At 55.1% G+C, this 228,081-nt stretch carries 223 protein-coding genes, 5 tRNA genes, 1 pseudogene and 1 riboswitch (2 of these 230 running past the window's edge); of the genes and pseudogenes, 141 read left to right on the forward strand and 88 right to left on the reverse strand.

The window, feature by feature from the left end:
* The 5 genes from sdhB to sucD all read left to right on the forward strand — a co-directional run.
* On the forward strand, positions 1 to 126 hold the 3' end of the coding sequence (gene sdhB / locus AC2FAP_RS01085) for a succinate dehydrogenase iron-sulfur subunit SdhB (protein ID WP_014169170.1). Its footprint begins 591 nt before the window's first position; only the last 126 of its 717 coding nucleotides appear in the window; its start codon lies off the left edge, out of view; its stop codon occupies positions 124 to 126.
* A 226-nt stretch (positions 127 to 352) separates the two neighbouring features.
* Entirely contained in the window at positions 353 to 3,160 is a 2,808-nt protein-coding gene (sucA, locus tag AC2FAP_RS01090; RefSeq protein ID WP_485452813.1) for a 2-oxoglutarate dehydrogenase E1 component, read from the forward strand.
* Between the two features lie 14 nt (positions 3,161 to 3,174).
* On the forward strand, positions 3,175 to 4,401 hold the full coding sequence (odhB, locus tag AC2FAP_RS01095; RefSeq protein ID WP_025204653.1) for a 2-oxoglutarate dehydrogenase complex dihydrolipoyllysine-residue succinyltransferase: 1,227 nt from the start codon (positions 3,175 to 3,177) through the stop codon (positions 4,399 to 4,401).
* 85 nt (positions 4,402 to 4,486) lie between these two features.
* Positions 4,487 to 5,653: an ADP-forming succinate--CoA ligase subunit beta gene (sucC, locus tag AC2FAP_RS01100; protein ID WP_006809579.1), complete on the forward strand. Its 1,167-nt coding sequence runs from the start codon at positions 4,487 to 4,489 to the stop codon at positions 5,651 to 5,653.
* Positions 5,653 to 6,522 carry a succinate--CoA ligase subunit alpha gene (gene sucD / locus AC2FAP_RS01105; RefSeq protein ID WP_014169173.1) on the forward strand — a complete coding sequence of 290 codons (870 nt, stop codon included), beginning with the start codon at positions 5,653 to 5,655 and terminating at the stop codon, positions 6,520 to 6,522. Before sucC ends, sucD begins: the two co-directional genes overlap by 1 nt.
* An 83-nt stretch (positions 6,523 to 6,605) precedes the next feature.
* On the opposite strand, the gene AC2FAP_RS01110 is transcribed toward sucD, so the two are convergent.
* Positions 6,606 to 7,322 carry a GntR family transcriptional regulator gene (locus AC2FAP_RS01110; protein ID WP_410393396.1) on the reverse strand — a complete coding sequence of 239 codons (717 nt, stop codon included), beginning with the start codon at positions 7,320 to 7,322 and terminating at the stop codon, positions 6,606 to 6,608.
* Positions 7,323 to 7,491: 169 nt separating this feature from the next.
* Here AC2FAP_RS01110 and mngA point away from each other — a divergent pair, with 169 nt between their 5' ends.
* The 20 genes from mngA to pnuC all read left to right on the forward strand — a co-directional run bounded on the left by mngA (position 7,492) and on the right by pnuC (position 24,425).
* On the forward strand, positions 7,492 to 9,408 hold the full coding sequence (gene mngA / locus AC2FAP_RS01115; protein WP_348560232.1) for a PTS 2-O-a-mannosyl-D-glycerate transporter subunit IIABC: 1,917 nt from the start codon (positions 7,492 to 7,494) through the stop codon (positions 9,406 to 9,408).
* A gap of 21 nt (positions 9,409 to 9,429) precedes the next feature.
* Positions 9,430 to 12,066 carry a mannosylglycerate hydrolase gene (mngB, locus tag AC2FAP_RS01120; protein WP_449541403.1) on the forward strand — a complete coding sequence of 879 codons (2,637 nt, stop codon included), beginning with the start codon at positions 9,430 to 9,432 and terminating at the stop codon, positions 12,064 to 12,066.
* Positions 12,067 to 12,744: 678 nt separating this feature from the next.
* Complete coding sequence (gene cydA, locus AC2FAP_RS01125; RefSeq protein ID WP_020884962.1) at positions 12,745 to 14,313, forward strand: cytochrome ubiquinol oxidase subunit I; 1,569 nt, start codon at positions 12,745 to 12,747, stop codon at positions 14,311 to 14,313.
* A 15-nt stretch (positions 14,314 to 14,328) separates the two neighbouring features.
* Complete coding sequence (gene cydB / locus AC2FAP_RS01130; RefSeq protein ID WP_014169180.1) at positions 14,329 to 15,468, forward strand: cytochrome d ubiquinol oxidase subunit II; 1,140 nt, start codon at positions 14,329 to 14,331, stop codon at positions 15,466 to 15,468.
* Between the two features lie 14 nt (positions 15,469 to 15,482).
* The gene (gene cydX / locus AC2FAP_RS01135; RefSeq protein WP_014169181.1) at positions 15,483 to 15,596 is read left to right on the forward strand and encodes a cytochrome bd-I oxidase subunit CydX; all 114 of its coding nucleotides are present in this window, start codon (positions 15,483 to 15,485) and stop codon (positions 15,594 to 15,596) included.
* A complete protein-coding gene (gene ybgE, locus AC2FAP_RS01140; protein ID WP_020884961.1) occupies positions 15,596 to 15,886 on the forward strand; it encodes a cyd operon protein YbgE in 291 nt (96 codons plus the stop codon). The genes cydX and ybgE overlap by 1 nt, the downstream gene beginning before the upstream one ends.
* A gap of 148 nt (positions 15,887 to 16,034) precedes the next feature.
* Positions 16,035 to 16,439: a tol-pal system-associated acyl-CoA thioesterase gene (ybgC, locus tag AC2FAP_RS01145; protein WP_014169183.1), complete on the forward strand. Its 405-nt coding sequence runs from the start codon at positions 16,035 to 16,037 to the stop codon at positions 16,437 to 16,439.
* Positions 16,436 to 17,128: a Tol-Pal system protein TolQ gene (gene tolQ / locus AC2FAP_RS01150; RefSeq protein ID WP_014169184.1), complete on the forward strand. Its 693-nt coding sequence runs from the start codon at positions 16,436 to 16,438 to the stop codon at positions 17,126 to 17,128. Before ybgC ends, tolQ begins: the two co-directional genes overlap by 4 nt.
* 3 nt (positions 17,129 to 17,131) lie before the next feature.
* Positions 17,132 to 17,560: a colicin uptake protein TolR gene (tolR, locus tag AC2FAP_RS01155; protein ID WP_014169185.1), complete on the forward strand. Its 429-nt coding sequence runs from the start codon at positions 17,132 to 17,134 to the stop codon at positions 17,558 to 17,560.
* Between the two features lie 28 nt (positions 17,561 to 17,588).
* Positions 17,589 to 18,878 carry a cell envelope integrity protein TolA gene (tolA, locus tag AC2FAP_RS01160; protein WP_279260457.1) on the forward strand — a complete coding sequence of 430 codons (1,290 nt, stop codon included), beginning with the start codon at positions 17,589 to 17,591 and terminating at the stop codon, positions 18,876 to 18,878.
* A 130-nt stretch (positions 18,879 to 19,008) separates the two neighbouring features.
* Positions 19,009 to 20,301, forward strand: coding sequence for a Tol-Pal system beta propeller repeat protein TolB (gene tolB, locus AC2FAP_RS01165; RefSeq protein ID WP_025204648.1), 1,293 nt, complete (start codon positions 19,009 to 19,011; stop codon positions 20,299 to 20,301).
* 35 nt (positions 20,302 to 20,336) lie between these two features.
* The gene (pal, locus tag AC2FAP_RS01170) at positions 20,337 to 20,858 is read left to right on the forward strand and encodes a peptidoglycan-associated lipoprotein Pal (RefSeq protein ID WP_003858578.1); all 522 of its coding nucleotides are present in this window, start codon (positions 20,337 to 20,339) and stop codon (positions 20,856 to 20,858) included.
* Between the two features lie 9 nt (positions 20,859 to 20,867).
* A complete protein-coding gene (gene cpoB / locus AC2FAP_RS01175; protein WP_040016950.1) occupies positions 20,868 to 21,662 on the forward strand; it encodes a cell division protein CpoB in 795 nt (264 codons plus the stop codon).
* 161 nt (positions 21,663 to 21,823) lie between these two features.
* A tRNA-Lys gene (locus AC2FAP_RS01180) sits at positions 21,824 to 21,899 on the forward strand.
* 27 nt (positions 21,900 to 21,926) lie between these two features.
* Positions 21,927 to 22,002: transfer RNA gene (locus tag AC2FAP_RS01185), tRNA-Val, on the forward strand.
* A gap of 4 nt (positions 22,003 to 22,006) precedes the next feature.
* A tRNA-Lys gene (locus AC2FAP_RS01190) sits at positions 22,007 to 22,082 on the forward strand.
* Between the two features lie 139 nt (positions 22,083 to 22,221).
* Positions 22,222 to 22,297, forward strand: a tRNA-Lys gene (locus tag AC2FAP_RS01195).
* 31 nt (positions 22,298 to 22,328) lie between these two features.
* Positions 22,329 to 22,404: transfer RNA gene (locus tag AC2FAP_RS01200), tRNA-Lys, on the forward strand.
* A gap of 235 nt (positions 22,405 to 22,639) precedes the next feature.
* Complete coding sequence (gene nadA / locus AC2FAP_RS01205) at positions 22,640 to 23,683, forward strand: quinolinate synthase NadA (protein WP_040016951.1); 1,044 nt, start codon at positions 22,640 to 22,642, stop codon at positions 23,681 to 23,683.
* A 22-nt stretch (positions 23,684 to 23,705) separates the two neighbouring features.
* Positions 23,706 to 24,425: a nicotinamide riboside transporter PnuC gene (pnuC, locus tag AC2FAP_RS01210; RefSeq protein ID WP_020884957.1), complete on the forward strand. Its 720-nt coding sequence runs from the start codon at positions 23,706 to 23,708 to the stop codon at positions 24,423 to 24,425.
* Here the strand turns inward: pnuC and zitB are convergent.
* Both zitB and AC2FAP_RS01220 read right to left on the reverse strand, forming a co-directional pair.
* Positions 24,422 to 25,360, reverse strand: a complete 939-nt coding sequence (gene zitB, locus AC2FAP_RS01215; RefSeq protein ID WP_020884956.1) for a CDF family zinc transporter ZitB — start codon at positions 25,358 to 25,360, stop codon at positions 24,422 to 24,424. The genes pnuC and zitB overlap by 4 nt on opposite strands.
* Before the next feature lie 106 nt (positions 25,361 to 25,466).
* Positions 25,467 to 25,847, reverse strand: a complete 381-nt coding sequence (locus AC2FAP_RS01220; RefSeq protein WP_485452814.1) for a YbgS-like family protein — start codon at positions 25,845 to 25,847, stop codon at positions 25,467 to 25,469.
* Between the two features lie 304 nt (positions 25,848 to 26,151).
* Here AC2FAP_RS01220 and aroG point away from each other — a divergent pair, with 304 nt between their 5' ends.
* A complete protein-coding gene (aroG, locus tag AC2FAP_RS01225) occupies positions 26,152 to 27,204 on the forward strand; it encodes a 3-deoxy-7-phosphoheptulonate synthase AroG (protein ID WP_040016953.1) in 1,053 nt (350 codons plus the stop codon).
* A 61-nt stretch (positions 27,205 to 27,265) separates the two neighbouring features.
* On the opposite strand, the gene gpmA is transcribed toward aroG, so the two are convergent.
* From gpmA to modE, 7 genes are all read right to left on the reverse strand, one after another.
* The gene (gpmA, locus tag AC2FAP_RS01230; RefSeq protein WP_020884954.1) at positions 27,266 to 28,018 is read right to left on the reverse strand and encodes a 2,3-diphosphoglycerate-dependent phosphoglycerate mutase; all 753 of its coding nucleotides are present in this window, start codon (positions 28,016 to 28,018) and stop codon (positions 27,266 to 27,268) included.
* Between the two features lie 206 nt (positions 28,019 to 28,224).
* The gene (gene galM, locus AC2FAP_RS01235) at positions 28,225 to 29,268 is read right to left on the reverse strand and encodes a galactose-1-epimerase (protein WP_014169196.1); all 1,044 of its coding nucleotides are present in this window, start codon (positions 29,266 to 29,268) and stop codon (positions 28,225 to 28,227) included.
* The gene (gene galK, locus AC2FAP_RS01240; RefSeq protein ID WP_040016955.1) at positions 29,262 to 30,410 is read right to left on the reverse strand and encodes a galactokinase; all 1,149 of its coding nucleotides are present in this window, start codon (positions 30,408 to 30,410) and stop codon (positions 29,262 to 29,264) included. Before galK ends, galM begins: the two co-directional genes overlap by 7 nt.
* A gap of 3 nt (positions 30,411 to 30,413) precedes the next feature.
* The gene (gene galT / locus AC2FAP_RS01245; protein WP_014169198.1) at positions 30,414 to 31,460 is read right to left on the reverse strand and encodes a galactose-1-phosphate uridylyltransferase; all 1,047 of its coding nucleotides are present in this window, start codon (positions 31,458 to 31,460) and stop codon (positions 30,414 to 30,416) included.
* Positions 31,461 to 31,469: 9 nt separating this feature from the next.
* On the reverse strand, positions 31,470 to 32,486 hold the full coding sequence (gene galE / locus AC2FAP_RS01250; protein WP_020884951.1) for a UDP-glucose 4-epimerase GalE: 1,017 nt from the start codon (positions 32,484 to 32,486) through the stop codon (positions 31,470 to 31,472).
* A 202-nt stretch (positions 32,487 to 32,688) separates the two neighbouring features.
* Entirely contained in the window at positions 32,689 to 34,161 is a 1,473-nt protein-coding gene (gene modF, locus AC2FAP_RS01255; protein WP_485452815.1) for a molybdate ABC transporter ATP-binding protein ModF, read from the reverse strand.
* A gap of 67 nt (positions 34,162 to 34,228) precedes the next feature.
* Entirely contained in the window at positions 34,229 to 35,017 is a 789-nt protein-coding gene (modE, locus tag AC2FAP_RS01260) for a molybdenum-dependent transcriptional regulator (protein ID WP_025204643.1), read from the reverse strand.
* A gap of 127 nt (positions 35,018 to 35,144) precedes the next feature.
* Here modE and AC2FAP_RS01265 point away from each other — a divergent pair, with 127 nt between their 5' ends.
* From AC2FAP_RS01265 to modC, 4 genes are all read left to right on the forward strand, one after another.
* Positions 35,145 to 35,294: an AcrZ family multidrug efflux pump-associated protein gene (locus tag AC2FAP_RS01265; RefSeq protein WP_020884948.1), complete on the forward strand. Its 150-nt coding sequence runs from the start codon at positions 35,145 to 35,147 to the stop codon at positions 35,292 to 35,294.
* 179 nt (positions 35,295 to 35,473) lie between these two features.
* Positions 35,474 to 36,247, forward strand: a complete 774-nt coding sequence (gene modA / locus AC2FAP_RS01270; protein ID WP_047366363.1) for a molybdate ABC transporter substrate-binding protein — start codon at positions 35,474 to 35,476, stop codon at positions 36,245 to 36,247.
* Entirely contained in the window at positions 36,247 to 36,936 is a 690-nt protein-coding gene (gene modB, locus AC2FAP_RS01275) for a molybdate ABC transporter permease subunit (protein WP_020884946.1), read from the forward strand. The genes modA and modB overlap by 1 nt, the downstream gene beginning before the upstream one ends.
* Positions 36,937 to 36,938: 2 nt before the next feature.
* On the forward strand, positions 36,939 to 37,997 hold the full coding sequence (gene modC / locus AC2FAP_RS01280) for a molybdenum ABC transporter ATP-binding protein ModC (protein ID WP_020884945.1): 1,059 nt from the start codon (positions 36,939 to 36,941) through the stop codon (positions 37,995 to 37,997).
* Here the strand turns inward: modC and AC2FAP_RS01285 are convergent, their stop codons facing one another.
* Positions 37,998 to 38,816, reverse strand: a complete 819-nt coding sequence (locus AC2FAP_RS01285; protein ID WP_025204641.1) for a pyridoxal phosphatase — start codon at positions 38,814 to 38,816, stop codon at positions 37,998 to 38,000. It abuts the gene before it with no gap.
* Between the two features lie 140 nt (positions 38,817 to 38,956).
* Here AC2FAP_RS01285 and pgl point away from each other — a divergent pair, with 140 nt between their 5' ends.
* Positions 38,957 to 39,952 (forward strand): 6-phosphogluconolactonase, encoded by a 996-nt coding sequence (gene pgl, locus AC2FAP_RS01290; protein WP_014169206.1) that lies wholly within the window; start codon positions 38,957 to 38,959, stop codon positions 39,950 to 39,952.
* A gap of 91 nt (positions 39,953 to 40,043) precedes the next feature.
* Here pgl and AC2FAP_RS01295 read toward each other — a convergent pair whose 3' ends face one another.
* Positions 40,044 to 41,327 carry a putative acyl-CoA thioester hydrolase gene (locus AC2FAP_RS01295; protein ID WP_014169207.1) on the reverse strand — a complete coding sequence of 428 codons (1,284 nt, stop codon included), beginning with the start codon at positions 41,325 to 41,327 and terminating at the stop codon, positions 40,044 to 40,046.
* Positions 41,328 to 41,551: 224 nt separating this feature from the next.
* On the opposite strand from AC2FAP_RS01295, the gene hutI reads away from it, so the two are divergent.
* From hutI to hutH, 5 genes are all read left to right on the forward strand, one after another.
* Positions 41,552 to 42,775: an imidazolonepropionase gene (gene hutI, locus AC2FAP_RS01300; RefSeq protein WP_410384169.1), complete on the forward strand. Its 1,224-nt coding sequence runs from the start codon at positions 41,552 to 41,554 to the stop codon at positions 42,773 to 42,775.
* On the forward strand, positions 42,772 to 43,710 hold the full coding sequence (gene hutG, locus AC2FAP_RS01305) for a formimidoylglutamase (RefSeq protein WP_252069704.1): 939 nt from the start codon (positions 42,772 to 42,774) through the stop codon (positions 43,708 to 43,710). The genes hutI and hutG overlap by 4 nt, the downstream gene beginning before the upstream one ends.
* A 19-nt stretch (positions 43,711 to 43,729) precedes the next feature.
* On the forward strand, positions 43,730 to 44,464 hold the full coding sequence (locus tag AC2FAP_RS01310) for a histidine utilization repressor (RefSeq protein ID WP_485452816.1): 735 nt from the start codon (positions 43,730 to 43,732) through the stop codon (positions 44,462 to 44,464).
* Positions 44,465 to 44,600: 136 nt separating this feature from the next.
* Entirely contained in the window at positions 44,601 to 46,286 is a 1,686-nt protein-coding gene (hutU, locus tag AC2FAP_RS01315; protein ID WP_485452817.1) for a urocanate hydratase, read from the forward strand.
* Positions 46,286 to 47,806 carry a histidine ammonia-lyase gene (gene hutH, locus AC2FAP_RS01320; RefSeq protein WP_047743870.1) on the forward strand — a complete coding sequence of 507 codons (1,521 nt, stop codon included), beginning with the start codon at positions 46,286 to 46,288 and terminating at the stop codon, positions 47,804 to 47,806. The genes hutU and hutH overlap by 1 nt, the downstream gene beginning before the upstream one ends.
* Positions 47,807 to 47,848: 42 nt before the next feature.
* On the opposite strand, the gene AC2FAP_RS01325 is transcribed toward hutH, so the two are convergent.
* Together AC2FAP_RS01325 and bioA are read right to left on the reverse strand one after the other, a co-directional pair.
* Positions 47,849 to 48,325 carry a kinase inhibitor gene (locus AC2FAP_RS01325; protein WP_014169213.1) on the reverse strand — a complete coding sequence of 159 codons (477 nt, stop codon included), beginning with the start codon at positions 48,323 to 48,325 and terminating at the stop codon, positions 47,849 to 47,851.
* Between the two features lie 72 nt (positions 48,326 to 48,397).
* Positions 48,398 to 49,687, reverse strand: a complete 1,290-nt coding sequence (gene bioA / locus AC2FAP_RS01330) for an adenosylmethionine--8-amino-7-oxononanoate transaminase (protein WP_032681394.1) — start codon at positions 49,685 to 49,687, stop codon at positions 48,398 to 48,400.
* A gap of 86 nt (positions 49,688 to 49,773) precedes the next feature.
* Here bioA and bioB point away from each other — a divergent pair, with 86 nt between their 5' ends.
* From bioB to bioD, 4 genes are read left to right on the forward strand one after another with little or no spacing between them, the layout of a single operon-like run.
* On the forward strand, positions 49,774 to 50,814 hold the full coding sequence (gene bioB / locus AC2FAP_RS01335; protein ID WP_014169215.1) for a biotin synthase BioB: 1,041 nt from the start codon (positions 49,774 to 49,776) through the stop codon (positions 50,812 to 50,814).
* Positions 50,811 to 51,968, forward strand: a complete 1,158-nt coding sequence (bioF, locus tag AC2FAP_RS01340; RefSeq protein ID WP_485452818.1) for an 8-amino-7-oxononanoate synthase — start codon at positions 50,811 to 50,813, stop codon at positions 51,966 to 51,968. The genes bioB and bioF overlap by 4 nt, the downstream gene beginning before the upstream one ends.
* Positions 51,952 to 52,707 (forward strand): malonyl-ACP O-methyltransferase BioC, encoded by a 756-nt coding sequence (gene bioC / locus AC2FAP_RS01345; protein WP_032677719.1) that lies wholly within the window; start codon positions 51,952 to 51,954, stop codon positions 52,705 to 52,707. Before bioF ends, bioC begins: the two co-directional genes overlap by 17 nt.
* Positions 52,700 to 53,401, forward strand: coding sequence for a dethiobiotin synthase (gene bioD, locus AC2FAP_RS01350; protein ID WP_228175843.1), 702 nt, complete (start codon positions 52,700 to 52,702; stop codon positions 53,399 to 53,401). Before bioC ends, bioD begins: the two co-directional genes overlap by 8 nt.
* On the opposite strand, the gene AC2FAP_RS01355 is transcribed toward bioD, so the two are convergent.
* On the reverse strand, positions 53,364 to 54,086 hold the full coding sequence (locus AC2FAP_RS01355) for an ABC transporter ATP-binding protein (RefSeq protein WP_014169219.1): 723 nt from the start codon (positions 54,084 to 54,086) through the stop codon (positions 53,364 to 53,366). The two genes, bioD and AC2FAP_RS01355, sit on opposite strands and share 38 nt — an antisense overlap.
* A gap of 752 nt (positions 54,087 to 54,838) precedes the next feature.
* Between AC2FAP_RS01355 and uvrB the strand changes: the two genes are divergently transcribed.
* Positions 54,839 to 56,854, forward strand: coding sequence for an excinuclease ABC subunit UvrB (uvrB, locus tag AC2FAP_RS01360; RefSeq protein WP_020884934.1), 2,016 nt, complete (start codon positions 54,839 to 54,841; stop codon positions 56,852 to 56,854).
* Between the two features lie 86 nt (positions 56,855 to 56,940).
* Here uvrB and yvcK read toward each other — a convergent pair whose 3' ends face one another.
* A complete protein-coding gene (yvcK, locus tag AC2FAP_RS01365) occupies positions 56,941 to 57,849 on the reverse strand; it encodes a uridine diphosphate-N-acetylglucosamine-binding protein YvcK (RefSeq protein WP_020884933.1) in 909 nt (302 codons plus the stop codon).
* Positions 57,850 to 58,075: 226 nt separating this feature from the next.
* Positions 58,076 to 58,210, forward strand: a riboswitch (molybdenum cofactor riboswitch).
* Between yvcK and moaA the strand changes: the two genes are divergently transcribed.
* The 6 genes from moaA (at position 58,198) to AC2FAP_RS01395 (ending at position 61,671) form a co-directional block, all read left to right on the forward strand.
* Positions 58,198 to 59,187 carry a GTP 3',8-cyclase MoaA gene (gene moaA / locus AC2FAP_RS01370; RefSeq protein ID WP_032681391.1) on the forward strand — a complete coding sequence of 330 codons (990 nt, stop codon included), beginning with the start codon at positions 58,198 to 58,200 and terminating at the stop codon, positions 59,185 to 59,187. (Overlaps the previous riboswitch by 13 nt.)
* A 24-nt stretch (positions 59,188 to 59,211) precedes the next feature.
* Complete coding sequence (moaB, locus tag AC2FAP_RS01375) at positions 59,212 to 59,724, forward strand: molybdenum cofactor biosynthesis protein B (protein ID WP_020884931.1); 513 nt, start codon at positions 59,212 to 59,214, stop codon at positions 59,722 to 59,724.
* A gap of 3 nt (positions 59,725 to 59,727) precedes the next feature.
* Positions 59,728 to 60,213: a cyclic pyranopterin monophosphate synthase MoaC gene (gene moaC / locus AC2FAP_RS01380; protein WP_008501142.1), complete on the forward strand. Its 486-nt coding sequence runs from the start codon at positions 59,728 to 59,730 to the stop codon at positions 60,211 to 60,213.
* Positions 60,206 to 60,451: a molybdopterin synthase sulfur carrier subunit gene (moaD, locus tag AC2FAP_RS01385; protein ID WP_020884929.1), complete on the forward strand. Its 246-nt coding sequence runs from the start codon at positions 60,206 to 60,208 to the stop codon at positions 60,449 to 60,451. The genes moaC and moaD overlap by 8 nt, the downstream gene beginning before the upstream one ends.
* Position 60,452: 1 nt before the next feature.
* Entirely contained in the window at positions 60,453 to 60,905 is a 453-nt protein-coding gene (gene moaE, locus AC2FAP_RS01390; protein WP_014169225.1) for a molybdopterin synthase catalytic subunit MoaE, read from the forward strand.
* Positions 60,906 to 60,963: 58 nt separating this feature from the next.
* Positions 60,964 to 61,671 carry a Bax inhibitor-1/YccA family protein gene (locus AC2FAP_RS01395; protein WP_014169226.1) on the forward strand — a complete coding sequence of 236 codons (708 nt, stop codon included), beginning with the start codon at positions 60,964 to 60,966 and terminating at the stop codon, positions 61,669 to 61,671.
* A gap of 58 nt (positions 61,672 to 61,729) precedes the next feature.
* Here the strand turns inward: AC2FAP_RS01395 and AC2FAP_RS01400 are convergent, their stop codons facing one another.
* The 3 genes from AC2FAP_RS01400 to AC2FAP_RS01410 are packed head-to-tail and all read right to left on the reverse strand — an operon-like array spanning position 61,730 to position 64,691.
* On the reverse strand, positions 61,730 to 62,692 hold the full coding sequence (locus AC2FAP_RS01400; protein ID WP_014169227.1) for a lysylphosphatidylglycerol synthase domain-containing protein: 963 nt from the start codon (positions 62,690 to 62,692) through the stop codon (positions 61,730 to 61,732).
* Positions 62,692 to 63,933 (reverse strand): cardiolipin synthase ClsB, encoded by a 1,242-nt coding sequence (gene clsB, locus AC2FAP_RS01405; protein WP_079231252.1) that lies wholly within the window; start codon positions 63,931 to 63,933, stop codon positions 62,692 to 62,694. Before clsB ends, AC2FAP_RS01400 begins: the two co-directional genes overlap by 1 nt.
* Positions 63,930 to 64,691, reverse strand: coding sequence for an endonuclease/exonuclease/phosphatase family protein (locus AC2FAP_RS01410; RefSeq protein ID WP_228175829.1), 762 nt, complete (start codon positions 64,689 to 64,691; stop codon positions 63,930 to 63,932). Before AC2FAP_RS01410 ends, clsB begins: the two co-directional genes overlap by 4 nt.
* Positions 64,692 to 64,824: 133 nt before the next feature.
* Between AC2FAP_RS01410 and AC2FAP_RS01415 the strand changes: the two genes are divergently transcribed.
* Complete coding sequence (locus AC2FAP_RS01415; RefSeq protein WP_014169230.1) at positions 64,825 to 65,235, forward strand: YbhQ family protein; 411 nt, start codon at positions 64,825 to 64,827, stop codon at positions 65,233 to 65,235.
* Here the strand turns inward: AC2FAP_RS01415 and AC2FAP_RS01420 are convergent.
* Genes AC2FAP_RS01420 through cecR form a run of 5 tightly spaced genes read right to left on the reverse strand, consistent with a single transcriptional unit; the run spans position 65,197 to position 70,837 of the window.
* Positions 65,197 to 66,303, reverse strand: a complete 1,107-nt coding sequence (locus AC2FAP_RS01420; protein WP_014169231.1) for an ABC transporter permease — start codon at positions 66,301 to 66,303, stop codon at positions 65,197 to 65,199. The two genes, AC2FAP_RS01415 and AC2FAP_RS01420, sit on opposite strands and share 39 nt — an antisense overlap.
* A gap of 9 nt (positions 66,304 to 66,312) precedes the next feature.
* Positions 66,313 to 67,446, reverse strand: coding sequence for an ABC transporter permease (locus tag AC2FAP_RS01425; protein WP_410383858.1), 1,134 nt, complete (start codon positions 67,444 to 67,446; stop codon positions 66,313 to 66,315).
* Positions 67,436 to 69,175 carry an ATP-binding cassette domain-containing protein gene (locus AC2FAP_RS01430; protein WP_410383860.1) on the reverse strand — a complete coding sequence of 580 codons (1,740 nt, stop codon included), beginning with the start codon at positions 69,173 to 69,175 and terminating at the stop codon, positions 67,436 to 67,438. Before AC2FAP_RS01430 ends, AC2FAP_RS01425 begins: the two co-directional genes overlap by 11 nt.
* The gene (gene hlyD, locus AC2FAP_RS01435; protein ID WP_014169234.1) at positions 69,168 to 70,163 is read right to left on the reverse strand and encodes a secretion protein HlyD; all 996 of its coding nucleotides are present in this window, start codon (positions 70,161 to 70,163) and stop codon (positions 69,168 to 69,170) included. Before hlyD ends, AC2FAP_RS01430 begins: the two co-directional genes overlap by 8 nt.
* A complete protein-coding gene (gene cecR / locus AC2FAP_RS01440) occupies positions 70,160 to 70,837 on the reverse strand; it encodes a transcriptional regulator CecR (RefSeq protein ID WP_014169235.1) in 678 nt (225 codons plus the stop codon). The genes hlyD and cecR overlap by 4 nt, the downstream gene beginning before the upstream one ends.
* A 237-nt stretch (positions 70,838 to 71,074) precedes the next feature.
* Here cecR and rhlE point away from each other — a divergent pair, with 237 nt between their 5' ends.
* The gene (rhlE, locus tag AC2FAP_RS01445; RefSeq protein ID WP_020884924.1) at positions 71,075 to 72,463 is read left to right on the forward strand and encodes an ATP-dependent RNA helicase RhlE; all 1,389 of its coding nucleotides are present in this window, start codon (positions 71,075 to 71,077) and stop codon (positions 72,461 to 72,463) included.
* A 96-nt stretch (positions 72,464 to 72,559) separates the two neighbouring features.
* The gene (dinG, locus tag AC2FAP_RS01450) at positions 72,560 to 74,737 is read left to right on the forward strand and encodes an ATP-dependent DNA helicase DinG (RefSeq protein WP_025204630.1); all 2,178 of its coding nucleotides are present in this window, start codon (positions 72,560 to 72,562) and stop codon (positions 74,735 to 74,737) included.
* Here the strand turns inward: dinG and AC2FAP_RS01455 are convergent.
* The 5 genes from AC2FAP_RS01455 to AC2FAP_RS01475 form a co-directional block, all read right to left on the reverse strand.
* Positions 74,724 to 75,227 (reverse strand): fimbrial protein, encoded by a 504-nt coding sequence (locus AC2FAP_RS01455; RefSeq protein WP_020884922.1) that lies wholly within the window; start codon positions 75,225 to 75,227, stop codon positions 74,724 to 74,726. The genes dinG and AC2FAP_RS01455 overlap by 14 nt on opposite strands.
* Before the next feature lie 5 nt (positions 75,228 to 75,232).
* Positions 75,233 to 76,222, reverse strand: coding sequence for a fimbrial protein (locus AC2FAP_RS01460; protein WP_228175827.1), 990 nt, complete (start codon positions 76,220 to 76,222; stop codon positions 75,233 to 75,235).
* 22 nt (positions 76,223 to 76,244) lie between these two features.
* Positions 76,245 to 78,788 carry a fimbria/pilus outer membrane usher protein gene (locus tag AC2FAP_RS01465; protein WP_250368719.1) on the reverse strand — a complete coding sequence of 848 codons (2,544 nt, stop codon included), beginning with the start codon at positions 78,786 to 78,788 and terminating at the stop codon, positions 76,245 to 76,247.
* Between the two features lie 26 nt (positions 78,789 to 78,814).
* A complete protein-coding gene (locus AC2FAP_RS01470; protein ID WP_059305587.1) occupies positions 78,815 to 79,489 on the reverse strand; it encodes a fimbrial biogenesis chaperone in 675 nt (224 codons plus the stop codon).
* A 68-nt stretch (positions 79,490 to 79,557) separates the two neighbouring features.
* Entirely contained in the window at positions 79,558 to 80,094 is a 537-nt protein-coding gene (locus tag AC2FAP_RS01475) for a fimbrial protein (protein WP_014169244.1), read from the reverse strand.
* A 256-nt stretch (positions 80,095 to 80,350) separates the two neighbouring features.
* On the opposite strand from AC2FAP_RS01475, the gene ybiB reads away from it, so the two are divergent.
* Entirely contained in the window at positions 80,351 to 81,313 is a 963-nt protein-coding gene (gene ybiB, locus AC2FAP_RS01480) for a DNA-binding protein YbiB (RefSeq protein WP_040016981.1), read from the forward strand.
* Between the two features lie 115 nt (positions 81,314 to 81,428).
* On the opposite strand, the gene ybiJ is transcribed toward ybiB, so the two are convergent.
* From ybiJ to mcbA, 3 genes are all read right to left on the reverse strand, one after another.
* Positions 81,429 to 81,689, reverse strand: coding sequence for a DUF1471 family protein YbiJ (gene ybiJ, locus AC2FAP_RS01485; RefSeq protein WP_020884917.1), 261 nt, complete (start codon positions 81,687 to 81,689; stop codon positions 81,429 to 81,431).
* 285 nt (positions 81,690 to 81,974) lie between these two features.
* Entirely contained in the window at positions 81,975 to 82,241 is a 267-nt protein-coding gene (locus AC2FAP_RS01490) for a DksA/TraR family C4-type zinc finger protein (protein ID WP_014169247.1), read from the reverse strand.
* A gap of 117 nt (positions 82,242 to 82,358) precedes the next feature.
* Positions 82,359 to 82,625 carry a DUF1471 family periplasmic protein McbA gene (mcbA, locus tag AC2FAP_RS01495; protein WP_032677729.1) on the reverse strand — a complete coding sequence of 89 codons (267 nt, stop codon included), beginning with the start codon at positions 82,623 to 82,625 and terminating at the stop codon, positions 82,359 to 82,361.
* A gap of 243 nt (positions 82,626 to 82,868) precedes the next feature.
* Here mcbA and rlmF point away from each other — a divergent pair, with 243 nt between their 5' ends.
* The gene (gene rlmF, locus AC2FAP_RS01500; protein ID WP_020884914.1) at positions 82,869 to 83,780 is read left to right on the forward strand and encodes a 23S rRNA (adenine(1618)-N(6))-methyltransferase RlmF; all 912 of its coding nucleotides are present in this window, start codon (positions 82,869 to 82,871) and stop codon (positions 83,778 to 83,780) included.
* Between the two features lie 46 nt (positions 83,781 to 83,826).
* Here the strand turns inward: rlmF and ybiO are convergent, their stop codons facing one another.
* The 6 genes from ybiO to rhtA all read right to left on the reverse strand — a co-directional run bounded on the left by ybiO (position 83,827) and on the right by rhtA (position 90,429).
* Positions 83,827 to 86,037 carry a mechanosensitive channel protein gene (gene ybiO, locus AC2FAP_RS01505; protein ID WP_485452819.1) on the reverse strand — a complete coding sequence of 737 codons (2,211 nt, stop codon included), beginning with the start codon at positions 86,035 to 86,037 and terminating at the stop codon, positions 83,827 to 83,829.
* Positions 86,038 to 86,168: 131 nt separating this feature from the next.
* Positions 86,169 to 86,891: a glutamine ABC transporter ATP-binding protein GlnQ gene (gene glnQ, locus AC2FAP_RS01510; RefSeq protein ID WP_228175823.1), complete on the reverse strand. Its 723-nt coding sequence runs from the start codon at positions 86,889 to 86,891 to the stop codon at positions 86,169 to 86,171.
* Positions 86,888 to 87,547, reverse strand: coding sequence for a glutamine ABC transporter permease GlnP (glnP, locus tag AC2FAP_RS01515; protein WP_014169254.1), 660 nt, complete (start codon positions 87,545 to 87,547; stop codon positions 86,888 to 86,890). The genes glnQ and glnP overlap by 4 nt, the downstream gene beginning before the upstream one ends.
* Positions 87,548 to 87,631: 84 nt before the next feature.
* Positions 87,632 to 88,375, reverse strand: a complete 744-nt coding sequence (glnH, locus tag AC2FAP_RS01520) for a glutamine ABC transporter substrate-binding protein GlnH (RefSeq protein ID WP_014883108.1) — start codon at positions 88,373 to 88,375, stop codon at positions 87,632 to 87,634.
* Positions 88,376 to 88,737: 362 nt separating this feature from the next.
* Entirely contained in the window at positions 88,738 to 89,241 is a 504-nt protein-coding gene (dps, locus tag AC2FAP_RS01525) for a DNA starvation/stationary phase protection protein Dps (protein WP_010428924.1), read from the reverse strand.
* 300 nt (positions 89,242 to 89,541) lie between these two features.
* On the reverse strand, positions 89,542 to 90,429 hold the full coding sequence (rhtA, locus tag AC2FAP_RS01530; protein ID WP_410383866.1) for a threonine/homoserine exporter RhtA: 888 nt from the start codon (positions 90,427 to 90,429) through the stop codon (positions 89,542 to 89,544).
* Between the two features lie 354 nt (positions 90,430 to 90,783).
* On the opposite strand from rhtA, the gene ompX reads away from it, so the two are divergent.
* Positions 90,784 to 91,302 carry an outer membrane protein OmpX gene (ompX, locus tag AC2FAP_RS01535; RefSeq protein WP_020884910.1) on the forward strand — a complete coding sequence of 173 codons (519 nt, stop codon included), beginning with the start codon at positions 90,784 to 90,786 and terminating at the stop codon, positions 91,300 to 91,302.
* A gap of 96 nt (positions 91,303 to 91,398) precedes the next feature.
* Here the strand turns inward: ompX and AC2FAP_RS01540 are convergent, their stop codons facing one another.
* Both AC2FAP_RS01540 and mntS read right to left on the reverse strand, forming a co-directional pair.
* Positions 91,399 to 92,982 carry a phosphoethanolamine transferase gene (locus tag AC2FAP_RS01540; protein ID WP_025204621.1) on the reverse strand — a complete coding sequence of 528 codons (1,584 nt, stop codon included), beginning with the start codon at positions 92,980 to 92,982 and terminating at the stop codon, positions 91,399 to 91,401.
* A 283-nt stretch (positions 92,983 to 93,265) separates the two neighbouring features.
* Entirely contained in the window at positions 93,266 to 93,397 is a 132-nt protein-coding gene (gene mntS, locus AC2FAP_RS01545) for a manganase accumulation protein MntS (protein WP_020884908.1), read from the reverse strand.
* 183 nt (positions 93,398 to 93,580) lie between these two features.
* Between mntS and mntR the strand changes: the two genes are divergently transcribed.
* From mntR to AC2FAP_RS01590, 9 genes are all read left to right on the forward strand, one after another.
* Complete coding sequence (mntR, locus tag AC2FAP_RS01550) at positions 93,581 to 94,054, forward strand: manganese-binding transcriptional regulator MntR (protein WP_014169260.1); 474 nt, start codon at positions 93,581 to 93,583, stop codon at positions 94,052 to 94,054.
* The gene (locus AC2FAP_RS01555; protein ID WP_020884907.1) at positions 94,051 to 95,160 is read left to right on the forward strand and encodes an anion transporter; all 1,110 of its coding nucleotides are present in this window, start codon (positions 94,051 to 94,053) and stop codon (positions 95,158 to 95,160) included. The genes mntR and AC2FAP_RS01555 overlap by 4 nt, the downstream gene beginning before the upstream one ends.
* A gap of 101 nt (positions 95,161 to 95,261) precedes the next feature.
* Positions 95,262 to 96,356 (forward strand): HlyD family secretion protein, encoded by a 1,095-nt coding sequence (locus AC2FAP_RS01560; RefSeq protein WP_485452820.1) that lies wholly within the window; start codon positions 95,262 to 95,264, stop codon positions 96,354 to 96,356.
* Positions 96,353 to 97,924, forward strand: coding sequence for a DHA2 family efflux MFS transporter permease subunit (locus AC2FAP_RS01565; protein WP_014169264.1), 1,572 nt, complete (start codon positions 96,353 to 96,355; stop codon positions 97,922 to 97,924). Before AC2FAP_RS01560 ends, AC2FAP_RS01565 begins: the two co-directional genes overlap by 4 nt.
* Positions 97,924 to 99,444: an efflux transporter outer membrane subunit gene (locus tag AC2FAP_RS01570; protein WP_025204620.1), complete on the forward strand. Its 1,521-nt coding sequence runs from the start codon at positions 97,924 to 97,926 to the stop codon at positions 99,442 to 99,444. Before AC2FAP_RS01565 ends, AC2FAP_RS01570 begins: the two co-directional genes overlap by 1 nt.
* Before the next feature lie 106 nt (positions 99,445 to 99,550).
* Positions 99,551 to 100,591, forward strand: coding sequence for an aldo/keto reductase (locus tag AC2FAP_RS01575; RefSeq protein ID WP_014169266.1), 1,041 nt, complete (start codon positions 99,551 to 99,553; stop codon positions 100,589 to 100,591).
* A gap of 147 nt (positions 100,592 to 100,738) precedes the next feature.
* Positions 100,739 to 102,115 carry a glycoside hydrolase family 1 protein gene (locus tag AC2FAP_RS01580; protein ID WP_485452821.1) on the forward strand — a complete coding sequence of 459 codons (1,377 nt, stop codon included), beginning with the start codon at positions 100,739 to 100,741 and terminating at the stop codon, positions 102,113 to 102,115.
* 51 nt (positions 102,116 to 102,166) lie between these two features.
* The gene (locus tag AC2FAP_RS01585) at positions 102,167 to 103,489 is read left to right on the forward strand and encodes a PTS sugar transporter subunit IIC (protein WP_014169268.1); all 1,323 of its coding nucleotides are present in this window, start codon (positions 102,167 to 102,169) and stop codon (positions 103,487 to 103,489) included.
* Between the two features lie 15 nt (positions 103,490 to 103,504).
* Entirely contained in the window at positions 103,505 to 104,221 is a 717-nt protein-coding gene (locus AC2FAP_RS01590; RefSeq protein WP_014169269.1) for a GntR family transcriptional regulator, read from the forward strand.
* 70 nt (positions 104,222 to 104,291) lie between these two features.
* On the opposite strand, the gene ldtB is transcribed toward AC2FAP_RS01590, so the two are convergent.
* Positions 104,292 to 105,212, reverse strand: coding sequence for a L,D-transpeptidase (gene ldtB / locus AC2FAP_RS01595; protein WP_025204618.1), 921 nt, complete (start codon positions 105,210 to 105,212; stop codon positions 104,292 to 104,294).
* Positions 105,213 to 105,433: 221 nt separating this feature from the next.
* Here ldtB and AC2FAP_RS01600 point away from each other — a divergent pair, with 221 nt between their 5' ends.
* On the forward strand, positions 105,434 to 107,029 hold the full coding sequence (locus tag AC2FAP_RS01600) for an ABC-F family ATPase (RefSeq protein WP_014169271.1): 1,596 nt from the start codon (positions 105,434 to 105,436) through the stop codon (positions 107,027 to 107,029).
* Positions 107,030 to 107,105: 76 nt separating this feature from the next.
* Here AC2FAP_RS01600 and AC2FAP_RS01605 read toward each other — a convergent pair whose 3' ends face one another.
* Both AC2FAP_RS01605 and AC2FAP_RS01610 read right to left on the reverse strand, forming a co-directional pair.
* The gene (locus AC2FAP_RS01605; protein WP_449541396.1) at positions 107,106 to 109,469 is read right to left on the reverse strand and encodes a glycoside hydrolase family 31 protein; all 2,364 of its coding nucleotides are present in this window, start codon (positions 109,467 to 109,469) and stop codon (positions 107,106 to 107,108) included.
* 17 nt (positions 109,470 to 109,486) lie between these two features.
* Complete coding sequence (locus tag AC2FAP_RS01610) at positions 109,487 to 110,788, reverse strand: MFS transporter (protein ID WP_020884899.1); 1,302 nt, start codon at positions 110,786 to 110,788, stop codon at positions 109,487 to 109,489.
* 287 nt (positions 110,789 to 111,075) lie between these two features.
* On the opposite strand from AC2FAP_RS01610, the gene AC2FAP_RS01615 reads away from it, so the two are divergent.
* A complete protein-coding gene (locus AC2FAP_RS01615; protein WP_422712797.1) occupies positions 111,076 to 112,149 on the forward strand; it encodes a LacI family DNA-binding transcriptional regulator in 1,074 nt (357 codons plus the stop codon).
* Here the strand turns inward: AC2FAP_RS01615 and AC2FAP_RS01620 are convergent.
* The 4 genes from AC2FAP_RS01620 to AC2FAP_RS01635 all read right to left on the reverse strand — a co-directional run bounded on the left by AC2FAP_RS01620 (position 112,146) and on the right by AC2FAP_RS01635 (position 117,865).
* Complete coding sequence (locus tag AC2FAP_RS01620) at positions 112,146 to 113,402, reverse strand: DUF1479 domain-containing protein (protein ID WP_014169275.1); 1,257 nt, start codon at positions 113,400 to 113,402, stop codon at positions 112,146 to 112,148. The genes AC2FAP_RS01615 and AC2FAP_RS01620 overlap by 4 nt on opposite strands.
* Positions 113,403 to 113,551: 149 nt before the next feature.
* Positions 113,552 to 114,367: a Cof-type HAD-IIB family hydrolase gene (locus AC2FAP_RS01625; RefSeq protein ID WP_032677742.1), complete on the reverse strand. Its 816-nt coding sequence runs from the start codon at positions 114,365 to 114,367 to the stop codon at positions 113,552 to 113,554.
* Positions 114,368 to 114,528: 161 nt separating this feature from the next.
* Positions 114,529 to 116,961 carry a formate C-acetyltransferase/glycerol dehydratase family glycyl radical enzyme gene (locus AC2FAP_RS01630; protein WP_025204613.1) on the reverse strand — a complete coding sequence of 811 codons (2,433 nt, stop codon included), beginning with the start codon at positions 116,959 to 116,961 and terminating at the stop codon, positions 114,529 to 114,531.
* A gap of 4 nt (positions 116,962 to 116,965) precedes the next feature.
* Positions 116,966 to 117,865, reverse strand: coding sequence for a glycyl-radical enzyme activating protein (locus tag AC2FAP_RS01635; RefSeq protein ID WP_063925231.1), 900 nt, complete (start codon positions 117,863 to 117,865; stop codon positions 116,966 to 116,968).
* A 128-nt stretch (positions 117,866 to 117,993) separates the two neighbouring features.
* Between AC2FAP_RS01635 and fsa the strand changes: the two genes are divergently transcribed.
* Positions 117,994 to 118,656 carry a fructose-6-phosphate aldolase gene (fsa, locus tag AC2FAP_RS01640; protein WP_020884894.1) on the forward strand — a complete coding sequence of 221 codons (663 nt, stop codon included), beginning with the start codon at positions 117,994 to 117,996 and terminating at the stop codon, positions 118,654 to 118,656.
* 40 nt (positions 118,657 to 118,696) lie between these two features.
* On the opposite strand, the gene moeB is transcribed toward fsa, so the two are convergent.
* Entirely contained in the window at positions 118,697 to 119,449 is a 753-nt protein-coding gene (gene moeB, locus AC2FAP_RS01645; RefSeq protein ID WP_449541395.1) for a molybdopterin-synthase adenylyltransferase MoeB, read from the reverse strand.
* A 1-nt stretch (position 119,450) separates the two neighbouring features.
* Positions 119,451 to 120,683 carry a molybdopterin molybdotransferase MoeA gene (gene moeA / locus AC2FAP_RS01650; RefSeq protein ID WP_449541394.1) on the reverse strand — a complete coding sequence of 411 codons (1,233 nt, stop codon included), beginning with the start codon at positions 120,681 to 120,683 and terminating at the stop codon, positions 119,451 to 119,453.
* 188 nt (positions 120,684 to 120,871) lie between these two features.
* On the opposite strand from moeA, the gene iaaA reads away from it, so the two are divergent.
* From iaaA to gsiD, 5 genes are read left to right on the forward strand one after another with little or no spacing between them, the layout of a single operon-like run.
* Positions 120,872 to 121,810, forward strand: coding sequence for a beta-aspartyl-peptidase (gene iaaA, locus AC2FAP_RS01655; RefSeq protein ID WP_063925470.1), 939 nt, complete (start codon positions 120,872 to 120,874; stop codon positions 121,808 to 121,810).
* Positions 121,811 to 121,821: 11 nt separating this feature from the next.
* A complete protein-coding gene (gene gsiA, locus AC2FAP_RS01660) occupies positions 121,822 to 123,693 on the forward strand; it encodes a glutathione ABC transporter ATP-binding protein GsiA (protein WP_014169283.1) in 1,872 nt (623 codons plus the stop codon).
* Between the two features lie 23 nt (positions 123,694 to 123,716).
* Positions 123,717 to 125,255, forward strand: a complete 1,539-nt coding sequence (gene gsiB, locus AC2FAP_RS01665; RefSeq protein ID WP_014169284.1) for a glutathione ABC transporter substrate-binding protein GsiB — start codon at positions 123,717 to 123,719, stop codon at positions 125,253 to 125,255.
* A gap of 45 nt (positions 125,256 to 125,300) precedes the next feature.
* The gene (gene gsiC / locus AC2FAP_RS01670; RefSeq protein WP_020884889.1) at positions 125,301 to 126,221 is read left to right on the forward strand and encodes a glutathione ABC transporter permease GsiC; all 921 of its coding nucleotides are present in this window, start codon (positions 125,301 to 125,303) and stop codon (positions 126,219 to 126,221) included.
* A 1-nt stretch (position 126,222) separates the two neighbouring features.
* A complete protein-coding gene (gsiD, locus tag AC2FAP_RS01675; protein ID WP_020884888.1) occupies positions 126,223 to 127,134 on the forward strand; it encodes a glutathione ABC transporter permease GsiD in 912 nt (303 codons plus the stop codon).
* A 50-nt stretch (positions 127,135 to 127,184) separates the two neighbouring features.
* On the opposite strand, the gene rimO is transcribed toward gsiD, so the two are convergent.
* Positions 127,185 to 128,510, reverse strand: a complete 1,326-nt coding sequence (gene rimO, locus AC2FAP_RS01680) for a 30S ribosomal protein S12 methylthiotransferase RimO (protein ID WP_410387076.1) — start codon at positions 128,508 to 128,510, stop codon at positions 127,185 to 127,187.
* Positions 128,511 to 128,726: 216 nt separating this feature from the next.
* On the opposite strand from rimO, the gene bssR reads away from it, so the two are divergent.
* Together bssR and AC2FAP_RS01690 are read left to right on the forward strand one after the other, a co-directional pair.
* Entirely contained in the window at positions 128,727 to 129,110 is a 384-nt protein-coding gene (bssR, locus tag AC2FAP_RS01685; RefSeq protein ID WP_020884887.1) for a biofilm formation regulator BssR, read from the forward strand.
* 106 nt (positions 129,111 to 129,216) lie between these two features.
* Positions 129,217 to 130,335 carry a PQQ-dependent sugar dehydrogenase gene (locus AC2FAP_RS01690; RefSeq protein WP_252069718.1) on the forward strand — a complete coding sequence of 373 codons (1,119 nt, stop codon included), beginning with the start codon at positions 129,217 to 129,219 and terminating at the stop codon, positions 130,333 to 130,335.
* On the opposite strand, the gene AC2FAP_RS01695 is transcribed toward AC2FAP_RS01690, so the two are convergent.
* Complete coding sequence (locus tag AC2FAP_RS01695) at positions 130,336 to 130,962, reverse strand: glutathione S-transferase family protein (RefSeq protein ID WP_047742396.1); 627 nt, start codon at positions 130,960 to 130,962, stop codon at positions 130,336 to 130,338.
* Between the two features lie 256 nt (positions 130,963 to 131,218).
* Between AC2FAP_RS01695 and dacC the strand changes: the two genes are divergently transcribed.
* Complete coding sequence (gene dacC, locus AC2FAP_RS01700) at positions 131,219 to 132,424, forward strand: serine-type D-Ala-D-Ala carboxypeptidase (RefSeq protein WP_020884884.1); 1,206 nt, start codon at positions 131,219 to 131,221, stop codon at positions 132,422 to 132,424.
* Between the two features lie 52 nt (positions 132,425 to 132,476).
* Here dacC and deoR read toward each other — a convergent pair whose 3' ends face one another.
* The 3 genes from deoR to AC2FAP_RS01715 form a co-directional block, all read right to left on the reverse strand.
* Positions 132,477 to 133,235: a DNA-binding transcriptional repressor DeoR gene (gene deoR, locus AC2FAP_RS01705; protein WP_014169292.1), complete on the reverse strand. Its 759-nt coding sequence runs from the start codon at positions 133,233 to 133,235 to the stop codon at positions 132,477 to 132,479.
* Positions 133,236 to 133,302: 67 nt separating this feature from the next.
* On the reverse strand, positions 133,303 to 133,911 hold the full coding sequence (gene ybjG, locus AC2FAP_RS01710) for an undecaprenyl-diphosphate phosphatase (protein WP_041162514.1): 609 nt from the start codon (positions 133,909 to 133,911) through the stop codon (positions 133,303 to 133,305).
* Positions 133,912 to 133,918: 7 nt separating this feature from the next.
* Complete coding sequence (locus tag AC2FAP_RS01715; RefSeq protein ID WP_014169294.1) at positions 133,919 to 134,647, reverse strand: phosphatase PAP2 family protein; 729 nt, start codon at positions 134,645 to 134,647, stop codon at positions 133,919 to 133,921.
* Positions 134,648 to 134,815: 168 nt separating this feature from the next.
* On the opposite strand from AC2FAP_RS01715, the gene AC2FAP_RS01720 reads away from it, so the two are divergent.
* Positions 134,816 to 136,048, forward strand: coding sequence for an MFS transporter (locus AC2FAP_RS01720; RefSeq protein WP_449541392.1), 1,233 nt, complete (start codon positions 134,816 to 134,818; stop codon positions 136,046 to 136,048).
* A gap of 40 nt (positions 136,049 to 136,088) precedes the next feature.
* On the opposite strand, the gene AC2FAP_RS01725 is transcribed toward AC2FAP_RS01720, so the two are convergent.
* Positions 136,089 to 136,901 carry a Cof-type HAD-IIB family hydrolase gene (locus AC2FAP_RS01725; protein WP_040017012.1) on the reverse strand — a complete coding sequence of 271 codons (813 nt, stop codon included), beginning with the start codon at positions 136,899 to 136,901 and terminating at the stop codon, positions 136,089 to 136,091.
* On the reverse strand, positions 136,891 to 138,105 hold the full coding sequence (locus tag AC2FAP_RS01730) for an MFS transporter (RefSeq protein ID WP_032677755.1): 1,215 nt from the start codon (positions 138,103 to 138,105) through the stop codon (positions 136,891 to 136,893). Before AC2FAP_RS01730 ends, AC2FAP_RS01725 begins: the two co-directional genes overlap by 11 nt.
* An 82-nt stretch (positions 138,106 to 138,187) precedes the next feature.
* Between AC2FAP_RS01730 and AC2FAP_RS01735 the strand changes: the two genes are divergently transcribed.
* Entirely contained in the window at positions 138,188 to 138,739 is a 552-nt protein-coding gene (locus AC2FAP_RS01735; RefSeq protein ID WP_020884879.1) for a TetR/AcrR family transcriptional regulator, read from the forward strand.
* Here the strand turns inward: AC2FAP_RS01735 and AC2FAP_RS01740 are convergent.
* From AC2FAP_RS01740 to AC2FAP_RS01780, 9 genes are all read right to left on the reverse strand, one after another.
* Positions 138,736 to 139,512 carry an SDR family NAD(P)-dependent oxidoreductase gene (locus AC2FAP_RS01740; RefSeq protein WP_449541391.1) on the reverse strand — a complete coding sequence of 259 codons (777 nt, stop codon included), beginning with the start codon at positions 139,510 to 139,512 and terminating at the stop codon, positions 138,736 to 138,738. The genes AC2FAP_RS01735 and AC2FAP_RS01740 overlap by 4 nt on opposite strands.
* Positions 139,513 to 139,629: 117 nt before the next feature.
* Positions 139,630 to 140,061 carry a glutaredoxin-dependent arsenate reductase gene (arsC, locus tag AC2FAP_RS01745; protein ID WP_025204600.1) on the reverse strand — a complete coding sequence of 144 codons (432 nt, stop codon included), beginning with the start codon at positions 140,059 to 140,061 and terminating at the stop codon, positions 139,630 to 139,632.
* 12 nt (positions 140,062 to 140,073) lie between these two features.
* A complete protein-coding gene (locus AC2FAP_RS01750) occupies positions 140,074 to 141,363 on the reverse strand; it encodes an arsenic transporter (RefSeq protein ID WP_449541431.1) in 1,290 nt (429 codons plus the stop codon).
* A gap of 36 nt (positions 141,364 to 141,399) precedes the next feature.
* The gene (locus AC2FAP_RS01755) at positions 141,400 to 141,720 is read right to left on the reverse strand and encodes a metalloregulator ArsR/SmtB family transcription factor (protein ID WP_032677759.1); all 321 of its coding nucleotides are present in this window, start codon (positions 141,718 to 141,720) and stop codon (positions 141,400 to 141,402) included.
* 180 nt (positions 141,721 to 141,900) lie between these two features.
* Positions 141,901 to 142,953 (reverse strand): phage integrase, encoded by a 1,053-nt coding sequence (locus AC2FAP_RS01760; protein ID WP_449541390.1) that lies wholly within the window; start codon positions 142,951 to 142,953, stop codon positions 141,901 to 141,903.
* Positions 142,954 to 143,033: 80 nt separating this feature from the next.
* Positions 143,034 to 143,405 (reverse strand): ASCH domain-containing protein, encoded by a 372-nt coding sequence (locus tag AC2FAP_RS01765; protein WP_039029588.1) that lies wholly within the window; start codon positions 143,403 to 143,405, stop codon positions 143,034 to 143,036.
* The gene (locus AC2FAP_RS01770) at positions 143,383 to 144,456 is read right to left on the reverse strand and encodes an N-acetyltransferase (RefSeq protein WP_449541389.1); all 1,074 of its coding nucleotides are present in this window, start codon (positions 144,454 to 144,456) and stop codon (positions 143,383 to 143,385) included. Before AC2FAP_RS01770 ends, AC2FAP_RS01765 begins: the two co-directional genes overlap by 23 nt.
* Positions 144,444 to 145,562 (reverse strand): hypothetical protein, encoded by a 1,119-nt coding sequence (locus AC2FAP_RS01775; RefSeq protein ID WP_449541388.1) that lies wholly within the window; start codon positions 145,560 to 145,562, stop codon positions 144,444 to 144,446. Before AC2FAP_RS01775 ends, AC2FAP_RS01770 begins: the two co-directional genes overlap by 13 nt.
* Positions 145,563 to 145,593: 31 nt before the next feature.
* Positions 145,594 to 146,166, reverse strand: coding sequence for a phage repressor protein CI (locus AC2FAP_RS01780; RefSeq protein WP_449541387.1), 573 nt, complete (start codon positions 146,164 to 146,166; stop codon positions 145,594 to 145,596).
* A 125-nt stretch (positions 146,167 to 146,291) separates the two neighbouring features.
* Here AC2FAP_RS01780 and AC2FAP_RS01785 point away from each other — a divergent pair, with 125 nt between their 5' ends.
* From AC2FAP_RS01785 to AC2FAP_RS01825, 9 genes and pseudogenes are all read left to right on the forward strand, one after another.
* Positions 146,292 to 146,513: a regulator gene (locus tag AC2FAP_RS01785; protein ID WP_449541386.1), complete on the forward strand. Its 222-nt coding sequence runs from the start codon at positions 146,292 to 146,294 to the stop codon at positions 146,511 to 146,513.
* Positions 146,514 to 146,545: 32 nt separating this feature from the next.
* A complete protein-coding gene (locus AC2FAP_RS01790; protein ID WP_449541385.1) occupies positions 146,546 to 147,055 on the forward strand; it encodes a phage regulatory CII family protein in 510 nt (169 codons plus the stop codon).
* Between the two features lie 7 nt (positions 147,056 to 147,062).
* A pseudogene (locus AC2FAP_RS01795) lies at positions 147,063 to 147,263 on the forward strand (phage filamentation protein Fil family protein).
* Complete coding sequence (locus AC2FAP_RS01800) at positions 147,227 to 147,568, forward strand: DUF5347 domain-containing protein (protein ID WP_449541384.1); 342 nt, start codon at positions 147,227 to 147,229, stop codon at positions 147,566 to 147,568. The pseudogene AC2FAP_RS01795 and the gene AC2FAP_RS01800 overlap by 37 nt, the downstream one beginning before the upstream one ends.
* A gap of 65 nt (positions 147,569 to 147,633) precedes the next feature.
* Positions 147,634 to 147,867 (forward strand): DUF2732 family protein, encoded by a 234-nt coding sequence (locus tag AC2FAP_RS01805; protein WP_449541383.1) that lies wholly within the window; start codon positions 147,634 to 147,636, stop codon positions 147,865 to 147,867.
* Positions 147,867 to 148,094: a TraR/DksA family transcriptional regulator gene (locus tag AC2FAP_RS01810; protein WP_194513499.1), complete on the forward strand. Its 228-nt coding sequence runs from the start codon at positions 147,867 to 147,869 to the stop codon at positions 148,092 to 148,094. Before AC2FAP_RS01805 ends, AC2FAP_RS01810 begins: the two co-directional genes overlap by 1 nt.
* Positions 148,091 to 148,963, forward strand: coding sequence for a DNA adenine methylase (locus AC2FAP_RS01815; RefSeq protein WP_194513501.1), 873 nt, complete (start codon positions 148,091 to 148,093; stop codon positions 148,961 to 148,963). The genes AC2FAP_RS01810 and AC2FAP_RS01815 overlap by 4 nt, the downstream gene beginning before the upstream one ends.
* Entirely contained in the window at positions 148,950 to 151,310 is a 2,361-nt protein-coding gene (locus AC2FAP_RS01820; RefSeq protein ID WP_449541382.1) for a replication endonuclease, read from the forward strand. The genes AC2FAP_RS01815 and AC2FAP_RS01820 overlap by 14 nt, the downstream gene beginning before the upstream one ends.
* A 673-nt stretch (positions 151,311 to 151,983) precedes the next feature.
* Positions 151,984 to 152,859 carry a coiled-coil domain-containing protein gene (locus AC2FAP_RS01825; RefSeq protein WP_449541381.1) on the forward strand — a complete coding sequence of 292 codons (876 nt, stop codon included), beginning with the start codon at positions 151,984 to 151,986 and terminating at the stop codon, positions 152,857 to 152,859.
* Between the two features lie 62 nt (positions 152,860 to 152,921).
* Here the strand turns inward: AC2FAP_RS01825 and AC2FAP_RS01830 are convergent, their stop codons facing one another.
* Together AC2FAP_RS01830 and AC2FAP_RS01835 are read right to left on the reverse strand one after the other, a co-directional pair.
* The gene (locus AC2FAP_RS01830) at positions 152,922 to 153,938 is read right to left on the reverse strand and encodes a phage portal protein (protein WP_449541380.1); all 1,017 of its coding nucleotides are present in this window, start codon (positions 153,936 to 153,938) and stop codon (positions 152,922 to 152,924) included.
* Positions 153,938 to 155,704, reverse strand: coding sequence for a terminase ATPase subunit family protein (locus AC2FAP_RS01835; RefSeq protein ID WP_449541379.1), 1,767 nt, complete (start codon positions 155,702 to 155,704; stop codon positions 153,938 to 153,940). The genes AC2FAP_RS01830 and AC2FAP_RS01835 overlap by 1 nt, the downstream gene beginning before the upstream one ends.
* A gap of 139 nt (positions 155,705 to 155,843) precedes the next feature.
* On the opposite strand from AC2FAP_RS01835, the gene AC2FAP_RS01840 reads away from it, so the two are divergent.
* From AC2FAP_RS01840 to AC2FAP_RS01890, 11 genes are all read left to right on the forward strand, one after another.
* Entirely contained in the window at positions 155,844 to 156,677 is an 834-nt protein-coding gene (locus tag AC2FAP_RS01840; RefSeq protein WP_449541378.1) for a GPO family capsid scaffolding protein, read from the forward strand.
* A gap of 15 nt (positions 156,678 to 156,692) precedes the next feature.
* Positions 156,693 to 157,757 carry a phage major capsid protein, P2 family gene (locus AC2FAP_RS01845; protein WP_449541377.1) on the forward strand — a complete coding sequence of 355 codons (1,065 nt, stop codon included), beginning with the start codon at positions 156,693 to 156,695 and terminating at the stop codon, positions 157,755 to 157,757.
* Positions 157,758 to 157,760: 3 nt separating this feature from the next.
* Entirely contained in the window at positions 157,761 to 158,408 is a 648-nt protein-coding gene (gpM, locus tag AC2FAP_RS01850; RefSeq protein ID WP_449541376.1) for a phage terminase small subunit, read from the forward strand.
* Between the two features lie 94 nt (positions 158,409 to 158,502).
* The gene (locus AC2FAP_RS01855) at positions 158,503 to 158,967 is read left to right on the forward strand and encodes a head completion/stabilization protein (RefSeq protein WP_449541430.1); all 465 of its coding nucleotides are present in this window, start codon (positions 158,503 to 158,505) and stop codon (positions 158,965 to 158,967) included.
* Complete coding sequence (locus AC2FAP_RS01860; protein WP_449541375.1) at positions 158,967 to 159,170, forward strand: tail protein X; 204 nt, start codon at positions 158,967 to 158,969, stop codon at positions 159,168 to 159,170. The genes AC2FAP_RS01855 and AC2FAP_RS01860 overlap by 1 nt, the downstream gene beginning before the upstream one ends.
* 3 nt (positions 159,171 to 159,173) lie before the next feature.
* Entirely contained in the window at positions 159,174 to 159,389 is a 216-nt protein-coding gene (locus tag AC2FAP_RS01865; protein WP_214601210.1) for an HP1 family phage holin, read from the forward strand.
* On the forward strand, positions 159,370 to 159,885 hold the full coding sequence (locus tag AC2FAP_RS01870; protein ID WP_449541374.1) for a lysozyme: 516 nt from the start codon (positions 159,370 to 159,372) through the stop codon (positions 159,883 to 159,885). The genes AC2FAP_RS01865 and AC2FAP_RS01870 overlap by 20 nt, the downstream gene beginning before the upstream one ends.
* Entirely contained in the window at positions 159,882 to 160,310 is a 429-nt protein-coding gene (gene lysB / locus AC2FAP_RS01875) for an Rz-like lysis system protein LysB (protein WP_449541373.1), read from the forward strand. The genes AC2FAP_RS01870 and lysB overlap by 4 nt, the downstream gene beginning before the upstream one ends.
* On the forward strand, positions 160,195 to 160,443 hold the full coding sequence (gene lysC / locus AC2FAP_RS01880; protein ID WP_449541429.1) for an Rz1-like lysis system protein LysC: 249 nt from the start codon (positions 160,195 to 160,197) through the stop codon (positions 160,441 to 160,443). The genes lysB and lysC overlap by 116 nt, the downstream gene beginning before the upstream one ends.
* The gene (locus tag AC2FAP_RS01885; protein WP_449541372.1) at positions 160,406 to 160,837 is read left to right on the forward strand and encodes a phage tail protein; all 432 of its coding nucleotides are present in this window, start codon (positions 160,406 to 160,408) and stop codon (positions 160,835 to 160,837) included. Before lysC ends, AC2FAP_RS01885 begins: the two co-directional genes overlap by 38 nt.
* Positions 160,830 to 161,282, forward strand: coding sequence for a phage virion morphogenesis protein (locus tag AC2FAP_RS01890; protein ID WP_449541371.1), 453 nt, complete (start codon positions 160,830 to 160,832; stop codon positions 161,280 to 161,282). The genes AC2FAP_RS01885 and AC2FAP_RS01890 overlap by 8 nt, the downstream gene beginning before the upstream one ends.
* Positions 161,283 to 161,330: 48 nt before the next feature.
* Here the strand turns inward: AC2FAP_RS01890 and AC2FAP_RS01895 are convergent, their stop codons facing one another.
* Positions 161,331 to 162,782 (reverse strand): HEPN domain-containing protein, encoded by a 1,452-nt coding sequence (locus AC2FAP_RS01895; protein ID WP_449541370.1) that lies wholly within the window; start codon positions 162,780 to 162,782, stop codon positions 161,331 to 161,333.
* 74 nt (positions 162,783 to 162,856) lie between these two features.
* On the opposite strand from AC2FAP_RS01895, the gene AC2FAP_RS01900 reads away from it, so the two are divergent.
* From AC2FAP_RS01900 to AC2FAP_RS01925, 6 genes are read left to right on the forward strand one after another with little or no spacing between them, the layout of a single operon-like run.
* Complete coding sequence (locus tag AC2FAP_RS01900; protein WP_060572651.1) at positions 162,857 to 163,435, forward strand: phage baseplate assembly protein V; 579 nt, start codon at positions 162,857 to 162,859, stop codon at positions 163,433 to 163,435.
* Complete coding sequence (locus AC2FAP_RS01905) at positions 163,432 to 163,791, forward strand: GPW/gp25 family protein (RefSeq protein ID WP_449541369.1); 360 nt, start codon at positions 163,432 to 163,434, stop codon at positions 163,789 to 163,791. Before AC2FAP_RS01900 ends, AC2FAP_RS01905 begins: the two co-directional genes overlap by 4 nt.
* On the forward strand, positions 163,778 to 164,686 hold the full coding sequence (locus AC2FAP_RS01910) for a baseplate assembly protein (protein WP_449541368.1): 909 nt from the start codon (positions 163,778 to 163,780) through the stop codon (positions 164,684 to 164,686). The genes AC2FAP_RS01905 and AC2FAP_RS01910 overlap by 14 nt, the downstream gene beginning before the upstream one ends.
* On the forward strand, positions 164,679 to 165,284 hold the full coding sequence (locus AC2FAP_RS01915) for a phage tail protein I (RefSeq protein ID WP_449541367.1): 606 nt from the start codon (positions 164,679 to 164,681) through the stop codon (positions 165,282 to 165,284). The genes AC2FAP_RS01910 and AC2FAP_RS01915 overlap by 8 nt, the downstream gene beginning before the upstream one ends.
* Positions 165,281 to 166,594, forward strand: coding sequence for a phage tail-collar fiber domain-containing protein (locus AC2FAP_RS01920; protein ID WP_449541366.1), 1,314 nt, complete (start codon positions 165,281 to 165,283; stop codon positions 166,592 to 166,594). Before AC2FAP_RS01915 ends, AC2FAP_RS01920 begins: the two co-directional genes overlap by 4 nt.
* Positions 166,594 to 167,184, forward strand: coding sequence for a tail fiber assembly protein (locus AC2FAP_RS01925; RefSeq protein ID WP_449541365.1), 591 nt, complete (start codon positions 166,594 to 166,596; stop codon positions 167,182 to 167,184). The genes AC2FAP_RS01920 and AC2FAP_RS01925 overlap by 1 nt, the downstream gene beginning before the upstream one ends.
* A gap of 71 nt (positions 167,185 to 167,255) precedes the next feature.
* On the opposite strand, the gene AC2FAP_RS01930 is transcribed toward AC2FAP_RS01925, so the two are convergent.
* Positions 167,256 to 167,858 carry a hypothetical protein gene (locus AC2FAP_RS01930; RefSeq protein ID WP_449541364.1) on the reverse strand — a complete coding sequence of 201 codons (603 nt, stop codon included), beginning with the start codon at positions 167,856 to 167,858 and terminating at the stop codon, positions 167,256 to 167,258.
* Positions 167,859 to 167,974: 116 nt separating this feature from the next.
* Here AC2FAP_RS01930 and AC2FAP_RS01935 point away from each other — a divergent pair, with 116 nt between their 5' ends.
* The 8 genes from AC2FAP_RS01935 to AC2FAP_RS01970 all read left to right on the forward strand — a co-directional run bounded on the left by AC2FAP_RS01935 (position 167,975) and on the right by AC2FAP_RS01970 (position 175,464).
* Positions 167,975 to 169,147 (forward strand): phage tail sheath protein, encoded by a 1,173-nt coding sequence (locus tag AC2FAP_RS01935; RefSeq protein ID WP_449541363.1) that lies wholly within the window; start codon positions 167,975 to 167,977, stop codon positions 169,145 to 169,147.
* A gap of 9 nt (positions 169,148 to 169,156) precedes the next feature.
* Positions 169,157 to 169,672, forward strand: a complete 516-nt coding sequence (locus AC2FAP_RS01940; RefSeq protein ID WP_007848874.1) for a phage major tail tube protein — start codon at positions 169,157 to 169,159, stop codon at positions 169,670 to 169,672.
* A gap of 54 nt (positions 169,673 to 169,726) precedes the next feature.
* Positions 169,727 to 170,029 carry a phage tail assembly protein gene (locus tag AC2FAP_RS01945; RefSeq protein ID WP_007848877.1) on the forward strand — a complete coding sequence of 101 codons (303 nt, stop codon included), beginning with the start codon at positions 169,727 to 169,729 and terminating at the stop codon, positions 170,027 to 170,029.
* 14 nt (positions 170,030 to 170,043) lie between these two features.
* Positions 170,044 to 170,163: a GpE family phage tail protein gene (locus tag AC2FAP_RS01950; protein WP_007848878.1), complete on the forward strand. Its 120-nt coding sequence runs from the start codon at positions 170,044 to 170,046 to the stop codon at positions 170,161 to 170,163.
* A complete protein-coding gene (locus AC2FAP_RS01955) occupies positions 170,156 to 173,599 on the forward strand; it encodes a phage tail tape measure protein (protein WP_485452822.1) in 3,444 nt (1,147 codons plus the stop codon). The genes AC2FAP_RS01950 and AC2FAP_RS01955 overlap by 8 nt, the downstream gene beginning before the upstream one ends.
* Complete coding sequence (locus tag AC2FAP_RS01960; protein WP_449541362.1) at positions 173,599 to 174,084, forward strand: phage tail protein; 486 nt, start codon at positions 173,599 to 173,601, stop codon at positions 174,082 to 174,084. Before AC2FAP_RS01955 ends, AC2FAP_RS01960 begins: the two co-directional genes overlap by 1 nt.
* Positions 174,081 to 175,181 (forward strand): phage late control D family protein, encoded by a 1,101-nt coding sequence (locus AC2FAP_RS01965; RefSeq protein WP_449541361.1) that lies wholly within the window; start codon positions 174,081 to 174,083, stop codon positions 175,179 to 175,181. The genes AC2FAP_RS01960 and AC2FAP_RS01965 overlap by 4 nt, the downstream gene beginning before the upstream one ends.
* Before the next feature lie 67 nt (positions 175,182 to 175,248).
* Complete coding sequence (locus AC2FAP_RS01970) at positions 175,249 to 175,464, forward strand: ogr/Delta-like zinc finger family protein (RefSeq protein WP_012016760.1); 216 nt, start codon at positions 175,249 to 175,251, stop codon at positions 175,462 to 175,464.
* A gap of 288 nt (positions 175,465 to 175,752) precedes the next feature.
* Here AC2FAP_RS01970 and AC2FAP_RS01975 read toward each other — a convergent pair whose 3' ends face one another.
* The gene (locus tag AC2FAP_RS01975; protein ID WP_014169303.1) at positions 175,753 to 177,438 is read right to left on the reverse strand and encodes an aspartate:alanine antiporter; all 1,686 of its coding nucleotides are present in this window, start codon (positions 177,436 to 177,438) and stop codon (positions 175,753 to 175,755) included.
* A 273-nt stretch (positions 177,439 to 177,711) separates the two neighbouring features.
* Between AC2FAP_RS01975 and AC2FAP_RS01980 the strand changes: the two genes are divergently transcribed.
* A complete protein-coding gene (locus tag AC2FAP_RS01980; RefSeq protein ID WP_449541360.1) occupies positions 177,712 to 178,086 on the forward strand; it encodes an inner membrane protein YbjM in 375 nt (124 codons plus the stop codon).
* Between the two features lie 30 nt (positions 178,087 to 178,116).
* Here AC2FAP_RS01980 and AC2FAP_RS01985 read toward each other — a convergent pair whose 3' ends face one another.
* Positions 178,117 to 178,386 (reverse strand): GrxA family glutaredoxin, encoded by a 270-nt coding sequence (locus tag AC2FAP_RS01985; protein ID WP_014169305.1) that lies wholly within the window; start codon positions 178,384 to 178,386, stop codon positions 178,117 to 178,119.
* 182 nt (positions 178,387 to 178,568) lie between these two features.
* Here AC2FAP_RS01985 and nfsA point away from each other — a divergent pair, with 182 nt between their 5' ends.
* From nfsA to AC2FAP_RS02040, 11 genes are all read left to right on the forward strand, one after another.
* On the forward strand, positions 178,569 to 179,291 hold the full coding sequence (gene nfsA, locus AC2FAP_RS01990; RefSeq protein WP_025204598.1) for a nitroreductase NfsA: 723 nt from the start codon (positions 178,569 to 178,571) through the stop codon (positions 179,289 to 179,291).
* Positions 179,292 to 179,360: 69 nt separating this feature from the next.
* Entirely contained in the window at positions 179,361 to 180,263 is a 903-nt protein-coding gene (gene rimK / locus AC2FAP_RS01995) for a 30S ribosomal protein S6--L-glutamate ligase (protein WP_020884872.1), read from the forward strand.
* A gap of 63 nt (positions 180,264 to 180,326) precedes the next feature.
* Complete coding sequence (locus AC2FAP_RS02000; RefSeq protein ID WP_014169308.1) at positions 180,327 to 180,803, forward strand: YbjN domain-containing protein; 477 nt, start codon at positions 180,327 to 180,329, stop codon at positions 180,801 to 180,803.
* 351 nt (positions 180,804 to 181,154) lie between these two features.
* Positions 181,155 to 182,267, forward strand: a complete 1,113-nt coding sequence (gene potF / locus AC2FAP_RS02005) for a spermidine/putrescine ABC transporter substrate-binding protein PotF (RefSeq protein ID WP_410392350.1) — start codon at positions 181,155 to 181,157, stop codon at positions 182,265 to 182,267.
* A 143-nt stretch (positions 182,268 to 182,410) separates the two neighbouring features.
* The gene (potG, locus tag AC2FAP_RS02010; RefSeq protein WP_049023300.1) at positions 182,411 to 183,544 is read left to right on the forward strand and encodes a putrescine ABC transporter ATP-binding subunit PotG; all 1,134 of its coding nucleotides are present in this window, start codon (positions 182,411 to 182,413) and stop codon (positions 183,542 to 183,544) included.
* 10 nt (positions 183,545 to 183,554) lie between these two features.
* A complete protein-coding gene (gene potH / locus AC2FAP_RS02015; protein WP_014169313.1) occupies positions 183,555 to 184,508 on the forward strand; it encodes a putrescine ABC transporter permease PotH in 954 nt (317 codons plus the stop codon).
* A complete protein-coding gene (gene potI / locus AC2FAP_RS02020) occupies positions 184,505 to 185,350 on the forward strand; it encodes a putrescine ABC transporter permease PotI (protein WP_020884869.1) in 846 nt (281 codons plus the stop codon). Before potH ends, potI begins: the two co-directional genes overlap by 4 nt.
* 65 nt (positions 185,351 to 185,415) lie before the next feature.
* Positions 185,416 to 185,889: a YbjO family protein gene (locus tag AC2FAP_RS02025; protein WP_014169315.1), complete on the forward strand. Its 474-nt coding sequence runs from the start codon at positions 185,416 to 185,418 to the stop codon at positions 185,887 to 185,889.
* Positions 185,890 to 185,929: 40 nt separating this feature from the next.
* The gene (gene rlmC, locus AC2FAP_RS02030) at positions 185,930 to 187,057 is read left to right on the forward strand and encodes a 23S rRNA (uracil(747)-C(5))-methyltransferase RlmC (RefSeq protein ID WP_049023301.1); all 1,128 of its coding nucleotides are present in this window, start codon (positions 185,930 to 185,932) and stop codon (positions 187,055 to 187,057) included.
* Between the two features lie 71 nt (positions 187,058 to 187,128).
* Complete coding sequence (locus AC2FAP_RS02035; RefSeq protein ID WP_073395820.1) at positions 187,129 to 187,833, forward strand: response regulator transcription factor; 705 nt, start codon at positions 187,129 to 187,131, stop codon at positions 187,831 to 187,833.
* On the forward strand, positions 187,820 to 189,286 hold the full coding sequence (locus AC2FAP_RS02040) for a sensor histidine kinase (protein ID WP_073395821.1): 1,467 nt from the start codon (positions 187,820 to 187,822) through the stop codon (positions 189,284 to 189,286). The genes AC2FAP_RS02035 and AC2FAP_RS02040 overlap by 14 nt, the downstream gene beginning before the upstream one ends.
* A 63-nt stretch (positions 189,287 to 189,349) precedes the next feature.
* Here the strand turns inward: AC2FAP_RS02040 and artJ are convergent, their stop codons facing one another.
* From artJ to AC2FAP_RS02070, 6 genes are all read right to left on the reverse strand, one after another.
* On the reverse strand, positions 189,350 to 190,081 hold the full coding sequence (gene artJ, locus AC2FAP_RS02045; protein ID WP_040017023.1) for an arginine ABC transporter substrate-binding protein ArtJ: 732 nt from the start codon (positions 190,079 to 190,081) through the stop codon (positions 189,350 to 189,352).
* Between the two features lie 177 nt (positions 190,082 to 190,258).
* Positions 190,259 to 190,927, reverse strand: coding sequence for an arginine ABC transporter permease ArtM (artM, locus tag AC2FAP_RS02050; protein ID WP_014169321.1), 669 nt, complete (start codon positions 190,925 to 190,927; stop codon positions 190,259 to 190,261).
* A complete protein-coding gene (gene artQ, locus AC2FAP_RS02055; protein ID WP_014169322.1) occupies positions 190,927 to 191,643 on the reverse strand; it encodes an arginine ABC transporter permease ArtQ in 717 nt (238 codons plus the stop codon). Before artQ ends, artM begins: the two co-directional genes overlap by 1 nt.
* A gap of 6 nt (positions 191,644 to 191,649) precedes the next feature.
* On the reverse strand, positions 191,650 to 192,381 hold the full coding sequence (gene artI / locus AC2FAP_RS02060) for an arginine ABC transporter substrate-binding protein ArtI (RefSeq protein WP_020884864.1): 732 nt from the start codon (positions 192,379 to 192,381) through the stop codon (positions 191,650 to 191,652).
* A 20-nt stretch (positions 192,382 to 192,401) separates the two neighbouring features.
* On the reverse strand, positions 192,402 to 193,130 hold the full coding sequence (gene artP / locus AC2FAP_RS02065; RefSeq protein ID WP_014169324.1) for an arginine ABC transporter ATP-binding protein ArtP: 729 nt from the start codon (positions 193,128 to 193,130) through the stop codon (positions 192,402 to 192,404).
* A gap of 226 nt (positions 193,131 to 193,356) precedes the next feature.
* Positions 193,357 to 193,875 (reverse strand): lipoprotein, encoded by a 519-nt coding sequence (locus AC2FAP_RS02070; RefSeq protein WP_014169325.1) that lies wholly within the window; start codon positions 193,873 to 193,875, stop codon positions 193,357 to 193,359.
* A gap of 97 nt (positions 193,876 to 193,972) precedes the next feature.
* Here AC2FAP_RS02070 and AC2FAP_RS02075 point away from each other — a divergent pair, with 97 nt between their 5' ends.
* From AC2FAP_RS02075 to AC2FAP_RS02085, 3 genes are all read left to right on the forward strand, one after another.
* Entirely contained in the window at positions 193,973 to 194,296 is a 324-nt protein-coding gene (locus AC2FAP_RS02075) for a heavy metal-binding domain-containing protein (protein WP_006174327.1), read from the forward strand.
* The gene (locus AC2FAP_RS02080; protein ID WP_228175784.1) at positions 194,293 to 195,123 is read left to right on the forward strand and encodes an N-acetylmuramoyl-L-alanine amidase; all 831 of its coding nucleotides are present in this window, start codon (positions 194,293 to 194,295) and stop codon (positions 195,121 to 195,123) included. Before AC2FAP_RS02075 ends, AC2FAP_RS02080 begins: the two co-directional genes overlap by 4 nt.
* Positions 195,124 to 195,391: 268 nt before the next feature.
* Positions 195,392 to 196,015 carry a helix-turn-helix domain-containing protein gene (locus AC2FAP_RS02085; protein ID WP_032677768.1) on the forward strand — a complete coding sequence of 208 codons (624 nt, stop codon included), beginning with the start codon at positions 195,392 to 195,394 and terminating at the stop codon, positions 196,013 to 196,015.
* Here AC2FAP_RS02085 and AC2FAP_RS02090 read toward each other — a convergent pair whose 3' ends face one another.
* Positions 196,016 to 196,612 carry a hypothetical protein gene (locus AC2FAP_RS02090; RefSeq protein ID WP_228175782.1) on the reverse strand — a complete coding sequence of 199 codons (597 nt, stop codon included), beginning with the start codon at positions 196,610 to 196,612 and terminating at the stop codon, positions 196,016 to 196,018.
* Entirely contained in the window at positions 196,612 to 198,174 is a 1,563-nt protein-coding gene (locus tag AC2FAP_RS02095) for an ExeA family protein (RefSeq protein ID WP_410396335.1), read from the reverse strand. Before AC2FAP_RS02095 ends, AC2FAP_RS02090 begins: the two co-directional genes overlap by 1 nt.
* A gap of 300 nt (positions 198,175 to 198,474) precedes the next feature.
* Here AC2FAP_RS02095 and gspC point away from each other — a divergent pair, with 300 nt between their 5' ends.
* The 15 genes from gspC to AC2FAP_RS02170 all read left to right on the forward strand — a co-directional run bounded on the left by gspC (position 198,475) and on the right by AC2FAP_RS02170 (position 214,742).
* Positions 198,475 to 199,206, forward strand: coding sequence for a type II secretion system protein GspC (gene gspC / locus AC2FAP_RS02100; protein WP_458652713.1), 732 nt, complete (start codon positions 198,475 to 198,477; stop codon positions 199,204 to 199,206).
* Positions 199,207 to 199,219: 13 nt separating this feature from the next.
* Positions 199,220 to 201,136, forward strand: coding sequence for a type II secretion system secretin GspD (gene gspD / locus AC2FAP_RS02105; protein ID WP_485452823.1), 1,917 nt, complete (start codon positions 199,220 to 199,222; stop codon positions 201,134 to 201,136).
* A gap of 14 nt (positions 201,137 to 201,150) precedes the next feature.
* Positions 201,151 to 202,629: a type II secretion system ATPase GspE gene (gspE, locus tag AC2FAP_RS02110; protein WP_485452824.1), complete on the forward strand. Its 1,479-nt coding sequence runs from the start codon at positions 201,151 to 201,153 to the stop codon at positions 202,627 to 202,629.
* The gene (gspF, locus tag AC2FAP_RS02115; protein ID WP_485452825.1) at positions 202,629 to 203,837 is read left to right on the forward strand and encodes a type II secretion system inner membrane protein GspF; all 1,209 of its coding nucleotides are present in this window, start codon (positions 202,629 to 202,631) and stop codon (positions 203,835 to 203,837) included. The genes gspE and gspF overlap by 1 nt, the downstream gene beginning before the upstream one ends.
* 3 nt (positions 203,838 to 203,840) lie before the next feature.
* On the forward strand, positions 203,841 to 204,290 hold the full coding sequence (gspG, locus tag AC2FAP_RS02120) for a type II secretion system major pseudopilin GspG (protein WP_014169334.1): 450 nt from the start codon (positions 203,841 to 203,843) through the stop codon (positions 204,288 to 204,290).
* Positions 204,290 to 204,775 (forward strand): type II secretion system minor pseudopilin GspH, encoded by a 486-nt coding sequence (gspH, locus tag AC2FAP_RS02125; protein WP_014169335.1) that lies wholly within the window; start codon positions 204,290 to 204,292, stop codon positions 204,773 to 204,775. The genes gspG and gspH overlap by 1 nt, the downstream gene beginning before the upstream one ends.
* On the forward strand, positions 204,768 to 205,148 hold the full coding sequence (gene gspI / locus AC2FAP_RS02130) for a type II secretion system minor pseudopilin GspI (RefSeq protein ID WP_014169336.1): 381 nt from the start codon (positions 204,768 to 204,770) through the stop codon (positions 205,146 to 205,148). The genes gspH and gspI overlap by 8 nt, the downstream gene beginning before the upstream one ends.
* Entirely contained in the window at positions 205,145 to 205,768 is a 624-nt protein-coding gene (gene gspJ / locus AC2FAP_RS02135) for a type II secretion system minor pseudopilin GspJ (RefSeq protein WP_151887561.1), read from the forward strand. Before gspI ends, gspJ begins: the two co-directional genes overlap by 4 nt.
* Positions 205,765 to 206,775: a type II secretion system minor pseudopilin GspK gene (gene gspK / locus AC2FAP_RS02140; protein ID WP_032681350.1), complete on the forward strand. Its 1,011-nt coding sequence runs from the start codon at positions 205,765 to 205,767 to the stop codon at positions 206,773 to 206,775. The genes gspJ and gspK overlap by 4 nt, the downstream gene beginning before the upstream one ends.
* A gap of 15 nt (positions 206,776 to 206,790) precedes the next feature.
* A complete protein-coding gene (gene gspL, locus AC2FAP_RS02145; protein ID WP_032682035.1) occupies positions 206,791 to 207,924 on the forward strand; it encodes a type II secretion system protein GspL in 1,134 nt (377 codons plus the stop codon).
* Positions 207,921 to 208,406, forward strand: coding sequence for a type II secretion system protein GspM (gspM, locus tag AC2FAP_RS02150; RefSeq protein ID WP_020884851.1), 486 nt, complete (start codon positions 207,921 to 207,923; stop codon positions 208,404 to 208,406). The genes gspL and gspM overlap by 4 nt, the downstream gene beginning before the upstream one ends.
* The gene (locus tag AC2FAP_RS02155; protein ID WP_063156212.1) at positions 208,403 to 209,200 is read left to right on the forward strand and encodes a prepilin peptidase; all 798 of its coding nucleotides are present in this window, start codon (positions 208,403 to 208,405) and stop codon (positions 209,198 to 209,200) included. Before gspM ends, AC2FAP_RS02155 begins: the two co-directional genes overlap by 4 nt.
* A 260-nt stretch (positions 209,201 to 209,460) precedes the next feature.
* A complete protein-coding gene (locus tag AC2FAP_RS02160; protein WP_032681347.1) occupies positions 209,461 to 212,196 on the forward strand; it encodes a glycosyl hydrolase family 18 protein in 2,736 nt (911 codons plus the stop codon).
* Between the two features lie 137 nt (positions 212,197 to 212,333).
* Positions 212,334 to 212,774, forward strand: a complete 441-nt coding sequence (gene iagB, locus AC2FAP_RS02165) for a type III secretion system invasion protein IagB (protein WP_020884847.1) — start codon at positions 212,334 to 212,336, stop codon at positions 212,772 to 212,774.
* A 144-nt stretch (positions 212,775 to 212,918) separates the two neighbouring features.
* Positions 212,919 to 214,742, forward strand: coding sequence for a glycoside hydrolase family 19 protein (locus AC2FAP_RS02170; RefSeq protein WP_485452826.1), 1,824 nt, complete (start codon positions 212,919 to 212,921; stop codon positions 214,740 to 214,742).
* 62 nt (positions 214,743 to 214,804) lie between these two features.
* Here the strand turns inward: AC2FAP_RS02170 and AC2FAP_RS02175 are convergent, their stop codons facing one another.
* The 4 genes from AC2FAP_RS02175 to poxB form a co-directional block, all read right to left on the reverse strand.
* Positions 214,805 to 215,818 (reverse strand): NAD-dependent epimerase/dehydratase family protein, encoded by a 1,014-nt coding sequence (locus AC2FAP_RS02175; protein ID WP_020884845.1) that lies wholly within the window; start codon positions 215,816 to 215,818, stop codon positions 214,805 to 214,807.
* A gap of 89 nt (positions 215,819 to 215,907) precedes the next feature.
* Complete coding sequence (locus AC2FAP_RS02180) at positions 215,908 to 217,347, reverse strand: SDR family oxidoreductase (RefSeq protein ID WP_485452827.1); 1,440 nt, start codon at positions 217,345 to 217,347, stop codon at positions 215,908 to 215,910.
* Between the two features lie 10 nt (positions 217,348 to 217,357).
* Complete coding sequence (ltaE, locus tag AC2FAP_RS02185) at positions 217,358 to 218,359, reverse strand: low-specificity L-threonine aldolase (protein WP_020884843.1); 1,002 nt, start codon at positions 218,357 to 218,359, stop codon at positions 217,358 to 217,360.
* Positions 218,360 to 218,397: 38 nt separating this feature from the next.
* Positions 218,398 to 220,116, reverse strand: coding sequence for a ubiquinone-dependent pyruvate dehydrogenase (gene poxB, locus AC2FAP_RS02190; RefSeq protein ID WP_032681344.1), 1,719 nt, complete (start codon positions 220,114 to 220,116; stop codon positions 218,398 to 218,400).
* 151 nt (positions 220,117 to 220,267) lie between these two features.
* On the opposite strand from poxB, the gene AC2FAP_RS02195 reads away from it, so the two are divergent.
* On the forward strand, positions 220,268 to 220,702 hold the full coding sequence (locus tag AC2FAP_RS02195) for a DoxX family protein (RefSeq protein WP_485452828.1): 435 nt from the start codon (positions 220,268 to 220,270) through the stop codon (positions 220,700 to 220,702).
* Between the two features lie 58 nt (positions 220,703 to 220,760).
* On the opposite strand, the gene hcr is transcribed toward AC2FAP_RS02195, so the two are convergent.
* The 4 genes from hcr to aqpZ form a co-directional block, all read right to left on the reverse strand.
* Positions 220,761 to 221,729, reverse strand: coding sequence for an NADH oxidoreductase (gene hcr / locus AC2FAP_RS02200; protein ID WP_485452829.1), 969 nt, complete (start codon positions 221,727 to 221,729; stop codon positions 220,761 to 220,763).
* 10 nt (positions 221,730 to 221,739) lie between these two features.
* Positions 221,740 to 223,392 carry a hydroxylamine reductase gene (hcp, locus tag AC2FAP_RS02205; protein ID WP_138013678.1) on the reverse strand — a complete coding sequence of 551 codons (1,653 nt, stop codon included), beginning with the start codon at positions 223,390 to 223,392 and terminating at the stop codon, positions 221,740 to 221,742.
* Positions 223,393 to 223,536: 144 nt separating this feature from the next.
* Positions 223,537 to 224,436, reverse strand: coding sequence for a LysO family transporter (locus AC2FAP_RS02210; protein ID WP_050736571.1), 900 nt, complete (start codon positions 224,434 to 224,436; stop codon positions 223,537 to 223,539).
* 166 nt (positions 224,437 to 224,602) lie between these two features.
* The gene (aqpZ, locus tag AC2FAP_RS02215) at positions 224,603 to 225,298 is read right to left on the reverse strand and encodes an aquaporin Z (RefSeq protein WP_025204573.1); all 696 of its coding nucleotides are present in this window, start codon (positions 225,296 to 225,298) and stop codon (positions 224,603 to 224,605) included.
* A gap of 289 nt (positions 225,299 to 225,587) precedes the next feature.
* Between aqpZ and AC2FAP_RS02220 the strand changes: the two genes are divergently transcribed.
* A complete protein-coding gene (locus tag AC2FAP_RS02220) occupies positions 225,588 to 227,246 on the forward strand; it encodes an ATP-dependent endonuclease (protein WP_014169354.1) in 1,659 nt (552 codons plus the stop codon).
* Here the strand turns inward: AC2FAP_RS02220 and AC2FAP_RS02225 are convergent.
* Positions 227,243 to 228,081, reverse strand: partial view of a VirK/YbjX family protein gene (locus AC2FAP_RS02225; RefSeq protein WP_485452830.1) — the 3' portion only. Its footprint extends 118 nt past the window's final position; the window shows 839 of its 957 coding nt (coding positions 119–957); its start codon lies off the right edge, out of view; the stop codon is at positions 227,243 to 227,245. The two genes, AC2FAP_RS02220 and AC2FAP_RS02225, sit on opposite strands and share 4 nt — an antisense overlap.

The following is a 228,081-nucleotide window of genomic DNA, read 5'->3' on the forward strand; positions in this document are numbered from 1 at the left end:
AGTGATGCTTTCAGCGTATTCCGCTGCCATAGCATCATGAACTGCGTCAGTGTATGTCCTAAGGGGCTGAACCCGACGCGCGCCATCGGCCATATTAAGTCGATGCTGCTGCAGCGCAGTGCATAAGTAACAGGAGGGGAGCGTTGTTCCCCTCACTCTGACCCTCTCCTGACAGGAGAGGGGATAAAATGTAGGAAACCTCTAAAAACTGCCCCGAGGTGCAGACAGTTTTTAAAGGTTCCTTCGCGAGCCCAAGACAACATAAGAGCTCGCAGGTGAACCCCGGCACGTACGTGTTGTACGTGGTAGTTTCTACGGCGAAAGTAAGCATAAAAATGCTTAAGGGATCACGATGCAGAACGGCGCAATGAAAGCCTGGCTGGACTCTTCTTACCTCTCTGGTTCAAACCAGAGCTGGATAGAACAGCTCTATGAAGACTTCTTAACCGATCCTGACTCAGTGGACGCAAACTGGCGTTCCATGTTCCAGCAGTTACCTGGCACTGGAGTCAAACCGGATCAATTCCATTCCAAAACACGTGATTATTTCCGTCGTCTGGCGAAGGATGCCTCACGTTACTCTTCTGCGATTTCCGACCCTGACACCAATGCGAAGCAGGTTAAAGTCCTGCAGCTTATCAATGCTTATCGCTTCCGTGGTCACCAGCATGCGAATCTCGATCCGCTGGGACTGTGGAAACAAGATTGTGTGGCGGATCTCGATCCGGCGTATCACGATCTGACCGAGGCCGATTTCCAGGAAAGCTTTAACGTAGGTTCCTTTGCCATCGGCAAAGACACGATGAAGTTGGGCGAGCTGATTGACGCGCTCAAGCAAACCTACTGCGGCTCCATCGGCGCGGAATATATGCACATCACCTCTACAGAAGAGAAACGCTGGATCCAGCAGCGCATCGAATCTGTGGCGGGCCACGCGAATTTCTCTGCTGAAGAGAAAAAACGCTTCCTCAGCGAACTGACCGCAGCAGAAGGCCTTGAGCGCTATCTGGGCGCGAAATTCCCGGGTGCGAAACGCTTCTCGCTGGAAGGCGGCGACGCGCTGGTACCTATGCTGAAAGAGCTGATTCGTCACGCGGGCAAAAGCGGTACCCGTGAAGTGGTGCTGGGTATGGCGCACCGCGGTCGTCTGAACGTACTGGTCAACGTGCTGGGTAAAAAACCGCAGGACCTGTTCGACGAATTCGCGGGCAAACATAAAGAGCACCTCGGCACCGGTGACGTGAAGTACCACATGGGCTTCTCGTCTGATATCGAAACCGAAGGCGGTCTGGTTCACCTGGCGCTGGCGTTTAACCCGTCACACCTGGAAATCGTGAGCCCGGTGGTTATCGGTTCTGTGCGTGCGCGTCTGGATCGTCTGGACGAGCCGAGCAGCAACAAAGTTCTGCCAATCACCATTCACGGTGACGCGGCGGTCACAGGGCAGGGCGTGGTTCAGGAAACGCTGAACATGTCCAAAGCACGTGGTTACGAAGTGGGCGGTACCGTTCGCATTGTTATCAACAACCAGGTGGGCTTCACGACCTCTAACCCACTGGATGCGCGTTCTACCCCGTACTGCACCGACATCGGTAAGATGGTTCAGGCGCCGATCTTCCACGTTAACGCGGATGACCCTGAAGCCGTGGCGTTCGTTACCCGTCTGGCGCTGGACTACCGTAACACCTTCAAACGCGATGTGTTCATCGACCTGTTCTGCTACCGCCGTCATGGCCACAACGAAGCTGACGAGCCAAGTGCAACGCAGCCGCTGATGTATCAGAAAATCAAAAAACACCCGACGCCACGCAAAATCTATGCTGACAAGCTGGAAGGCGACAACGTGACGACGCTGGAAGATGCGACCGAAATGGTCAACCTCTACCGCGACGCGCTGGATGCGGGTGAATGCGTAGTGAAAGAGCTGCGCCCGATGAACATGCACTCCTTTACCTGGTCGCCGTACCTCAACCACGAGTGGGATGAGAGCTACCCGAATAAGGTAGAGATGAAGCGCCTGCAGGAGCTGGCTAAACGTATCAGCACCGTACCAGACGCTATCGAGATGCAGTCTCGCGTAGCGAAAATTTATGCTGACCGTCAATCAATGGCGGCGGGCGAGAAGCTGTTCGACTGGGGCGGGGCGGAAACACTGGCTTACGCAACGCTGGTTGATGAAGGCATTCCTGTTCGTCTGTCCGGTGAAGATGCGGGCCGTGGCACCTTCTTCCACCGTCACGCGGTTGTTCACAACCAGACTAACGGTTCAACCTATACTCCGCTGCAGCATGTCCATAACGGTCAGGGTCAGTTCAAGGTATGGGACTCCGTCCTGTCTGAAGAAGCGGTACTGGCATTCGAATACGGCTACGCCACCGCGGAACCGCGCACCCTGACTATCTGGGAAGCGCAGTTCGGTGACTTCGCCAACGGTGCCCAGGTCGTTATCGACCAGTTCATCTCGTCCGGCGAGCAGAAATGGGGCCGTATGTGTGGCCTGGTGATGCTGCTGCCACACGGTTACGAAGGTCAGGGCCCGGAGCACTCCTCCGCCCGTCTGGAACGTTATCTGCAGCTCTGCGCTGAGCAGAACATGCAGGTGTGCGTGCCGTCCACCCCGGCTCAGGTCTACCACATGCTGCGTCGTCAGGCGCTGCGCGGTATGCGCCGTCCGCTGGTGGTCATGTCGCCAAAATCCCTGCTGCGCCACCCGCTGGCGGTGTCCAGCCTGGACGAACTGGCGAACGGCACCTTCCTGCCTGCCATCGGTGAGGTTGACGAACTGGATCCGCAGGCCGTTAAGCGTGTTGTGATGTGTTCTGGTAAGGTTTATTACGACCTGCTGGAACAGCGCCGTAAGAACGACCAGAAAGATGTCGCCATCGTGCGTATCGAACAGCTTTATCCATTCCCGCACCAGGCGGTGCAGGAAGCGTTGAAACCGTATGCTCACGTGCATGATTTTGTCTGGTGCCAGGAAGAGCCGCTCAACCAGGGCGCCTGGTACTGCAGTCAGCATCATTTCCGTGAAGTCATTCCATTTGGGTCTGCCCTGCGTTATGCAGGTCGCCCGGCCTCCGCCTCTCCGGCGGTAGGGTATATGTCCGTTCACCAGAAGCAGCAACAAGATCTGGTCAATGACGCGCTGAACGTCGATTAATTAAAGGATACATAATGAGTAGCGTAGATATTCTTGTTCCCGACCTGCCTGAGTCCGTAGCAGATGCGACCGTCGCCACCTGGCACAAAAAACCGGGCGATAGCGTTAAGCGCGATGAAGTGCTGGTAGAAATCGAAACTGACAAAGTGGTACTGGAAGTACCGGCTTCAGCGGATGGCATTCTGGATGCAGTCCTGGAAGACGAAGGGACAACCGTAACCTCCCGTCAGATCCTGGGTCGCCTGCGTGAAGGCAACAGCGCGGGCAAAGAGTCCAGCGCGAAGTCTGACGAAAAAGCGTCTACCCCAGCCCAGCGTCAGCAGGCCTCTCTGGAAGAGCAGACTAACGACGCGCTCAGCCCGGCGATCCGTCGCCTGCTGGCCGAGCACAACCTGGATGCGGCTGCCATTAAAGGCACTGGTGTCGGTGGTCGTCTGACCCGTGAAGATATCGAGAAGCACCTGGCGAAAGCCCCTGCTCAGGCAGAAGCTAAAGCGCCAGCAGCGGCAGCGGCGCCAGCAGCACAGCCTGCGCTGGGTGCCCGTAGCGAAAAACGCGTGCCGATGACTCGCCTGCGTAAGCGTGTGGCTGAGCGTCTGCTGGAAGCGAAAAACTCCACCGCGATGCTGACCACCTTCAACGAAGTGAATATGAAGCCAATCATGGACCTGCGTAAGCAGTACGGTGACGCGTTTGAAAAACGTCACGGTATCCGTCTGGGCTTTATGTCCTTCTACGTGAAAGCGGTTGTTGAAGCGCTGAAACGCTACCCGGAAGTTAACGCCTCTATCGATGGCGATGACGTGGTTTACCACAACTACTTCGACGTCAGCATGGCAGTCTCTACGCCACGTGGTCTGGTTACCCCGGTTCTGCGTGATGTCGATACTCTGGGTATGGCTGACATCGAGAAAAAGATTAAAGAGCTGGCTGTAAAAGGTCGCGACGGCAAGCTGACCGTAGACGATCTGACCGGCGGTAACTTCACCATTACCAACGGCGGCGTTTTCGGTTCACTGATGTCTACCCCGATCATCAACCCGCCGCAGAGCGCGATCCTGGGTATGCATGCCATTAAAGATCGTCCAATGGCGGTAGACGGCAAAGTGGAGATCCTGCCAATGATGTATCTGGCACTCTCTTACGATCACCGTCTGATCGACGGCCGCGAGTCCGTGGGCTTCCTGGTTGCCATTAAAGAGCTGCTGGAAGATCCAACGCGTCTGCTGCTGGACGTCTAGTTTTAGCAGTCTTGCCCGGCGGCGCGTTGTCTGCCGGGCCTACAAAAGCACTACCTAACGATTACCTGAAGGATGGATAGAACACATGAACTTACATGAATATCAGGCCAAACAGCTGTTTGCCCGGTATGGCTTACCGGCTCCGGTGGGTTATGCCTGTACTACCCCGCGTGAAGCAGAAGAAGCCGCATCTAAAATCGGTTCCGGCCCTTGGGTAGTTAAATGTCAGGTTCACGCTGGTGGCCGTGGTAAAGCGGGCGGTGTGAAGGTTGTTAAGAGTAAAGAAGAGATTCGTGCGTTTGCTGAACATTGGCTCGGCAAGCGTCTGGTAACGTACCAGACAGATGCGAACGGTCAGCCTGTCAACCAGATCCTGGTTGAAGCTGCAACTGACATCGCGAAAGAACTGTACCTGGGCGCGGTTGTTGACCGTAGCTCCCGTCGTGTGGTGTTCATGGCGTCTACCGAAGGCGGCGTGGAAATCGAGAAAGTGGCAGAAGAGACGCCACACCTGATCCACAAAGTGGCGATCGATCCGCTGGCAGGCCCAATGCCTTACCAGGGCCGTGAGCTGGCGTTCAAACTGGGTCTGGAAGGCAAGCTGGTTCAGCAGTTCACCAAGATCTTCATGGGTCTGGCCACCATCTTCCTGGAGCGCGACCTGGCGCTGATCGAGATCAACCCGCTGGTCATCACCACTCAGGGCGACCTGATCTGCCTCGACGGCAAACTGGGCGCTGACGGCAACGCACTGTTCCGCCAGCCGGATCTGCGTGAAATGCGCGACCAGTCTCAGGAAGACCCGCGTGAAGCGCAGGCTGCACAGTGGGAACTGAACTACGTGGCGCTGGATGGCAACATCGGCTGCATGGTTAACGGCGCAGGCCTTGCGATGGGCACCATGGACATCGTTAAGCTGCACGGCGGTGAGCCTGCAAACTTCCTCGACGTGGGCGGTGGCGCAACCAAAGAGCGTGTAACCGAAGCGTTCAAAATCATCCTCTCTGATGACAACGTCAAAGCCGTGCTGGTTAACATCTTCGGCGGTATCGTGCGTTGCGACCTGATCGCAGACGGTATCATCGGTGCGGTAGAAGAAGTGGGTGTTAACGTCCCGGTTGTGGTGCGTCTGGAAGGTAACAACGCTGAACTCGGCGCGAAAAAACTGGCTGACAGCGGCCTGAATATTATTGCAGCGAAAAGTCTGACGGATGCAGCTCAGCAGGTTGTTGCCGCAGTGGAGGGGAAATAATGTCAGTTTTAATTAATAAAGATACCAAGGTTATCTGCCAGGGCTTCACCGGTAGCCAGGGAACTTTCCACTCCGAACAGGCGATTGCCTACGGCACGCAGATGGTTGGCGGCGTAACGCCAGGTAAAGGCGGCACCACGCACCTGGGCCTGCCGGTATTCAACACCGTGCGCGAAGCGGTTGAAGCGACGGGCGCGACCGCGACCGTTATCTACGTTCCGGCTCCGTTCTGCAAAGACTCGATTCTGGAAGCGATTGACGCGGGCATCAAGCTCATCATTACCATCACCGAAGGTATCCCGACGCTGGATATGCTGACCGTGAAAGTGAAGCTGGATGAAGCTGGCGTGCGTATGATCGGCCCGAACTGCCCGGGCGTTATCACCCCAGGCGAATGTAAAATCGGCATCATGCCGGGTCACATTCACAAACCGGGTAAAGTGGGTATCGTCTCCCGTTCCGGTACGCTGACCTATGAAGCGGTTAAGCAGACTACCGACTACGGTTTCGGCCAGTCCACCTGTGTGGGCATCGGTGGTGACCCCATCCCAGGTTCTAACTTCATTGATATCCTGAAAATGTTCCAGGAAGATCCGCAGACCGAAGCGATCGTGATGATCGGTGAAATCGGCGGTAGCGCAGAAGAAGAAGCGGCTGCGTATATCAAAGAACATGTGACCAAGCCGGTGGTCGGTTATATCGCAGGTGTGACAGCGCCGAAAGGTAAGCGTATGGGTCACGCAGGCGCGATTATCGCAGGCGGTAAAGGTACGGCTGATGAGAAATTCGCCGCGCTGGAAGCCGCAGGCGTGAAAACCGTTCGCAGCCTGGCGGATATCGGCGAAGCACTGAAATCCATCATTAAGTAAATCCTCTCTGCTCCCTGTAAAAGGGAGCGTTGAAGTAATAAGTGTCCGTTTCGACATGGTTGGCCGCTGTAAAGCGGCCTTTTTTAATGCCTGCGTTTCGCGACCAGCGTGAATTTGTAATCGTCGCTGTTAAACACGTTACGGCTGTATTCAAACACCCGCCCATCCTTCAGAAAGCCACGTGACACCTTTTCCAGTATCGGTTTTGCCGGATCCAGCGCCAGCGCGTCGATCGCCTCCTGAGAGGGCACGATCGGAACCAGTTCCTGTTCACTGCGATCGATAACCATCTTCTTGATCTGTTCGATGTAGTGATATTTGGAATTTTCCATCACCTCCCAGGTGAGGTCGGCGAACATCGCCAGCGGCATCCACGTCTCTTCCAGATTCACCGGTTTTTGCTTAATAAAGCGCACCCGTTTGACATGCCACACTTTGTCATCCGGGCGAATGTTAAGCGTCTCAGCCAGTTTCACATCCGCTTTGATCACTTCGAATGTTTTTACGTCGCTGTGGGTATCGACGTTTCGGTCCGCCAGTTTTTCATAAAAGCCGGTAAGCTGATAAATGTCGTAATTGACGCGCTCCTCTTTCACATAGGAGCCGCTGCCCTGAATGCTCTCGATAATCTGCTCTTCAGTGAGGAGCTTCAGTGCCTGCCTCACCGTGACGCGACTGACGCTAAATGTCTCCTGCAGGCTGGATTCCGTCGGTAACGCATCACCGGGTTTTAACTCACCGGCGGTAATTTTCTCGCGAAGCGCATCCGCTATCTGCCGGTACATCGGTTTATTGCCCATGTCGTCTGCCTTCTAATACCTTTTCACGGAATTATGCCTCCAGCATAGAATTTGTAAATAATACAAATTAAATACAAATTATCGGTGTTAGTGAAAATGATCACATAAAGGTATCAGTTCGTCTGTCACAATCGATCCTGAACAATTACCCTTGAGTGTGAGGATCCTGATGAACCTGACGACCCTGACCCATCCCGACGCTGTCTGCGTGCAGGCGCAGTACACCAGTCGTGATGAAGCAATACGCCAGCTCACGATGCGGCTGGTGACGCTCGGCAAAATTACCGACGGCAATGCGTTTTTAACCGAAGTCTTTCATCGGGAATCGCTAGGCCCTACCGCGCTCGGCGAAGGGCTGGCAGTCCCGCATGGTAAATCAGCGGTGGTGAAAGAGGCGGCTTTTGCCGTAGCCACCCTGTGTGAACCGCTGAGCTGGGAAGGCGTGGATGGCCCGGAAAATGTCGAGCTGATTTTCCTGCTTGCCATTCCGCCGGCTGAAGCTGGCTCAACCCATATCCAGGTGCTGACGGAACTTACTTCTCGTCTGGCGGATGAAACTCTTCGGGCGCGCGTCATGGCGGCTACCACGGCAGCAGCGCTACTCGCCGCGCTGGACGATGTGCCACAGGAAGATGACGTTGTCGCGTTCGTGGATGCGCCAACCATCGTTTGTGTAACTGCATGCCCCGCCGGCATTGCGCATACCTATATGGCAGCTGAGTATCTGGAAAAAGCGGGGCGTAAGCTTGGCGTAAACGTGGTGGTGGAAAAGCAGGGGGCGAACGGTATCGAAGGGCGGTTGACCGCGCAGCAGTTACGCACTGCGCAGGCTTGTATCATTGCCGCAGAAGTGGCTCTCAAAGAGAGCGAGCGTTTTCAGGGCATCCCGACGCTGTCCGTGCCGGTCGCGGAACCGCTTCGCCATGCCGAAGCGCTTATTAAGCGTGCGTTGGCCTTACCCCCCGCGGGAACGGATCGCCAGGTGCACACCGGCAATGATGTGAGCAAGAGCCTTAAAACGGAGCTTAAGCAGGCCCTGCTCAGCGGTATTTCCTTTGCCGTGCCGCTAATTGTGGCGGGAGGCACGGTGCTGGCCGTCGCGGTATTGCTGGCACAGATGTTGGGATTACAGCATCTGTTTGAGCAAGAGAACTCATGGCTGTGGATGTATCGCAAACTCGGCGGGGGGATGTTAGGCACGTTAATGGTGCCGGTGCTGGCCGCGTATACCGCCTACTCGCTGGCAGATAAACCTGCTCTGGCGCCGGGTTTTGCGGCCGGTCTTGCCGCCAATATGATCGGTTCAGGTTTTTTAGGGGCGATTGCAGGTGGCCTGATTGCCGGCTATCTGATGCGCTGGGTGAAAAACCATATCCGTCTGAGTCAGCGTTATAACGGCTTTTTAACCTATTACCTCTACCCGGTGATTGGCGTGCTGGGCGTGGGCAGCCTGATGCTGTTCGTGATCGGCGAGCCGGTCGCGTGGATCAACACCTCCCTCACGGCATGGCTTAACGGGCTCTCCGGTGCCAATGCGTTGCTACTGGGTACTCTGCTCGGTTTTATGTGCTCGTTCGATTTGGGGGGACCGGTCAACAAAGCGGCCTATGCGTTCTGTCTGGGGGCGATGGCCAACGGCGTTTACGGGCCGTATGCCATTTTTGCTTCCGTCAAAATGGTCTCGGCTTTTACCGTCACGGCTTCAACCATGCTGGCACCGCATCTCTTTAAACCGTTTGAAATCGAAACCGGCAAGTCGACGTGGCTACTGGGCCTTGCGGGCATCACCGAAGGGGCAATTCCGATGGCCATTGAAGATCCGCTGCGGGTGATTGGCTCGTTTGTTGTTGGCTCGATGGCAACAGGGGCGATTATCGGTGCAATGGGTATCGGGTTGTCTACGCCGGGGGCGGGCATCTTCTCTCTCTTTTTACTGCATGACGCGGGGATGGGTGGCGCGATCGCGGCGGCAGGCTGGTTTGGCGCTGCGCTGGGGGGAACGATGCTCTCTACGCTCATCTTACTGTTCTGGCGACGTCAGGGCGTAAAAAAAGGCAAATACCTGACGGAAGACGTCACGCCATAAATTCACTTACAGGAAACGAAGATGAAAGCTGTATCTCGCGTTCATATCACGCCACATATGCACTGGGACCGTGAGTGGTATTTCACCACCGAAGCGTCGCGGATCCTTTTGGTAAATAACATGGAGGAGATCCTGACCCGTCTGGAGCAGGACGAAGAGTATAAATACTACGTTCTCGATGGACAGACCGCGGTACTGGAGGATTACTTCGCCGTTGTGCCGGAAAACCGGCCCCGGGTAAAAGCGCTGGTTGAGCGCGGAAAGCTGATTATCGGGCCGTGGTATACCCAGACCGACACCACGATAGTCAGCGGCGAATCGATCGTTCGCAATCTGATGTTCGGGATGCGCGACTGCATGGAATTCGGTGAGCCGATGAAAATAGGGTATCTGCCGGATTCGTTTGGCATGTCCGGGCAACTTCCGCATATCTATAACGGCTTTGGTATCACCCGCACGCTGTTCTGGCGCGGATGTTCTGAGCGTCACGGCACCGATAAAACAGAATTTTTATGGCAGAGCGCAGACGGCAGCGAAGTTACGGCGCAGGTACTACCGCTGGGCTACGCGATAGGTAAGTACTTACCGGAGGATGAAGCGGGGCTGCGTAAACGGCTCGATACCTGGCTTACATTGCTGGAGAACGCTTCCGTGACGAAAGAGATTCTGCTGCCTAACGGTCACGACCAGATGCCCCTCCAGCAGAACATTTTCGCGGTGATGGATACCCTTCGAAAGATGTACCCGCAGCGGAAATTTGTGATGAGCCGGTTCGAGGAGGTCTTTGAACATACTGAAGCGCACCGTGACGAACTGGCGACGCTGAAAGGGGAGTTTATCGACGGCAAATACATGCGTGTACACCGGACAATCGGCTCCACACGGATGGACATCAAAATTGCCCACGCCCGCATTGAAAACAAAATCGTGAATATCCTCGAACCGCTGGCGGCGCTCGCCTGGATGCTGGGCTTCGAGTATCACCACGGTTTGCTGGAGAAAATGTGGAAAGAGATCCTCAAGAATCATGCTCACGACAGTATTGGCTGCTGCTGCAGCGATAAAGTGCATCGTGAGATTATGGCCCGGTTTGCGCTCGCTGAAGACATGGCCGATAACCTCACGCGTTTCTCGATGCGCAAGATTGTCGACAATATGCCGCAAAGCGAGGCCGACAAGCTGGTGATGTTCAATCTGATGCCCTGGCCCCGTGAAGAGGTGATTAACACCACCCTTCGTCTGCGCGCGAGCCAGTTCCGGTTGCGGGATGATAAAGGCAATGAGATCCCCTGTTTTATTCGCCGCGTCCGGGAAATAGACCCGGGGCTGATTGACCGGCAAATCGTGCACTATGGTAATTACGATCCGTTTATGGAGTTTGATATCCAAATCTGTCAGATCCTGCCCGCGATGGGATACCGCACGCTTTACATCGAGCCCCAGGCTCCTGAAAAGAGGCTACCCGCGAGGGCAAAAACGGATGCTCTGCTGGAAAACACCTTCTGGCAAATTGATATAAATGACGATGGCACGCTACGCCTGCGTGATAAAGAATCCGGACTTATTTATGACCGCGTACTGGAAATTGAAGAGGGGTCGGATGATGGCGATGAGTACGACTACTCGCCTTCCCGGGAAGAGTGGCGGCTCACTTCAGCGCACGGGCAGCATCATGTTGAGGTGATACAGGAAGCCTGGCAGAGCAGGGCGGTGATCCAGCATCGCATCGCCGTTCCGGCAAACCTGGCCGAGCGGTCGGCCCGCCTGCGCAATGGCGCTCTTGCGGTGGAATTTGAGGTCACTCTCAGCCATAACAGCAGGCGTGTAGATGTTGTGGCGCGTCTGGATAACCAGGCTGACGATCACCGGGTCCGCGTGCTTATCCCGACGCCGTTTATGACGGAGCAGGTACTGTCAGATACGCAGTTTGGCTCCATAACGCGCCCGGTTCGCGATGACGCGATGGCTAACTGGCAAGAAGAGGGCTGGAAAGAGGCACCGGTTCCCGTCTGGAATTTACTTAACTACGCCGTGCTGCAACAAGAACGAAACGGGCTCGCCCTGTTCACAGAAGGGTTACGCGAATTTGAAGTGGTGGGGGAGGCGGAAAAAGCGTTTGCTCTGACCCTTCTACGCGGTGTGGGCGTGCTGGGAAAGGAAGATTTGCTGTTGCGCCCGGGCCGACCGTCCGGCATAAAAATGGCCGTTCCGGACTCGCAGCTTCGGGGCAGGCTCGATTGCCGTTTTAGCCTTCTGAGTTTTAGCGGCTCTCCCGAGAACGCCGGCGTTGCTCAGCAGGCGAAAGCGTGGCTTACCCCCGTCCAGTGTTATAACAAAATCCCCTGGGATGCCATGAAGCTTAACCGTGCGCCGTTCAGCACGCCGGACAGATACAGCCTGTTGACACTTTCGCCGACAGGCTGTGTTATGAGCGCGATAAAAAAGGCGGAGGATCGGGACGCGCTTATCCTTCGCCTGTTTAATCCGTCGGAATCTGTGTCCTGTGATGCCTCTTTATCGTGGAATCAGGCCCTTAAAGGCTGTTGCGAGACGGATTTAAATGAACAGGTGCTGGCAGGCAGGGGAGAAGAAAAGGGCATTACGGGCCTGTTCAGGCCTGGGCAATCGCGGACTTTTAGCCTGAAAACGGAAAGGTAGCGTCTGAAGTGAACAAAAGGCTGCGCGCAGGGCAGCCTTTTTTATTGAATAGTCACATTGTGGTGTTAATTTTAAGCGTGTCACAGGTAAAATAAATGTAATTATCTGCGGCTATCGTCGCACAATGGAAAAAAAACGCGCTGACGACTACCTTTATACGTTAACGCGAATGTAAAGATGCGTTGTTCTTCAGCGTTAAAATAAATCACGTCTGTTTATATTCTTTCTTGCTTTTGATAACTCCAAATATCTCGTCGTACACATAGCATTAACAAGGTTTTTACCATTCACACCACATTTAAACATGGTTAACAGAAACGGTGCTTTTTGATTTAAATCAAAGTTTAATCCTTGGAAAAAGGTGACGAAAGGCGGTAAATTGTCCCCGATCAAAATGGCTGAAAAGTGGTAATTTTGCTATAAATTGATCGCCGTCGAAAAACGTAAATGTGATTCAATAAAAACCTGTTTATTGTAAGGGTTTTGCAGCGTATTATATTTGCGGGATCAATTTGAGTTTTTTATTAACGTATTTGTAACCTATCGTCATTGCTTTTATCCTTTCTCAGGCTAAGCGCGACGACATGGATGCGAATAATTTGTATTGGGGCATGTGTGTGAATCCTTTTCTAACGGGGTTCACTCTCGGAGTCTTCATGCGATGAGCAAGGAGTCATGATGTTAGATATAGTCGAACTGTCGCGCTTACAGTTTGCCTTGACCGCGATGTACCACTTCCTGTTTGTGCCACTAACGCTCGGTATGGCGTTCCTGCTGGCCATCATGGAAACGGTCTACGTCCTCTCCGGCAAACAGATTTATAAAGATATGACCAAGTTCTGGGGCAAGTTGTTTGGTATCAACTTTGCACTGGGCGTGGCTACCGGTTTGACCATGGAGTTCCAGTTCGGGACTAACTGGTCTTACTATTCTCACTACGTTGGGGATATCTTCGGTGCGCCGCTGGCCATTGAAGGTCTGATGGCCTTCTTCCTCGAATCCACCTTTGTAGGTCTGTTCTTCTTCGGTTGGGACCGTCTGGGCAAAGTCCAGCATATGGCGGTGACCTGGCTGGTGGCACTCGGTTCGAACCTGTCCGCACTGTGGATCCTGGTCGCGAACGGCTGGATGCAGAACCCTATCGCGTCTGATTTCAACTTCGAAACCATGCGTATGGAGATGGTCAGCTTTGCCGAGCTGGTGCTGAACCCGGTCGCACAGGTTAAATTCGTTCACACCGTGGCGTCTGGCTATGTGTGCGGCGCGATGTTTGTACTGGGCATCAGCTCTTACTACATGCTGCGTGGTCGTGACTTCGCGTTTGCTAAGCGCTCCTTTGCTATCGCTGCAAGCTTCGGTATGGCTGCAATCCTCTCTGTTATCGTGCTGGGTGATGAATCCGGTTACGAAATGGGTGACGTGCAGAAAACCAAACTGGCCGCTATCGAAGCCGAATGGGAAACCCAACCCGCGCCTGCTGCCTTTACTCTGTTCGGTGTTCCCGACCAGGATGCACAGGAAAACCGCTTTGCCATTCAAATTCCTTACGCGCTCGGCATCATTGCCACCCGCTCCGTCGACAAGCAGGTGACGGGTCTGAAAGAGCTGATGGTGCAGCATGAAGGCCGTATCCGTAACGGTATGAAAGCTTACGCGCTGCTGGAGCAGCTGCGTGCGGGTTCTACCGACCAGGCCGTGCGTGACCAGTTCAACGATGTGAAGAAAGATCTGGGTTACGGTCTGCTGCTGAAACGCTATACCCCGAACGTCTCCGACGCGACGGAAGCGCAAATCCAGATGGCGACCAAAGACTCCATTCCACGCGTGGCGCCACTGTACTTCGCATTCCGTATCATGGTGGGCTGCGGCATCATCATGCTGCTGATCATTGCGGCGTCCTTCTGGTCCGTGATTCGTAACCGCATCGGTGAGAAAAAATGGCTGCTGCGTACCGCGCTGTATGGTATCCCACTGCCGTGGATTGCTATCGAATCCGGCTGGTTTGTTGCGGAATATGGCCGTCAGCCATGGGCGATCGGTGAGGTGCTGCCAACGGCGGTAGCGAACTCCTCTCTGACTGCAGGCGATCTGATCTTCTCCATGCTGCTGATTTGTGGTCTGTACACCCTGTTCCTGGTGGCTGAACTGTTCCTGATGTTCAAGTTCGCGCGCCTTGGCCCAAGCAGCCTGAAAACCGGTCGCTATCACTACGAGCAGTCCGGTGCGACTACTCAGCCGGCACGCTAAGACAGGAGTCATCAAATGATCGATTATGAAGTATTGCGTTTTATCTGGTGGCTGCTGGTCGGTATTCTGCTGATCGGTTTCGCAGTCACTGACGGTTTCGACATGGGGGTGGGGATGCTCACCCGTTTCCTCGGTCGTAATGACACCGAGCGTCGAATCATGATTAACTCCATCGCCCCGCACTGGGACGGTAACCAGGTGTGGCTGATCACCGCAGGCGGCGCGCTGTTCGCTGCCTGGCCGATGGTCTACGCGGCTGCGTTCTCCGGTTTCTATGTGGCGATGATTCTGGTGCTGGCTTCTTTATTCTTCCGTCCGGTTGGTTTCGACTACCGTTCCAAGATTGAAGACACCCGCTGGCGCAACATGTGGGACTGGGGCATCTTCATTGGTAGCTTCGTTCCACCGCTGGTGATTGGCGTGGCGTTCGGTAACCTGCTGCAGGGTGTACCGTTCCACATCGATGAATACATGCGTCTTTACTACACCGGTAACTTCTTCCAGCTGCTGAATCCGTTTGGTCTCCTGGCAGGCGTGGTGAGTGTGGCAATGATCATTACTCAGGGTGCGACCTATCTGCAGATGCGTACCGTAGGTGAACTGCATCTTCGCTCTCGTGCAACGGCGCAGGTTGCTGCGCTTATTACCCTGGTGTGCTTCGCACTGGCCGGCGTATGGGTGATGTACGGTATCGACGGTTATGTCATTACGTCTGCAATTAACCACACGGCACCGTCTAACCCGCTGACGAAAGAAGTGGCGCGTCAGGCTGGCGCGTGGCTGGTGAACTTCAACAATATGCCTGTTCTGTGGGCTATTCCGGCTCTGGGTGTGTTGCTGCCGCTGCTGACGATACTGACGTCACGTCTGGAAAAAGGTGCCCTGGCATTTGTATTTTCCTCACTGACGCTGGCGTGCATTATTCTGACTGCGGGTATTGCGATGTTCCCATTCGTCATGCCGTCCAGCACGATGATGAATGCAAGCCTGACCATGTGGGATGCAACGTCCAGCCAGCTGACGCTTAACCTGATGACGTATGTTGCTTGCGTGTTCGTACCGATTATCCTGCTGTACACCGCCTGGTGTTACTGGAAAATGTTCGGTCGTATCACGAAAGAAGATATTGAAAGCAACACTCATTCTCTGTACTAAGTAAGGAGCTGAATATGTGGTATTTCGCATGGATTTTAGGGACGCTTCTTGCCTGTGCATTTGGTGTCATTACTGCCCTGGCGCTTGAGCACGTCGAAGCGTCTAAAGCAGGTGAAGACAAACACTAATGAACATTATCGCGACGCTTTACGCGGTAATGGATAAGCGCCCGTTAAGGGCGCTTTCTTTAGTGATGGCATTACTGCTGGCAGGTTGTATCTTCTGGGACCCTTCGCGCTTTGCAGCGAAGACCAGCGAGCTTGAGATCTGGCACGGCTTCCTCATTATGTGGGCGGTGTGCGCAGGTGTGATCCACGGCGTAGGCTTTCGTCCGAAAGCGCTGCACTGGCAGGGGATTTTCTGTCCACTTATCGCCGATCTGGTGCTTCTCGCTGGCTTGATTTTCTTCTTCTTCTGAATAAGAAATGTCCGTTAATGATATGGGCTTACCCTGGCCCATAAAAATTTACTCTCCGTTTACTTTCTCCCATTCCAAACCATCTTTCCCGCGCGTATAGTAGCGAAGTTTAAAAGCTCTAACTTTTGTTGCATTACCGGGATGTAAAGTGAATACAACGCTGTTTCGATGGCCGGTTCGTGTCTATTACGAAGATACCGATGCCGGGGGTGTGGTTTACCACGCCAGCTACGTTGCTTTTTATGAACGGGCACGCACAGAGATGCTGCGCCATCATCACTTTAGTCAACAGGAGCTGTTGGCTGAGCGAGTTGCCTTCGTGGTTCGCAAGATGACGCTTGAGTATTTTGCGCCTGCCAGACTCGACGATATGCTCGAAGTCCAAACTGAAATTACATCAATGCGCGGAACCTCAATGGTTTTCACGCAGCGGATAGTCAATGCAGAAAATACGGTACTGAACTCAGCTGAAGTCCTGATCGTCTGTGTTGATCCAACCATAATGAAGCCTCGTGCGCTTCCTAAGTCTATTGTCGCGGAGTTTAAGCAGTGACTGACATGAATATCCTTGATTTGTTCCTGAAGGCAAGCCTTCTGGTTAAACTTATCATGTTGATTTTGATTGGTTTTTCAATCGCATCCTGGGCCATCATCATCCAGAGAACGCGTATCCTCAATGCGGCTGGCCGTGAAGCAGAAGCGTTTGAAGATAAGTTCTGGTCGGGTATTGAGCTTTCTCGTCTGTATCAGGAAAGCCAGGGACGCCGTGATAACCTCGTAGGCTCCGAACAGATTTTCTATAGCGGATTCAAAGAGTTTGCTCGTTTGCATCGCGCAAACAGCCACGCGCCCGAAGCGGTTGTGGAAGGTGCCTCGCGTGCGATGCGTATCTCCATGAATCGCGAGCTGGAAAACCTTGAAACGCATATTCCTTTCCTGGGGACCGTTGGTTCCATCAGCCCGTATATTGGTCTGTTTGGTACGGTCTGGGGGATTATGCACGCCTTTATCGCCCTGGGGGCGGTGAAGCAGGCGACGTTGCAGATGGTTGCCCCGGGTATTGCAGAAGCACTGATTGCGACCGCTATCGGTCTGTTTGCGGCGATCCCGGCGGTTATGGCTTACAACCGTCTGAACCAGCGCGTGAATAAACTGGAACTGAACTACGACAACTTTATGGAAGAGTTCACCGCGATTCTGCACCGTCAGGCGTTTACCAGTACCGAGAGTAACAAGGGGTAAACCATGGCCAGATCGCGTGGACGAAATCGTCGCGAGCTCAAGTCCGAAATCAATATCGTTCCACTGCTGGACGTTCTGTTGGTACTGCTGCTGATCTTCATGGCGACAGCACCCATCATTACCCAGAGCGTGGAGGTTGATCTGCCGGATGCGACAGAATCACAGGCGGTAAGCACCAATGACGATCCTCCAGTCATCATTGAGGTTTCCGGTGTAGGGCAATACAGCGTAGTGGTAGAAAAAGATCGTATGGATCAACTGCCACCTGAGCAGGTTATTGCTGAAGCGCAGCGACGCCTGGAGTCAAATCCGAAAACGGTCTTCTTAATCGGTGGCGCGAAAGACGTACCATACGATGAAATTATTAAAGCGCTGAACTTGCTACATAGCGCGGGCGTTAAGTCAGTTGGCTTAATGACTCAGCCTATTTGATCATCTGCGTAGTTTTTGGGAACCGATAGTGTCAAAGGCAACCGAACAGAACGACAAGCTTAAGCGAGCGATAATCGTCTCCGCAGTGCTGCACGTTATTCTTTTTGCAGTGCTGATCTGGAGTTCGTTCGACGAGCACATTGATGCATCATCGGGCGGCGGTGGAGGCTCTTCCATTGACGCCGTCATGGTGGATCCCGGTGCGGTAGTGCAGAACTATAACCGTGAGCAACAGCAGAAGGCGAGTGCAAAACGGGCTGAAGAGCAGCGTGAAAAACAGGCGCAACAGCAAGCGGAAGAACTGCGTGAAAAGCAGGCCGCTGAGCAGGAGCGACTGAAGCAGCTTGAGAAAGAACGTTTGCAGACGCAGGAAGCAGCGAAAGAGCAGGCGGAACAGCAGAAGCAAGCTGAAGAGGCCGCGAAGAAAGCTCAGGAACAGCAGAAGCAGGCGGAAGAGGCGGCAGCCAAAGCCGCGGCGGACGCGAAAGCACAAGCTGATGCTCAGGCAAAATTAGCGGCGGAAGCGGCGAAGAAAGCCGCAGCCGATGCTCAGAAGAAAGCTGAAGCCGAAGCGGCGAAGAAAGCCGCTGCTGATGCTCAGAAGAAAGCTGAAGCGGAAGCGGCAAAAAAAGCTGCTGCTGATGCTCAGAAAAAAGCTGAAGCGGAAGCCGCGAAGAAAGCCGCTCAGGAAGCAGAGAAGAAAGCTGCTGCCGATGCTGCGAAGAAAGCGGCTGCTGCCGAGAAGGCTGCAGCAGAAAAAGCGGCCGCAGCTGAAAAAGCCGCAGCAGAGAAGAAAGCCGCCGCCGAGAAAGCGGCTGCTGACAAAAAAGCTGCAGCAGAAAAAGCTGCTGCCGATAAGAAAGCAGCTGCAGAGAAAGCCGCCGCCAAAAAAGCGGCCGCCGCTGAGAAAGCCGCGGATGCCGCTGGCGTTGACGATCTCCTGGGCGATTTGAGTTCTGGTAAGAATGCGCCGAAAGCGGGCGGTGGTGCGAAAGGCAGTGGTCAGCCTTCTAAAGACAGTGGTACTTCTGGTGCCAATGGTGGGGCGACGGGTGCTGATATCAGCGCTTATGCTAAGCAAATTCAGGTTGCGATTCAGAACCGCCTGTTTGATGCAAGCATCTATCAGGGCAAACAATGTGTACTGCATATCAACCTTGCGCCAGATGGTAGGTTGAAAAGCGTGACCTCTGAAGGGGGCGATCCTGCGCTTTGTCAGGCAGCATTGGCCGCTGCAAGGTCGGCGAACATTCCTAAACCGCCTAGTGAGGCTGTTTATGAACGGATAAAAGATGCCAAACTGGACTTTAAACTGTAATCGACTGTCCTTACGGAAGTATGAAAAACAGTCTATTGTCCTAACGAGTGTTTAGTAGTTTTGTCTATTTGGGTTTGTTAACATTCTGCTAAATTATCGTGGGTAAGGTTACCCGGATAAGGGAGATATGATGAAGCAGGCATTACGTGTAGCATTTGGTTTTTTAATGCTGTGGGCAGCAGTACTGCACGCAGAAGTACGTATCGAGATCACCCAGGGGGTGGATTCGGCACGCCCAATCGGTGTTGTTCCGTTCCAGTGGGCCGGTCCTGGCGCTGCGCCTGAAGATGCCGGTGGCATCGTTGCGGCTGACCTGCGTAACAGCGGTAAATTCAACCCATTAGATCGTTCTCGTCTGCCTCAGCAGCCGGGCAGCGCGCAGGAAGTACAGCCTGCCGCATGGTCTGCGCTCGGTATCGATGCTGTCGTTGTTGGTCAGGTTACACCTAACCCGGACGGCTCTTACAACGTTGCATGGCAGCTGGTTGATACCGGCGGTGCACCGGGTACCGTTCTGGCACAGAACTCTTACAAGGTCACTAAACAGTACCTGCGCTACGCGGCACACGCTGCCAGCGATGCGGTATTTGAAAAACTGACCGGCATTAAAGGTGCGTTCCGTACCCGTATTGCTTATGTGGTACAGACCAATGGCGGTCAGTTCCCGTATGAGCTGCGCGTATCTGACTACGATGGTTACAATCAGTTCCTGGTGAAACGTTCTTCTCAGCCGCTGATGTCTCCAGCCTGGTCTCCGGACGGTTCTAAACTGGCTTATGTTACCTTCGAAAGCGGTCGTTCAGCGCTGGTTATTCAGACGCTGGCTAACGGTGCTGTTCGCCAGGTTGCGTCGTTCCCTCGTCACAACGGTGCGCCTTCGTTCTCTCCGGACGGTACCAAACTGGCGTTTGCGCTCTCTAAAACCGGTAGCCTGAACCTGTACGTGATGGACATTGGCTCAGGTCAAATTCGCCAGGTGACCGATGGTCGCAGCAACAACACCGAACCGTCCTGGTTCCCGGACAGCCAGAACCTGGCATTTACGTCTGACCAGGCAGGTCGTCCACAAATCTATAAAGTGAACGTCAACGGCGGTGCTCCACAGCGTATTACCTGGGAAGGTTCGCAGAACCAAAACGCAGATGTGAGCAGCGACGGTAAATTTATGGTAATGGTCAGCTCCAACGGTGGGCAGCAGCACATTGCCAAACAAGATCTGGTAGCGGGTGGCGTTCAAGTTCTGTCGTCAACGTTCCTGGATGAAACGCCAAGTCTGGCACCTAACGGCACTATGGTAATCTACAGCTCTTCTCAGGGGATGGGATCTGTGCTGAATCTGGTTTCTACAGATGGGCGTTTCAAAGCGCGTATTCCGGCAACTGATGGACAGGTAAAATCACCTGCCTGGTCGCCGTATCTGTAAATAATAATTAATTGATTACTAAAGGAATCATAGAAATGCAACTGAACAAAGTGCTGAAGGGGCTGATGATCGCTCTGCCTGTAATGGCAATCGCAGCGTGTTCTTCTAACAAGAATGCAAGCAATGACCAGAGCGGCGAAGGCATGATGGGTGCCGGTACCGGTATGGACGCGAATGGCAATGGCAACATGTCTTCTGAAGAGCAAGCGCGTCTTCAGATGCAGCAGCTGCAGCAGAACAACATCGTTTACTTCGATCTGGATAAATACGACATCCGTTCTGACTTCGCTGCGATGCTGGATGCTCACGCTAACTTCCTGCGTAGCAACCCGTCTTACAAAGTCACCGTAGAAGGTCACGCGGACGAACGTGGTACTCCAGAGTACAACATCTCCCTGGGTGAGCGTCGTGCTAACGCCGTTAAAATGTACCTGCAGGGTAAAGGCGTTTCTGCTGACCAGATCTCCATCGTTTCTTACGGTAAAGAAAAACCTGCAGTACTGGGTCACGACGAAGCGGCTTACTCCAAAAACCGTCGTGCCGTACTGGTTTACTAAGAGAATTGCATGAGCAGTAACTTCAGACATCATCTGTTGAGTCTGTCGTTACTGGTTGGAATAGCGGCCCCCTGGGCCGCTTTTGCTCAGGCACCAATCAGTAGTGTCGGCTCAGGCTCGGTAGAAGACCGGGTCACTCAACTCGAGCGTATTTCTAACGCTCACAGTCAGCTTTTAACCCAACTCCAGCAACAACTTTCCGACAACCAAAACGATATTGACTCTCTCCGTGGTCAGATTCAGGAAAGCCAGTATCAGCTTAACCAGGTTGTGGAACGTCAGAAGCAAATCTTGCTGCAGATGGATAGCCTCAGCAGCGGTGGCGCAGCTGCGCAGCCAGCAGCAGGCGATCAGAGCGGTGCGGCGACGTCAACCCCTGCTCCTGCGGCAGATGCTTCGGCCTCGACGGGAGCGCCTGTTCAGAGCGGTGACGCGAATACGGACTACAACGCGGCCATTGCCCTGGTACAGGATCAATCTCGTCAGGATGACGCTATCGCTGCGTTTCAGAACTTTGTGAAGAAATACCCTGATTCCACTTATCTGCCCAATGCAAATTATTGGCTGGGTCAGCTGAATTACAACAAGGGTAAAAAGGACGATGCGGCGTTTTATTTTGCCTCAGTGGTGAAAAATTACCCGAAATCGCCAAAAGCGCCTGATGCGATGTTTAAAGTCGGCGTCATCATGCAGGACAAAGGTGACACTGCGAAAGCGAAAGCGGTTTATCAGCAGGTGGTTGCTAAATTCCCTGGCACCGAAGGTGCGAAGCAGGCGCAAAAACGTCTGAATTCGATGGGATGATTATCGCATGACCAGAAATCGCGTTATTTCTGGTCGTGCAGCATGATTCGTAAGCAGTTAAGTGATCTTCATCGAAATTTTTGTTGCGCTGAATTCTTAAATCAGTAATATATGCCGCCGTTGCCACGGGATATCAAACAACGTGAAAACAGCGTAAAAGTGGGTCGTTAGCTCAGTTGGTAGAGCAGTTGACTTTTAATCAATTGGTCGCAGGTTCGAATCCTGCACGACCCACCACTTAAAGCAGTTCCGGTAGTACAGAGTGGGTGATTAGCTCAGTTGGTAGAGCATCTCCTTTACACGGAGGGGGTCGGCGGTTCGAGCCCGTCATCACCCACCACTCCGGGTCGTTAGCTCAGTTGGTAGAGCAGTTGACTTTTAATCAATTGGTCGCAGGTTCGAATCCTGCACGACCCACCAATTTTAATGTCTTACTCAGATGTTAAACGTGAAGGATAACGTTGCAACAGCAACAGCCCGTAGGGCGAGGCGAAGCCGAGTCATCCTGCACGACCCACCAGGTTATTGGTATGAGTAAAAATTCAGGCAACACCCAAGCGGGTCGTTAGCTCAGTTGGTAGAGCAGTTGACTTTTAATCAATTGGTCGCAGGTTCGAATCCTGCACGACCCACCAGCCTGAATAGATTTGCAGTACATCCCGCAAGGGGTCGTTAGCTCAGTTGGTAGAGCAGTTGACTTTTAATCAATTGGTCGCAGGTTCGAATCCTGCACGACCCACCAATGTAAAAAAGCGCCCTAAAGGCGCTTTTTTGCTATCTGTATTCCGCATATTTTGACCTTGCAGGTCGGCTCCGGCGAAGTCGCCATCCGATGCGTGCTACGCGCACCTATTTCCGGTGACTTTTTCTCGCAAATTCGCTATCTTGTTTAGTATACAAAACACATTTGCCGTCCGTTTTGCTATGTTATGCAAAAGAAAGGCAATAATGTTAAGCCAGTAAAACGAGAAGCCATAATGAGCGTGATGTTTGATCCAGAAGCCGCAATCTATCCCTTCCCGCCAAAGCCTGTCCCGCTGAGTCAGGATGAGAAGCAGTTTTACCGTGAGAAGATCAAACGACTTCTCAAAGAGCGAGATGCAGTGATGGTTGCACATTACTACACCGACCCGGAAATCCAGCAACTGGCGGAAGAGACCGGGGGCTGCATCTCTGACTCTCTGGAGATGGCACGCTTTGGTGCCAGACATCCTGCTTCCACGTTACTGGTCGCAGGCGTTCGCTTTATGGGGGAAACCGCAAAGATTCTCAGCCCTGAAAAAACCATTCTGATGCCAACGCTACATGCGGAGTGTTCACTCGACCTCGGCTGTCCGATTGATGCGTTCTCGGCCTTCTGCGACGCCCATCCGGACCGTACCGTGGTGGTCTATGCCAATACCTCTGCCGCAGTGAAAGCGCGGGCAGACTGGGTCGTGACGTCAAGCATCGCCGTTGAACTGATTGAGCATCTGGACAGCCTGGGCGAGAAAATCATCTGGGCGCCTGACCGCCATCTCGGCAATTACGTGCAGAAGCAGACCGGCGCTGACGTGCTTTGCTGGCAGGGTGCCTGTATTGTTCATGATGAATTTAAGACGCAGGCGCTCTCGCGCATGAAGGCGCTTTACCCGCACGCAGCGATCCTTGTTCACCCGGAATCACCGCAGTCCATTGTCGACATGGCGGATGCCGTGGGATCCACAAGCCAGCTTATCAATGCTGCCAGGACGCTGCCGCACAAGCAGCTCATCGTGGCAACCGACCGCGGTATCTTCTATAAGATGCAGCAGGCCGTGCCTGAGAAAGAGCTGCTTGAAGCACCAACGGCGGGCGAGGGGGCGACGTGTCGTAGCTGCGCGCACTGCCCGTGGATGGCGATGAACGGCCTGAAAGCTATTGCTGAGGGGCTGGAGAAAGGCGGAGCAGCGCATGAAATCCATGTGGATGCTGCTCTGCGTGAAGGTGCGTTAATTCCGCTTAACCGCATGCTGGATTTTGCGGCTACACTACGTACTTAATTCAATACGCCCTGGGGAAAAGATGGATTTTTTTAGCACACAGAACATTCTGGTTCATATACCGATTGGTGCAGGTGGCTATGACCTGTCATGGATTGAGGCCGTGGGTACGCTGGCTGGGTTATTGTGTATCTGGCTGGCAAGCCTGGAGAAGATCAGCAACTACGCGTTCGGGTTAATTAACGTTACGCTCTTTGCGATTATCTTCTTCCAGATCCAGCTGTACGCCAGCCTGCTTTTGCAGTTGTTCTTCTTTGCGGCGAACATTTACGGTTGGTACGCGTGGTCGCGGCAGAACAGCCAGCAGGAGGCAGAGCTGCAAATCCGCTGGCTGCCCTTACCGAAAGCTATCGCCTGGTTTGTCGCCTGCGTTGTCGCCATTGGTTTAATGACCGTCTATATCAACCCGGTGTTTGCATTCCTGACCCGTGTCGCGGTGTCGGTCATGTCTGGCCTCGGGCTGAATGTCGCTATGCCATCACTCCAGCCGGATGCTTTCCCGTTCTGGGACTCCTGCATGATGGTGCTGTCGATTGCTGCGATGATCCTGATGACCCGTAAATACGTTGAGAACTGGCTGCTCTGGGTCGTCATTAACGTCATTAGCGTGGTTATTTTTGCACTTCAGGGCGTCTATGCGATGTCGCTGGAGTATTTGCTGCTGACCTTCATTGCCCTGAACGGGAGCCGGATGTGGATTAACAGCGCGCGTGAGCGAGGCTCTCGCGCGCTTTCGAACTAATGATGGTGATGATGTGAATGGCCGGACTGCGCCTCGTTCAGGTGGCAGTCCGGGCCGTTACAGGGCTGGTACTCCATCTGGATGGTGGCGTGGCCAATCTCATAGTGATGTTCGAGAAAGTGCTGGATGCGCTCAAGCAGGCCATCATGGTCATGGGTAGGGATCACCTGGACGTGCAATGTCATGACCGGTTTCTCACCCACCAGCCAGACGTGAACATGATGCACATTGCGCACCTCGGGTACGGAACGACGCAGGTTGCGTTTAAGCTCGGCAATGTCCACGGATGCCGGTGCCCCTTCAAGCAGTTCATTCACGCTCTCCTTCAGCAGCCGCCAGGCACTGCGCAATACCAGACACGATACCAGCACGGAAAGAATCGGGTCGACGGGCGTCCAGCCGGTATAAAGGATCACCAGCGCGGCCACAATAGCACCGACGGAACCCAGTAAATCGCCCATAACATGCAGAGCCGCAGCGCGCACGTTGAGGTTCTTTTCCCCGCTGCCGCGATGCAAAATCCAGAACGCCAGAAGATTCGCCAGTAGACCTGCTACGGCGATAACCATCATTGTCGCTCCGGCGACTGGCTGTGGGTGACGAAAGCGCTGTATGGCTTCCCAGACGATAAGAAGGGTGATAACCACCAGAGCAATAGCGTTAACAAACGCCGCCAGAGTGGTCAGTCGCAGCCAGCCAAAGGTATGACGCGCGTTAGGCGGACGACGGGCAAACTGCACGGCCAACAGGGCAAAGAGCAGGGCGGCGGCATCGGTAAGCATATGTCCGGCATCCGCCAGAAGCGCCAGAGAGCCGGAAACCAGGCCACCAATGACCTCGATAACCATAAACGTTGCCGTGACGCCGAAGGCCAGCATAAGGCGTTTAGCGTTGTCATCTCCAGGAGACGGGGTGTGTGAATGCGTGTGCGCCATATCAGCTTTCCTTTTTGTTATTGTTTTTAGTGTAGCGTTTTTAATGGCTTACTCCAAAAAGAAAGGAGAGCCAGAGCTCTCCTTTTACGTTTACATCCGTCACGGATTATTGGGTTGTGCCATCCGTTTTGGTATTGGCATCGTCGCCCACTTTGTCATTCGAATTCGGACACTTACCGTTTTTGCACATGGTGTTCTTATGCATCTCATCGGTACTCATCGTGTCATGATTCATGGTGCCAGAGCCGCTACTGTCCGGATGCAACATCGTGCCTCCGGTATTGGTGTTCCCGGTATTGATCTGGCTGTTATCGACATTATTCGGGGCGATATTCTGTTTTGCATCAGGGGCGACTTGTCCCGCCGCCGCCGCGGCATTCGCGTCACCGTTGTTATCTGTTGAGCCCGTCTCAGCAGCAAGGACGCTGCCGCTTGCCAGGGTGAGGGAGGCTGTGAGGAAGAGGGTTGCCAGTTTCGTCATTTTCATCTTGGTGCTCCTGTTCTTGTCGTTACGCTGGATAACATTTTCCAACAGTGCATCTTTTTCAGAGGCGAAAGATTCCGTCATACGGACTTACGTCAGTATGGAATCGCGTTTAATCAAACAAAAGTGGTTGTTACAGTTAAAAAGCTTAGGTTAGATCTCGTTTTTCGCTATTTTGTGGCGATTTTTAGGTGAATTCCAGGAATTATCTGCGTGAAGTGTAAAACCGTGTTTACACTTTCTGGTCGGCAAGTTAGATTGAAAGGATTGCTTTCATTACTAAAGATATGGCAGAGCTGGAAAGAAAATGAATTATCAGAACGACGATTTACGTATTAAAGAGATCAATGAGTTATTACCTCCTGTAGCACTCCTTGAGAAATTCCCCGCCACTGAAAATGCCGCAAACACGGTGTCTCATGCTCGTAAAGCGATCCATAAGATCCTGAAAGGTAATGACGATCGTCTTCTGGTGGTGATTGGCCCTTGTTCAATTCACGATCCTGCTGCGGCCAAAGAGTACGCAGCAAGGTTGCTCCAGCTTCGCGAAGAACTGCAAGGCGAGCTGGAAATTGTCATGCGTGTTTACTTTGAAAAGCCGCGTACGACCGTTGGCTGGAAAGGGCTCATTAACGACCCGCATATGGATAACAGTTTCCAGATCAACGATGGTCTGCGTATTGCGCGCAAACTGCTGCTGGAGATCAACGACAGCGGTTTGCCGGCTGCCGGTGAGTTCCTCGACATGATTACGCCGCAATATCTGGCGGATCTGATGAGCTGGGGCGCAATCGGTGCGCGTACTACAGAATCTCAGGTTCACCGCGAACTGGCGTCAGGTCTCTCGTGTCCGGTTGGTTTTAAAAACGGTACCGATGGCACCATTAAGGTGGCAATTGACGCCATCAATGCCGCCGGGGCACCGCACTGCTTCCTGTCCGTCACCAAATGGGGTCACTCCGCCATTGTGAATACCAGCGGTAACGGTGACTGTCATATTATTCTGCGTGGCGGTAAAGAGCCGAACTACAGCGCAAAACATGTCGCAGACGTGAAGGTCGGGCTGGAAAAAGCGGGTCTGCCACAACAGGTGATGATCGACTTCAGCCATGCCAACTCCAGCAAGCAGTTTAAAAAGCAGATGGAAGTCGGCGCCGATGTTTGTCAGCAGATTGCCGGCGGTGAGAACGCGATCATTGGCGTGATGATCGAAAGCCATCTGGTGGAAGGTAACCAGAATCTGGAAGGCAGCGAGCCGCTGGTGTACGGTAAGAGCGTCACGGACGCCTGCATCGGCTGGGACGATACGGATGTCCTTCTGCGTCAGCTGGCGAATGCGGTAAAAGCGCGTCGCGGCTGAGTTTCAGGAGCCAAATAAAAAAGCGTGGATTGCTCCACGCTTTTTTTATGTCCAGCGAAAATTATTTCGCTTTACCCTGGTTCGCTACAGCCGCGGCTTTTGCAGCGATCTCATCAGCGTTGCCCAGATAGTAATGTTTGATTGGTTTGAAGTTTTCGTCGAACTCATACACCAGCGGAACGCCAGTTGGGATGTTCAGTTCGAGGATCTCGTCTTCACCCATGTTGTCCAGGTATTTCACCAGCGCACGCAGGGAGTTACCGTGAGCTGCGATGATCACGCGCTCGCCGCTTTTCAGGCGTGGCAGAATGGTTTCGTTCCAGTAAGGCACAACGCGGTCGATGGTCAGCGCCAGGCTCTCGGTCGTTGGCAGCTCAGCATCCGTCAGTTTCGCGTAACGCGGGTCGTGGCCCGGGTAGCGCTCGTCATCTTTGGTCAGCTCTGGTGGGGTTACCGCGAAGCCGCGACGCCACTGTTTAACCTGCTCATCACCGTATTTTTCAGCGGTTTCCGCTTTGTTCAGACCCTGCAGCGCACCGTAGTGACGCTCGTTCAGTTTCCAGGATTTCTCAACCGGCAGCCAGGCCTGATCCAGTTCGTCCAGAACGTTCCACAGTGTATGGATGGCACGTTTCAGCACAGAGGTGTAAGCAAAATCAAAGCTGAAGCCTTCAGCCTTCAGCAGTTTACCTGCTGCTTTTGCTTCGCTTACGCCTTTTTCTGACAGATCAACGTCGTACCAACCGGTAAAGCGGTTTTCGTTGTTCCACTGGCTTTCGCCATGACGCACCAGGACCAGCTTAGTTACAGCCATATCGTACTCCTCATAAGCTTTATTGAATGATAACAATTCTCATTATATTGCCGTGACAGTGCCAGCAGCAACGCTTAACCCTAACCATAGCGAAAATAGTCTCTGAGTGTAAGATGCTTGTGAATCCAGGGTTATGATTTTGTCTGCGATCGGCGCTATTTTCAGCAACACGGAGAGAAAAAGCCCTCCGCAAGGAGGGCTGGGAATTATGAATGCGGGATGAAATGATATTCTGTCACGCTAACGTACTCTTCACCCGGGCGCAGCACACAGTCCGGCTGTGGCCATTCTGGATGGTTCGGGCTGTCCGGCAGGAACTCGCTTTCCAGCGCCAGACCTTGCCAGTCGCTGTACTCTTCATGTTCGCGTGCCGTGGTACCGCCAAGGTAGTTGCCTGAATAGAATTGCAGGGCAGGGGCCGTGGTGTAGACCGTCATCTGCAGTTTCTCATCTGCAGACCAGACCTGCGCGGCAGGCTGAGTCACATCACCTTTCGCCTGCAGCAGGAACGCGTGGTCATAGCCTTTCACCTTGCGCTGATCGTCATCGCTCAGGAAATCCTGCGCGATGGTTTTTCCGCTGCGGAAATCAAAGCTGGTATCGCTGACGGCCTTGAGTCCCTGATACGGGATCCCCATTTCATCCACCGGCAGATAGGCATCGGCCAGGATCTGGAGCGTGTGATTACGCACGTCGCACTGGTTGCCGTCCAGGTTGAAATAAGCGTGGTTGGTCAGATTGACCGGGCACGGCTTATCAACTTTCGCGCGATATTCAATGGCGATACGGTTATCGTCAGTCAGCGTGAAATGCGCGAACGCGGTGAGGTTACCGGGGAATCCCTGGTCACCGTCACGCGAGTCCAGTGAGAACAGCACTTCGCGGTCGTTTTGCTGAACGATTTTCCAGCGGCGCTTATCGAACCCTTCAGGTCCACCGTGCAACTGGTTTTCGCCCTGACTGGAAAGCAGCGAGTAACGCTCGCCATCAAGTTCGAAAGCGCTTTTCGCGATGCGGTTAGCATAACGGCCGACAGACGCGCCAAGATAGGCGGACTGATTGACATACTGCTCAGGCGACGCGCAGCCAAGCAGGGTTTCACGTACGCTGCCATCAGGCATTGGTACGCGAGCGGATAGCAAAGTGGCACCCCAGTCCATTAACGTAACCACCATTCCTGCGCTGTTGCGCAGGGTTAACAGGCGATACGGCAGGCCATCCGGGGCAAGGGTTGGCGTTTCGTTTAGCACTGTCCTGCTCCTTGTGATGCTTTACACACGTAGAAAGTTTCTTTAATACCTGTTTTCGCTTCGTACTGTTTTTCCACCGCCTGCTGGACGGCAGGGACGAGCTCTTCCGGCATCAGGGCAACAATGCAGCCACCGAAGCCGCCGCCGGTCATGCGCACGCCGCCTTTATCGCCAATCGCGGCTTTGACGATGTCCACCAGGGTATCGATTTGCGGAACGGTGATTTCAAAATCGTCGCGCATGGAGGCGTGAGATTCTGCCATCAGTTCACCCATACGTTTCAGGTCGCCTTTCGCCAGCGCGGACGCCGCTTCAACGGTACGGGCATTTTCCGTCAGCACATGACGAACGCGTTTCGCCACTACCGGATCCAGTTCGTGCGCCACTTTATTGAACTCGTTGAGCGAAACGTCACGCAGCGCAGGTTGCTGGAAGAAGCGTGCGCCGGTCTCACACTGCTCGCGGCGGGTGTTGTACTCACTGCCCACCAGCGTGCGTTTAAAGTTGCTGTTAATAATTACCACAGCTGCGCCTTTTGGCAAGGGAACGGCTTTGGTGCCCAGAGAGCGGCAGTCGATAAGCAAGGCATGCTCTTTTTTACCCAGCGCAGAGATCAGCTGGTCCATGATGCCGCAGTTACAGCCCACAAACTGGTTTTCCGCTTCCTGACCATTCAGGGCGATTTGTGCCCCGTCCAGCGGCAGATGATAAAGCTGCTGGAAGACGGTACCCACGGCGACTTCCAGCGACGCGGACGAGCTTAACCCGGCGCCCTGAGGCACGTTTCCGCTGATGACCAGATCAGCGCCGCCCACGTTTTTATTACGTTTCTGCAGGTGTTTTACCACGCCGCGCACGTAGTTAGACCATTGCTGGCTGTCGTGGGTAACGATGGGTGCATCGAGGGAAAACTCATCCGTCTCATTGTTGTAATCCGCTGCAATAACGCGGACTTTACGGTCATCGCGCTTAGCGCAGCTAATGACCGTCTGGTAATCAATGGCGCACGGCAGAACGAAACCATCGTTATAGTCGGTATGTTCACCAATCAGGTTCACGCGGCCAGGCGCCTGAATGACATGGGTGGCAGGGTAGCCAAATTTCTCAGCAAACAGGGATTGTGTTTTATCTTTCAGACTCATTTTTTAGACTCCTGATTCGCGATAATGGACGTCACTCACAGCACGCAGGCGTTCTGCAGCCTGTTCTGCCGTCAGGTCACGCTGGGTTTCTGCCAGCATTTCATAGCCCACCATGAATTTACGTACCGTCGCAGAGCGCAGCAGCGGCGGATAGAAATGGGCATGCAACTGCCAGTGTTGATTCTCTTCACCGTTAAACGGAGCGCCATGCCAGCCCATTGAGTACGGGAAGGAGCACTGGAACAGGTTGTCATAACGGCTGGTCAGTTTCTTCAGTGCCAGGGCGAGGTCATCGCGCTGTGCGTCGCTCAGATCGGTGATGCGCAGAACCTGTGCTTTTGGCAGAAGCAGCGTCTCAAATGGCCATGCTGCCCAGTAAGGTACGACGGCCAGCCAATGCTCGGTTTCCACCACCGTTCGGCTGCCATCGGCCAGTTCACGACGGGTGTAATCCACCAGCATCGGCGATCCGTTTTCCGCGAAATAGGCTTTTTGCAGACGGTCTTCACGCTCGGCTTCGTTTGGCAGGAAACTGTTGGCCCAGATCTGACCGTGCGGGTGCGGGTTAGAGCAGCCCATTGCCGCGCCCTTGTTTTCGAACACTTGTACCCACGGGTAGGTCTGGCCCAGTTCAGCAGTTTGCGTCTGCCAGGTGCTGACGACCTCTTTCAGCGCGTCAACACTCAGCTCCGGCAGCGTTTTGCTGTGGTCGGGCGAGAAACAGATAACACGGCTGGTGCCGCGTGCGCTTTCACAGCGCATCAGCGGGTCCTGGCTATCCGGCGCGTCGGGCGTGTCGGTCATCAGGGCGGCAAAATCGTTGGTGAAAACGAAGGTGCCTTTGTAGTCCGGGTTTTTATCGCCCGTTACACGCGTGTTGCCCGGACACAGGAAGCAGTCCGGGTCGTGCTGCGGAAGCGTCTGTTTTGCAGGCGTCTCTTGCGCCCCCTGCCAGGGGCGCTTGGCGCGATGCGGAGAAACCAAAATCCATTGCCCGCTTAGCGGGTTAAAACGACGATGCGGATGATCGACGGGATTGAACGAAGTCATGACGGATCCTTAGTCCGGATAACCTTGTGGATGGCGAGACTGCCAGTGCCAGGTATCCTGTGCCATTTCATCAAGCGTGCGGGTGACACGCCAGTTAAGCTCTTTATCGGCTTTGGAGGCATCGGCCCAGTAAGCCGGGAGGTCGCCTTCACGGCGCGGTGCGAAGTGATAATTCACAGGCTTACCGCAGGCCTTACTGAAGGCATTCACGACGTCCAGCACGCTGCTGCCGATCCCGGCGCCGAGGTTGTAAATATGCACGCCTGGCTTATCGGCCAGCTGCTGCATTGCCGCCACGTGGCCGTCGGCCAGATCCATGACGTGGATATAATCACGCACACCGGTACCGTCTTCGGTTGGATAATCATTACCGAAAATAGCCAGTGACTCACGGCGGCCAACGGCCACCTGGGCGATGTACGGCATCAGGTTATTCGGGATGCCCTGTGGATCTTCACCCATATCGCCTGACGGATGGGCGCCAACCGGGTTGAAGTAGCGCAGCAAGGCGATGCTCCATTCAGGCTGCGCTTTTTGCAGATCGGTGAGGATCTGCTCCACCATCAGTTTGCTTTTGCCATACGGGCTTTGCGGCGTACCGGTCGGGAAGCTTTCAACGTAAGGGATTTTTGGCTGATCGCCGTAGACGGTTGCGGAAGAGCTGAAGATAAAGTTTTTGACGTTCGCTGCGCGCATGGCGGAGATCAAACGCAGGGTACCGTTGACGTTGTTGTCGTAATACTCCAGCGGTTTCGCGACGGATTCACCCACCGCTTTCAGGCCGGCGAAATGGATCACCGTCTCAATGGCATGGTCGTGAAGGATCTCGGTCATCAACGCTTCATTGCGGATGTCGCCTTCCACGAAGGTCGGTTGTTTACCGCCAAGACGTTCAATCACAGGCAGCACGCTGCGCTTACTATTGCACAGGTTGTCGAGGATGATGACATCATGACCATTTTGCAGCAGCTGCACGCAGGTATGACTACCAATGTAACCGCTACCACCTGTTACCAGAACTCGCATATTTCGCTCCATTGGGCTTATGGTATGTAATAACCATAGCATAACAGAGACGCGAAAAGTGTGACATGGGATAAAATAGTGGAATCGTTTACACTGCTTTTGAAAACCGTTTTTTGGCGGCAATGCGACATTGTAGATCAAAGGGATAGGGAAGTCTTTGTGCAGGTTATCCGAAAAAACGGAGGGGCAGAGCCCTCCGGGGTTAATCGATTTTGCTCAGCAGGTACTGATAGCGTTCACCGTCGGGCACAAACTCGAGGCGATGCGTAATGCAGGACGGGGCATCTTCGGCATGATGGGAAACGAACAGCAGCTGCGTTTCGCCTTCGCTAATCAGGACATCCACAAAACGCCGGATCAGCTGGCGGTTTAATGGGTCCAGCCCCTGTAGCGGTTCGTCGAGGATCAGAAGGGTCGGGTGTTTCACCAGCGCGCGAACGATCAGCGCCAGACGCTGCTGTCCCCATGAAAGGCTATGAAACGGCGCGTCAGCGACCCGGTTATCCATCCCCAGAATATCCAGCCACTGCTGGGCCAGCTTATGCTGTTTGTCCGAGACCGCCTGATAAATGCCGATGGAATCAAAATACCCGGACAGGATCACATTGCGCACCGTGGTGCTGACCCGGTAATCCAGATGCAGGCTGCTGCTGACATAGCCGATATGCTTTTTGATATCCCAGATCGTTTCACCGCTTCCGCGGCGGCGGCCAAACAGGGTGAGATCGTTACTGTAGCCCTGAGGGTGATCGCCGGTGATCAGGCTCAGCAGCGTTGATTTTCCCGCGCCGTTGGGGCCAACAATTTGCCAGTGTTCACCCGGGTTGACCGTCCAGCTGAGATGATTAAGGATCGGCCGATCGTCATACGCTACCACGCCATCACGCAGCACGATGCGCGGCTGGTGGGGATCTAACGCGTGGCGGGCAGAAGGTGCGTCCGGTTCCGGCAGCGTAATGCCGTCCATGTTTTCACTGTGCGCCAGTTGGGCAATTAACGCCTGCTTAAGTAACGCCGATTTTTCGCCGGTTTCAGTCAGGTTGCAGTCAGCGAGCACGCCAGCATTCTGAATAAACTCAGGAATTTCATCAAAACGGTTAAGCACCAGTACCAGCGTATAGCCCTGCTGGTTAAGCGAGCCGAGCAGGGTGGCCAGCTGTGCGCGGGACTGCACGTCGAGACCGTCGAACGGTTCATCCAGAATCAACAGTTCCGGCTCGCTCATCAGCGCCTGACACAGCAGCGTTTTTCGGGTTTCACCGGTCGAGAGGTATTTAAAGCGCCGGTTCAGCAGGGAGGTGATGCCAAACTGTTCTGCCAGATACGCACAACGGGCAGGATTGTTGACCTCATCCTGAATAATGTCTGCCGTTGTGCGGCCCGTATCCTCTTCGCCCGGGCTGAGTAAATCGGTGTTATTGCGCTGCCATTCATCGCTCACCAGCTTTTGCAGCTGTTCAAATGACAGGCGCGTCAGGCGCGTAAAGTTACACTGGTATTCACCTTTAAGATGCGCGAGCTCTCCGCTCAGCGTACGGGCCAGCGCTGATTTCCCGCTTCCGTTTGTACCGACAAACGCCCAGCTTTCACCGGCGCGTATTGTTAAATCAGAAATCGTCAGCGTTCGGGTGTCGCTAAGACGAAACGTGCCTTGCGAAATATGCAATGATGACATGACTTATCCCATTTTTTGCAGCAACAGATGTCAGGGATACTCACTGTCGACACGCTTGTCAATGTGCTCAGCACAATGTGGCGATAATCACCCGGTCGGCGTTGAAATATGCGGTCACCACAGCACCTTCTTCTAATTCTGCGGCATCGCTGAGGGGAAGGGTTGCGCAGAGTTCTTGCCCGTCCGGCAGGGTCATCAGTACTTCACACTGCTCTTCACCGCGTTCAACGTGGCGGATGGCACCGCGTAGCTGGTTATCAGCGGCTTTTGCTTTTTCGGCATCGGCAGTGATATTCACCCACGGCGCTTTCAGTAACACCAGCACCTCTTTACCTTCATTCAGCGCCAGTCGGTCTGCGCTTTGTGCGGTAATCGCGGCTTTCAGACGGGTTGTTCCATCGGCAAGCAGGATCTCAATATGACGCTGCACCTGGGCGTTATCGCCCGCCATCACCGTACCAAACCACTGGTTACGGGCGCTGGTTTGCAGCGAAAAGCGGGAAATGGCAGCCAGCAGGCTGTCCAGCGGGAGATTATCGTCGTCACTTAACACATCAAATGCTTTTTGCTGGATCTGCGCCAGCAGATCATACAGCTGAACCAGGCGCTGGCCGTAACGTGTCAGGATCGCACCTCCACCGCCTTTGCCGCCCGTGGCCCGGTCAACCAGCGTTTGCTCGCTCAGGGTGTTCATGTCGTTGATGGCATCCCAGGCGCTTTTATAGCTAATGCCAGCGTTCTTAGCCCCCTGGCTTATTGAACCGGTTTGTTCTATTTGTTTAAGCAGGGCGATACGTCGCGGATCGGCGAAAAGCTTCTGCTGTAGTCGTAGAGTGAGGAGAATTTCGGCCTGCATAACACTGTCCTGGCAAAAAGTGCATTGTGACCCAAATGGCGAAGGTCGCAAAGGGCACCGCACAAAAGGGGATGTTTTTCTCACTTTTCAGGGTAGAATAAGCCATTCACAATATCTGGAGAAAACCATGTTGGAATTGTTGAAAAGTCTGGTATTCGCCGTGATCATGGTACCAGTAGTGATGGCCGTTATCCTCGGTGCCATCTACGGCCTGGGTGAAGTGTTCAACGTATTTTCGAACATTGGTCACAGAGACCAGGCTAAAAAGCAGCATTAATTTCCCCCCGAAACGCCCGGCTTGCCCGGGCGTTTTGCTCTCAAGTATTTCCCTTTCTCGCCGATATTATTTAAAGCATCAGCTTGCTGTACCCCTTGAGCGGTACGATTTAACGCTGGGATCTCCCCGGAGTTACCGTTATATTAGTGTGTATATAACGATACTCACAGGAGCTACAAATGGCACGTACATGGGTACGCCTTTTCGCAGGGGCAACGCTGACACTTTCGCTGAGCGGACACGCGCTGGCTAACGAGGGTAAAATTACCGTCTTTGCGGCGGCGTCGTTGACCAACGCGATGCAGGATATTGCGACAGCGTATAAAAAAGAGAAGAACGTCGAGGTGGTCTCCTCTTTTGCTTCTTCATCGACGCTGGCACGTCAGATTGAGGCGGGAGCGCCGGCCGATCTGTTCATCTCTGCAGACCAGAAGTGGATGGATTACGCGGCTGAAAAGAAATCGATTGATGCGACAACCCGCGAAACATTGCTGGGGAATAGCCTCGTCGTGGTGGCGCCGAAAGCCAGCCAGCAAGGCGAAATCAGTATCAACAAAGAGACCCCCTGGACCCGGTTGCTGAACGGAGGACGCCTGGCCGTTGGCGATCCGGAGCATGTACCGGCGGGGATCTACGCCAAAGAAGCATTGCAAAAACTGGGTGCCTGGGAGACGTTATCGCCCACACTGGCTCCGGCTGAAGATGTGCGCGGTGCTCTGGCGCTGGTTGAACGTAATGAAGCGCCGTTGGGGATAGTCTACGGGTCGGACGCCGTCGCCAGTAAAGGGGTGAAAGTGGTTGGTACGTTCCCGGAAGACTCCCACAAGAAAGTGGAATATCCTGTTGCGATTGTTGATGGACATAAAAATGCGACCGTGACGGCCTTCAGCGAATACCTGAAGGGACCCGAAGCGTCCGCAATCTTTAAACGTTACGGATTTACGACTCACTAATGATATTGACCGATCCTGAATGGCAGGCTGTCCTGCTGAGCCTGAAAGTCTCTTCCCTGGCGGTTACGCTGAGTTTGCCCTTTGGGATCTTCTTTGCCTGGTTACTGGTTCGCTGTAAGTTTCCCGGCAAAGCCCTGCTGGATAGCGTTCTTCATCTTCCCCTCGTGTTGCCACCGGTGGTGGTTGGCTACCTGCTGCTGGTGTCGATGGGGCGGCGCGGTTTTATTGGCGAATGGTTATATGACTGGTTTGGGCTGACGTTTGCGTTTAGCTGGCGAGGGGCGGTACTGGCGGCGGCGGTGATGTCATTCCCGCTGATGGTGAGGGCCATTCGCCTGGCGCTGGAAGGGGTTGATATCAAACTGGAACAGGCTGCCCGCACGCTGGGTGCCGGGCGCTGGCGCGTTTTTTTCACCATCACGCTCCCGCTTACGCTGCCGGGCATTATTGTCGGCACGGTACTGGCTTTCGCCCGCTCGCTGGGTGAGTTTGGTGCCACGATTACCTTTGTGTCGAATATCCCCGGTGAGACACGAACGATCCCTTCAGCAATGTACACCCTGATTCAGACGCCGGGTGGAGAAGGTGCCGCGGCGCGGCTGTGCATCATCTCAATTGTGCTGGCGCTGGTCTCGCTGCTGGTTTCGGAATGGCTGGCGCGACTCAGTCGCGAGCGGATGGGGAAATAGTCATGCTTGAACTTCAGTTCACCCAAACGCTGGGAAATCATACCCTGACCCTTAACGAGACGCTGCCTGCGAGCGGCATTACCGCCATCTTTGGCGTATCAGGTGCAGGGAAAACCTCATTGATCAATGCCATCAGCGGACTGACGCGGCCGCAGTCCGGACGGATTGTGCTCAACGATCGCGTCTTAAACGACGTTGAGAACAAAATTTACCTGGCACCGGATAAGCGGCGAATTGGTTATGTTTTTCAGGATGCGCGATTATTTCCGCATTACAGCGTGCGCGGTAATCTTCGCTACGGCATGGCCAAAAGCATGGCCGCGCAATTTGATAAGCTGGTGGCGCTGCTGGGCATTGAGTCACTGCTGGACCGGCTCCCTTCATCGCTTTCTGGTGGTGAAAAACAGCGCGTGGCGATAGGCCGCGCGTTGCTCACCGCGCCAGAACTGCTGTTGCTCGACGAACCGCTGGCCTCGCTGGATATTCCGCGAAAACGTGAACTGCTGCCCTATCTTCAGCGCCTGGCGCGCGAAATCAATATCCCGATGCTCTACGTCAGCCACTCGCTGGATGAGATCCTGCATCTGGCCGATAAAGTGCTGGTGCTGGAAGAGGGCAGCGTTAAGGCATTCGGTAATCTGGAAGAGGTGTGGGGCAGCAGCGTGATGCACCCGTGGTTACCGAAGGAGCAGCAGAGCAGCATCCTTAAGGTGAGCGTGCTGGAACACCATCCGCACTATGCGATGACCGCACTGGCGCTGGGCGACCAGCATCTGTGGGTCAACAAAATCGACAAACCGCTGCAGTCTGCGTTGCGTATACGCATTCAGGCTTCAGATGTCTCTCTGGTGCTGCAAGCGCCGCTGCAGACCAGTATTCGCAATATCCTGCGTGCGAAAGTGGCGGAGTGTTTTGATGATAACGGTCAGGTTGAGGTGAAGCTCGAAGTGGGCAGCAAGACGCTCTGGGCGCGCATCAGTCCGTGGGCCAGAGATGAGTTAGGGATCAAGCCTGGCCTGTGGCTTTACGCGCAAATCAAGAGCGTCTCCATCACCACCTGATTACAGCAGGTGGGTATAAATATACTGCGCGATGCTGTCGGTGGTGTTATCACCAATCACGACGTTAGCACGCGCTTTTACCGCATCGTCGGCGTTGCCCATTGCCACGCCTGTACCGGCGGCCTCCAGCATGCTGATGTCGTTGTAGTTATCGCCAAAGGCAATCACATCCTGCATTGACCCGCCCTGTGACTCTACGAACTGCGTCAGACGCTTGCCTTTGCTGTTGCCTTTGCGGGCGATATCGACCTGGTCGTGCCAGGACCACTCGCACTCCAGACCCAGCGTTTGTTCAACGTGCGTCGCGAAGGCATTCAGTTTGGTGGTATCTTCATCCGTCAGCGCAAATTTCCAGATAGCATCGACATCCTGAGCCGCCTGGCGCAGGGAGGAAACCTGGGTAAAGACCGGACGCTGCGCTTCAGGCAGAGACAATGCCCAGTTGCTGGTGCGGATCACGTGGCCTGTCGGACGTTCATACACCATTGCGTTATCCACATACATCAGGCCGTGAATGGCATGCTCATCAAGCAGATCAATCAATTGCAGCGCCTGAGGCACGGGCAGCGGATCGGATTCTAAAACCTTTTTTGCCTGATAATCATACAAATAAGTGCCATTACAACAAATTGCAGGTGTATCTAACGCCAGTGCCTGATAAAAAGGATGAATGGCAACGTGATGTCGACCCGTTACGATAAGGAGTTGATATCCCACTTCCTGCGCGCGTTTGAGTGCTTCAAGGGAAGAGGGGAGAAGGGTTTTCTGCGGAGTAAGTAAGGTACCGTCTAAATCCAGAGCTATTACACGCGAGGTCATTTGTTTTTCCGGGTTAATATTGAATTTACGTTCTGAAGGGATGGTACACCGAGAGGCAAAGGCTTCAAAATTCCCGATGACAATTCAGCATTCACCGTCAAAAGTTAACTACTTTCATGCGCAGTGAGGAGTGAATATTCATGAAACAAACCGTTTATACCGCCAGTCCTGAAAGCCAGCAGATCCACGTCTGGCGTTTAAATACCGAGGGTACCCTCACGCTGGTTCAGGTTGTTGATGTGCCAGGTCAGGTGCAGCCGATGGTTATCAGCCCGGATAAACGTTTCTTGTACGTGGGTGTGCGCCCGGAGTTTCGCGTGCTGGCCTACCGCATCTCGCCGGACGACGGCGCGCTGACTTACACTGCGGAAGCACCTTTACCGGGCAGCCCAACGCATATCTCCACCGATCGCAAAGGCAACTTCATCTTCAGCGGCTCTTACAATGCCGGCTGTGTCAGCGTAACGCGTCTGGAAGCGGGCCTACCGGTTGAAACCGTGGAGGTGGTTGACGGGCTGGAAGGTTGCCACTCGGCGAATATTTCTCCGGATAACCGTACGCTGTGGGTCCCTGCGCTGAAACAGGATCGTATCTGCCTGTTTACCCTGAGCGATGACGGTCACCTGGTGGCGCAGAATCCTGCAGAAGTGACCACCGTTGAGGGCGCGGGCCCGCGCCATCTGGTGTTCCACCCGAACCAGCAGTACGCCTATGTGGTGAACGAGCTGAACAGTTCTGTGGACGTATGGGAACTGAAAGATCCTAACGGCAAGATTGAGTGCGTGCAGACGCTGGATATGATGCCGTCTGACTTCTCTGACACCCGCTGGGCGGCTGATATTCACATCACACCGGATGGGCGTCATCTGTATGCCTGCGACCGTACCTCCAGCCTGATTACGGTATTCAGCGTTTCTGAAGACGGTAGCGTGCTGGCGATTGAAGGTTTCCAGCCTACCGAAACCCAGCCACGCGGGTTTAATATCGATCACAGCGGTAAATACCTGATTGCGGCGGGGCAAAAATCCCACCACATCGCGCTGTACGAAATCAAAGGTGCTCAGGGGCTGCTGGAAGAGAAAGGGCGTTACGCCGTCGGCCAGGGGCCAATGTGGGTGGTGGTAAACGCACACTAAAAGGCTTAAAACAAAAAACCTCGCAAATGCGAGGTTTTTTTATGCCCGGTGGGCACCGGGCGAGTACAGCAAAAGACATCAACGCATTCTTTTATTGCTTAGGCTCAGCAACCACTTTGCTACCCAGACCGCGGTTGTTGTATTCCCACATGCGGTTGAAGTTAGCGTCATTCAGGTTACGCTGCACGTTACCTTTATCATCCACGCTACCGGTATTGCCGGAGAAAGGACGTTTGGAGATAGCGGCATCGGCCCATGGCTTAGCCATGTTGAAACCTTCGTTGATCACGCTGTCACGAATAACAACCTGACCGTTGGTGGCAGAGTCCACATCCAGCGAGCGGCCCAGCTGCGCGACGCCGTCACCGGACGCGTTAAAGCGGCTGTTAACGGCCAGGAAGCCGTAGAACAGGTTAGATTGCGTGGCCGGGGCAAACACATAACCTTCCTGCTGAGTGCGTGAATTCACCACGCGGAAATCGGTGTTCTCAAACACCACCGCGCCGCGACCGGAGACCAGATCCACGTCACCTTCAACGTAGCTGTTAGTGACCAGCGTACGGGTCAGACGGTTATTCTGCAGCGTGTTCTGAACACCGCTGTTCGTCACGAAGAAGGTGTTCTGACGGCCAAGAATATTCACGTTGTTGATCTGCACTTTATCGCCATCGCTACGCAGTGCAACGGCCTGGTGGTTACCCGCATCAACGCTATCGCCCAGGGTATTCTGAATGGTCAGGTTCTGCAGCTGCAGGCCATTATTCTGAGACCAGACGACCGCCGAACACATCACGCCGATGGTAGCTGCACGCTTGCTCTGGCAGTTGTCAAACATGTACCACGCCGGTTTGCCTGGCATGTATTTACCCGCCGGGTTGACCAGGCGACGCCAGGTGTTGCTGTCGATTTCAGAATCAATCGCCAGACCAATTTTCACGTCGACCGCTTTCTCGCCTGTCCCGTAAAGGGTGATGCTGCCCGGTGCTGCCGGAACGTAAACGGTGCCTTCATATTCCCCTGGCAGGATCGCGATGTACTGGCGAGAGGCGCTGTGTTTGGTGATAGCCGCGTCAACCGCAGCCTGAATCGTCGTGTGCGTCACGCCCTGCGTGCCTGCCGGACCGACAACGAAGTCAGGTTGTTTCGGCAGGTTAATAGAAGACGGTGTCCACGGCGCAGCGTTAGGGTCCATCGCCGAGAAGTAGTGCGCACGGTCAAAGTTCTTCGCTTCATCAGCGGACAAAATCGGGCGAGAGGCGGTACCCGGTGCAACCTGCTCAGAAGGCTGCTGGTCCGGTGGGGTAGAACTGCATGCGGATAATGTCACGCCAAAGGCGAGCGCTAACGCCAGACGGGAAATCCTGGAAATGTTCAAGGTAAAGCTCCTGGGTATGCAAGTCTTAACGGAATAGACGAAATAGCCTGCTTTTTTATACTAAGTTGAGCGAAACGGGAAGATAAAAAGGGTAAAAGATGCATTTTTTACCCGCGGGAGGCGGGAAAGTCATCACAAATAAATAACATTTTCCGCCAGAGCGGTTGACAGCAGGGGGCAGATGAAAATAAATGTCTATACAACCCATGACAAGTGGAATGCCCATGCAGCAGCTTCATCCCGACGATGTAATATGGCGCAATGCGCGACTGGCGACAATGATCCCGGACGACAGCACGCCTTATGGCCTGAAAGCGCAGCACGCCCTGGTGGTGCGCGGCCAGACGATTCTGGCCGTTATTCCCGAATCCGACATCCCTTCCGGCCACCGTCAATGTGTCGATCTGCACGGTCGTCTGGTCACCCCCGGGCTGATTGACTGCCATACCCACCTGGTGTTCGGTGGCGATCGTGCGGCAGAGTGGGAGCAGCGTCTGAACGGCGTCTCTTATCAAACCATCAGCGCGCAGGGCGGCGGGATTAACGCGACCGTGACGGCGACGCGGAGCAGTTCGCCCGAGACCCTGCTCAGGCTGGCGCAGCAGCGTCTGCAGCGGCTGATCGATGAAGGGGTGACCACGGTTGAAATCAAGTCGGGATATGGTCTCAACGCCGAAGCGGAAGAGAAGATGCTGCAGGTTGCCCGCCAGCTGGGCCAGAACAATCCGGTAGAGATCAGCCCAACGCTTCTGGCTGCGCATGCGGTTCCGGCGGAATACCGCCACGACGCGGACGCGTATCTCACCACGGTGTGCGAGCAGATGATGCCCACGCTGTGGCAAAAAGGCTTATTCGAAGCCGTGGATGTGTTTTGCGAAAACGTCGGCTTCACGCCAGCGCAAACCGAGCGGCTTTTCCGCGCTGCCACTGCCCTGGGGATTCCGGTCAAAGGACACGTGGAACAGCTTTCAAATCTTGGCGGCGCGGCGCTGGTCAGCCGCTTTAAGGGGCTTTCCGCCGATCATATTGAATATCTCGACGACGCCGGTGTTCAGGCGATGGCGCACAACGGCACGGTTGCGGTATTACTGCCGGGGGCGTTCTATTTTCTTCAGGAGCGCCAGCGTCCGCCGGTTGAACAGCTCAGAAAAGAGGGCGTTCCCATGGCTGTCGCCACCGACTATAACCCCGGCACCAGCCCGTTCGCGAGTATTCATCTCGCGATGAATATGGCCTGTGTGCAGTTTGGCCTGACGCCTGAAGAGGCCTGGGCTGGCGTGACGCGACATGCTGCCCAGGCGCTGGGACGCGGGGCCACGCACGGGCAGCTGCAGGCTGGATTCGTGGCTGACTTTGTCGTCTGGGATGCACATCACCCGGTCGAAATGGTCTATGAGCCGGGACGTAATCCGTTGTATCAACGTATTTTCCGTGGGGAGAGCGTATGAGACTCTGGCGGCCGGTTGCCGAGACCGTCTGGCAGGGGCGCGACGACAGCGCCGAGGCCAGCAATGCAAAACGTATTTTTCAGACCCTGCGACAGATGCCGGTATTTACTCCTCAGTCGTCCGGCATCGCTTTGATAGGGTTTGAATGTGATGAAGGGGTAAAACGCAATCAGGGCAGGCCCGGCGCCGTACAGGCCCCGGAGGTGCTTCGCAAAGCGCTGGCGAACATGGCAAGTCATCATGGACATGACCGGCTGGTGGATATGGGATCGGTGTATGTCGAGGGCGATAACCTGGAAGCGGCTCAGCGGGCGTTAAGCGATGCCGTGCAGGCCTGCCAGCAGTCCGGCATGCGTACGCTGGTTTTTGGCGGGGGACACGAGACCGCCTGGGCGCATGGCCGCGGGGTTCTGGATGCTTTCCCGAACGCGCGCGTGGTGGTGATAAACCTGGATGCACACCTTGACCTGCGCAAGGCGGAGCATGCGACCTCCGGCACGCCGTTTCGTCAGCTGGCACACTACTGTGCGGAACAGGCGCGCGATTTTCAGTATGCCTGCCTGGGCGTCAGCCGGGCGGCGAACACGCAGGCGCTGTGGGATGAAGCTGAGCGACTAAACGTCACGCTGGTGGAAGATCTTCATTTCAGGCGAGATGCGTTATCGGCTCTGGACAAGATTCTGGCCCAGGCCGACCGCGTTTACCTCACCATTGACCTCGATGTTTTGCCTGCTGGCGAAATGCCAGCCGTCTCAGCGCCCGCGGCGTTAGGGGTACCCGCGCTGGATCTTCTGCCGGTGATTAAACATATCTGCCGCAGTGGAAAACTGCAGGCTGCCGATCTGGTAGAATTTAACCCGCAGTACGATCGGGACGGACAGGGGGCAAAGCTTGCCGCTCGTCTGGCCTGGCAAATTGCTCACTGGTGGGCATAACAACGTTTAAGGAGTCAGGATGTTTTCACGCTCACCGCTGTCGCAGTCCAGCCCTCCCGTGCCTTTCTATGAAAAGGTGAAGCAGGCCATCAGCGAAAAAATCGCAACCGGCGTCTGGCGGCCGCACGATCGCATTCCGTCCGAGGCCGAACTGGTCGCACAGTTTGGTTTTAGCCGAATGACCATCAACCGGGCGCTGCGCGAGCTGACCGATGAGGGCCTTCTGGTGCGTCTGCAGGGGGTCGGAACCTTCGTTGCGGAGCCGAAAGGGCAATCAGCGCTGTTTGAGATCAGAAGTATTGCCGATGAGATAGCCTCGCGTAACCATCAGCACCACTGTGAAGTGCTGGTGCTCGAAGAGACACAGGCCAGCGCCGAGCAGGCCGTGGAGCTGAATGTCAAAGAGGGAAGCCGCATCTTTCATTCCGTGATGGTGCATTATGAAAACGACATCCCGGTGCAGATTGAAGATCGCTGCGTGAACGCCGATCGGGTGCCCGAGTACCTGGATCAGGATTACACCCAGACCACGCCGCATGCCTATCTTTCGCTCATCGCGCCTTTGACGGAAGGGGAGCACATCGTGGAAGCGGTTCCCGCTACGCCGCAGGAGTGCGAACTGTTGCGGATCAAAGAGCACGATCCTTGCCTGCTCATTCGTCGCCGTACCTGGTCTTCGTCGCATATTGTGTCGCATGCCAGACTGCTGTTCCCGGGAAATCGATACCGGCTGCAGGGCCATTTCATGTCGTAAGGGTCATACGTTTTAAAAGCGTGATAGCTAACGCAATATAACAAAATTGTATCTTTTTTGTTAAATCCGACCTTGTGTGTGCTTGTCTATACAAGTATATCTGAATACATCATTTGTCCCGTATGAGGAGCACACAATGTCGTCAGGTAAATACCGCCAGCAGGATGTCCGCGCCGCGCGCGGCACCACACTTACCGCCAAAAGCTGGCTCACCGAAGCCCCGCTGCGCATGTTGATGAATAACCTCGATCCTGAGGTCGCGGAGAACCCCCACGAGCTGGTGGTGTATGGCGGCATAGGCCGCGCCGCGCGCAACTGGGAGTGCTATGACGCGATTGTTGAATCCCTGACTCATCTGGAACATGACGAAACCCTGCTGGTGCAATCCGGCAAACCGGTCGGCGTGTTCAAAACCCACAAGAATGCACCGCGCGTGCTGATCGCCAACTCTAACCTTGTCCCGCACTGGGCGACCTGGGAACACTTTAACGATCTGGACGCCAAAGGGCTGGCGATGTATGGCCAGATGACGGCGGGAAGCTGGATCTACATCGGCAGTCAGGGGATTGTGCAGGGCACCTACGAAACCTTCGTGGAAGCCGGTCGTCAGCACTATAACGGTTCGCTGAAAGGTCGCTGGGTACTGACTGCCGGTCTGGGGGGAATGGGGGGCGCACAGCCGCTGGCCGCGACCCTTGCCGGTGCCTGCTCCCTGAACATCGAATGTCAGCAGAGCCGCATTGATTTCCGTCTGCGTACCCGTTACGTCGATGAACAGGCTGAAAACCTGGATGACGCGCTGGCACGCATCAAAAAATACACGTCAGAAGGCAAAGCGATGTCGATTGCGCTCTGCGGCAACGCGGCTGACATTCTCCCTGAACTGGTGGCCCGTGGTGTACGCCCGGATCTCGTCACCGACCAGACCAGCGCGCACGACCCCCTTCACGGCTATCTGCCATCGGGCTGGACGTGGGAAGCGTATCAGCAAAACGCCGAAAGTGACCCGGAAGGCACGGTGCTCGCCGCTAAACGTTCCATGGCGGAGCACGTGAACGCCATGCTGGCCTTTAGCCAGATGGGCATTCCGACATTTGATTACGGCAACAATATTCGCCAGATGGCGAAAGAGATGGGCGTGAGTAACGCCTTCGACTTCCCGGGGTTTGTGCCTGCCTATATTCGCCCGCTGTTCTGTCGCGGTATTGGTCCGTTCCGCTGGGTGGCCCTGTCCGGCGACCCGGAAGATATCTACAAAACCGACGCCAAAGTGAAGGAGATCGTCGCCGACGACGAACATCTGCACCACTGGCTGGATATGGCTCGCGAGCGCATTAACTTCCAGGGCTTGCCGGCGCGGATCTGCTGGGTCGGGCTGGAGTGGCGACAAAAACTGGGTCTGGCCTTTAACGAAATGGTGCGCAGCGGTGAAGTCTCCGCGCCGATTGTTATCGGACGGGACCATCTCGACTCGGGCTCTGTTGCCAGCCCGAACCGTGAAACCGAAGCCATGCGCGACGGCTCCGATGCCGTGTCCGACTGGCCACTGTTGAATGCCTTACTGAATACCGCCAGCGGGGCGACCTGGGTGTCGCTGCATCACGGTGGTGGCGTAGGTATGGGCTTCTCCCAGCACTCGGGAATGGTCATCGTGTGTGATGGTACGGATGAAGCGGCAGCGCGTATCGCTCGCGTGCTGCATAACGACCCGGCAACCGGCGTAATGCGCCACGCGGATGCCGGTTACGAGATTGCGATTGAATGTGCCAAAGAGCAGGGCCTGAACCTGCCGATGATCCCTGCCACACAAGGAAAGCATTAATGAACGCCTTAACCCTCACTCCCGGCTCACTGACGCTCAAACAGCTGCGTAACGTCTGGCGTCAACCGGTTACGCTCTCACTTGATGAAAGCGCCCACGCCGCGATTAACGACAGCGTTGCCTGCGTTGAAGCCATTATTGCCGAAGGACGTACCGCCTACGGCATCAATACCGGATTTGGTCTGCTGGCGCAGACGCGTATCGCCACGCACGATCTGGAAAATTTACAGCGCTCGCTGGTGCTTTCGCATGCGGCAGGTGTCGGTCAACCGCTGGATGATGACATTGTCCGTCTGATGATGGTGCTCAAAATCAACAGCCTGGCACGTGGGTTCTCCGGAATTCGCCTCAGCGTGATCGAGGCGCTGATGGCGCTGGTGAATGCGGAGGTCTATCCGTGGATCCCGGCAAAAGGTTCCGTCGGTGCATCCGGCGATCTTGCGCCGCTGGCTCATATGTCGCTGCTGCTGCTCGGTGAAGGTCAGGCTCGCTGGAAGGGCGAGTGGCTCCCTGCGAAAGAGGCGCTGAAAAAAGCCGGATTGACCCCGATAACGCTGGCGGCGAAAGAGGGGCTGGCGCTGCTTAACGGGACCCAGGCCTCGACGGCGTTTGCGTTGCGTGGTCTGTTTGAAGCCGAAGATCTTTTCGCCTCCGCGGTCGTGTGCGGTGCGCTGACCACCGAGGCGGTGCTTGGCTCACGTCGTCCGTTTGACGCCCGTATCCACGAGGTGCGCGGCCAGCGCGGGCAGATTGACGCCGCGGCGATGTACCGTCACCTGCTGACCGAGACCAGCGAAATTGCAGACTCTCACCATAACTGTGACAAGGTACAGGATCCGTATTCGCTTCGCTGTCAGCCCCAGGTGATGGGAGCCTGTCTGACGCAGCTGCGCCACGCGGCAGAAGTGCTGCTGGTGGAGGCGAATGCGGTGTCTGATAACCCGCTGGTGTTCGCTCAGGAAAACGAAGTGGTCTCCGGGGGGAATTTCCACGCCGAGCCTGTGGCGATGGTGGCGGATAATATCGCGCTGGCGATTGCGGAAGTGGGGGCCTTATCCGAACGTCGCATCGCGCTGATGATGGATAAACATATGTCCCAGCTGCCGCCGTTCCTGGTCCGCAACGGCGGGGTCAACTCCGGATTTATGATTGCCCAGGTGACGGCCGCGGCGCTGGCGAGCGAGAACAAGGCCCTGTCGCATCCGCACAGCGTGGACAGTCTGCCAACGTCAGCGAACCAGGAAGATCATGTTTCGATGGCCCCGGCCGCCGGACGTCGTCTGTGGGAGATGGCCGCCAACACCCGCGGCGTGCTGGCGGTGGAATGGCTGGCCGCATGTCAGGGCGTTGATCTGCGTGAAGGTCTGAAGTCCAGCCCGCTGCTGGAACAGGCGCGTCATCTGCTGCGTGAACAGGTCGCGCATTACGATGATGACCGTTTCTTTGCGCCGGATATTGATAAAGCGATCGCGCTGCTGGAGAAGGGAAGCCTGGTGGGCTTACTGCCTTCGGTGCTCTAAGATTTGCCCGGTGGCCCGGACACGTTCAGGCCACCGGTTTTTTTACGAATACATTGCCGTGATCGATGCGCTACCCAGCGAATGAAAATGGACGTTAAAGCCGACCATTGCGCCACTCGCACCCTCATCCACCTCAATCTTGTCCACATCCAGCGCGTGAACCGTGAAGATATAGCGGTGCGTTTCCCCTTTTGGCGGCGCGGCGCCGCCGTAACCCGCTTTGCCAAAATCGGTTCGGGTCTGGATAGCGCCTTCAGGCAGCGCCACCAGGTCAGAGCCGGAACCTTGCGGCAGAACGCGCGTATCCGCAGGCAGGTTCGCCACTATCCAGTGCCACCACCCTGAGCCTGTAGGGGCATCCGGGTCATAGCAGGTGACAACAAAGCTTTTGGTTCCCGCCGGAACATCGTCCCACGCCAGATGCGGAGAGATATTATCCCCCTGATAACCCATGCCGTTAAAAACGTGGCGTTCAGGCAGTTTTTCCCCGTCGCGCAGATCTTTACTGATGATTTTCATACGATTTACCTCGGTACCCGATTATGCAAAAAGTGTAATGCATAAACAGAGTACCGACGTTAACGCTCAGGGTTAAATCGCAAAATGTGCGGGAATGTTAACGGCGTCAACTACCGCAGCCGTTAACTGACGTAGCTGAGCCGGCGAGATAACATAAGGCGGCATCAGATAGATAAGCTTGCCGAAAGGACGCACCCACACTCCCCGTTCCACGAAGAAACGCTGCAGCGCCGCCATGTTAACCGGATGGGTGGTCTCAATCACGCCGATGGCACCCAGCACGCGTACATCCGCCACGAATTCAGCCGCTGACGCTGCGCTCAGCTCCTGGCGAAGCTGCGCTTCAATCGTCGCGACCTGCGTTTGCCACTCGCCGCTCTCGAGAATGGCCAGGCTTTCGCTCGCCACCGCGCAGGCCAGCGGGTTGCCCATAAACGTCGGGCCGTGCATAAAGCAGCCCGCGTCGCCGTCGCTGATGGTGTCGGCAACGTGGCGCGTTGTCAGCGTGGCGGACAACGTCATGGTGCCGCCGGTCAGCGCTTTACCCAGACACAGAATATCCGGTGCGATCCCCGCATGCTCGCAGGCGAACAGCTTGCCGGTGCGGCCAAAGCCGGTGGCGATCTCATCGGCAATCAGCAGAATGCCCTCGCGATCGCACATCTTACGAATGCGCGTCAGCCATGCCGGGTGGTACATCCGCATTCCGCCTGCACCCTGCACAACCGGCTCAAGAATAACGGCGGCAATCTCATGGCGGTGGGCAGCCATCAGCCGCGCAAAACCGACCATGTCCATTTCATCCCACTCCCCGTCAAAACGGCTTTGCGGTGCCGGGGCAAAGAGGTTCTCTGGCAGATAGCCCTTCCACAGGCTGTGCATGGAGTTATCCGGATCGCACACCGACATCGCGCCGAACGTGTCGCCGTGATAGCCGTTGCGGAAGGTGAGGAACCGCTGGCGGGTCTCACCTCTGGCGTGCCAGTACTGCAGCGCCATTTTCATCGCCACTTCCACGGCAACAGAGCCGGAATCTGCAAGGAAAACGCACTCCAGCGGGGTCGGGGTCATCGCGACCAGACGCCGGCACAGGTCAACCGCAGGCTGATGGGTGATACCGCCAAACATCACGTGCGACATCTGGTCAATCTGCGCTTTCATCGCCGCATTCAGACGCGGGTGGTTATACCCGTGAATAGCTGCCCACCAGGATGACATGCCGTCCACAAGCGACTCACCGCTGCTCAGGGTCAGTTCGCACCCGTGAGCCGAGGCGACCGGGTAAACGGGCAGGGGGCGGGTAGTGGAAGTGTAAGGGTGCCAGATATGCTGCTTGTCGAAGGCGAGATCGTCCTGGGTCATAATCGACTTGTAAACCATTTTGAAAAGTTTTAGGTTTACGAGTATAAACCGATCTGAAAATTAACAAAACCCTTTGGAGAAGCCCCATGGCTCACCACGCACGCTGGACGATGTCGCAAGTTACTGAATTATTCAATAAACCTTTCCTTGAGCTGATGTTTGAAGCCCAACAGGTGCATCGTCAGCACTTCGATCCACGCCATGTGCAGGTCAGTACGCTGCTGTCGATCAAGACCGGCGCATGCCCAGAAGATTGCAAATACTGCCCGCAGAGTGCGCGCTATAAAACCGGGCTTGAATCTGAACGTCTGATGGAAGTGGAGCAGGTGCTCGACTCTGCCCGTAAGGCGAAAAATGCAGGCTCAACCCGATTCTGTATGGGCGCGGCATGGAAAAACCCGCACGATCGCGACATGCCGTATCTGGAGCAGATGGTGAAAGGGGTGAAAGAGATGGGGCTGGAAGCCTGCATGACCCTTGGCACGCTGAACGAAGAGCAGGCGCAACGCCTTTCAGCAGCAGGGCTGGATTACTACAACCACAACCTCGACACCTCCCCTGAATTTTACGGCAATATCATCACCACGCGGACCTATCAGGAGCGTCTCGACACGCTGGATAAAGTGCGTGACGCCGGCATCAAAGTCTGTTCCGGCGGGATTGTGGGGCTGGGCGAAACGGTGAAAGACCGTGCAGGTCTTCTGCTGCAGCTGGCGAACCTGCCCACGCCGCCGGAAAGCGTGCCGATCAACATGCTGGTGAAAGTTAAAGGTACGCCACTGGCGGATAACGAAGACGTGGATGCATTTGATTTTATCCGCACCATTGCGGTGGCGCGTATCATGATGCCGACCTCCTACGTGCGCCTCTCGGCGGGTCGTGAGCAGATGAGCGAGCAGACGCAGGCGATGTGCTTTATGGCCGGGGCCAACTCCATCTTCTACGGCTGCAAACTGCTGACCACCCCGAACCCGGAAGAGGACAAAGACGTCCAGTTGTTCCGCAAGCTGGGGCTGAACCCGCATCAGACCGACGTCCTGACGGGGGATAACGAGCAACAGCAGCAGCTGGAGCAGCAGATTTTCAACGCCGATACTGACCAGTTCTACAACGCGGCAACCGTATGACCTGGCAGGCACGTATCCATTCTGCGCTCGAAGAACGGCGGGCGGCAGATGCCTTTCGCGTTCGCAACGTGGTAGAAAACGGCGCAGGCCGTTTTCTCACCCGCGAGGGCCGGCAGTTTTGCAATTTCTCCAGCAATGATTATCTCGGGCTGAGCCAGCACCCGGCAATCGTCCGCGCCTGGCAGCAGGGCGCGGAGCGGTTTGGCGTCGGCAGCGGCGGTTCGGGGCATGTCAGCGGCTACACCACGGCGCATCAGGCGCTGGAGGAGGCCCTTGCCGACTGGCTGGGGTATCCGCGTGCGTTGCTGTTCATTTCAGGTTTTGCCGCCAACCAGGCGGTCATCGCCGCGCTAATGGGCAAGGACGACCGCATTGTTGCCGACCGCTTAAGTCACGCCTCGCTGCTGGAAGCGGCAAGTTTAAGCCCTGCGCAGCTCCGCCGCTTTGCCCATAACGATGCGGCTCAGCTTGCTGGCCTGCTCGATAAGCCCTGCACCGGACAGCAACTGGTGGTCACAGAAGGGGTGTTCAGCATGGACGGCGACAGCGCACCGCTGCGTCCGCTGCATGAGACGGCGCAGCGACAAAACGCCTGGCTGCTGGTTGATGATGCGCATGGTATTGGCGTGATGGGTGAGGAAGGGCGCGGTAGCATCCATCAGCAAAACGTGAAGCCGGAACTGCTGGTGGTGACCTTCGGGAAAGGTTTTGGCGTGAGCGGGGCGGCCGTGTTGTGCAGCGAGTCTGTCGCCGACTATCTGCTGCAGTTCGCCCGTCATCTCATATACAGCACCAGTATGCCGCCTGCACAGGCCGTGGCGCTGTCTGCATCACTGGCGGTGATCCGCAGCGCTGAAGGTGCGGAACGACGGGCGCGTCTGGCGGAACATATCCGGCGTTTTCGCCAGGGGTTACGCCATCTCCCGTTCCAGAGCACCGATTCGCAGAGCGCAATCCAGCCGGTGATGGTGGGGGAAAACGGTCTGGCTCTCACGCTGGCGCAGACGCTTCGCGAGCGGGGGATATGGGTGACGGCTATTCGTCCACCAACCGTACCGTCCGGCACTGCCCGACTGCGTCTGACGCTCACGGCGGCGCACGAAGCAGAGGATATCGAAGCACTTCTGGAGGCGCTGCATGACACCCGTGAATAAACAGGCGATCGCGGCGGCATTTGGCCGGGCCGCGCGCAGCTATTCGCAGCACGATGAACTCCAGCGTCAGAGCGCGCAGGGGCTGCTTGCTTTACTCAACGAGACCCGGTTCCCTCAGGTGCTGGACGCCGGGTGTGGGCCGGGTGCCAATAGCCGACACTGGCGTGCGGCCGGCAGCGAGGTGACGGCTATCGATCTGTCGCCCGATATGCTCGAGGAGGCCCGTCAGCAGCAGGCCGCGCACCACTATCTGGTTGCCGATATTGAGTCCATTCCGCTGCCGGATGCGCGGTTTGATCTGGTCTGGAGCCATCTGGCGGTACAGTGGTGCAGTAGTCTCCCGCAGGCATTAAACGAGCTTTATCGCGTGGCGCGCCCGGGTGGATGCGTGGCCTTCACCACGCTGCTGGAAAGCTCTTTACCGGAGCTCAATCAGGCGTGGAAAGCGGTGGATGAACAACCTCACGCTAACCGTTTTTTGCCGCACGAGCAGGTCATCCACGCGCTGGCGGGATGGCGCTATCGCTGTGCTGAGCAGACCATTACGCTGAATTTCGACGATGCCTTCAGCGCCATGCGCTCCCTGAAGGGCATTGGCGCGACCCATCTGCATGCGGGGCGTGAAAAGAAGCCTCTTACCCGCGGCCAGTTGCAGCGTCTGGAGCTGGCGTGGCCGCAGCAGCGGGGGCAGTTCCCGCTCTCATATCAACTTTTTCATGGGATTATTGAACGTGACTGAACGTTATTTTGTCACCGGAACAGATACCGAAGTGGGCAAGACGGTTGCCAGCTCAGCGCTGCTGCAGGCGGCGCGCATGCAGGGAAAAACCACCGCCGGATATAAACCTGTCGCCTCCGGCAGCGAGATGACGGCGCACGGGTTACGCAATACCGACGCGCTGGCGCTCCAGCGCAACAGCACGCTTGAACTTGCCTATTCAGCGGTGAATCCGTACACCTTTGCCGAGCCCACCTCACCGCATATTATCAGCGACGATGAAGGTCGCCCGATTGATTTTGCCGTGCTTTCTGCCGGGTTACGCGCCCTTGAACGCCAGGCTGACTGGGTGCTGGTGGAGGGCGCCGGTGGCTGGTTTACGCCACTTTCGGCGGACCAGACCTTTGCTGACTGGGTGCAAATCGAGCAGCTGCCGGTAATCCTGGTGGTAGGGGTCAAACTCGGCTGTATCAACCATGCGATGCTGACTGCCCAGGCCGTTCAGCAGGCCGGGCTGCGCCTGGCCGGCTGGATAGCCAACGACGTGGTTGCGCCGGGCAGGCGACATCAGGAGTATCTGGCAACGCTGAAGCGGGTGCTTCCTGCGCCGTTTCTTGGGGAGATCCCGTGGCTGGCTGACACTGCCGGGTGCGCTGAAACCGGGCATTACCTCGATCTCAGCGTCTTGCCTCCAGCGACATCCAGTGGGCGATAAGCTCGTCGTCCAGCTCGTTAACGTGGCCCTGGGCCACGTTACGCCCGCGATACAGCATGCAAAAGCGCTCCGCGACCCGGCGGATAAACGACAGCTGCTGCTCAGCTAACAACACCGTCATTCCCAGTTCCCGGTTTAACCGCACCAGCAGCTGGCTCAGCTTCTGAGCGAAGCTGTGGCCCGCGCCATGCATCGGTTCATCCAGAATCAGCATCCGCGGACGGATGACCAGTGCATTGGCCAGCGCCAGCTGATACTGGTCGTCTGGCGAAAGCGTGTTGGCCCGGGTTTGTCGCAGCGCATAGAGTTCCGGAAAGAGGTCGTAAACGTCACTTTTCGCTTCAGGGTCTGGTTTCCCTGTCGCCCGCATGGCGATATGCAGATTTTCATCAATGGTTAACTGGGAGAAAATCCGCCTGTCCTGCGGGACATAGCCTATTCCCGGGCCAGCGAAGGGTTCTGGCGTCTGGCTAAGCAAATCTCGCGGCGGTGCACCGGCTTCGTGCCAGATGATGGTGCCGCTGTCGACAGGCACTTTCCCGGCGATGCAATTCATCAGGGTCGTTTTGCCCATCCCCGGCAGGCCAACAACGCCTGTACACATGCCTTTGGGAAAATCTAAATCCACGTTCCATAGCGTATGTTGGCTTCCGTAAAACTGGTTAACTGCACGCAGACTCAACATCTTTCTCTCCTTAAAAATCTGTGTGGATGAGGCTCATTGTGGGATGTGCAAAACTCCTGCCAGAAACCCTAAATTGATTAAAAAAGAGACTTTTTTAGGAATTTATCCGGGATAAGCGGTGTGTGATTACCCCCCTTTGCACATCCGCGGTGCCGGACGTGATGAGTTGTGGTGCAGGGTTAAAATGGTGGAAATGTGAGCAAGATCGCATCGGTTGGTTATGAATGACACAACTGTTTATCAGCAAAAAATAGCTATAAAAAATTTTTGCTGCCGTTTCGTGGGAAAAGTCGGGAATTTGCTGAGCGGCGGTCTGCACGGGCTGGAAGCAGTTATCCACTATTCCTGTGGATAACCATGTGCATTAGAGTTAGAAAACACGCGATAAGCGAGAGAAGACGCGGGTTACGACCAAATTGGCGCGAAACGCGGCTTTAGAAAATATCGCTTAATATTTAATTGGTTAGATAAAAGCAATTGCCGTAATGAAAGTGTCACCTGTTGCCATAAAACTATCATTACCTGGCTTGACAAATGTTAAAAAAGAAAAAGTTCTGGGGATAACCCGTCCTGACTGGTGTTTTATGTTGTCACGGTCCAAATTTTGACCGCTATCGCGCTAATCACCCTGCCGGTACTCTAAATATCCTGACATGCTACTGGTTTTTCATCCAGTGTTTTTTACTGGCATTCCTGGCAGCAACGAGTAAAATTACTCACCTGCCGCTTATAACGTCATCAGGTTGTCGCCCATGAGTAAACCGTTCAAATTGAATTCTGCATTCCGTCCTTCCGGCGATCAGCCTGAGGCGATCCGACGTCTCGAAGAGGGGCTGGAAGATGGGCTGGCGCACCAGACGCTGCTGGGGGTAACCGGTTCGGGCAAAACGTTTACCATTGCCAACGTTATCGCCGATCTGCAGCGCCCCACGATGGTGCTGGCCCCAAACAAAACCCTGGCCGCTCAGCTTTACGGTGAGATGAAAGAGTTCTTCCCGGATAACGCCGTGGAATATTTTGTCTCCTACTACGATTACTACCAGCCTGAAGCGTATGTCCCGAGCTCTGACACCTTCATTGAGAAAGATGCCTCGGTGAACGAACACATTGAGCAGATGCGTCTGTCGGCGACGAAGGCGCTCCTTGAGCGTCGCGATGTGGTGGTGGTGGCGTCAGTGTCGGCTATCTACGGTCTGGGCGATCCGGATCTCTATCTCAAGATGATGCTGCACCTGACCCAGGGGATGATCATCGATCAGCGCGCTATTTTACGCCGTCTGACAGAGCTGCAGTACACCCGTAACGATCAGGCGTTCCAGCGCGGTACCTTCCGCGTGCGCGGCGAGGTGATTGATATCTTCCCGGCAGAGTCGGACGATATCGCCCTGCGCGTTGAGCTGTTTGACGAAGAAGTTGAACGCCTGTCGCTTTTTGACCCGCTGACCGGCCACGTCGAGTCGGTTGTTCAGCGCTATACCATCTACCCGAAAACGCACTACGTGACGCCACGCGAGCGTATCGTGCAGGCGATGGAAGAGATCAAAGTTGAACTGGCAGACCGCCGTAAGGTGCTTCTGGCGAATAATAAGCTGCTGGAAGAGCAACGCCTGAGCCAGCGCACCCAGTTTGACCTGGAGATGATGAACGAGCTGGGCTACTGCTCCGGTATCGAAAACTACTCACGTTTCCTCTCCGGGCGTGGTCCGGGCGAGCCACCGCCGACGCTGTTTGATTATCTGCCGGCAGACGGTCTGTTGGTGATCGACGAATCTCACGTGACTATCCCGCAAATTGGCGGGATGTATCGCGGTGACCGGGCGCGTAAAGAGACGCTGGTGGAGTATGGTTTCCGTCTGCCATCGGCGCTGGATAACCGTCCCATGAAGTTTGAAGAATTTGAGGCGCTGGCACCGCAAACCATCTACGTCTCGGCTACGCCGGGCAACTACGAGCTCGAAAAATCGGGCGATGAGGTGGTTGACCAGGTGGTGCGTCCGACCGGGCTGCTGGATCCGATTATCGAGGTGCGTCCAGTCGCCACTCAGGTTGACGATCTGCTGTCAGAAATCCGTATCCGCGCGGCCATCAACGAGCGCGTGCTGGTAACGACGTTGACCAAGCGTATGGCGGAAGATCTCACCGAGTATCTTGAGGAGCACGGTGAGCGGGTGCGTTACCTCCACTCGGATATCGATACCGTCGAGCGTATGGAGATCATTCGCGACCTGCGTCTGGGCGAGTTTGACGTGCTGGTGGGTATCAACCTGCTGCGAGAAGGCCTGGATATGCCAGAAGTCTCGCTGGTGGCGATTCTGGATGCCGACAAAGAGGGCTTCCTGCGTTCTGAACGCTCCCTGATCCAGACCATTGGCCGTGCCGCGCGTAACGTTAACGGTAAAGCGATCCTTTACGGTGACAAAATTACCCCGTCAATGGCGAAAGCAATTGGCGAAACGGAGCGTCGTCGTGAGAAACAGCAGCGTTACAACGAAGAGCACGGCATTACGCCGCAGGGCCTGAACAAGAAAGTGGTGGATATTCTGGCGCTGGGCCAGAACATTGCGAAGACCAAAGCGAAAGGGCGCGGGAAAGCGCGTTCAGTGGTTGAGCCGGATACCGTCGAGCTGACGCCAAAAGCGCTGCAGCAGAAAATCCACGAACTGGAAGGGCAGATGATGCAGCATGCGCAGAACCTCGAATTCGAAGAGGCCGCGCAAATCCGCGACCAGCTGCATCAGCTGCGCGATCTGTTTATCGCCGCCTCCTAGGTAAAAGCAAAATGACAGCCGCAGGCTGTCATTTTTTTAGTGTTTGCTCTCTCCCGTGGGAGAGAAGTTGGGTGAGGGCATAATCTCTATCCCAGGTCCTGAATCGCTTTCTCCAGCGCTTCACGCAGCAGGTGACGGTCGTGGCGATATTTGATATCGCTTGCTTCCAGCGGCTCCTGCACCACTACGCGATCGCCAATCCCTGATACATCAACTTTCGGGCCGACCACTACGCCATCGATGATTTTCTTCCCGACGTACTGCTCCATCAGATTCAGTTTGTCCGCCAGCGACAGGCTGGCCGCCGCCGGGCTCAGCTCACGGCCTAAATTGCCGATGTAAACCATGGGGGCGGGCGTTCTGCGCAGGGCCTGTGCCAGCTCTTTGACCAGTAAAATGGGCATCAGGCTGGTGTAAAAACTGCCCGGCCCAATCAAAATCAAATCCGCTTCGCCGATGGCCTCAATGGCTTCACGCGTGGCGGGCACGCTTGGGTAGGTCATCAGCTCTTTTGGCGGCACGGTAAGCTGGTCGATGTTCACTTCGCCATAAACCTCGTGCCCTTCCGCATCGATTGCCATTAAATCGACCGGTTGTTCGGACATTGGGATCAGGAACGCGTCAACCTTGAGCAGGTTTCGGATCAAATTGATGGCTTCCAGCGGGCGCACTGACAGGTGATCCAACGCTTTAAGCATCAAATTTCCAAGGTTATGCCCGGAAAGTTCGCCGTTACCGCCAAAACGGTACTCAAACATCGCCGACGCGACGCTCGGCTCGGTAATTAACTGGTTCAGACAATTACGCATATCGCCCCAGGCGATACCCCCTTCCGCGCGTCGAATACGCCCGGTGGAGCCGCCATTATCCGTGGTTGTCACTATCCCTGTCAGCCTTGAGCCAAGTGAAGACAGAGAAGACATCACTCGCCCCAGACCATGGCCTCCGCCAAGAGCGACAACACGGTCAAGATCCGCAAAAGTGCGATTGCGCATACACATTCCTTATCACGTTCGATCTGCGTAACACTACCCTAACTACCCCTAAAAGACGATGCCTCACCCGGCGCAAAATGACGTATATCAATGTGAATATGCTGTTTTTAGGTATTCTGTAGCGAAAATACACGATTATGTCGTTATGTATATGGTTATATAGCGTTAAGTGATAATGGCGAAGGGAAGATTTCCGCGCTACTATCGCCATAACCACGTTTTCAAATTTGAAAACATACACTCGAGCCCTGGCGCCTGTGTCGAAAGATATGGCGTCCTGGCCGTGGCGAATATGCCACCAGGGTACAGAAAGAAATGACTGTGCCTCCCGTCTCTGGAAAGGTGTACATGGCTTCACAACTTACTGATGCATTCGCGCGTAAGTTTTTTTACTTACGTCTGTCGATTACCGATGTGTGCAACTTCCGTTGCACCTACTGCCTGCCCGATGGCTACAAACCGGGCAGCGTCACCAATAACGGCTTTCTCTCCGTGGACGAAGTGCGCCGCGTCACGCGCGCATTCTCTGAACTCGGCACGGAAAAGGTCCGCCTGACCGGAGGGGAGCCCTCTCTGCGTCGTGATTTCCCCGATATCATTGCTGCGGTGCGTGAGAACGATCGTATCCGTCAGATTGCGGTCACCACCAACGGGTACCGCATGGCTCGTGACGTTGCAACCTGGCGCGACGCGGGCTTAACCGCCATCAACGTCAGCGTGGACAGCCTCGATGCCCGCCAGTTTCATGCCATTACCGGCCAGGATAAATTCCGCCAGGTGATGGATGGAATTGACGCGGCGTTCAGTGCCGGGTTCCAGAAGGTCAAAGTCAATACGGTGCTGATGCGTGACGTCAACCATCACCAGCTTGATACCTTCCTGGCGTGGATCAAATCCCGCCCCATCCAGTTGCGTTTTATCGAGCTGATGGAAACCGGCGAGGGCAGTGAGCTGTTCCGTCGGCATCACATCTCCGGGATGGTGTTGCGAGATGAGCTGCTGAAACGCGGCTGGATCCACCAGATCCGTCAGCGCAGCGACGGCCCGGCGCAGGTCTTTTGTCACCCGGATTACGAAGGGGAAATCGGGCTTATCATGCCGTATGAGAAAGACTTCTGTGCCAGCTGTAACCGTCTTCGCGTCTCCTCCGTTGGTAAGCTGCATCTGTGCCTGTTCGGGGATGGCGGTGTCGACCTTCGCGATCTGCTGGCGGAAGACGCCCAACAGGCCGCGCTTGAAGCGCGGATTTCTGAAGCTCTGACGCACAAAAAACAGACCCACTTCCTGCATCAGGGCAACACCGGCATTACTCAGAACCTGTCCTACATTGGCGGGTAATCAGGCTTAAGAAGGAACCAGAAGATGAGTCAGGTTAGCGCGGAATTTATCCCGACACGCATTGCTATTCTTACCGTTTCCGACCGCCGCGGTGAAGAGGATGACACCTCCGGCCACTGGCTGCGCGATGCGGCACATGATGCCGGGCACAGTATTGTTGATAAGGCGATCGTGAAAGAGAACCGTTATGCCATTCGTGCACGGGTCTCTCAGTGGATTGCCAGCGATGAGGTGCAGGTGGTGCTGATCACCGGTGGCACCGGCTTTACCACAGGCGACCAGGCTCCCGAGGCGCTCGTCCCGTTGTTTGACCGGGAAGTGGAAGGCTTTGGTGAAGTGTTCCGCATGCTCTCGTTTGAAGAGATTGGCACCTCCACGCTGCAGTCGCGTGCGGTGGCCGGTGTGGCGAACGGCACGTTGATTTTTGCCATGCCCGGCTCGACAAAAGCGTGTCGCACCGCGTGGGAAAATATTATTGCGCCGCAGCTGGATGCCCGTACCCGTCCGTGTAATTTCCATCCCCATTTAAAGAAATAAGTTATGTCGCAACTGACCCACATTAACGCCGCTGGCGAAGCACATATGGTAGATGTCTCCGCCAAAGCCGAAACGGTGCGTGAAGCGCGTGCTGAAGCCTTCGTGACCATGTTGCCAGAGACCCTGGCGATGATTATTGACGGCAGCCATCACAAAGGCGATGTCTTTGCCACCGCCCGCATCGCCGGGATCCAGGCTGCGAAACGTACCTGGGACTTAATTCCGCTCTGCCACCCGCTGATGCTGAGCAAGGTGGAAGTCAACCTGCAGGCGCAGCCGGAGCACAACCGCGTGCGCATCGAGTCGCTCTGCCGCTTAACCGGGAAAACCGGGGTTGAGATGGAAGCCCTGACGGCGGCCTCTGTCGCCGCGTTAACTATCTATGACATGTGCAAAGCGGTGCAGAAAGATATGGTGATTGGCCCGGTTCGTTTGCTGGCGAAAAGCGGTGGTAAATCCGGTGATTTTAAGGTGGACAGCCATGATTAAGGTGCTCTTTTTTGCTCAGGTCCGCGAGCTGGTGGGCACCGACAGCCTGACGCTTGATGCCCCGTTTGACACCGTTGCCGACCTGCGTGCGCATCTTGCCGCGCAAAGCGACCGCTGGGCGCTGGCGCTGGATGAAGGCAAGCTGCTGGCCGCGGTTAACCAGACGCTGGTGGAGCTGACCCATCCGCTGACGGCCGGGGATGAAGTGGCCTTCTTCCCGCCGGTGACAGGGGGCTAAGATGGCTGAAACCCGAATTCTGGTAGGTCATGATCGTTTCAGCGTTGGTACAGAATATGACTGGCTGGCAGAGCGTGACGAAGACGGTGCGGTTGTCACCTTCACCGGCAAAGTGCGTAACCATAATCTCGGCGACAGCGTAAAGGCGCTGACGCTGGAACACTACCCGGGCATGACGGAGAAATCCCTCGCGGAGATCGTTGAACAGGCGCGTGGCCGCTGGCCGCTCGGGCGAGTGACGGTTATCCACCGTATTGGTGAAATGTGGCCTGGCGAGGAAATCGTTTTTGTCGGCGTGACCAGTGCCCATCGTAGTAGCGCGTTTGCCGCAGGGGAGTTCATTATGGATTACCTCAAAACCAAAGCGCCATTCTGGAAACGTGAAGCGACGCCGGAAGGCGACAGGTGGGTTGAGTCGCGTGACAGCGACAAAGAAGCCGCCAGTCGTTGGTAGTCGGTTTGCGTGAATGTGTTAGTCTTAACGTGTGTGTCTACTTAATCAGGAGTGAATCATGGACCGATTTCCGCGTTCCGATTCAATAGTACAGCAGACCCGTACCGGGCTGCAGACGTATATGGCTCAGGTTTATGGCTGGATGACGGTCGGTTTACTGCTGACCGCCTTTATCGCATGGTATGCAGCCAACACGCCTGAGCTGATGATGTTTATCTTCTCAAGCAAAATCACCTTCTTTGGGCTGATCATCGCGCAACTGGCGCTGGTCTTTGTTCTCTCCGGCCTGGTGCAGAAGCTGAGCGCCGGAATGGCGACCACGCTGTTTATGCTCTATTCGGCACTGACGGGGCTAACGCTCTCCAGCATCTTCATCGTGTATACCTATTCCTCCATCGCCAGCACGTTTGTGGTCGCTGGCGGGATGTTTGGTGCGATGAGCCTCTACGGCTACACCACGAAGCGTGACCTGAGTGGTTTCGGCAGCATGCTGTTTATGGGGCTGATTGGGATTGTGCTGGCGTCGCTGGTGAACCTGTGGCTGAAGAGTGAAGCGCTGATGTGGGCGGTGACCTATATCGGGGTGGTGATCTTCGTCGGTTTGACGGCCTACGACACTCAGAAGCTGAAAAATATTGGCGAACAGATTGACGTACGCGACAGCTCAAACCTGCGCAAATACGCGATTCTGGGCGCCCTGACGCTGTATCTGGACTTCATCAACCTGTTCCTGATGTTGCTGCGTATTTTAGGCAACCGTCGTTAAGGGTGTTTCCCTTACCCGACCTGCGTTGCGCAGGCCGGGTAAGTTCTCCCGCCAGACCTCACTTCGCTAACGCTTTCTCATTCTTCGCCCGGAGTTTCTTCGCCCGACTCTCCAGCACCAGATAACACACCGTTGCCAGCGCCAGCGGCAGGAAGTAATAGAGCATACGGTAGGCCAGCAGGGCGGCAATAATCGTACCCTGTGAAACATGCTCTCCGGCGAGCAGGGCGATAAATACCGCCTCCAGCACCCCAATCCCCGCCGGGATATGCACGATCACGCCGGCAATGCTGCTGACCAGCAGCACGCCCAGCACAAAGAAGTAATTCACATCTTCACCAATGAGCATCCAGATAATCGCCCCCATCGCCATCCAGTTGGCGCTGGACACGGCCATCTGCAGGACCGCGAATTTCCACGAAGGCAGCACCAGTTTTTGCCCCTTGATGGTCATGTGTCGGCGTTTGGCAAAGGCGCAGGCCCAAAGATAGAGCGCAATGATGAGCAGTAATGCAAAGCCTAAAATCCGCAGCGTGGTTTCATCGATGTACCAGTGCGCAGGCAATTGCACCACGCCGATGGTGAAAATCACCCCGCCGAGCAAAATGTAACCCAGCCAGTTGGTGGTGATGCTGAGGGAAAAAATACGCGTAATGGTCCCGCCCGGCAGGCCGAGGCGCGAGTAAAGGCGATAGCGCATGCCGATCCCGCCCACCCAGGTACTCAATGTCAGGTTAAAGGCGTAACAGATAAACGACACCAGCATGACCTGGCGCTTCGCGAGCTTATGGCCGCAGTAGGCACGCCCCAGCAGGTCATAGCAGCCGTACATGAGGTAGCTCACAATCACCAGACCCACCGCGCCCAGCAGCACCAGCCGGTTGTAGTTGCGGATAACTTTCCACACCTCTTCCCAGTCAACTTTCTGGGCGTAAACCACCAGCAGAACCGCGACGGCGATGAAAAACAGCCAGGTGAGGATCTTTTTAGCCAGCCGCCAGCGTGGATGTGATTTCGACATCAGGTTTTCCCTCCATCTTCCGCTTCAACGCGGTCCTGGGTTTCCATTTCGGGCTGGACAGGCGGATCCACAAGCGCAAGTTTTGGCGTGTGCGCCGGCAGCCAGCCCACCATCGCCGGGAAATGACGCAGGAAGTGGAACACCACCACGCTAATGCCCAGATTCCACCAGGTGCGTTTGGGCACCATGGATTCGTCCACGCGCACGCAGTCGTTCACGATCAACGCCTGCAGGTTATCCCTGAGAGTCTGGTTGAACTGGCGATCGTGGATGATCAGGTTAGCTTCAAGATTCAGTGACAAACTCAGCGGATCGAGATTGCTGGAGCCCACGGTGGCCCAGTGATCGTCCATCAGGGCAACTTTGCCGTGCAGCGGCCGGCGGCGATATTCGTAAATTTGTACGCCACCTTTCACCAGATAGTTGTACAGCAACCGGGCACCGATTTTGACAATCTGCATGTCCGGCTCGCCCTGAACAATGAGCTTCACGCGCACGCCGCGTCGGGCCGCATTGCGCATGGCATGCAGCAGGCGATAGCCCGGGAAAAAGTAGGCGTTGGCGATAATCACTTCGCGCTTCGCATTCGCCAGCATCTTCAGGTAATGCCGCTCAATGTCGTCCCGGTGCTCACCGTTATCCCGCCAGACAAACAACGCCTGCGCTTCACCGGGGTGACGGTTCTCTTCCGGACGATGATGGCGGCGCTGCCACCAGCGACGGGCAGCCTCTTTACCGGGCAGGTTTTCCAGCTCAAAGAGCAGGATATCCTGCACCACCGGTCCTTCAATGCGAATCGCGTAATCCTGCTTGGCTTCCGGGCCGTAATCGGACATATGTTCAGCGGAGTAGTTAATGCCGCCAACAAACGCTACCGTCTCATCCACCACCACAATTTTGCGGTGCATCCGGCGGAAAAGATTGGTACGCATGCCGAAAAGGCGAGGACCAGGATCGTAATAACGGAACACGACGCCTGCTGAGGTGAGCTCATTGACGAACGCATCGCTGAGGTCCGGTGAGCCATAGCCATCCAGCAGCACTTCGATTTTGACGCCACGCATGGCAGCACGCAGCAGCACGCTGTGCAACTGCTTACCGACGTCGTCTTCGAACCAGATAAATGTCTCAAGGATCACTTTCTGCTTTGCGTGGTCAATCGCGTCAAACACCGCGGGGTAATATTCATCTCCGTTGACCAGCAGCGTGATCCGGTTGCCTTCCTGCCATGAACATTTCATAAGTGGATCTCCGCGCTGAGCGGCGCATGGTCGGAAAGATGTCGCCAGTTAAGTAACGCCAGTGTCGTCGGGCTGCTGGCATGGGCGTTTTTCACGTAGATTCTGTCGAGTCGCAAAAACGGGAACCGTACCGGAAAGGTGCGTGCAGGCCTGCCGTTTGCACGGGTGAAAATCTCCTCAAGTCCCGCATCAACCTTCAACGGATGGTTAGCACGCTGCCGCCAGTCGTTGAAATCACCGGCCACGACCACGGGTTCACCTTCGGGCAGGGCATTGGTCCATTCGGCCAGCATTTTTAGCTGTGCCTGGCGATGGGCTTCGCGCAGGCCCAGATGAACACAGCCCACGTGCACCGGGAACGCCAGGTCCGGTGGGGCGATACGGCAGTAAAGTAGCCCGCGTTTTTCACTTTCACCCACAGAGACGTCGCGGTTCTCGTAATGTTCAATGGGAAAACGTGACAGCACCGCATTACCGTGATGCCCTTCCGGGTACACCGCGTTGCGCCCGTAAGCGTAATCACTCCACATGGTGTCGGCCAGGAATTCGTAGTGCGGGGTGTCCGGCCAGTTTTCAAAGTGAAGCGGATGCACTTCGTGCGCGCCCATGACTTCCTGAAGGCAGACAATGTCCGCGCTGACGGTGCGTACCGCGTCGCGCAGCTCCGGTAAAATGAAGCGGCGGTTAAATGCTGTGAAGCCTTTATGAATGTTTATCGTCAGCACTTTAAGCGAGAAATGCTGCATTTTTTTGGTCATACGTTCCTTCCAGGGTGACTATCCCGATGAAAATAAAGTGTAGTAGGCGTCACAAAAAGATGCGGTGTTACGGAATTTTCCGTAAAGTGCGGTAGTCTGATTAAGCAGAGAAAAATCCTTCAGGAGAGAAGCCATGAAGTGGCAACAACGCGTTCGTGTCGCAACTGGCCTGAGTTGCTGGCAGATAATGTTGCATTTACTGGTCGTGGCCGTACTGGTGATGGGCTGGATGAGCGGCACGCTGGTGCGGGTCGGCTTAGGGCTATGCGTCCTCTATGGCGTCACCGTACTGTCGATGCTGTTTTTACAGCGCCACCACGAAGCACGCTGGCGTGAGGTGGGTGATGTGCTCGAAGAGCTCACCACCACCTGGTACTTTGGTGCGGCGATGATTGTGCTTTGGTTGCTGTCGCGTGTGCTGCAAAACAACCTGCTGCTGGCCCTGGCCGGTCTGGCAATCCTCGCAGGGCCTGCCGTGGTCTCGTTACTGACCAAAGAGAAAAAGCTACGCGATGTTTCGTCTAAACATCACGTACGCCACTGAGCCCGTCGTGGCCGCTATGATCAGTAGCGGCCACAAACTTCCCCAGACAATGTCCAGACTCGCATCCTTCAGATAGATCTGCTTGGTGATATCCGTGAAGTGCCGAATCGGGTTTATCCACGTCAAATCCTGTAACCATACCGGCATGTTCTCGACGGGTGAGACGTAGCCCGAAAGCAAAATCGCCGGCATCATAAAGACGAACACGCCAATAAATGCCTGCTGCTGGGTAGAGCAGAGCGCGGAAATCAGCAGTCCAAACCCGACCAGCGACAGCCCGTAAATCACCATGGTGAAGTAGAACAGCGCCAGCGAACCGGCGAACGGGATCTGGTAGGCCCATATTCCCACGCCCAGCACGATGGTGGCCTGGAAGGTCGCGACAATCAGCGCCGGAACCGCTTTGCCGACGAAAATTTGCCATGTTGCGAGCGGGGAAACCAGCAGCTGATCGAGCGTCCCCTGTTCGCGCTCACGGGCGACGGAGAGTGACGTTACGATCATCACTCCGATGGTGGTGATCATGGCGATCAGCGATGGCACCACGAACCATTTGTAATCCAGATTCGGGTTATACCAGTTGCGCACCACCAGCTCGCTGTTGTTGGGTTTCGGTTTCCCGTCCATCAACTCCTGTTGGTAATCTTTCACCACCTGCTGAAGATAGTTGGCTGCAATCTGGGCGCTGTTGGAGTTGCGCCCGTCGAGGATTAACTGCATTGGTGCCGTCTGGAAGGTATCCAGGTTGCGGGAAAAATCGGCCGGGAAACGCACCAGCAATAACGCTTTTTGCGTATCGATGGTGGGCTGGATCTCCTGCGGGCTTTTCAGCAGCAGGATGTGGGTAAAAGCCTTCGCCCGGGCGAAACGCTGCGTCAATTCGACAGAATGTTTGCCGTTATCTTCGTTGTAGATAGCAATGGTGGCGTTAGTCACCTCCAGCGTGGCGGCAAACGGGAAGAGCAACACCTGAAGCAACACCGGTAATACCAGAATGGCGCGCGTCTGCGGCTCGCGCAGCAGCGACTGCAGCTCTTTGCGTATCAATGTCCATAAACGGTGAAACATGTTCGCTCCTTAATCCAGACGCCGTTTGGTCTTTATCCACGTCAGCCCAATAAACATCGTCGCCGATGCCAGCAAAAACAGCGTGTTGATGATCAGCACCACCGGAATATTCCCCGCCAGGAACAGGCTTTGCAGCGTACTCACGAAGTAGCGCGCCGGAATAATGTAGGTCACGGCACGGATCACGGCGGGCATGCTGTCTATCTGGAAAATAAACCCGGACAGCATAATCGACGGCAAAAAGGCGGCGTTCAGGGCCACCTGCGCGGCGTTGAACTGGTTACGGGTGATGGTGGAGATAAGCAGCCCCATCCCGAGGGTGCTCAGTAAAAACAGACTGGTGATAAAGAACAGCACCACCAGCGATCCACGGTACGGCACGCCGAGGATAAACACCGAGACCAGCATGCAGAGCAGCATCGCCAGCATGCCGAGGAAGTAGTAGGGGATAAGCTTACAGAGCAGCAGTTCAACCCGTGTGACCTCGGTAGACAACAGCGCCTCCATGGTGCCGCGTTCCCACTCGCGGGCAATCACCAGCGAGGTCAAAATGGCGCCAATAACCGTCATGATGATGGTCACCGCACCCGGGATAATAAAATGCTGGCTAATGGCCGCAGGGTTAAACCAGTAGCGCGTCTGCACGTCGATCAGCGGTTCGAAGGTTTCCCCGCGATCTTCGGCGCGCTGCATTTGCCACAGCTGCCAGATGCCCTCCACATAGCCTTGTACAAAGTTCGCGGTGTTTGGCTCGCTGCCGTCGGTGATCACCTGCACCGGCGCACTGGCATCGGTACGCGCCATGTTGGCGGCAAAATCCACCGGGATCACCACCAGCCCGCGTATCTTCCCGGCCTGCATCATCTGGATTAACGCCTGCCGGTTGTCGCTGATGGTGGCGTGGATGTAAGGGGAGCCGGTCATGGTGTGGGTGAAATCAAGCGCCTCTTCGCTCTGCTGCTCCAGCAAAATCCCGACCCGCAGTTTGCTGGAGTCGAGGTTGATCCCGTAGCCAAAGATAAAGAGCAGCAGCAGGGGGATCACCACAGCGATCAGCCAGCTGCTGGGGTCACGCACGATCTGGCGCGTCTCTTTGATACACAACGCACGCACCCTGCGCCACGAAATGGCGTTATTGCGCATGGGCATTCTCCTTATCCCAGTCGTGGATGAGGGTAATAAACGCCTGTTCCATGGTCGGGTCCGGCACCTCGTCATCGGCGGCCTGTTCTTTCAGGTCGTCCGGCGTACCGTGGGCAATCAGCTTGCCGCGATACACCAGCCCGATGCGGTCGCAGTATTCCGCCTCATCCATAAAGTGGGTGGTTACCATGACCGTGACCCCTTTCTCCACCATGCTGTTAATATGCAGCCAGAACTCGCGGCGGGTGAGGGGGTCAACGCCGGACGTCGGCTCATCGAGAAACAGGATATCGGGTTCATGCATTAATGAGCAGGCCAGTGCCAGCCGCTGCTTGAAGCCGAGCGGCAGTTCGTCGGTGGCATGGGAAGCAATGCCCGTCAGGCCAAAGGCCTCGCTCATGCGGTGGATTTTCTCGTTCTGCGCGCGGCCCCGCAGGCCGTACACGCCGGAGAAAAAGCGCAGGTTCTGCTCGACCGTCAGGTTGCCATACAGCGAGAATTTTTGCGCCATATAGCCCAGATGCTGACGCGCCTTGCCGGAGCTGACCTTCAGGTCCATGTCGAGCACCAGCGCTTTCCCCGAGGTAGGTACCAGCAGGCCGCACATCATCTTAAAAGTGGTCGATTTCCCGGCGCCGTTTGGCCCGAGCAGGCCAAAAATCTCACCGCGTTTCACCGCGAAATTGACGTTATCGGTGGCGGCAAAATCCCCAAATTTTTTGGTGAGGGATTTGGCCTCAATCACCGTTTCACCCGGCGTACCTTCAACCGTATGCAGGATCGCGGCGAGGGGGGATTCTGATGTCCCTGCGCCGCCGAGCAGATCGATAAACGCATCTTCAAAGCGTGGCGCGGTCTCCTCCATCTCAATTTCAGGCATTCCCGGTGCACGGCGTATATCGTCCGCGGTCGCCTCTTTCGTGAGGATCACGCGCACCGAACGGCCCTGAATCATTCCATCGCTGACCTGAGGTAGCTTTAGCACCCGCTGCAGCAGCTGACGGTTGGAGGCCTGGGCGCTGTGCAACAGGAAGCTGCGACCAGCCATGCTCTGCGTCAGCGTGGTCGGCTCTCCCTGATAAAGCAGCTCACCTTCGTTCATCAGCAGAACGTCACGGCACTGTTCCGCTTCATCAAGGTACGAGGTGCTCCAGAGGATCAGCATCCCATCGCCGGCTAACTCATGCACCATCTGCCACAGCTCGCGGCGCGAAATCGGGTCGACGCCCACGCCGGGTTCATCGAGCAAGAGAACCTTCGGCTCGCCCACCAGCGTACAGGCCAGCCCCAGCTTCTGTTTCATCCCGCCGGAGAGCTTGCCCGCCAGCCGGTCGGTGAAGGGGCCAAGCGAGGTAAATTCCAGCAAACGGGCAAAGGTCTTCTGACGGGTTTCGCCAGTGACGCTGCGCAGGTCAGCATACAGATTGAGGTTTTCCATCACCGTCAGGTCTTCATACAGACCAAACTTCTGCGGCATATAGCCCAGCATGGCATTGAGCGCGCCATCGTCTTTAATCGGGTCGAGTCCGAGCACGCTGGCGGTTCCTTCATCGGGCTTTAACAAACCCGCCAGCATCCGCATCAGCGTCGTTTTGCCTGCGCCGTCCGGGCCAACCAGCCCGGTCACATAGCCTTTCTGAATGGTACAGTTCAGCGGGGCGACGGCAGGTTTTTCCATCCCCGCGAAGCGTTTGACCAGATTGTTGAGCTGAATAACCGCGTCATTCATGTCGTTCCCCGTCGCTGACTTTTACGGTGACAGGCATGCCCTGACGCAGCGCGTCGTCGGCATCGGTCACGATGATGCGCAGGCGATAAACCAGGTCGGTACGCAGATCCGGCGTTTCAACCGTTTTGGGCGTGAATTCAGCCGTCGGTGACACAAAGCCAACTTTGCCATGATACGGTTTATCCGGCCGACCGTCGGTGTAGAGCAGCAGCTCGCGGCCCGGCTGCATCTGGCCGAGGTTAGGCTCATCAATGTAGGCGCGCACCCATACCGGACGCGTCAGAGAAAGCGTCAGGACGGTGCTCCCCGCACTTAACATGCTGCCCGGCTCCACGGCGCGGGTCATCAGCGTGCCGTCAGACGGGGCAATGAGCGTGGTGTCGTGCAGATCCAGTTCCGCCTGCGCCAGCTGCGCCTGCGCCTGTTCCAGGCTGGCTTTTGCCTGCGCGATGTCCTGCGGGCGGTTACCGGTGTGGTACTGGCTTAATTTATCCTGGGCGGATTTCAGCGTCGCCTGGGCCTGGTCGCGGGAGGAGCGGGCGTTTTCCAGGTCGTTGGCAGAAATGGTGCGGCTTTTCCACAGCCCCTGCTGACGGGCATAGAAGTTTTGTGCGTAGTCATAGGCGGCCTGCGCCTGTTTGACCGCGGCGGCGGCCTGAGCAATCTCTTCGTCACGGTAGCCGGCCAGCATCAGGTCATATTGCGCCTGCGCCACGGAAACGCCTGCTTTCGCCTGCATCAGCGCGTTCTCGTACGGGGCCTTGTCGAGCATCCCCAGCATCTGACCGGTTTTGATGGTATCGCCTTCATCAACGGTGAGGGAGGCCAGGCGTCCCCCGACGCGGAAACTCATATTCACGGTGCGAATATCGACGTTACCGTACAGCGTCAGGCCTCTGTCCTGGTGACTTTGATACCACAGCCAGCCGCCGATACCTGCGGCAAGCAGAACAACGACCACCAGAATGATGGCGACAGGTTTTTTCATGACTTCAGGCTCCTTTGCGTTAAGCCTTGCAGGATCAGATCGAGATGACAGGTGATGACCTGGCTAATCTGCGCGGCTTTATCCTCATCAAATTGTGTCCAGCCGGTGCGTAACAGGATCGTTTCGCGCCCAAGACGGAAGGCGAGAATTTCACCCAGCAGGGCGTGGGTATGCAAAATAGTCTCGGTATCGTCGGCGTCTCGTCCGGTATAGGCCGCGATCAGCCGGGTCAGGTGCGTATGCATCGGGGCAATCACCTGATCGTGCACTCGCTGGTAAGCCGCCGTAGGGGAGAGCTGCTCACGGGAGATGAACTTACTCAGGCTCAGCGTCTCGTCGTGGGTCAGCAGGCGAATCATATTGTCGCAGGCGCTGATAATCAGCTGCCTGATGGCGGCGCGATCCGGCGACGGCTGGCTCAATAGCCCGCTGGCCTCTTCAACGTGTGGCCGAAAATGGTTACCGATAAAGTCGGCGATCCACTGGGCACAGGCGAGGTACAAATCCTCTTTTGAGCCAAAATAGTAGGTAATGGCCGCAATGTTTTGCCCGGCCTGCGCCGCGATGTCCCGCGTGGTGGCATGCAGACCATATTCGCCAAACTGCGCCAGCGCGGCGGCAATAAGCTGGTTTTTGGCCTGTTCACCTTTCGATGTCGTTGGGGTCGTATTCATGGCGGTTTTAAAAATTAATCAATCGATTGATTAACATTATGCCCGGTTGCCCTTTTTGTCCAGTGACCACACGGCGGGAAATCTTTCGTCAACGCAGCGCCGCGGGATATTTTATGCGCCACGTCACAAAACCTGCTACACTCCGCTGCTTCACGACATTGTGGTTTTTGTCCTTCCCTATTCGTTATATCTCCCTGAAAACTACACCTGTGATGGTCGGGGCGGTTCGGAGTTTTTATGTCTTTTGATTCCCTTGGCCTGAACCCTGAAATTTTGCGCGCTATCGCAGAGCAGGGCTACGTCGAGCCAACCCCAATCCAGCAGCAGGCTATTCCGGCCGTTCTGCAGGGCCGCGACCTGATGGCCAGCGCCCAGACCGGTACCGGTAAGACCGCGGGTTTTACCCTGCCGCTGTTAGAGCTGCTGGTAAAAAATCAGCCGCACGCTAAAGGACGTCGTCCGGTGCGTGCCCTGATCCTCACCCCAACGCGTGAGCTGGCGGCCCAGATTGGTGAGAACGTGCGTGAGTACAGCCGCTATCTCAACATTCGCTCGCTGGTGGTTTTCGGTGGAGTAAGCATTAACCCGCAGATGATGAAGCTGCGCGGTGGCGTGGACGTGCTGGTGGCAACGCCGGGTCGTCTGTTGGATCTTGAGCACCAGAATGCCCTGAAGCTTGATAGCATCGAAATCCTGGTGCTGGACGAAGCTGACCGCATGCTGGATATGGGCTTTATCCACGACATTCGTCGCGTGCTGGCTAAGCTGCCGCCGCGTCGTCAGAACCTGCTGTTCTCTGCCACCTTCTCTGATGAGATCAAGGCGCTGGCGGAAAAACTGCTGCATAACCCGCTGGAAGTGGAAGTGGCGCGTCGCAACACCGCCTCTGAGCAAATTACCCAGCACGTGCACTTCGTTGATAAAAAGCGTAAGCGGGAACTGCTCTCCCATATGATTGGTCAGGGCAACTGGCAGCAGGTGCTGGTCTTTACCCGTACCAAGCACGGCGCTAACCATCTGGCGGAACAACTGAATAAAGACGGTATCCGCAGCGCGGCGATCCACGGCAACAAAAGCCAGGGGGCACGTACCCGCGCGCTGGCTGAATTTAAATCCGGTGACATTCGCGTCCTGGTTGCGACCGACATTGCTGCCCGCGGTCTGGATATTGAAGAGCTGCCGCACGTCGTAAACTACGAGCTGCCAAACGTACCGGAAGACTATGTTCACCGTATCGGTCGTACCGGTCGAGCGGCGGCAACCGGTGAAGCGCTCTCGCTGGTGTGTGTGGATGAACACAAACTGCTGCGTGATATCGAACGTCTGCTGAGAAAAGAGATCCCGCGCATCGAAACCCCGGGCTATGACGTGGACCCGTCCATCAAGGCGGAGCCTATTCAGAATGGCCGTCAGGGCGGCGGCGGTGGTCGTGGTCAGGGTGGCGGGGGGCGCAGTCAGCAGCCGCGTCGTTCTGAAGGCGGTGCACCGAAAGCCGCGGGCAAACCTCCGCGTCGTAATACAGAGGCTAAGCCAGGCGGTGAAAGCCCATGGCGTAGCGGCGAGGGGAAACCGGCAGGGGAAGGGCAGCGCCGACGCCGCCCGCGTAAACCTGCTAACCCGCAGTAATCTGGAAGCCCGGTCGTAAAGCCGGGCTTTTCTTTTGCGGCAGCGGAAAGAAAGTGCCACAATAGTGGCTGTTTATACAGTATTTCAGGTCCTCCGATGGCTTTAACCGCGGCGCTCAAAGCGCAAATTGGCGCCTGGTATAAGGCGCTACAACAGCAGATCCCCGATTTTATCCCCCGAGCGCCTCAGCGGCAGATGATTGCTGATGTGGCAAAAACGCTCTCCGGGGACGACGGACGACATCTGGCGATTGAAGCCCCGACGGGTGTCGGGAAAACCCTTTCGTATTTAATCCCGGGCATTGCCATTGCGCGGGAAGAGCAAAAAACGCTGGTGGTCAGCACCGCTAACGTGGCCCTGCAGGATCAAATCTTCAGTAAAGACCTGCCGCTGCTGCGCAAAATCATCCCTGAACTGCGATTTACAGCCGCCTTTGGCCGCGGGCGTTATGTGTGTCCGCGCAATCTCGCGGCTCTCGCCAGCAGTGAGCCCTCTCAGCAGGATCTGCTGGCCTTCCTGGATGATGAACTGACGCCGAACAACAAAGCGGAACAGGAGCAGTGCGCGAAGCTAAAAACCGAGCTCGACAGCTACAAGTGGGACGGCCTTCGCGATCACACCAGCCATGCCATCAGCGATGATTTGTGGCGCAGGCTCAGCACCGATAAAGCCAGTTGCCTTAACCGCAACTGCCACTACTACCGCGAGTGCCCGTTCTTTGTCGCACGGCGGGAGATTCAGGAAGCGGAGGTGGTTGTCGCTAACCACGCGCTGGTCATGGCCGCGCTGGAGAGTGAGGCCGTCCTGCCGGAGCCCAAAAACCTGCTGCTGGTGCTCGATGAAGGCCACCATTTGCCGGATGTGGCGCGGGATGCGCTGGAGATGAGCGCCGAAATCACCGCGCCGTGGTTCCGCCTGCAGCTGGATCTGTTCTGCAAGCTGGTGGCGACCTGCATGGAGCAGTTCCGCCCGAAAACCACGCCGCCGCTGGCGGTGCCCGAGCGGCTGAGCGAACATTGCGAAGCGGTCTACAGCCTTATTGCTTCCCTGAATAACATTCTCAATCTTTATCTCCCGGCGACCCAGGAAGCAGAGCACCGCTTTGCGATGGGAGAGCTGCCCGACGAGGTGATGGAGATCTGCCAGCAACTGGCGAAGCACCTTGAAAAGCTGCGCGGGCTGGCGGAGATGTTCTTAAACGATCTCAGTGAGAAAACCGGTACCCACGACGTGGTACGTTTGCACCGCATTCTGCTGCAGATGAACCGTGCGTTGGGCATGTTCGAAGCCCAGAGCAAGCTCTGGCGTCTGGCCTCGATGGCGCAGGCGTCCGGTGCGCCGGTCACCAAATGGGCAACCCGTGACGTGAAAGACGGACAGGCGCACCTGTTTTTCCACTGCGTGGGGATTCGTGTTGCCGATCAGCTGGAAAAGCTTATCTGGCGCAGCGTGCCGCACGTTGTAGTGACTTCCGCGACGTTGCGTTCCCTGAACAGTTTCTCCCGTTTACAAGAGATGAGTGGGCTGAAAGAGAAAGCCGGCGACCGTTTTGTGGCGCTGGATTCGCCGTTTAACCACTGTGAACAGGGCAAGCTGGTCATTCCGCGCATGAAGTATGAGCCGCTTATCGACAACGAAGAACAGCATATTGCCGAAATGGCAGCGTATTTCCGCGAGCAGCTGGAGAGTGAAAAATATCCCGGCATGCTGGTCCTGTTTGCCAGTGGAAGGGCGATGCAGCGTTTTCTGGAGCACGTTACCGACCTGCGATTACTGTTGCTGGTGCAGGGCGATCAGCCCCGCTACCGGCTCGTAGAGCTGCACCGCAAACGCATTGATAACGGGGAACGTAGCGTACTGATCGGGCTGCAGTCATTCGCGGAGGGGCTGGATCTGAAGGGGGATTACCTGACGCAGGTGCATATCCATAAAATCGCCTTCCCGCCCATCGACAGCCCGGTCGTCATCACCGAAGGTGAATGGCTCAAAAGCCTCAATCGCTATCCGTTCGAGGTCCAAAGCTTACCCGCGGCGTCGTTTAATCTGATTCAGCAGGTGGGGCGTCTGATCCGTAGCCACAGCTGCTGGGGAGAGGTGGTGATTTATGACAAACGTCTGCTCACCAAAAACTACGGCCAGCGGTTACTCAACGCTCTGCCTGTTTTTCCGATTGAACAGCCAGACGTGCCCGATGTTAAAAAACGTCCGGCAAAACCTGCCGCCGGGCGGCGTAAAAGCGTCCGTACGAAGGGGCGCGGTCCTACTGGTAAGTAAAGGTCACCTGGACCACACTGTTAAACGTTCCGGCGGTGACGGGCAATGCGCTGGCATAATAGCGGGCAGCCAGAGGAAACGTTGCCGTGTGGTCCGCTGAGTTAACCGGAACGTTAAAGGCTGCCTGCGGGGCAATGAGTATATTGTCCTGGCGGTCTGCCAGTTCCAGAGCCAACCCTTTCGCACTGCCGATATTGGCGAATTTTGTCGGGTGCGTACTGTCGGCCTGACCATAGAAAAAGGCGGTCGCCAGCGCAAGTGTGGGAGGGCAATGCGAGACCGAGAGCGTAAAGTCTTTCCACGCGCCGGTATCGCCCACATTTTTAAAATCCCCTGTTACCGCCTGGCCTAAATCCACCGTCAGGTTGCGGCTGGCGCTGTCAATAATGCAGGTGTTGGCGTAAATATTGCCTGTCATCTGGATCTGAATATCGTCCGCCTGTGCCCGGGCAATCAAGCCGAGAATCAGGATCGCAAGTGTCTTTTTCATGTTGGTCACTTATAAGCCAGAGTGATCGTCGCCACGGTATTGGCTGGCCCCGGTGTCACCACGTTGCTGACCTGTTCGTAACGAACCTCGAACGGTATTCGCAGGGTTTCGTTGGCGATGGCCTGGCTTCGGGTGCTGACATAGGTGTCAAAGGTGGCGAGATGGTCATCAAAGAGCATTCTCACGCCCACGCCGGTTGCCATGCCGTTCTGCTGAGTCAATTTGATCACCCCTTCGAATGCCGTTTCGTAGCCGTTTGCGCTGGTCACCTTTAGCTCAGGCTGGACGGTGCTGTCGCAATTAATCGTGATGTCAAAGTTTTGTGCAGGGCTGGATAGCAACCCGATACTGATAAAATCACTGACGGGAAAATCGCCCAGGTTCACGGTGAGATTTTTGGGCAGGACAGAGCAGGTAACCGTTTCGAGATTCACATTGCCCGCATAGGAAATCGTATTGGGATCGCTGATGCCTTCATGCTGATAAACCCCGACACCAAATTTAGACTCCGCCTGAGAAAGCGAACCTGATTTGACCGTATTGCTCGTTTTCACCAGTTCCAGTGTGACATTAAAGTTAAAGGACTCAGAAATGTCGTTGGAGACATAGCCCAGCGGCGTGCCGCTTGAATTACAGTAAATTCCCCCGGCACCGGTAATTCGCTGGCCTTTGTCATTCATCAGCGCTACGCCAATTCCTTCCAGCCCTGATTCATACACCCCAGAAAGGCCGGGGATCTCTAGACCTGCGCCGTAATAGCACGCAACAATCGGAAGCCCGAAGTCAGAAGGGTTATAGCAGTTGCCCGCCACGTGAACGGTCTGCTCGGTACCCGGAATGGTGGCACCTACCGGCAACGTGCTCGAGACGGATACGGAGGCCACATTAATCTGTTTTGGCAGATCGGATGAGGTACAGAGCGCGTTAGCATGTGGCATAAATAACGCGGCGGTTCCCAGAACCAGGAAGAAAAAGCACTGTTTAATCATTTGCATAATGGTTTGCCTGAACGGTGAATCAGTGGCACTGCGCAGCAGCGTTAAGGATGTTGGTTTTCTCTGTCTCATCCGTAAGGACGTAGTCGGCCTCGCAGTGCTCGCTCGCATCCTGTCCCCAGGTGACGGCGAGATGCCCTTGCTTTGGCAGGCCGGAGAGATAGGTCTGGCCGTCATTGCCGACAATAAATTCGCTGTCCTTATCCTCCGTTGTTACCGTCGCACCGAAGGGCAGCGGTTTACCGTTGTGCGTCAGCGTCATCAGGACGCGGCTGCCCACGCGGGTATTAAAGCTGGCGCGCACCACGGCCCCGCGTGTCGGGGTCACAACGTACGCTGCGTGCGTCACGTCGGCCTCGTCGGGCAGGGTTTCGGTATCCAGCGCAATGGTATTGTGGCGATAAGGGGTAACAAACGGCACGACGGTATAGCCGCGGAAGTCGGTCTCAACGCCCGTCTGATTGGCGATATGCGTACCGTGTGTTCCCGGTGCTTTCACCAGGGCGATGGTCTCTCCGAGCGGCTGGCTCAGGGTTATGCCGTTGGCGTGCACGATCGCGCCACCCTGCAGCCCGACGTTTACGGTTTGCTGATATTTATCCTGGCTTACCCCGCCGCTCACTTCGCCATAGGTCGCTTTATAATCGGCGTTCATGCTGGTGGAGTTTCCGCTACCGGTGCTGCTCAGCCCCTCCTGAATATTCCAGTTCAGGTTGTCTCCCTTCAGCGCGGTACCGTTAAGGCCGATGTTCTGCGTCGTACCGTCTTTGGTGTTGTTGAGGTTGTAGGTGGCCCAGGTGTTATGCATCCAGCGATCCAGTGGAACGGAGACGTTTAACGAGAACTGGTTGTCGTTCATCACATCCTCACCGTTCGCATCGCTGTCCTGGGTGTTTTTGTTCATGCTGTAGCTCAGGCTGTAGCTGACGCCGTGCCAGCTATTGTTGTAGCTGACGCTCATGGAGGTCATATCCTGGCTCTGGCTCCAGTAGGTCTCTTTGACCAGGCTCAGGGTGACAGAGCCCCAGCCCGCGGGCAGCGTCTGGTCGACGGTGGCTTCCGTTCGGGCACGTCGCTGCTGCGGCGCAGACCCGTCATCTGAACGGGTGTAAGACTCCATCGTGTCTTCCAGGGTGTAAAACCCTTTGCTGTTGTAGCGATAGCCCGCCAGGGAGAAGTGAGTGCCCGAGGCGACAAAATCTTTGCTGTAGCGAACGCGCCAGGAGCGGCCTTTGCTGGTCTGCTGTTTTTTCAGCAGCGCTTTGGCGCGGGTGACATCAAGGGAGAAAGCACCCAAATCGCCCAGGTTTTTCCCGACGCCCAGCGCCCGGGACTGATAATGGCGACTCTGCTGCGCACCACCGTAGGCGGTGAAACCCAATGGCATGCCGTAGATGGCGCTGCCCTGGGCAAACGGGGTTTGTTCGACGTCCTTGTCGTAAGACCGGTAACGCCCGGCGGTCACGCTGTAGCGGAGATTCTTTTCACGCTGCAGTACCGGGACCGAGGCGTAGGGCACGACAAAGTGACTTTCGCTGCCGTCGGTCTCTTTCACGGTGACCTGCAGATCGCCGCTGCTGCCGGTGGGATAGAGATCGTTAATTTCAAACGCACCGGGTGCAACCGTGTTCTGATAAATGACGTAACCGTTCTGACGAACCATCACCAGCGCATTGCTGTGGGCAGTGCCGCGAATAATCGGCGCATAGCCTTTTTCACTGTCCGGGAGCATGTCGGTATCGGATTTCAGCTCAACCCCGGTATAGGGCACGCTGTCGAAAACGTCCGACGGGGAGGTGCTTTGCCCGACGGTCATATCGCTTTTCATCGCCACGATATCGCGTTGAGCATAGGTGTAGACGGAGGAGAACCTGTGCTCTTCCTCGTTGCCCGTTGTGCTGCGATTCCACGTGGAATAATTGCGTATGCGCCAGGCGCCCACATTGAGGCCCGGGCGCAGGTTAACGTACTGGCTGCTGTTATCCTGCTCTCCCTGTACACGGGCATGGCTCTGGCTGGCGGTGGCGCTGTAGTTCAGCAGACCTGCGGTGATCCCTTCGTCGAACGTTTTCGGGTCGATATACCCGCGTGGGACCTGGCCCAGCGCCGTTTGTGGAATACTGAGCAACAGTTGCTGATGACGAACCTGAAACGTTGCGGATGCCGCGGGAATGGCGCTTATATCGGCGCACTGGCCTTTAGCCATCAGCGCGGGATTCTGCCGGGTTTTGATCCCAAGGTTTTTTAGCTCATCCAGGCTAAAGCAGGGTTGAAGAGAATGATTGCCCTGAGCGTCTTTTATTAATTTGAACGTGACATCACGGGTATCAATTTTATTATTGTTGATGAAAATGTTGACCTGATATTTTCCGGGGGCTTGTCCCGGTCCTTTTTCATAAACAGACAGGTCGGTTTTCCCCTGTTGAGGATTATCAATATCCAGTAATGCCGGGTTGAAGTAATCATCAGCCATAACCTGCTGCGCAAAGATCGCCAGTGCCAGGCCACATAAAATGACCAGCATTGAAGAAAGGCGATGGATGAACGGCTTTTTATGGCTGTACATGATGATATTAATAGCCTGAGTGGGTGTTAATGAACGGATGCCGACCAGGTCTGACTGATGCTGCCGTAATCAGTAATAACGGAGTAGGTGACGGTCGACCCGCTGGCATTATCGGGTAAGGCAAAGTGCGTTTCCGTTTTGGGGACTGCCCAGGTGGCTTTATCCACTTTATGGCCGTTAAGCATCACCGTCTGGAAATTCATATAGAAAGGCGTCGGGTTATTCACAACCAGGTCGTGACCTTCACGATGCCACTGAAGCTTGTCCGCCACAGCCTCGGGTTTGCCTGTTATTGCTGACGGGCGATACAACAATTTAATGCGTGTATTAATGGCAATCTGCAGGGTATTTACCCCTTCGACGTGCTTTGACGAGGGAATAGCTTTGATATTAAGCCAGTAGAGAGATTCACGATCCTCGGGCAAATTCCCGCCGGTGCGCACGACACGCAGGACGTTATCCTCTTTTGCATCGAGACGAAACAGCGGTGGGGTGATCAGGAAGGGGGCTTTAGCCGGGTTTTTACCGCCAGAATCAACCCAGGACTGTACCAGATAATCCGTGGCATCTGGGTTTGAAAGACCCAGAGACGACTCCTTTTTGTCGCCCTGATAGACCAGGCGTGTGCCATTAATAACGACACCGGCATGGGAAGTGGCGGCTACCAGTAAAAGAGCACTCAGTAAATAACCGTGGCGCATAAAGGTATCTCAATAAAAGAAGAGATATTAACTCTCAGAACAGAGCTAATATCTCAGGATGGATAATATCAGTTATAAATAACGGTGAAGGTCGACACGGCGTTTGCCAGGCCTGCGGTGATTGCAGCCTGGGTCTGAATATAACGGGCTCCAAATTCCAGGTTATTGACCGCCGTACCGGAGGCTAACGGATATTGCTGAGAGGGCGTATACAGACTCACCGGTTGCTCAGACGCGTCCACCAGTTGAATAGCGACACCTGTTGCAGCATCTACATCCGGCGTTAATGCCAGCGTAGTGTTGTTATCCGGATCCGGCGTGCCGCCGAAGTTAATGGCGGCGGAAGTCACGGTCTCCGGGCAATTCTTTAATTGAATATCAAACTTGGTTAATGTGCTGGTAGATCCAGCCCCGGTAAATACCGTTTTAGACACTTTGCCTAACTGAACATTTAATGGATTACTTAACCCGTTCACTACCTGACAAGCAGAATCAATAATTTCACCGGTGAAGTTAATCTGACCTTCACCGTTTGTTGCCGCAAATGCGGATGCAGAACATCCTGCCGTTGCGGCGATAAATAAACCTATAGCAACCTTGTTCATAACAAATCCTGGTATGTTTCTGGTGAGAACGTTGCCTGGACGTTTTCACCGTTGACCTTAAATGATTTTCCGTTGGTTATTTAATCAGAAACGGGTGGGGTAAGAATCTTCAACGGCAATCACAAATAATTGAAATAGTGCTTGAGTTTCTTTTTTCGTCATAAAAACAGAAGGATGATCCGGTTCAAAAACACTAACGGCCAGACGTTCTTCAGGGCTATATTGTTAACAAGATGAAGCTGTCAGGAGAGATGTCGTGGATTATCGCAAAATTATCAAAGAGGTAGGACGAGGGAAAAATCATGCCCGCGATCTGGACCATGAAACCGCTCGTGCGCTCTATACGCATATGCTCAACGGTGACGTACCCGACCTTGAAATGGGCGGTATCCTGATAGCGCTGCGTATCAAAGGAGAAGGCGAAGCGGAGATGCGCGGCTTCTACGAAGCAATGCAGGCGCAGACCCTGCGCTTAAACGCGCCAGTGGCAAAACCGATGCCGATTGTGATCCCGAGTTATAACGGGGCACGTAAGCAAGCCAACCTGACGCCGCTGCTCGCTATTTTATTGCACAAGCTGGGCTTCCCGGTGGTGGTGCATGGCGTAAGCGAAGATCCAACCCGCGTGCTGACTGAAACGATTTTCGGCATGCTGGGTATCGAACCCACACGGCATGCCGGCCAGGCACAGGCGAAGCTTGATGGCCATCAGCCGGTTTATATCCCTGTCGGAGCACTCTGCCCCCCGCTGGAGAAGCAGCTTGATATGCGCTGGCGCATGGGCGTGCGTAACAGCGCGCATACGCTGGCGAAACTGGCTACGCCGTTTGGCGAAGACGCGGCGCTGCGTCTTTCCAGCGTCTCTCACCCGGAGTACGTGACGCGCGTGGGGAAATTCTTTGAAGACATAGGCGGCAGGGCCTTGTTGATGCACGGCACGGAAGGCGAGGTGTATGCTAACCCGCAGCGCTGCCCACAGATGATGCTGATTGATTCCGCTGGCACGCGCGCCATTCTCGAGCGAGGGGAAGAGCGTTCCGACGCGATCCTGCCTGACGCAAAAGATCCGCATACCACCGCCCACTGGATTGAGCAGTGCCTGGCCGGAAAGGTTCCGGTACCGCACGCGATCAAGTTGCAGATGGCCTGTTGCCTGCTGGCGACCGGTGAAGTTGAATCCGTAGAGGCAGGGATGGAACGCGTCGGGGAGACGTTTTAAGCCCAAAAAAAAGCCCGTCCAGTGGCGGACGGGCAAGCAAGGGTAACAACAACAGGGTCAATGAGGGTTGGAGCAGCTCACCAGAGGGTATGGCGAGGGTGGAGCATTCAGTCAATTACTTATAGATAACCGCAGTACCGCTCAGTTTGTTATTGGTGTTCGCGGAGGTGATGGTGTATCCGCTTGCACCGGCAGCAGCAGCTTTCTCAGCCAGTTTCGCTTCCAGACCGTCCAGAGTGGTCGCGCCTTCAGCACTTACCACACCGAGTTTGTTCATGCTCTGCGCCTGAGATGGAGAAACAGGTTCTGCAGCAAAAGCGCCGAAAGACAGAGCGGACAGGGCAACAGCAGCAACAGCATATTTGATGGTTTTCATAATTAATCTCTCGCAGGTGATTCTGTTAAGGGGACGATGTTCCGTCGATGTGATAAGTATCACGTTTTTTTATGCGAGAGAAAATCGAAGAGAATTGACGTGGTTGCTCAAAAAAATTGAATGACAAATAACTTATTGAATATTAATAAATTCAGAGGACGACTTTACACTTCTTGTAGCTGCGCTTTACAGACGCGACGAGAAGGGCACATTTTGCTACGCGGTTCGCAAAAAACCGTGAGCGTAAAGGTAACCGCTTGCGCCGTTAACTTCGGTAAAGGAAAGTCAACGTAGCTGGCTGTCTTTCGATCCTCTGCGATTATATCCTGAGTGCGCGCTATTTTTCGAATCTTTCTCCTGCTGGCAGGCGATGCATAACCGCACGCCCGGTATGGCTTTGCGCCGCGCTTCCGGGATCACTTCTCCACACTCTTCACATTCATAGAGACTTTCACCGCGCGGAATTTCACCGCGAGCGCGCGCAACCGCATCTTCAATTGTACTGTTGATTTGTTCGTTAACGGCGTCATCATTTGCCCAACCGGAAGCCATGGTTTACTCCTGGGTTCTGTTAAACCTTGTTTTTACTATGGGGTGAAAAAACGTGCAGTCAAGGCAGAGAGGAACTGCATCTGTCAGGCAGATGCAGTTTGTTTATAGAAAGAGACGTTATTTATAAATGGTCGCCGTGCCATACATATGGTTATCCCCGCCCGCGGCGTTAACCACGAAACCTTTAGCCCCTTCCTGGCGGGCTTTTTCGGCGAGTTTATTCTGGAGATCGTCAAGGTTACTTGCGCGGCTTACCGAGACGGTGCCCGCAGGCTTGAGCTGGCTGGTGTCTGTATTGTCGGTCAATGACTGTACCGCCATGGCAGAGAATGACGCGGTAGCCAGTGCACCCGCGAGAACAACAAGGGTCAGGTATTTTTTCATAATCACATCCTCATGAGGAAACAACAGGTGATTCCCTTTAAGTTTAGAAGCCTGGCGAGTGTGATTTAGCGCAAAAATTTGATGATGATCTGCTTATTTTTTGAACGATAAAAACTGACGTTTTACTGACAGATCATAGACATAAAGGTGTTTGATTTATGACGGGTTTTTGAGCGTCGCAGAGAAATATTTACCGTTGAGCCTGCAAAGGGTATCTTACGCCGCTGTTTAAAGGAGAAAGCCATGACTTCCCAAAAGCCGGGATTGCACCCACGAAATCGCCATCGTAACCGCTATGACATGAATGCGTTGTGTCAGAGCTGTCCTTCGCTGCAGGATTACATTGTGCAGACACCTGCCGGTGAACCTTCGGTCAACTTTGCCGATCCGCAGGCGGTTAAAATGCTCAATAAAGCCCTGCTGGCACACTATTACGGTGTGGCGCACTGGGATATTCCGGAAGGCTTTCTCTGCCCACCCGTGCCGGGGCGGGCCGATTATCTCCACCATCTTGCCGATCTTCTCGCTGACGATCGCAACGGTGTCATCCCTGAGCAAGCATCCGTGCTTGATATCGGTACCGGGGCGAACCTGATTTATCCGTTGATTGGCGTTCATGAATATCACTGGCGCTTTACCGGCAGTGAAATCGGTAATGAGGCGTTTTCCAGCGCACAGGCGATTATCAACGCCAACCCTGGGTTAAGCCGGTCTGTCCGCTTGCGTCGGCAGAAAGATGCCGCATCGATCTTCAACGGGATTATCCACAAGAACGAAAGCTACGATGCCACCCTGTGTAACCCACCGTTCCATGACTCCGCGGCCACCGCCCGTGCGGGCAGTGAGCGCAAACGCCGCAATCTCGGTCAGGCGGAAGATGCCGCGCTGAACTTTGGGGGGCAGCAACAGGAACTGTGGTGCGAGGGGGGAGAAGTGGCATTCATCCTGCGAATGATTGAGGAAAGTAAAGTATTTGGCCGTCAGGTTAAATGGTTCACGACGCTGGTATCCCGTGGGGATAACCTGCCACCCCTCTACCGTGCACTGACCGACGTGGGTGCCGTTAACGTGGTGAAAAAAGAGATGGCGCAAGGCCAGAAGCAGAGCCGCTTTATCGCCTGGTCATTTATGGACGCTAACAAGCGCAGTAAATAACCCGCAGGCAGGGCGGGTAAGGCGACGCCGTTACCCGGTCCCCACGCTATAAGGTGGGCTCCTGTGGCGGTGTGGGGGACGCCGGTGAGGGTAATACCTGATAGGTCTGCACCGGCATCCGCACCGCGGCCAGGTCAAAGTGTTTTTTCACCATACTGTCGAGCGCAAAGCGCACCGTCCACTGCTTCAGTGGCTGCGTGGTGAACGACACGCGCAGGGTAAATGCCGTGTTCGTCAGACCGACAATACCGGCAAACGACGGCTCTCCAATCACCAGCCCGCGAATATCCTCCATCGCCATCATCTCTTCCACGGCGTCCCGTAGCGCCTGTTTCGCTTTACCTGCATCTTCATGACGGTCAACGTCGTAGTTGGCCACTACCGAGCCAATGCCTCGGACAAAGTTAGCGAAGGTGGTTATCGATGACCAAGGAATTATGTGGTACGCCCCGGTGTCCTGGCGCACGCCGACGGAGCGAATGGACATGCGCTCTACCGTGCCGGTTAACGGCCCAATCGTGACCAGATCCCCGGTGTTCATCCCGTTCTCAAACTGGATAAAGACACCGGTGATTATATCCTTCACCAGGGTTTGCGAACCAAAGGAGATAGCCAGCCCCAGCGCGCCGGCACCTGCCAGGAGCGGCGCGATGTTCACGCCGATTTCCGAGAGCACAATCATGATGGTAATGGTGCTGATAATAACCGCCAGCGCATTGCGAAACAGCGTCAGCAGGGTGCGGGCACGGGCGCTGGGCAGGGGGCGGCCGTGAATGTCGGAGACCAGACGGTTCTCGATAAGGCTCGCCAGCAACGTCCAGCCAACCGCAGAGAAGAAGAGGATCAGCGCGATGCGAATTAAAATATCGACGGTCTTTTCGCCCGCGCCGTTGTGCAGCCAGTTCCAGAAGTCAAACAATCCCCATGCGTTAAACAACAGCATAATCGCCACGCAGACGGTGAGAATGCGCGCCACTTTCAGTGATACCGAGATCCAGCCGTTGACCCTTTTTTGCAGTTCCGGATAACTGCGCTGCACCTGTGGCGAGAGGGTGAAGGTTTTCGATAGCCAGCGCGACAGCAGGCCAGAGACAAATGCCGCAATGCCAATGATGGCCAGGCTCTTGAACGTCGCCCCCATCATAAATTTCAGGCTGTTGCCCGGGTCGAACAGCGAGAAGAAGCACAACACGATAAAGTAGGCGCTCGCCAGCCAGTGCCACACCAGCGCGAAGGCGCGGATAAAGAGACTGAAAAACGACAGGGAACGATCGGCCAGATGCAGCAAGCTTTGGGTAATGGTCTTTTTGTTATGGAAGATAAGGTACAACGCCCAGACGGTAATGCAGATCATAATCAGCACATTCGCCAGGGCGCCAAACTGCACGTTGACCTGATTGGAGATGATCGGCACGGCAACCAGCAGACCGTAACCAATCAATCCACTGAGCACGCTGAGGCGCAGCGCCCAGTATCTGGCGCTCTCATCCCGAATCGAGAAGGGACGAAGATCCGGTACGTGCGGGCAAAATATCAAACGCAGCAGCGCCTTAAAGAACTCGATCAGCGCAAAGGCGTTGAGGAAGAGCGCCTGCTGGAAAGCGATGGTTTTATTGCCGGCGTTAAGCCTGTCGGCCAGGACCTGGCCCATAAACAGCGTCAGCGCCAGCAGCAGTAAATCGATGATAAACGCCGACGCTATCATCAGCGGCAGGTGTAACCAGCTGCTTTTCTGCTGGTTCTTCTTGCGCCCCCATTGCCCCATCTTACGGTAGAGCGGCCATGCGCACAGGCGTACCAGCCAGTAAAACAGAAATACAGCGCCCGCCAGCATCAAAAACTGTGTGGCGGCTGTCGTAAACGTATGGGGATTAAACGGTTTATGGGGCGAACCAATCAGGTTGCGATAGAGCTGGGCAAAGCGCGAGGAGAGCTCGCTTCCATAGTGACGGCTCACGTCGGTGACATTTTCCAGCACCGTTTTTTGTTCTTCCACTTGCGGAGGGGTAATTGTCGGCACCGGCTCCTGCGGCGGCGTGGCGGCGATTTTTCGCAACTGTCCGATTAACTCCTGCCGGGAAGTATCGTTTTCAAGCACATCGGCAAGGGCACTGTAGGCGGCTTTTTTCTGTTCAACATCCGGCTCTGGGGGCGGTGTCGTTTGCTGTGTGGCGGTCGTGCCGGTGGTGACGCCGGGGATGGAAACGGCGAACGATGGCGCACAAAACAGGCTAAGCAACAGCAAGATCCACGGCACGGCATCCTCCGGTGAAAATAATGAACAAAAAGATAAGTATAGAGGGCGAGGCGCGCGGGAGGATTTTTGGGAACAATCTGGCGTAAAAAAGCCGGGCATGCCCGGCTCAGAATGGCGTAGCTGAAGCGCTATCAGGAGACGTGCTGCAGGAACTCCTGCAGGCGCTGGCTCGGTGGATTGGCAATTAGCGTTTGTGGGTTACCGTCTTCAGCGATACGGCCCTTATCAATAAAGATCAGGCGGGAAGCCACTTTCTCAGCAAAGCCGATTTCGTGGGTCACGATAACCATCGTCATCCCTTCTTCAGCCAGATCCTGCATGACTTTCAGCACTTCGTGACGCAGTTCCGGGTCAAGCGCCGAGGTTGGCTCATCAAACAGCATCATCTTCGGTTTTACCGCCAGTGCGCGGGCGATGGCCACACGCTGCTGCTGTCCACCGGACAACTCAGAGGGGTAGTGATGAGCACGTTCTGCGAGGCCGACTTTAGCCAGCAGATCTTTAGCCAGCGTTTCCGCCGCCGCTTTGCTGGCGCCACGTACGCGCAGTGGACCAAACATTACGTTTTCCAGCGCCGTCAGGTGCGGGAACAGGTAGAACTGCTGGAACACCATGCCGGCTTCCTGACGAATCAGACGGTCGTCGACTTTCGGGTCATTCACCTTCAGGCCATCGACAATCAGATCGCCGCTGGTGATCTCTTCCAGCTTGTTGATGCAGCGCAGCAGGGTCGATTTACCGGAACCGGATGGCCCGATAATGACCACCACTTCACCCTGTTTGATGTTCAGATCGATATTGTGCAGCACCTGGGTTGGGCCAAAGTGCTTGGAAACGTTTTTAAATTCAATCACAGGATTTTCATCCTTCTTTCAAGACGACGCAGAACGAAACTCAGAACCAGAGTGATGATCAGGTAGACAACGGCTACCGCACTCCAGATTTCCAGCGCACGGAAGTTGCCCGCAATGATCTCCTGGCCCTGACGGGTCAGCTCAGCAACGCCGATAACGATGAACAGCGACGTATCCTTAATACTGATGATCCACTGGTTCCCCAGCGGTGGCAGCATGCGGCGCAGGGCCAACGGCAGAATGACGTGGCGGATCGTTTCGCGACGAGAAAGGCCTAACGCCAGACCCGCTTCACTGAAACCTTTATGAATCGACAGGACCGCACCACGGGTAATTTCCGCGATATAGGCACCTGAGTTGATCATAATGGTCACGACAGCGGCGCTGAACGGGTCAATGCGCAGGTCGGTGAAAGCCATTGGCAGGGCGAAGTAGATGAACATGACCTGAACGACAATTGGGGTGCCGCGGATCACTTCGATGAAAACCAGTGCGATGTGGTTTGCAATCCAGCCGCCGTAGGTGCGGGCGAAACCGGCGACAAGACCGATAATCAACCCACCAACCAGACCGAGGACCGAAATCCACAGGGTCATTTTAGCGCCTTCAAGCAAGATAGGAATGGCAGGCCAGATGGCGCTCCAGTCAAACTGCATGATAGTTTCCTGTTACTGTTACCGTGTTTCTAAAATAGCAGGGGCGAAAGGTCGCCCCCGAGTGAACGTCATTTTTAAGAATTATTATTTAGGCTCGGTACCGAACCATTTTTTATAGATTTCGTTGTAGGTGCCGTTCTCTTTCAGGGTTTTCAGCGCGCCGTTAACTTTCGTACGCAGGTCGTCGCTGCCTTTCGGGAACGCAATACCGTACTGCTGGGCTTCCAGAGAATCACCGACGGCTTTGAACTTGCCGTTGCCCGCCGTTTTGATGAAGTACAGGATGTTAGGGGTATCGTGCAGCACCGCGTCAGCACGGTTGGTACCCAGCTCCATGTAGGCGTTATCGATGTTCGGGAACTGACGCAGGTCTTTGGTTTTGATGTTTGCTTTCGCGTAATCAACAGAACCGGTACCGCCTTTCACCGCGACGACTTTACCGTCGAGGTCTTTCACGCTTTTTACATCGTTATTATCGGCTTTCACCATCACCAGCAGGCCGCTTTTGTAGTAGCCGTCAGAGAAGTCGATCGCTTTTTTACGTTCTTCAGTAATGGTGATACCGGCCAGGGCCAGATCAACGTTTTTCGTTTGCAGTGCCGGGATGATGCCGCTGAAGTCCATTGGCTTCAGGGTGTAATCCAGTTTGAGTTCTTTTGCGATAGCAGCCCACAGATCAACATCAAAGCCAACGTACTTATCACCCTGTTTGAATTCAAACGGAACGAACGCCGTGTCGGTCGCCACAACCAGTTTGTCGGCAGCCTGGGAAGAGACCGCAAAAGCCAGGGTAAGTGCAGCCAGTGAAACTTTTAATACAGACTTCATAGCATTTCCTTTTATATCCACGGGGCGATCCCCTGCGAGAACGAGTGGCACAATGAAAAAATCGTGCCAACTTTACAAGCTGTTGTTTTACAAAGGGGATGATGTCATGCATTGCACAGAAAACGGGGCAATGAACTTTTATTGCACCAAAGTGGAGCACCGTTTTGGTGCGCGTCATTTGGCTCAACAGACGAAGCGTTATTTAGCGTAAATTCTGACGAAAAAACAATCTTCCGTTAACGGTTGTGTGAGGTGATTATTACAATTTTTTCACTTTTGCAGCGTCTCAGGCCAAAAACGTGCACCATAGATGTGCAAAACCCTCACCGGAGGGCGAGGGTTGTATAGGAAATTCTTATGAATTATTCGATGTTGGACTCAATGAACCACAGGAACTGGTCCAGGTCGCGGGAAGCGGCGGTGAAGATATCGGCTGTATCTTCGTCTTTCGCTTCACCGATAGCTTTACGCACATCATTAGCCACTATTGCATAGCGGTCTGCCAGTTCTTTCAGGTGATCCTGAACGGTATGGATATCCAGCGGATAACTTTTCAGTGGCGTCTTGCTGTTAATCACCTGCGTGGTACCCAGTGCCACACCGCCTAACTGTACGGCACGTTCGGCCATGGTATCGAGGTGGGTAACCAGTGCTGTGCGGAAGCCATCCAGCATTTCATGAACGGCAATAAAATTTGCACCGCGCATATTCCAGTGGGCCTGTTTGGTGATCAGCGAAAGATCGATGAACTGGATCACCTGGCGATTCAGCAACTCAATGGTCGCTTTTTTGTCGCTATCCGATACATCGTTACGGGTATAAAGCAGATTAGACGCTTTCGTTTTCACCAGTTTAGCGGTACTCATAATCTCATATCCTCTTGATGTTTGTGTCCCAGGTAATTGCGGGATTAAGTATAGCACCGGATTTTTTCCCTGCGGGGAGGCTCTGCCTATCAGTTTAATAGTGAGAAGGACGTTGTGTTTGCAATGGTATGAAATTAAAGGGATTATTTAAAATTGATGCAGATCAATCCTAATTCAGGAAAACGTTATCGACAGCGGGGGAAATATTTCACTAAGAGTGCAAAGTATGTAAAAAAATATTTTAAACGGGAAACTGGCCTTTATTCTGCATGGCTATAAAGCCACGCAGAATATAGGGCGCTAATTGAGGTCAATTTTCTCAACTTTAGGTTCCGGGCGCATCGTTAGCGTTGAGCCCATTGAGGCGGCGATAATCGAACACAGGGCCAGCGTCTGGGTGAAGGTCAGGGTTTCCCCCAGGAAGACCATCCCTGACAGGGCGGCGAGCGCGGGCTCCATGCTCATCAGCGTGCCGAAAATGCGCGTCGGCAGGCGCGTCAGGGCTATCATCTCTAAAGAGTAGGGGAGTGCTGTGGAAAGAATGGCGACCGCCAGCCCGATGGGCATGACTGACCATTGCCAGATGGACTCGGTGGCCTGAGCCATACCCACCGGCACAAAGATGATAGCGGCAATTAATGAACCGATTGCCACCGTCGCCGGGCCATGCTCTTCCCCGGCGCGCTGTCCGGTCACTATATAGATAGCCCAGCAGGCACCCGCCCCCAGAGCCAGCGCCGCGCCCGTGAGATCGATCTCTGAGACGCTCTGACCCAGCGGCAGCAGGAACCACAGGCCAAGAACGGCTAAAATTACCCAGATAAAGTCAACGGGACGACGGGACGAGAAAAGCGCTACCGCCAGCGGGCCAGTAAACTCCAGTGCCACGGCAATCCCCAACGGAATTGTCTGGATGGAGAGATAGAACATGTAGTTCATCGCTCCCAGGGACAGCCCGTAAAAAAGCAGCGGTAAGCGTTGTTCTTTTTTAAAGCGTAAACGCCAGGGTTTGAAAATCACCACCAGGATCGCGGTTCCGAGGGCAATACGCAGGGCCGTGACCCCAGGCGCACCGACCAGCGGAAAGAGGGATTTAGCCAGCGAGGCACCGCTTTGAATGGACAACATGGCGATGAGTATGACGACAACCGGCAACCAGACCGACGTCGAGCGGGATAACCCAGGCATCCTTTCTCCTGTCAACTTATGTCAAATGAAGTAAAGGTTGCAGTGTAAAGGAAATAAGCTGCAACGGTTGAGAGACCGTTGAAAAAAAAACGTGTAAATTCCGTAAAATGGTTAAGCGCTGGTGGATTTATCGCCTGTCAGATTAGGAATAATCTGGATGAATGTAACGGCGCAGACGCGCAGTATGAGCGTTTTATAGCGAAAATTGTATGTGATTTGAATGAGATAGCTGACGCTGGAAACGTTCTGTTACAGGAAAGGTTCAGTTAGACATCACGAATCACAAAGAGTTTCGCAAATTTTTTTGATATATTTAAAACTTACGGACTTACTTGAAGCACATTTGAGGTGGTTATGAAAAAAATTGCATGTCTTTCAGCACTGGCCGCTGTACTGGCTGTTTCCGCAGGTACCGCTGTAGCTGCTACTTCTACTGTAACTGGTGGTTACGCTCAGAGCGATATGCAGGGCGTGATGAACAAAGCTAACGGTTTCAACCTGAAGTATCGTTACGAGCAGGATAACAACCCACTGGGCGTGATCGGTTCTTTCACCTACACCGAGAAAGATCGTTCTGAAAACGGCGCATACAACAAAGGCCAGTACTACGGCATCACCGCTGGTCCAGCTTACCGTCTGAACGACTGGGCAAGCATCTACGGTGTTGTAGGTGTTGGCTACGGTAAATTCCAGCAGACCGAAAACCAGGGTCTGAACCGCACTGCAAGCAACAGCGACTACGGCTTCTCCTATGGCGCGGGTCTGCAGTTCAACCCAATCCAGGACGTCGCTCTGGACTTCTCTTATGAGCAGAGCCGTATCCGCAACGTTGACGTTGGCACCTGGATCGCGGGCGTAGGTTACCGCTTCTAATCACTTCGGTGAGCCAGTAAAAAATCCGCCCAATGTGGCGGATTTTTTTTTACGTTAATCCCTCGCCTTGCAGGAGAGGGTAGCAGATTGTCCGGATTATTTACTCTTAATATCGAAGATATCGGTTCCCAGATGGTTATAGTCAACTTTCTGTAACTTGAAGTTGGTAATGTAAACTGGGGGAGCCTTCTTGTTAGAGACAAACGGGTACGCATTTTTTATCTGCTGTGCCGAAATCCCCGTCCACTGCGAGAAGAAGGTCAGGAAATCATTGGCCGAACGCCGCGCTTTAATAATGCGATGCGTTTTATCATCACTCGACACAACCATAAACGGTACCTGGAAGTTCTGCTGGAACTTATCGTCGTGCGCCAGATACTGCACCTCTTTACCGCGCTCTTTAAACGCCAGCCCGTGATCCGAGAAGTAGACCATCGAGAAACTGTCACCCGTATTGCGTAACTGATCGTACAGCTTGCTCAGCAGGTCGTCGGTTTGCGTCATGGTGTAGAGATAGCATGAGGTCTCTTTGGATTGCACAAACTCTGCGTATTTACCGCCGGTCCGATCGCAGGCCTGTGGGTGAGACCCCATCAGGTGCAGAACAATCAGCTGCGGCTGGGTACGCGGAGAGGCAAAGACCTGCGCCGTCATTTTCAGCAACGCTTCATCTTTCGTATTCTTGTCCGCTTCAAAATCACCGTTCTTCAGGAACTGCACTTCGTCGGCGCGTCTGGCGATACTGGCAATGGCCGTATCGTATTCGCCAATTTGCCCCTGATTGGAGAACCACCAGGTCTGGAAACCTGCGCGGTTCGCCAGGGTAACAAAGTTATCCTGAAACTGGGGTTTGTCGTCGACCACCCGGTTCAGCGTCAGGCCGAGAGATTTCTGCGTTGAGCCGCTGGCCGCAACATAATCGGTAAACAGGGTGCCTTTGACCGAACTGGCGAACGGCGTGTTGTCCCAGTGTCCGCCAAAGGCTCCCATGGCGTCGCGACGTGCACTTTCACCAATCACCACCACATAGGTGTGATATTTGGGCTTCACGGCCAGCACGTTCCAGGTGTCTTTCATATTTGAAAGCTCAGCCATACGTGCCTGTTCGTCGAGCACCTCTTTATTGTTAACGACGACGTCTTTCACAAATCGGAACACCGGATAGCCGGTATCCTTCAGCTTGAACACCCCACCCCAGGCCAGGTTTTGTACTGGTGCGACAAAGAACGCCACCACGCTGAACGCCAGGCACAGGTGCTCAATTTTTCCCCACGTTTTTTTCTCTTCCGCTTTACGGCGAACGGCTATCACGCCAAGGGCAAAGATAAAGAGGCCGACCACGTAGCTGTACCAGGGGAAGATCGTCAGGATCTCTGTCGACTCTTCCATATTGGTCGAGTGCAGCGCCAGCAGGGTATTAAAGTTCGGCGAGCCGTAAGCCTGACCAAACGGGAAATAGAGTGCAGCGACCAGAGAACAGATTCCGACTAACGTTTTTTGCGCGCGCGGAGCCGTACGCCACAGCACATGCAATATGCAGGTAAAGGCCACGGCATAGAGCAGGCTAAAGGGATAGCCAAGCGCAAAGTTAATCAGTAATGACTGCAAAAAGTAAAATCCCGTCCACGGGCTTAAGGCCCGGCTACGGGTAACAACGGTGTCTATCAGGGTTAAATTCATAGGTCACTATCATGGATAAAAACGCCATGTGCTCACCCTGGCGTCAAGGGTCATAACCTGCCTGACAGTGCGTGGAGAGGGAATGAGGGTCCGCTTCAGCGAGCCGCAAATTGTGCAGGGCTGCAAGAAGATAGTGCGAGCGCTAAATAATAGCAACAGTTGCTAAGCAGATGTTTTGCGAAGGGGATTGCAAATCCGTAAAAAAGATCTGGAATAGGGCGGCTAAAAGCCAGTGTACAGAGGGTTTGTGACGGAAAAATGAAGCGGCGTACCGCAACGCCGCTTAGTGGGAGGGTTTGTCGTCCTGATGCGGGGGTTTGTTGTTAAACATATCGCACAGCATGTTCAACAGCATCAGGCGTACTTTAAAGGGGGAGTGGGTAAACACGTTCATACACCTCTTGAATTCGTTCATGAGACCTCCTGATTTTTGATCCCTTCGATCCGTGAAGGGTGACTGCATTACATACAGATATAGCACAGGCTATATTGTATAGCTATGGCTATTTCGTTAATTTTTTGTGCTTGTAGAGGGATGGTTTACAATGTGCGCTCTCGATACCGGGCGCTGGAAGCGTCACCCCACTGAGGAAGTACAATGAACCGTCGCGCAGGTAAGCCAACAATCAGAAAAACGACGCAACTGGTGAATGTTGAAGAACATGTCGAAGGTTTTCGCCAGGTACGTGAAGCGCACCGTCGTGAGCTGATTGATGACTATGTTGAACTGATTTCCGATTTGATTCGCGAGGTCGGGGAGGCGCGCCAGGTGGATATGGCTGCACGGCTGGGCGTTTCCCAACCGACAGTGGCAAAAATGTTAAAACGTCTGGCCTCCGTGGGCCTGATTGAAATGATCCCCTGGCGCGGCGTCTTTCTGACGCCGGAAGGGGAGAAACTCGCCCAGGAGAGTCGCGAGCGCCACCAGCTCGTCGAAAACTTCTTACTGGTGCTGGGCGTAAGCCCGGAAATTGCCCGCCGGGACGCGGAAGGAATGGAACACCACGTCAGCGAAGAGACGCTGGTTAAGTTTCGCGAATTTACCCTTAAATATGGTCCCTCCGCTGAATGAACATCCCCGGACTGCAGGCCCTGGCACGCGATCGTTTCTTCCATCTCTTATTCATCATTGGCGCAGTACTGAGCATCTTTGTGCCGTTTGCGCCACACACTTGGCCTGCGGTGATTGACTGGCGCACCATCATTACCCTCAGTGGCCTGATGATGCTCACCAAAGGGGTAGAGTTGAGCGGCTATTTTGACGTCCTGGGACGTAAAATGGTGCGCCGCTTTGCCACTGAACGCCGCCTGGCGCTGTTTATGGTGTTCTCTGCTGCGGTGTTGTCGACGTTTCTGACCAACGACGTGGCGCTGTTTATCATCGTGCCACTCACGCTCACGTTGCGTAAGCTCTGCGAGATCCCGGTTAGCCGGCTGATCATTTTCGAGGCGCTGGCCGTTAACGCCGGTTCGCTTCTGACCCCTATCGGCAACCCACAAAATATTCTCCTGTGGGGACGCTCCGGGCTGTCTTTTGCCGCTTTTACCTGGCAGATGGCTCCGCTGGCGCTGGTGATGATGGTGTCGCTGCTGGCGGTCTGCTGGTTCGCGTTCCCGGTTAAAAAACTGCAGTACCACAGCGGTACCACGGGCCCGCAGTGGCAGCCGCGTCTGGTGTGGAGTTGTCTGGCGCTGTACATCGTTTTCCTGTTCGCGCTGGAACTGAAGTATGAACTGGCGGGCGTACTGCTCGTCGCCGCCGGTTTTTTATTCCTGGCGCGGCGCGTGCTGATCAGCGTGGACTGGACGTTATTGCTGGTCTTTATGGTGATGTTTATTGATGTGCATCTGCTTATCCAGCTTCCGGTACTGCAACACGTTCTGCACAGCGTCAGTGGCCTGTCGCAGCCGGGATTGTGGCTCACGGCGATTGGTCTGTCACAGTTCATCAGCAACGTGCCTTCCACCATTTTACTCCTCAACTACGTTCCCCCTGATACGCTGCTGGCGTGGGCGGTGAATATCGGCGGGTTTGGGCTGCTGCCCGGTTCGCTTGCTAACCTAATTGCCCTGCGTATGGCTAACGATCGTCGTATCTGGTGGCGTTTCCATGTCTGGTCGATCCCGATGCTGATTTGGGCCGCGGCGATCGGTTTCGGAATTTTCCTTCTCATATAGTGCGCAATTTGTCAGTTTTTCCTGGCAAACGTATAGCAACGTCCTAGCTTTAGTGAACGGCATAGTGTGATGCCGCTCACTGACAGGACTGTTGCTGACCTATGGCTGAAGATCAAAACCTGCCTGCTGACGAGCAGGAAAACAACACTAAACAGCGTAAGCGCCCGGGCAAAAAACCGTTAATCATCCTTGGCATTGTCGTGGTGGTGATGGTTATCGTGGCGCTGGTCTGGTGGTTTTTAACCCGTAACGAAGAGACCACTGACGACGCCTTTACCGACGGTGATGTGGTGACGATTGCCCCGAAAACGGCAGGCTATGTCACCGAGCTGCGCGTGCGCGATAACCAGCGGGTGAAAAAGGGTGACCTGCTGGTGGTTATCGATCCGCGTGATACCACCGCCCAGCGCGATCAGGCGCAGGCCCAGCTTGGGCTGGCGATAGCCCAGCTGCATCAGGCTCAGGCGCAGCTGGCGCTGTCAAAAGTCCAGTATCCCGCTCAGCGTGATGAAGCTAAAGCGCAGGTGATTAAAGCGCAGGCCGATCTGGCCAATGCGCAGGCGGAGTATCGCCGCCAGCGAGGCGTTGACCCGCGAGCGACCACCCAGCAAAGTATTGATACCGCCAATGCCCAGCTGCGCAGTGCCCAGGCGGGCCTGGCAAGTGCGCAGGCGCAGCTTGAAGTGGCGGAGCAGGTACAGCTGCAGATCCGCCAGCAGGAAACCAATGTGGAAGCGCGTCAGCGCCAGGTCGATCAGGCCAAAGCGCAGCTGGAAACCGCGACGCTGAACCTCTCTTACACCGAAGTCCGCGCCCCGTTTGACGGTTTTGTCACTAAACGCAACGTCCAGCCCGGCACCCTGGTGCAGGCGGGTACCGCGCTGTTTTCACTGGTCTCTCCGAATGTGTGGGTGGTGGCGAACTTTAAAGAGTCGCAGCTCGAACGCATGAAGCCGGGCGATAAGGTCGAGGTGTCCGTAGATGCCTGGCCGGATATGGCGCTCGAAGGCCATGTCGACAGTATTCAACAGGGCAGCGGCTCGCGCTTCTCCGCCTTCCCGTCGGAAAACGCTACCGGTAACTTTGTCAAAATCGTTCAGCGCGTGCCGGTGAAGATCGTGATTGATAAAGGGCTGGATCCCAACAAACCGTTGCCGCTTGGGCTGTCGGTTGCATCGAAGGTGACAGTGGAATGACGGATCACAGCCACGACAACTGGCGACCCGCCAGTAATCCGTGGGCGGTGGCGATTGTGGTCACGCTGGCGGTGTTTATGGAGATCCTCGACACCACTATCGTTAACGTGGCGCTCCCGCATGTGGCCGGGTCGCTCTCGTCCAGCTACGACGAATCCACCTGGGTATTGACCAGCTACCTGGTGGCAAACGGCATAGTGCTGCCGATATCGGCTTTCCTGAGCCGGGTTTTTGGCCGCAAACAGTTCTTCCTCATCTGCATCGTGATGTTCACCGTCTGTTCGTTCCTGTGCGGGATCGCCACCGAGCTGTGGCAAATCATTCTCTTTCGCGTAATGCAGGGCTTTTTCGGCGGCGGGCTGCAGCCCACGCAGCAGTCGGTGCTGCTCGACTACTTTAAACCCGAGGACCGGGGTAAAGCGTTTGGCCTGTCGTCAATCGCCATCATCGTTGCGCCGGTACTTGGCCCGACGCTGGGCGGCTGGATCACCGATAACTACTCCTGGCGTTGGGTTTTCTTCATCAACATTCCGGTGGGGATTGTAACGGTGCTGGCGATCTACCAGCTGCTGGAAGACCCGCCATGGGAAAGCAAATCGAAAGAGAAGCTGTCTATCGACTGGACGGGGATCGGCCTGATCGCGCTGGGGCTGGGCTGCCTGCAGGTGATGCTCGACCGGGGAGAAGATGAGGACTGGTTTTATTCGAACTTTATTCGCACCTTCGCCGTACTGACGCTCATCGGCATTATTGGTGCGATTTACTGGCTGGTGTATGCCAAAAAACCGGTGGTAGATCTGCACTGCATGAAAGATCGCAACTTCGCCATCTCCAGCCTGCTGATGGCGGGCATGGCGATGATTCTGTACGGCAGTTCGGTGGTGATTCCGCAGCTTGCACAGCAGGACCTGGGCTACACCGCCACCTGGTCCGGGCTGGTCCTTTCGCCGGGCGCCGTGTTGATCGTATTGACTATCCCGCTGGTGCTGAAGCTGATGCCGGTGGTGCAGACGCGCTGGATTATCGCTTTCGGTTTTACCTGCCTGGCGGTGTCGTTCTTCTGGTCACGTACGCTGACCCCGGATATCGATTTCGAAACGCTGGTGCTGTTCCGCAGCGCCCAGTCGATAGGGCTTGGGTTCCTGTTTGTTCCTCTCACCACCATTGCTTTTATTTCGATACCGAGGCGGCTGAACGCCGATGCGGCGGCGCTGTTCACCATGTTCCGCAACGTGGCGGGCTCAATTGGCATCTCGCTTTCTACGGCGGCCATTACCGAACGTTCCCAGGCGCACAGCGCGCATCTGGCCTATCACGCGTCACCGTTTAATGAACAGTTCCAGCTGGCGATACGCGAAAGCGCACAGGCGATCCAGAACTTCACCACTCAGGTCGGGGACCCTACCGGTATCGCCACCGGGCGCATGTACCAGACCATGATCGAGCAGTCGCGCTTCCTGGCGTATATCGACGTGTTCACCATTCTGAGCGTGGTAGCCATGTTACTGATTCCGTTTTGTTTGTTGCTCTCGCCGGTTAAGAGCGAGGGGAGTGCAGGAGCACATTGATGATACACAGACGTTTAACCCCCCTGATGATCATGCTGCTGGCAGGCTGTGCCGTGGGGCCGGATTACCAGCCGCCGGCGTCGCAGACCCCGACACACTGGAACGACCCGGGTGACAGCGGCGTGAAGTCAAAAACGGCCTCGACGGCAACCAACCCACGCTGGTGGAAAACCTTCGGTTCACCGCAGCTGGACAGCCTGATAGAGCGCGCGATCGCGGGAAATTTATCCCTGCAGCAGACGGTATTGCGTATTGCCGGGGCGCGCGAACAGATTAACCAGGCGGGTGGGGCGTTTTACCCTTCCGTAAACGGTAATCTGCAGGCCACGCGCCAGCAGCTTGGGCTGGAGGGAGAGCTGAAATCCCACGGCGTGTACGACCAGCTTGATAACGTGGATCCTGAACTCAGGGGCGCGCTAGGACCGCTGACGCAGCCGATCAATCTTTACCAGGGGAGCTTCGACGCACAGTGGGAAATCGACCTGTGGGGCAAGGTGCGCCGACAGGTAGAGGCTGCCGAAGCGCAGCAGAAAGCGGCGATAGAGCAGCGTAACGACGCGCTGGTGTCGCTGGAGGCGGAAGTGGCGCGCGCATGGCTGCAGCTGCGGGGGGCGCAGAGCATCATTGCCACGCTGAACACCCAGATTAAGAGCGCGCAACAAACCCTGGAACTCACCGAAAGCCGCCAGCGGGGCGGGCTGTCGCCGCAGATGGACGTTGAAAACGCGCGTGCCCAGTTGGGGAACCTCGAAGCGCAGCTTCCTCAGTATCAGGCCCAGGCACGGCAGGCAATGAATGGCCTCGCGATTTTACTCGGCAAGCCGCCGGGGGCGCTGGATGCGGAGCTGCAGTCGGCGCAGCCGATGCCCGCCCTGCCGGATATCGTACAAACGGGTATCCCCTCTACGCTGGCCCGTCGTCGTCCTGACGTGCGCGAGGCGGAAGCCAATCTCCACGCCGCCACGGCGCAAATTGGCGTTTCCGTGGCGCAGCTGTTCCCGAGCTTTACCCTCTCCGGGCAGTTCGGCCTGCGAAACAGCGAAACCAACTGGCTGACGGACTGGAGCAGCCACTTCTACAGCTTCGGCCCGCAGGTCTCGATACCGATTTTCCAGGGCGGAAGACTGGTCTCGAGCGTGAAGGTGGCGCGTGCGCAGCAGGGCGCGGCAGTGCTCGACTACCGCCAGACGGTGCTCACCGCGCTCGGGGACGTAGAGAATGCGCTGGTGAGCTACCGCACCGATCAGCAGCGTGAAGCCGGCCTTGCTAAAACCATCGATGCGTTGCAAAACGCGTTTGATTTGGCAAGCGACAGCTACCGGCAGGGGATCGCCAGCTTTATTGACGTGCTGGATGCCCAGCGGCAGCTGGCGCAGGCGCAGCAGCAACGCGCGCAGGCGCAGGTACAAAGCGCTCTCGATCTGGTGGCGCTCTACAAAGCGCTGGGCGGCGGCTGGGAGCCGTATCAGCAGGTGCAATTACCGGATTACAAGGTCTTTGGTGAGGCTCCGCGCGGATAAGATTCAGAGGATTGGGCAAGAAACGGACAGGAACACCACATTCGCGATGGCTATGGGGCGGGTATAACTATCGGGTACCCATCGAACGACATGCGAGGATTATCTTATGCGTTATCAAAAACTGGGCAATACCGGTCTGTTTGTGTCTGAACTGTGCCTTGGCACCATGACCTTCGGCGGAGAAGGCGGCATGTGGGGCAAGATTGGTCAGCTGCAGCAAAGTGAAGCCGAGCAGCTGGTGGGCCGTGCACTGGATGCCGGAATTAATTTCATCGATACCGCGGATGTGTATTCGGAAGGGCGCTCGGAGGAAATCACCGGCCAAGCGCTGAAGAACCTGAAAATTCCGCGCGAAAACGTGGTGGTTGCCACCAAAGTGTTTGGCGAAACGGGCACGGCCGGGGTGAACTCCCGCGGCAGTTCGCGCTATCACATCATCAGTAGCGTCAAAGAGAGCCTGCGCCGTCTGCAGCTTGATCATATCGATCTGTATCAGCTCCACGGTTTTGACCCGGCAACCCCGGTCGAAGAGATGCTCTACGCGCTGGATAACCTGGTGCAGCATGGGCACGTGCGTTATATCGGCGTCTCTAACTGGGCGGCGTGGCAGATTGCCAAAGCGCTGGGCATTTCCGAACGCCTTGGACTGGCGCGTTTTGCTTCGCTGCAGGCGTATTACACCATCGCCGGGCGCGATCTTGAGCGTGAACTGATACCGATGATGCAGAGTGAAGGCGTCGGGTTGATGGTCTGGAGCCCACTGGCAGGCGGTCTGCTTAGCGGAAAATATGGCCGTGACGGGCAGAGTGAATCCGGCGGTCGCCGCCTGGAATTTGACTTCCCGCCGGTGAATAAAGAGCGTGCTTTCGATTGCGTGGATGTGATGCGCACCCTGGCCGAGCGCAAAGGTGTCTCTGTGGCGCAAATTGCGCTGGCGTGGTTGCTGCATCAGAAGGCCGTAACCAGCGTCATTATTGGTGCCAAACGTGTCGACCAGCTGGACGACAACATTGCCGCCACCGGGATCCGTTTAAGCGAAGACGAGCTTAAACAGCTTGATGCCGTCAGCGCGCTGCCACGCGAATACCCGGGCTGGATGCTGGAGCGGCAGGGTGAATATCGTCGTCATCAGCTCGCACAACAATAACCGTCCTTCTCCCCGGTCTCGCTTCGCTGACCGGGTTTTTTTCCCGCCTTGCTCACAAAAAACGATCCTCCTCTTTGATTGATTTTTCGTCTTCGCCTATATGACTAGTCATGAAATTTTAAATGACTAGTCATATAGGGAGCGATCATGAATCAATTTCTGCCAGCCAATTTTTTATGGGGCAATTCCGTATCCAGTATGCAGACGGAAGGGGCCTGGAATGAGGGAGGAAAGGGAATGTCGGTATATGACATTCGCGAAGCCGGGGAGAAAGTTTCTGACTGGAAAGTCGCGACCGATTCCTACCACCGCTATCGGGAAGATTTCGACCTGATGCAGGATCTGGGCATGAACTGCTACCGCTTTCAGATCGCCTGGAGCCGCGTATGTCCACAGGGCGACGGTGACTTCAACGACGAAGGTATCGCCTTTTATGACCGCTTTATTAACGATTTAATTGCCCGCGGCATTGAGCCGATGATCTGCCTCTACCACTTCGATATGCCGCTGGCGCTGGCGCAGGAGTACAACGGCTTTAACGATCGCCGTGTGATGGACGCGTTTATCCGCTACGGCAAAAAGATGATCGACTGTTACGGCGACCGGGTGAAGTACTGGCTGACGTTTAACGAGCAGAACATCTTCCACATGCCGGAAGCCTTCCGGATCTCGGGCTATATGAAAGGCGAGAAAACCCTGCGCGAGCTGTATGAACTGCAGCACCACACCATGGTCGCGCATATGACCCTGACCGAATACCTGCACCAGACCCGTCCGGGCCAGCTGATGGGCGGTATGCTGGCGCACCAGCTGGTCTATCCGGCGACCTGTAAACCGCGTGATATCTTCTGCGCCCAGCAGTATGACGAATTCCTTAACCAGAACCTGCTGCGCGTCTTTGCCGGCCAGGGTTACAGCCCGGCGGTGATGGCGGTCGTGGAACAGCAAGGTTTTGCGGATATCTACCGCGCTGAGGATCTTGCGCTGCTGGCGCGTACCAAAAACGACTATATGGCCTTCAGCTACTACGCCAGTAAAACCCTCGACAGTGATGCGATCCCCGAAGGAACGCCGGTCAACGATTACCTTCTGCACGGTGATAAAAATAACCCGTACCTGAAAGCGACCGAATGGAACTGGCAGATTGATCCGCTGGGCTTTCGCACCATCATCACCCGCTATTACAACGACTGGCGTATGCCGGTATTCCCGATTGAAAACGGTATTGGGGTGATCGAGTCCTGGGACGGTGTGAATCCGATTGAAGATACCTACCGTATTGACTACCACCGGGCGCATATCGAGGCGATGAAACAAGCCATGTTTGAGGATGGCGCAGAGGTGATCGGTTACCTCGGCTGGGGCTTAATCGACATTCTGAGTTCACAGGGAGACATGCGTAAGCGTTACGGCGTGGTCTATGTGAACCGTGAAAACCACGACCTCAAAGACTTAAAGCGCGTACCGAAGAAGAGCTACGCATGGTTGAAACAGGTTATCCATACCAACGGACGCGAGATGTAAGCCGTACGCTGCCGGGCCGTTTTTGTGACTGATTGAAGGGAAATATCCGCTATGTCTGAAACAAAAATAACACCGCATATGCAGTCTTTTGTCGACAGATTTGTTGAGTTCTCGGCGCGCCTGGCAAACCAGGTGCACCTGCGTTCCCTGCGCGATGCCTTCGCCACGGTCATGCCCATTTTCATCCTTGCCGGTCTGGCGGTGCTGGTGAATAACGTGGTATTCCCATGGATTTTTGAAGGCGACACGCTGGCGCATTTTAAGGTGTGGGGCGAGGCGATTATTAACGGTACGCTGAATATCGCCGCGCTGTTGCTGGCGCCGATGATTGCCTGGTCGCTGGCACGCAACAAAGACTTCGACAACCCGGTCTCGGCAGTGGTTATCGCCATCAGCAGTTTTATCATTATGATGCCGATGCGCTTACAGCTCACGCCCGTCGGCAGCGACGCCACGGTGAACGTCACGCAGGTGCTGACGTTCTCCAATATTGGCTCAACCGGCATTTTTGCCGGGGTGCTGATTGGTCTGCTCTCAACGGAACTGTTTATCGCCATTTCTCGTCTGAAAGCGCTGCACATTTCTTTAGGTGAAAATGTACCGCCGGCGGTCAGTAAATCGTTTACCGCGCTGATCCCGACGATCCTGACGCTTTCCCTGTTTGCCATACTGGCCGCGCTTCTGGCGAACGTGTTGCACACGGATCTCATCCACCTGATCACCACTTTTATTCAGCAGCCGCTGCGCCTGATCAACACCAGCCTGCCGGGCACGATTTTTATCTATAGCTTTGGTAACTTCCTGTTCACGCTTGGGATCCATCAGTCGGTGGTTAACAGCGTGGTGCTGGAGCCGTTTCTGCTGATCAACACCAACGAGAATATGCTGGCCTTTGCCAACGGTCAGCCTGTCCCACATATCATCAATAATATCTTTGTACCGACCTTTGGTATGGTGGGGGGCACCGGCAGCACGATTTCCCTGCTAATTGCCATTTTCATCTTCTCACGGCAAAAATCGGCGAAACAGGTGGCCCGTTTGTCGCTGGCGCCGGGCCTGTTTAACATCAACGAGCCGGTCATTTTTGGCCTGCCGATTGTGTTCAACCTGCCGCTGATGATCCCCTTTGTGCTGCTACCTGCCATAGGTATCTGGTTTGCGTGGTTCTGTACTACCCTGGGGTTAATGTCGCGCTGTGTGGTTATGATCCCGTGGACAACCCCGCCCATTCTGAGCGCCTGGCTGGCAACGGCAGGGGACTGGCGCGCCGTGGTCGTGCAGTTGGCAATCATTGTATTTGGTGTATTCTTCTACCTGCCTTTCCTCAAAATTGCCGAGAGAGTGGCATTAAAAAACAGCGGGACAGAAAACTAACAGAAAGGAAGGACGATGGCGGCGAAGTACATCACCATAGCGCGGGAAATTAAGAAACGCATTATTAGCCAGCAATACGCCGCCAACGAACCGCTCCCGGACCAGTTTGCCCTGGCGGCGGAGTTCAGCACCAGCCGGATGACCATACAGCAGGCCATACGCCAGTTAATTGTGGAAGGGCTGATCTATACCCGTCAGGGGCAGGGGACGTTTATCCGCAAAAATTTCCTGCAACTCTCGCAGTGGGATCTTTCCGGCAGCGACTACTTCGGCGCAACAAAAACCTGGGAGCATCTGGGCACCGTTTCCAGCGTCGTGGTCCATTTCGAGCTGCGCTTTCCAAACGAGAAGGAGCAGGCCTCGCTGATGATTAACGCCGATGCGCCTGTCTATGACTTTGTTCGTCTGCGTCTGCTTAACGGTGAGCCGATGTCGCTGGACTCCACCGTTATGCCGCTTAATCTGGTGCCCGGTCTGAATAAAAGCCATCTTGAAGGCTCCGTGTTCCGCTACGTGCAGGAGACGCTGGGGCTGAAAATTATGGGGTCGTACCGGGTGGTGCGGGCGCTAAAACCGAACGCGCTGGATATGCAACACCTTATCTGCGAGCAGACCGATCCGGTGCTTGAGGTGGAGCAGGTTATCTATCTGGAGGATGGCACACCGCTTGAGTATGCCCACTGTCACTACCGTTACGACCACGGTGGGATAGTTATCGTCAATAACGGATAAAAAAAAGCGGGCATCAGAGCCCGCTTTTTTATTCTCAGACCCGGTCAGCAAAGCGCCACCGGGAAGAGGGTCAGTTCAGACGCACTGGCATACCAGAACGGTTCTGAACGGCCTGGTCAACAATCGCTGTCTCTACATCCGGCTGAGAGGTCACGGACTGCACCGCGCTGTTCAGCGTAACCGGAACGATTTCGTTGTTGTTGATCTGGTCTTCGCTGGTGGACAGCGGGTTGTGTACTTCAATGTAACGGCTGCCATCCGGCTCAGACGTCGCTTTAACCGGTTCGTTGATGAACTGGACGCGGGTACCGACCGGCACGTTTTCGAACAGGAATTTGATGTCTTCGTTACGCAGACGTACGCAGCCGTGGCTTACGCGCAGGCCGATACCGAAGTTGGCGTTGGTCCCGTGAATCGCGTACAGACGGCCAATGTACAGCGCGTACAGACCCATTGGGTTATCCGGGCCTGCCGGTACAACAGCTGGCAGGGGTTCACCCGCAGCGATGTACTCTGCGTGCATTTTGGCGGTTGGCGTCCAGGTTGGGCCTGCTTTCTTACGCTCAACTTTGGTCGTCCAGTTCATTGGGGTGTCTTTACCCAGCTGGCCGATACCGATTGGCAGCACGATAACCGTGTTGGTGCCTTTCGGGTAGTAATACAGACGCATTTCCGCGCTGTTGATGACAATACCTTCATGGACGGTATCCGGCAGGATCAGCTGCTGAGGAATGTTCAGCACGGTACCGGCTTTAGGCAGATACGGGTCAACACCCGGATTCGCTTCCAGCATGTTAGACAGGCCCAACTGGTACTGCGCCGCGAAATATTCCAGTGGCTGAGCGTTACCTTCAGGCACCGTGACCACCTGGTTTTGACCAACCAGACGGCTACCGTCTGTCGGCAGCGGATAAGTCACCGCAGAAGCGGTTTTGCAAAAACCTACTACGGCTAACGCCGCCGCAAAAAGCGTTGTTAATTTCATGTTCATGTTGTGCGAGGTATCTAAGCCATTCCGGCGATGAGTTGATAAGTCTGAATCTTGATGGGAGCGCATTATATGTGCATTCCCGCTAACAGGGAATTCAGATGTGTACGAAATCACATTTTTTTCGATTTTGTTAAAGTTTAGCGGATTGCCGCAACGCGGGATCTCAATTCGGAATTGTGGCATAATGCCGTGTTTATCACACTTTTCGCAGGAATCTCCCCGTGTTAGTTACCAGCAACGTCACTATGCAGTTTGGCAGTAAGCCGCTGTTCGAAAACATTTCCGTCAAATTTGGCGGCGGCAACCGTTACGGCCTGATTGGCGCCAACGGTAGCGGTAAATCTACTTTTATGAAAATCCTCGGCGGTGATTTAGAGCCGACGCTGGGCAACGTTTCGCTCGATCCAAACGAGCGCATCGGTAAGCTGCGTCAGGATCAGTTCGCCTTTGAAGAGTTCACCGTCCTTGACACCGTTATCATGGGACACGCGGAGCTGTGGGAAGTGAAGCAGGAGCGCGATCGCATATACGCGCTGGCGGAGATGAGCGAAGAAGATGGCTACAAAGTGGCCGATCTCGAAGTGCTGTACGGCGAAATGGATGGCTACTCTGCGGAAGCGCGTGCGGGCGAGCTGCTGCTGGGTGTGGGTATTCCGGTAGAACAACATTACGGCCCGATGAGCGAAGTTGCGCCAGGCTGGAAACTGCGTGTTCTGCTGGCGCAGGCGCTGTTCTCTAATCCGGATATCCTGCTGCTCGACGAACCAACGAACAACCTGGACATCGACACCATCCGCTGGCTGGAGCAGACGCTGAACGATCGCGACAGCACCATGATCATCATCTCGCACGACCGTCACTTCCTGAACATGGTGTGTACACACATGGCGGACCTGGACTACGGCGAGCTGCGCGTTTATCCGGGCAACTACGACGAGTACATGACGGCAGCCACGCAGGCGCGTGAACGTCTGCTGGCGGATAACGCCAAGAAGAAAGCCCAGATTGCTGATCTGCAGTCTTTCGTCAGCCGCTTCAGCGCGAACGCCTCTAAATCTCGCCAGGCGACCTCTCGTGCGCGTCAGATTGACAAGATCAAGCTTGATGAAGTGAAAGCGTCCAGCCGTCAGAACCCATTCATCCGCTTCGAGCAGGACAAGAAACTGTTCCGTAATGCGCTGGAAGTTGAAGCCCTGGCTAAAGGTTTTGAAAACGGTCCGCTGTTTAAAAACTTTAACCTGCTGCTGGAAGTGGGCGAGAAGATCGCCATTCTGGGTGCCAACGGCGTGGGTAAATCCACCCTGCTGAAAACCCTGGTCGGCGAACTGCAGCCGGATAACGGTACCGTGAAGTGGTCTGAAAACGCGCAGATTGGTTATTACGCACAGGACCATGAATACGAGTTCGAAAACGACCTGACCGTCTTCGACTGGATGAGCCAGTGGAAGCAGGAAGGCGACGACGAGCAGGCAGTGCGCAGCATTCTGGGTCGTCTGCTGTTCAGCCAGGACGACATCAAGAAGCCTGCTAAAGTGCTGTCCGGTGGTGAAAAAGGGCGCATGCTATTCGGTAAGCTGATGATGGAAAAACCTAATATCCTGGTGATGGATGAACCGACTAACCACCTGGATATGGAATCTATCGAATCGCTGAACATGGCGCTGGAGATGTATCAGGGGACCCTGATCTTCGTCTCTCACGACCGTGAATTCGTCAGCTCGCTGGCGACCCGCGTGATCGAAATTACGCCTGAGCGCGTGGTGGACTTCACCGGTAACTACGAAGATTACCTGCGCAGTAAAGGTATCGAGAGTTAAAAAAAGCCCGGTGGCGATACGCCTACCGGGCCTGTGTTTGATGCCCTCTCCCTGTGGGAGCGGGCATCAGGCCGTACTAGACCACCCATTCACTCCCTTCAATACCATTCACCAGCAGCGTGCGTTTTTCCCCGGCCGGTAACGATATCTTCAGCGCTTTCCACGCCGGACGATAATCTCCCCGCGCACTGACCTTCAGGTTGATGGTGGCACCGTCGCATGCCATGTCCCATTCCACCCACAGCGCATTGCCGTTCTGATAGCCCCAGCTTTCACCATCGTCTTCAAACAGCAGGCCCGCGGTTGAACCGACGCCTTTCACCGGGAACAGTTTCAGCTCACGGGTAGTGTCTTTTTCCGCGCTGACATGCGTAATGCGTTCGCTGAGCTGCAGACCCGCACCGGCACGTACCAGCAGCGGCAATTTCTCCAGCGGCGCATCACGTACGATCCACTGCCCGCCAGCGAACCACTCGTGGGTGTAAAAATCGTACCAGCCCGTTTCGTTATCCGGCAGCCAGACGCGGCGCTCGCGCTGCCCGGCCTCCACCACGCTGGCCACCAGCAGGTCGCGACCCAGCAGGAAATCATCGTTCTCCTCAAACGTCTGCGCATCGTGTTCGTGGTCGAGGAAGGTCGGGCGTAGCATCGGTTCGTCGTCGGCATGCGCCTGCCAGAGCAGGGTATAAAGGTACGGCAGCAGACGATAGCGTAATTCAATGGCACCACGAATAGCCGGCGTCACGCCCGGATACATCCACGGCTCGTTAACGGTGTGGTCATCATTCCATGAGTGAATGGTAAAGCGCGGATGCATCACGCCGTTTTGCACCCAGCGTACGAACAGTTCCGCGTCGGGTTTGTCGCCGGAAAAACCACCGACATCATGCCCCACATTAAACAGCCCGGACAGGCTCATTCCCAGACCCATGCGGGTGTTATAGCGCAGGGTATCCCAGCTGGTACGGTTATCGCCGCTCCAGGTCTGGACGTAACGCTGCATGCCCGCGCAGCCGGAACGGGAAATGAGATACGGACGTTTTTCCGGGGCAAAACGCTGCTGCGCTTCCAGCGAGGCACGCATCATCAGCAGCGGCATCACCGGGCGAATGTGCTTGATCGCGATTTCCTTGCCAAAGCCGTGGCAGCGGGCTTCGCCATCCCACACTTCATATTCGTTGTTGTCGTTCCAGGTGGCGTCGATCCCCATCTCAAGCAGCTGCGTGGTTACCCCTTCCTGCCACCATTTCACCGTCTGTGGGTTGGTAAAATCGAGGTGAGAACCTTCGTCATCCCAGAAGCTAGAGCGTTCTGGCGCGTCGGTTTCTGAATCGCGGATGAATAACCCGTTTTCCGCAACTTCGTGATAGCGCGGGTGATCCTGCAGCAGGCATGGCTTGATGTTGGCCGCCAGCTTTAACCCCGCGTCGTGGAAAGCCTGGGTCATCACCTTCGGCTGCGGCACCTTGTCGTGGTTCCAGTTAAAGACGTAGCGCTTGCCGTTGATCGAGGTATAGCCCGAAGAGAGCTGGAACGAGTCGCAGGGAATAGCATGTTCTTCGCACAGACGAATAAAGTTCATCAGCTGGTTCTGCGCATCCGGCGCGTCGGTGTAATGCATGGTCGAACCGCTGTAACCCAGGCTCCATTTCGGTCCGAAGAGCGTTTTCCCGGTCAGACGCACGAAGGCTTTGGTCACGTCCAGCGCCCGTTTGCCCGTGAACAGGTAGTAATCGATGTCGCCCGCTTCCGTCTGCCAGCGACGATAGGCGGTGTGATAGTTGTCAATCTCGTTGCCCAGATCCAGCCAGCAGCTGCTCAGGTTGTCGTAGAAGAGACCGTAACTCACGTCATCGCGACGGGTGAGGGTGAACGGAATATGTTTGTACAGAGGATCGGTGCTGGCCGCGTTGTAGCCCATTGCATCGAGGTTGCGCATCTCGTAGCGTTTACCGTTACGCTGCAGATCGCCGGCTTTCTCACCCAGACCGTAGAAGCGTTCATCCTTGCGGCGGCTCAGGTAGTGCGCCGCACCGTCGCCATGGGCATTCAGCAGATAGGCACTGGTTGGACGGTCGTTGACCAGTGGCTGCCACTCACCCGCCTCATTGCGGTAGTGCCACTCCAGCCACAGCGGCTGATGCACGGTCACACGCAGCTGTTCGGTAGCAACCGTCAGTACGTCGTCCTGCTGCGTTAGCGTCCAGGCGGGGCAGGTGAAACCACTCAGATCGTCGCGGCGGCGACCTTCCCACGGCACATCTTGCTGCGGGGCGATGCTCCAGGTGCGATCCAGAGTCAGCTCACCTTTGCGTTTAATCAGCACGCGGAACAGATTTTCTTCCAGCACATACAGGCACAGACGGTGCTGGTTATCGACCAGCAGTTCCAGATGATTTGCCGACTGCTTATCAACGGTCCAGTTTTTCAGGGTTTTCATATGCAATACATCCACTATCAGGCGCGCTTGGCGCGACGTTCAGCAATAAATGCCACTAGGAAAACAGCGCCAATCAGGTCAAAGAACCCCATGGCAATAAAGAGCGGGTTAAAGCCGATTTTGTCGGCGGTCACCCCAATTAACAGAGAGAACAGGAAGCTGGCGATCCAGGCCGCCGAGCCGCGCATGCCGTTAACGGTCGCCATCTGACCTTTATCAAATGACTCCACGACCAGGGCGCTGAGCATGCAGGAGATGATCTGATGCCCGAAACCGCCGATGGAGATCAGCACGATGGTGATATACGGGTCGCGGGTAATGGCCACGACCGCCAGGGAGATCATCAGGAATGCCCCGGTGACGGAGCTGGCCACCACCGAGTTCACACGGCTGCAGCCGAACAGTCGGGCATACAGACGGGTGAGGTAGCCGCTTGCCACGCTGCCGAGGTCCGCGGCAAGGAACGGCAGCCAGGCAAACATCGCAATCTGCTTCAAATCCATGCCGTGCTCTTTGGCGAGATACAGCGGAACCCAGAAGCTCAGCACGGCCCAGGCCGGTTCGGCCATAAACGCCGGAAGGGCGATACCGTAGAAGCGCTTATTTTTGGAGACATTTTTCAGCGCGGTGAGGAAGGGCAGTTTTACCGCAGGCGGTTCGTTATCCTGCTTGATAAACGCCAGCTCGTCCTTGCTCAGGTTCGGATGCTGTTCCGGGTTGTGGTAAAAAGCCCACCAGAGGATCACCCACAGCAGCGCCAGCACGCCGGTAAACATAAACGCGCCCTGCCAGCCAAACGAGGCGTGCGCGAAATAGATGATGGGCGGTGCCAGCATCGCGCCAATGGAGAACCCTACGCCCGCCCAACCGGCCGCGACAGGACGTTCCGATTTCGGGAACCATTCGCCAATGGTTTTCGCATTCGCCGGCGTGGCGGCCGCTTCAGAAGCACCCATAAAGAAGCGCAGAATAGCCAGGTGCAGCCAGCTGCCCGCCCCGGCGTGGAAAATACACATCAGCGCCCAGATCCCGGCGCAAACCATAAAGCCAATCTTCAGACCAATCACGTCGATCAACCAGCCGCACAGAGGCTGGAAAATGGTGTAGGCAATCTGAAATGCCCCGACGATCCAGGAGTATTGCTCGGTGGTGATCCCAAGGCTCTCTTTCAACTCAGGGGCGAGAATACCCAGCGAGTTTCGGGTGATGTAGTTAACGGTGACGCCCAGTAAGAACAGCACCAGCACATACCAGCGCAGGTTCTTAATGACGCGACGGGTTTTGCTTGTCGCAACGGTGTTATTGATGTCCTGACTCATTTTACTCTCCACAAGACGGACGGTAAGGGGACGGAGGTTCAGGTGTCACACAGATTTTTATAGCTTTGATTTCTATCCGTTTTAATTTGGAAGTTGCTATACAACTAGTATGGAAGTGGTGTGACAAATTCACCTTAAGGGAGAAAATGAGCGGGCAATAGTGGATTTTGTGCAAAATTTCTCATCAATGACATAAATCATCTGACATGATGCTTTTCATGCCCGTTACTGCCTGATGAGTACGCTATGAAAATTTTTTCATTTCGCAAATGGAGCCAGATCACAAAATGGACAAAAGGCTAAAAATCACCGAAATTGCCGCCCGCACGCAGCTCTCCATCAGCACCGTGTCGCGGGTGCTGGCAGGAAAAGCGAACACCAGTGAAAAAGCGCGCGCCAGGGTGCTGGCCTGCGCGCGGGAGCTGGGGGTGATGGACGGTCTGGCGGCGGGGCGTCTGCTGCTCAACAGCCTGGTGGTTTTTGCGCCACAGCGCGCCTTTGACGAGCGGTCCGACATCTTTTACTACCGGGTGATCCAGAGCGTGAGTAAAGGTCTTGCTTCCCACGATGTCCGTCTGCGTTATTGCGCGCTGGAAGAGAATGACAGCGACGCACAGCTTTTTCTGGCACGGATGAACGAGCCGGAGACACAGGCCGCTATTCTTCTCGGTATCGACGATCCGCATATCCACGATCTGGCGGTGGATGTGGGTAAACCCTGCATGCTGATTAACTGCCGCGACCGGCATATGCGCCTGCCTGCAGTGGCACCGGACCACCGCTCGATAGGTGAGCGGGCCGCGGACTATCTGTTTGAAATGGGACACCGTGAGGTGATGAATGTCCTCTGCCTGAGGCGTTACACCATGGAACTGCGTCTGGCCGGGATCCGCGATGCGTGGCAATCTCACAACCTGAAATTCAACGATAAACGCGATCTGCTGGTGGCTCCGAGCTTCAGCGCGCGTGAAACGGAAGAGCTGGTCACCTCCTGGCTCCGTCAAATGCAGGGTAAGGATCTGCCCACCGCATTTTTGGTCGGCGGCGATTTTATGGCGGCGGGCACCATCAGTGCGCTGCAAAAACAGGGCTTGCGCGTGCCGCAGGATATTTCTGTGATGAGCATTGACGGGTTTAATCTGACGGCCATTCAGGATGTTCCGCTCACGGCGGTGCACGTACCGCGCGATGAACTGGGAACCGAAGCGGTGCATATGCTTCAGCAACGGCTGATGCGCCCGGATGCGCCGGTGGGAACGTTATTGCTTAACGGCACGCTGGCCGTGCGGGGATCTGTCCGGCGGATACGTCAGGGGAAACGACGCACCGCCGTGGAGCGGGAAGGGTTATACGACAGTTAAGCCATACCCAGTGCACGCTTGCCGTGAATATTCAGATCGTTCACGGTAAAGCGGTCCTGCCAGTTTTTTTCATAATCTTCGCGCGGGAAATCGCCCGGCGATGCACCTGTTTCCAGCGCTGCTTTCACTTTTTTCGCATAGGCGAGGTTTTTCTCGCACATCGGGGCGGCAGGGATATACATCACGTTGCCCCAGCCTTGCTGATTTTCCACCGGTGCAACCGAGTGGATGACGTCACAGTGCCACCACACGGAATCGCCTGCTTCCAGTGCAGGAATGCTGCTCAGCGCTTCGATTAGCAGCGGATGCCATTTCTCGGAGACCGGCAGGACACGTCCCGGCGCGACGCCGCAGAGTTCATCTTCCGGGACATCATCCAGCAGCGGACGCAGCAGAATGTAGGCCATCGCTTCCGGAATAGGCACCACATGCAGCAACCCCTGACCCGGGATCATATCTGACAGCGCCGTCCAGCCCTGGAAGGTACGGAATACAGAACATTTTGTGGTGTTATCCACGGTGTACTCTTCCACTTCGGTACGGTGTGCGGCGTTCCACGGATCGTATTTATCCACGTTGCCGTCAAAAACGCGGGCAAAGACCTGCTGATAGGCCGGCAGCAGCCAGCGCTCCAGCGCGCCGGAATCGGTATGCGCACCCAGCCCTTTAGAGGTAGTACCCGGTGGGCGACGACGAATACGGTCCGGATAAATGACGCTGACGTCCGGATCGAACCACTGTTTGCCATTACTCTCGAAGGTCCATAAACGGTTCAGGAACGACTGTACCTGCGCCATCTCTTCACTCTGGCGGGCCTGCATTTGCGCCTGCGACCAGTAGATAGGATAAATTTCCGGACGTGAGGCGGTTAAGGTACCAAAGAAGTTATCGCCCGGACCTTTATAGACCTCATCAAACCGGTTGAGATCGAGGTAGTCGAGCATCGATTGATCCCACGCCAGCGCCTGCTCGCGAGGGAAGTGACCTTTAATCACCGCGCAGCCACGGCGTTTGACCGCGTCACGCTGTGCCTGGGTGATCGTCCCGTTTTTCACATCCGCAAACGGGATAACCGGCCAGACGGTTTCACCTTTGTTCTTCAGGGCATTAATTTCCGCCACGCGGGTCGCGATTTTATCGCTGAGCGTGTCGAATACCGCCTGAACGTCTCCGATCTGCGCACGTAATTCACGCTTCAACTGACGAATCGCTGCTTTATGGTCCGCAGGCAAACTTTCACTGGTAAACGTCATAACTGCCTCGCATCTTTCATTCGAAAGTAAAAATATCTACAAGTGATACTTTAAGTTAAAAATTAGTTAATGCAAGTTTAAATATTTGACGTGTGCCACAGGATGGAAAAAGAGTGAGGTGCCGGAGCAGTGCTCCGGCAAGAGAGAGATTACGCGTCGAACGGGGAGTGGTCGTCAAGCACGGCCTGAATCACATTCAGTGCGCCCTGATGGTTGTTGTCATCCGTGCTGTAGCGGCAGATCGTTTTGATGCTCTGCGCCGCGTTGCCCATGGCAAAATTGTATTTCACCAGCTTCAGCATTTCCGCATCGTTGCCGCTGTCCCCGATGGCCACGCACGCCTGCGGCGAGATTTTCCAGCGCTTCAGCAGACGGCTAATACCGTTGGCTTTGTGCAGGCCCGGGATAATCAAATCGACAAACCCAAAACCGCTGGTGACGGGTTTCATAATCCCGTCGAGGGAGACGTGCAGTTTGTCGACAAGATTCGGGATATCGCTGTCCGGCAAATTCAGGGAGAATTTGAACAGCACGTCGTCAATTTCGCGGTAATCACGGATGCGTTTTAAGCGGTGGTAGTGCTTTGACATGAGCGCCACAAACGCGTCCGGCGCCCGTTCGCTGACGTAGGCGCTCTCCAGCCCACAGGCCACAAAGTTGAGCGCGTTGTCTTTCAGCAACTCGCCAATGACAATTTGCGACTCATGGCGGGTCAGTTCACCGTGAAAAATCTGCTCACCGTGATCGAACACCAGCGCGCCATTTTCCGCCACGAAGGAGATCTGATCTTTCAGTTCCGGGAAGAAGGAGATGAGCTGGTAATACTGGTTGCCGCTGGCGACAACAAATTCAATATTACGGGTTTTAAGCTGCTCAAACTGTGCCTGAAAGCGGTCGCGGTCGTACTGCTTGGCATCATCAAGGAAAGTTCCGTCCATATCGGTGACGATAACTTTTACGGTCATACTGTGCTCCTGAGTCACTGCGTTTGAAACATTCTAATAACAAGGTGACGGAGAGCACAAATTTAATTTCATTCGAAAGTCAAAGCAAAGCGGCAACCGAAATTGCCGCTTAAAGACAGGTTCCCTCTCCTTGATGGGAGAGGGCATAAGTCTGAAAAGAGTTAAAGCGTGTGCTCGGTACGCGCAATAATATCGTCCTGCGCATCCGGCGACAGGGCGGTAAAGAACGCGGAGTACCCTGCGACGCGCACCACCAGGTCACGATACTGGTCCGGGTGTTTCTTCGCTTCCAGCAGCGTTTCACGCGAAACGATGTTGTACTGAATATGCCAGCCCTTGTGCACTTCAAAGAAGGTACGCAGAAGCACCATCAGTTTCTGACGGTCACTGTCATTTTCCAGCGTCGACGGATTGAGCTTCTGGTTTAACAGTACCCCGCCGAGGATCGCTTCGGTTGGCAGTTTGCCGACAGAGCCGATCACCGCCGTAGGGCCGAGGTGGTCAGTACCGGAGGCCGGGCTGGCTCCTTCTGCCAGCGGAGTATGCGCCTTACGTCCATCCGGGGTTGCCATCGTTGCCGCGCCAAACGGCACGTTCGCGGAGATAGATGACGTGCCGGCATAGTAGTTACCGCCAATCGGACCACGGCCATAGCGCGGGTTATGGTACTGCTTCAGCTCGGCGATATAGGTTTCGTAGGCACGGGTCAGCAGCATATCCACGCTGTCGTCATCGTTACCGTATTTTGGCGCGCCGTTGATCAGCCGCTGACGCAGCTGCTCGTGGGTCAGCCCGTCGAAATCATCGGCCAGAGCGGCGGCCAGCTGTTGCTGACCTATCGTACCCTGTTCGAAGACCAGTTTTTTCACCGCGGCCAGGCTGTTGCCCAGGTTAGCAATACCCACCTGCAGGCCTGACACCCAGTCATACTTCGCGCCGCCTTGTTTGATGCTTTTCGCGCGTTCTATACAGTCATCCACCAGCGCTGAGCAGAGAATATCGGGGACGTTCTCTTCCAGCATCGTGTCCACCACATACTCAATCTCGATAGATTTGCGGGTGTAGTAGCGGATCTGGGTATCCCACGCCGCCATCACCTCTTCGAAGTTATCGAAGTTACCGGCAGAGAGTGCTTTCTCCTGTGGCAGGAATACCTTACCGCTGGTGGCATCGCGGCCGCCTTCCAGCGCTGCCAGCATCACGCGGGCGAAGTTGATAAAGCTCATGCCGGTGCAGCGATAACCCCATTTGCCACCCACTGCGGTTTCGATGCAGCCAATCGCGGCATAGTCATAGGCATCCTCTTTTTCGACGCCGAGCTTGATAAATTCCGGAATGACAATCTCATCGTTGTTGAACGCAGGCATACCAAAGCCGCAGCGGATCACCTGCACGCAGGCATCGAGGAAGTCATTGCTCATGCCCGCATGATAACGCACGCTCAGGTTTGGCTGCGTGGAGCGCAGACGACCGCAGGATTCCAGAATCGCGTAGCTGAGCGGGTTGACCGCGTCCATAGGCTCACCGTTGATCAGCGTCTGTCCACCGATGGTGACGTTCTGATACAGCGGGCTACCCGCTGAAGCTTTGGAGTGCGAACCGGAGCGGATTTTGTTCACTTCCAGCAGCTTCAGCCAACAGCTGTGCAGCAGCTCAATGGCATGTTCGCGGTCGAGGCTCTGGTTCAGCTCCACGTCGCGGCGGTAGTACGGATAGAGGTATTGGTCCATGCGGGCAAACGAGACGGAGTGGCCATTGGACTCAATCTGCAGAATAAGCTGGATGAAGTAGCACAGCTGCAGCGCCTGCCAGAAGGTTGTTGGCGGCTGATGGGCGATTACATCACAGTTTTCTGCCATCGCCAGCAGCTCGTCGCGACGGCTTTCACGGGATTCGGTTGCCGCCATTTCACGCGCCAGCGCGGCGAAACGTTCGATGTGCAGGCTGACCGCTTCCAGCACAATATCGATCGCTTTCAGGAACTGTTCCCCGTGAAGGTCGTCGAGCACCGTCAGGTTGATACGCGAACGACGCTCGGCCACTTTGTCGCGCAGACCATCGAGGCCTTTCTCCAGCAGAAGCGGGAAGTTAACCGCCAGGTGTGCGTCGCCGGAGGTCATGTTACCTTCCGCTTTGATAATGCCGGTTTCCAGCAGCCCTTTTTGCTCGTCGGTGAACATGCCGTAGCAGCGATCCTGCACCGTCTGGCCGCGCCACCATGGGCAGATCTCATGCAATACGCGCTTGTTTTCTTCGCTCACCGCAAAGCCTGCGCCCGGACGGTCCGCCAGATCGTCAATCTCTTTTTCAATCCACGAGACGGTGTATTCCGGGAAAATTGGCGCGGCGCGGACTTCACTGGCCTGGTTACCGATGATGAGCTCATCGTGTTTTATCCAGATGGTGCGCTGCGCGAGGTGATGCGCCAGCGCCAGCGCGCGACGCACCGGGATCGGCTTGTCCATATGCTGCTGGTACATCTCGGTGTAATGCAGGGCGCGCTCGGTACAGACCGGCGGCTTCACGATATGCACGAGGGCCGTTTTGTGTGCTTTTATGCGCTCGCTAAGGGTGCTGAGATTCAGGGTCGTCATAAGTTTATCCTCGTAAGGTCGCGGTTAACCCTTTCTGGCAGGCGTACTGCTGTGCGAAGTCCAGAAGCGCAGGATCATCCAGCGGTTTATCAGGGGCAGAGTAGGGTTGGCCGAGCAGGGTATATTTGTTCATGCCCAGCGTGTGGTACGGCAGAAAATGGATCTCGCGGACGTTGAGTTCGTCTGCGGCAAAATTGGTGATGGCGGTAATCGACGCTTCATCGGCGTTGAAGCCCTGAATCAGCGGTACGCGGAGGGTGACCTGTTTACCGGCGGCGGCCAGGCGTTTCAGGTTATCAAGGATCCGTTTGGCGGAACCGTCGGTCCACTGTTTGAACGTCCTGCCATCAACGTGTTTCAGGTCCGCCAGGAACAGATCGACATACGGTAATGACGGTGCAATATAATGCCATGGCACGTGGAGACAGGTTTCCACGGCGGTATGTATGCCTTGCTCATGGCTGGCTTTAAACAGGGCATGAGCCAGATCGGGATTCATAAACGGTTCACCGCCGGACAGGGTTATCCCGCCGCCGCTGCGGTCATAGAACGGTTTGTCGCGCAGTACGGTGGACATAATCTCTTCAACCTGCTTTTCTTCACCACAGACGGTGAGCGCCTGCGTCGGGCAGCAGTCGGTGAGGGCGTCGAGAGTCTCTTCGTTAAGCTTTTCACGGTGGATAACCAGCCCATTCAGCGCACGATCGATAATGCCCGGCGCCGCTTTCTGGCACAGGTCGCAGCCTTCCAGGCACAGCCGCGCGTCAAAGAGCACATCCCGGTGGCGGGAGCGGCTTTCCGGATTCTGGCACCAGCGACAGCCCAGCGAGCAGCCTTTCAGGAACACCACGGTACGAATACCGGGGCCATCGTGGGTAGAGTAACGCTGAATATTGAAGATCATGTTTTCGCCTCTCATCTTGCATATGAAGATTAAATTACTTTCGAATGAAAGTTATCTTGATGCAGGTCAACTCCTGAGCAGGTTTTGTCGTGATAGGGTAAGTGCAGGCTAAATTTGAGGGTTACATCATGGAACTTTATCTCGATACTTCCGACGTCGCGGCAGTGAAACGGCTGGCGCGTATCTTCCCGCTGGCGGGCGTGACCACGAACCCCAGTATCGTGGCGGCAGGGAAAACGCCGCTCGAGGCGCTGCTACCGGCGCTGCAGGATGCGCTCGGCGGGAAAGGTCGCCTGTTCGCGCAGGTCATGGCGACCACCGCTGAAGGGATGGTGGAAGAGGCGCGTAAACTGCGCACCATTATCAACGACCTGGTGGTAAAAGTGCCGGTAACGGCGGAAGGTCTGGCGGCGATCAAAATGCTGAAAGCGGAAGGGATCCCGACGCTGGGTACGGCGGTGTACGGTGCAGCACAAGGGATGCTGTCCGCGCTAGCGGGCGCTGAGTATGTTGCCCCTTACGTTAACCGCGTGGACGCGCAGGGCGGGGACGGGATCCAGACGGTGGTTGAACTGCAGCAGCTTCTGACGCTGCATGCCCCGCAGTCAAAAGTGCTGGCCGCGAGCTTCAAAACGCCGCGTCAGGCACTGGACTGCCTGCTGGCAGGTTGTGAATCCATCACCCTGCCGCTGGATGTTGCTCAGCAATTTATTACTTCGCCTGCGGTGGATGCGGCAATAGTGAAGTTTGAGCAGGACTGGCAAGGGGCGTTTGGCAGAACGACGCTCTGATACGGTTGCCGGGTTATGCTAACGCTTGCCCGGCAACCATTTAGCGTCCGCATACCTCACAGCCGGGGTTGCGCATCAGTTTCATCTCGCGGAACTGGCAGGTCATCGCGTCATACATCACGATTTTCCCCGCGGCAGGCGCCCCGTAATGCGCCAGCACTTTGATCGCTTCCATGGCCTGCAACGAACCTATAACGCCGACTAACGGAGCCATGACGCCCGCCTCCACGCAGGTGAGGGCGTTCTCGCCAAACAGACGGCTCAGGCAGCGATAGCACGGTTCGCCCCCGGCGTAGGTAAAGACGCTGATTTGGCCTTCCATGCGAATGGCGGCACCGGAGACCAGCGGCGTTTTGTGGGCAAAACATCCTGCATTCAACTGATTGCGAATGGTGACGTTATCGGTGCAGTCCAGCACCAGATCGTGTCGTGCTATCTGTGCCGACAGCGCCTCATCATCCAGCAGGGCGTCAATCAGGGTGAACTTCACGTGAGGATTGATGCGCGCCAGCGCCGCGCGGGCCGATTCCACTTTGGGCTGGCCGAGGGTCGCGTCGCTGTGCAGCGTCTGGCGCTGAAGGTTCGACACCGACACGGTATCAAAATCCAGCAGCGTCATATTGCCCACCCCCGCCGCGGCCAGATACTGGGCCGCAGCGCAGCCCAGCCCCCCCAGCCCCACGACCAGCACCCGTGCTGCCTTAAGCGCTTCCTGGCCGTCGAAATCAAAACCGCGCAGAACAATCTGGCGGTTATAGCGCATCATCTCCTGGTCGCTGAGTTCAGCCGTCATGTTAGCCTCCGAAGAGGTGGTTAAAGCTTTCCACCTCAACCCATTCACCCGGCTCCACGCTGCCGCGTTCACGCTCGAGAACGATAAAGCAGTTGCCCTGGCTGAACGAGCTGAAGATGTGTGAGCCCTGGTGTCCGGTGGTGCTCACTTCCAGCTCGCCTTCAGCGTTGCGCGTCAGAATACCGCGCTGGAAATCAAGACGGCCCGGTGATTTCTTCAGGCGCGTCGCCGCTCGTACGCGCTGGCGAACCGGCAGCGGGTGGGCCTGGTTACCAGACAGTTTTGCCAGCAGCGGAATCACCAGCTGGTAGAAGGTCAGGGCGGCGGAAACCGGGTTACCCGGCAGGCCGCAGAACCAGCTGTGTTTCAGCTGACCAAACGCGAACGGTTTGCCCGGCTTGATGGCCAGTTTCCAGAAGCCGATCTCCCCCAGCTCTTCAAGAATGGTTTTGGTGTAATCCGCTTCACCTACGGAAACGCCGCCGGAGCTAATTACCACGTCCGCAGACCGGTCCGCTTCAATAAACGCGGCGCGCAGTTTCTCCGGATCATCCGCAATGATGCCAAGGTTAATGACCTCACACCCCAGCTGTTCAAGCATCAGGTTTACCGCGAGGCGGTTAGTGTCGTAAATCTGGCCGTCCTGCAGTGGCTGGCCCGGAAGCTGGAGTTCATCGCCGGTGGAAAAGACCGCCACGCGTACCTTACGGATAACGTCAATTTCTGCAATGCCGAGCGAGGCCAGCACCGGCAGTTCGCCCACCGTCAGTTTCTGCCCGGCGGCAAATACCGTTGCGCCACGCGTGATGTCTTCACCGGTACGACGGATATTCTGTCCCGCTTTAACACTCGCGGTGAAGCGGACGCCCGCTTCCGTTTGTTCGGTCTCTTCCTGCATCACCACCGCTTCGCAGCCTGGCGGTACGGGGGCACCGGTCATGATGCGTATGCAGCTACCCGCAGGCCACTCACCGTTAAACGGCTGACCGGCAAATGCTTTACCCGCCACAGGCAGCGCCGTATCCGTCCGGATATCCGCCAGGCGTACCGCGTAGCCGTCCATTGCGGAGTTATCGAACCCAGGCACGTTAAGCGGAGAGACGATATCGCGCGCGGCAATACGACCAAAACAGCGCACCAATGGCAGCGTCTCGTGGTCGTGCAGGGGGGAAATTCGGTCAAGCATCTGCGTGAGTGCCGCCTCAAGCGGCATCAGTCCGGCGGTAAAATCCATGGTGGGCTCCTGCGGAGTAACGACGAAAGCGTCCATTATGGCAGAAAAGTGCCACTAACTGTATGACCCGATGGGTGTACGCTTTACATCACAGTTGCGTCTTTCTATATTCAAAAATCATCTGAAGTTTCAGCGACGATAATGATATTTATAGAAAAAGCCGCAAATCAGGCTAACGGGTGATGGGAATGGTTAATGCGGTAATCGCAATTCATGGTGGCGCCGGGGCAATCACCCGTGCCCTGCTCAGTCCCGAGCAGGAAAAACGTTATATTGATGCGCTGTATGCCATTGTGGAAACGGGCCAGCGGATGCTGGAGGCGGGCGAGAGCGCGCTGGATGTGGTTACCGAAGCGGTACGTCTGCTGGAAGAGTGCCCGTTGTTTAACGCGGGCATTGGTTCGGTCTTTACCCGCGATGAAACGCACGAGCTGGATGCCTGCGTCATGGACGGTGTCACCCTTAAAGCGGGCGCCGTCGCGGGGGTGAGCCATCTGCGTAATCCGGTGCTGGCCGCGCGTCTGGTGATGGAGGCGAGCCCGCATGTTCTTCTGACCGGGGCCGGGGCGGAGACGTTTGCCGCGGAACATGGCATGACGCCAGTCTCTCCCGATCTGTTTTCAACGCCGGAGCGTTATCAACAGCTGCTTGAGGCGCGCTCTGCAAACGTGGCGCAGCTTGACCATACCGCGCCGCTCGATGAGCGGAGCAAAATGGGCACGGTAGGGGCGGTGGCTCTTGATAAAGACGGGAATCTGGCTGCGGCCACGTCGACCGGCGGTATGACCAACAAACTGCCGGGCCGGGTAGGTGACAGTCCATTACCGGGGGCAGGGTGCTATGCCAATAACGCCACGGCGGCAGTGTCGTGCACCGGAACCGGTGAAGTGTTTATTCGCGCCCTCGCGGCGTACGACATCACCGCGCTGATGGATTACGGCGGGTTAAGCCTGGCCGAAGCCTGTGAACGCGTGGTGATGGAGAAACTGCCCGCGCTGGGGGGTATCGGTGGGTTAATTGCGGTGGATCGTGAGGGCAACGTGGCATTGCCGTTTAACAGCGAAGGTATGTACCGCGCGTGGGGTTATGCCGGTGATGAACCCAGTACGGGGATCTATCGTGAATAAGGGGGCAAAGCGTGCCGCACAGTGAAGAGCTGGACAACCGTGAAGTGCTGGCTGTCCATCAACTGAATATTGCGTTTCAGGAAGAGCGGCAGTTCATCCCCGCAGTACAGAATTTATCGTTCTCGCTCAACCGCGGCGAAACGCTGGCGATTGTGGGCGAGTCCGGTTCAGGGAAATCGGTCACCGCACTGGCGCTGATGCGTCTGCTGGAACAGACCGGCGGACAGGTCAGCTGCGAAAAAATGCTGCTGCGCCGGCGTAACCACCAGGTCATTGATTTGAATGAGCTGAGCGCCTCACAGATGCAGAGCGTGCGCGGGGCCGATATTGCGATGATCTTCCAGGAGCCGATGACCTCGCTGAACCCGGTCTTTCCGGTCGGGGAACAGATTGCCGAGTCCATCCGCCTGCATCAGGGGTTGAGCGGTGATGAGGCGCTTCGTGAAGCGAAACGCATGCTTGACCTGGTACGCATACCGGAAGCGCAGGCCATTCTGGGACGCTACCCGCATCAGCTTTCCGGCGGTATGCGTCAACGCGTCATGATTGCGATGGCGCTCTCCTGTCGTCCCGCGGTGCTGATTGCCGACGAACCCACGACGGCACTGGATGTGACTATTCAGGCGCAAATTCTGCAGCTTATCAAAGTGCTGCAGCAGGAGATGGAGATGGGGGTGATTTTCATCACCCACGATATGGGCGTGGTCGCCGATATTGCCGATCGCGTGCTGGTCATGCACAAGGGCAACGCCGTGGAAACCGGCACGGTTGAGCAGATTTTCCATGCGCCGGTTCATCCTTACACCAAAGCGCTGCTGGCGGCGGTTCCGCGGTTGGGGGCGATGAACGGCAGCGATTTACCGCGCCGGTTCCCGTTAATTTCTCTCGAAGCGGCAGGCCAGCAGGAAGATGAAATCGAGCAGGATACCGTGGTACCCGGAAAGCCGATTCTGGAAGTGCGCGATCTGGTGACCCGTTTTCCCCTGCGCAGCGGAATGTTTAACCGCGTGAAGCGCGAGGTGCATGCGGTTGAAAACGTCAGTTTTGATTTATGGCCAGGCGAAACGCTGGCGCTGGTGGGAGAGTCAGGCTGCGGCAAATCCACCACCGGGCGGGCGCTGCTCAGGCTGGTGGAGTCCCAGGAGGGCAGCATAACCTTTAACGGGGAACGCATTGATACCCTTCCGGACAGCAAACTGCAGGCGGTAAGACGAGATATCCAGTTTATTTTCCAGGATCCGTATGCCTCCCTCGACCCGCGCCACACGGTGGGGTATTCGCTTATGGAGCCGCTGCGGGTGCATAACCTGCTCGACGGTGAAGCCGCGCAGCGTCGGGTGGCCTGGCTGCTTGAACGCGTGGGGCTGAAGCCGGAACATGCCTGGCGTTATCCGCACGAGTTTTCGGGCGGTCAGCGGCAGCGTATTTGCATTGCCCGCGCGCTGGCACTTAACCCGAAAGTGGTGATTGCAGATGAATCCGTCTCGGCGCTGGATGTCTCTATCCGGGCGCAAATCATTAATTTACTGCTCGACCTGCAGCGGGATATGGGGATTGCCTTCCTCTTTATCTCACACGACATGGCGGTGGTTGAGCGTATCAGCCACCGTGTCGCGGTGATGTTTATGGGGCAAATTGTGGAGATAGGACCGCGCAGGGCGGTATTTGAAAATCCACAGCACCCTTACACACGCAAGCTTATCGCCGCAGTGCCGGTTGCCGACCCTGAGCATCGCCACGGCCAGCGTGTGCTGCTGCAGGACGAAATGCCGAGCAATATTCGTAAACGGGGCGAGGCGGTGGAGCGCGTGGCGCTGCGCGAGGTTGGCCCGGGGCATTTTGTGGCCCCTCCGCGTCAGGACAATGCATTCTCGCGGTTATAACTCAAAACAGGCAGGAGAACACAATGGTTAAATTTGTAGCGCGCAGATGGTTACTCGCCGCGAGCGTGACGGCAGCCCTGGCCGCCGCGCCGGCGTTCGCTGCCAAAGATGTGGTGGTCGCCGTCGGTTCCAATTTCACCACGCTGGATCCGTATGATGCCAACGACACGCTCTCCCAGGCGGTGGCGAAATCGTTCTATCAGGGGCTGTTTGGCCTGGATAGCGAGATGAAACTTAAAAATGTGCTGGCGGAAGGCTATACCGTTTCCAGCGACGGGCTGGTGTATACCCTTAAGCTCAGAACCGGCGTGAAGTTCCAGGACGGTACAGATTTCAACGCGGAGGCGGTGAAGATAAACCTCGATCGCGCCAGCAACCCGGAAAATAGCCTCAAGCGCTACAACCTGTATAAAAACATCGCCAGCACCGAGGTGGTCGACCCGACGACGGTGAAGATCACCCTGAAAGAGCCGTTCTCGGCGTTTATCAATATTCTGGCGCATCCTGCCACGGCGATGATTTCGCCTGCCGCGCTGAAAAAATACGGCAAAGAGATCGGGTTCCATCCGGTGGGGACCGGCCCCTACGAGCTGCTCACCTGGAACCAGACCGACTTTGTGAAGGTTAAGAAGTTTGCGGGTTACTGGCAGCCGGGCCTGCCGAAGCTGGACACCATTACCTGGCGTCCGGTGGTGGACAACAACACCCGCGCGGCGATGTTGCAGACTGGCGAGGCGCAGTTCGCGTTCCCGATCCCCTATGAGCAAGCCGCCATTCTGCAGAAAAACAGCAAGCTGGAGCTGGTCGCCAGCCCGTCCATTATGCAGCGCTATATCAGCATGAACGTGACGCAAAAGCCGTTTGATAATCCAAAAGTGCGTGAGGCCATCAACTACGCCATTAACCGCCAGGCGCTGGTAAAAGTCGCCTTTGCTGGCTATGCCACGCCGGCTACCGGCGTGCTGCCTCCGGCGATCGCCTATTCGCAAAACTATCAACCGTGGCCTTACGATCCGGCCAAAGCGCGTGAGCTGTTAAAAGAGGCGGGTTTCCCGAACGGCTTTAGCACCACGCTCTGGTCGTCGCATAATCACAGTACCGCTCAGAAGGTGCTGCAATTTACCCAGCAGCAGCTGGCGCAGGTAGGTATCAAGGCGCAGGTCACCGCGATGGATGCCGGTCAGCGTGCGGCTGAAGTGGAAGGGAAAGGGCAGAAAGAGAGCGGCGTACGGATGTTCTACACCGGCTGGTCGGCTTCTACCGGTGAAGCGGACTGGGCGCTGTCGCCGCTGTTCGCCTCACAGAACTGGCCGCCGACCCTGTTCAATACGGCCTTCTACAGCAACCCGAAGGTGGATAAAGACCTGGCGGATGCCCTGAAAACGACCAAACCGGAAGAGAAAGCGCGCCTGTATAAAGAGGCGCAGGATATCATCTGGAAAGAGTCACCGTGGGTACCGCTGGTGGTGGAAAAACTGGTTTCCGCGCATAACAAAGCGCTGACCGGGTTCTACATCATGCCGGATACGGGCTTTAGCTTTGATGAAGCAGATTTAAAATAATACTCATGCCCGCAGGCCACCGCCTGTAGGATGAGAGGGAAAGGCATGCTGAATTATGTTTGTAAACGCCTGTTGGGGCTTATCCCGACGCTGCTGATTGTGGCGGTGCTGGTGTTTTTGTTTGTTCATATGCTGCCGGGCGATCCGGCACGTCTGGTTGCAGGGTCAGATGCGGATGCAACGGTTATCGCGCTGGTGCGAAAACAACTGGGCCTCGACCAGCCTTTGTATATGCAGTTTCTCCACTATATTGGCAACGTTCTGCAGGGTGACTTTGGCACTTCTATGGTGTCACGTCGTCCGGTGTCGGAAGAGATTGCCAGCCGCTTTATGCCCACGTTCTGGTTAACCATTGCCAGCATGAGCTGGGCGGTGCTGTTTGGTCTTGGCGCAGGAATTGTCGCTGCCGTCTGGCGCAACCGCTGGCCGGATAAGCTCGGTATGGCTCTGGCCGTCACGGGCATTTCCTTCCCGGCATTTGCATTGGGGATGCTGCTGATGCAGATATTCTCCGTGGAGCTGGGCTGGCTGCCGACGGTCGGGGCCGACACCTGGAAACACTACATTCTGCCCTCAATGACGCTGGGCGCGGCCGTTGCTGCCGTGATGGCCCGCTTTACCCGCGCCTCGTTCGTTGACGTGCTGAGCGAAGATTATATTCGCACCGCCCGGGCGAAAGGGGTCAGCGAGAAATGGGTCATCCTCAAACACGGCTTCCGTAACGCGATGATCCCGGTGGTGACGATGATGGGGCTCCAGTTTGGTTTCCTGCTGGGCGGCTCGATTGTGGTGGAGAAGGTCTTTAACTGGCCGGGGCTGGGACGTCTTTTGGTGGATTCAGTCGAAATGCGTGATTACCCGGTTATTCAGGCCGAAGTCCTGCTTTTCTCACTGGAATTTATTCTTATCAACTTAGTGGTGGATGTACTCTACGCCGCCATTAACCCGGCCATCAGGTATAAGTAAAATGCGATTGTTGAACTGGCGTCGTCAGGCCATGTTAAACGCTATGCCGGGGCTAAAGCCGGACCATATCCGCACGCCATGGTCTGAATTCTGGCGGCGTTTTCGCCGTCAGCCGGTCGCCATGACGGCGGGGCTGTTTGTCCTGCTGCTGATTGTGGTGGCGGTCATTGCGCCGTGGGTAGCACCGTTTGATGCGGAAAACTATTTTGATTACGACCGTCTCAATGATGGACCGTCGATGCTGCACTGGTTCGGCGTGGACTCGCTTGGGCGCGACATCTTCAGCCGCGTGCTGGTGGGGGCGCAGATCTCTCTCGCCGCCGGGGTTTTTGCGGTACTGATTGGCGCGGCAATCGGCACCGTGCTGGGTCTGGTCGCCGGATATTACGAAGGCTGGTGGGACCGCATCATCATGCGTATCTGCGACGTGTTGTTTGCCTTCCCGGGCATTCTGCTGGCGATTGCGGTGGTGGCGATAATGGGCAGCGGTATGGCTAACGTCATTATTGCGGTTGCGGTCTTCTCAATACCGGCGTTTGCGCGTCTGGTACGAGGCAACACGCTGGTGCTCAAACAGCAAACCTTTATTGAGTCTGCGCGCAGCATGGGGGCCAGCGATGCCACTATCCTGTTCAGCCATATTCTGCCGGGAACGGTATCGTCTATCGTGGTCTATTTTACCATGCGTATCGGCGTGTCGATTATCTCGGCGGCCAGCCTGTCGTTTCTGGGGCTGGGTGCCCAACCGCCTACACCGGAGTGGGGCGCGATGCTGAATGAAGCAAGAGCGGACATGGTCATTGCACCGCACGTGGCCATCTTCCCGAGCCTGGCCATTTTCCTGACCGTGCTGGCGTTTAACCTGCTGGGTGACGGGTTACGCGACGCGCTGGATCCGAGGATTAAGGGGTAGGATGGAAACCCTCTCCCGGCGGGAGAGGGTGAAGGGAAGGGTAAACGCCGTTAAACCCGGCTTCCCCACAAATCATACTCGTCGGCGTTTTCAACTTTCACACGGACAATATCGCCCGGCTTAACGCTGGTTTCGCCGTTCAGGTAGACCGCGCCGTCGATTTCAGGGGCGTCCGCCATGCTGCGGCCAATTGCGCCTTCTTCGTCCACGTCATCGATGATGACCAGAATTTCGCGGCCCACTTTTTCCTGCAGACGTTCAGCAGAGATCTGCTGTTGCAGCTGCATGAAGCGGTTCCAGCGCTCTTCTTTCACCTCTTCCGGAACCTGATCCGCCAGTTCGTTGGCGGTCGCGCCTTCGACCGGGCTGTATTTGAAGCAGCCTACGCGGTCCAGACGTGCTTCTTTCAGGAAGTCGAGCAGCATCTGGAAATCTTCTTCGGTTTCACCCGGGAAGCCCACGATGAAGGTGGAACGCAGGGTCAGGTCCGGGCAGATTTCACGCCACTGTTTGATGCGCGCCAGCTGGCGATCGACGGAGCCAGGACGCTTCATCAGCTTCAGAATACGCGGGCTGGCGTGCTGCAGCGGGATATCCAGATACGGAAGAATTTTCCCTTCTGCCATCAGCGGGATGACATCGTCAACGTGCGGATACGGGTAGACGTAATGCAGACGTGTCCAGATACCCAGTTTGGCAAGCTGTTCGCACAGGCCAACCATGCTGGTTTTCACCGGCTCACCGTTGTGGAAACCAGAGCGATGCTTCACGTCGACGCCATAGGCCGAGGTATCCTGAGAAATGACCAGCAGCTCTTTAACGCCTGCGTCTGCCAGACGTTTGGCTTCTGCCAGCACTTCACCAATCGGACGGCTGACCAAATCGCCACGCATGGACGGGATAATGCAGAAGGTGCAGCGATGGTTGCAGCCTTCGGAAATTTTCAGGTACGCATAGTGACGCGGGGTCAGCTTCACGCCCTGTTCTGGCACCAGGCTCAGGAACGGATTGTGCTTAGGTTTAGGGACATAGTGATGAACATGCTCCAGTACCTGCTCGTAGCTGTGCGGGCCGGTGATCTCCAGCACTTTCGGGTGCACTTCGCGGATCTGGTCCACTTTCGCGCCCAGACAGCCGGTCACAATCACTTTGCCGTTTTCCGTCAGGGCTTCACCGATGGCTTCCAGTGACTCCTGAACCGCGCTGTCGATAAACCCGCAGGTGTTAACGATCACCATGTCGGCGTTGTCGTAGCTTGGCACCACGTCATAGCCCTCGGTGCGCAGTTCGGTCAGGATGCGTTCAGAATCCACCAGGTTTTTTGGGCAGCCCAGGGAGACGAAGCCGATTTTAGGCTGGTGCGTAACATTGCTCATAGGTTAAAAATTCATCAATTATGGAGTTATCAGGGCGGGATTTTACAGCGTTCCGCGGGGGATTTATACACTCTTTGCGAGGCGGATGACCGGCGAGAAGGTTGTAACATTGTAAATAATGTTAATCAGTTAAGAATTATTGATCTCAGGCATTAAACTGTACAAAAAATAACCTTATTCTGAATGTGCACAATGGCTGACAGAGGAGGAAAGAGCATGTCCGTTGACAGACTGAAACGCGATCTGCTTAACAAGCTGATCAATGCCCGAATCGACCTTGCCGCGTACCTGCAGTTGAGGAAGGCAAAAGGGTATATGTCAGTCAGCGAAAGCGAACATCTGCGTGATAATCTCTTTGAACTTTGCAACTTCATGCGTGAAAAAGCACCCGTCCTGAAAGCGGAATACGCCGAAAGCGAACTCGTTGCGCTGCGCCGCGCCGCCGAGGTGCTCTCCATTGCAGGGGTATGTTTGATGAACGGACGCCACGACTGCCCGAATTTTATCGCTGTTAACGCGGAGAAGCTTGAAAACTGCCTGACCACGCTCTCTCTATGCATCATGTGTCTGAACAAGCACGAGACGCTTGAACAACACTGACACCGGGGGAGGCAACTCCCCCTTCTGATTAAGCTTTTGTAAAAGTGATAACGTGCCCGGACCCAGTGGCTAACCTTTATGCCATAAACCGATAAAGGAGCGCGTTATGCATCGATCTTCGCTGATTTTCCTGCCTGCGTTATTTTTCCCGATTTCTCTCCTCGCCGCCCCTGACGCGGTAAAAGTCGACGTTGTGCAAAACCGGCTCGATCATCCCTGGTCGATGGCGTTCCTGCCGGACAATAAAGGGCTGCTGGTGACCCTTAAGGGAGGCCAGTTAAAGCACTGGCAGGCCGGAAAAGGGCTTTCCGACCCGATCGTCGGCGTACCCAAGGTCTGGGCTAACGGCCAGGGCGGATTGCTGGACGTGGCACTCGCCCCGGATTTTGAAAAATCGCGCCGCGTCTGGCTGAGCTATGCCGAGGCGGGGAATGACGGCAAAGCGGGAACGGCGGTTGGCTATGGCCGCTTAAGCGATGATCTCTCCCGAATTGAAGGTTTCCAGGTGGTCTTCCGTCAGATGCCGAAACTGTCCACCGGTAACCATTTCGGTGGCCGACTGGTCTTCGACGGCAAAGGCCATCTGTTTATTGGTCTGGGCGAGAACAACCAGCGTCCGACGGCGCAGGATCTGGATAAACTGCAGGGCAAAGTTGTGCGCCTAACGGAGGACGGCAAAGTGCCTGCCGATAATCCGTTTGTGAACACTCCCGGCGCACGGCCCGAAATCTGGTCTTACGGCATTCGTAATCCGCAGGGGATGGCGATGAACCCCTGGAGCGACACGCTATGGCTTAACGAGCACGGTCCGCGCGGCGGGGATGAAATCAATATCCCGGAGAAAGGCAAAAATTACGGCTGGCCGCTGGCGACGCACGGTATCAACTACAGCGGCCTGAAGATCCCGGAAGCCCAGGGCGAGCACGTCGAGGGAACGGAAAAGCCGCTGTTTGTCTGGAAAGTGTCCCCCGCCGTGAGCGGGATGGCGTTTTACAACAGTGACGTATTCCCGCAGTGGAAAAACACGCTGTTTGTCGGGGCGCTGAAGGAGAAAGACGTTATCGTGCTGAACGTGGAGGGCAACACGGTTACCGAGAAGGGGCGAATTTTAGGTGACAGAGACCAGCGCATTCGCGATGTGCGGGTGGGGCCGGATGGGTATCTGTATGTCCTGACCGATGAGACGGACGGGCAACTGTTGAAAGTCAGCCCGTCCGGATCGTAATCACGTCACCGGGATCATCACCACGTGACGGTATGCCGGGCGCTCGCTCAGTTGCTTCAGCCAGCGCGCAAGGTGCGGGCGCGGCGTCCAGGTAACGTCAATGTTGGTCAGGTTCCAGATGAAGGGCGCAACGGCAATATCGCCTACGCCGAAGCGTTCGCCTGAGAACCACGGATGCTTCGCCAGTTCGTCGTCCATCATCGCAAACAGGTTTTCACAGGTGTCCTGGGCTGCATGAATGGCAGGATAGTCGCGGTCAGCTTCGGGGGTTCTGACAAGCCCCATCAGGATCACACGGTGTGCGGGGGAGAGCGTCTGGTTTGCCCAGTCCATCCACTTTTCACCCTGAGCGCGTTGGGCCGGACTGTCCACCCACAGGCGGCTCTGACCATACTGTGCCGCGAGGTAACGCACGATGGTGTTGGACTCCCACAGCGTCACATCGGTCTCTTCGTCGCGCAGCAAGGGCACCAGACCGTTTGGGTTCATGGCCAGATAGTCGGCATCTTTATTTACCCCAAACTGCAACCCTGCCATCACCTGCTTAAACGGTAAATCCAGCTCCTCCAGCGTCCAGAGGACTTTCTTAACGTTGGTTGAATTGTTCCTGCCCCACAGCGTAATCATAGAAACTCCCGAAATAGTCAAACAACCTGAGATGTGAATCAACGCCAGCGATTTGCCATGGTGAGATAAACCTAACAATTACGCAACAGAAGACAAAAAAATCGCCTGAATCAAAGCGTATCTGAATGTTATTGCATAAACTTTAATAACTTTACCTTGGTTAGGTTTCTTTAACCGTTTTAGTGCGCTATTACTCATCGCTTCTTGCGACACGGTGATGTGACGTAATTTTTGAATGGACACTCGGGTGGCATTTATGACGCGAAAAATGACTTCTCTGCGCAGCCTGGCGGCAGGCTCTGCGCTCCTTTTCCTGTTTGTACCAACTCTCTACGCAGCGGAACAGGCTGCGCCCGAAGCGCCGCCTGTGGATGCGCGCGCCTGGATCCTGATGGATTATTCCAGTGGTAAAGTGCTGGCGGAAGGCAATGCGGATGAGAAACTTGACCCGGCAAGCCTGACGAAAATCATGACCAGCTATGTGGTGGGTCAGGCGCTGAAAGCGGGCAAAATCAAGCTTGACGATATGGTCACCATCGGGAAGGACGCCTGGGCGACCGGCAACCCGGCGCTGCGTGGGTCATCGGTGATGTTCCTCAAACCCGGCGATCAGGTGTCAGTGTCTGATTTGAATAAAGGGGTCATTATCCAGTCCGGTAACGATGCCTGTATTGCGCTGGCCGATTACGTTGCGGGCAGCCAGGACTCCTTTATTGGCCTGATGAACGGCTACGCGCAAAAACTGGGCCTGACCAATACCACCTTTAAAACCGTGCACGGCCTGGATGCGCCGGGTCAGTTCAGTACCGCGCGCGACATGGCGCTGTTAGGCAAAGCGTTGATCCACGACGTGCCGGATGAATATGCCATCCACAAAGAAAAAGAGTTTACCTTCAACAAAATCCGCCAGCCGAACCGTAACCGTCTGCTGTGGAGCAGTAACGTCAACGTCGACGGTATGAAGACCGGCACCACGGCCGGCGCGGGTTATAACCTGGTCGCTTCCGCAACTCAGGGTGATATGCGCCTGATCTCGGTCGTGCTGGGCACCAAAACCGACCGCATTCGTTTTAATGAATCAGAAAAATTGCTGACCTGGGGTTTCCGCTTCTATGAAACCGTCACGCCAATTAAACCGGATGCCACGTTCATCAGCCAGCGCGTCTGGTTTGGTGACAAGAGTGAAGTGAACCTGGGGGCGGGTGAAGGCGGGTCGGTGACCATTCCTCGTGGTCAGCTGAAAAACCTGAAAGCCAGCTACACCCTGACCGACAGCCAGCTCACCGCGCCGCTGAAAAAAGGCCAGGTGGTCGGGACGATTGATTTCCAGCTGAATGGCAAATCGATTGAACAGCGTCCGCTGATTGTGATGGAAGCGGTAGAAGAGGGCGGTTTCTTTAGCCGGATGTGGGACTTCGTCATGATGAAATTCCACGGATGGTTTGGCAGCTGGTTCAGTTAAGCCTCCATTGCCGGGTGGCATCGCGCCACCCGGCATGACCTCTGCACCTGACTCAGTACATCAACTTCACCTGCTGCGCTTTCGCGTAGGCCACGGTCTCTTCATCCGGACGGCAATCGCTGACGATGGCGTCAAAGCGCGATAACTCCCCCATTCTTGCCGGACGAACCTTGCCAAACTTGCTGTGATCGACCACCAGCACATGGTACTGCGCGGCGCTTAATGCCCAGTGCTTGACCGGCAACTCTTCCAGGTTAAAGCAGGTTGCTCCCTGACGGACAGTGACTCCTGCTGCGGAATAAAACGCGATATCCGGACATACGTTGCTGAGCGTATCCTGCAGATTCAGCGGCTTAAAGATGGCGTTGCTGGCGTGAAACTCACCGCCACAGAGGATCACCCGGCACTCGGGTTTCTCCTGCAGTGCCAGAAAGGTATTCAGCGAGTAACACACCGCTGTAAACGGGATGCTGCTGTCGATCGCTTCGATTATCCACGGCGTGGTGGTGCCGCAGTCAAAAAACAGCGTCTGATGCGGTTGCACCAGCGAGGCCGCAAGCCGGGCGGCTTTGCGTTTCTCTTCCACCAGGCGCGTCTTTTGGTCGCTGATTAGATAATGGCTGGCGCTACGCGGTTCAAGCACAATGTACCCGCCCAGCAGCACAACAGGCGCGCTCTCGCTGTTCAGATCCCGGCGAATGGTCATCTCAGAGACCCCGAGGAGACTGGCGGCTTCCTTAAGATGAAGCTTATCACTGCGCTTCAGCGCCTGTATCAGCTGAGCAATGCGGTCATCGCGACGTGTTTCCATAGTTCCTCGGGATAAAAAAGTGAACCCCCGCAGGGCGGGGGTTCAAGTGTAACCTGTCAGACTGGGGTTAGTCACGTACCCAGCCTTTGCGGATCGGGATAGCAAAAAGGGTGCGATACAGATAAGACAGGCCGCGGTAGAGCGCTTCACCGAAGAGATTCCACAGGAGCGCTGCGCTGACGCAGCCGATGAGACCGACCAGCAACCCCCCCACCATATCCATCGGCCAGTGGACGCCGAGATAAACGCGAGACCAAGCGATAGCCCCGGCCACCACCATCAGCACCGCACCCGACCACAGACGATGCCAGAACAGGAAGGCCAACGCGAAAGTAAAGATAACCGTCCCGTGATCGCTTGGGAACGAGTCATCCGGGGCATGGTGCAGGAACGTATACCCCGCGTGGTCGACGAAGGGGCGGTCGTGCGGGAACGTCAGGCCCAGAATGTAGCTGACCAGCACGCTGATCCCGAGGGCCATCGCCATCTTAATTACCAGCTGGCGCTGCGCTTTCACCTGGCTTCTCGGCCCCCACAGCCAGAGGATCGCCGCCAGCACCGGCACGATACTGATCAGATCTTTTGCCAGGAAGGTGGCGAAATCAATCATCCACTCTGGCGAGGCCGGAGTGGCGTTGATGAGATAAAACAGCTGGTAATTCAAATTCTCTAACATAGCGTTGTCACTCTTTAGCAAACCAGGTGGAGACCAGACCGTAGACCACCAACTGGGAAAACCAGACCCACCACCCAGCCCACAGGTTGTGAGAGAAAAAATGTGCCCCGCGCATGACCTGGCCGTAACCCATCGCCAGACCTAAAACGACGCCCAGCACGACGAAGCACCAGGCAAGACGTGGACGCTCGCGCCAGAAGGCAAAGAACAGTCCCATCACCATAAAGCCGCTGGAGGCATGACCGCCGGGGAAACAGCGCCCCGGACCGCTGTCAGCGGGAGCGGCACTGAACAGCGGATAAGAAACGGCCTTACCGCCATACTCCACCAGATCCCACGGGCAGCTGTGATGGCTTATGCTTTTCAGTACGCCAACCACCAGCGCGCCAAGCCCCATTAGCAGCGCGGCCGTGACCAGTCTCGCATTGCGCCTGAACGCGCCATAAATGAGCGCAACAGCACCTGCGGCGATGGCGATGTACTTCGCCAGTCGATGGTTCAGCAGGTCCAGCAGGTGGTCTTGCTGCAGTGGAAAACGGTGTGCTGCCGCGTCATACCATAAACCGGTGATCCACCTGTCGAGCGTTTCATCGCGGGATAGCCAGGTAAACAGCACGGCAAGGGCTATCAGTATTAAAAGCTGATAACCATAAAAGCGGGGTGGTAGACGGTAAAGTCGTTTTGTCTTATTTGTCTGTAAGTTAGACAATTCTGAACGGCTGGAAGTGGGTGCCATAATCCGGAGTCGTTGACGAGAAATGGGGCTATCATAAATCTGTCAACTTAAGGAAACCTTAAACAAAGACGATATGTGCTTTATTTCTGTTTCTTCTGGATAAATCACTATCTCGGGCCAGGGCATTTCATTACACTCGTCGCGATTTTGTCACGATAAAGAGATTGCATGTTAAACCGTTCTTCTTCTGGTTCACGTCTGGGTCGTCAGGCGTTGCTTTTCCCCTTATGTCTGGTGCTCTACGAATTCTCTACTTACATCGGCAACGATATGATCCAGCCCGGCATGCTGGCCGTTGTCGAACAGTACAACGCAGGGATCGAATGGGTACCGACCTCCATGACTGCCTATCTGGTTGGCGGCATGTTTTTGCAGTGGCTGTTAGGGCCGCTGTCGGATCGTATTGGCCGTCGTCCGGTGATGCTGACGGGCGTGGTGTGGTTTATCGTGACCTGCCTCGCCACGCTGCTGGCGCAAAATATTGAGCAATTTACCCTGCTGCGCTTCCTGCAGGGGGTGAGCCTCTGCTTTATCGGTGCCGTCGGGTATGCCGCCATCCAGGAGTCGTTTGAGGAAGCGGTGTGTATCAAGATTACCGCGCTGATGGCGAACGTGGCGCTGATCGCGCCCCTGCTGGGGCCGCTGGTGGGCGCTGCCTGGGTACACGTTGCGCCGTGGGAAGGGATGTTCGTGCTGTTTTCCGTGCTGGCCGCCGTCGCTTTCTTTGGCCTGCACCGCGCGATGCCGGAAACCGCTACCCGTCTGGGTGAGAAACTGTCGCTAAAAGAGCTGGGCCGGGATTACAAAGAAGTGCTGAAGAACGGCCGCTTTGTGGCGGGCGCGCTGGCGACGGGGTTTGTTAGCCTGCCTCTGCTGGCGTGGATTGCCCAGTCGCCGGTCATTATCATCAGCGGCGAGCAGCTCAGCAGCTATGAGTATGGCCTGCTGCAGGTGCCGATTTTTGGCGCGCTGATTATCGGTAACCTGGTGCTGGCGCGTCTCACATCCCGTCGTACGGTGCGTGCCTTGATCATTATGGGCGGCTGGCCCATCGCTGCCGGGCTGGTTCTGGCGGCGGTCGCGACAGTGGTGTCGTCCCATGCGTATTTGTGGATGACCGCAGGATTAAGCGTTTACGCGTTCGGTATCGGTGTGGCGAATGCCGGACTGGTGCGCCTGACCCTGTTTGCCAGCGAGATGAGCAAAGGCACGGTGTCAGCGGCGATGGGCATGTTGCAAATGCTGATTTTCACCGTCGGTATCGAGGTGAGCAAACACGCCTACGCATTTGGCGGCAACGGTCTGTTCAGCCTGTTTAATCTGGCTAACGGCGTGCTGTGGGTTGGGCTTATCGTGGTGTTCCTGAAGGATAAACGCGTCGGGAATGCTTTACAGCCGTAAGCTGTTTTCCCTCTCCCGGCGGGAGAGGGCCATGGTGGCGTCAATGAAACGGCGCTTCGCCGTTCAACACCTTATCAATTATATCCAGCACGCCTTCGTCGTTATTGTGCGGGGCTTCAAAGCGCGCCACCGCCTTAATATGCGGCCTGGCGTTTGCCATCGCAAAGCTGAACCCTGACTGGCGCAACATTTCTACGTCATTCCCGCTATCGCCAAAAGCCACCACTTCGCTGTCGTCGATGCCCCAGCGCTTTTGCAGTATTCGCAGACCGTTGGCTTTATGCACCCCGGGGATGATGAGGTCGATACTGCCGTGGCCGGTCGTGACGGGCACCATAATGTCATTCAGCTTTTCGTGCAGCATCGCCTGAATACGCGGGATGTCGTCGTCAGAGACGTTAAGCCCAAATTTGAAGAAAATATCGTTCAGGTTGCTGAAATCACTCACCATTTCGAGACGGTGGTAGTACTTTGCCGCGATATCCTTAAAGCCGTCGTCATAGTGCTTCAGCGTATAGGCGCTGCTTTTTCCGCAGGCGATAATCTCAATGCCCGGCACATCGTTTAACACGGCGGCAACGGTGTCGAAGTGCGTCTTCGACAGTTCACCGTTAAAGACATCTTCCCCGGCGCTAACCACCCAGCCGCCATTTTCCGCGACAAACGCAATTTCATGGGCAATCTCCGGGAAAAAGGAAATCAGCTGGTAGTACTGGTTGCCGCTGGCAACCGCAAAGCGAATGCCTTGCGCTTTCATTCGTGCATATTGCGCCAGAAAACGCGGGCGGTTATAGGTTTTGGCATCGCTCAGAAATGTGCCATCCATGTCGACGGCGATCAGTTTAACGCTCATATCCCTTCTCCAGTGTCGTTTGTTCCGTTTCCGGCTTCGCGACCGCGCGCGCTACCAGCGCTGCGATGATCACTAACCCTAACACCACCAGCATGGCGCTGCGCAGCCCGTAGTGCTCACCGAGGAAGCCAAGCAACGGTGGCCCCACCAGGAAGGCGAGGTAGCCCGTGGTGGCCACCACGCTGACGCGGGTCGGTGCATCCGGACCAGTGTCGCTGGCGGCTGAAATGGTGAGCGGGAAGCCAAGCGATGCCCCCAGCCCCCAGAGGATCACCGACACGCCGGCAATCCAGTCCACGTCCACAAAGATGATCATCGCAATCCCCAGCCCGCCCAGCAGGGCGCTGGCACGCACCACCGCCACGCGGCTGTAGCGGTCAATAAACCAGCCGCCGGTAAAGCGCCCAACGGTCATCCCGAGGGTGAAACCGGCGTAGATCAGGGAGCCGGAGGTTGGACTAAAACCGTGGCCGTCAACCATCAGCAGCGGCAGCCAGTCGTTAGCGGACCCTTCCGCAAAGGCCATCGCCAGCACCACCACGCCGATCAGCATCAGCTGAATGTCGCGGTAAAACGGCAGCCCTTTTTCCGCGGTGGCGTGTTCGTCAGAGGTGTTCTTGCCGGTGCCGTCAGGGATCGCCCGGATACCGGTCAGAATGGGGATAATACATACCAGTGCGGCCAGCAGAATATGCAGGTTCGCGGCGACGCCCGAGGCCGTCAGCGCCATCCCCACACCCGCACCGGCCAGCGTGCCAAGGCTGTAAAAGCCATGCATCATCGGCAGTACGGTTTTATTCATCTCACGTTCAACCGATGCCCCTTCAACGTTAATGGCCACTTCAGCGGCACCGAAGCTGCCGCCAAACACCGTCAGCCCAAGGGCAAACAGCACCGGCGAGGCAAGCCACAGCGCCACGCTCAGCACCAGCATCCCGAACACGGCACAGCACATGGTGGTGCGGATGACCGCCCGTGTACCGAAGCGTTTGACAAGCCACGCGGAGCACAGAATACCGCTCATGGAGCCTATCGACAGGCCAAACAGCACGATGCCCATCTCGGCCGTTGAGACGGATAAAATATCGCGAATGGCAGGGGTTCGCGTAGCCCATGAGGCCATCAGCAGACCGGGAATAAAGAAGAACATAAACAGCGCCCACATGCGCAGCTGCAGGGTTCTACGGGGGGAGGTCAGAGTCATTGAAGTCAGCACCGGAAGTACAACAATAGCGACAACACTAGCAAGTTTGTGTACATTTGTACACAAACCACGTGGGGAATTTATGAGCAGAGCACCGAACGATCCTCAACGCCGGGAGAAGATCCTGCAGGCGACCCTGGACACCATTGCAGAGCACGGTATTCATGCCGTGACGCACCGAAAAATCGCCACCTGCGCGGGCGTGCCGCTGGGGTCGATGACCTACTATTTTGACGGTATGGAGTCGCTGCTGGAAGAGGCCTTTACGTGGTTTACCCGGCAGATGTCGCAGCAGTATCGGGATTTCTTCGCCGGCGTGACCGGGCCAGAAATGGCGTGCGAATCCATCACCACGCTGATCCACAGTTCGCAGGTCACGACGCCGCAGAATATGGCGCTGATGTACCAGCTCTATGCCTTTATGCACCGCAGTGCGGCGCTCAAAACGGTAATGCAGGACTGGATGAAGATGAGCCAGACCACGCTTGAGCAGTGGTTCGACCCGGTGACCACCCGCGCGCTGGATGCCTTTATCGAAGGGATGACGCTGCACTTTGTGACCGACAGAGCCCCGCTCACCCGGGAGGAGATCCGGGCGATGGTCGGCAGGATAGCGGGCGAGAGCGGACGTTAGATTGTGGTCGCGCCGGCCGTCATGTTTACCGTTGTGCCCGTGATGGCACCGGCTGCATCTGACGCCAGAAACGCGATGGTGTCTGCCACCTGCTCCAGCGTCGGCAGGCGATTCAGCATCGTGCTCTGTGCCGCGCCCTCCAGAAACTGCTCCACGGTGATGCCCATCGCCTGCGCCTTGATGGCGAACAGGTCACCCACACCGGAACCGGCCTGAACCGCGTCGGCTATCGCATGCGAACGCACGCACAGGACGCGAATATTCTTTGCCCCCAGCTCCGCCGCGAGCGCACGGGTTAACGCTTCCGTCCCCGCACAGCCGACGATATGCCCGAGATGTCCCGGCATCGCCATATTTGCAGCCGGAGCAACGACGGTGATAAACGTTCCGGCACGCTCACCGCCCATACGGGGTGCGACAGCTTTGGCGATGTTGAAACAGGCGGCCAGAAAAGGGTCGAACCCCTGTCTGAATTCACTGAGCGTTAATGCGTCGAGGCGTTTACCCTGGTCATGCATAAAACCCGTGGCATTCACGACGATATCAATGCCGGTAACGTCCGGGAGCGTCGCGTCGGCATCGAGAGCATCGAAAACAAACAGCCGGGCTGACCCGCCAGCGGCGTGAATGCGGTTAGCGACGTGCTCCAGCCTGGCCTGATCGCGAGCCGCGAGGTTGACCGTTGCCCCTTCACGGGCGAGCGCGTACGCAGCGGCGCTGCCAATAGCGCCGCTGCCACCAAAGATAACGGCGGTTTTATTTTTGAGACTCATACCTGCATTCCCTCACCAGACCGGTCCATCAAATTATGGGTCGGGTGACGGCGGATGCAACTCCGCCACGGGGCAGGGTATGTGGCTCACAAGACTTACGGCATCACTATCAGCGAATTAGCTGCCGGAGATTTTTTTTCCGCTGGCGTCCACCACCGCTTCGCCATCTTCTTTCGTAAACGCTCCTTTCTGTGCATCAGGCAGGATATCGAGTACGACTTCGGAAGGGCGGCACAGGCGAGTGCCCAGCGGCGTCACCACGATCGGACGGTTAATCAGGATCGGATGCTGCAGCATAGAATCGATAAGCTGGTCGTCGGTAAACCGGTCCCCGGCGAGGCCCAGCTGTTCATAAGGTTCGACATTTTTGCGCAGCAAATCCCGCACGGAAATCCCCATCTCAGCAATCAGTCTGGTCAGTTCATCACGTGACGGTGGGTTCTCAAGGTACAGAATAATTTCGGGTTCAGTGCCGCTGTTGCGGATCATCTCCAGCGTGTTGCGCGAGGTGCCGCAGGCTGGATTGTGGTAAATGGTGATATGGCTCATATCCGTTACTCATTACAGTGTGAAGGAGAGACGTAACGCCAGCGCGGCGAGCGTCACAAACAGAACCGGCAACGTCATGATGATGCCTGTCCGGAAATAATAGCCCCAGGTGATCATCATGTTTTTCTGCGCCAGGACATGGAGCCAGAGCAGGGTGGCCAGGCTGCCGATAGGCGTGATCTTCGGACCCAGGTCGCAGCCAATCACGTTGGCATAAATCATCGCGTCCTTAATCACACCCGATGCCGAGCTGCCATCGACAGAGAGTGCCCCAATCAGGACGGTCGGCATATTGTTCATTATGGATGACAGGAACGCCGTGATGAACCCGGTACCGAGCGTGGTGGCCCACAGGCCATGCCCGGCAAGGAGATTGAGTACCCCTGACAGATACTCCGTCAGCCCGGCATTGCGCAGGCCATACACCACCAGATACATCCCCAGCGAGAAGATAACGATCTGCCACGGTGCGCCACGAAGCACTTTTCCCGTATTAATGGCATGCCCGCGCTTTGCAACGGCAAACAAAATCAACGCGCCTGCTGTCGCGATAGCACTGACCGGAATGCCGAGCGGTTCAAGTATAAAGAACCCGACAAGGAGCAGTAACAGAACAATCCAGCCCGTTCTGAAGGTTGGAAGATCGTTGATCGCGCGGGAAGGCTCGCGGAGTTTTGACAGGTCGTATGTCGGTGGAATGTCCTTTCGAAAGAACAGGTGCAGCATCACCAGCGTGGCCGCAATCGCGGCGAGATCCACGGGGATCATCACCGAGGCGTATTCGCTGAACCCCAGCGAGAAGAAGTCTGCCGATACGATATTGACCAGGTTCGAAACGATCAGCGGCAGGCTGGCAGTGTCGGCGATAAATCCAGCCGCCATGACAAACGCCAGCGTGGCCTGCTTGCTGAACCCGAGGGCCAGCAGCATGGCGATAACGATGGGCGTGAGGATAAGCGCCGCGCCGTCGTTGGCAAAAAGCGCCGCAACGGCCGCGCCCAGCAGAACGATATACGTAAACAGCAACCGGCCCTTGCCATTACCCCAGCGGGCCACGTGCAGCGCCGCCCACTCGAAAAATCCGGACTCATCAAGCAGCAGGCTGATGATGATGACGGCGATAAACGTGGCCGTCGCGTTCCAGACAATATTCCACACCACCGGAATATCGTTAATGTGGATCACGCCGCTGACCAGCGCCAGTACAGCACCTATCGTGGCGCTCCAGCCGATACTTAACCCTCTGGGCTGCCAGATGACCAGCACCAGTGTAAACAGAAAAATTGCCCCAGCCAGAAACATCATGAACTCCGTTATATCTGTTTTTATGAATATGTTTTAACACGCGCCCGGAAGACGGTTTTTCAGCTTTGTGCGGGTCTCTTCCCGCAAACAGTTCCAGCTGTTGTCAATCACGGTGGCAGCCCATGCCGGCATAGTGGGGGACAAACGGTAATAAACCCATTTCCCCTCCCGGCGATCGCTCACCAGCCCGGATTCACGCAGCAGCGCCATATGGCGCGATACCTTGGGCTGTGATTCAGCCGTGGCGGAACAGAGATCGCAGACGCACAGTTCCCCGGCTTCGCGCAGAAGCATGACGATGGACAGGCGGGTCTCGTCGGAGAGGGCTTTGAAAAGTTGGACCGGATGTAGCATCGGCTTTCCTGCGGTTGGTTATATATATGGTTAAGCATATATGTTTGGGTGGAAAGAGGGAAGGCGGGATGTTGAAGAGGGGAATTTCAGGCAACAAAAAACCCATTTATGTAAACGGGTTAGTGAAAACAGGGACTTGCAAGATAATCAATAATTTAGGTTAGTGGTAAGGAGTGGTGATTATGGGGCAATGCCAACCGCTGCCGCCACTTTGTCGCCACTTGGCAGAGTAGCTAACGGGTTGAAGCGTAGGGCAGTTTCAAGGTGATCAGGGGCCAGATGAGCATAGCGCATGGTCATTTTTATGTCGTGATGGCCGAGGATTTTCTGTAGGGCAAGTATGTTGCCGCCAGACATCATGAAGTGTGCTGCGAACGTATGGCGCAGAACGTGGGTAAGCTGTCCGCGTGGAAGCACGATGGAGGTTTTATCCATAACTGACAAGAACTGGAAGTAGCAGTCCGTAAAGAACTTGAAGCCGTCCAGGGCAATGATTTCCTCGTAAAGCTCTTTGCTGATCGGAATGCTTCGGTTCTTTTTGCCTTTGGTCCTGACGAACGTGATTCGGTACTTTGTGACCTGGGAGCGGGTGAGGTTCACCGCTTCGCGCCAGCGCGCTCCGGTACTTAAACAGATTTTGACGACCAAAGCGAGCAGGATGCTTTGGCGTTGGCAATCGTATAGTAGTTCTGTGATCTGCTCATGCGTTAGCCAGGCCATTTCTTTTTCGGCAATGGTAAACTTGCGCATGTTTTCCAGCGGATTCGGTGCTGTCCATTCACCAAGCCGGGCCAGCTCGCTAAAAACGCCGCTCAGATAGCTTTGCTCAAGGTTGATGGTTACCGGGCTGGCTCCTTTCTTCCATTTCTCACTGAAATAGATTTCGCCTGTGAGGCGTTTATCACGATAGTGCGCGAACAACTTGGAACTGAGATCGGTAGCGAGAGGATTTCCGAGGGCATCAACAATCAGAATCAATTTGTCATAAACGTGCTCGCCAGCAGTCAGAGCTGTACCATGCAGCTTGAACCAGAGTTCAACTACGTCTTTCAGAGTCCGACGGTCAACCGATTCACCCAGCCAGGGCTTAGCCTCTGCCTCTTCCATCTTGTGACGCTCAAAAGCCAGTGCTTCGCCTTTGGTGGCAAACTGCTTACGCACGCGACGACCACAACGTCCAGCGGGGTAGCACTCGCAAATCCATTTTCCTGTGTCGAGTTTTCGTACTGCCATAAAAAATGCCCTCCATTTTGGAGAGCATTTTTACTGTATACCTAAACAGTGTCAACGTATGTTATTCTAAGTAACATACATCACAGGTATCTATAAGATTGAGGTGCTGTGATGTTTTCGCCTAATGAGCTAAGGTGGCGGGGCTGATCGTAAATTTTTAACTCACCAATTTTTATAGCAAAGGCTTTCTCTTTACTGTGAAAATACGAATCAAAAAACTGTTTGCTAATGCCAGCGTAACGACAGGTTTTTTTCCATACGGTACTTGGCTTATCTTCTATAACATCAGCGATATCAAACTCAGCAACAATCATACCTACTGGCATAGTTGAGTAAATAACCACAGATTTAACATCTGGGTTTTTGAAGATTCCTTTTCTGAACTCAAATTTCTTTGTTCCATCAAGGATCTTTTCAACATATTCAGGTTTAATTGACAATAATACTTTCATCTACTTCACCAAGTTTAAGGATGTTATCAAACTGATTATTGTTTAATTCCAAGACACCCCAGTATTGTTGAGGATTTAATCCTGCGCTAGATATAAGTCTATCACGGGTTATTCTTTTTGGCAAAGCTAAGTTGTATGTGAAGCTTATGATAAAAGGAAATTGTTTAGTTCTGTAAAATTTTTTTAGTTCAAATTCAGTGAATACACTATATTTTGAACAATAATTAATGAAATCTTTTTCATCATCGAATGAATCAATATTTCTTATATTTTCAATAACACATAATGAAGTCGCTACAGATCTGTAGCGAGCTGGTCCCTTTTTATCTCCAGTACGATAAATAATTACAATGTCGTGACGTTTCATTTTTTGTGCATCATGCATCGCACAAATGTATATTTTTCTGATACTATTTGCGTATGATACATCGGATACTATATCAGGTGATTCAGAAACTAATATTGAATCTGGAAAGAGTCGTGTATGAAATTCGGGGTAGATCGAAAGTAAGTATTTTTTCTCATTATTCCTATTGTTTATATATGGGTAATCAGACAATAGATCACCCGTAAGATTATCTTTATCCATCTCACGGACTAGAACATTTTCGCAGCCATTTGCCGTTTGTTTTTTTGCCACTCGTATAAATCCATACAGCTGGAAAAGCTTAATCAAATAATCGTGCTTATCGAACACTGTTACGTAAATATCATTAACATTTTCTTTGAGTGCATGATCAAAAATCTTTTTGAGAAACCTTTGACCTCGTAGGGTGCCCTTTGGATTAAATTTGAATGTCCCAATCTTCAGGTGCTTGGCATTAGTGAGAGGTGGGTTTACATCATCAATAATGCCATGCTCTATTTTTAAGTACAAAAAACCATCAATAGTATTATCGTCGTTATACAAGACATATGCTTTTTCTTCGTTGGAACTGCATTTTTTATTGAACCAATCAACGAAGCCATACTGATAGTCATTTTTTAAAGAATCAAAAAAGGTATCATTAAAATTAATATCATTAAATTGAATGTGTTTTAAGTTTTCCATTTTTTCACCCATACAATGAGTTTGGCAAAATTTTTAAATGTGAATAAGTGAATAGCAATATAAGCTACTATAAATGCAAGGGTACAAAGCAGATAAATATTTTTATGTGCACCATCTACCGGGATAAACTTCATTATATATGTTATGGCTGCGGCATAAAAAATATAAGCAAAGATTTTACTGATTTTTGACCTGGTAGTTTTAAATTTAACTACCGCCGAGAAATCACCTAGTCGTGAATCCTCATCCTTCTTAACTTTCCAATGGTAAATTATAGGGTCGTTTTCACCAAAGCTAACATCATTTGAAAAGTATTTCTTCCATGTTTCAGATTCTAAAATACGGCAGCCTTGATAAGCCGACCCTGAGGCGGATGAGTCATCAACCATATCTCGTATAACAAAGAAATGATATTTATTAGGGGTGCAAGATGCGCTAGCCAGGGTTGTAGCGACTTCATTTGGCAGGTTTCTTTGTTCGTTTATTCTGAAATCTATAATGTCAGAACGTTCAATGTTGCTTTTTAAAAATAGATCTTTTGGGTAAAATGTTTTAACGATTTTTTCAACATCAGATGCATTTAGATTTATTCTGAATCTTATGTAATGATTGCATTGATTGGATTTGGATAAGCAATGTTTTAGGTGGAAAAATATGTATGTTCCATCATTTCTTTTTTGTATTGTAATTCTTTTGTCTAACGCGCCGCCTTCAAAATCAAGTTTTGTATTGACTAAAAGTTCACCTTTTCTCGTTAAGTTTAGTAATAAATGCTTTTCATTTATTGAATCCTTTTTTATAACGTGCTCATTGAAAACAGCAGTTATAAGCTCTTTGCTACTTTCTAAATTTGTGCTTAAATCTGTGAAGCTGTTTTTATCTTTAACAAATGGTAAAAATAGACAGACAGCTCCATGTTCAGCAATTTCTTTTGTTTCAGGATGAGAAAATGATATCCCAAAATCCAAATAGTAAAATTTTTGAGATGTAATATTCCAAAAGTTGATGTGAAGCTCATTTATAAAGTCTGATCTAGTTTCATTATAAGTATCTCCTGAGCCATCAGCATAGTTTCTACATCCCCAAATAGCAAAACTTCTTGACATAATAACTCCATTCATTACAGGTCAAATAAATTCATAGAGCAGTCATTAGATAATAATGACATTTTGCTACAGGCTTGAGTTCCTCAAGTGCGCAATCAAAAGTTATATTCGTATTGGAACTTGTAACTCTTACCTTCCCAACAGGTATCCTTATTAGTTCACGCACACTGATTTTTCCTTCAATCTTCACAAGCCAAGTACCATCGCTTACCTCATCGAAACTCTTATCAACGATGTATGTTTTACCCTCATCTAAAACCAGCATAGGGGCTTTGATAGAATCAGGCAGCAACGCAGAGTCAAAGGCGTAAAAGCCTTCTATTTCAAGTGTACCATCGATAAGAACCTGCTTTTCCAATAGACTGATGTTTGCATTATGTGAACTATTTTTGATTCCTTGCCCATCAGTAAGCCACTTTAAAGAGACATTAGTTTCAAGAGCACATTGAATCACCCATTCCGCTGGGAATGAATCGCGCATATAGCGTGTTGCAAGGGTGCTTTTGGATATGCCCAGATGGTCGCACAAAGCTTGTCTTGTCTTGAAGCCATAGGCCTCAACCATACGCTCTATAGCACCACGGCCGCCTTTTTCCAGATTCATGGTCACTCCAGGTGAACTTTTACCTTGACGATTTCATGATGTGATCGTATGCTTGTTATGTTCACAAAATGCAAACGATCAGTATTCATCCTGATTAATCATTGCTAAACGAGGAATGTTGCATCATGAGACCTAACATTTCAATCACTCTCATTACCCCGCACGTCACTATTGAAAGATATAGTGAACTCACTGGGTTATCTATCGATATCATCAACGACATGCTTGCAGATGGGCGGTTGCTTCGTCATCGCCTTCGCAAGGACAAAAAGCGTGAAAAAGTGATGATTAACATCGCTGCGATGACTGTCGACGCCCTTTCTGATTGCAATGTGACTATCAACTAGTTCCATTTTGAGACTTCACGGAGCAACTGACTATGTTTGACTATCGCATTTCAAAACATCCCCATTTCAATGAAGCCTGCCGAGCTTTCGCTCTACGTCACAATATGGCGAAGTTGGCAGAGCGAGCAGGTATGAACGTTCAAACTCTGCGAAATAAGCTCAACCCGGAACAACCGCACCAGCTCACGGCACCAGAAATCTGGCTGCTGACCGATCTCACCGAAGACTCAACACTGGTAGATGGGTTTCTGGCGCAGATTCACTGCCTGCCATGCGTACCAACTAATGAAGTGGCGCGGGAGAAAATGCCTCAATACGTACTGAAAGCCACCGCTGAGATCGGCCGTGTCGCCGCCAGCGCAGTATCTGGCGTTCAGATGAATGCGACCACGCGCCGTCAGGTTGTCGAAAGCGTCAATTCTGTTACCCGCCTGATGGCACTTACAGCGATTTCTCTGCAGGCGCGTTTACAGGCCAATCCGGCAATGGCAAGTGTCGTCGATACAGTGACGGGCTTTGGTTCATCATTCGGTCTTAGTTGAGGAGTTTATGCTGAATAATGAACCCTCATTTGCGTCGCTTCTCGTAAAGCAAAGCCCGGCAATGCATTGCGGCCATGGCTGGATCATGGGGAAGGATGGTAAACGCTGGCATCCGTGACGCTCGCAGGATGCACTTTTGGCCGACCTGTCCACTATCCAACAGGGGAAACCATGGCTATTGAAGGTCCTGCAGCGACTGTTCCACTGAGTACCGGTCAGCGTCTGAACGGGCTGAACCACATTGCGGAGCTTAGAGCAAAAGTGTTTGGTCTGAATATTGAGCGCGAGCTGGAAAGATTTATTCATGACATGCGCGATCCCCGTGACATAAATCATAAACAGAATGCGAGGGCATTGGCTGCCATTTTCTTCATGGCAAAAATTCCGGCAGAACGTCATAGCGTCAATATTAATGAGCTGACCACTGACGAAACGCGGGAGCTGATTAAAGCAATGAATCATTTTCGTGCAGTGGTGAGCTTATTTCCCAAACGGCTAACCATGCCGAATTAACCCAAAACAGAAATTAATGGCGTAAACCCGCCGGACCTCTTTTTGCCAAAATTCAGGAGAGAACAATGCGAAATATTGAAACCCTAACCACCAAAACCGGACCAGGTGATGCCGGGCTTAACTTAATGTTGACTGCGGCGCGCATGGAAGAACGCCGGGGACGTGCTGATGTATTTGCTGCTCATCTGGAAAAGCTGGCAGTGCATATCACCCGCGGCAAACTCAACGGCACCGAAGCTGCAGAGCTGCTGCGTAATGCTGCTGAAACCATCCAGAACGAAGCGCAGGAGACCCACTGATGGCCGATTCAATGGACCTCGTGCAGCAGCGCGTTGAAGAAGACCTCCAGCGCCATATCCACAACGCCCGCGCCAAAGTGCCGGGCGTTTCCCGTGTTCTCTGCATTGATTGCGAAGCACCTATCCCGCCAGCTCGCCGCCGCGCTATTCCGGGCGTGCAGTGCTGTATCACCTGTCAGGAAATCGCTGAACTGAAAGGCAAGCACTACAACGGAGGCGCTGTATGAGCACGATTCTGAAATGGGCGGGTAATAAAACCGCTGTCATGCCTGAGTTAATGAAGCATTTGCCTGCCGGTTCTCGACTGGTTGAACCATTCGCGGGTTCGTGTGCTGTAATGATGGCGACAAACTATCCTCAATATCTTGTCGCTGATATTAACGCCGACTTAATCAACCTTTACCAGAGAGCTGCGCAGAACACTGAAGAATTAATCGCATGTGCGCTGGTATTTTTCAGAGAGGATAATAATGCTGAAAGCTATTATCAAAACCGTCTGCGATTCAATACCGATACGACGCTGACCGCGCTGGAGCGTGCTGCTCTATTTTTGTATTTGAATCGCCACTGTTATCGCGGGCTGTGTCGATACAACCTGAACGGGCAATTTAATGTTCCGTTTGGCAACTATAAAAAGCCATATTTCCCCCACGCCGAAATTCTTACTTTTGCGGAAAAGGGCCACCGGGCCACGTTCATCTGCGCCAGCTATGACGAAACATTGGCAATGCTGCAGGTGGGCGATGTGGTCTACTGCGATCCACCGTATGACGGTACTTTTACGGCTTATCATACTGCAGGATTTACAGAGAGCGATCAGTATCACTTAGCTTCTATTCTGGAGCGTCGCTCATCTGAAGGGCATCCGGTTATTGTATCAAACAGCGATACCTTGCTGATTAATTCCATTTATCACAATTTCACCCGTCACCGTATCACGGCTAAGCGCAGCATGGGTATTGAGGCAGGTGAGGGGAAATCTGCAGACGAAATCATAGCTGTTTCTGAATGGGTTCCTCCTGTGCCTTTGTATGGACATGCCGTATCCTTCTATCAGCGCTTTAAAAAGCATGGTTTGCCACGTGCCAAAGCCTGATTGCTACGGTGTGGCTTTTCCTTGGAATGCCGCAAGAAAAGCCATAAACCCATATCTTGACCCGGCGGAAGTAGCGCCGGGTTCAGCACTTTCAAACCTGATCACTCTGTATGATGTCGATAATGAGCAGGAGCAGCTGCGTCGTGAAGCGCTGAGTGATGAGGTTTGGGAGCATTATTTCTTCAATGAGTTCCACGATCCTGTCCAGCGTGAAATGGAGCAGGATAATCTCATCAGCCGGGCCAAGATGGCCCGTGAGCAGCAGCGTATTAATCCCGATCTGGTGATTATCGCTGACGTAAGCGCGGAGCCGTCCCACATCAGCAAACCATTGCTGGAACGCATTAAATACTTCCATGGCCTGGGCCGGGCAAAGGCTTATACCCGTTATTTGCGCGAAACTATCAGGCCATGCCTTGAGCGCCTGGCACGGGTGCGTGAGAGTCAGGTGTCTGTCTCTTTCCGGTTTATGGCGAGCCATAAAGGGTTGGAGGGTCTGTTGGTTCTACCCGAAATGAACCAGGAACAGGTCAAGCGTCTGTCTACGCTGGTTGCGGCACACATGAGCATGTGTCTGGATGCGGCTTGCGGCGATCTTTTTGTCACGGACGACGTGAAACCCGAAGAAATCCGCCAGGCATGGGAAAATGTGGCTGCTGAGGCAATGCGGCTGGATGTGATCCCACCTGCGTTTGAGCAACTGCGCCGAAAGCGCCGCCGTCGCAAGCCTGTGCCTTATGACCTCATTCCGGGATCGCTGGCGCGTATGCTCTGCACAGATTGGTGGTATCGCAAGCTGTGGCAGATGCGCTGCGAGTGGCGAGAGGAGCAACTGCGTGCCGTTTGCCTGGTCAACAAGAAAGCCTCCCAGTATGTCAGCTATGAAGCTGTAATCCATAAGCGCGAACAGCGCCGCAAATCACTGGAGTTTTTCAAGTCGCATGACCTGGTAAACGCCGACGGCGACACGCTGGATATGGAAGAGGTGGTGAACGCCAGTAACAGCAACCCGGCACACCGCCGCAATGAAATGATGGCCTGCGTCAAAGGGCTGGAGTTAATCGCAGAAATGCGCAGCGACTGCGCCGTATTCTATACCATAACTTGTCCGTCCCGCTTCCATGCCACCCTCAACAACGGCAGGCCAAACCCGAAGTGGACCAGCGAAACGGTCCGGCAAAGCAGTGATTATCTGGTCGATACGTTCGCCGCATTCCGTAAAGCCATGCACAAAGCCGGGCTGCGCTGGTATGGCGTCCGCGTTGCTGAGCCTCACCATGACGGCACCGTGCATTGGCACCTGCTTTGCTTCATGCGTAAAAAAGACCGCCGTTCCATCACTGCGCTTCTGCGTAAATTTGCTATCCGCGAAGACCGCGAGGAGCTGGGCAAAAATACCGGGCCGCGCTTTAAATCTGAGCTGATCAACCCACGCAAAGGCACGCCGACAAGCTACATCGCCAAATACATCAGCAAGAACATAGACGGGCGCGGCCTGGCTAAAGAAGTCAGCAAGGAAACGGGCAGGTCACTGCGGGACAGTGCAGAGCATGTCACCGCCTGGGCGTCACTGCACCGCGTGCAGCAGTTCCGTTTCTTCGGCATTCCGGGCCGCCAGGCTTATCGTGAGCTGCGCCTGTTGGCAGGCCAGGCTGACAGAGAGCAGGGCGATAAAAAAGCAGGTGCGCCGGTTCTGGAAAATGCTCGTCTGGACGCTGTGCTGGCTGCTGCGGATGCAGGGTGCTTTGCCACCTACATCATGAAGCAGGGCGGCGTGTTGGTTCCCCGTAAGCATCATCTTGTCAGGACGGTATACGAGATTAACGACGAGCCGAGTGCCTACGGCGATCACGGCATCCGTATTTATGGCATCTGGTCCCCGATTGTTGAGGGGCGAATTTGCACGCACGCAATCAAGTGGAAAATGATTCGTAAGGCCGTTGACGTTCAGGAGGCGACAGCCGACCAGGGCACTTGCGCCCCTTGGACTCGTGGCAATAACTGTCCCCCTGTTGATAAAACGTACCAGACAGGGGGCGAATTACGGGGCAGCGAAGAACCCGCAGAGCTGCCGGACTTCGAAAACATGAGCAAAAAGGAGGTGCGCGAGCTGACAGCGAGGCTGCGACTGGTCAAACCGAAGCGTCGGAAAGGGTACAAACAGGAAATAACGGAACACCAACGGCTGCAGCTCGACGCAGAACTGCGGTCCAGAGGGTTTGACGCCAGTGAAACGGAAGTGGATCTGCTTCTACGTGGGGGCAGTCTGCCATCTGGAGCCGGGTTGCGCCTGTTCTATCGTAACCAGCGACTCCAAGAGGATGACAAATGGCGTCAGTGGTACTGAAAAGTCAGGAATGAGGTTATCTATTAATCAAAGGGTTAGCTGAGTAAAAAACTATTTCAGCTTTAAATACATATGTTGTACTGTTTTTATAAACAGTAATAAGGGGAGGGAGTTGTGAACGATTTGTTCATGGAGTCACTTGCACTGCAGCGGATAGAACTTATGGCCCGGCTGGTCGCCAGCTCAGATTGTAGCGATGACGACAAGGAGGTTGCGATCTCGTGGCTGTCGGAGCTGACGAGCGATCTGGTTACCAGGCTAAATGAATACGGAGTAGGGCAAGATGAGAGTACGCATTAGTGATTTCGCACCATGGGAAACTCCCTCCCAAATGGCATCCTGCGGTTTGAACAAGCAGTGCATGTCTATGGTGCATGGATTCGCATGATCCAAAAAGGATCGCAACGGGTCGGGGCCGCCAGAACTGGCGCGCTTTCCGGCCCCTCATGCACCTGCATGAAAACCACTGCACAAAGCGGGCAGGCGTGGCGGGGATACGAGCGCGCTTAGGCCATCAGAATCGTTTGTAAACCATACCTTCAGAGAAGGGGAATACTTTTAACAGATATATTGAAAATTCTGAGAAAAGCAAAAAAATATGATTTAGGGAGTTTACTAGAACTTCACTGTGAGGGTAATATCTATAATATTGTTCACAACAAAACAAATGACTATGCAAAAGGCAAATCTTTGGGATTGGGTTAAGGCTATAACTACTATAATTGTAGTGTTTTTTCTTTCTCTTAAGTTTTATAATTCCACTTTTACCATGAGTTTTGATTTTATTGCTTTGCTATCAACGGTATTGGCATTGTTTTCTGTTGGTTTATCGGCAGTGTTCTATTTTAAGGCTACGGAAACGAGTAATGATTTTTATAACAATACATTCAAGTTTACAAAAGATATTGCGGATTTGTTGATTAGAATTGAAAGTGGATTTGGTGAGAGATTAAAAAGTCTGGATGAAGGTTATAGCTCTATGCGTAACATAATAACTCCTCCAAAAAATTCTGTAGTGAGTCAAACGAAAGAAAAAATTGAAGATGAGCAGAATGAATTAGATAAGGTAAATGCTGAGAGAACAAAGCTGATAAATAAGCTTTTAGAAAAAGCAAACTTAGAGCATGAAGAAAAAGAGAGCATTAAGGAAGAACTTAAGGCGAAAGAGGATGAGTCTCAAAAGTTACAGTTTGAATTAACGAAACTAAAGAAAAGGTTATTTGCAGAGCGAATTTCTAATCGAGACGAACAAAGTTCTAGCGGAACGGATCGCTCTATATCTCTTGAGGAAAGAAATGAGCGGGTTGAGAATTTTATTCGCGCCAAGATTTTGCCAGAAATAATTGAGACTTATGACGTTAATGATCTTGAGTCGGTACCATCATCTCGCCAAATACAAAGCTTCTATAATGAGAGAGTTTGGGATGGAGGAAGATCGTTTTTTTCGAATGATATGATTCGCTTGGGGCATTGTGTGGCTAATGAAGGGATAACTGTTAGTGGGGCAAGATTTATACGCAGTCTATTAAGGCGGAAATTGAGAGAATAACTAATTATAACACGGGAGGTATTACCTTCCGTGTTAAATTTGTGGGTTTGAATTTTAGTGTGTTAATTTAAAGTGTATTTCGCAAAATGCAATATGTCATCTTCTAACCATTGATTGATCTCTTCCATTCTTTTTTGTAGTGGTAATAACTCATTCCGTACAAATACATTAGCTGCCTTTTCCACATCCCCAAATCCCCCAACATTGCTCGGCATAATCCCCATCATCTGCGGCGGTACACGGTGCGCTGCCATCATGTCATCCCGGCTCACATTCTTGATGTTCAGAAACTCATCCTTTGCCGCGACTTCTGACAACGGGATGATCTGAATCCCGTCCTTTTTGCCGTTGGGCGAGTACATAAACAGGTTGCGGAAGTTGCCCGGTCCTTTAGCGCTTTTCATGGCCCGTCGGATGTTGTTCACGTCCTCCTGGTTCTGCGCGGCGTCAGTCATGTACATGATGAAACCCGCATGGCTGCCGTTGATGTAATACTTCCGGCGGAACAGCGTGGCGGACTCATTCAGCAGAGCGGAGGGGATGGCAGACAGGTATTCCGGCAGTCCGTAAATCTCCTGGTTCAGGTCCGGTTCCATCAGGTGGAAGATGCTGCCTTTGGTGAACTCGTAAGGCTGCGTGGTCATGCCGTATTGCACAAACCAGTAGTTGTCGAGGTCGATCCCGCGACGGGTGTATTTCGCCAGCGATGGCTCCAGTGACAGAATGCCGCCGAGCCGGTTCGTGCGCTTTTCCAGATAGGCGTTACCGAATACCAGATAATCCTGCACGAAGCGGCTGAATGCCTGCTGGCTCAGTAGCGGGTGCGGGATAAACGTGCTGGTCAGGATGTTGCGCTTAACGGCAATCGGTGAGCTGTGATGCACGGCGGCGCGGTAAGTGCGGGCCAGCCCGTCAAAGCTCACGGGCGGCTCATACCATTTATCCATTTGCACGCATTCCACGTAGTCCAGCAGTTCGCGGCGGTCCAGCACCGGGATCGGATCGCCGAAGTTGAATGCTTCTGCTGATGCGCCACTGGTGCGCTGAACCGCAGCGCGGTTTTTCTCGTTCTTGCCCATCAAAAAATCTCCACAATATTGCTGGTATTGGCGGATTCGCCCTGCAGCGGTTCGTTAAACAATGCGTGCATCGTCGCCCAGGCCAGATCGGCATGGCTGGCTTCTTCACTGCGGCTGGCTTCGTAGGTCGGGCGGTTGCCGCTGGCGGTGGTGGCGCGGCGGATTGCCATGAAGGACTGCGCGATATCGGTATGCCCGGCGTCAAACTCCAGACGGCGGTGGCTGATAATGTCGTACGCCTTGAGCACCAGGGCGTTCTTGACGTTGGGGTTGTAAACAAACTCACGGACGGCAGGAAAGAACGCTTTCACGTTCTCATACACGCCGTGGCCGACGCCGGTGGAGTCGATGCCGATATAGGTCACGTTGTACTGCTGCGTCAGTTTCTTGATAGCGTCCGCCTGGGCGCGGAAGTCCATTCCGCGCCACTGGTGACGCTCCAGAATACGGAACTTGCCGCCAGGTACTGTGGGCGGAGCCATGACCACGCATCCGGCGCTGTCGCCGTTCTGCGTGCCCTTCGCTGGGTCATAACCGATCCACACTTCCCGCCAGCCAAACGGGCGCAGGGCCAGAGCCTGAAAATCTGCCCAGACTTCCCAGCTGTCGACCATGCACGCCTGCAGCTCGCTGAGCGGAAACACCGAAGCCAGATCGTCGATAAACTCGCACATCAGCAGGTTCTGGTACTCGTCCGGGCTGTACTCCATGCGCAGCTGGTCAATATCGAACAGGTTACACCCGCCACGCACCGCATCCTCCACGGTGACAATCTGGCGATACTGACCGTCCGGACAGAGCAGGCCGGGGGCCAGAGTGGGGTGAGTCAGGTCAATATCCACTTTGTCCGCTTTGGCTCGGCCCCGGTTGAACAATGCGCCGGACCAGAACGGATACGCGCTGTGCGTCAGGCTGGACGGCGTGGAGAAGTAGGTCTGTCGCCATTTTTTGTGGATAGCCATCCCGGAGGCGACCTTGCGCAGCTCCTGGAATTTCGGTATCCAGAAATATTCGTCCAGATACAGGTTGCCGTGGTAACTCTGCGCCGTGCGGGCGTTGGTGCCGAGGAAGTACAGGCACGCGCCGTTGCTGAGCGTCATCGGATCGCCTTTCAGCTCCACATCGACCTCTTTGGCAAAGTCGATGATGTACTGCTTGAAAACGTGCGCTTGCGCCTTGCTGGCGGAGAGGAAAATCTGGTTGCGCCCGGTGGTGATGGCGTCAATCAGTGCCTCACGGGCAAAGAAGAAGGTCGCCCCAATCTGGCGCGACTTGAGCAGGTTGCGAATGCGGTGCCGGTTGCCTGCCTCCCACCAGTGGCGCTGACAGGCAAACATTGAGTCGTGGAATACCTCCTGCAGTTTCTCGATCTGCTCGTCGGTAAAGAGGTTCTTATCCGGCGGTTTGCGGGGGCCTTTGTTGCGGTTGGTGACGTTGGGGTTCAGGTCGGCCTCGTTGCCGCCGTCGTTGAATTTGCCGATCCGGGCGTGGCGCTCGGACTGGCGCGCCAGCAGGTCAATTTCCTTGAAGTCTTTCCCTTCTTTCTGCTCCTTCATGATGAGCTGGCAGTAACGCGCGGCGGTGGTGAGCTGCATCTGATCCAGCGGCCCGTACTCGCCCCATTTGTCGCGCCTCTTCCAGCTGTGAACGGTTGCAACTTTCTCGCCCAGTATTTCAGCAATGCGGGCTACGCGGTATCCCTGAAAGTACAGCAGCATAGCCTGCCTACGGGGATCGAGGTCTGCGGGGGTCAGTGTCATATCCATGGCACAAGCCTACGGCCTTGAATGTCCTCTTTCTTCGGCTTCGTTTTGTATGGCGAAAGGCACAAGCGCCGCGCGTTGTCTCACTCCCCCCATCCCCGCAACCATAAGGCTCCAGACAGTTTTCTACGGAGCACGGCTCATGACAGTGAAAGCAAAGCGTTTCCGCATCGGGGTGGAAGGTGCCACCACCGACGGGCGCGAAATCCAGCGCGAATGGCTGGAACAGATGGCAGCCAGCTACAACCCGACGGTTTACACCGCGCTGATTAACCTTGAGCACATCAAGTCTTATTCCCCTGACAGTGCCTTTAACCGCTACGGCCAGGTGACGGCGCTGGTTGCCGAAGAGATCAAGGACGGCCCGCTTGCGGGCAAAATGGCGTTATACGCCGACGTGGAGCCTACCACTTCACTCGTGGAACTGGTCAAAAAAGGCCAGAAGCTGTTCACCTCAATGGAGGTCAGCCCGAAATTCGCCGACACCGGCAAAGCCTATCTTGTCGGTCTGGCTGCGACGGACGACCCGGCGAGCCTCGGCACGGAAATGCTGGCGTTCAGCGCCAGTGCTGCCCACAACCCGCTGGCGAACCGTAAGCAGAAACCGGACAACCTGTTTTCTGCCGCTGAAGAAACGTTGATCGAGCTGGAAGAGGTCCATGACGACAAACCCTCCCTGTTTGCCCGCGTCACCGCGCTGTTCACCAAAAAAGAGCAGACCGACGACGCGCGTTTCTCTGACGTGCATCAGGCCGTAGAGCTGGTCGCCACCGAGCAGCAGAACCTGAGCGAACGCATCGCCAAAACCCTGACCGAAAACGACGAACGCCTGTCCGCGCTGGAGACTTCCCTACAGGAACAGCAGGCCGCTTTTGCTGAGCTTGAGCAGAAGCTGAACCGCGAAGACAGCCGCAGGGACTACCGCCAGCGCTCGCCGGGCGGTGACGCTCCGGCTGGCACCGTGACCAATTGCTGAGGAGCAAACCAACACATGAAACAGAAAACCCGCTTTGCCTTTAACGCCTACCTGCAGCAGCTGGCGCGCCTGAACGGTGTGGCCGTGACTGAGCTTGCCAGCAAGTTCACCGTGGAGCCGTCGGTATCCCAGACGCTGGAAGATGAAATTCAGCAGTCCGCCGCGTTTCTGACGCTGATCAACGTGATGGGCGTGGCTGAACAATCCGGCCAGCTGTTGGGGCTGGGCGTCGGCAGCACCATTGCCGGTACCACCGACACCACCACCAAAGAGCGCGAGCCGACCGATCCGACGCTGATGGCCGACGTGGAATACAAATGCGAGCAGACCAACTTCGACACCGTGCTGACCTACGCGAAGCTGGACCTGTGGGCCAAGTTCCAGGACTTCCAGGTGCGTATCCGCAACGCCATCGTCAAACGCCAGGCGCTGGACCGCATCATGATCGGCTTCAACGGCGTGAAGCGTGCCAAGACCTCCAATCGCGGCGAGAACGTACTGCTGCAGGATGTGAACAAGGGCTGGCTGCAGAAAATTCGTGAAGACGCGCCAGACAACGTGCTGGGCACTAAAACGGCTGATGATGGCACCGTGACCGTCGAACCGGTGAAAGTCGGGAAGGGCGGTCTGTACGCCAACCTCGACGCGCTGGTGATGGATGCGGTTAACGAGCTTATCGATCCGATTTTCCAGGACGATGACGAGCTGGTTGTGGTCTGTGGCCGTGAGCTGTTATCCGACAAGTATTTCCCGCTGGTCAACAAGGAGCAGGAGAACAGCGAGAAAATTGCCGCCGATCTGATCATCAGCCAGAAACGCATGGGCGGCCTGCAGGCCGTGCGCGCGCCGTATTTCCCGGCGAATGCTGTGCTTATCACTCGTCTAGATAACCTGTCCATCTACTGGCAGGAAGACACCCGCCGCCGCTCGGTTATAGACAACCCAAAACGTGACCGCATCGAAAATTTTGAATCGGTGAATGAGGCCTACGTGGTCGAGGACTACCGCTGCGCCGCCCTGGTGGAAAACATCACCATCGGTGACTTCAGCGCACCCGCTGTACCGGAAGCAGGGGAGTAACGCATGAGCCTGAGTCCCGCACGGCAGCACCGCCTGCGCATTCAGGCTGAGCAGGCCGCCCGCGAGGGCGGCAGTGTTCGCCATGCGTCGGGCTATGACCTGATGCTGCTCCAGCTGGCAGAAGATCGCCGCCGCCTTAAGGGCATCCAGTCCACGGTGAAAAACGCGCAAATCAAGGTGGAGCTGCTGCCGAAATATTCCGCCTGGGCGGACGGCGTGCTGGCAGCCGGAGGCGCGCAGCAGGATGACGTCCTGATGTACGTGATGCTGTGGCGTATCGACGCCGGTGACTATGCCGGTGCGCTGGAAATAGGACGACATGCTCTGCGCCATGGCTGGGTGATGCCGCTCGGCAACCGCAACGTGCAGACTGTGCTGGCCGAGGAAATGGCCGATGCGGCGCAAAGCGCGATGCTGGCGGCGGCTCCTTTCGACGCCGACCTGCTGCTGCAGACGCTGGACCTAACCACAGGGCAGGATATGCCGGACCAGTCACGGGCGCGTCTGCATAAAGCCATCGGCGCGGTGCTGAGCGAGAACCATCCGGCATCGGCTCTCAATCACCTCACTCATGCGCTCCAGCTGGATTCCCGCTGCGGCGTGAAGAAAGACAAAGAGCGGCTGGAACGCAGACTGCGCAACGACCGCTGACGGAACGTGCCCCGCGCACGGGCGGCACGGGATGGCGACAGGCACTGCCTCATCAAAATCCCGTCCACCGCCCACTTATTCAGGAGAAGACCGCATGAAGTTTGTTGCGCCCGAACCGGCACCGGAACAGGCGGAGGTCATAAAAAATACGCCGTTCTGGCCGGATGTGGATGTGTCGAAGTTTCGCAGCGTGATGCGCACTGATGGCACGGTGACGCAGCCGCGCTTAAAGCCGGTGCTGCTGACCGCTATCTCCGAAGTGAACGCCGAGCTGTTCGACTTCCGCAACCGCCAGCGAATGCTGGGGTTTCAGGTACTGGCCGAGGTGCCTGCGGACGTGCTCGACGGCAAAAACGAACGCATCCAGCACTACCACAACGCTGTCTATTGCTGGGCGCGCGCTGTGCTCAATGAGCGTTATCAGGACTATGACGCCACGGCGTCCGGCGTGAAACGTGGGGAAGAGCTGGCGGAGGCCAGCGGGGACCTGTGGCGGGATGCGCGCTGGGCCATCAGCCGGGTGCAGGATGCGCCGCACTGCACGGTGGAGCTTATCTGATGAAAGTGCGTGCGCACCAGTATGACACGGTGGACGCGTTGTGCTGGCGTCATTACGGGTGCACGCAGGGTGTTACGGAGCAAGTATTACGGGCCAATCCGGGGCTGGCTGAACATGGCCCCTTTTTACCGCACGGGCTGCAGGTGGAGCTGCCGGATCTCCCGACAGCGGCCACCGCGCAGACCGTCCAGCTATGGGACTGAATGATGACGCTTGAACGACTCAGCGCCTTTATCACTTACTGCATCGCCGTGCTGCTGGCCTGGCTGGGTGACCTGTCGCTCAAGGATGCGTCAACGGTTGGCGGCGTGCTGATTGGTGTGCTGATGCTGGCGATCAACTGGTACTACAAACACCAGTCCTTCAAACTGCTGCGCGGCGGCAAAATCTCGCAGGGGGAATATGAATCCTTCAATCGTTAAGCGCTGCCTGGTCGGGGCGGTGCTGGCTATCGCCGCCACGCTGCCCGGCTTTCAGTCGCTTCATACCTCTGTGAAAGGGCTGAAACTGATTGCCGATTATGAAGGCTGCCGCCTGCAGCCGTACCAGTGCAGCGCAGGTGTCTGGACCGACGGCATCGGCAACACGTCCGGCGTGACGCCTGGCAAAACCATCACGGAACGGCAGGCGGCGCAGGGGCTTATTGCCAACGTGCTGCAGGTGGAGCGGGCGCTGGAGAAGTGCGTGGTGCCTTCGATGCCGCAAAAGGTCTATGACGCCGTGGTGTCGTTTGCCTTCAACGTCGGCACCGGCAACGCCTGCAGCTCCACGCTGGTGAAACTGCTCAATCAAAAGCGCTGGACGGATGCCTGCCGTCAGTTGCCGCGCTGGGTGTATGTCAAAGGCATGTTTAATCAGGGACTGGACAACCGCCGCGCGCGGGAAATGGCCTGGTGCCTGAAAGGGGCTGGGGAATGACGCGCACGCTGGCGGTCATGCTCGCGGTTGTACTGGCGGCGCTGGCCTGGCAGTCGTGGCGGCTGAACAACGCCCGGCACGCCATCGAAACGCAAGGCGAACAGCTGGCGACTAAAGCGCAGGCACTGGCGCAGAAAAACAGCCAGCTGATCGGTCTATCCATTCTGACCGAAACCAACAGCCGGGAGCAGATGCGGCTTTATGCGGCGGCGGAACAGACCACCGCGCTGCTGCGCAACCGCCAGCACCGGATCGAGGAACTGAAACGTGAGAACGAAGATTTACGCCGCTGGGCTGACACTCCTTTGCCTGCTGACATTATCCGGCTGCGGGAACGTCCGGCCCTCGCCGGAGGTGCAGCTTACCGTGAATGGCTGTCCGAGAGTGACGCCGTGCAGCCTGAACCCGTCAGCGCCGCGCACTAACGGCGATCTGAACACGATGCTGGATGAAACCGAGGCCGCCTGGGCGGTCTGTGCTGACAAAGTGGACACGATAGTGGCGTGCCAGGAGCGAAACAGTGAACAAGCCGCAGTCCTTACGCAACGCCCTAAATAAAGCGGTGTCTTATGTGCGCGATAATCCGGACAAGCTGCATCTGTTCGTGGATAACGGTTCCCTAGCGGCAACCGGCGCGCAGTCTATGTCATGGGAATACCGTTACACCCTGAACGTGGTGATCGAGGATTTCAGCGGCGACCAGAATCTGCTCATGGCCCCGGTCCTGCTGTGGCTGAAAGATAATCAGACGGATGCCATCAACAACCCGGACCTGCGCGAAAAGCTGTTTACCTTTGAGGTGGATATTCTGCGCAATGACGTGTGTGATATAAGCCTGAACCTGCAGCTGACGGAGCGCGTGCTGGTCAGCTCCGATGGTGGTATCTCGACGGTTGAGGCGGAGCCAGAACCCGACGAGCCAGAAGAAATGTGGACGGTGAAACGTGGATAATCTGCATAAAGTGGACGAGTGGCTGGCCGCACTGCTGGCGAATCTGGAGCCAGCCGCACGTCAGCGCATGATGCGGGAATTGGCGCAGGAGTTGCGGAGGAATCAGCAAAACAACATCCGGCTGCAGCGTAATCCTGACGGCAGCGGGTATGAGCCGCGAAAAGTCACGGCGAGGACTAAAAAGGGACGCATTAAACGGCAGATGTTCTCGAAACTACGCACGGCGAAATACCTGAAAACTACAGCCAGCGCGGATTCAGCCAGTGTGCAGTTTGCGGGGAAGGTGCAGAGTATTGCTAGGGTTCATCATTACGGCTTACGGGATCAAATTAGTAGTAAAGGACCTACTATTCGTTACAGTAGGCGTCTTCTTCTTGGGGTAAATGATGAAATGCAGTTGATTGTTTATAATTCATTTTATACTTGGTTGCGAAATGGTTTGTAAGTTGTTGTGGTGATTTTAATATTAAAATCACCACGTTTTGAAAAAAAACTAAAGGAGTGCTTTAGTTAGTGAATTCCTGTATTCGCTCCAAAAACTAAATTCATTCAGCTTAGTTCTCATATTAATATCTTGTTCGGAATAGGATGTGCTTTCAATTTTCTGACTAAGTAGGGTCAATACCAGTCGCGCAAGATGGATTTTTAAGTGTTCACAAGCAATGATTATACTTGTCATATTACTATCTTCTATTAATTCCCCATGGATTATAGCGTTCCTGATATCTGCTAGCCCGATACCGTTTTTATCTCGGAAGATAGGCCATAAATCATCATTCTTATTGTTAAGTTCAGCTTCAAAACTATTGACTACATCACGTAGAGATGTTCTGTTAAGTTCACTAAGTTTTCCTTTTATTTTTGAACGGATATCCTTGTCTTCTAGGATGTCGGGGCTTAAAAATTTTTCTATTTTTTTTCTTAATGTTTTAAATTCATTTTCGGGGATGATGTATTGTGTGGTTTTGTTTTTTTTGTAGGTTAAGGTTATGGATTCGTATGCCTGAAATAAAGATAGATAATATGGTTCAAGATACTGCTCCTGCAAAATCAGTGTGTTAATAGCCAGTTTTATATTTTGTTTATATATTGATTTTTTGTAATTGTGAAAAATTTTATTCAAGCTTTTATTAACTTCTGGCGGGGTTAAAATTGCCTTGTCACCCGATGTGTTGGTTGTTTTGATATTAAAATGGCGATAAATGGTCGTGAGTTCATTTGATGTATCCAGTGTCCATTTAGCGCAAAATATTTTTTTGTCATGAATAAAGGATATAATATCATTTAACAAATCTATTTCTTCTAAAAGATTATCTTTAATATCACCGATTGTTAAACACTCGTTTTCAACTTCTAATGTGTAAAGTTGAGTTTTTTTAAGTGTTATGTTATTGGATGTACCACTCGCAACGAATTTTGCATCCAATAATACCTTGCCTTTATCCATTAAATCTATCACTATAGGCTGGTTTTTTGTTTGTTTAATCCCTCCATCTTGCTCAAATGAATGTTTAATATTTGGTGAAACTAAGTTGGCAGGGTTTATGTGAAAATTGATTTTTGTTTTTTTGTTTGTTTTCGTATCATATTTCTTACGTCTGATGACAGTTTCACTAGGATGCGCAGTAAATTTATAATGCTCGTTTAAACCAGAGGTATAGTGGCCCAAATCACTGATCCTACAGTTCTCTAGTGTGACAGTTTTTAAAAGATCGCCATTAACGTAATGTAATGGGATTTCAATTCGCCATTTGTCGGTGTTATAAAGTGAAAAAATATTTTTATCGAGTGTTTTAAATGAAAATTTATGCCACTTTGTGTTATCTTCGATTTTTAAATCACAAATCATCTCTATTTCGGTGAGTCTTCCTTTTTCTTGTGGAACATTATTTTGACTTAAAGGGAAGAATTTAATAGAAACTGAATCATATTCTTGTTGCGACATTTATCCTCCTTGTGTAGTACCTAGAACAATATCATTTGATATTAGCAAATCAAGTTTATGTTCATGATAGTGTAATGAACTCACAACTCACAGAAATCATGCGCCTTATCACCAACCTGATCCGCTCCGGCACCGTGACCGAAGTGGACCGGGAAAACTGGCTGTGCCGGGTGAAAGTCGGCGAACTCGAAACCAACTGGATTAACTGGCTGACGCTGCGTGCCGGTGGTGCCCGTACATGGTGGTGTCCTTCGCCGGATGAGCAGGTAGTGGTTCTGAGCATGGGCGGCAACCTCGAAACTGCATTCGCATTGCCTGCTATCTACTCCAGCCAGTTTGCACCGCCGTCGGATTCCGTAGACGCCAGCGTGACGCAGTACCCGGACGGCGGCTGGTTTGAGTATGAACCCGCCACCGGGCGCTGGCACGTCCGAGGCATCAAATCCATGGTGATCGAGGCGGCAGATAATATCACCCTCAAAACCTCTGATTTTGTTGTAGAGGCCAACACCACGCGCATCAACAGCGAAGTGGTGATCAACGGCGCTGTCACCCAGGGTGGCGGCCCGATGAGTTCCAACGGGATCGTGGTGGATAACCACGCGCACAATAAAGTTAAATCAGGCGGCGACACGTCGGGAGGCCCGGTATGACGCTGTATCTCGGCATGAGTCAGAACAACGGCCAAGCCATTACAGACACGGATCATCTGCGTCAGTCGGTGCGTGACATTCTGCTGACGCCGCAGGGCAGTCGCGTTGCCCGACGTGAATACGGTTCGCTGCTGTCTGTCCTGATTGACCAGCCGCAGAACCCAGCGCTGCGCCTGCAGATCATGTCGGCGGTGTATATGGCGCTGAGTCGTTGGGAACCTCGCCTGACGCTAGACTCCATCACCATCAGCTCTAACTTTGACGGTTCCATGCTGGTTGACCTTACCGGGCAGCGCAACAGCAGCGCACCGGTTTCCCTTTCCGTTTCAACAGGAGCAGACAATGGCGGTCATTGACCTTTCCCAGCTCCCCGCGCCGCAGATTGTGGACGTGCCGGATTTTGAGACGCTGCTGGCGGAGCGCAAGGCCGCCTTTGTGGCGCTCTATCCGGTGGACGAGCAGGTAGCCGTCACGCGCACGCTGGCGCTCGAATCTGAACCCATCACCAAACAGTTGCAGGAAAACACCTACCGAGAAGTTCTGCTGCGCCAGCGTATCAATGAGGCCGCGCAGGCGGTCATGGTGGCGTATGCCCTTGGCGGCGATCTGGAACAACTTGCCGCCAATTATAACGTGAAGCGCCTGACAGTGACGCCTGCCGATAACGACGCCGTGCCACCGGTAGCTGCCGTGATGGAAAGTGACGAGGCGCTGCGCCTGCGTGTACCCGCCGCGTTTGAAGGGCTGTCTGTTGCGGGGCCGACGGCGGCCTATGAGTTTCACGCCAGAAGTGCGGACGGGCGGGTGGCGGATGCCAGCGCAACCAGTCCGGCACCGGCGGAAGTGGTGCTGACGGTGCTGAGCCGCGAGGGTGATGGCACGGCAGAGAATGACTTGCTGGCTGTGGTGGAAAAAGCGCTGAACAGCGAGAGCGTGCGCCCGGTGGCGGATCACCTGACGGTGCGCAGCGCCGAAATTATCCCCTACAGCGTGGATGCAACCATTTTACTCTATCCTGGACCGGAGGCGGAGCCGGTGATGGCGGCGGCAAAAGCCAGCCTGCAGAAGTACATCGCCAGCCAGACGCGGCTCGGACGCGATATCCGCCGCAGTGCACTGTATGCCGCGCTGCATGTCGAAGGTGTTCAGCGCGTGGAGCTGGCGTCTCCTCTGAATGATGTGGTGCTGGATAAGACGCAGGCTGCCTCATGTACGCAGTGGAATGTGACCAACGGGGGCACGGATGAATAGCCTGTTGCCGCCTGGCTCATCGCCGCTTGAGCGCCGACTGGCGCAGAGCTGCAGCGGCATTTCCGGGCTTGCGGTGCCGCTGCGTGACCTGTGGAACCCGGCAACCTGTCCGATCAGTTTTCTGCCGTATCTGGCGTGGGCCTTTTCTGTAGACCGCTGGGACGAGGGCTGGACGGAGAGCGTCAAGCGCCGGGTGGTACAGGATGCGTTCTATATCCATCAGCACAAAGGGACGACCAGTGCGGTGCGTCGGGTGGTGGAGCCGTTCGGCTTTCTGATCCGCATTATCGAATGGTGGCAGACCGGTGAACAGCCGGGCACGTTTCGCCTGGATATCGGCGTGCAGGACCAGGGCATCACGGAAGAAACCTATCTGGAGCTGGAGCGCCTCATCAGCGACGCCAAACCCTGCAGCCGTCATCTGATCGGCATGTCCATCAACCTGCAGACCAGCGGGCCGTATTTTGTCGGCGCGGTCACCTACACCGGCGAAGAAATCACGATTTATCCGTATATCAACGACACCATTATTTCCGGCGGCACCGCTTACGAGGGCGGGGCGGTCCACGTTATCGACACAGTGAGAGTGAATCCATGAGCGCAAAATTCTACACCCTGCTGACGGAGATCGGCGCGGCGAAACTGGCAAGCGCCACCGCGCTCGGTGTACCGCTGAAAATTACCAAAATGGCGGTGGGCGATGGCGGCGGCGTGCTGCCGACACCCAGCGCGCAACAGACGGCCCTGATTGCTGAAAAACGTCGGGCCGATCTCAATATGCTGTACATCGACCCGCAGAACAGTAGCCAGATTATTGCGGAACAGGTTATCCCGGAAACGGAGGGCGGTTGGTGGATTCGTGAGGTTGGCCTGTTCGATGAGACAGGCGCATTGATTGCGGTCGGCAACTGCCCTGAAAGCTACAAGCCGCAGCTGGCAGAGGGGAGCGGGCGCACGCAGACCGTGCGCATGGTGCTGATCACCAGTAGCACCGATAACATCACCCTGAAAATTGACCCGGCAGTGGTGCTGGCAACCCCCAAGTATGTGGATGATAAGGTGCTGGAGTTAAAGGTGTATGTGGATGACCAGATGGCAAAACATATCGCTGCCGCTGATCCCCATACGCAGTACGCCCCAAAGGCCAGTCCGACGTTAACCGGAACGCCAAAAGCCCCAACAGCAGCGGCAGGGAATAACACCACCCAGCTTGCCACCACGGCGTTTGTGCAGGCAGCCATTACGGCCCTTGTTAATTCCTCCCCCGGCGCGCTGGATACGCTGAACGAACTGGCAGCAGCACTGGGGAATGATCCGAACTTTGCCACCACCATGACCAATGCGCTTGCGGGGAAAATGGATAAGTCCGCTAACGGCGCTGATATTGCCGACGTTACCGCATTCCTGAATAACCTCGGCTTGGGGGCCGGTTCTGCTTTACCTGTGGGTGTGCCGATCCCGTGGCCTCTTGCGGCAGCACCTGCCGGATGGCTCAAGTGCAACGGGGCATCCTTTACTGCTGCGCAGTATCCGAAGCTGGCACAGGCGTATCCGGGGCTAAAACTCCCTGATTTACGAGGTGAGTTTGTGCGCGGCTGGGATGACGGGCGTGGGGTTGATGCCGGAAGGGGGATTTTGTCTGCACAAAGTCATGATTTAGGGCCGCATATTCATCGTTATGGGTTCTGGACGGCGCGCCTTAATGATTCGTCTTTAGCCGATTTCGCGGGAACCACGATTTTAAAGCAAATTACGCCGTCTGCGCCTGTCATTGATTTTGATAACTATCCATTACCTAATTCTGTGATTACTGATGGTGGCGTTGTGAGCGCGTCCACTCAGCCAATGAGCAGCACTGAAACGCGCCCGCGCAACGTTTCATTCAACTACATCGTGAGGGCCGCATAATGCAAACTGCAGTTTTAGAAAATGGCTTTGCCGCTGTAGCGGGTGATATTGTTATTTTTAACTACGACAGTCAGACACGGGCTTACTTATCTCAGTCAACCGAATATCTCCCGGTGGGTGTCAGCATTCCGGCAAACGCCTGTACCGATAAGCCGCTGGCAGCAAAGAGCGGTTATGTGATCTGCCGCAACAGCAAGCTGACCGGGTGGGAATATCAAGCCGATCATCGTGGTGAAACCGTATGGAATATCAAAACGGGAGAATCCCTGCAAATCACTGCGCCAGGTGATTACCCGGCTAATACCACGCTTTACGAACCCGCTACGGCTTACGATAAATGGAACGGTGAGCGATGGGTGACGGATGAAGCAGCACAAAAGACGGCAGAAGTAGCCGAAGCAAACGTCACCAAAGCGGCACTGATCAATAGTGCAAGCGAGCAAATTGACCCCCTGCAGGATGCGGTTGATCTGGACATGGCTACAGAGGACGAAAAAGCCCGCTTTGATGCTTGGCGAAAATACCGCGTACTGCTGACCCGAGTGGATACTAGCACCGCGCCCGCTATTGACTGGCCTGATATGCCCTGATTAGGTGAATGCCCCTTACTCTATAGGGGCACTCTGTAAATTCTTATGAATATCATCGATTGAAAATTGCGCTATTTCAGAAGAGCCAAAGAAGCAATAAACATCATTGCATAGATGATTTTTATTTTTGTATGTGAGGTTACCCAGTTAAATATGAATGGCTTGTCTATTCTCAGAAGATAGTAGGTCTTCAAACTGATGAGTGTTAGTAACCCAATGCAAAATATTGAGTAAAGAGAAAGTACATAATCCCTTGGGCTTGTATTGGGTTCACTGATTAATAATGCTGGCAAGGTGGTAATAAAAACCAAGAAAAGAGAAACTGAGATACCGCTCACCCACAATAAAAGTTCACCGGTAAGCTTTTTTACTATCATTCCTGCGTTAGAAAGAAATGTGTTTCCATCCCATTTGCTCGGTTTGGAATGTTTAATGTCTTTGAAAAAGAATGCCAGCAACACGGGGTAAAGTAAAAATGCCCAAACAAAATTTAACTTATCCAGCTCTTTGTGGATGAAAGGAAATGCATAATTCTTTAGGGCAAACGAAGGGTCTTTAAAACTAATATAAAAGACTAGAAATGTGAATGTCGACCATGCACCCACGCGGAAAAGCATTTCTCTTTTTACTGATTCTTTTAGCCAAGTATCAACCAGATTGTCTTCTGCTTTCATAGATAAATCCAAGTCTCTCTATGCATTGTGTGGGTAACAGCACAATTCATATCAAATGCGCCATCAATTGCCAACATGCAGCATAGACGCACCCCTGTAAACCGGAGAAATGCCTTATGGCTCAGGATTATCACCATGGTGTGCGCGTCGTTGAGGTCAACGATGGCACCCGCCCCATTTCAACAGTAAGCACGGCAATTGTCGATATGGTCTGTACCGGCGATGATGCAGATGCGTCCGTGTTCCCCCTCAATAAACCGGTCCTACTCACCGACGTGCTAACCGCCAGCGGTAAAGCAGGCGAGTCCGGCACGCTGGCCCGCTCGCTGGATGCAATTGCCGACCAGGCTAAACCCGTGACCGTCGTTGTGTGCGTAGCTCAGGGTGAAACCGAAGCGGAAACAACCTCCAACATTATCGGCGGCGTGACAGCTGACGGTAAAAAAACGGGTATGAAAGCGCTGTTATCTGCGCAGTCCCAGCTAGGCGTTAAGCCGCGCATTCTTGGCGTCCCGGGGCACGACACGCAGGCGGTTGCCACTGAGTTGCTGAGCGTGGCGAAGAGTCTGCGCGGGTTCGCCTATCTGTCAGCCTACGGCTGCAAAACGGTAGAAGAGGCCATTGCCTACCGCGCTAATTTCAGCCAGCGCGAGGGGATGCTGATCTGGCCTGATTTCATCAGTTTTGACACCGTGCTGAATGCTGACGCAACGGCTTACGCCTCCGCCCGTGCGCTTGGGCTGCGTGCCAAAATTGACGAGCAGACCGGCTGGCATAAATCCCTGTCCAACGTGGGCGTGAACGGCGTCACCGGCATTTCTGCCGATGTGTTCTGGGATTTGCAGGACCCGGCAACCGATGCGGGGCTGCTGAACCAGAACGATGTCACCACGCTGATCCGCAAAGACGGTTTCCGCTTCTGGGGCTCCCGCTGCCTCAGTGACGATCCTCTGTTTGCCTTTGAAAACTACACCCGAACCGCGCAGGTACTGGCTGACACCATCGCTGAAGCGCACATGTGGGCGGTGGATGGCGTGCTTAACCCGTCACTGGCCCGCGACATTATCGAAGGTATTCGCGCCAAACTGCGCAACCTGAAAACGCAGGGCTACATCATCGGCGCCGACTGCTGGCTGGATGAGTCCGTAAACGATAAAGATTCCCTGAAAGCCGGGAAGCTCACTATCGATTACGACTATACGCCGGTACCGCCTCTGGAAAACCTGATGCTGCGCCAGCGCATCACCGATCAGTATCTGCTGGATTTCTCCAGCCAGGTCAGCGCGTAAGGGGACAATATGGCTTTACCACGTAAGTTAAAACACCTGAACCTGTTTAACGACGGGAATAACTATCAGGGGATCGTTGAGTCCCTGACCCTGCCTAAATTCGGCCGCAAGTTTGAAAAGTATCGCGGCGGCGGTATGCCCGGTTCTGCGGATGTTGATCTGGGGCTGGATGATGGCGCGCTGGACACGGAATTTTCAATCGGTGGCACCGAACTGCTGTTATTCAAGCAGATGGGTAAAGCCACCGTTGACGGTATCCAGCTGCGTTTCACCGGCTCCATTCAGCGTGACGATACCGGCGAAGTGCAGGCCGTTGAGCTGGTTGTACGCGGGCGACATAAAGAAGTCGATTCCGGCGAATGGAAAACCGGCGAGAGCAACACCACAAAAGTCAGCAGCACCAACAGCTACGCGAAGCTGACCATTAACGGCGAGGTGCTCTATGAGGTTGATGTGATCAACATGATTGAAATCGTTGATGGCGTGGACCTGATGGAAGAACACCGCAACGCCCTCGGCCTCTGATCTACTTTAAAGGCGCGGGCAGCCGCGCCAGTACCTTATTAACAGGAAATGACGATGAGCGAACAACTGACTGAAAAAACCGTACAGCTGGACACCCCAATCAAACGCGGTAAAACCGAAATTGCCGAAATTGTGCTGCGCAAGCCGCAGTCCGGCGCGCTGCGTGGCACCCGTTTGCAGGCGATCATGGATATGGACGTCGGCGCGATGATGACGATTATTCCCCGCATCTCCACGCCCGCGCTGACCGCTCAGGAAATGGCTGAAATGGACCCCGCCGATCTCACTGCACTGTCGGTTGAGGTGGTCACTTTTTTGTTGAAGAAATCGGTGCTTGCCGGTTTGCCGACAGCCTGACGGTAGAAGACCTGGTGGCTGATATTGCCACCATTTTTCACTGGCCGCCGTCCGTCACTGACGTTATGCCGCTGACCGAAGTGCTGGAGTGGCGGCATAAAGCGATTCAGAGAAGCGGGGCCAGCGATGAGTGACACTAACCTGCGTTTGCAGGTAATTCTAAATGCGGTTGATAAGCTCACCCGCCCATTCCGATCAGCGCAGGCCAGCTCTAAAGAGCTGGCTACCGCCATTCAGCAAAGTCGCGCAAGATTAAAAGAACTGGACGCCCAGGCGGGCCGTATTGACGGTTTCCGCAAGGCAAGCGCGCAGCTCGCCGTCACCGGCAACAGTCTTAAAGCCGCACGCGAAGAAGCGGCGAAACTTGCCACGCAGTTCTCGGCCACTAACCGCCCGACGGCGGCGCAGGCTCGTCTGCTTGAGCAGGCAAAAAACCGCGTTAACGAGCTGCAAAGTAAATACAACGGCCTGCGTCAGTCGGTGCAGCGTCAGCGTCTTGCGCTCAATGAGGCCGGGCTGGACACCAAAAAGCTGAGCAGTGCACAGCGGGAGCTGCGGGAGAATGCCGACGAAACCCGGCAGGCGCTGGACCGACAGCAGAAATCCCTTAAACGCCTGGGCGAGCAGCAGGCCCGAATGAACGCCGTCCGCGATCAGTATTCCCGGCGACTTGAGGTGCGGGATCGTATCGCGGGCGCCGGAGCAACGACTACTGCCGCCGGGCTGGCGATGGGCGCGCCGGTGATGGCAGCCGTTAAAAGCTATGCCAGCATGGAAGATGCCATGAAAGGCGTGGCAAAGCAGATGAACGGGCTGCGGGACGACAACGGCAACCGCACGAAACAGTTTTATGACATGCAGGATGCCATCAAGGCCGCCAGTGAACAGCTGCCGATGGAGAATGGCGCCATCGACTATGCCGCACTGGTTGAAGGTGGCGCCCGCATGGGTGTGACAAACCAGAGTGATTCTTACGAAGACCAGAAGCGTGACCTGCTGGCCTTTGCATCCACTGCAGCAAAGGCCGCAACGGCGTTCGAGCTGCCTGCTGATGAGCTGGCGGAGGGGCTGGGTAAAATCGCGCAGCTGTATAAAGTGCCGACGCGCAACATTGAACAGCTTGGCGATGCCCTGAACTATCTGGACGATAACGCTATGTCTAAGGGCGGCGATATCATCAATGTGCTGCAGCGCATGGGGGGCGTTGCCGACCGGCTTGATTTCCGAAAGGCGGCCGCGCTGGGTTCCACCTTCCTGTCTCTGGGCGCCGCGCCTGAAATTGCCGCCAGCGCATCAAATGCGATGGTGCGCGAACTGTCGATTGCAACCATGCAGAGCAAGCGGTTCATGGAAGGTATGGATCTGCTGAAACTCAATCCCGAAGAGATTGAAAAGCAGATGACAAAGGACGCAATGGGGACCATTCAACGCGTGCTGGAGAAGGTTAACAAGCTGCCGCAGGATAAACGCCTGTCCGCCATGACGATGATATTTGGCAAAGAGTTTGGCGATGATGCGGCGAAGCTTGCGAACAACCTGCCGGAGCTGCAGCGACAGCTGAAACTCACCTCAGGCACTGAGGCTAACGGCTCCATGCAGAAAGAGTCCGATATTAATAAGGATTCACTTTCAGCGCAGTGGTTGCTTGTGAAAACGGGCGCACAGAACGCTTGCAGTAGCCTGGGTGAAACCCTGCGCCAGCCGCTGATGGATATCATGGGGTACGTCAAAAGCGTTACCGGGGCACTGCGTCGATGGGTTGAGGCTAACCCGCAGCTGGCAGGTACGCTGATGAAAGTGGCGGCGGCCACTGCTGCGATCACCGTTGTGCTCGGTACGCTGGCGGTGGCCGTGGCTGCCGTGCTGGGGCCACTGGCGGTGATCCGTTTAGGCCTGTCAGTGCTGGGTGTAAAAACACTCCCCTCCGTTATGTCTGCAGTGACCCGCACCGGCGGCGCGCTGTCCTGGCTGGCAAATGCGCCGCTTTCCCTGTTGCGCCGTGGCCTGGCTGCATCCGGCAGTAGCGCCGGATTGCTAGCGTCTCCCCTTAACCCCCTGCGCCGTTCTGCCGGGCTGGCTGGCAATGCGCTGAAAGCGCTGGCCGGTGCTCCGCTTGCTGTCCTTCGCAGCGGAATGTCTGGTATTCGCAACATTATCGGCATGGTAATGAATCCGCTGGCCGCGTTGCGCGGGGGGTTATCCGCAGCCGGTGGCGTGGTGCGTTTTCTGGCGTCCGGCCCGCTGGCTCTGCTTCGCGTCGCGCTGTACGGGATTTCAGGATTGCTGGGCGCGCTACTTAGTCCGATAGGGCTGGTTGTTGCGGCGCTGGCTGGCGTTGCGCTGGTTGTCTGGAAATACTGGCAGCCGATAAGCGCGTTTTTAGGTGGAGTGGTTGAAGGCTTCAAAGCTGCAGCTGCGCCTATTAGTGCGGCGTTTGAGCCTCTGCAGCCTGTTTTCCAGTGGATTGGCGACAAGGTAAAGGCGTTGTGGGGCTGGTTTACTGACTTGCTGACGCCGGTTAAGTCCACCGCTGCAGAACTGCAAAACGCGGCGTCGATGGGGCGGCAGTTTGGGGAAGCGCTGGCGGCAGGGCTGAACATGGTCATGCACCCGCTGGATTCGCTTAAATCGGGCGTCTCCTGGCTGCTTGAAAAACTCGGTGTCGTCAGCAAGGAGGCGGCAAAAGCGAAGCTTCCTGAGCAGGTCACGCGGCAGCAGCCAGCCACGGTAAACGCAGACGGTAAAGTGGTGCTGCCGCCTGGCGGATTCCCGACGATGGGTTTTGCAGGCATGTACGACAGCGGCGGTACCATTCCGCGCGGCCAGTTCGGTATTGTTGGCGAGAATGGCCCTGAGATTGTTAACGGACCCGCCAATGTCACCGGCAGGAAACGGACTGCTGATCTGGCAAGGGTGGCGGCAACGCTCAATCCTTCCCGGACGAAACCGACCGGCGCTAAACAGCGTCCTGAACGCGGGATAGTTCTGTCGCCTGATAGTGTGAACGGTCCGGCAAATCATCCGGTGATCTATCGTACTACTGAACTGGTGAAACTGGCGGCAACGGTAAGCCCCGTTCGTGATGTAACAGCCAGCCCGGAGCAACGGCCTGCAAGCAGGTTAATACTGCCGCCTGAGATTGTTAACGCCGCGGTAAATCTTCCCGGCCGGGATCGTACTGCGGAGCTGGCTGATATCGCTGCAGCTGTCATGCCAGCACCGGCCATTACGGAAATCACGGATAACAGGGCTGACCCGATGGCTATGCGCCAGAAGATGTTCGCTTCCGTCGTCGCTGGCGTAATGGGACTGGCGGCTGCCCCGGCAGAGGCCGCACCACTTCATCCGTACAGTGTGCCCGCCAGGACGCAACCGGCGCTGTCGGCAAAGGCAGAGAGACAGCCGCAGGTAATTAAGTACGAGATAAGCGCGCCAATTCATATTGTCGCCCAGCCAGGGCAAAGCGCGCAGGATATTGCCCGCGAAGTGGCCCGGCAGCTTGATGAGCGTGAGCGCAGGGCCAGGGCAAAAACACGCAGTAATTTCAGTGATCGAGGGGGTTACGAATAATGATGATGGTGCTGGGGTTGTACGTATTCATGCTGCGAACCGTGCCCTATCAGGAGTTGCAGTATCAGCGCAGCTGGCGGCACGCAGCCAACAGCCGGGTTAACCGGCGCCCGTCAACGCAGTTTCTTGGACCGGATAACGATACGCTTACTCTGTCCGGCGTCCTGCTGCCGGAGATTACCGGCGGCAGGTTGTCTTTGCTGGCGCTGGAGCAGATGGCGGAGCTGGGAAAAGCCTGGCCTTTGATTGAGGGGAGCGGGACGATTTACGGCATGTTTGTGATCGAGAGTCTGAGCCAGACAAAAACAGAATTTTTTGAGAGTGGTATGCCCCGGCGCATCGAATTTTCGCTGAGCCTGAAAAGGGTGGACGAATCGCTGACCGATATGTTTGGCAGCCTTAGCGATCAGCTCAGTAATTTGCAGGACTCCGCCACCTCTGCGATAGGCAAGATGAAAAATACGGTTGGAGGGTTACTGCAGTGAATTTCAGCTCTGAACTCCTGAACCTGAACAGTAAAACCCCCGGTTTCAGCATCATCATTGAAGGTAAAGATGTGACTACCGTGCTGGATGCGCGCCTGATGAGTCTGACGCTGACGGATAACCGGGGCTTTGAGGCGGACCAGCTTGATCTGGAACTGGACGACTCGGACGGGCAAATCGTTCTGCCGCGTCGGGGAGCCATTATTCAGTTTGCGCTGGGGTGGAAAGGTCAGCCGCTTTTTCCCAAAGGGGCTTTTACTGTCGATGAGATTGAGCACAGCGGCGCGCCTGACCGTCTCACAATTCGCGCACGTAGTGCAGATTTTCGTGAAACCCTGAACACGCGGCGTGAAAAGTCCTGGCACCAGACAACGGTGGGCGAAGTCGTGAAGGAAATCGCGGCCAGGCATAAATTAAAGATGGCGCTGGGCCAGGACCTGATGGACAAGCCTGTGGATCATCTTGACCAGACCAACGAGAGCGATGCGAGTTTCCTGATGAAGCTGGCGCGGCAGTATGGAGCGATAGCCTCAGTTAAGGACGGCAATCTGTTGTTTATCCGCCAGGGGCGGGGCAGAACGGCAAGCGGTAAGCTGCTGCCGGTTATCACCATCACCCGCCAGGCTGGTGACGGTCATCGTTTTACCCTGGCAGATCGTGATGCCTATACGGGGGTGATTGCCAGCTGGCTCCATACCCGTGAGCCAAAGAAAAAAGAGGCAGCAAAGGTAAAGCGCCGTCGAAAGAAAACCACCGCGGCAAAGGAGCCGGAAGCAAAACAGGGAGATTACCTGGTGGGAACGGATGAAAACGTGCTGGTACTCAACAGAACTTATGCAAACCGCAGCAATGCAGAGCGAGCGGCAAAGATGCAGTGGGAGCGCCTGCAGCGCGGGGTTGCAACATTCTCCCTGCAGCTCGCAGAGGGACGGGCTGATCTGTATACCGAAATGCCGGTGAAGGTGAGCGGCTTTAAGCAGCCCATTGATGATGCGGAGTGGACCATCACCACGTTGACGCATACCGTCAGCCCGGATAACGGGTTTACGACCAGTCTGGATCTCGAAGTGAAAATAGATGAGTTCGACGCTGAATGATTAGTTCTAAATTGAGAACAATGATGTATCATTATTGCGAACTGGTTAAGAGTGAGGGCTGAACGAAATGATGAATTGTCCAATGTGCGGTCAGGCCGCGCATACACGCAGTAGTTTTCAGGTTTCCAGTGAGACCAAAGAACGATACAACCAGTGCACCAATATTGAGTGCGGTCATACGTTCGTGACGCATGAGACGTTTGTGCGGTCCGTGTGCCGTCCGCAAAAAATCAGCGCCGCACCGCCACATCCGAAAGGAATGCAGGAACAATTAGCTTACTGATATTGACCAGCTGCTGGCGGGTTTTTTATTGATTGCTGTCGCCATAGCAAAAGCGCTGTCGCCACTTTGTCGCCATGCATGGGAGAGTGGTGATGTAAGTGATTGATTTAATAGATGGTAAATTTCAGACAACAAAAAACCCATCAACCTTGAACCAAAACGGCGGGGTTGATGGGCTCCACAAATTGGGGACATCAAAGAAAAGCAGTGGCAATAGTTATGACTGCCCCCTGATAAAAAAGTTCTGCGCGTAACGAAAATTTTTTCGTCGTGCGCAGAACTTAAGAGTTATCCGAGTCCAGGCCAGATGATGATGATCAGCGTACCCGCCAGCGTAAGCAGTACGTTAGCGATAGCGTAGGTGCCCGCATAGCCCAGCGCAGGAATATTGCTGCGTGCGGTATCACTGATAATTTCCATTGCCGGGGCGCAGGTACGGGCCCCCATCATTGCCCCGAAGAGCAGGGCGCGGTTCATGCGCAGGACATAGGCACCGAACAGGAAGCAAATCACTACCGGTACCAGGCTGACGATAAGTCCGGAAACCAACATCTGCCAGCCAACAGCCCCCAGGCTGTGGCCAATGCCGCTACCGGCGCTTAAGCCGACACCCGCCATAAAGACCATCAGACCAAACTCTTTCACCATATTGAGCGCCCCCTGCGGAATGTAGCCGAAGGTCGGGTGGTTCGCTCGCAGGAAGCCCAGCATGATGCCGGCGAACAGCAGCCCGGCAGCGTTACCGATGCCAAAGCTAAAGTTGCTGAACTGGAAGGTGATCATCCCGATCATCAGGCCGACGATAAAGAAGGCGCAGAAGGCCAGCAGGTCGGTGACCTGGCTGTGAATAGAGATAAAGCCGATGCGGTCCGCAACGGTTTTAACGCGTCGCGCATCGCCGCTGACCTGCAGAACATCGCCTTTGTTCAGCACGACGTTGTCGTCGATTGGCATCTCAATCTGGCTGCGGATCACGCGGTTGAGGAAGCAACCATGATCGGTCAGCTTCAGCTGCGCCAGACGACGGCCGACGGCGTTATGGTTTTTCACCACAATCTCTTCGGTGACGATACGCATATCGAGCAGATCGCGGTCAAACACCTCTTTACCGTTGCGGAAGCTCGGGTCGAGGCGGGCGTGGGCATCCGGGTAACCGACCAGGGCAATGTCATCGCCCATCTGCAGCACGGCGTCGCCGTCCGGGTTTGCCAGAATGCCGTTACGGCGAATACGTTCGATATAGCAGCCTGTCTGGCGGTAAATCCCCAGCTCGCGGAGATTTTTCCCGTCCGCCCATGCAACCAGCTCTGGCCCAACGCGGTAGGCGCGAATCACGGGCAGATAGACTTTACGCTTGCTGTCGGTGTCCAGACCGCGTTCGCGGGCAATTTGCTGAGCGCTGGTCTGCAAATCCTGGTGCTGCAGTTTTGGCAGGTAGCGGGCGCCCACAATCAGGCTCACCAGACCAATCAGATAGGTCAGGGCATAGCCCAGGCTCAGGTGGTCGAGCGCGGTAGAGAGTTGCGCACCGGCCATGCCGGAGTGGCGCAGGGTATCGCCTGCACCCACCAGCACCGGCGTGGAGGTCATCGAGCCGGCGAGCATACCGGCCGTTAGCCCGATATCCCAGCCAAACAGTTTACCCAGCCCTAAGGCGATCAGCAGCGCGCTGCCGACCATGACCAGCGCCAGCATCAGATAATTTTTGCCGTCGCGGAAGAAAATTGAAAAAAAGTTGGGCCCGGCTTCCACACCAACACAAAAAATAAACAGCATAAAACCTAAGTTGAGCGCGTCCGTGTTAATGCTGAAATGCTGCTGGCCTAATAATAGTGAGACGACTAAAACGCCAATGGAATTACCAAGTTGAACCGAACCAAGGCGCAATTTACCCAGGCAAAGGCCCAGCGCCAGTACCACAAATAATAACAGGATGTAATTCCCATTTAACAAGTCTGCGACGTTTATATTCACGGAGGCTAACTTCTTGTTTACCAGTAAGTTGTTGAATGAAAGGACTTTTTGGGCTACTGTTTTCTGGGTCAGGGAAAGGCTTTCACGCTCCCTGTTTCCAGCTTTATTCCCTAAAACATTAGCTGGCGGTTAGTTTAATCGTATTAGCTACTGACAGCCACCTATTATCGCTTCACCCTGTGTGTACTTTGGCAAGGATTGCCGCATTGCTTTATCTGACTGGGCGTCTACCCGACGAAAGTGTATTTGATAGAGATAAGTCAGGAGGATAGTTTGAACATTAAACGAAACTGGGCGGGGGTGATCAGCTGCTTTTTGCTGTTCATTGTCGTTTGCATGTCCCTCGCTTTTAATGTGAAGGGAGCATTCAGGGCGTCGGGTCATCCGGAGCTGGGGCTGCTCTTTTTCACACTGCCAGGGGCTGCTGCCAGTTTTCTCTCCCGCCGGGGGGAAGTGGTGAAACCGTTACTGGGCGCAATACTTGCAGCGCCGCTGTGTCTGCTGCTGATGCGGTCACTGTATATTTCTACGCGAAGTTTCTGGCAGGAGCTGGCGTGGTTGCTGAGTGGCGTCTTCTGGTGCGCACTGGGGGCGCTATGCTTTTTGTTTGTCCAGAGCATGTTGGCCCGGCGCAGACAGCACAAATAAAAACGCCCTCAGGGTGAGGGCGTCTTAGCATTACTGAGCGGCAAACAGGCCCAGATGCTCTTTAGCGTATGCTTCAAAGTCTGTGCAACCGCCGATGTGTTTCTGATCGAGGAAAATCTGCGGTACGGTTTCAACCGGTTTACCCACGGTTTTTTCCAGATCGGCTTTGCTGATCCCTTCCGCGTGGATATCAACATAACGGAAGTTAAAATCATCACGCTCTTCGGTCAGTTTCTCAGCCAGCTCTTTCGCGCGCACACAGTAAGGGCACCCTGGACGACCAAAAATTACTGCAAACATTTCTCTCTCCTCGAAAACAAGCCTGACGGCGAATGGGTCTATAGTGCCCGATAACCTGCCGTCATTAAAGAAGGTTTCGCCTGTCGTTATAATACCTCTCAGCTATGTTTCGCCAATTACATCGCGCGCATCATTGCCTATACTGGCTGCGATATGATTCACGCAAGACAAAGAGAGACAAGATGACGCCAACCATAGACCTGCTACGTTCCCATCGTTCAATTCGCCACTTCACCGACGAGCCGATAACGCCGGCGCAGCGTGAAGCCATTATTGACAGTGCAAGGGCGACATCCAGCTCCAGCTTCCTGCAGTGCAGCTCCATTATTCGTATTACCGACCCGGCAATGCGTGAACAACTGGTGACCCTCACCGGTGGACAGAAGCATGTGGCACAGGCAGCCGAGTTCTGGGTGTTCTGCGCCGATTTTAACCGCCATCTGCAGATCTGCCCGCAAGCCGAGCTTGGCCTTGCCGAACAGCTGCTGCTGGGCGTCGTGGACACCGCGCTGATGGCGCAAAACGCGTTCACGGCGGCGGAATCGCTGGGGTTGGGCGGCGTGTACATCGGCGGGCTGCGTAACAATATCGAAAGCGTTACCGAACTGCTGAAGCTGCCAAAACATGTTCTGCCCCTGTTTGGCCTGTGCCTTGGCTGGCCTGCGGATAACCCGGACCTCAAGCCGCGCCTGCCTGCGGCGATGCTGGTGCATGAAAACCATTACCAGCCTGTCGATCAGGATGTGCTGGCGCAATACGATGAAGAGCTGGCGCACTACTACATGACACGCGACAGCAATAACCGTCGCGATACCTGGAGTGACCACATTCGTCGCACCATCATTAAAGAGAATCGCCCGTTTATTCTCGACTATCTGCACAAACAGGGCTGGGCGACACGATAGCCCATTCATCCTGCGCCTGCCTGCGTGTATGATACGCAGGCTTTTTCCATGTCTTTAGAGAGGTGCAGGGTGAAAATTGCCATTTTGTCCCGGGATGGAACGCTCTATTCATGTAAACGCCTGCGAGAAGCGGCGGCAAAACGGGGGCATCAGGTTGAGATCCTCGATCCGATGTCCTGCTATATGAACATTGATCCTGCTGCCTCATCGATTCATTACAAAGGCCGTAAGCTCCCGCATTTTGATGCGGTTATCCCCCGCATCGGCTCCCAGATAACCTATTACGGCACGGCCGCGTTGCGCCAGTTTGAGATGCTGGGCAGCTATCCGCTCAATGAATCCGTTGCGATATCTCGCGCCCGCGATAAGCTCCGTTCGCTGCAACTGCTTGCCCGGCAGGGAATCGATCTTCCGGTTACCGGCATTGCGCATTCACCGGACGACACCAGCGATTTAATCGATATGGTGGGTGGCGCACCGTTAGTGATCAAGCTGGTGGAAGGCACTCAGGGCATTGGTGTGGTGCTGGCCGAAACGCGGCAGGCGGCGGAAAGCGTGATTGACGCCTTTCGTGGGCTGAATGCCCATATTCTGGTGCAGGAGTACATTGAAGAAGCCAAAGGGCGCGACATTCGCTGTTTTGTTGTCGGTAACGAGGTGGTTGCGGCCATCGAACGCCAGGCAAAAGAGGGCGACTTCCGCTCTAATCTGCACCGTGGCGGCGTGGCGAGAGTCGCGGATATCAGCGATCGCGAGCGTGAGATTGCCGTGAAGGCGGCGCAAACGCTGGGGCTGGATGTGGCGGGTGTTGATTTACTGCGGGCGACGCGCGGGCCGCTGGTGATGGAGGTGAATGCCTCACCGGGACTGGAAGGGGTGGAAAAAACCACCGGGGTCGATATTGCGGGTAAAATGATCTCATGGGTCGAGCGCCACGCAACGCCGGGCTACTGTCTGAAAACGGGCGGTTAAATGGATTACAGCGCACTTTTTGCGTACTCTATGCGAAGTTTTTAATAAAGAGGCTGCACCGCGATGGATTTACAGGTCGTTCCAACACTGGATACGTTACGTCAATGGCTCGATGATGCCGGTATCACTTTCTTTGAATGTGATTCCTGCCAGGCGCTGCATTTGCCTCATATGCAAAATTTCGATGGTATTTTCGATGCCAAAATCGATCTCATTAACGACGTGATCCTCTTCTCTGCGCTGGCCGAAGTGAAACCGTCTGCGCTGCTGGCACTGGCCTCTGACCTGTCGGCCATCAACGCCAGTTCTTTGACGGTGAAAGCATTTCTCGATATACAGGATGATAATCTGCCAAAACTGGTCGTTTGCCAGTCTTTATTCTCCGGTGCCGGCCTCTCTTTCAAGCAGTTCTCCTGGTTTATGCGCTTGAGTGAAGAGCAAATTTCGATGGTAATGATGGAAGCGAATGCGCACCATCTGCTGTATAGCGCGGAAGATGATGCAGAGAATAATGATGCATCTCCCAATTTTCTTCACTAAGCCTGTCTGACTTTTGCGCAGTCGCTGCCATAGCGGCTGCATAACGCCATTTTTTCTGCTGCTTTTAACCTTTCTTTAAAGAATTTTTCACCTCCCCAAACGCCATTTCGGCTTATCACGTAGACATAACCTGCATAAAAAATTGATAAAAGGCGTTTTTTCGTCTGGGCTATAGCCGGAGACACGGGCTACAGTTATTCTTGCGATGCTTAAAAAAGCGAGCGGATCCTGCCGGGTAAAGAGGTTTCTTTTTATTTCGTGCAGAGCGACAAACTATGCATGATTATTGCATATCTTCAGATTGCACAGTTTTAGTTCGTTTGTTAACGAGCTTTCAGAAGGAATAACGATATGATCGCCTTGAATAAAAAATGGTTATCGGGTCTGGTTGCGGGTGCTCTGATGGCCGTCTCTGCCGGCACGCTCGCTGCGGAACAAAAAACGCTGCACGTTTATAACTGGTCTGACTATATCGCGCCGGATACCGTCGCTAATTTCGAAAAAGAGACCGGCATTAAAGTGGTCTATGACGTTTTCGATTCCAACGAAGTGCTGGAAGGGAAACTGATGGCGGGCAGTACCGGTTTTGACCTGGTGGTACCTTCCGCAAGTTTCCTTGAGCGTCAGCTGACGGCAGGTGTCTTCCAGCCGCTCGATAAGAGCAAATTACCGTACTGGAAAAACCTCGATCCGGAAGTGCTTAAACTGGTCGCCAAGCATGACCCGGACAACAAATACGCGATGCCGTATCTGTGGGCGACCACCGGTATTGGCTATAACGTCGATAAAGTCAAAGCGGTGCTGGGTAAAGATGTCAAACTCGACAGCTGGGACGTGGTGCTGAAGCCGGAAAACCTTGAGAAGCTGAAAAGCTGCGGCGTCTCTTTCCTGGATGCGCCAGAAGAGATTTTCGCCACCGTGCTGAACTACCTGGGCAAAGATCCTAACAGCAGCAAGGCCGATGATTACACCGGCCCGGCAACCGATCTGCTGCTGAAGCTGCGTCCGAACATTCGTTACTTCCACTCCTCGCAGTACATCAACGACCTGGCAAACGGCGACATCTGCGTGGCGATTGGCTGGGCAGGGGACGTATGGCAGGCGGCTAACCGCGCCAAAGAAGCCAAAAACGGCGTGAATGTTTCCTACTTCATTCCGAAAGAGGGCGCGCTGGCGTTCTTCGACGTCTTCGCCATGCCGGCTGACGCGAAAAACAAAGACGAAGCTTACCAGTTCCTTAACTACCTGATGCGTCCGGAAGTCATCGCGCATATCAGCGATCACGTCTACTACGCTAACGGCAACAAGGCCTCTGTGCCGCTGGTCAGCGAAGAGATCCGCAATAACCCGGCTATCTATCCGCCGGCGGATGTGTTTGCCAAGCTGTTCACCCTGAAAGTTCAGGATCCAAAAATTGACCGCGTACGTACCCGTGCGTGGACCAAAGTGAAAAGCGGTAAATAACGGCGTCCGGTACGGTTGCCCGGTGGCGAAAACGCTCACCGGGCCTGCTAAACCCGTCGGTCGGGCTGGCGTGAGCGCCGCCCGACGATGCGCACCCTGATGGTGCGTTTGCACCAGTTTTGATTTCTGCCGGAGAGCACCCCGTGAATGACGCGATCCCCCGCCCGCAGGCGAAAGTCCGTAAAGCGCTGACCCCGCTTCTTGAAATTCGTAACCTCACCAAATCTTTCGATGGTCAGCATGCCGTGGACGACGTCAGCCTGACTATCTACAAAGGTGAAATTTTTGCCCTTCTGGGCGCATCTGGCTGCGGTAAATCGACCCTGCTGCGTATGCTGGCCGGTTTTGAACAGCCTACCGCCGGGCAAATCATGCTGGATGGTGTCGATCTTTCCCGCGTGCCGCCGTATCAGCGCCCGATAAACATGATGTTCCAGTCTTACGCGCTCTTCCCGCATATGACGGTGGAGCAGAATATCGCCTTTGGTCTTAAGCAGGACAAACTGCCGAAAGCCGAAATCGCCGCCCGCGTGGCAGAGATGCTCAGCCTGGTGCACATGCAGGAGTTCGCGAAGCGTAAACCGCATCAGCTCTCTGGTGGCCAGCGTCAGCGCGTGGCGCTGGCCAGAAGCCTGGCGAAACGGCCAAAGCTGCTGCTGCTCGATGAACCGATGGGTGCCCTGGATAAAAAACTGCGTGACCGTATGCAGCTGGAAGTGGTGGATATCCTTGAGCGCGTGGGGGTGACCTGCGTGATGGTTACCCACGACCAGGAAGAAGCGATGACCATGGCCGGGCGTATTGCGATCATGAACCGCGGTAAGTTCGTACAGATTGGCGAGCCGGAAGAGATTTATGAGCATCCGACCACCCGCTACAGCGCGGAGTTCATCGGGTCGGTCAACGTCTTCGAAGGGCTGCTGAAATCGCGCGAGGATGACGGTCTGGTGATTGAGTCGCCGGGGCTGCAGCATCCGCTTAAGGTCGATCCGGATAGCTCGGTGGTGGATAACGTGCCGGTGTATGTCGCGCTCCGCCCGGAGAAGATCATGCTGTGCGAAGATCCGCCTGCCGATGGCTTTAACTTCGCCGTCGGGGAAGTGGTGCACATTGCTTACCTGGGCGACCTCTCCATCTACCATGTGCGTCTGAAAAGCGGGCAGATGCTCAGCGCCCAGCTGCAGAACGAACATCGTTATCGCAAGGGACAGCCGACCTGGGGCGATGAAGTGCGCCTGTGCTGGGATGCGGACAGTTGTGTAGTGCTGACGGTATAAGGAGCGGACAATGAGTACCTTAGAACCTCCAGCCCGCGTTGAAAAACCGGGTGGCTTTGCGCACTGGCTGGCGCGAATGCAGATGAACCACGGACGCAAGCTGGTGATTGCCATGCCTTACGTGTGGCTGATCCTGCTGTTCCTGCTGCCGTTCCTGATCGTTTTTAAGATAAGCCTGGCGGAAATGGCGCGGGCGATCCCGCCCTATACCAACCTGCTGGACTGGGCTGACGGACAGCTGACGCTGACCCTTAACCTCGGCAATTTCCTGCAGTTGACGGAAGATCCGCTCTATTTCGAAGCTTATCTGCAGTCGTTGCAGGTGGCGGCGATCTCGACGATCTGCTGTCTGCTTCTGGGTTACCCGCTGGCATGGGCCGTGGCGCACAGTAAATCCTCGACGCGCAACATTCTGCTGTTGCTGGTGATCCTGCCGTCATGGACCTCGTTCCTGATCCGCGTCTACGCGTGGATGGGGATCCTGAAAAACAACGGTGTGCTGAATAACTTCCTGATGTGGCTTGGGGTTATCGATCAGCCCCTGACAATCCTGCATACCAATCTCGCGGTCTATATCGGGATTGTTTACGCCTATCTGCCGTTTATGGTGCTGCCAATTTATACGGCGCTGACGCGTATCGATTATTCGCTGGTGGAAGCATCGCTTGACCTTGGTGCCCGCCCGCTTAAAACCTTCTTCAGCGTTATCGTTCCGTTGACCCGGGGCGGCATTATTGCCGGGTCGATGCTGGTCTTTATCCCGGCGGTAGGGGAGTTTGTTATCCCGGAACTGCTCGGTGGCCCGGACAGCATCATGATTGGGCGTGTGCTGTGGCAGGAGTTCTTTAATAACCGCGACTGGCCTGTGGCGTCTGCGGTGGCGATCGTGATGTTGCTCCTGCTGATCGTACCGATCATGTGGTTCCACAAACATCAGCAGAAACAGATGGGAGACCACGGATGAACAACTTACCGGTAGTGCGCTCCCCGTGGCGAATTGCCATCCTGGTGATTGGCTTTACTTTCCTGTATGCACCCATGTTGATGCTGGTGATCTACTCGTTCAACAGCTCCAAACTGGTAACGGTATGGGCCGGCTGGTCGACGCGCTGGTACGGCGAATTGTTCCATGATGACGCGATGATGAGCGCGGTGGGGCTGAGCCTGACCATCGCCGCGCTGGCGGCCACGATGGCCTCCGTGCTGGGGACCATTGCCGCGCTGGTGATGGTGCGCTTCGGGCGTTTTCGGGGGTCGAACGGCTTTGCCTTTATGATTACCGCGCCACTGGTTATGCCAGACGTTATCACCGGTCTGGCGCTGTTGCTGCTGTTCGTGGCCCTGGCGCATGCCATTGGCTGGCCGGCAGATCGCGGGATGCTCACCATCTGGCTGGCGCACGTCACCTTCTGTACCGCGTACGTGGCGGTGGTTATCTCTTCGCGTTTGCGCGAGCTGGACCGCTCCATTGAAGAGGCGGCGATGGATCTCGGTGCGACGCCGCTGAAGGTCTTCTTCATCATCACGCTGCCGATGATTATGCCGGCGGTGATCTCCGGCTGGCTGCTGGCGTTTACGCTGTCGCTCGACGATCTGGTTATCGCCAGCTTTGTCTCAGGACCGGGCGCGACGACGCTGCCTATGCTGGTCTTCTCCAGCGTACGCATGGGGGTCAATCCGGAGATTAACGCCCTGGCCTCGATTATCCTCGGGGTGGTCGGAATTGTCGGATTTATCGCCTGGTATTTGATGGCGCGCGCGGAAAAACAACGTGTGCGTGATATCCAGCGTGCAAGACGCGGCTGAAGGATTTAAAATTTCCAGTGATGTGCCGCGCATGACGCGGCACTGTTTTTCAGGGAAGTAAAACATTGGGATTATTAAAAAAATCACGTCTTACGCACGCTCGTCCAAACGTTCCTGCACTGGTGCAGGTGGCGGCGCTCGCTATTATTATGATCCGCTGTCTTGATGTGCTGATGATCCTTAACACCCTGGGTGTGCGCGGTATGGCTGAATTCATTCACCGCAGCGTACAGACGTGGAACCTGACGCTGGTCTTTTTGAGCAGCCTGGTACTGGTGTTTATCGAGATTTACTGCGCATTTTCGCTGGTCAGAGGACGCAACTGGGCACGCTGGGTCTATTTGCTGACGCAAATTACGGCGGCGAGCTATCTGTGGGCCGCCTCGCTGGGGTATGGCTATCCGGAACTGTTCAGCATTGCGGGTGGATCAAAACGCGAGATTTTGCACGCGCTATTTTTGCAAAAACTCCCGGATATGCTGGTGCTGTTCTTCCTGTTCGTGCCTGCTTCCAGTCGGCGGTTCTTCCAGCTGCAATAATGTGTATAATCGCAGCCCTCGTGATTCTTAAGGTTTTGATATGCAGTGCGCACTTTATGACGCCGGTCGCTGCCGCTCCTGTCAGTGGATAGAACAGCCGGTTTCTCAGCAACTCACCGCCAAAATGGCCGACCTGCAACACCTGCTGGCAGACCATGCCGTGGGGGAATGGTGCGCACCCGTCAGCGGGCCGGAGCAGGGCTTTCGTAATAAAGCCAAAATGGTGGTGAGCGGCAGTGTTGAAAAACCGCTGCTGGGCATGTTGCATCGCGAGGGTACGCCTGAAGATTTAACCGACTGTCCGCTTTATCCCGCCTCGTTTGCGCCGGTCTTTGCTGCGCTCAAACCGTTTATTGCCCGTGCCGGGTTAACGCCCTATAACGTTGCCCGCAAGCGCGGCGAGCTCAAATACCTTCTTCTTACCGAAAGCCAGCTAGACGGCAGCATGATGCTGCGCTTTGTTCTGCGCTCAGAAGCCAAGGTGGAGCAGCTTCGCGCTGCGTTGCCATGGCTTCAGCAACAGCTTCCGCAGTTAACCGTTATCACTGCGAATATTCAGCCGGTGCATATGGCTATCATGGAAGGGGAGCGGGAGATCTTCTTCACCGAACAGCATGCGCTGGCAGAAACGTTCAACGATGTACCGCTGTGGATCCGTCCGCAAAGCTTCTTCCAGACCAACCCGACCGTCGCGAGTGCGCTTTATGCCACTGCCCGTGACTGGGTGCGGGCGTTAAATATCCATCATATGTGGGATCTGTTCTGCGGGGTGGGCGGCTTCGGTCTGCACTGCGCCACGCCAGACATGCAGCTTACCGGGATTGAGATCTCCGCCGAAGCGATTGCCTGTGCCAGACAGTCTGCTGCAGAGCTTGGGTTGACCCGGCTGCACTTCCAGGCGCTGGACTCCACGCAGTTCGCGACGGGGCAGGACAATGTGCCTGAACTGGTGCTGGTGAACCCGCCGCGCCGGGGCATCGGGAAAGCGCTGTGCGACTATCTGAGCCAGATGGCACCGGACTACATCGTCTACTCCAGCTGCAACGCGCAGACGATGGCAAAAGATATCGCGACGCTGCCGGGCTACCGCATTGAACGCGTCCAGCTGTTCGATATGTTCCCGCATACCGCGCATTATGAAGTCCTGACGCTACTCGTTAAATCTTAAACAAAATGTGAACTCTGTCCGCCTGCGAAATCAGGTAAGCTTATCTCATCAGAATTGAAGAAGGCTTACCCATGAAGCAGATCCTGCTGGTGGAAGATGACCACGATATCGCGGCGCTTCTGCGCCTCAACTTAGAAGATGAAGGCTACGCCATCACCCACGAGCCCGACGGGGGCAATGCCTTACAGCGCCTCGAAAAGCAGCCGTGGGACGCGGTGATCCTCGATTTAATGCTCCCCAATGTCGACGGTCTGGAGATTTGCCGTCGCATCCGCCAGATGACCCGCTACCTGCCGGTGATCATCATCAGCGCCCGCAGCAGTGAAATCGACCGTATTACCGGGCTGGAAACCGGGGCGGACGATTATCTGGCCAAGCCGTTTTCGGTACAGGAGCTGATCGCGCGTATCAAGGCGCTGTTCCGGCGCCAGCAGGCGATGGGGCAGGCGCAAAGTGCCGGGAATATTCAGGCTCACGGCCTGACGCTCGACCCGCTGGCGCGCAGCGTGCTTTTGCACGGCCAGGTGGTGGATCTCACCCCGCGCGAGTTTGAACTGCTGTACTTCTTTGCCCGTCATCCCGGTGAAGTTTTCTCGCGTCTGGCGCTGCTGGAACAGGTCTGGGGCTATCAGCACGAAGGTTACGAACACACCGTCAACACCCACATTAACCGCCTGCGCATCAAGATTGAGAAGGACGCCGCCGAGCCGGAGATCATTCGCACCGTCTGGGGCAAAGGCTACAAATTTGCGGAGCCAAACGATGCGCCGCTTTAGCCTGAGCCAGCGCCTGACGCTGCTGTTTATTCTGCTGCTGACGCTTTGTGCGACCATCGCCTGCGCGGTGCAACTTTACAGCACCACGCAGTACGGTAATGCAATGGTGCAGCGGCTGTCCGGTGGTCTGGCGCAGCAGATTGTCCAGCGGGAACCGATTCTGGATGCGCAGGGCAGGGTTGACCGCCACGCGCTGAAACCGCTCTTTGACCGGCTGATGACCTTCAATCCAAGCGTCGAACTGTACGTTGTCTCGCCTGATGGCGAACTGCTGGCTGACGCCGCGCCACCGGGGCATATCCAGCGGCAAAAAATCGACCTCGGGCCGGTGCAGACTTTCCTCAGTGATGCCGCACGGCCGGTACTGGGCGATGACCCGCGAAGCCAGAACAAAAAGGTTTTCAGCGCAACGCCGTTGCGTCAGGACGGAGAACTGAAAGGCTATCTGTACATTATTCTGCAGGGCGAAGAGTCAAACGCGCTGGCGGAGATGGCCTGGCATCAGGCGCTCTGGAGCACCGTCCTGTGGTCATTGATGTGGGTCGCGCTGTTTGGTTTGCTGGCGGGGTTACTGGTCTGGTACTGGGTAACGCGTCCGGTCAAACGTCTCACGCAGGAAGTGGCCGGGCTGGAGCAGGACAGCATTAGCGCCATTAAGCAGCTGGCGGCGCAGCCTACAGAAACCACGGTAAAGGATGAAGTGGCCACGCTGCGCAATACGTTTATCGAGCTGGCCCGTAAAATCACCCTGCAGTGGGATCAGCTGGCCGACAGCGATCGCCAGCGCCGGGAGTTTATCGCCAATATTTCGCACGATTTACGCACGCCGCTCACCTCCTTGCTGGGCTATCTCGAAACGCTGTCGCTGAAATCCGCGACGCTGACGCCGCAGGAACACCAGCAGTATCTCGCCACGGCGCTGCGCCAGGGTCAGAAAGTGCGTCATCTTTCGCAGCAGCTGTTTGAACTGGCGCGCCTTGAGCACGGCGGCATCAAACCGCAGCGCGAGCGTTTTGCCATGGGTGAGCTGATTTCAGACGTGGCGCAGAAATTTGAACTCACGGCCCGTACGCGGGAGGTGAACCTGCGCATTGATGTACCGGGCCCGTTGCCGCTGGTGAATGCCGATGTCTCGATGATTGAGCGGGTGGTGACTAACCTGCTGGATAACGCGATGCGGCATACGCCGACCGGCGGAGAGGTTCGTCTGGCGGTCTGGCAGGAGAACGCGCAGCTACAGGTTGAGGTGGCTGATAATGGAACCGGCGTTGATGCTTCTCTTCGCAACGATCTGTTTGAGCGTCCTTCGGCGTTAAATCCGCAGGCATCACGGGAAAACCGTGGCGGGTTGGGGCTGTTGATTGTGAAACGCATGCTGGAACTGCACGGCGGGGGGATCAAGCTGATGGAGTCCACGAACGGGGCTCGTTTTCGCTTCTTTGTTCCACTGTGAAATTGCCGGGTTTGCCCGGCCTACAGACCACCCCCGTAGGCCAGGCTACCCGACAAAAAGCTGTTACTGCGGGAACCACCGATCGCTGATTTTCTTGTACGTGCCGTCAGCTTTAATTGCTTTCAGCGCGCCATTCAGTTTTTCCAGCAGGGCTTTGTTATCCGGACGCACCGCAATGCCCAGGCCCGTACCGAAGTACTGTGGATCGGTCACTTTTTCGGTCGCGGTGCCCAGCTGTGGGTTGGTTTTCAGCCACTCGTTCACCACCGCAGTGTCACCGAAGACCCCATCAATACGGCCATTTTTCAGGTCGATAATGGCATTCTGGTAGCTGTCATAGGCCACGGTTTTCACTTCAGGATGTTTGTCCTGCAGGTATTTCTGGTGCGTGGTGCCGTTTTCCATCCCAATGCGTTTGCCTTTCAGCTGGTCAAAGGATGTGTAAGCCCCTTTCTTCGCAATGACCACCGCCGAGTTGGCGTAATACGGGTCGGTGAAGGTAACCTGCTTGCTACGCTCTGGGGTGATGTCCATCCCGGAGATCACCGCGTCGTATTTTTTGAATTTCAGCGACGGGATCAGGCTGTCAAACGCATGGTTAGTGAACGTGCAGTCGGCCTGCATCTGTTTGCACAGGGCTTTGGCGAGGTCGATATCAAAACCGACAATCTGGTTGCTGGCATCCAGCGACTCAAACGGCGGATAGGTGGCCGAAACGCCGAAGTTGATTTTATCTGCAGCTGATGCGCCAGCGGCGAAAGTGGCCAGTAAAGCGGCCAGAACTAACTTTTTCATTGTAATGCTCCCGTCTGTCAGTCTGTCTTATGCGCCGTGTCTGCGGCATGGAAATACAATGCCATTTAATGAATTTATATTCAATAAAAATGATTAAATATTATTTAACCCATAAAAAAAGACGGGCAGTCGTTAGACTTGCCCGTCTTCGTCAATAAAATTTATGCAAATCTGTGATTAATTACGGCGCTCAAACGCCAGCGCTTTACGTTCGATAAGGCGCATCATCAACGTCAGCAAACCGTTCACCACCAGATAGACCACGCCCGCGGCACCAAACACCATGACGTCATAGGTGCGTCCGTAGAGCAGCTGCCCGTGGCCCATAACTTCCATCAGCGTGATGGTGTAGGCCAGAGACGTACTCTTGAAAACCAGCACCACTTCGTTGGAGTAGGAGGAGAGCGCACGTTTAAACGCGTACGGCAGCAAAATAGCCAGCGTGTCTTTCTTGCTCATGCCCAGCGCACCACAGGACTGCCATTGCCCTTCCGGGATGGCACGAATAGCCCCGTAGAACAGCTGCGTGGTATAGGCCGCACTGTTCAGCGAAAGGGCAATCAGGGCGCATAGCCATGGCTCAGAAAGCAGATGCCAGATAACCGGATACTCCTGCAGCGACGGGAACTGACCCGGGCCGTAGTAAATCAGGAAGATCTGCACCAGCAGCGGTGTACCGGTGAACAAGGTAATGTAGGCTCGCACAATCCATACCAGCACCGGCGTTTTTAGCGTCAGGACGATGGTAAAGATCAACGCCAGGATCAGCGCCACGATGATCGATGCGACGGTCAGCGTCAGGCTGGTGTGCAGCCCTTTCATCAGCTCCGGAAAATATTCAAGCATCAGCCTGGTCTCCGTTCAAAGCGCGTCGCACGCAGATCAATGCGCTTGAGGATGTACTGACTCACCAGCGTGATCACCAGGTAGATAGCCGCCGCCACGATGTACCAGGTAAACGGCTCCTGGGTACGGGTCGCGATACTTTTGGTTTGCAGCATTAAATCGTTCACGCTGATCAGGCTTACCAGCGCGGTATCTTTCAGCAGTACCAGCCACTGGTTACCCAGCCCGGGCAGCGCATGACGCCACATCTGTGGCATCACCAGACGGAAGAAGATCGCCGATTTCGACAAGCCTAACGCCTGGCCAGACTCCCACTGTCCCTGCGGAACCGCTTTCAGCGCACCGCGCAGGGTTTGCGAAGCATACGCGGAATAGAGCAGAGAGAGGGCAATCACGCCGCACAGGAACGGGCTGACGTCAAAGTTCTCAATCTGCATCTGCACCGGGATCTGCACCACACCCAGATTGAGGGTGAAGCCGTCCGACAGCGTTAACAGCAGCTGCGAGGAGCCAAAATAGATAAACAGGACCACCAGAATTTCAGGCAGCCCGCGCAGCACGGTGACCAGTGCTGAGCCGGCCCATGCGACAGGGAACCATTTTGCTGATTCCCATACTGCAAAGATCATCGCCAGCACAAGGCCGATAATCAGTGCGCAAACGGCAAGGCCGACGGTCATCCCGGCGGCGCTTGCTAAAGGAAAAATTTCATTCATCAGGAATTACTTCTGGAACCATTTTTTGTAGATGGTTTCGTAGGTGCCGTCTTTCTTCACTTTTTCTAGCGCAGCGTTGAATTTCTGCTGCAGCTCAGTGTTGCCCTGACGAACGGCAATACCCAGACCCGTGCCGAAGTAATCCTTGTCGGTCACTTTATCGCCCACTGGCGCCAGTTTATCGTTGGCTTTCAGCCACTCGGTCACCACGGCGGTGTCGCCGAACACGCCATCAATACGGCCGTTCTGCAGATCCAGCTTCGCATTCTGGTAGCTGTCATACGGAACGGTGGTGATTTCCGGGTGTTTATCCATGATGAATTTCTGGTGCGTGGTGCCGTTCTGCACGCCCACTTTCTTGCCTTTCAGCTGATCAACCGACGTGAATTTGCCTTTCTGACCAATAAACAGGGCAGAGTTGTCGTAGTAAGGGGTAGTGAACAGAACCTGTTTTTCGCGCTCAGGGGTGATATCCATTCCGGCCATAACGGCGTCGATACGGCGGAACTTCAGGCTTGGAATCAGGCTGTCGAACGCCTGGTTGCTGAAGGTACAGGTTGCGTCGATCTCTTTACACAGGGCGTTTGCCAGATCCACGTCAAAGCCGACAATTTTATTGTTCGCATCAATGGATTCAAACGGAGGATAAGACGCTTCAGTCGCGAAACGAATCGTCTGGGCTGCGGTAGCGGAAAGGGTGACGCTGGCGAGCAGCGCGGCAAGTAATACTTTTTTCATTATCATTTCCCCTGACACAATCAATGAGATAAATAGTTTTTGAACGCATCGGTTTGCGGGTTTGAGAAGCAGCTCGCATCACCTTGCTCAACGATATACCCGTTTTCCATGTAGACCACGCGGCTGGCCGTTTTGCGCGCCACTTCCACTTCATGGGTTACGATGACCTGAGTAATATGGGTTTCCGCCAGCTCGCGAATGATGCTCACGATCTGGGCGGTAATTTCGGGATCCAGCGCCGCGGTCGGTTCATCAAACAGCAGTACCGCAGGCTCCATCATCAGCGCACGGGCAATCGCCACACGTTGCTGCTGACCACCGGAGAGGTGCAGCGGATAGCGGTCGCTGTAAGGCTTAAGGCGCAGACGCTCCAGCAGCTTATCCGCACGCGCGATCGCCTGATCTTTACTTAAGCCCAGCACGCGGCACGGGGCTTCGATCAGGTTTTGCAGTACGGTCAGATGCGGCCAGAGATTGTATTGCTGGAAGACCATGCCAACGTTTTGACGCAGTTCACGAATCGCTTTATCAGACGGTGTTTTCGCGAAATCAAAATGGTTACCGGCGATAGCCAGCGTACCCGAACGGGGCATTTCAAGCAGATTAAGGACACGCAGAAGGGAGCTTTTACCTGCACCGCTTGGGCCAAGCAAAACCAGCGTTTCGCCTTCCGGGCAGTCCAGCGTGATGTCAAACAGCGCCTGGTGTGCGCCGTAGAAGCAGTTAATGCCGTTTAGTTTAATACTCATCGGGGCAGTCTTTACTCATCCAGGCAATCTATAGCAATTGAGGCCGCAGATAGTACCGTTGACAGAATAGTTATGCAATATTTCTGCGTTAAAAGTTAAATATAACCCGCAATACCCTCTAAACATAGCACAAAATAGCGAACGGCAATGTCGGCGAGTATAAATGTCGGCATTCCGCATGAAATGCCGCACATTTTACGGGGTTAACGCTTTTTAAACGGGTGGCTTAGCGGTTTTCAATCGACTGGCGGAGCGTGCCTGCCGGGGCGTGAACGCTGCCACCGACGTACCTTACGTCGTCCACCGCCCAGCACTGGCCTTCACGGATCATCAGCACTTCATCCTGCCAGGTCTGCGTTCCCTGGGTCAGTTTGACGCGCAGGGGAATGTTTCGCGCATCGGTGTTTGGGATCGTTGAAGCACTGGTGACCTCGGCGCTGTCAGGCAGCGTGGCGCGGCTGGAGAACGGATCGGATTTAAGCAGCGCGTTATGCTGCGGATCGCGGGTGGCGTCGCTCAGCAGTTTCGCCAGGCCGTCACTCAGATACGGTCGCAGGGCGGTAATATCATTGCTGCGGTGCTGTATGCGGTAATCATAGAACTGTTGCGCCACGGTATCCGGGCCGCCCTCAATGCATGGGCCGCTGCGGGTACCAATATCCTTAAAGGCTGGCGTGACCGTGGTGGTGCAGGCGCTGAGCACCAGCGCGCAGGGCACGAAAAGTGTTAAAGCTGAATAGCGCATGTTGATTTCCTTATTTATTAACTATCCTTTCAATCATAGCGTAACGAACCGATAATGCTGTACCTAAGGCATTGAACGCTAAAGAAGGAGAGAAAGTATGCAGTTTTCAACAACGCCTACCCTGGAAGGGCAACCTATTACCGAGTACTGCGGCGTGGTCACCGGCGAAGCCATACTGGGCGCGAACATTTTCCGGGACTTCTTTGCCGGCATTCGCGATATCGTGGGGGGACGTTCTGGCGCGTATGAGAAAGAGCTGCGCAAAGCCCGCGAAATTGCGTTTAAAGAGCTTGGCGAACAGGCCAAGGCGCTGGGTGCAGATGCCGTGGTAGGTATCGATATTGACTACGAAACGGTCGGTAAAGATGCCAGCATGCTGATGGTGAGCGTAAGCGGTACGGCGGTGAAAACCCGTCGATGAAGCGCTCGCTTGCCACACTCCTGCTGGCGCTGTTGCTGGCAGGGTGCGCCACGGAAAAAGGCATTATTGATAAAGGTGCCTATGAGCTGGATACCCGCCATCAGGCCCAGGCGGCTTACCCGCGTATAAAGGTGCTGGTGATCCACTATACCGCCGATGACTTTGACAGCTCGCTGGCGACGTTAACCGACAAGAATGTCAGCTCTCACTACCTGATCCCCGCCAAACCGCCTTCCCCTGAGGGCAAACCGCGTATCTGGCAGCTGGTGCCGGAGAGTGAACTGGCATGGCATGCCGGCATCAGCTTCTGGCGCGGTACCAACCGTATTAATGACACCTCCGTGGGGATTGAGCTGGAAAACCGGGGCTGGCAAAAAACGGCGGGAGTAAAACACTTCACCCCGTTCGAGCCGGCGCAAATTGCTGCTCTGATCCCGCTCGCCAAAGACATTATCGCCCGCTACGACATTAAGCCGCAGAACGTCGTCGCGCACTCTGATATTGCTCCCCAGCGTAAAGACGATCCCGGCCCGCTGTTCCCCTGGCGCGAACTGGCGCAGCAGGGAATTGGTGCCTGGCCCGATCCGGACCGCGTCAACTTTTATCTCAATGGACAGCCACGCTATCAGGAAGTGGACAGCGCACTGCTGCTCGATCTGTTAGCGCGGTATGGCTATGAAGTGCCGGAGGCTGCCACAGCCCAGCAGCAGAAAAGAGTGATTACCGCGTTTCAAATGCACTTCCGTCCACAGCTGTGGAATGGTGTGGCTGACCGTGAAACGCTGGCTATTGCTGAAGCGCTTCTGGAAAAGTACGGACAGGGGTAATCCTACGGGATACCCCCTCGTGAGTATTTTTCGCGTAATTTGAGTAAGATTAATCTTAAGTACAAACTCAATTCATTTTTAGTTAATTGACTTAAAATTATCCGGATTTAAGATGGACACATAGCTTGCTAAGTAAAGCAGCAAATTAACGTAAACAATTTCTACTTTTATTTTCTCCTTGAGTGTTTCATCAGGAAAATATTCCTGGGTTGAGGCCTTACGTCTTAATCCTGAGTTTTATATTTCACATCTTAAATTGGGTATAATAATGTTAAGCATCTACGGTAAAAAATTACGTCCGCAAAACGAAGTCAATGCAATTATTTCTGCAACGTCAGGATTTGAAGAGAAGACGTTAAAAAAGTGGCAGAAAATATCTACCAGTGATTCACAGTATATTCATATTATCGTCAGTGGCGACGTTGAGTTCCGCCGCGAATCTGATGAACTGTGCATGTTCACCGTGCAGGGGCCGTGTATATTTGGGCTTTGTTCTATGTTTTACAGCGCCACGCACATGTATGGCCTCATTCGGTCGAATACCGTCGTGCGCTCGATAAAAAAAGAGGCCTTCGCCCAGCTAATGACTGAAAACAATCTGTGGCCGGAACTGACGAAAGTGCTCTCCTGGTATATTTGTATGCTGAGCAAGCGTGACGATGTGCTGGTTGCCCGCAGTGCCTATTCGGTGGTGCGCGAATTTTTATACGAGATTAATGAACTGATTGTTCAACATCAGCGTGATATCAACATATATGACTATATTCAGGAATACACCAACCTGGCACGCAGTACCATTATTAAAATTCTCTCCGACCTGAAAAAAGGTCAGTATATTGTGGTGGAAAAGGGGCGACTCCTTAACCTGACATCCTTGCCTGAAAAATATTAATTACTCCAGCCGGTCTCCTTTATGACGTAAAGGGGACCGGGAAATATCCTGCGTTTCGTCAACCGGCGGCGCGGGAATTTTGCCTTGCGAATAATCCTGCTCTTGTTCTTTTAACGCCTGCTTAAACAATTCTGTTAATGAGGAACTGTCGCTGCCAGCCTGTGCAGAAGCGTCGGTGTGTGCCCCGGTACCGGGTAACGTATCCCGCGCGGTATCGTGCTGAGCCGCTCCTTCAGGCGCCTGCTGCCAGTCGGTATCATCGCCGTTAATCGGCAGATCCTGCAGGGCAGGCATATCCTCATGCACCGGCGCAGGTTTAGGGTGCGGATGCGGGAAGGGTTTGCTCACATACACATAATGCATATCTGAAAGCTGTGTTTCCGGTCTGGCGCTGCTCGCGTTGATGGGGGCGGGGGCAGGGTGGCGCAGATCCCAATACACATGCGCGTACAACCCGGCCATCAGCATGGCGCACAGACCCAGGAGTCCTAAAACGGTGTGGGCAAAAACGTTTCTCAGTCCGGGAAGGCGATATGAAAACCAGACCGCTTCCCCGGTGGTGTAACTGCGCTGAGCCGCAAGGCTGATAGTAGACATCAGGAATGCTTCTCCTGCATTTTCGCATCCGGTATTGCATGCGAAGCCTGGATCAATACGCTCGGCGTGGTGTTGGTTTCCCGCATTAACTGCATCAATGTCTCTTCGCCGGGAATACCGTCCACATGCAGATGCATTTTTTGCTGGAACGCGCGGGTGCGTTTCATCATCTCCGCAGTCCAGCGCTGAGCGTGGGTTTCAGGCTGAGAAAGGGCCTGGCTCAGCTGCTGATCAAGCCAGATCATCTCTTTGCCGTCACTGGTTGCGCTGATGGCGTCTTTACCTTCCGGCGTCAGGCGGTGCAGTTGCGTATAGTTTCCGGTTGCATGCCGGTTAAACCAGTTGCGGCTGACCTGCCAGGTCCGGTTATTCATCAGCAGGTCCATCGAGGTTTCTCCGACGCGGGCGACCACCGCATAGTTAAGATGATTGCCGGTTTTGAGCTCGCTCACCCACGGATAACCTTCGCCTGCCAGCGCATCCGGAGAGGCATTTCCCTGCTTACACATCAGGTTTACCTTCACCGCGTTTTGACACAGCGCATCGTCCGCCGAGGCGTCATACCCCCACATCAGATAAAGCTGATGCATCGCGTCCGGCTGATTGACTATTTCCTTGTCGATAACCGGCACGACGGGGGCCTGAACGGGGGCGGCCGGGTGTTTCCAGCTTATCGGGACCGGCAGAGAAACCGGGAGGCGAGCAGTCATTGAGGCGGTAAAATACCAGCCGCAAGCCGCGAACAGCACAGAAGCAAACAGTGAAACCGTTGCCAGACGCTTACCCTGTTTTTTCGCGGGAAGCACCTCTGCAGCCGCCAGGCGTAAATGTCGCGGACTGACCTGGCTTGCGCGTTCGGTCCAGGCCGCGAGCATCGACAGGTGCGCCAGCGCATTCAGTTCACTGATTTTCCCTTTTGTCATTGCGTGCATCTTACGCACGCGCGCCGGGGATAACGGCGAGCTTTCGCCCCCGTGCTCTTCGCACTGCGCCTGCACGTAGCTGAGATATTCACGGCAGGTCAGGGGGCGCAAGGTGTGGTGGGTATGCACATATTCACGCAGATCAGATTGCTGTAGCAGCGCCGCCTGATTTTCCGCGCCCGTCAGCACCACCGATAAATGACACCCCAGCTCCTGCGCACGGGTGAGCAACATCCCCAGCACCGTCCGGCAGGTCTCTTTCATGGCTTCAGTATGGGAAATGACCAGCACGGTGGCCTGTGTTTTCCCGGCTTGCCACTGCTGCAGCACGGTATCGACCGCCTGAATACGGCTGGCGATTGCTTTCGTGTCCGGGCTGAGCTTGTACAGCAGGCTACTGGCGCTCAGTTTTGGAAACGCGTTGATGGCAAAAACGCGGTTGTCGCTGTTTTTTAGCGCATCGCTGAACTGGCCCAACAGCGAAGTATCGTCGCTAAAGAGCCCGCATATTCCCGCCTGTTGGGTTTTCTCTTTCAGCAGGTTAAAGACGTCCTGATGATAAGGCACCAGAAAATCACCGGATAAGCGGGTGACCTTCCTGAAGGGCGGGGTTTTAAAAGTAAAGTGGCTCTGATACATAACGACTTACCGTCTCTGATTAGGAATAGCAACAGGTCGTGAAATTACGGTAAGGAGACGGGGCGATCAATTTTTCAACTGGGTAAAAATATCCGGCAGAAATGTCCTAACACCTCGATTTTAGACGGTCAATAATTTTCTTTATTAAAGTTGGTGGCGAAGTCGATGGTCGTATTCACCGCATCTCATTACTCTCTTCACACGTTTTGTCGCAGCGTGATGCTGCTTATTTTCGCTTTGTTAAAGGCCAGATGAAAAATGAGGTTCTCATTTCTGTCACGGTGGATAACCCCTTGCATGATGTTGGCGCTGTTAATTTTCAGCGGCCAGCAAGGGTATTTCACGTTTAAAGATTATAAAAAGGTTACGAATAGGTTGGCTAACGCCGATGCGCAGCCGCTGAAAAACCGCCGCGAAGAGAAAACATTCACGCTTTTCACGGCGGCAACACGTCAGGACACTGGGCCGGCTGCGCTAAAAGCCCCGCTGGCGGCGGAAATAGAAGGCATTGTGCGCAGTGATGACCCCTGGCTTTCCTTCGCTGTTATTAAAACGCCCGCGGGCCAGAAGAGCTACCGCGAAGGGGAGCCGCTGACCGGTTTTAACGATGCCTTTATTCAGGAAATTAACAAAGACAGTGTCGTCGTGAATTATGAAGGCATCACGCAGACGCTGGCCTTAAAGAAACCGGATTATTTCAAGGGCGGCGTTGATAGCGGCCCGGTAACCAAATCGACAAAAGATGCAGGCGCAGACACGCTGCATCTGAATGATTATCTGGTATTAAAACCGGTTGTCGAAAAAGGCCAACTGGAAGGCTATGCCATTAATCCCCGGAATGCCTCTTCCTTTTATAGCCATTCAGGACTGAAAAAAGGGGATGTGGCAGTCGAAGTGAATGCTGTCGATATGACCGATGAAGTCAAGGCAAAAAATATTATTGCTGAATGGTCAAAAATGAAAGAAGCGGAGGTTGTCGTCAGACGTCACGCTCACCTTGAAAATATTCGGGTCAATGTTCTTAACAATTAATAAGTGTACAGACATGAAGAAATTTCCATGGGCGTGCGTGGCGCTGACCGCATTGTCGTTATATTCGGGTTCGCTGCTCGCAGCCAACTTTAGCGCGAGTTTTAAAAATACCGATATCCGCGAGTTTATCGATACGGTAGGCCGCAACCTTAACAAAACCATTCTCGTCGACCCGTCGGTTCAGGGCTCCGTATCCGTCAGAACCTACAACGTGCTGACGGAGGATGAGTATTACCAGTTCTTCCTGAGCGTGCTGGATCTCTACGGTCTCTCGGTGATCCCGATGGATAACGGCATGGTTAAAGTGGTGCGCTCAAGCGTGGCCCGCACCGCCGGTGCGCCGCTGGCGGACAGCACAAACCCGGGCAAAGGCGATGAGATTATTACCCGTGTCGTGCGCATGGAAAACGTGCCGGTGCGTGAACTCGCGCCGCTGTTGCGTCAACTGAACGATGCTACCGGCATCGGCAACGTGGTGCACTTCGAGCCTTCCAACGTGCTGCTGTTAACCGGTAAAGCGTCCGTGGTGAACCGGCTGGTGGATCTGGTCCAGCGCGTGGATAAAGACGGTGTTCAGCGTCGCGAAATCGTCCCTCTGCGCTTTGCTTCCGCCAAAGCGCTCTCCGACATGTTGAATAATCTCAACAACGAAGAGCAGAAAGGGCAGAACGCGCCGCAGTTGGCCACCAAAGTGGTGGCAGATGACGAAACCAACAGCCTGGTGATCAGCGGTTCGGAGGATGCGCGCACGCGTACCCGCAGCCTGATCCATGAGTTAGATCGCGAGCAGAACAACGAGGGGAATACCCGCGTCTTCTATCTCAAATACGCCAGCGCCACCAAAGTGGTTCCGGTGCTCACCGGTATTGGCGAACAGCTGAAAGACAAAGCCGGCACCGCGAAGGCGAAAACCGCCATCGCGGCAACCGATCTGAATATTACCGCCGACGAGTCAACCAACTCACTGGTGATCACCGCGCAGCCTAACGTGATGAACTCCCTTGAGAAGGTGATCGACAAGCTCGACATCCGCCGTCCGCAGGTGCTGGTGGAAGCCATCATTGCTGAAGTGCAGGACGGCAACGGTCTGGATCTCGGCGTGCAGTGGACCGGCAAGCACGGTGGCGTCCAGTTCGGCTCCACCGGCCTGCCCATTAGTCAGATAAAAAATGGCACCATCAAGGGCGCCAGCTTTACTGGCCTGGCGACCGGCTTCTTTAACGGTGATTTCGGTGCGCTGATGACCGCGCTCTCAACCGACGGCAAAAACGACATCCTTTCCACGCCAAGCGTGGTCACGCTGGATAACAAAGAGGCGTCATTTAATGTCGGTCAGGACGTGCCGGTGCTTTCCGGTTCGCAGACCACCAGTGGCGATAATGTCTTTAACTCCGTAGAGCGCAAGACGGTGGGGACCAAACTGAAAATTGTGCCGCAAATCAACGACGGCGACATGATCCACCTGAAGATTGAGCAGGAAGTCTCAAGCGTCGACAACAGCGCAACGGAAGACGCCAGCCTTGGCCCAACCTTTAATACCCGAACCATCAATAACGAAGTGATGGTGCACAGCGGGCAAACGGTGGTGCTCGGCGGCCTGATGGAGAATGTCACTAAGCAGTCGGTCTCCAAAGTGCCGCTGCTGGGGGATATTCCGCTGGTCGGGCAGCTTTTCCGCTACACCTCGCAGGACGCGTCCAAACGCAACCTGATGGTCTTTATTCATACCACCGTGCTGCGTGACGACGACAACTACAGCGCGGCGTCGAAAGAGAAATATGACCAGATCCGCGCCCGCCAGCAGCAGCGCGTTGAGGAGAAAAAGCTCGGGATCATTGAACCGGCGGATAACGCCGTGTTACCCGCGTTCCCTGCTGCGAGTGCTGCATCGATGAAATCCAGCGCGTCGCGCAATCCGTTTAAAGAGTAAGGCGGAGGTATCACGTGGACGAACTGAGCAAAACCCTGTGTAGCAGCGGCTACGCAAAAGATAACGGCGTTTTATTTTATCACGATGCGGTCTATATCCGTGATGACACCCCGGCACTCGCGCTGCTGGAAGTGCGTCGGGTGCTGGGACGCGCGTTTGTCCCGGTCACCCTGACGGCGGAAGCCTTCGATGAAATGCTGGCCAGGATCTGGCAGCAGAGCAGTGGGGTGTCCCAGCAACTGGTGGACGATATGGACGCCGATATCGATCTGATGGCGTTAACCGAGGAGATCCCGGACAACGAAGATCTGCTCGATAACGATGAAAACTCGCCGGTGATCCGCCTGATCAACGCCATTCTCGGCGAGGCGGTAAAAGAGGGCGCGTCGGATATTCATATTGAAACCTTCGAGCGTACGCTGAGCATTCGCTTTCGCGTCGACGGCGTGCTGCGTCCGGTGTTGCAGCCCGCGCGTAAGCTCGCGACGCTGCTGGTTTCGCGTATCAAGGTGATGTCCCGGCTGGATATCGCGGAGAAACGTCTGCCGCAGGATGGCCGTATTTCCCTGCGCATTGGCCGTAAGGCGGTCGACGTGCGCGTATCGACCATTCCGTCCCAGTATGGTGAACGCGTGGTCATGCGTCTGCTCGATAAAAGCAATCTCAAGCCTGATATCAACAAGCTTGGGCTGATTGATGAAGAACGGGAGAAGTTACAAGGGCTGATTGACCGCCCGCACGGCATTATCCTGGTCACCGGGCCAACGGGTTCCGGTAAAAGTACCACCCTGTACGCGATTCTGTCGGCGCTGAACGGCCATGAGCGCAACATCCTGACCGTAGAAGATCCCATTGAATACGAGCTGGAAGGGGTGGGGCAGACGCAGGTTAACCCGCGCGTGGACATGACCTTTGCCCGCGGGCTGCGCGCGATTCTGCGCCAGGACCCGGACGTGGTGATGATCGGCGAAATCCGTGACGCCGAGACGGCACAAATTGCGGTGCAGGCGTCGCTCACCGGTCACCTGGTCATGTCTACGCTGCACACCAACAGCGCCGCCGGGGCGATAACCCGCCTGCGGGATATGGGGCTGGAGTCATTTTTAATCGGTTCATCGTTACTGGGGGTCATTGCCCAGCGTCTGGTGCGTCGGCTGTGTCCGCACTGCCGTACCACCAGTCCGCTGGATGACAATGAAAAGGCGCTGTTCAGCTTTATGGACCAGCCGCCACACGCGATCTATCGCGCGGTGGGGTGCGAACACTGCCGCCAGAGCGGCTATCAGGGGCGCGCCGGTATTCATGAGTTTCTGGTGGTCGACAGCACCCTGCGCCGCGCCATTCATGAAGATAAAGACGAAATGGCCATCGAAACCGAACTTTTTAAGCAGGCCTACAGCCTGCGTGAGAACGGGCTGCTGAAGGTGATCGGCGGCGTCACTTCGCTGGAAGAGGTGATGCGCGTCACCGCCGAGCGCGGAGGAGATGCCTAATGGCCTTCTACGCCTGGACGGCGAGGGATACCGCGGGCAAAACCCGGCGTGGCACGTTGCAGGCTGAGGGGCAAAAGCAGGTTCGCCAGATGTTGCGCGAGCAAAAGCTGATGCCCGTCAGTATCAACGAAACCCGTGAGTTTGCGGCTGCCGGTAATGCGAACGCCGGGGCAAAACTCTCCACGCCGGTGCTGTCGATGTTTACCCGTCAGTTGTCGACGCTCGTCAACGCTGCGCTGCCGCTAGAGAGCGCGCTGAAGGCAATCGCGAAACAGACGGAGGACAAAAAGCTCGCGGCGATGGTAGTGGACATCCGCGAGAAGGTGGTGGAAGGGCATACGCTGTTTGACGCTTTCAGCCAGTTTCCGCGCAGCTTCGACAAGCTCTACTGCACGCTGGTAATGGCCGGTGAAAAGACCGGCCATCTGGGCGACGTGCTGGAAAAGCTGGCCGAGTACAACGAGCAGCGTCAGAAGATGAAAAGCAAGCTCACGCAGGCGATGGTCTACCCGATCACCCTGACCGTGGTGGCCATCGCGGTGATCGGCATTCTGCTGGTGGCGGTTGTGCCCCAGGTGATTGAGCAGTTCACCCATATGAAACAGCAGCTGCCGATCACCACCCGCACGCTGATCGCGGTGAGTGATTTCCTGCAGGTTTACGGCCTCTATATCGTCGGCAGCCTGGCAGGCGGGATGATGGGTTTTAAGGCCTGGCTTCGAAACGCTAAAAATCGTTTTCGCTGGCACGGCTGGCTGGTGAACGGTTCGCCCGTCAAAAAGCTGGTCTGCGCCATCAACAGCGCCCGCTATATCCGTACCCTGAGCATTTTGCAGGCCAGTAGCGTGCCGCTGCTGGAGGGGATGTATATCGCGATGGACGGGATCGAAAACCGGTATGCCCGGCAGGTGCTGGAGCAGGCGGCGGATACCGTGCGCCAGGGTGCATCGCTTTATGCGGCTCTGGAGCAGGCGAAATTATTCCCGCCGACCATGCTGTATATGATTGCCTCCGGGGAAGAGAGTGGGGAATTAGGCCATTTAATGGACCGCGCGGCGGAAAACCAGGAATCGGCATTACAGCATCGTATTACGTTAACGTTGTCGGTATTTGAACCGGCACTGGTGGTATCTATGGCGACGATTGTTTTATTCATCGTCCTGTCAATATTACAACCGCTTCTGCAACTTAATAATATGGTAGGTTAAATCATGGCTATAAAACGTAAACACCTGGCTCGCCAGGCGGGCTTCACCTTGCTCGAATTAATGGTGGTTATTGTTATTCTCGGCGTACTCGCGAGTATGGTGGTACCCAATTTAATGGGTAATAAAGAAAAAGCGGATACCCAAAAAGCGACCAGCGATATCGTCGCGCTCGAAGGCTCGCTGGATATGTATAAGCTGGATAATCACCGCTATCCCACCACCGAGCAGGGCTTGCAGGCGCTGGTCACGAAGCCAGAGATTGCGCCCATTCCCAACGGCTACCGTGCGGACGGTTATATCCGCCGCCTGCCGCAGGACCCGTGGGGCGGGGATTATATTCTGGTCAGCCCGGGTGAACACGGTGCCGTAGACGTTTTCTCCGCAGGTCCGGATGGCGAAGCCAATACCGCCGATGATATTACAAACTGGTCTCTGGATAAGAAAGAGAAATAATGAAACGTCAACGCGGCTTTACGTTGCTGGAAATTATTCTGGCGCTGGTGATATTTGCCAGCTGCGCCATGATGGTGGTTTCAACAATACCCTCACGCAGCGGTGCGGATATATTTGGTCAGCAATTAAAAGCCCTCGTTGATTATGGTTCAGACCGGGCGGTGATGGACGGAAATATCGTGGGGTTGGTTATGACCGCGGATAAATACCGGCTGGTGACGCTCGAGGATAAAAACGGTGAACGTCACTGGGTGTCGTTATCCGCGGGGCGGATAACGACCCGGGGTGATTTCCCGCCGGAGATGCACGTCTCGCTCACGCCGCAGCGTCTCGCCGCCACGGTGACATCCGAACCGCAGGTGTTATTTCTGCCGGACGGTGAAATCAGCCGCTTTACGCTGGCGCTGCAAAGCCGCGACAACGCGCACCATTTCCGCGTGGTGTCGCAAGGCGCGGCCCCTGTAACGGTAGAAAACGATGGCTAACGGCAAGAGAAAGCAAAAGGGGATGACGCTGCTGGAGGTGATGGTCGCGCTGGTCATCTTCTCCACCGCCGCACTGGCGCTGATGAACTCGGTCTCCCTGAACGTGCGTTTCACCCACGGGCTGGCCGATACATTGCAGGCCAGCTGGGTCGCCGAAAATCAACTGGCGGAGGCGCAGCTCAACAGACGTGATTTTCCTGACGCTGAAGCGCAGGGGGCAGAGGTCATGGGCGGGCGCAGCTGGGCCTGGCGAAAGCAGCGCGTAAAAACCGCGGCTAACGGCTGGGCGAATGCCATCCGCGTCTATGCCGAAGGCGATGAAAGCCAGCCGGTTATTTCACTGCAGGTCATCGCGCCGGGAGAGGAACCGTGAAGAAAATCCGACGCCAGCGGGGATTTACCCTGCTGGAGATCATGATTGCGCTGACCATTTTTGCGGTGATCAGCACCCTGGCCTGGCAAATCCTCGACGGGGCGATGCGCACCAGTTCGACGACGGAGGCCAGCGCGGCAAAGCTCAATCAGCTGCAGCGTGCCTGGAGCCTGATGGAGCGCGATTTCTATCAGCTTCAGGCGCGTGCGCCGCGCAACGAGCCGGATACATTTCGTCAGGGGGATGACGGCCTTGAGCTGACCACGCTGAACGGCGTGAGCGGAACCGTACAGCTGGAGCGCGTGCGCTGGCGGCTGGAAGAGGGGCGACTGTACCGGGATGTCTGGCCGGTGATTGACAGCCCGGCGGATGCCAGACCCGATGCGGTGCCGATTGTCGGCGAGGTGAAATCCCTGCAGTGGCGTTTTTACCGTCAGGGCTGGCAAAAAAGCTGGAACGACCCGGCACATCTGCCGGATGGCGTCGAGCTGACGCTGACGATGGAAAACGGGGAAACCTGGCGCTGGGTGTTTACAACGCCGGGCGATATCCCCGAGGCCGCCGCGCCAGCGCCCGCAGACGCACCTGCCGCGCCACCTGCAGCGGAAGCGACATCATGAAGGCTTTACGTAAACAGAAAGGCGTCGCGCTGCTGGTGGTACTGATCCTGCTGGTCATGATGTCGGCGCTGGCTGCCAGAATCAGCCAGCAGTTCTGCCGCAATCTGCAGAAAACCCATTACCAGGTGAGTCAGCAGCAGCTGCGCTGGGCCATGCAGGCTCAGGAGAAGGTGGTCAAAGATCGTCTGCAGAGCGACGCCAGCGGTGAGAGTAAAGCCCTTACCCTGCAGGGTGACTGGCATCAGCCGCTGGAGACCCGGGGTGACGATTACACGGTGGTCAGTCAGGTGGAAGACGCCCAGGACTGCTTCAACGTGAATAACCTGCTGGCGGCCGATGACATCGCGCAGGGGCAAAATGCGCCCGCGGTGCCGGAAAAACCGCGGAAAGAGCAGATTGTTGAGCAACTCCTGACCGGGAGTGGCCTCAGCCAGTCCACGGCGCACGAGGTTTACTCGCAGCTGGTGGACTATCTGGATGGCGATACCACCACGGCCAGCAAGGGGGCGGAGGGCGATGCCTGGGCGGGCGTGGTGCCCCCCCGGCAGCCCGCAAACCAGATGATGCGCACGATCGCTGAGATCACGCTGCTGCCGGCATTTCCGGCAACGGCATACCGGAAGGTGAGCACGCTGCTGTGTGCCTTACCGGATACCGCCAGCAAGGTGGATGTGAACACCCTGAAACCGGAACAGGCCGCCTTACTGGCCGCCATGTTCCCCGGAAAAATAACGCAAGACGATGCCGTTCGCCTGATTGAATCGCGACCTGAAACCGGCTGGGAAAATATGGAAACCTTCAGCAACGCGCTGGAGCAGGCCTTCCCGCAGGTGAAAGACGACCTTCCGCAGGTGGCTGGACAACTCTCCACCCAAAGCCGGTACTTCCGCGTTAACTATACCGGCAACACCGATGCGCTAACGCTTCGCGTGGTAAGCCAGCTTCAGGTCAATAACGAAGCCGGTGAGATCGTGACGTGGCAACGTCGTTACCGAATGATTGAATAAGAAAAGCAGATGGCTATGAAACAGGTACTTTTTGTTCGTCCCGACAGCCGTGAGGGCGGGAAAATAATGTGGTGTGCTTCCGGCAGCCAGCAGGTTGACGTTGTGGAGCGCCTTGACGCGCTGGCAGACCATCCTCTCGCGGCCCGGGTCTGTTTACTGTTGCCCGCGGGCAACATGATCTTCCGCCATTTTACGTTGCCGAAAAAAGTTGCCTCTCAGACGGCGGCGTTCTCGTGGCTGGCGGAAGAGACGCTCATTGGCGAGGTGGACAACCTTCACTGGACGGTGCTTCACAAAAAGGGGGCCGACGTTGACGCGGTGGCGATTGATACCGATCTTCTGCGCGGGTGGTTAGCCCGTTGCCAGGAGGCCGGTTTGAAGGTGATTCAGGTGCTGCCGGATGCCTGGCTGCTGCCGGTGACGGCAGGAGGAAGCACGCTGGTTGCCCTGGATGACCGCTACTGGCTGCGCCTGTCGCCCCATGTCGCCAGCGAAATGGAGGCCAGCCTGCTGCCGCTGCTGATGCAAAAAAAACCAGACGGTGACGTGTGCTGTTACGGCGAACCGCCAGCCGGTGTTGGGGTGGATCTTCTGCACCCGTGGCAGCATCCGCTGGTGTTGATCCAGCCCCAGTGGCAATCCTGTCGGGTCACCCTCCTGCACGGTGAATTCAGCCCGAAGGCAGGGAAAGGCAGCGCGTCTAAAGGAATAAAAATCGCGATGGCGGCGGCGGGCCTGCTGTCTCTCGGGCTGTTGCTGGGTCCGCGGATCGCGATGGCCTGGATGCTGGTACAACAGGAAAATCGGGTTCAGCAGGAGATCGTTCAGGTTTATCAGCACCATTTTCCCAGCATGCGCCAGCAGACCAATATCAAATACCACTTTGGTCAAAACATGAAAAAGCAGCACAAAGGGGTATTCCTGCAGCTGGATGATCTTGAGCAAGCCAGGCAGGCCGTACCCGCACTTGAGATCTCCCTGCTTGAGTACGATGCGCAACAAAATGCGCTGACCCTGAGCGTCAGTGCGCAAAGCCAGGCCGCACTGCAGTCGTTTGTGGAGAAAACAGGGGAGCATTTTGATTTCACCCTACAGCCTGTTTCTACCACTGCACCTTATACCGCCATGATCGCAGGGAAATATAAATGAAAGAGCGAATCACGAAGCTTACGTCGCGTTATCAACAATACAGCATCCGGGAGAAATATATTTTAAAAACCGGTGCCGTTGCCCTCCTGGCCGCGGCTGTTTATTACGCGGGCATGATGCCACTGGATAATATGATTCAAAATAGCAAATCAACGCTGACCCGACAAAAAGAGACGCTGAACTGGATGCGCAGAGAAATAGATAAACACCACCTTCCGGTGATGATCATTAAAACGGATAACCCGCGCACGGTGGTGGAGAATAGCGCTCATGAAATTAACCTTTCCCTGACGGAGGTGCGTCAGGACGGGCAAACCTTATCGTTCGTGGTGAACCGCGTAAACGTGTATGAATTAAAAAACTGGCTGCGGGAAATCAACCAGACCTCCGGCGTCAGGCTGCAAAAAATGAACCTTACACCGGTCGATCACCTCAGTGATGTGAAAGCAGAAGTGCAGCTCACCTGGCGCAAAACCGCATGAACACCGTTGCGCTGATGCGGGAAATCTACCCGGTGGGGTTCCCGGTGATGAGTGCGATCCTGGGCAGCATGGTGGGCAGTTTTCTGGGCGTTGTCGCCGAGCGCGTGCCGGGCATGGTGATGGAGGAGGAAGGCGCGGGCAACTTGCTGTTTCCGGCCTCTCACTGCCCGGTGTGCCAGCATGATCTTGCGGCCTGGGAGAATATCCCGCTGGTCAGCTGGCTAGTATTGCGCGGGCGCTGCAGGCAGTGCGGCACGGCCATCCCGCTGCGCTTATTGATGCTCGAACTCGTCACCGCGCTCTTTTTTGGCCTCACCGCCTTGTGCATTCCGGGCGAACCGGCGTTGTTCTCACTGTGGTTGCTGGCCGCGTTTCTGCTGCCGCTGGCGATGATTGACTGGCAGCATCAGTTGCTCCCTGACTGTCTGACCCAGCCGTTGCTGTGGGCAGGACTGTTGTTACACCTCGTTGACCACACGCTGCCGCTTAAGGATGCGCTGGTGGGGGCGGTGGCTGGCTACCTTTCGCTCTGGTCTCTCTACTGGGCATTTCGTCTGCTTACCGGACGAGAAGGATTAGGCTATGGCGATTTTAAACTTCTGGCGGCGTTAGGCGCCTGGTGCGGCTGGCAGGCACTGCCCACCCTGGAATTGATTGCCGCGTTAAGCGGTATTGTCGGATATTTCGCGACAAGACATGCGAATAAAAATAACCGCATTATTTCTTTCGGTCCTTATTTAGCTTTTGCCGGCATGACGGTTTTTGTTTATCAGGTTGCCTGTTCCACATTCTGAATACACCGGTCAAGTTTTTTTAGTGATTTTTTCGATTGGGGAATGAAAGGAATACAGTATTTATTCAGCGTATCGTTAAAGACATAAGCTTCACAGAATTCGAGCTTGTATCTTTTAATGGAGGAATACAGCGCGCCACAGAAATAGCGGTTAACGATTATTGCTTAAGTTGAAATTCAAAGTCTGTAAAAAACTATTCCATGTTTTAAAGGAAGACATGGGTCATTAACGTTTACAAATAAATTTATCAGGAAATAAAAATGAAATTTATGAAGCCTAAATATCTGGCGCTTTTCGTTGCAGCGGCGTCCAGCTCTGCCTTCGCGGCGGCGCCAGGTACGCCAACCCTCAGCAGTGGCAATGATAAGTTTGCGATTGTTGAAGTTGACCAGGCAGCGCAAGACTATAACAGCCTTGTGAAAGTCCATGATGGCGCGGATGTGAAAGTTGAGTGGAACGTCTGGAGCGGCGATGCGCCAACCTCGGCGAAAGTGCTTCTGGATGGTCAGGCCGTGTGGAGTGGCGCCGCAAGCGCCTCCGGGTCAGCCACCTTCAAAGTGAAAAAGGGCGGACGCTATCAGGAGCAGGTTGAACTCTGTAACGCCAGCGGGTGTTCTAAAAGTGCCAGCAAACTGATCATCGTGGCGGACACGGACGGGAGCCATCTGCTGCCGCTGAACACCACCCTGAAGGAAAATAACAAAACTTTCTCTCAACATACGGACAAAGTGGTGGGTGCCTATTTCCCTGAGTGGGGCGTCTATGGGCGTGAGTTCCCGGTGGATAAAATCCCTGCGGCGAACCTGAACCACATTTTGTACGGTTTCATTCCGATCTGTGGCGGCGATGGCATCAACGACGGGTTAAAAACGGTTGAGAACGGCAACAGCTTCGCCGCGCTGCAGCGCGCCTGTGCGGGCCGTCAGGATTACACCGTGGCCATTCACGATCCGTGGGCGGCATTGCAAAAACCGCAGGCCGGCGTGACCAACTGGGACGACCCCTACAAAGGTAACTTTGGTCAGTTGATGGCGCTGAAAAAAGCCCATCCGGATCTGAAAGTGCTGCCTTCCATTGGCGGCTGGACGATGTCCGATCCGTTCTTCCAGATGCATGATTCAGCGATCCGCGCGCGCTTCGTCTCTTCCGTGAAAGAGTTCCTGAAAACCTGGAAATTCTTCGACGGGGTCGATATTGACTGGGAATTCCCGGGTGGTGGTGGTGTGTCGGAAAATCTTGGCAACCCTGCTCAGGACAAAGCCACCTATACCGCGGTGATGCACGATCTGCGCGCGATGCTGAACGAGCTGTCAGCAGAAACGGGCCGTACGTACGAGCTGACCACCGCCATTGGTTCCGGTAAAGACAAAATTGAAGACGTGGATTACACCACGGCGCAGCAGTATCTCGACCACATCTTCCTGATGAGCTACGACTTCTACGGCGGCTGGAGCAACACTGATCTCGGCCACCAGGCGGCGTTGCACGGCGCGGAGTGGAAACCGGATACCAACTACACCACTGAAAACGGCGTGAACGCGCTGCTGGAACAGGGCGTGCAGCCGGGCAAGATTGTTGTGGGGGCGGGCATGTACGGTCGCGGCTGGACCGGCGTTCATGGCTACACCGGCGACAATCCGTTCACCGGTACGGCAACGGGCGCGGTCAAAGGCACCTGGGAACCGGGCGTGGTTGACTACCGTCAGATTGCGAACGAGTACAAAGGCAAGCCAGGCTGGGAATACAAATACGATGCCGCGGCAGAAGCGCCGTATCTGTTCAATAAAGCCACCGGCGATCTGATTACCTATGAAGACGCGCGTTCTACCACGGCAAAAGGTAAGTATGTGCTGGCGAAAAATCTGGGCGGTCTGTTCTCCTGGTCCATCGACTCGGACAATGGCGACATCCTTAATGCGATGAACGAAAGCCTGTTGGGCGGCGGTTCAACGCCGGTTGATCCCGTTGTCACCAACCATGCGCCGATCGCTGCGGCTGCCGATCAGACCGTGACCGGGCCTGTTACCGTCACCCTCGATGGCTCTGCGTCTGGCGATCCGGACGGCGACGCCATTACCTATAAGTGGACCCAGATTTCCGGTCCAGCCGTGACCCTTACCAACAGCACGAAAGCCAAAGCCTCCTTCGGCGCGGCGGCAGTGACTCAGAACCAGACGCTCTCCTTCCGCCTGACGGTGAAAGATGCGAAAGGCCTGACGAACGCCATTGATGTTCAGGTCGTGAACAAAGCACCTAAAGCGAACCAGGCACCGGTGGTCAACCCGATGGAAAGCATCACGCTGCAGGCGGGTGAAACCTATGCCCTGCATGCGCAGGCGGCCGATCCGGATGGTGACGCGCTGACCTATGCCTGGAGCGTGCCGGCGGACATGAACGCAACCGGTACTGACACCGCGAACGTGAATATCACCGCACCGGCTGTCGCTTCCGATTCCACCTACACCCTGAGCGTGGTGGTCAGCGACGGTAAAACCAGCGTTCAATCGAACGTGCAGGTTATTGTCACGCCAAAAGCAGCCGATGAGGTCACGCCGCCATCTGACGAGGTAACACCACCAGCCGATGAGGTCACGCCGCCATCTGACGAGGTGACACCACCTGCCGATGAGGTCACGCCACCTTCTGATGAAGGCTCTGCCACCGGCAGTTGTGATGCACCTGTTGATGCCAATGCCAGCCAGTACCCGGCCTGGAGTGCGAGCAAAATCTACAACAGTGGTGACACCGTGAGCGCCGACAACCTGGTGTGGAAAGCGAAGTACTGGACACAGGGCAATAAACCTGGCTTTGACGCGGATGCGTGGGAGCTGGTCAGCCAGGTGAAAATGAACTGGCGTTCAGATGTGGTTTACAACGGTGGCGATACGACCACCTACCAGGGGTATGTCTACCGTGCGAAATGGTGGACCCGTGGTGATAAACCAGGTAACAGCGATGTATGGGTGAAAGAAGGCGCGTCAGCAGACTGCAAATAACCTTCTTAGCCTGAGGTTGCGGGTTTGATATCGCCTGCAATCGTTGACCACACCCCGTTTCGGGTGTGGTCAACCCCTTCCGGAATAAGACAGCGTGCGCAAGGAGAAGGATCGTCAGTAAATAAACAGGTAATGAGATGAAACGCTTTTTATTGTTATTGCTTATTTTAAGTCAGAGTGCGGCAGCAAATTGCTGGGATAAAGCGGCGCATTATTATCATGTCGATCCGTATTTATTATATGCCATTGCGCAGGTGGAATCCGGTATGAATCCGAATGCCGTGGGGTGGAATCAGGATGGCTCGCGGGATGTGGGATTAATGCAGATTAACAGCACGCATTTCAGCGAACTGCAGCGCCAGGGCATTGATGAGAACCGGCTTGTGACCGAGCCCTGCACCTCCATTATGGTGGGCGCGTCAATACTGTCGACGATGATCAACGTATATGGCTATAACTGGGAAGCCGTCGGGGCTTATAACGCGGGAGTGAAAAAAGAGAATTATTCAAAGCGTATGAATTATGCCCGCAAGGTCTGGGCGAAATATCAGGAGATAAAACCTCGTTCCTCTTATTAATTCTGCTTTTTGTTTTTTGAAGCGTACCCAGAGGTGCGCTTCAGAAAATGAAAAATTACCGCACTCTTTGGTTTATTTATTAAGGGAATAATACATAAACCGTGATTGCATTAACCCTTGTTGCTATATATAGGATGAGTTGAAATGACCAAAAGGACCTTACTGAGCGTGCTCGTTGCGGGTGCATGCATTGCGCCTTTCATGGCACAGGCTGCGACGCTGCAGGCAACCACCAGCGAGCCGTTCACCCTGAAAGCCAGCGATCTGGCGAAGAAAGAACAGGAACTGACTAACTTTCCACTGATGGCGTCGGTTAAAGACACCATTCGTACGCTGGATAATGCCCAGGTTGAGCTGATTGAGCCAGGCCGTGCAGCGAACCCGGATAACGTTAAACGCGTTGAAGGCATTGTGAAGGCCAGCGACTGGGAATACCTTTTTCCGATGCGAGCGCAGTCCTACACCTACAGTAACTTCCTGAAAGCGGTGGGCAAATTCCCGGCGCTGTGTAAGACCTACAACGACGGCCGTGACAGCGATGCCATCTGCCGTAAAGAGCTGGCCACCATGTTTGCCCACTTCGCACAGGAAACCGGCGGCCACGAAAGCTGGCGTCCGGAAGCCGAATGGCGTCAGGCGCTGGTTCACGTTCGCGAAATGGGCTGGACCGAAGGGCAGAAAGGCGGTTACAACGGCGAATGTAATCCTGATATCTGGCAGGGACAAACCTGGCCGTGCGGCAAAGACAAAGACGGCGATTTCGTGAGTTACTTTGGCCGTGGGGCTAAACAGCTGTCTTATAACTACAACTACGGTCCGTTCTCTGAAGCGATGTTCGGCACTGTCCGCACGCTGCTCGACAAGCCGGAGCTGGTGGCTGACACCTGGCTGAACCTGGCAAGCGCCATCTTCTTCTTCGCCTATCCGCAGCCGCCGAAACCGAGCATGCTGCAGGTTATCGACGGCACCTGGCAGCCAAACGATCATGACAAAGCCAACGGCCTGGTTCCGGGCTTCGGCGTGACCACCCAGATCATTAACGGTGGCGTAGAGTGTGGCGGCCCGACTGAGATTGCCCAGTCTGAAAACCGTATCAAGTACTACAAAGAGTTTGCGAAGTACCTGAAAGTGCCTGTCCCGGCAAATGAAGTGCTCGGCTGTGCCAACATGAAGCAGTTCGATGAAGGCGGCGCCGGTGCGCTGAAGATTTACTGGGAGCAGGACTGGGGATGGAGTGTCGATACGCCAGACGGTAAAACGTATTCCTGCCAGCTGGTCGGTTATCAGACGCCGTTCAGCGCCTTTAAAGAGGGTGACTACACGAACTGCGTGAAGAAGTTCTATAACGTCAACATTATCAACGATGACGGTTCCGCCGTGACGCCGGACGAGCATCCGGTTACTCCGGCACCGACGCCATCGGAAGATGAAACCCCGGCACCGGTTCCGGACGAAACGCCGGCAGAACCGACCGTGGTGAACCACGCACCGGTCGCGCAGATTGCGGGCCCAATCGGTGCGGTGGAAGCGGGCGCGCAGGTATCCCTGAGCGCAGAAGGATCCACTGACCAGGACGGCAACACGCTGACCTACACCTGGCGTTCACAGGATGGCCAGACGGTCACCGGTGAAGACAAGGCGGTGGTGACCTTTACCGCGCCAGAGTCTGCGACGGCTCAACAGTACGAAGTCAGCCTGACCGTGAGCGATGGCGAGCTGAGCAGCACCACCTCCTATCTGCTGAACGTTAAAGCGAAAGCCACGACGCCGTCTGAAAACGACGGTACCTCAGGTGCTTACGCCGCGTGGAGCGCCAACAGCAAGTACAAGGCAGGCGATATCGTGAATAACCACGGTAAACTGTTCCAGTGCAAACCGTTCCCGTACAGCGGCTGGTGTAACAATGCCCCGGCGTACTACGAGCCAGGCGCGGGTCTGGCGTGGTCAGACGCCTGGACGGCGCTGTAAAACAAAACGGCAACCTTCGGGTTGCCGTTTTCGTCTCTGTTCTCTGAGATGTGCGTGTTTAACTAGCGATGCAATTTACCGTGGTCACGCAGCCAGGCGGCAGTACGCACAATCCCTTCATCCAGGGAGACAATCGGCTTATACCCCAGTTCGTTCTCTGCGCGGGTGATATCCAGCGTAAAATCGAAGTTGAGCTTTGAGACACCGTAGTGCGTCAACGCAGGCTCTTTCGCCGATTTACTCCCAAGACGCTCCATACTGCGGGCAATCATATCCAGCATCGGGTAGGGCACGGAACGAATACGGCAGTCGATTTGCAACTCGTCAATCAACCTTTGCACGATGCTGCGCAGCGTGCAGGGCTCACCGTTGGTGATATTGTACGCACGACCGGAAATCAGGGTATCGCAGTCGGGCTGGCTTGCCAGCCACATGGCGTGGACCGCATTTTCGTAGTACGTCATATCCACCATCGCATCGCCACCGCGGGGCAGCAGCACGCTGCCGTAGTGGTGCATCATCTGCGCCAGACGCGGGATAAACACTTTGTCATGCGGGCCGAACAGGCTCTGAGGACGCAATACGGTAAAACGGGTGTGCGGGTTCGACTGCGCCAGCAGATCGATCACCTCTTCGCTGGCCGCTTTACTGCGGGCAAACTCACAGGCAAAGCGCGCCGGGCGAAAATCTTCCTGCACGTCGCGGTGATGGTGATAGTCGAAATAGAGAGACGGGGAGGAGATATGAATAAAGTTACGCACGCCCCAGGCCACGGCCCATTCACCCAGACGACGGGTGGCACGCACGTTGGCGAGGTCAAAAGCTTCCTGGGTACCCCACGGGGAGGTAAAACTGGAGCAGTGCCACAGCGTATCGATACCGGCCAGCATCACCTTGGCCTGAGAGGAGACCAGCTCCGTCAGGTCGGCATGGACAAACTCTGCGCCCATTTTTTGCAGCAGTTTACCCATCGCTTCGTTGCGACCGGTGGCCCTGACGCTGATGCCTTTGTTGCGCAGAAACTCGACCGCATTTCGGCCTAAGCCGCTGGTCGCCCCGGTAACCAGTACCTTCATATCAATCCACTGTGTTGAAAAAGAATTTCGTGCGCATTCTTTCGTGAATTACGGCGGGTTGCAATGGGAAAGGTGAAAGAATAAGAGTTTTATTGAGTTATTTTCGTCTTTTGTTCTGCCAGCTGCGCGATACGTTTCGCCATTCCGCGAAAGATAAACAGGTGAGCGGGGATCATTAACAACCAGTAGAAAAGCCCCGGCATACCGTGCGGGTGCCACCATGCACGAACGTCCAGTTCACGATGGTCGCCTTTGTCTTTTAGCGTAAAGCACAACCGTCCCAGACCGGGCGCTTTCATGCCAAACAGCAGCGCCAGCTGTTTTTCGGGCTCGACGATGATCACCTTCCAGCTGTCAACCGTATCGCCCACCGCAAGGTACGGGTGCGCAGGACGGCCTTTCGCCAGCCTGTGTCCTACCAGCAGATCCAGTGCGCCACGGGTTTGCCAGAGGATATTGCCGAAGAAATACCGTTCTTTGCCGCCAATCTGATTCACCACCTCCCACAGGTCTGCCAGAGTTGCCGGGGTGTTCACCGTGCAGCCCGCCTGTTTAGGAAAGTAACCGTACTCAGGCCGCCAGCGGGCAAACGCCTGGGCGTCGTAGCCCCAGTCGCTGGAGTTCATCAGCTGTTCCTCTTCCTTGAGCGTATTGCGTACCGCATCATCGAAACGGATCAGCGTCTGGGGGATCAGCGCACGCAACGCGCGATCGTCGGCCAGCAGATCGTGTTTGAGCCCCTGAATCAGCGCTTTTGCGGTCGTCGGCGGCACGGACGTAATGACGGTTAAAAACCACACCGAGATCCAGCGGGTAGGGAAGGGAATGGGGATCAGCCAGCGTCGGCGGCCGCTGACACGCATAAAATGTTCGAACTGTTGCTGGTAGCTCAGCACTTCCGGGCCGGCAGCCTCAAGCACACGGTGTTGCTCAGCCGGATGGTCCAGCAGGGCCACCAGATAATGGCGTAAATTTTCCAGCGCAATCGGCGTGGTGCGCGATCGCACCCAGCGCGGCGGGGTAAGCACCGGCAGGTTGTACACCATGTCGCGCATCACTTCGAACGCGGCGGAGCCGGCCCCGACGATGATCCCCGCCCGCAGTTCGGTGACGGGAATATTGGCGCCGCGCAGGGTTTCAGCCGTGAGCTGACGGGCGCGAAGATGATCGGACTGCTCGTTAGCAGGCGCCTGCAGCGAGCTTAAAAAAATCACCTGCTTCACCGGTGTGCGCAACAGCGCGTCGCGAACGTTCATCGCCACCTGACGCTCGTGGGCGATAAAATCGCCCCCTTCGCCCATGCTGTGAACAAGGTAGTAAAGCGTGTCGACCCCTTCCAGTAACGCCGGCAGCGTCGTGGGCCAGTTGAGATCGACGTTGTGACAGGTCACCCCGGGCAGGTGCAGTTTTTGCAGACGCTCCGTGTTGCGTGCCACGGCCAGCACCTGGTGCCCCTGCTGACTTAACGCAGTGGTGAGATGCTGACCGATATACCCACTGGCACCGAGTACCAGAATACGTTGCGGCACGCTCTGCTCCTTAGCGCTGTAAAAACGCCTGCCAGTGTTTCACCACGTCTGCCAGCTGCTGACGATTAACGTCTAAGTGCATAACCAGGCGTACCACCGGCGAGGCGTTGATCAACACGCCACGGGCTTTCATAAACTCACCCAGCGCGGCAGCGTGCTCTTCGCCCACGCGAATGAACAGCATGTTGGTATCGTGGCGCATAACGTCTGCACCAATCTCGCGTAGCTGTGCGGCCATCCACGCGGCGTTTTCATGATCGTCTTTCAGGCGGGCCACGTTGTTTTTCAGGGCGTACAGTCCGGCTGCCGCCAGAATACCGGCCTGGCGCATCCCGCCGCCGGTCATCTTACGCCAGCGGACCGCGCGTTTGATGTAGTCCGCATTGCCCACCAGCAGCGAGCCAACGGGCGTCCCCAGCCCTTTAGACAGGCAAATAGTGAACGAATCGCAATACTGCGCGATGTCTTTCAGCTCGCAGCCATACTCCACCACGGCGTTAAAGATGCGCGCGCCGTCCACGTGCAGCCCGAGTTTGCGCTCGCGGGTGAATTCCCACGCTGCTTTCAGGTACTCGCGCGGCAGCACTTTGCCGTTGTGGGTGTTTTCCAGACTGAGCAGCCTGGTGCGGGCGAAATGCACATCATCGACTTTGATTTTCGCCGCGACCTTGTCGAGCGGCAGGGTGCCGTCCGGGGCGGCATCAATCGGCTGAGGCTGAATGCTGCCCAGTACCGCCGCACCGCCTGCTTCGTACAGGTAATTGTGCGCGCCCTGACCGGCAATATACTCTTCACCGCGTTCGCAGTGGCTGAGCAACGCCACCAGGTTGGCCTGGGTGCCGGATGGCAGAAACAGGGCAGCCTCTTTACCGCTTAGCTCGGCGGCATAACGCTGCAACGCATTCACCGTCGGATCGTCACCGTAGACGTCGTCCCCGACCGGGGCGGCCATCATCTCTTCGAGCATGGCGCGACCCGGTCGGGTAACGGTATCACTGCGTAAATCAATCATTTCACATCCCTTTAATTTAAGAGGTTATGTGAAATGTTTTACCTGAGCCAGTTGGTTTTTGCCAGTTCGATTACCTCATCACCGCGTCCACTGATGATGGCGCGCAGCATATAGAGGCTGAATCCTTTGGCCTGCTCGAGTTTAATCTGCGGTGGGATCGCCAGCTCTTCTTTCGCCACCACCACATCCACCAGTACCGGACCGTCGATGGAGAAGGCGCGCTGCAGGGCTTCATCGACTTCTGAGGCTTTCTCTACGCGAATACCCGTGATGCCGCAGGCTTCAGCGATGCGCGCGAAGTTGGTGTCGTGCAGCTCGGTGCCGTCCGTCAGATAGCCACCTGCCTTCATCTCCATCGCCACAAAGCCAAGCACGCTGTTGTTAAAGACCACGATTTTCAGCGGGAGCTTCATCTGCACAACCGACAGGAAATCGCCCATCAGCATGCTGAACCCGCCGTCGCCGCACATCGCCACCACCTGACGTTCTGGTGCGGTGGCCTTGGCCCCCAGCGCCTGCGGCATGGCGTTGGCCATCGAACCGTGGTTGAACGACCCCAGCAGACGGCGTTTGCCGTTCATCTTCAGATAGCGTGCCGCCCAGACGGTCGGGGTGCCCACGTCGCAGGTAAAGATGGCGTCGTCGTCCGCGAAATGGCTAATTTGCTGCGCCAGATACTGGGGATGAATGGCTTTGTCGCTCGGTTTGGCAAGATCGTCCAGTCCTTTGCGTGCATCGCGGTAATCACTGAGGGCTTTGTCGAGGAACTTCCGGTCGGTTTTTTCTTCCACCAGCGGCAGCAGGGCGGCGAGGGTGGATTTGATATCCCCTACAAGCGCCATATCGATTTTACTGTGGGCACCAATACTGCCCGGGTTAATATCAATCTGAATGATTTTGGCATCCGTCGGGTAAAACGCGCGGTACGGGAATTGGGTGCCGAGCAGGATCAGCGTGTCGGCATTCATCATGGTGTGGAAACCGCTGGAAAAACCGATCAGTCCGGTCATGCCCACGTCATACGGATTGTCATATTCGACGTGCTCTTTGCCGCGCAGGGCGTGAACAATCGGGGATTTTAACTTGCCGGCAAATTCCACCAGCTCTTTGTGCGCGCCTGCACAGCCACTGCCGCACATCAGGGCGATATTGCTGGAGTAACGCAGCAGCTGCGCGAGCTTTTTGAGCTCTTCTTCAGCCGGCGTGATGACAGGCTGTGGGGCGTGATACCAGTGCGAACTGGCACCTTCAGGCGCGGCCTTCAGCGCCACGTCACCGGGAATAACGACCACCGAAACACCGCGGTTAAGCACGGCTTTGCGCATTGCAATGGCCAGAACCTGAGGGATCTGTTCTGGTGAGGAAACTAATTCGCAATAGTGGCTGCATTCACGGAACAGCTCCTGAGGATGCGTCTCCTGAAAATAGCCGCTACCGATTTCGGAAGAAGGGATGTGCGCGGCAATCGCCAGGACCGGTACGTGATTGCGGTGGCAGTCAAACAGGCCGTTGATCAAGTGAAGGTTGCCCGGTCCGCACGATCCGGCGCAGACGGCCAGTTCACCCGTCACCTGCGCTTCCGCCCCAGCCGCGAAGGCGGCAACCTCTTCATGACGGGTTGGCATCCATTCAATGGTTTTCATCTTATTGAGGCTATCGCTCAGCCCGTTCAGGGAGTCGCCGGTTACGCCCCAGATGCGCTTTACGCCTGCCTGCTCGAGGGTTTTTGCTATGTATGCAGCCACGGTTTGTTTCATGGGTGTCCATCTCCTTTAAGTGATATCGCTTACAAGCTTAGAAGAAAGTCACTGTATTGCCGCGCTTTCCCCCTTATTAAAAGGTGCTTTTCACCCGCAATGATTCGGCATAATCTGGTCATCACACAGATGAAAACAGGAATCATTTCAAATGGTTAAATCATTGTTAATTGCTGTTAATGAAAAGCTATCGTGCGACGATGCCGGCAAACTCTTGTTACGACTTGCCGTCGGTGGGCTGATGCTTTTTCACGGTTTACACAAGTTATTGGGTGGCGTGGGGTTCATCAGCGGCATGCTGGTGGAAAAAGGATTACCGGGGTTTATCGCCTACGGCGTGCTCATTGGCGAAGTGGTGGCGCCTGTCCTGATTATCGTGGGGCTTTTTACGCGCCCGGCGGCACTGGTGCTGGCGTTTACCATGATTGTGGCGTGGCTGATGGTCGGGACGGGGGAAACCTTTGCGCTGGACGCGGTAGGTGCCTGGGCGATTGAGAGCCTGGTGTACTTCTTTATCGGTGCGCTGGCGATAGCATGCTTAGGCGCTGGGCATTTTGCGTTGGGGAAAGCGCCGGTCTGGCGGTAGGCGTACTAACAGGGGGGTAAACGCGAGCGCTTACCCCCGTCATTCGCGCGTTGGCTGATTATGCCAGCACAAGATCGCCCTGTGGATGACACGAGCACGCCAGCACGTATCCGTCGGCGATTTCTGCCTCGGTCAGGGTCATTGTGCTCGTCACGGTGTACTCACCGGAGACCACTTTGGTCTTGCAGCAGCCACATACACCAGCACGGCATGCTGCCACCACCGGCACGTTGTTGCTTTCCAGCGCGTCCAGTAGCGTGGTGCCGACCCGGCCAAAGAAGGTCTGAGCAGGCTGCAGCCTGGTGAACGTAATTCCGCTGGTTGCCGCTTCCGCCACCGGGGTGAAGAACTGCTCTTTGAAGAAGCGGGTCACGCCCAGCGCTTTCACGTCCTGCTCAACGATATCCATATACGGCGCCGGCCCACAGGTCATCACGGTACGATCCGCGAGGTCCGGGACGCTTTGCAGCAGTTCACGGCTCAGACGCCCGGCGACAAAACCGTGGGTTGCGTTATGTTCCGCCACCAGCGTCACCGGATAGTTACGCCACTCTTCAGCAAAGATCACATCTTCCGGTGAGCGCACGCTGAAGATCACCTGAACATCAGCCTGCGGACGGTTTTTCGCCAGCCAGCGACGCATTGACATGATCGGCGTGACGCCGCACCCGGCGGCCAGCAGCAGGAATTTATCTTCCGCTTTATCGTCACAGGTGAAATCCCCGTGTGCGTCCGACAGCCAGAGGTAATCCCCGCGCTTCACGTCCCGGGTCAGCCACTGCGAGCCTGCGCCATCATCGATACGGCGGATAGTGAGCGTGATGTACTCGCTCACGCCCGGCGTTGAGGAGATCGTGTAGGCGCGCAGCGTGTCCGCTGAGTTGCGGACACTGACCAGCGCATACTGACCTGCACGGTACGGATAGTAGTCATGGCACAGCAGGGACAGCGTCCACACATTCGGCGTCTCCTGATGGATGTGATGAACCTGCATCCGCCACGGACATTGTGAGGTTGGCATGGTCATGAATAACTCCTTACGCGCTCAGCAGCTGCTGCATATCTTCTTCTACGGTGGTCACGGAACGCAGACCAAACTTCTCGTTCAGCACGGCCAGCAGATCCGGTGTCAGGAAGCCGGGTGCGGTGGGGCCGGTCACAATGTTGGTCACGCCGAGAGAGAGCAGGGTCAGCAGGATGACAATCGCTTTCTGTTCAAACCAGGAGAGCACCAGCGACAGCGGCAGATCGTTGACGCCGCAGCCCAGTTTTTCCGCCAGCGTGACGGCCAGAATGATGGCAGAGTAGGCATCGTTACACTGACCCGCATCGACCAGGCGTGGCAAACCTTCGATGTTGCCGAAGTCCAGCTTGTTGAAACGGTATTTACCGCACGCCAGCGTCAGGATCAGGCAATCTTCCGGTACGCTGGTGGCGAAATCGGTGAAGTAGTTACGCTCACCGCGCGCACCGTCACAGCCGCCAATCAGGAAGATATGGCGCAGTTTTTCACGGCTCACGAGGTCAATCAGTGAATCCGCGGCACCGAGCAGGGTTTCGCGACCAAAGCCGACGGTGATCAGATGTTCGATTTCGCTGTATGGGAAGCCACCCATCTGCTGCGCCTGGGCGATGACCGGGCCGAAATCATCCCCTTCCAGGTGGCTCACACCCGGCCAGCCAACGATGCTGCGGGTCCAGATGCGGTCGTCATACGCGCCAACGGTGGGGTCGATGATGCAGTTAGAGGTCATCACGATGGGGCCCGGGAAACGGGCGAACTCAACCTGCTGGTTCTGCCAGCCGCTGCCGTAGTTCCCGACCAGGTGTTTAAATTTACGCAGTTCCGGGTAGCCGTGTGCGGGCAGCATTTCGCCGTGGGTATAGACGTTAACGCCCGTGCCTTCGGTCTGCTTCAGCAGGTTATAGAGGTCTTTCAGGTCATGGCCGGAGATCAGGATGCATTTGCCTTCGGTCGCTTTAACGTTAACCTGCGTCGGCGTCGGGTGGCCGTAGGTGCGGGTTTCACCGGCATCCAGAATACGCATCACGTTGAAGTTCATCTGGCCGATTTCCATTGAACATTCGAGCAGCGGATTCATTTCAGCAGGCCAGGTACCCAGCCACGCCATGATTTTGTGGTACTGAGCATAGATAGCGTTATCGTACTGGCCCAGAACGTGCGCGTGTTCCATATAGGCCGCGGCCCCTTTCAGGCCGTACAGGCAGAGCAGACGCAGGCCGAGAATGTTCTCGCCAATCGCCGCTTTATCTTTGTTGGGGGTGAATTCTGCTGCCTGACGCTGCAGCTCGCCCAGGTCGTCGCTCACCAGCTGCAGGTCTGCCATTGGGTTTTCTACCCGTGCGTTGGCATCGGCGATCAGGCACTGCGCTTTCAGCGCTTCACGCAGCGCAATTGCTTCGCGGGCATAGCCGACGATGCGCGGGGAATCAAAGTTAACGTTAGTCAGCGTGGAGAAAAAGGCGCGCGGGGCGAAACTGTCTACATAGTGGTCAATAATGCCATATTCGCGGGCCTTGAATGCCCATGCGGAAAGGCCTTGCAGGGCGGCAATCAGCAGATCCTGCAGGTCTGATGTTTCTGCGGTTTTGCCGCACATACCTTGCGCATAAGAGCAGCCATTGCCTGCCGGGGTACGGATGGTTTGTTCACATTGCACACAAAACATAATCACACCTGTTAAAGTTATATTTGATATACATGTTTGAGATTATGCCTGTGACTGAACGGTGAAAAGGGCTTTCTTCTACAAAATAGAGGGAGATTGATTTAGCGCAATTTTGGCGGCAGAAAGCCTACCGCCAGAGGAGTATCAGGCGGAGAAAAACGCCATCAGAACGGGAACCAGCAGGCTCAAAATAAAGCCATGCACAATGGCGGCAGGCACCATCTCCAGCCCACCTGAACGCTGCAGAACCGGCAGGGTAAAGTCCATCGACGTGGCGCCACACAGCCCCAGTGCGGTCGAGCGACTGCGGCGCACCAGGCCCGGGATCAGCATAATGGCAATTAATTCTCGCGCCAGGTCGTTAAAGAAGGCGGCGCTCCCGATGACCGGACCGAACGATTCGGTCAGCAGAATACCGGAAAGGGAATACCAGCCAAATCCGGAGGCCATTGCCAGACCGGTTTTTAACGGCAGGCCGAGAATAAAAGCGTTAATCACGCCCGCCACCAGTGAGCTAATGACGACGATAACCGCGACGATCATTCCACGGCGATTAAGGACAATCTGTTTCAACGTCATGCCATTATTTCGCAGCTGAATACCGATAAGGAACAGCAGGAAAATGAGGGTATATTCACTGGCTTCCGTCGCGTGCTGTAAAAAATTCCATCCGCTCAGCCCAAAAACAAAACCCAGCACCACGACGCCGCATAATTTTAAAGATTCCAGCGCCATTGCAATTCGTGACGGCAGTTTTTCCTGATGGTGGTGATTTTTCCACGGAATAGTGCGCTCAAGCCAGAAAAGTGCGGCAATATTGCACAGCAAAATAACGGCGCAGGTGACGACAGAATAATGCAGGATCGCCAGCAGATTGGTGGCCAGATTATCCAGAAACGCCAGGCTTATCCCCATAAAGAAAAGAATGACGTAGACAATCCAGCTCAGAAAACGGTTGATAAGCCGTAACGCGGATTCGCGATGCAGCGGGATAAGGTAGCCCACAATCAGAGGCAGCAGAATGATGAGGAGTCCTGAAAACATGAACAACGGGTCCTTGTGAGTATCTGTTAAGCGCCAGAGACACTACCCAATAAACGTTGTCAGGTAAAGGAGCAACAAAAAAGCCGGGTGGCAGCAACGCCTGACCCGGCCTGAGTGTTGTCATGCAGGTCGGGTAAGCGTAAGTGCTACCCGACTGCACACGCAATTAATCGCGTTTTTCCAGCAGGGTGCGATACAGCACGCCGCCCAGAATACCGCCGATGATTGGCATTACCCAGAACAGCCACAGCTGCTCAAGCGCCCAACCGCCCTGGAAAATAGCGACGGCAGTACTGCGCGCCGGGTTTACGGAGGTGTTGGTGACCGGAATAGAGATCAGGTGGATAAGCGTCAGCGCCAGACCAATGGCAATAGGTGCAAAGCCCGCCGGGGCGTGTTTGTCGGTTGCGCCGTGGATCACCAGCAGGAAGCCTGCGGTCAGCACAATTTCAATCACGATGGCAGAGAGCATGGAGTAACCGCCAGGGGAGTGTTCGCCGAAACCGTTTGAGGCGAAGCCGCTTGCGGCGGCGTCAAAGCCGGCTTTACCGCTGGCAATAACGTACAGAACCGCTGCAGCAATAATCCCGCCAACAACCTGGGCCACAATATAACCAATGACTTCTTTAGCAGGGAAACGACCGCCCGCCCATAAACCTAATGTCACCGCCGGGTTAAAATGACCGCCGGAAATATGACCCACGGCAAACGCCATGGTTAATACGGTTAAACCGAATGCCAGCGCAACGCCGACAAAACCAATACCTAATTCCGGAAATGCTGCTGCCAGAACGGCGCTACCGCAGCCACCAAACACCAGCCAGAATGTACCAAAGCATTCTGCTGCTAATTTTCTAAACATAACCACCTCAATAATAAACTTCACACGCGTTCCTGCGTGCGGGATATCGTCAAAAAAGGGATGACGACTCAAAGAGCCATTATTTTAAAAACAAAAACATCCCTTCGCCACTAAAATTAATTCGGTTAATTTGATTTATGGCAACGTGATGTCATTCCTTGTTCAAATCGACGGTAAATAGAGCATAGACCAATTCTCTACAGCACGAAGGTTGTGCTGTCGTGTCAAAGTTCCTGCCGTTATACTGCTGATAACTTAAAGGAAAAAGTGATCATCTCGCGGGGGATTTATGCTTCTCGAACGTGTGGAAATTGTTGGGTTCCGCGGTATTAACCGCCTGTCGCTGCAGCTTGAGCAGAACAACGTCCTGATCGGTGAGAACGCGTGGGGTAAGTCCAGCCTTCTGGATGCGCTGACGCTGCTGCTTTCGCCCGAAGACGATCTGTATCACTTTGCCCATGATGATTTCTGGTTTCCTCCCGGCGATGTGAATGGCCGCGAAAAACACCTGCACATTATTCTGACGTTCCGCGAATCCGAGCCGGGGCGTCACCGCGTGCGTCGCTTCCGGCCGTTATCACCCTGCTGGGTCCCGTGCGACGACGGTTTCCACCGGATTTTCTACCGGCTGGAAGGTGAGATGGCAGAAAACGAGGGCGTATTAACCCTGCGTGATTTCCTCGATGAGAAAGCCAACCCTATTCCGCTGGATGACATCGACGACCTGGCTCGCCACCTGATTCGCCTGATGCCGGTGTTGCGCCTGCGTGATGCGCGTTTTATGCGGCGGATCCGCAACGGCACCGTACCGAATATGCCAGAAGTGGAAGTGACCGCCCGCGAGCTGGATTTCCTGGCGCGAGAGCTGGTGGCGCGTCCGCAAAATCTGACCGATGGTCAAATCCGCCAGGGGTTGTCGGCAATGGTACAACTGCTGGAACACTATTTTTCCGAGCAGGGGACGTCGGAGTCGCGTCATCGTCTGATGCGCCGCCGCTCTCACGATGAACAACGCAGCTGGCGTTACCTCGATATCATTAACCGGATGATCGACAGGCCTGGTGGCCGTACCCATCGGGTGATTTTGCTGGGGCTGTTTTCGACGCTACTGCAGGCCAAGGGCACCGTTCGTCTCGACCGTGACGCCCGCCCGCTGCTGCTGGTGGAAGACCCGGAAACGCGCCTGCACCCGATCATGCTCTCGGTGGCGTGGCACCTGTTGAATCTGCTGCCGCTGCAGCGCGTGACCACCACCAATTCCGGCGAGTTATTGTCGCTGACCCCGGTCGAGCACGTCTGCCGTCTGGTACGTGAGTCTTCCCGCGTCACCGCCTATCGCCTCGGGCCGGGCGGGATGAACGCGGAAGAGGGACGTCGTATCTCGTTCCACATCCGCTTTAATCGTGCGTCGTCACTGTTCGCCCGCTGCTGGCTGCTGGTTGAGGGAGAAACGGAAACCTGGGTTATCAACGAACTGGCGCGTCAGTGCGGCCACCATTTTGATGCCGAAGGTATCAAGGTCATCGAATTTGCCCAGTCGGGGATCAAGCCGCTGATCAAATTCGCCCGGCGGATGGGCATTGAATGGCATGTACTGGTGGATGGTGACGAAGCGGGGAAAAAATATGCCGCGACCGTGCGTGGCCTGCTGAATAATGAGCGCGAAGAAGAGCGCGACCACCTAACCATGCTGCCGGCCATGGACATGGAGCACTTTATGTACCGTCAGGGGTTCGACGACGTGTTCCACCGGATTGCGATGGTACCGGTGGATGTGCCAATGAACATGCGGCGCGTGATTGCCAAAGCCATCCATCGCTCTTCAAAACCTGATTTAGCGATTGAGGTGGCGACGGAAGCGGGGAGACGGGGCGTGGAGTCCGTACCGACGCTGCTGCGCAAGATGTTCTCCCGCGTGCTGTGGCTGGCACGCGGGAAAGCGGATTAAGCGCGGGTCGCCTGCGTGACGTGTTGCGTCAGGCTGTCCAGTAACGCATAGCGGCGGCGGTACTCAGCGCGCTTTTTGCTCGCAATCTCGTCCATCGGCTTACGGGGCATGGCGAGCGGCAGCATGAAGTGGCCGTTATCCTGTTTTTGCCCGCCGAGGGAGAGCCAGAAGCTGTCATAATCGGCCAGCAGTTTCCCCTCTTTTTTCTTGCGGTAACGCCAGCTGCGGTAGATATGCGTGGCGTTACTCACCGCGACAATATGCTCAACCGGTAAAGCTGCGCCAAGCGTCATTGCCGTTTCAACCAGCAGGCGTTTCGGGAACAGGCCGTGACACGCTTTGGTCGCCCCCTGGATCAGTTCATGTGGAACATGTGCTTTTGCCCCCTGCAGGCCGCCGATGAACAGCGTTGTTTTTCCTTCAAACGGGCACAGCGTGAAGGTCATTTCCGCCAGCACGGTATTCTGATGGTTACAAAAGACGAGGGTGGCTTCACCCTCTTTATCCATGAAGGCGTCGGCGCACAGGCGTACAGTAAACTGCTGTTCGTCTTTTCCGGTCAGCGTCAGCAGGGTTGCCCCCTGCGGTGAAAGGTAACACTTGACCAGCGTTGCCGGAAGCTGGCGCGTCATGGTCTGGTAGTGCCAGGTCAGCGATTCCAGCGCCTGTCGGCGATCCATGTCCACCGTTAACCACGGGCGATGCAGGCGGCACGGTAGCCCCGGCTGCACCTGCAACATTTGCATCAGGCGCGGCTGCTTTGCCAGCTCTGACAGCAGACGCGTGGTGCTGAACGGTGTCATCAGCGAACGGAGCATGAACTTACGTCGATAAG

Source organism: Enterobacter cloacae complex sp. 394I7 (assembly GCF_057320345.1).

Coding starts and splice junctions, on each gene's coding strand:
- sucA (WP_485452813.1), top strand. CDS start 353: ATGCAGAACGGCGCAATGAAAGCCTGGCTGGACTCTTCTTACCTCTCT.
- odhB (WP_025204653.1), top strand. CDS start 3,175: ATGAGTAGCGTAGATATTCTTGTTCCCGACCTGCCTGAGTCCGTAGCA.
- sucC (WP_006809579.1), top strand. CDS start 4,487: ATGAACTTACATGAATATCAGGCCAAACAGCTGTTTGCCCGGTATGGC.
- sucD (WP_014169173.1), top strand. CDS start 5,653: ATGTCAGTTTTAATTAATAAAGATACCAAGGTTATCTGCCAGGGCTTC.
- AC2FAP_RS01110 (WP_410393396.1), bottom strand. CDS start 7,322: ATGGGCAATAAACCGATGTACCGGCAGATAGCGGATGCGCTTCGCGAG.
- mngA (WP_348560232.1), top strand. CDS start 7,492: ATGAACCTGACGACCCTGACCCATCCCGACGCTGTCTGCGTGCAGGCG.
- mngB (WP_449541403.1), top strand. CDS start 9,430: ATGAAAGCTGTATCTCGCGTTCATATCACGCCACATATGCACTGGGAC.
- cydA (WP_020884962.1), top strand. CDS start 12,745: ATGTTAGATATAGTCGAACTGTCGCGCTTACAGTTTGCCTTGACCGCG.
- cydB (WP_014169180.1), top strand. CDS start 14,329: ATGATCGATTATGAAGTATTGCGTTTTATCTGGTGGCTGCTGGTCGGT.
- cydX (WP_014169181.1), top strand. CDS start 15,483: ATGTGGTATTTCGCATGGATTTTAGGGACGCTTCTTGCCTGTGCATTT.
- ybgE (WP_020884961.1), top strand. CDS start 15,596: ATGAACATTATCGCGACGCTTTACGCGGTAATGGATAAGCGCCCGTTA.
- tolR (WP_014169185.1), top strand. CDS start 17,132: ATGGCCAGATCGCGTGGACGAAATCGTCGCGAGCTCAAGTCCGAAATC.
- tolB (WP_025204648.1), top strand. CDS start 19,009: ATGAAGCAGGCATTACGTGTAGCATTTGGTTTTTTAATGCTGTGGGCA.
- pal (WP_003858578.1), top strand. CDS start 20,337: ATGCAACTGAACAAAGTGCTGAAGGGGCTGATGATCGCTCTGCCTGTA.
- cpoB (WP_040016950.1), top strand. CDS start 20,868: ATGAGCAGTAACTTCAGACATCATCTGTTGAGTCTGTCGTTACTGGTT.
- nadA (WP_040016951.1), top strand. CDS start 22,640: ATGAGCGTGATGTTTGATCCAGAAGCCGCAATCTATCCCTTCCCGCCA.
- pnuC (WP_020884957.1), top strand. CDS start 23,706: ATGGATTTTTTTAGCACACAGAACATTCTGGTTCATATACCGATTGGT.
- zitB (WP_020884956.1), bottom strand. CDS start 25,360: ATGGCGCACACGCATTCACACACCCCGTCTCCTGGAGATGACAACGCT.
- AC2FAP_RS01220 (WP_485452814.1), bottom strand. CDS start 25,847: ATGAAAATGACGAAACTGGCAACCCTCTTCCTCACAGCCTCCCTCACC.
- aroG (WP_040016953.1), top strand. CDS start 26,152: ATGAATTATCAGAACGACGATTTACGTATTAAAGAGATCAATGAGTTA.
- gpmA (WP_020884954.1), bottom strand. CDS start 28,018: ATGGCTGTAACTAAGCTGGTCCTGGTGCGTCATGGCGAAAGCCAGTGG.
- galK (WP_040016955.1), bottom strand. CDS start 30,410: ATGAGTCTGAAAGATAAAACACAATCCCTGTTTGCTGAGAAATTTGGC.
- galT (WP_014169198.1), bottom strand. CDS start 31,460: ATGACTTCGTTCAATCCCGTCGATCATCCGCATCGTCGTTTTAACCCG.
- galE (WP_020884951.1), bottom strand. CDS start 32,486: ATGCGAGTTCTGGTAACAGGTGGTAGCGGTTACATTGGTAGTCATACC.
- modF (WP_485452815.1), bottom strand. CDS start 34,161: ATGTCATCATTGCATATTTCGCAAGGCACGTTTCGTCTTAGCGACACC.
- modE (WP_025204643.1), bottom strand. CDS start 35,017: ATGCAGGCCGAAATTCTCCTCACTCTACGACTACAGCAGAAGCTTTTC.
- AC2FAP_RS01265 (WP_020884948.1), top strand. CDS start 35,145: ATGTTGGAATTGTTGAAAAGTCTGGTATTCGCCGTGATCATGGTACCA.
- modA (WP_047366363.1), top strand. CDS start 35,474: ATGGCACGTACATGGGTACGCCTTTTCGCAGGGGCAACGCTGACACTT.
- modB (WP_020884946.1), top strand. CDS start 36,247: ATGATATTGACCGATCCTGAATGGCAGGCTGTCCTGCTGAGCCTGAAA.
- modC (WP_020884945.1), top strand. CDS start 36,939: ATGCTTGAACTTCAGTTCACCCAAACGCTGGGAAATCATACCCTGACC.
- AC2FAP_RS01285 (WP_025204641.1), bottom strand. CDS start 38,816: ATGACCTCGCGTGTAATAGCTCTGGATTTAGACGGTACCTTACTTACT.
- pgl (WP_014169206.1), top strand. CDS start 38,957: ATGAAACAAACCGTTTATACCGCCAGTCCTGAAAGCCAGCAGATCCAC.
- hutI (WP_410384169.1), top strand. CDS start 41,552: ATGCAGCAGCTTCATCCCGACGATGTAATATGGCGCAATGCGCGACTG.
- hutG (WP_252069704.1), top strand. CDS start 42,772: ATGAGACTCTGGCGGCCGGTTGCCGAGACCGTCTGGCAGGGGCGCGAC.
- AC2FAP_RS01310 (WP_485452816.1), top strand. CDS start 43,730: ATGTTTTCACGCTCACCGCTGTCGCAGTCCAGCCCTCCCGTGCCTTTC.
- hutU (WP_485452817.1), top strand. CDS start 44,601: ATGTCGTCAGGTAAATACCGCCAGCAGGATGTCCGCGCCGCGCGCGGC.
- hutH (WP_047743870.1), top strand. CDS start 46,286: ATGAACGCCTTAACCCTCACTCCCGGCTCACTGACGCTCAAACAGCTG.
- AC2FAP_RS01325 (WP_014169213.1), bottom strand. CDS start 48,325: ATGAAAATCATCAGTAAAGATCTGCGCGACGGGGAAAAACTGCCTGAA.
- bioA (WP_032681394.1), bottom strand. CDS start 49,687: ATGACCCAGGACGATCTCGCCTTCGACAAGCAGCATATCTGGCACCCT.
- bioB (WP_014169215.1), top strand. CDS start 49,774: ATGGCTCACCACGCACGCTGGACGATGTCGCAAGTTACTGAATTATTC.
- bioF (WP_485452818.1), top strand. CDS start 50,811: ATGACCTGGCAGGCACGTATCCATTCTGCGCTCGAAGAACGGCGGGCG.
- bioC (WP_032677719.1), top strand. CDS start 51,952: ATGACACCCGTGAATAAACAGGCGATCGCGGCGGCATTTGGCCGGGCC.
- AC2FAP_RS01355 (WP_014169219.1), bottom strand. CDS start 54,086: ATGTTGAGTCTGCGTGCAGTTAACCAGTTTTACGGAAGCCAACATACG.
- uvrB (WP_020884934.1), top strand. CDS start 54,839: ATGAGTAAACCGTTCAAATTGAATTCTGCATTCCGTCCTTCCGGCGAT.
- yvcK (WP_020884933.1), bottom strand. CDS start 57,849: ATGCGCAATCGCACTTTTGCGGATCTTGACCGTGTTGTCGCTCTTGGC.
- moaA (WP_032681391.1), top strand. CDS start 58,198: ATGGCTTCACAACTTACTGATGCATTCGCGCGTAAGTTTTTTTACTTA.
- moaB (WP_020884931.1), top strand. CDS start 59,212: ATGAGTCAGGTTAGCGCGGAATTTATCCCGACACGCATTGCTATTCTT.
- moaC (WP_008501142.1), top strand. CDS start 59,728: ATGTCGCAACTGACCCACATTAACGCCGCTGGCGAAGCACATATGGTA.
- moaD (WP_020884929.1), top strand. CDS start 60,206: ATGATTAAGGTGCTCTTTTTTGCTCAGGTCCGCGAGCTGGTGGGCACC.
- moaE (WP_014169225.1), top strand. CDS start 60,453: ATGGCTGAAACCCGAATTCTGGTAGGTCATGATCGTTTCAGCGTTGGT.
- AC2FAP_RS01395 (WP_014169226.1), top strand. CDS start 60,964: ATGGACCGATTTCCGCGTTCCGATTCAATAGTACAGCAGACCCGTACC.
- AC2FAP_RS01400 (WP_014169227.1), bottom strand. CDS start 62,692: ATGTCGAAATCACATCCACGCTGGCGGCTGGCTAAAAAGATCCTCACC.
- clsB (WP_079231252.1), bottom strand. CDS start 63,933: ATGAAATGTTCATGGCAGGAAGGCAACCGGATCACGCTGCTGGTCAAC.
- AC2FAP_RS01410 (WP_228175829.1), bottom strand. CDS start 64,691: ATGACCAAAAAAATGCAGCATTTCTCGCTTAAAGTGCTGACGATAAAC.
- AC2FAP_RS01415 (WP_014169230.1), top strand. CDS start 64,825: ATGAAGTGGCAACAACGCGTTCGTGTCGCAACTGGCCTGAGTTGCTGG.
- AC2FAP_RS01420 (WP_014169231.1), bottom strand. CDS start 66,303: ATGTTTCACCGTTTATGGACATTGATACGCAAAGAGCTGCAGTCGCTG.
- AC2FAP_RS01425 (WP_410383858.1), bottom strand. CDS start 67,446: ATGCGCAATAACGCCATTTCGTGGCGCAGGGTGCGTGCGTTGTGTATC.
- AC2FAP_RS01430 (WP_410383860.1), bottom strand. CDS start 69,175: ATGAATGACGCGGTTATTCAGCTCAACAATCTGGTCAAACGCTTCGCG.
- hlyD (WP_014169234.1), bottom strand. CDS start 70,163: ATGAAAAAACCTGTCGCCATCATTCTGGTGGTCGTTGTTCTGCTTGCC.
- cecR (WP_014169235.1), bottom strand. CDS start 70,837: ATGAATACGACCCCAACGACATCGAAAGGTGAACAGGCCAAAAACCAG.
- rhlE (WP_020884924.1), top strand. CDS start 71,075: ATGTCTTTTGATTCCCTTGGCCTGAACCCTGAAATTTTGCGCGCTATC.
- dinG (WP_025204630.1), top strand. CDS start 72,560: ATGGCTTTAACCGCGGCGCTCAAAGCGCAAATTGGCGCCTGGTATAAG.
- AC2FAP_RS01455 (WP_020884922.1), bottom strand. CDS start 75,227: ATGAAAAAGACACTTGCGATCCTGATTCTCGGCTTGATTGCCCGGGCA.
- AC2FAP_RS01460 (WP_228175827.1), bottom strand. CDS start 76,222: ATGCAAATGATTAAACAGTGCTTTTTCTTCCTGGTTCTGGGAACCGCC.
- AC2FAP_RS01465 (WP_250368719.1), bottom strand. CDS start 78,788: ATGTACAGCCATAAAAAGCCGTTCATCCATCGCCTTTCTTCAATGCTG.
- AC2FAP_RS01470 (WP_059305587.1), bottom strand. CDS start 79,489: ATGCGCCACGGTTATTTACTGAGTGCTCTTTTACTGGTAGCCGCCACT.
- AC2FAP_RS01475 (WP_014169244.1), bottom strand. CDS start 80,094: ATGAACAAGGTTGCTATAGGTTTATTTATCGCCGCAACGGCAGGATGT.
- ybiJ (WP_020884917.1), bottom strand. CDS start 81,689: ATGAAAACCATCAAATATGCTGTTGCTGCTGTTGCCCTGTCCGCTCTG.
- AC2FAP_RS01490 (WP_014169247.1), bottom strand. CDS start 82,241: ATGGCTTCCGGTTGGGCAAATGATGACGCCGTTAACGAACAAATCAAC.
- mcbA (WP_032677729.1), bottom strand. CDS start 82,625: ATGAAAAAATACCTGACCCTTGTTGTTCTCGCGGGTGCACTGGCTACC.
- rlmF (WP_020884914.1), top strand. CDS start 82,869: ATGACTTCCCAAAAGCCGGGATTGCACCCACGAAATCGCCATCGTAAC.
- glnP (WP_014169254.1), bottom strand. CDS start 87,547: ATGCAGTTTGACTGGAGCGCCATCTGGCCTGCCATTCCTATCTTGCTT.
- glnH (WP_014883108.1), bottom strand. CDS start 88,375: ATGAAGTCTGTATTAAAAGTTTCACTGGCTGCACTTACCCTGGCTTTT.
- dps (WP_010428924.1), bottom strand. CDS start 89,241: ATGAGTACCGCTAAACTGGTGAAAACGAAAGCGTCTAATCTGCTTTAT.
- rhtA (WP_410383866.1), bottom strand. CDS start 90,429: ATGCCTGGGTTATCCCGCTCGACGTCGGTCTGGTTGCCGGTTGTCGTC.
- ompX (WP_020884910.1), top strand. CDS start 90,784: ATGAAAAAAATTGCATGTCTTTCAGCACTGGCCGCTGTACTGGCTGTT.
- AC2FAP_RS01540 (WP_025204621.1), bottom strand. CDS start 92,982: ATGAATTTAACCCTGATAGACACCGTTGTTACCCGTAGCCGGGCCTTA.
- mntS (WP_020884908.1), bottom strand. CDS start 93,397: ATGAACGAATTCAAGAGGTGTATGAACGTGTTTACCCACTCCCCCTTT.
- mntR (WP_014169260.1), top strand. CDS start 93,581: ATGAACCGTCGCGCAGGTAAGCCAACAATCAGAAAAACGACGCAACTG.
- AC2FAP_RS01555 (WP_020884907.1), top strand. CDS start 94,051: ATGAACATCCCCGGACTGCAGGCCCTGGCACGCGATCGTTTCTTCCAT.
- AC2FAP_RS01560 (WP_485452820.1), top strand. CDS start 95,262: ATGGCTGAAGATCAAAACCTGCCTGCTGACGAGCAGGAAAACAACACT.
- AC2FAP_RS01565 (WP_014169264.1), top strand. CDS start 96,353: ATGACGGATCACAGCCACGACAACTGGCGACCCGCCAGTAATCCGTGG.
- AC2FAP_RS01570 (WP_025204620.1), top strand. CDS start 97,924: ATGATACACAGACGTTTAACCCCCCTGATGATCATGCTGCTGGCAGGC.
- AC2FAP_RS01575 (WP_014169266.1), top strand. CDS start 99,551: ATGCGTTATCAAAAACTGGGCAATACCGGTCTGTTTGTGTCTGAACTG.
- AC2FAP_RS01580 (WP_485452821.1), top strand. CDS start 100,739: ATGAATCAATTTCTGCCAGCCAATTTTTTATGGGGCAATTCCGTATCC.
- AC2FAP_RS01585 (WP_014169268.1), top strand. CDS start 102,167: ATGTCTGAAACAAAAATAACACCGCATATGCAGTCTTTTGTCGACAGA.
- AC2FAP_RS01590 (WP_014169269.1), top strand. CDS start 103,505: ATGGCGGCGAAGTACATCACCATAGCGCGGGAAATTAAGAAACGCATT.
- ldtB (WP_025204618.1), bottom strand. CDS start 105,212: ATGAACATGAAATTAACAACGCTTTTTGCGGCGGCGTTAGCCGTAGTA.
- AC2FAP_RS01605 (WP_449541396.1), bottom strand. CDS start 109,469: ATGAAAACCCTGAAAAACTGGACCGTTGATAAGCAGTCGGCAAATCAT.
- AC2FAP_RS01610 (WP_020884899.1), bottom strand. CDS start 110,788: ATGAGTCAGGACATCAATAACACCGTTGCGACAAGCAAAACCCGTCGC.
- AC2FAP_RS01615 (WP_422712797.1), top strand. CDS start 111,076: ATGGACAAAAGGCTAAAAATCACCGAAATTGCCGCCCGCACGCAGCTC.
- AC2FAP_RS01620 (WP_014169275.1), bottom strand. CDS start 113,402: ATGACGTTTACCAGTGAAAGTTTGCCTGCGGACCATAAAGCAGCGATT.
- AC2FAP_RS01625 (WP_032677742.1), bottom strand. CDS start 114,367: ATGACCGTAAAAGTTATCGTCACCGATATGGACGGAACTTTCCTTGAT.
- AC2FAP_RS01630 (WP_025204613.1), bottom strand. CDS start 116,961: ATGACGACCCTGAATCTCAGCACCCTTAGCGAGCGCATAAAAGCACAC.
- AC2FAP_RS01635 (WP_063925231.1), bottom strand. CDS start 117,865: ATGATCTTCAATATTCAGCGTTACTCTACCCACGATGGCCCCGGTATT.
- fsa (WP_020884894.1), top strand. CDS start 117,994: ATGGAACTTTATCTCGATACTTCCGACGTCGCGGCAGTGAAACGGCTG.
- moeB (WP_449541395.1), bottom strand. CDS start 119,449: ATGACGGCTGAACTCAGCGACCAGGAGATGATGCGCTATAACCGCCAG.
- moeA (WP_449541394.1), bottom strand. CDS start 120,683: ATGGATTTTACCGCCGGACTGATGCCGCTTGAGGCGGCACTCACGCAG.
- iaaA (WP_063925470.1), top strand. CDS start 120,872: ATGGTTAATGCGGTAATCGCAATTCATGGTGGCGCCGGGGCAATCACC.
- gsiB (WP_014169284.1), top strand. CDS start 123,717: ATGGTTAAATTTGTAGCGCGCAGATGGTTACTCGCCGCGAGCGTGACG.
- gsiC (WP_020884889.1), top strand. CDS start 125,301: ATGCTGAATTATGTTTGTAAACGCCTGTTGGGGCTTATCCCGACGCTG.
- gsiD (WP_020884888.1), top strand. CDS start 126,223: ATGCGATTGTTGAACTGGCGTCGTCAGGCCATGTTAAACGCTATGCCG.
- rimO (WP_410387076.1), bottom strand. CDS start 128,510: ATGAGCAATGTTACGCACCAGCCTAAAATCGGCTTCGTCTCCCTGGGC.
- bssR (WP_020884887.1), top strand. CDS start 128,727: ATGTCCGTTGACAGACTGAAACGCGATCTGCTTAACAAGCTGATCAAT.
- AC2FAP_RS01690 (WP_252069718.1), top strand. CDS start 129,217: ATGCATCGATCTTCGCTGATTTTCCTGCCTGCGTTATTTTTCCCGATT.
- AC2FAP_RS01695 (WP_047742396.1), bottom strand. CDS start 130,962: ATGATTACGCTGTGGGGCAGGAACAATTCAACCAACGTTAAGAAAGTC.
- dacC (WP_020884884.1), top strand. CDS start 131,219: ATGACGCGAAAAATGACTTCTCTGCGCAGCCTGGCGGCAGGCTCTGCG.
- deoR (WP_014169292.1), bottom strand. CDS start 133,235: ATGGAAACACGTCGCGATGACCGCATTGCTCAGCTGATACAGGCGCTG.
- ybjG (WP_041162514.1), bottom strand. CDS start 133,911: ATGTTAGAGAATTTGAATTACCAGCTGTTTTATCTCATCAACGCCACT.
- AC2FAP_RS01715 (WP_014169294.1), bottom strand. CDS start 134,647: ATGGCACCCACTTCCAGCCGTTCAGAATTGTCTAACTTACAGACAAAT.
- AC2FAP_RS01720 (WP_449541392.1), top strand. CDS start 134,816: ATGTTAAACCGTTCTTCTTCTGGTTCACGTCTGGGTCGTCAGGCGTTG.
- AC2FAP_RS01725 (WP_040017012.1), bottom strand. CDS start 136,901: ATGAGCGTTAAACTGATCGCCGTCGACATGGATGGCACATTTCTGAGC.
- AC2FAP_RS01730 (WP_032677755.1), bottom strand. CDS start 138,105: ATGACTCTGACCTCCCCCCGTAGAACCCTGCAGCTGCGCATGTGGGCG.
- AC2FAP_RS01735 (WP_020884879.1), top strand. CDS start 138,188: ATGAGCAGAGCACCGAACGATCCTCAACGCCGGGAGAAGATCCTGCAG.
- AC2FAP_RS01740 (WP_449541391.1), bottom strand. CDS start 139,512: ATGAGTCTCAAAAATAAAACCGCCGTTATCTTTGGTGGCAGCGGCGCT.
- arsC (WP_025204600.1), bottom strand. CDS start 140,061: ATGAGCCATATCACCATTTACCACAATCCAGCCTGCGGCACCTCGCGC.
- AC2FAP_RS01750 (WP_449541431.1), bottom strand. CDS start 141,363: ATGTTTCTGGCTGGGGCAATTTTTCTGTTTACACTGGTGCTGGTCATC.
- AC2FAP_RS01755 (WP_032677759.1), bottom strand. CDS start 141,720: ATGCTACATCCGGTCCAACTTTTCAAAGCCCTCTCCGACGAGACCCGC.
- AC2FAP_RS01760 (WP_449541390.1), bottom strand. CDS start 142,953: ATGGCAGTACGAAAACTCGACACAGGAAAATGGATTTGCGAGTGCTAC.
- AC2FAP_RS01765 (WP_039029588.1), bottom strand. CDS start 143,405: ATGAAAGTATTATTGTCAATTAAACCTGAATATGTTGAAAAGATCCTT.
- AC2FAP_RS01770 (WP_449541389.1), bottom strand. CDS start 144,456: ATGGAAAACTTAAAACACATTCAATTTAATGATATTAATTTTAATGAT.
- AC2FAP_RS01775 (WP_449541388.1), bottom strand. CDS start 145,562: ATGTCAAGAAGTTTTGCTATTTGGGGATGTAGAAACTATGCTGATGGC.
- AC2FAP_RS01780 (WP_449541387.1), bottom strand. CDS start 146,166: ATGAATCTGGAAAAAGGCGGCCGTGGTGCTATAGAGCGTATGGTTGAG.
- AC2FAP_RS01785 (WP_449541386.1), top strand. CDS start 146,292: ATGAGACCTAACATTTCAATCACTCTCATTACCCCGCACGTCACTATT.
- AC2FAP_RS01790 (WP_449541385.1), top strand. CDS start 146,546: ATGTTTGACTATCGCATTTCAAAACATCCCCATTTCAATGAAGCCTGC.
- AC2FAP_RS01800 (WP_449541384.1), top strand. CDS start 147,227: ATGGCTATTGAAGGTCCTGCAGCGACTGTTCCACTGAGTACCGGTCAG.
- AC2FAP_RS01805 (WP_449541383.1), top strand. CDS start 147,634: ATGCGAAATATTGAAACCCTAACCACCAAAACCGGACCAGGTGATGCC.
- AC2FAP_RS01810 (WP_194513499.1), top strand. CDS start 147,867: ATGGCCGATTCAATGGACCTCGTGCAGCAGCGCGTTGAAGAAGACCTC.
- AC2FAP_RS01815 (WP_194513501.1), top strand. CDS start 148,091: ATGAGCACGATTCTGAAATGGGCGGGTAATAAAACCGCTGTCATGCCT.
- AC2FAP_RS01825 (WP_449541381.1), top strand. CDS start 151,984: ATGCAAAAGGCAAATCTTTGGGATTGGGTTAAGGCTATAACTACTATA.
- AC2FAP_RS01830 (WP_449541380.1), bottom strand. CDS start 153,938: ATGGGCAAGAACGAGAAAAACCGCGCTGCGGTTCAGCGCACCAGTGGC.
- AC2FAP_RS01835 (WP_449541379.1), bottom strand. CDS start 155,704: ATGGATATGACACTGACCCCCGCAGACCTCGATCCCCGTAGGCAGGCT.
- AC2FAP_RS01840 (WP_449541378.1), top strand. CDS start 155,844: ATGACAGTGAAAGCAAAGCGTTTCCGCATCGGGGTGGAAGGTGCCACC.
- AC2FAP_RS01845 (WP_449541377.1), top strand. CDS start 156,693: ATGAAACAGAAAACCCGCTTTGCCTTTAACGCCTACCTGCAGCAGCTG.
- gpM (WP_449541376.1), top strand. CDS start 157,761: ATGAGCCTGAGTCCCGCACGGCAGCACCGCCTGCGCATTCAGGCTGAG.
- AC2FAP_RS01855 (WP_449541430.1), top strand. CDS start 158,503: ATGAAGTTTGTTGCGCCCGAACCGGCACCGGAACAGGCGGAGGTCATA.
- AC2FAP_RS01860 (WP_449541375.1), top strand. CDS start 158,967: ATGAAAGTGCGTGCGCACCAGTATGACACGGTGGACGCGTTGTGCTGG.
- AC2FAP_RS01865 (WP_214601210.1), top strand. CDS start 159,174: ATGACGCTTGAACGACTCAGCGCCTTTATCACTTACTGCATCGCCGTG.
- AC2FAP_RS01870 (WP_449541374.1), top strand. CDS start 159,370: ATGAATCCTTCAATCGTTAAGCGCTGCCTGGTCGGGGCGGTGCTGGCT.
- lysB (WP_449541373.1), top strand. CDS start 159,882: ATGACGCGCACGCTGGCGGTCATGCTCGCGGTTGTACTGGCGGCGCTG.
- AC2FAP_RS01895 (WP_449541370.1), bottom strand. CDS start 162,782: ATGTCGCAACAAGAATATGATTCAGTTTCTATTAAATTCTTCCCTTTA.
- AC2FAP_RS01900 (WP_060572651.1), top strand. CDS start 162,857: ATGAACTCACAACTCACAGAAATCATGCGCCTTATCACCAACCTGATC.
- AC2FAP_RS01905 (WP_449541369.1), top strand. CDS start 163,432: ATGACGCTGTATCTCGGCATGAGTCAGAACAACGGCCAAGCCATTACA.
- AC2FAP_RS01910 (WP_449541368.1), top strand. CDS start 163,778: ATGGCGGTCATTGACCTTTCCCAGCTCCCCGCGCCGCAGATTGTGGAC.
- AC2FAP_RS01915 (WP_449541367.1), top strand. CDS start 164,679: ATGAATAGCCTGTTGCCGCCTGGCTCATCGCCGCTTGAGCGCCGACTG.
- AC2FAP_RS01920 (WP_449541366.1), top strand. CDS start 165,281: ATGAGCGCAAAATTCTACACCCTGCTGACGGAGATCGGCGCGGCGAAA.
- AC2FAP_RS01925 (WP_449541365.1), top strand. CDS start 166,594: ATGCAAACTGCAGTTTTAGAAAATGGCTTTGCCGCTGTAGCGGGTGAT.
- AC2FAP_RS01930 (WP_449541364.1), bottom strand. CDS start 167,858: ATGAAAGCAGAAGACAATCTGGTTGATACTTGGCTAAAAGAATCAGTA.
- AC2FAP_RS01935 (WP_449541363.1), top strand. CDS start 167,975: ATGGCTCAGGATTATCACCATGGTGTGCGCGTCGTTGAGGTCAACGAT.
- AC2FAP_RS01940 (WP_007848874.1), top strand. CDS start 169,157: ATGGCTTTACCACGTAAGTTAAAACACCTGAACCTGTTTAACGACGGG.
- AC2FAP_RS01945 (WP_007848877.1), top strand. CDS start 169,727: ATGAGCGAACAACTGACTGAAAAAACCGTACAGCTGGACACCCCAATC.
- AC2FAP_RS01955 (WP_485452822.1), top strand. CDS start 170,156: ATGAGTGACACTAACCTGCGTTTGCAGGTAATTCTAAATGCGGTTGAT.
- AC2FAP_RS01960 (WP_449541362.1), top strand. CDS start 173,599: ATGATGATGGTGCTGGGGTTGTACGTATTCATGCTGCGAACCGTGCCC.
- AC2FAP_RS01970 (WP_012016760.1), top strand. CDS start 175,249: ATGATGAATTGTCCAATGTGCGGTCAGGCCGCGCATACACGCAGTAGT.
- AC2FAP_RS01985 (WP_014169305.1), bottom strand. CDS start 178,386: ATGTTTGCAGTAATTTTTGGTCGTCCAGGGTGCCCTTACTGTGTGCGC.
- nfsA (WP_025204598.1), top strand. CDS start 178,569: ATGACGCCAACCATAGACCTGCTACGTTCCCATCGTTCAATTCGCCAC.
- AC2FAP_RS02000 (WP_014169308.1), top strand. CDS start 180,327: ATGGATTTACAGGTCGTTCCAACACTGGATACGTTACGTCAATGGCTC.
- potF (WP_410392350.1), top strand. CDS start 181,155: ATGATCGCCTTGAATAAAAAATGGTTATCGGGTCTGGTTGCGGGTGCT.
- potH (WP_014169313.1), top strand. CDS start 183,555: ATGAGTACCTTAGAACCTCCAGCCCGCGTTGAAAAACCGGGTGGCTTT.
- potI (WP_020884869.1), top strand. CDS start 184,505: ATGAACAACTTACCGGTAGTGCGCTCCCCGTGGCGAATTGCCATCCTG.
- rlmC (WP_049023301.1), top strand. CDS start 185,930: ATGCAGTGCGCACTTTATGACGCCGGTCGCTGCCGCTCCTGTCAGTGG.
- AC2FAP_RS02035 (WP_073395820.1), top strand. CDS start 187,129: ATGAAGCAGATCCTGCTGGTGGAAGATGACCACGATATCGCGGCGCTT.
- AC2FAP_RS02040 (WP_073395821.1), top strand. CDS start 187,820: ATGCGCCGCTTTAGCCTGAGCCAGCGCCTGACGCTGCTGTTTATTCTG.
- artJ (WP_040017023.1), bottom strand. CDS start 190,081: ATGAAAAAGTTAGTTCTGGCCGCTTTACTGGCCACTTTCGCCGCTGGC.
- artM (WP_014169321.1), bottom strand. CDS start 190,927: ATGCTTGAATATTTTCCGGAGCTGATGAAAGGGCTGCACACCAGCCTG.
- artQ (WP_014169322.1), bottom strand. CDS start 191,643: ATGAATGAAATTTTTCCTTTAGCAAGCGCCGCCGGGATGACCGTCGGC.
- artI (WP_020884864.1), bottom strand. CDS start 192,381: ATGAAAAAAGTATTACTTGCCGCGCTGCTCGCCAGCGTCACCCTTTCC.
- artP (WP_014169324.1), bottom strand. CDS start 193,130: ATGAGTATTAAACTAAACGGCATTAACTGCTTCTACGGCGCACACCAG.
- AC2FAP_RS02070 (WP_014169325.1), bottom strand. CDS start 193,875: ATGCGCTATTCAGCTTTAACACTTTTCGTGCCCTGCGCGCTGGTGCTC.
- AC2FAP_RS02075 (WP_006174327.1), top strand. CDS start 193,973: ATGCAGTTTTCAACAACGCCTACCCTGGAAGGGCAACCTATTACCGAG.
- AC2FAP_RS02080 (WP_228175784.1), top strand. CDS start 194,293: ATGAAGCGCTCGCTTGCCACACTCCTGCTGGCGCTGTTGCTGGCAGGG.
- AC2FAP_RS02085 (WP_032677768.1), top strand. CDS start 195,392: ATGTTAAGCATCTACGGTAAAAAATTACGTCCGCAAAACGAAGTCAAT.
- AC2FAP_RS02090 (WP_228175782.1), bottom strand. CDS start 196,612: ATGTCTACTATCAGCCTTGCGGCTCAGCGCAGTTACACCACCGGGGAA.
- AC2FAP_RS02095 (WP_410396335.1), bottom strand. CDS start 198,174: ATGTATCAGAGCCACTTTACTTTTAAAACCCCGCCCTTCAGGAAGGTC.
- gspC (WP_458652713.1), top strand. CDS start 198,475: ATGTTGGCGCTGTTAATTTTCAGCGGCCAGCAAGGGTATTTCACGTTT.
- gspD (WP_485452823.1), top strand. CDS start 199,220: ATGAAGAAATTTCCATGGGCGTGCGTGGCGCTGACCGCATTGTCGTTA.
- gspF (WP_485452825.1), top strand. CDS start 202,629: ATGGCCTTCTACGCCTGGACGGCGAGGGATACCGCGGGCAAAACCCGG.
- gspG (WP_014169334.1), top strand. CDS start 203,841: ATGGCTATAAAACGTAAACACCTGGCTCGCCAGGCGGGCTTCACCTTG.
- gspH (WP_014169335.1), top strand. CDS start 204,290: ATGAAACGTCAACGCGGCTTTACGTTGCTGGAAATTATTCTGGCGCTG.
- gspI (WP_014169336.1), top strand. CDS start 204,768: ATGGCTAACGGCAAGAGAAAGCAAAAGGGGATGACGCTGCTGGAGGTG.
- gspK (WP_032681350.1), top strand. CDS start 205,765: ATGAAGGCTTTACGTAAACAGAAAGGCGTCGCGCTGCTGGTGGTACTG.
- gspL (WP_032682035.1), top strand. CDS start 206,791: ATGAAACAGGTACTTTTTGTTCGTCCCGACAGCCGTGAGGGCGGGAAA.
- gspM (WP_020884851.1), top strand. CDS start 207,921: ATGAAAGAGCGAATCACGAAGCTTACGTCGCGTTATCAACAATACAGC.
- AC2FAP_RS02155 (WP_063156212.1), top strand. CDS start 208,403: ATGAACACCGTTGCGCTGATGCGGGAAATCTACCCGGTGGGGTTCCCG.
- AC2FAP_RS02160 (WP_032681347.1), top strand. CDS start 209,461: ATGAAATTTATGAAGCCTAAATATCTGGCGCTTTTCGTTGCAGCGGCG.
- iagB (WP_020884847.1), top strand. CDS start 212,334: ATGAAACGCTTTTTATTGTTATTGCTTATTTTAAGTCAGAGTGCGGCA.
- AC2FAP_RS02170 (WP_485452826.1), top strand. CDS start 212,919: ATGACCAAAAGGACCTTACTGAGCGTGCTCGTTGCGGGTGCATGCATT.
- AC2FAP_RS02175 (WP_020884845.1), bottom strand. CDS start 215,818: ATGAAGGTACTGGTTACCGGGGCGACCAGCGGCTTAGGCCGAAATGCG.
- ltaE (WP_020884843.1), bottom strand. CDS start 218,359: ATGATTGATTTACGCAGTGATACCGTTACCCGACCGGGTCGCGCCATG.
- poxB (WP_032681344.1), bottom strand. CDS start 220,116: ATGAAACAAACCGTGGCTGCATACATAGCAAAAACCCTCGAGCAGGCA.
- AC2FAP_RS02195 (WP_485452828.1), top strand. CDS start 220,268: ATGGTTAAATCATTGTTAATTGCTGTTAATGAAAAGCTATCGTGCGAC.
- hcr (WP_485452829.1), bottom strand. CDS start 221,729: ATGACCATGCCAACCTCACAATGTCCGTGGCGGATGCAGGTTCATCAC.
- hcp (WP_138013678.1), bottom strand. CDS start 223,392: ATGTTTTGTGTGCAATGTGAACAAACCATCCGTACCCCGGCAGGCAAT.
- AC2FAP_RS02210 (WP_050736571.1), bottom strand. CDS start 224,436: ATGTTTTCAGGACTCCTCATCATTCTGCTGCCTCTGATTGTGGGCTAC.
- aqpZ (WP_025204573.1), bottom strand. CDS start 225,298: ATGTTTAGAAAATTAGCAGCAGAATGCTTTGGTACATTCTGGCTGGTG.
- AC2FAP_RS02220 (WP_014169354.1), top strand. CDS start 225,588: ATGCTTCTCGAACGTGTGGAAATTGTTGGGTTCCGCGGTATTAACCGC.